This is a genomic window from Shewanella sp. MR-4 (assembly GCF_000014685.1).
In the GTDB taxonomy this organism is placed as follows: Bacteria; Pseudomonadota; Gammaproteobacteria; order Enterobacterales; family Shewanellaceae; genus Shewanella.
Genome location: NC_008321.1, coordinates 1,795,001 through 2,025,686 on the forward strand (window position 1 = coordinate 1,795,001; position 230,686 = coordinate 2,025,686).

Annotated in this window: 187 protein-coding genes, 11 tRNA genes, 2 rRNA genes and 2 pseudogenes (2 of these 202 cut by a window edge); 127 read left to right on the forward strand and 75 right to left on the reverse strand. The window is 46.8% G+C overall.

The features are described 5' to 3' along the window. A 23S ribosomal RNA gene (locus SHEWMR4_RS08030) occupies positions 1-1,151 on the forward strand (it extends 1,742 nt beyond the left edge of the window). A gap of 221 nt (positions 1,152-1,372) precedes the next feature. Continuing rightward, a 5S ribosomal RNA gene (rrf, locus tag SHEWMR4_RS08035) occupies positions 1,373-1,488 on the forward strand. Between the two features lie 233 nt (positions 1,489-1,721). Here the strand turns inward: rrf and SHEWMR4_RS08040 are convergent. Together SHEWMR4_RS08040 and SHEWMR4_RS08045 are read right to left on the reverse strand one after the other, a co-directional pair. Beyond that, positions 1,722-2,426, reverse strand: a complete 705-nt coding sequence (locus SHEWMR4_RS08040) for a DUF2057 domain-containing protein (protein WP_011622305.1) — start codon at positions 2,424-2,426, stop codon at positions 1,722-1,724. A gap of 226 nt (positions 2,427-2,652) precedes the next feature. Next, positions 2,653-4,710: a bifunctional 2',3'-cyclic-nucleotide 2'-phosphodiesterase/3'-nucleotidase gene (locus SHEWMR4_RS08045; protein ID WP_011622306.1), complete on the reverse strand. Its 2,058-nt coding sequence runs from the start codon at positions 4,708-4,710 to the stop codon at positions 2,653-2,655. A 691-nt stretch (positions 4,711-5,401) separates the two neighbouring features. Here SHEWMR4_RS08045 and SHEWMR4_RS08050 point away from each other — a divergent pair. The 11 genes from SHEWMR4_RS08050 (at position 5,402) to SHEWMR4_RS08100 (ending at position 17,681) form a co-directional block, all read left to right on the forward strand. Beyond that, entirely contained in the window at positions 5,402-7,549 is a 2,148-nt protein-coding gene (locus SHEWMR4_RS08050) for a M3 family metallopeptidase (RefSeq protein WP_011622307.1), read from the forward strand. A gap of 225 nt (positions 7,550-7,774) precedes the next feature. Continuing rightward, the gene (locus SHEWMR4_RS08055; RefSeq protein WP_011622308.1) at positions 7,775-8,398 is read left to right on the forward strand and encodes a 2OG-Fe(II) oxygenase; all 624 of its coding nucleotides are present in this window, start codon (positions 7,775-7,777) and stop codon (positions 8,396-8,398) included. Between the two features lie 416 nt (positions 8,399-8,814). Continuing rightward, positions 8,815-9,417, forward strand: coding sequence for a GNAT family N-acetyltransferase (locus SHEWMR4_RS08060; protein ID WP_011622309.1), 603 nt, complete (start codon positions 8,815-8,817; stop codon positions 9,415-9,417). Between the two features lie 81 nt (positions 9,418-9,498). Beyond that, entirely contained in the window at positions 9,499-9,963 is a 465-nt protein-coding gene (locus tag SHEWMR4_RS08065; protein ID WP_011622310.1) for a GNAT family N-acetyltransferase, read from the forward strand. Positions 9,964-9,997: 34 nt separating this feature from the next. Then, complete coding sequence (locus tag SHEWMR4_RS08070; protein WP_011622311.1) at positions 9,998-10,393, forward strand: hypothetical protein; 396 nt, start codon at positions 9,998-10,000, stop codon at positions 10,391-10,393. Positions 10,394-10,654: 261 nt separating this feature from the next. Beyond that, positions 10,655-11,041 carry a hypothetical protein gene (locus SHEWMR4_RS08075; RefSeq protein WP_011622312.1) on the forward strand — a complete coding sequence of 129 codons (387 nt, stop codon included), beginning with the start codon at positions 10,655-10,657 and terminating at the stop codon, positions 11,039-11,041. A gap of 222 nt (positions 11,042-11,263) precedes the next feature. Next, positions 11,264-12,328, forward strand: a complete 1,065-nt coding sequence (locus tag SHEWMR4_RS08080; protein WP_011622313.1) for a DUF2157 domain-containing protein — start codon at positions 11,264-11,266, stop codon at positions 12,326-12,328. Continuing rightward, positions 12,321-13,445, forward strand: a complete 1,125-nt coding sequence (locus SHEWMR4_RS08085) for a DUF4401 domain-containing protein (RefSeq protein WP_011622314.1) — start codon at positions 12,321-12,323, stop codon at positions 13,443-13,445. The genes SHEWMR4_RS08080 and SHEWMR4_RS08085 overlap by 8 nt, the downstream gene beginning before the upstream one ends. Next, positions 13,445-13,960: a GDYXXLXY domain-containing protein gene (locus tag SHEWMR4_RS08090; protein ID WP_011622315.1), complete on the forward strand. Its 516-nt coding sequence runs from the start codon at positions 13,445-13,447 to the stop codon at positions 13,958-13,960. Before SHEWMR4_RS08085 ends, SHEWMR4_RS08090 begins: the two co-directional genes overlap by 1 nt. Before the next feature lie 239 nt (positions 13,961-14,199). After that, the gene (locus tag SHEWMR4_RS08095) at positions 14,200-17,046 is read left to right on the forward strand and encodes an ExeM/NucH family extracellular endonuclease (RefSeq protein ID WP_011622316.1); all 2,847 of its coding nucleotides are present in this window, start codon (positions 14,200-14,202) and stop codon (positions 17,044-17,046) included. 206 nt (positions 17,047-17,252) lie between these two features. Continuing rightward, positions 17,253-17,681, forward strand: a complete 429-nt coding sequence (locus SHEWMR4_RS08100) for a DUF6678 family protein (RefSeq protein ID WP_011622317.1) — start codon at positions 17,253-17,255, stop codon at positions 17,679-17,681. A gap of 57 nt (positions 17,682-17,738) precedes the next feature. Here the strand turns inward: SHEWMR4_RS08100 and atcC are convergent, their stop codons facing one another. The 8 genes from atcC to SHEWMR4_RS08140 all read right to left on the reverse strand — a co-directional run bounded on the left by atcC (position 17,739) and on the right by SHEWMR4_RS08140 (position 21,414). Then, a complete protein-coding gene (gene atcC, locus SHEWMR4_RS08105) occupies positions 17,739-18,635 on the reverse strand; it encodes a cold adaptation protein AtcC (RefSeq protein ID WP_011622318.1) in 897 nt (298 codons plus the stop codon). Positions 18,636-18,645: 10 nt separating this feature from the next. Beyond that, a complete protein-coding gene (gene atcB, locus SHEWMR4_RS08110; RefSeq protein WP_011622319.1) occupies positions 18,646-19,404 on the reverse strand; it encodes a cold adaptation protein AtcB in 759 nt (252 codons plus the stop codon). Then, a complete protein-coding gene (gene atcA / locus SHEWMR4_RS08115) occupies positions 19,404-19,937 on the reverse strand; it encodes a cold adaptation protein AtcA (protein WP_041408745.1) in 534 nt (177 codons plus the stop codon). Before atcA ends, atcB begins: the two co-directional genes overlap by 1 nt. A 141-nt stretch (positions 19,938-20,078) precedes the next feature. Beyond that, the gene (locus SHEWMR4_RS08120; protein WP_011622321.1) at positions 20,079-20,363 is read right to left on the reverse strand and encodes a J domain-containing protein; all 285 of its coding nucleotides are present in this window, start codon (positions 20,361-20,363) and stop codon (positions 20,079-20,081) included. Between the two features lie 569 nt (positions 20,364-20,932). Further along, positions 20,933-21,009, reverse strand: a tRNA-Met gene (locus SHEWMR4_RS08125). A 47-nt stretch (positions 21,010-21,056) separates the two neighbouring features. Then, a tRNA-Met gene (locus tag SHEWMR4_RS08130) sits at positions 21,057-21,133 on the reverse strand. An 89-nt stretch (positions 21,134-21,222) separates the two neighbouring features. Then, a tRNA-Met gene (locus tag SHEWMR4_RS08135) sits at positions 21,223-21,299 on the reverse strand. 38 nt (positions 21,300-21,337) lie between these two features. Further along, a tRNA-Met gene (locus SHEWMR4_RS08140) sits at positions 21,338-21,414 on the reverse strand. Positions 21,415-21,671: 257 nt separating this feature from the next. Between SHEWMR4_RS08140 and rlmKL the strand changes: the two genes are divergently transcribed. From rlmKL to rmf, 5 genes are all read left to right on the forward strand, one after another. Beyond that, the gene (rlmKL, locus tag SHEWMR4_RS08145; protein WP_011622322.1) at positions 21,672-23,813 is read left to right on the forward strand and encodes a bifunctional 23S rRNA (guanine(2069)-N(7))-methyltransferase RlmK/23S rRNA (guanine(2445)-N(2))-methyltransferase RlmL; all 2,142 of its coding nucleotides are present in this window, start codon (positions 21,672-21,674) and stop codon (positions 23,811-23,813) included. Then, positions 23,806-24,045 carry a glutaredoxin family protein gene (locus SHEWMR4_RS08150; RefSeq protein WP_011622323.1) on the forward strand — a complete coding sequence of 80 codons (240 nt, stop codon included), beginning with the start codon at positions 23,806-23,808 and terminating at the stop codon, positions 24,043-24,045. The genes rlmKL and SHEWMR4_RS08150 overlap by 8 nt, the downstream gene beginning before the upstream one ends. A gap of 1 nt (position 24,046) precedes the next feature. Next, positions 24,047-25,969 (forward strand): ABC transporter ATP-binding protein, encoded by a 1,923-nt coding sequence (locus SHEWMR4_RS08155; protein WP_011622324.1) that lies wholly within the window; start codon positions 24,047-24,049, stop codon positions 25,967-25,969. A 28-nt stretch (positions 25,970-25,997) separates the two neighbouring features. After that, positions 25,998-27,824, forward strand: coding sequence for a DUF3466 family protein (locus SHEWMR4_RS08160; RefSeq protein ID WP_011622325.1), 1,827 nt, complete (start codon positions 25,998-26,000; stop codon positions 27,822-27,824). Positions 27,825-28,011: 187 nt separating this feature from the next. After that, on the forward strand, positions 28,012-28,188 hold the full coding sequence (gene rmf, locus SHEWMR4_RS08165) for a ribosome modulation factor (protein WP_011071969.1): 177 nt from the start codon (positions 28,012-28,014) through the stop codon (positions 28,186-28,188). Between the two features lie 107 nt (positions 28,189-28,295). Here rmf and fabA read toward each other — a convergent pair whose 3' ends face one another. Continuing rightward, the gene (gene fabA / locus SHEWMR4_RS08170) at positions 28,296-28,811 is read right to left on the reverse strand and encodes a bifunctional 3-hydroxydecanoyl-ACP dehydratase/trans-2-decenoyl-ACP isomerase (RefSeq protein WP_011622326.1); all 516 of its coding nucleotides are present in this window, start codon (positions 28,809-28,811) and stop codon (positions 28,296-28,298) included. Between the two features lie 73 nt (positions 28,812-28,884). Next, the gene (locus SHEWMR4_RS08175; protein WP_041408746.1) at positions 28,885-30,618 is read right to left on the reverse strand and encodes an AAA family ATPase; all 1,734 of its coding nucleotides are present in this window, start codon (positions 30,616-30,618) and stop codon (positions 28,885-28,887) included. Between the two features lie 221 nt (positions 30,619-30,839). On the opposite strand from SHEWMR4_RS08175, the gene SHEWMR4_RS08180 reads away from it, so the two are divergent. From SHEWMR4_RS08180 to SHEWMR4_RS08225, 9 genes are all read left to right on the forward strand, one after another. Then, positions 30,840-30,930 (forward strand) — tRNA-Ser (locus tag SHEWMR4_RS08180). Between the two features lie 796 nt (positions 30,931-31,726). Then, positions 31,727-31,817: transfer RNA gene (locus SHEWMR4_RS08185), tRNA-Ser, on the forward strand. Positions 31,818-32,236: 419 nt separating this feature from the next. Beyond that, the gene (gene uvrY, locus SHEWMR4_RS08195; protein ID WP_011622328.1) at positions 32,237-32,881 is read left to right on the forward strand and encodes a UvrY/SirA/GacA family response regulator transcription factor; all 645 of its coding nucleotides are present in this window, start codon (positions 32,237-32,239) and stop codon (positions 32,879-32,881) included. A 109-nt stretch (positions 32,882-32,990) separates the two neighbouring features. Further along, positions 32,991-34,820: an excinuclease ABC subunit UvrC gene (gene uvrC, locus SHEWMR4_RS08200; RefSeq protein ID WP_011622329.1), complete on the forward strand. Its 1,830-nt coding sequence runs from the start codon at positions 32,991-32,993 to the stop codon at positions 34,818-34,820. 47 nt (positions 34,821-34,867) lie between these two features. Beyond that, positions 34,868-35,416, forward strand: a complete 549-nt coding sequence (gene pgsA, locus SHEWMR4_RS08205; protein ID WP_011622330.1) for a CDP-diacylglycerol--glycerol-3-phosphate 3-phosphatidyltransferase — start codon at positions 34,868-34,870, stop codon at positions 35,414-35,416. Between the two features lie 143 nt (positions 35,417-35,559). Beyond that, positions 35,560-35,635 (forward strand) — tRNA-Gly (locus SHEWMR4_RS08210). A 21-nt stretch (positions 35,636-35,656) separates the two neighbouring features. Further along, positions 35,657-35,730, forward strand: a tRNA-Cys gene (locus tag SHEWMR4_RS08215). Positions 35,731-35,778: 48 nt separating this feature from the next. After that, positions 35,779-35,865, forward strand: a tRNA-Leu gene (locus tag SHEWMR4_RS08220). Between the two features lie 130 nt (positions 35,866-35,995). Further along, positions 35,996-36,082: transfer RNA gene (locus SHEWMR4_RS08225), tRNA-Leu, on the forward strand. A gap of 333 nt (positions 36,083-36,415) precedes the next feature. Here SHEWMR4_RS08225 and SHEWMR4_RS08230 read toward each other — a convergent pair. The 7 genes from SHEWMR4_RS08230 to SHEWMR4_RS08260 form a co-directional block, all read right to left on the reverse strand. Continuing rightward, positions 36,416-36,691 (reverse strand): HU family DNA-binding protein, encoded by a 276-nt coding sequence (locus SHEWMR4_RS08230; protein ID WP_011622331.1) that lies wholly within the window; start codon positions 36,689-36,691, stop codon positions 36,416-36,418. A 107-nt stretch (positions 36,692-36,798) separates the two neighbouring features. Continuing rightward, positions 36,799-37,344 (reverse strand): PIN domain-containing protein, encoded by a 546-nt coding sequence (locus SHEWMR4_RS08235; protein ID WP_011622332.1) that lies wholly within the window; start codon positions 37,342-37,344, stop codon positions 36,799-36,801. A 74-nt stretch (positions 37,345-37,418) separates the two neighbouring features. Further along, positions 37,419-37,661: a hypothetical protein gene (locus SHEWMR4_RS08240; RefSeq protein ID WP_041408748.1), complete on the reverse strand. Its 243-nt coding sequence runs from the start codon at positions 37,659-37,661 to the stop codon at positions 37,419-37,421. A gap of 301 nt (positions 37,662-37,962) precedes the next feature. Next, positions 37,963-38,871, reverse strand: a complete 909-nt coding sequence (locus SHEWMR4_RS08245; protein WP_011622333.1) for an ABC transporter ATP-binding protein — start codon at positions 38,869-38,871, stop codon at positions 37,963-37,965. Continuing rightward, the gene (locus tag SHEWMR4_RS08250; protein WP_011622334.1) at positions 38,868-39,698 is read right to left on the reverse strand and encodes an ABC transporter permease subunit; all 831 of its coding nucleotides are present in this window, start codon (positions 39,696-39,698) and stop codon (positions 38,868-38,870) included. The genes SHEWMR4_RS08245 and SHEWMR4_RS08250 overlap by 4 nt, the downstream gene beginning before the upstream one ends. 93 nt (positions 39,699-39,791) lie before the next feature. Next, a complete protein-coding gene (locus tag SHEWMR4_RS08255) occupies positions 39,792-40,460 on the reverse strand; it encodes a YceH family protein (RefSeq protein WP_011622335.1) in 669 nt (222 codons plus the stop codon). 166 nt (positions 40,461-40,626) lie between these two features. Further along, positions 40,627-41,466, reverse strand: a complete 840-nt coding sequence (locus SHEWMR4_RS08260; protein ID WP_011622336.1) for a S1 RNA-binding domain-containing protein — start codon at positions 41,464-41,466, stop codon at positions 40,627-40,629. A gap of 476 nt (positions 41,467-41,942) precedes the next feature. Between SHEWMR4_RS08260 and SHEWMR4_RS08265 the strand changes: the two genes are divergently transcribed. From SHEWMR4_RS08265 to SHEWMR4_RS08305, 9 genes are all read left to right on the forward strand, one after another. Then, entirely contained in the window at positions 41,943-42,095 is a 153-nt protein-coding gene (locus SHEWMR4_RS08265; protein ID WP_011622337.1) for a hypothetical protein, read from the forward strand. Positions 42,096-42,557: 462 nt separating this feature from the next. Continuing rightward, complete coding sequence (speA, locus tag SHEWMR4_RS08270; protein ID WP_011622338.1) at positions 42,558-44,471, forward strand: biosynthetic arginine decarboxylase; 1,914 nt, start codon at positions 42,558-42,560, stop codon at positions 44,469-44,471. A gap of 281 nt (positions 44,472-44,752) precedes the next feature. Continuing rightward, the gene (locus SHEWMR4_RS08275) at positions 44,753-45,688 is read left to right on the forward strand and encodes an adenosylmethionine decarboxylase (protein WP_011622339.1); all 936 of its coding nucleotides are present in this window, start codon (positions 44,753-44,755) and stop codon (positions 45,686-45,688) included. 220 nt (positions 45,689-45,908) lie between these two features. Then, a complete protein-coding gene (gene pdxH / locus SHEWMR4_RS08280) occupies positions 45,909-46,547 on the forward strand; it encodes a pyridoxamine 5'-phosphate oxidase (RefSeq protein ID WP_011622340.1) in 639 nt (212 codons plus the stop codon). 20 nt (positions 46,548-46,567) lie between these two features. Next, entirely contained in the window at positions 46,568-47,020 is a 453-nt protein-coding gene (locus SHEWMR4_RS08285; RefSeq protein WP_011622341.1) for a YaiI/YqxD family protein, read from the forward strand. 152 nt (positions 47,021-47,172) lie between these two features. Next, positions 47,173-47,748, forward strand: coding sequence for a YceI family protein (locus tag SHEWMR4_RS08290; protein ID WP_011622342.1), 576 nt, complete (start codon positions 47,173-47,175; stop codon positions 47,746-47,748). A 160-nt stretch (positions 47,749-47,908) separates the two neighbouring features. Next, complete coding sequence (locus SHEWMR4_RS08295) at positions 47,909-48,265, forward strand: DUF3802 family protein (RefSeq protein WP_011622343.1); 357 nt, start codon at positions 47,909-47,911, stop codon at positions 48,263-48,265. A 459-nt stretch (positions 48,266-48,724) separates the two neighbouring features. Next, on the forward strand, positions 48,725-49,105 hold the full coding sequence (locus SHEWMR4_RS08300) for an STAS/SEC14 domain-containing protein (RefSeq protein ID WP_041408750.1): 381 nt from the start codon (positions 48,725-48,727) through the stop codon (positions 49,103-49,105). A gap of 189 nt (positions 49,106-49,294) precedes the next feature. Beyond that, positions 49,295-50,260 (forward strand): RimK/LysX family protein, encoded by a 966-nt coding sequence (locus SHEWMR4_RS08305; protein ID WP_011622345.1) that lies wholly within the window; start codon positions 49,295-49,297, stop codon positions 50,258-50,260. Between the two features lie 36 nt (positions 50,261-50,296). On the opposite strand, the gene SHEWMR4_RS08310 is transcribed toward SHEWMR4_RS08305, so the two are convergent. The 3 genes from SHEWMR4_RS08310 to nhaB form a co-directional block, all read right to left on the reverse strand. Continuing rightward, positions 50,297-52,915 (reverse strand): PAS domain-containing protein, encoded by a 2,619-nt coding sequence (locus SHEWMR4_RS08310; protein ID WP_011622346.1) that lies wholly within the window; start codon positions 52,913-52,915, stop codon positions 50,297-50,299. A gap of 157 nt (positions 52,916-53,072) precedes the next feature. Further along, positions 53,073-53,600, reverse strand: a complete 528-nt coding sequence (gene dsbB / locus SHEWMR4_RS08315; protein ID WP_011622347.1) for a disulfide bond formation protein DsbB — start codon at positions 53,598-53,600, stop codon at positions 53,073-53,075. Positions 53,601-53,695: 95 nt separating this feature from the next. Further along, entirely contained in the window at positions 53,696-55,297 is a 1,602-nt protein-coding gene (gene nhaB / locus SHEWMR4_RS08320; protein WP_011622348.1) for a sodium/proton antiporter NhaB, read from the reverse strand. Positions 55,298-55,600: 303 nt separating this feature from the next. Between nhaB and fadR the strand changes: the two genes are divergently transcribed. Further along, entirely contained in the window at positions 55,601-56,326 is a 726-nt protein-coding gene (fadR, locus tag SHEWMR4_RS08325; protein WP_011622349.1) for a fatty acid metabolism transcriptional regulator FadR, read from the forward strand. Between the two features lie 75 nt (positions 56,327-56,401). On the opposite strand, the gene SHEWMR4_RS08330 is transcribed toward fadR, so the two are convergent. From SHEWMR4_RS08330 to sodB, 4 genes and pseudogenes are all read right to left on the reverse strand, one after another. Continuing rightward, complete coding sequence (locus SHEWMR4_RS08330; RefSeq protein WP_011622350.1) at positions 56,402-57,928, reverse strand: SpoVR family protein; 1,527 nt, start codon at positions 57,926-57,928, stop codon at positions 56,402-56,404. A 9-nt stretch (positions 57,929-57,937) separates the two neighbouring features. Next, the gene (locus SHEWMR4_RS08335; protein WP_041408751.1) at positions 57,938-59,206 is read right to left on the reverse strand and encodes a YeaH/YhbH family protein; all 1,269 of its coding nucleotides are present in this window, start codon (positions 59,204-59,206) and stop codon (positions 57,938-57,940) included. A gap of 65 nt (positions 59,207-59,271) precedes the next feature. After that, a pseudogene (locus SHEWMR4_RS08340) lies at positions 59,272-61,207 on the reverse strand (PrkA family serine protein kinase). A gap of 251 nt (positions 61,208-61,458) precedes the next feature. Beyond that, complete coding sequence (gene sodB / locus SHEWMR4_RS08345) at positions 61,459-62,043, reverse strand: superoxide dismutase [Fe] (protein ID WP_011622352.1); 585 nt, start codon at positions 62,041-62,043, stop codon at positions 61,459-61,461. Between the two features lie 226 nt (positions 62,044-62,269). On the opposite strand from sodB, the gene SHEWMR4_RS08350 reads away from it, so the two are divergent. Continuing rightward, entirely contained in the window at positions 62,270-62,602 is a 333-nt protein-coding gene (locus SHEWMR4_RS08350; protein ID WP_011622353.1) for a Grx4 family monothiol glutaredoxin, read from the forward strand. A 129-nt stretch (positions 62,603-62,731) separates the two neighbouring features. On the opposite strand, the gene SHEWMR4_RS08355 is transcribed toward SHEWMR4_RS08350, so the two are convergent. Continuing rightward, positions 62,732-63,970, reverse strand: coding sequence for a uracil-xanthine permease family protein (locus SHEWMR4_RS08355; RefSeq protein WP_011622354.1), 1,239 nt, complete (start codon positions 63,968-63,970; stop codon positions 62,732-62,734). 215 nt (positions 63,971-64,185) lie between these two features. Between SHEWMR4_RS08355 and SHEWMR4_RS08360 the strand changes: the two genes are divergently transcribed. Further along, the gene (locus tag SHEWMR4_RS08360; RefSeq protein ID WP_011622355.1) at positions 64,186-65,268 is read left to right on the forward strand and encodes a DUF2066 domain-containing protein; all 1,083 of its coding nucleotides are present in this window, start codon (positions 64,186-64,188) and stop codon (positions 65,266-65,268) included. Between the two features lie 79 nt (positions 65,269-65,347). Then, positions 65,348-66,058 carry a DnaA inactivator Hda gene (hda, locus tag SHEWMR4_RS08365; protein ID WP_011622356.1) on the forward strand — a complete coding sequence of 237 codons (711 nt, stop codon included), beginning with the start codon at positions 65,348-65,350 and terminating at the stop codon, positions 66,056-66,058. A 432-nt stretch (positions 66,059-66,490) separates the two neighbouring features. On the opposite strand, the gene SHEWMR4_RS08370 is transcribed toward hda, so the two are convergent. Continuing rightward, positions 66,491-67,753, reverse strand: a complete 1,263-nt coding sequence (locus tag SHEWMR4_RS08370) for an HD-GYP domain-containing protein (RefSeq protein ID WP_011622357.1) — start codon at positions 67,751-67,753, stop codon at positions 66,491-66,493. 116 nt (positions 67,754-67,869) lie between these two features. Here SHEWMR4_RS08370 and SHEWMR4_RS08375 point away from each other — a divergent pair, with 116 nt between their 5' ends. Continuing rightward, a complete protein-coding gene (locus SHEWMR4_RS08375; protein WP_011622358.1) occupies positions 67,870-68,565 on the forward strand; it encodes a 2OG-Fe(II) oxygenase in 696 nt (231 codons plus the stop codon). 17 nt (positions 68,566-68,582) lie between these two features. On the opposite strand, the gene SHEWMR4_RS08380 is transcribed toward SHEWMR4_RS08375, so the two are convergent. The 4 genes from SHEWMR4_RS08380 to SHEWMR4_RS08395 form a co-directional block, all read right to left on the reverse strand. After that, entirely contained in the window at positions 68,583-69,932 is a 1,350-nt protein-coding gene (locus tag SHEWMR4_RS08380) for an ATP-binding protein (RefSeq protein ID WP_011622359.1), read from the reverse strand. Next, positions 69,923-70,597 (reverse strand): response regulator, encoded by a 675-nt coding sequence (locus SHEWMR4_RS08385; protein WP_041408752.1) that lies wholly within the window; start codon positions 70,595-70,597, stop codon positions 69,923-69,925. Before SHEWMR4_RS08385 ends, SHEWMR4_RS08380 begins: the two co-directional genes overlap by 10 nt. Positions 70,598-70,771: 174 nt before the next feature. After that, a complete protein-coding gene (locus SHEWMR4_RS08390) occupies positions 70,772-71,119 on the reverse strand; it encodes a hypothetical protein (RefSeq protein ID WP_011622361.1) in 348 nt (115 codons plus the stop codon). Positions 71,120-71,276: 157 nt separating this feature from the next. Continuing rightward, complete coding sequence (locus tag SHEWMR4_RS08395) at positions 71,277-72,590, reverse strand: dicarboxylate/amino acid:cation symporter (RefSeq protein WP_011622362.1); 1,314 nt, start codon at positions 72,588-72,590, stop codon at positions 71,277-71,279. A gap of 219 nt (positions 72,591-72,809) precedes the next feature. On the opposite strand from SHEWMR4_RS08395, the gene SHEWMR4_RS08400 reads away from it, so the two are divergent. Beyond that, a complete protein-coding gene (locus tag SHEWMR4_RS08400) occupies positions 72,810-76,484 on the forward strand; it encodes an invasin (protein WP_011622363.1) in 3,675 nt (1,224 codons plus the stop codon). Positions 76,485-76,564: 80 nt separating this feature from the next. On the opposite strand, the gene astB is transcribed toward SHEWMR4_RS08400, so the two are convergent. Beyond that, positions 76,565-77,899: an N-succinylarginine dihydrolase gene (gene astB / locus SHEWMR4_RS08405; protein ID WP_011622364.1), complete on the reverse strand. Its 1,335-nt coding sequence runs from the start codon at positions 77,897-77,899 to the stop codon at positions 76,565-76,567. A 331-nt stretch (positions 77,900-78,230) separates the two neighbouring features. On the opposite strand from astB, the gene topA reads away from it, so the two are divergent. After that, a complete protein-coding gene (gene topA, locus SHEWMR4_RS08410) occupies positions 78,231-80,867 on the forward strand; it encodes a type I DNA topoisomerase (protein WP_041409019.1) in 2,637 nt (878 codons plus the stop codon). 217 nt (positions 80,868-81,084) lie between these two features. Here topA and zomB read toward each other — a convergent pair whose 3' ends face one another. Next, positions 81,085-81,864 carry a flagellar motor control protein ZomB gene (zomB, locus tag SHEWMR4_RS08415; RefSeq protein ID WP_011622366.1) on the reverse strand — a complete coding sequence of 260 codons (780 nt, stop codon included), beginning with the start codon at positions 81,862-81,864 and terminating at the stop codon, positions 81,085-81,087. Between the two features lie 227 nt (positions 81,865-82,091). On the opposite strand from zomB, the gene cysB reads away from it, so the two are divergent. Further along, positions 82,092-83,066: an HTH-type transcriptional regulator CysB gene (gene cysB, locus SHEWMR4_RS08420; protein ID WP_011622367.1), complete on the forward strand. Its 975-nt coding sequence runs from the start codon at positions 82,092-82,094 to the stop codon at positions 83,064-83,066. An 80-nt stretch (positions 83,067-83,146) separates the two neighbouring features. Here the strand turns inward: cysB and SHEWMR4_RS08425 are convergent, their stop codons facing one another. The 4 genes from SHEWMR4_RS08425 to SHEWMR4_RS08440 form a co-directional block, all read right to left on the reverse strand. Continuing rightward, a complete protein-coding gene (locus tag SHEWMR4_RS08425) occupies positions 83,147-83,809 on the reverse strand; it encodes a response regulator transcription factor (RefSeq protein WP_011622368.1) in 663 nt (220 codons plus the stop codon). Positions 83,810-84,029: 220 nt separating this feature from the next. Beyond that, positions 84,030-84,461 (reverse strand): acyl-CoA thioesterase, encoded by a 432-nt coding sequence (locus SHEWMR4_RS08430; protein WP_011622369.1) that lies wholly within the window; start codon positions 84,459-84,461, stop codon positions 84,030-84,032. A 150-nt stretch (positions 84,462-84,611) separates the two neighbouring features. After that, positions 84,612-85,676: a 3-deoxy-7-phosphoheptulonate synthase gene (locus SHEWMR4_RS08435; protein WP_011622370.1), complete on the reverse strand. Its 1,065-nt coding sequence runs from the start codon at positions 85,674-85,676 to the stop codon at positions 84,612-84,614. 181 nt (positions 85,677-85,857) lie between these two features. Then, positions 85,858-86,670 carry a pyruvate, water dikinase regulatory protein gene (locus SHEWMR4_RS08440; RefSeq protein ID WP_011622371.1) on the reverse strand — a complete coding sequence of 271 codons (813 nt, stop codon included), beginning with the start codon at positions 86,668-86,670 and terminating at the stop codon, positions 85,858-85,860. Positions 86,671-86,794: 124 nt separating this feature from the next. On the opposite strand from SHEWMR4_RS08440, the gene ppsA reads away from it, so the two are divergent. The 5 genes from ppsA (at position 86,795) to SHEWMR4_RS08465 (ending at position 97,535) form a co-directional block, all read left to right on the forward strand. Further along, positions 86,795-89,164: a phosphoenolpyruvate synthase gene (ppsA, locus tag SHEWMR4_RS08445; protein ID WP_011622372.1), complete on the forward strand. Its 2,370-nt coding sequence runs from the start codon at positions 86,795-86,797 to the stop codon at positions 89,162-89,164. Positions 89,165-89,263: 99 nt separating this feature from the next. Further along, complete coding sequence (locus tag SHEWMR4_RS08450) at positions 89,264-92,305, forward strand: FAD-binding and (Fe-S)-binding domain-containing protein (protein ID WP_011622373.1); 3,042 nt, start codon at positions 89,264-89,266, stop codon at positions 92,303-92,305. 94 nt (positions 92,306-92,399) lie between these two features. Beyond that, on the forward strand, positions 92,400-92,891 hold the full coding sequence (locus SHEWMR4_RS08455) for a DUF1285 domain-containing protein (protein ID WP_011622374.1): 492 nt from the start codon (positions 92,400-92,402) through the stop codon (positions 92,889-92,891). 138 nt (positions 92,892-93,029) lie between these two features. Further along, positions 93,030-93,461, forward strand: a complete 432-nt coding sequence (locus tag SHEWMR4_RS08460; protein WP_011622375.1) for a MarR family winged helix-turn-helix transcriptional regulator — start codon at positions 93,030-93,032, stop codon at positions 93,459-93,461. 285 nt (positions 93,462-93,746) lie between these two features. Further along, positions 93,747-97,535: a S8 family serine peptidase gene (locus tag SHEWMR4_RS08465; RefSeq protein ID WP_011622376.1), complete on the forward strand. Its 3,789-nt coding sequence runs from the start codon at positions 93,747-93,749 to the stop codon at positions 97,533-97,535. Between the two features lie 62 nt (positions 97,536-97,597). Here SHEWMR4_RS08465 and SHEWMR4_RS08470 read toward each other — a convergent pair whose 3' ends face one another. Together SHEWMR4_RS08470 and SHEWMR4_RS08475 are read right to left on the reverse strand one after the other, a co-directional pair. Next, positions 97,598-97,945, reverse strand: a complete 348-nt coding sequence (locus SHEWMR4_RS08470; protein WP_011622377.1) for a hypothetical protein — start codon at positions 97,943-97,945, stop codon at positions 97,598-97,600. Between the two features lie 194 nt (positions 97,946-98,139). Further along, positions 98,140-99,174, reverse strand: coding sequence for a Glu/Leu/Phe/Val dehydrogenase dimerization domain-containing protein (locus tag SHEWMR4_RS08475; RefSeq protein WP_011622378.1), 1,035 nt, complete (start codon positions 99,172-99,174; stop codon positions 98,140-98,142). Positions 99,175-99,453: 279 nt separating this feature from the next. On the opposite strand from SHEWMR4_RS08475, the gene SHEWMR4_RS08480 reads away from it, so the two are divergent. Continuing rightward, the gene (locus SHEWMR4_RS08480) at positions 99,454-99,912 is read left to right on the forward strand and encodes a DUF4826 family protein (RefSeq protein ID WP_011622379.1); all 459 of its coding nucleotides are present in this window, start codon (positions 99,454-99,456) and stop codon (positions 99,910-99,912) included. Between the two features lie 96 nt (positions 99,913-100,008). Here the strand turns inward: SHEWMR4_RS08480 and SHEWMR4_RS08485 are convergent, their stop codons facing one another. The 6 genes from SHEWMR4_RS08485 to SHEWMR4_RS08510 form a co-directional block, all read right to left on the reverse strand. Further along, positions 100,009-101,148: a cupin domain-containing protein gene (locus SHEWMR4_RS08485; protein ID WP_011622380.1), complete on the reverse strand. Its 1,140-nt coding sequence runs from the start codon at positions 101,146-101,148 to the stop codon at positions 100,009-100,011. Between the two features lie 122 nt (positions 101,149-101,270). Further along, positions 101,271-102,641 carry an adenylosuccinate lyase gene (gene purB, locus SHEWMR4_RS08490; protein WP_011622381.1) on the reverse strand — a complete coding sequence of 457 codons (1,371 nt, stop codon included), beginning with the start codon at positions 102,639-102,641 and terminating at the stop codon, positions 101,271-101,273. Between the two features lie 29 nt (positions 102,642-102,670). Continuing rightward, positions 102,671-103,288: a high frequency lysogenization protein HflD gene (gene hflD, locus SHEWMR4_RS08495; protein WP_011622382.1), complete on the reverse strand. Its 618-nt coding sequence runs from the start codon at positions 103,286-103,288 to the stop codon at positions 102,671-102,673. A 3-nt stretch (positions 103,289-103,291) separates the two neighbouring features. Beyond that, positions 103,292-104,410 (reverse strand): tRNA 2-thiouridine(34) synthase MnmA, encoded by a 1,119-nt coding sequence (mnmA, locus tag SHEWMR4_RS08500; protein WP_011622383.1) that lies wholly within the window; start codon positions 104,408-104,410, stop codon positions 103,292-103,294. Between the two features lie 220 nt (positions 104,411-104,630). Next, the gene (locus tag SHEWMR4_RS08505; protein ID WP_011622384.1) at positions 104,631-105,122 is read right to left on the reverse strand and encodes an NUDIX hydrolase; all 492 of its coding nucleotides are present in this window, start codon (positions 105,120-105,122) and stop codon (positions 104,631-104,633) included. A gap of 70 nt (positions 105,123-105,192) precedes the next feature. Next, on the reverse strand, positions 105,193-105,978 hold the full coding sequence (locus tag SHEWMR4_RS08510; protein ID WP_011622385.1) for an rRNA large subunit pseudouridine synthase E: 786 nt from the start codon (positions 105,976-105,978) through the stop codon (positions 105,193-105,195). Between the two features lie 350 nt (positions 105,979-106,328). Here SHEWMR4_RS08510 and SHEWMR4_RS08515 point away from each other — a divergent pair, with 350 nt between their 5' ends. Further along, positions 106,329-108,554 (forward strand): NADP-dependent isocitrate dehydrogenase, encoded by a 2,226-nt coding sequence (locus SHEWMR4_RS08515; RefSeq protein WP_011622386.1) that lies wholly within the window; start codon positions 106,329-106,331, stop codon positions 108,552-108,554. A 58-nt stretch (positions 108,555-108,612) separates the two neighbouring features. Here SHEWMR4_RS08515 and SHEWMR4_RS20735 read toward each other — a convergent pair. After that, a pseudogene (locus SHEWMR4_RS20735) lies at positions 108,613-108,738 on the reverse strand (integrase core domain-containing protein); the annotation flags it as partial. Positions 108,739-109,026: 288 nt separating this feature from the next. Between SHEWMR4_RS20735 and sugE the strand changes: the two are divergent. From sugE to SHEWMR4_RS08545, 6 genes are all read left to right on the forward strand, one after another. Beyond that, complete coding sequence (gene sugE / locus SHEWMR4_RS08520) at positions 109,027-109,341, forward strand: quaternary ammonium compound efflux SMR transporter SugE (RefSeq protein ID WP_011622387.1); 315 nt, start codon at positions 109,027-109,029, stop codon at positions 109,339-109,341. Positions 109,342-109,569: 228 nt separating this feature from the next. Further along, a complete protein-coding gene (gndA, locus tag SHEWMR4_RS08525) occupies positions 109,570-111,096 on the forward strand; it encodes an NADP-dependent phosphogluconate dehydrogenase (RefSeq protein WP_011622388.1) in 1,527 nt (508 codons plus the stop codon). A gap of 544 nt (positions 111,097-111,640) precedes the next feature. Then, a complete protein-coding gene (locus tag SHEWMR4_RS08530; protein ID WP_011622389.1) occupies positions 111,641-113,764 on the forward strand; it encodes a S8 family serine peptidase in 2,124 nt (707 codons plus the stop codon). A gap of 10 nt (positions 113,765-113,774) precedes the next feature. Then, positions 113,775-114,233, forward strand: coding sequence for a hypothetical protein (locus tag SHEWMR4_RS08535; RefSeq protein WP_011622390.1), 459 nt, complete (start codon positions 113,775-113,777; stop codon positions 114,231-114,233). A gap of 280 nt (positions 114,234-114,513) precedes the next feature. Next, a complete protein-coding gene (locus tag SHEWMR4_RS08540) occupies positions 114,514-115,224 on the forward strand; it encodes a hypothetical protein (protein WP_011622391.1) in 711 nt (236 codons plus the stop codon). Between the two features lie 155 nt (positions 115,225-115,379). Further along, positions 115,380-115,697: a hypothetical protein gene (locus tag SHEWMR4_RS08545; RefSeq protein WP_011622392.1), complete on the forward strand. Its 318-nt coding sequence runs from the start codon at positions 115,380-115,382 to the stop codon at positions 115,695-115,697. Between the two features lie 77 nt (positions 115,698-115,774). On the opposite strand, the gene SHEWMR4_RS08550 is transcribed toward SHEWMR4_RS08545, so the two are convergent. Next, a complete protein-coding gene (locus tag SHEWMR4_RS08550; RefSeq protein ID WP_011622393.1) occupies positions 115,775-116,674 on the reverse strand; it encodes a LysR family transcriptional regulator in 900 nt (299 codons plus the stop codon). Positions 116,675-116,875: 201 nt separating this feature from the next. On the opposite strand from SHEWMR4_RS08550, the gene SHEWMR4_RS08555 reads away from it, so the two are divergent. After that, a complete protein-coding gene (locus tag SHEWMR4_RS08555) occupies positions 116,876-117,355 on the forward strand; it encodes a DoxX family protein (protein ID WP_011622394.1) in 480 nt (159 codons plus the stop codon). A 70-nt stretch (positions 117,356-117,425) separates the two neighbouring features. Next, positions 117,426-118,235 carry a DODA-type extradiol aromatic ring-opening family dioxygenase gene (locus SHEWMR4_RS08560; RefSeq protein WP_011622395.1) on the forward strand — a complete coding sequence of 270 codons (810 nt, stop codon included), beginning with the start codon at positions 117,426-117,428 and terminating at the stop codon, positions 118,233-118,235. 153 nt (positions 118,236-118,388) lie between these two features. Here SHEWMR4_RS08560 and SHEWMR4_RS08565 read toward each other — a convergent pair whose 3' ends face one another. After that, positions 118,389-119,264, reverse strand: coding sequence for a 1,4-dihydroxy-2-naphthoate polyprenyltransferase (locus tag SHEWMR4_RS08565; RefSeq protein ID WP_011622396.1), 876 nt, complete (start codon positions 119,262-119,264; stop codon positions 118,389-118,391). A 324-nt stretch (positions 119,265-119,588) separates the two neighbouring features. Here SHEWMR4_RS08565 and SHEWMR4_RS08570 point away from each other — a divergent pair, with 324 nt between their 5' ends. From SHEWMR4_RS08570 to SHEWMR4_RS08580, 3 genes are all read left to right on the forward strand, one after another. Continuing rightward, entirely contained in the window at positions 119,589-120,542 is a 954-nt protein-coding gene (locus SHEWMR4_RS08570; protein ID WP_011622397.1) for an SDR family NAD(P)-dependent oxidoreductase, read from the forward strand. A gap of 114 nt (positions 120,543-120,656) precedes the next feature. Continuing rightward, positions 120,657-121,523, forward strand: coding sequence for an acyl-CoA thioesterase II (tesB, locus tag SHEWMR4_RS08575; RefSeq protein ID WP_011622398.1), 867 nt, complete (start codon positions 120,657-120,659; stop codon positions 121,521-121,523). A 1-nt stretch (position 121,524) separates the two neighbouring features. Beyond that, positions 121,525-121,929, forward strand: a complete 405-nt coding sequence (locus tag SHEWMR4_RS08580) for a YbaY family lipoprotein (protein WP_011622399.1) — start codon at positions 121,525-121,527, stop codon at positions 121,927-121,929. An 84-nt stretch (positions 121,930-122,013) separates the two neighbouring features. Here SHEWMR4_RS08580 and SHEWMR4_RS08585 read toward each other — a convergent pair whose 3' ends face one another. Beyond that, positions 122,014-122,895 (reverse strand): LysR family transcriptional regulator, encoded by an 882-nt coding sequence (locus tag SHEWMR4_RS08585; RefSeq protein WP_011622400.1) that lies wholly within the window; start codon positions 122,893-122,895, stop codon positions 122,014-122,016. Positions 122,896-123,135: 240 nt separating this feature from the next. Between SHEWMR4_RS08585 and SHEWMR4_RS08590 the strand changes: the two genes are divergently transcribed. Both SHEWMR4_RS08590 and SHEWMR4_RS08595 read left to right on the forward strand, forming a co-directional pair. Further along, positions 123,136-124,386 carry an MFS transporter gene (locus tag SHEWMR4_RS08590; RefSeq protein ID WP_041408754.1) on the forward strand — a complete coding sequence of 417 codons (1,251 nt, stop codon included), beginning with the start codon at positions 123,136-123,138 and terminating at the stop codon, positions 124,384-124,386. Between the two features lie 376 nt (positions 124,387-124,762). Continuing rightward, positions 124,763-126,325, forward strand: coding sequence for an MATE family efflux transporter (locus SHEWMR4_RS08595; RefSeq protein WP_011622402.1), 1,563 nt, complete (start codon positions 124,763-124,765; stop codon positions 126,323-126,325). Positions 126,326-126,532: 207 nt separating this feature from the next. Here the strand turns inward: SHEWMR4_RS08595 and SHEWMR4_RS08600 are convergent, their stop codons facing one another. Continuing rightward, entirely contained in the window at positions 126,533-126,736 is a 204-nt protein-coding gene (locus SHEWMR4_RS08600) for a DUF2986 domain-containing protein (protein WP_011622403.1), read from the reverse strand. Positions 126,737-127,043: 307 nt separating this feature from the next. Here SHEWMR4_RS08600 and yqfB point away from each other — a divergent pair, with 307 nt between their 5' ends. Next, the gene (gene yqfB, locus SHEWMR4_RS08605) at positions 127,044-127,355 is read left to right on the forward strand and encodes a N(4)-acetylcytidine aminohydrolase (protein ID WP_011622404.1); all 312 of its coding nucleotides are present in this window, start codon (positions 127,044-127,046) and stop codon (positions 127,353-127,355) included. A gap of 27 nt (positions 127,356-127,382) precedes the next feature. Further along, positions 127,383-128,477 (forward strand): hypothetical protein, encoded by a 1,095-nt coding sequence (locus SHEWMR4_RS08610; RefSeq protein WP_011622405.1) that lies wholly within the window; start codon positions 127,383-127,385, stop codon positions 128,475-128,477. Between the two features lie 48 nt (positions 128,478-128,525). On the opposite strand, the gene SHEWMR4_RS08615 is transcribed toward SHEWMR4_RS08610, so the two are convergent. The 4 genes from SHEWMR4_RS08615 to SHEWMR4_RS08630 all read right to left on the reverse strand — a co-directional run bounded on the left by SHEWMR4_RS08615 (position 128,526) and on the right by SHEWMR4_RS08630 (position 137,502). Then, the gene (locus SHEWMR4_RS08615) at positions 128,526-131,582 is read right to left on the reverse strand and encodes an efflux RND transporter permease subunit (RefSeq protein WP_011622406.1); all 3,057 of its coding nucleotides are present in this window, start codon (positions 131,580-131,582) and stop codon (positions 128,526-128,528) included. Beyond that, the gene (locus SHEWMR4_RS08620; RefSeq protein WP_011622407.1) at positions 131,579-134,842 is read right to left on the reverse strand and encodes an efflux RND transporter permease subunit; all 3,264 of its coding nucleotides are present in this window, start codon (positions 134,840-134,842) and stop codon (positions 131,579-131,581) included. The genes SHEWMR4_RS08615 and SHEWMR4_RS08620 overlap by 4 nt, the downstream gene beginning before the upstream one ends. A gap of 12 nt (positions 134,843-134,854) precedes the next feature. After that, on the reverse strand, positions 134,855-135,931 hold the full coding sequence (locus SHEWMR4_RS08625; RefSeq protein WP_011622408.1) for an efflux RND transporter periplasmic adaptor subunit: 1,077 nt from the start codon (positions 135,929-135,931) through the stop codon (positions 134,855-134,857). 284 nt (positions 135,932-136,215) lie between these two features. Further along, on the reverse strand, positions 136,216-137,502 hold the full coding sequence (locus SHEWMR4_RS08630) for a citrate synthase (protein WP_011622409.1): 1,287 nt from the start codon (positions 137,500-137,502) through the stop codon (positions 136,216-136,218). A 416-nt stretch (positions 137,503-137,918) separates the two neighbouring features. Here SHEWMR4_RS08630 and sdhC point away from each other — a divergent pair, with 416 nt between their 5' ends. From sdhC to SHEWMR4_RS08680, 10 genes are all read left to right on the forward strand, one after another. Beyond that, positions 137,919-138,314 carry a succinate dehydrogenase cytochrome b556 subunit gene (sdhC, locus tag SHEWMR4_RS08635; protein ID WP_011622410.1) on the forward strand — a complete coding sequence of 132 codons (396 nt, stop codon included), beginning with the start codon at positions 137,919-137,921 and terminating at the stop codon, positions 138,312-138,314. Further along, positions 138,308-138,655 carry a succinate dehydrogenase, hydrophobic membrane anchor protein gene (sdhD, locus tag SHEWMR4_RS08640; protein WP_011622411.1) on the forward strand — a complete coding sequence of 116 codons (348 nt, stop codon included), beginning with the start codon at positions 138,308-138,310 and terminating at the stop codon, positions 138,653-138,655. Before sdhC ends, sdhD begins: the two co-directional genes overlap by 7 nt. Then, on the forward strand, positions 138,656-140,422 hold the full coding sequence (sdhA, locus tag SHEWMR4_RS08645) for a succinate dehydrogenase flavoprotein subunit (RefSeq protein ID WP_011622412.1): 1,767 nt from the start codon (positions 138,656-138,658) through the stop codon (positions 140,420-140,422). Between the two features lie 11 nt (positions 140,423-140,433). Beyond that, positions 140,434-141,141: a succinate dehydrogenase iron-sulfur subunit gene (locus SHEWMR4_RS08650; RefSeq protein ID WP_011622413.1), complete on the forward strand. Its 708-nt coding sequence runs from the start codon at positions 140,434-140,436 to the stop codon at positions 141,139-141,141. 214 nt (positions 141,142-141,355) lie between these two features. After that, entirely contained in the window at positions 141,356-144,175 is a 2,820-nt protein-coding gene (sucA, locus tag SHEWMR4_RS08655; RefSeq protein WP_011622414.1) for a 2-oxoglutarate dehydrogenase E1 component, read from the forward strand. 48 nt (positions 144,176-144,223) lie between these two features. Next, positions 144,224-145,420 (forward strand): 2-oxoglutarate dehydrogenase complex dihydrolipoyllysine-residue succinyltransferase, encoded by a 1,197-nt coding sequence (gene odhB / locus SHEWMR4_RS08660; RefSeq protein WP_011622415.1) that lies wholly within the window; start codon positions 144,224-144,226, stop codon positions 145,418-145,420. A gap of 119 nt (positions 145,421-145,539) precedes the next feature. Continuing rightward, a complete protein-coding gene (gene sucC, locus SHEWMR4_RS08665) occupies positions 145,540-146,706 on the forward strand; it encodes an ADP-forming succinate--CoA ligase subunit beta (RefSeq protein WP_011622416.1) in 1,167 nt (388 codons plus the stop codon). Further along, positions 146,706-147,578: a succinate--CoA ligase subunit alpha gene (gene sucD, locus SHEWMR4_RS08670; protein ID WP_011622417.1), complete on the forward strand. Its 873-nt coding sequence runs from the start codon at positions 146,706-146,708 to the stop codon at positions 147,576-147,578. The genes sucC and sucD overlap by 1 nt, the downstream gene beginning before the upstream one ends. A 381-nt stretch (positions 147,579-147,959) precedes the next feature. After that, positions 147,960-148,367 carry a nucleoside diphosphate kinase regulator gene (gene rnk, locus SHEWMR4_RS08675; protein ID WP_011622418.1) on the forward strand — a complete coding sequence of 136 codons (408 nt, stop codon included), beginning with the start codon at positions 147,960-147,962 and terminating at the stop codon, positions 148,365-148,367. A gap of 47 nt (positions 148,368-148,414) precedes the next feature. Next, positions 148,415-148,912, forward strand: a complete 498-nt coding sequence (locus SHEWMR4_RS08680) for a GNAT family N-acetyltransferase (RefSeq protein WP_011622419.1) — start codon at positions 148,415-148,417, stop codon at positions 148,910-148,912. A 96-nt stretch (positions 148,913-149,008) separates the two neighbouring features. Here the strand turns inward: SHEWMR4_RS08680 and fur are convergent, their stop codons facing one another. Beyond that, positions 149,009-149,440, reverse strand: coding sequence for a ferric iron uptake transcriptional regulator (gene fur / locus SHEWMR4_RS08685; protein WP_011622420.1), 432 nt, complete (start codon positions 149,438-149,440; stop codon positions 149,009-149,011). A gap of 256 nt (positions 149,441-149,696) precedes the next feature. On the opposite strand from fur, the gene cobB reads away from it, so the two are divergent. The 4 genes from cobB (at position 149,697) to corA (ending at position 152,577) form a co-directional block, all read left to right on the forward strand. Continuing rightward, positions 149,697-150,437, forward strand: coding sequence for a Sir2 family NAD+-dependent deacetylase (gene cobB, locus SHEWMR4_RS08690; RefSeq protein ID WP_011622421.1), 741 nt, complete (start codon positions 149,697-149,699; stop codon positions 150,435-150,437). A 17-nt stretch (positions 150,438-150,454) separates the two neighbouring features. Continuing rightward, positions 150,455-150,904, forward strand: a complete 450-nt coding sequence (locus tag SHEWMR4_RS08695) for an ATP-binding protein (RefSeq protein ID WP_041409022.1) — start codon at positions 150,455-150,457, stop codon at positions 150,902-150,904. 236 nt (positions 150,905-151,140) lie between these two features. After that, positions 151,141-151,503: a hypothetical protein gene (locus SHEWMR4_RS08700; RefSeq protein WP_011622423.1), complete on the forward strand. Its 363-nt coding sequence runs from the start codon at positions 151,141-151,143 to the stop codon at positions 151,501-151,503. A 126-nt stretch (positions 151,504-151,629) separates the two neighbouring features. After that, complete coding sequence (gene corA / locus SHEWMR4_RS08705; RefSeq protein WP_011622424.1) at positions 151,630-152,577, forward strand: magnesium/cobalt transporter CorA; 948 nt, start codon at positions 151,630-151,632, stop codon at positions 152,575-152,577. A 157-nt stretch (positions 152,578-152,734) separates the two neighbouring features. On the opposite strand, the gene cspD is transcribed toward corA, so the two are convergent. Continuing rightward, on the reverse strand, positions 152,735-152,941 hold the full coding sequence (gene cspD, locus SHEWMR4_RS08710; RefSeq protein ID WP_011072576.1) for a cold shock domain-containing protein CspD: 207 nt from the start codon (positions 152,939-152,941) through the stop codon (positions 152,735-152,737). A 193-nt stretch (positions 152,942-153,134) separates the two neighbouring features. Here cspD and clpS point away from each other — a divergent pair, with 193 nt between their 5' ends. Together clpS and clpA are read left to right on the forward strand one after the other, a co-directional pair. Further along, positions 153,135-153,443: an ATP-dependent Clp protease adapter ClpS gene (clpS, locus tag SHEWMR4_RS08715; protein ID WP_011622425.1), complete on the forward strand. Its 309-nt coding sequence runs from the start codon at positions 153,135-153,137 to the stop codon at positions 153,441-153,443. Between the two features lie 42 nt (positions 153,444-153,485). Then, complete coding sequence (gene clpA, locus SHEWMR4_RS08720) at positions 153,486-155,753, forward strand: ATP-dependent Clp protease ATP-binding subunit ClpA (RefSeq protein ID WP_011622426.1); 2,268 nt, start codon at positions 153,486-153,488, stop codon at positions 155,751-155,753. A gap of 105 nt (positions 155,754-155,858) precedes the next feature. On the opposite strand, the gene infA is transcribed toward clpA, so the two are convergent. The 3 genes from infA to aat all read right to left on the reverse strand — a co-directional run bounded on the left by infA (position 155,859) and on the right by aat (position 157,576). Further along, positions 155,859-156,077, reverse strand: coding sequence for a translation initiation factor IF-1 (gene infA / locus SHEWMR4_RS08725; RefSeq protein WP_006081934.1), 219 nt, complete (start codon positions 156,075-156,077; stop codon positions 155,859-155,861). Positions 156,078-156,159: 82 nt separating this feature from the next. Then, positions 156,160-156,876, reverse strand: coding sequence for an arginyltransferase (locus SHEWMR4_RS08730; RefSeq protein ID WP_011622427.1), 717 nt, complete (start codon positions 156,874-156,876; stop codon positions 156,160-156,162). Then, positions 156,866-157,576, reverse strand: coding sequence for a leucyl/phenylalanyl-tRNA--protein transferase (aat, locus tag SHEWMR4_RS08735; RefSeq protein WP_011622428.1), 711 nt, complete (start codon positions 157,574-157,576; stop codon positions 156,866-156,868). Before aat ends, SHEWMR4_RS08730 begins: the two co-directional genes overlap by 11 nt. Positions 157,577-157,630: 54 nt before the next feature. Between aat and SHEWMR4_RS08740 the strand changes: the two genes are divergently transcribed. Together SHEWMR4_RS08740 and SHEWMR4_RS08745 are read left to right on the forward strand one after the other, a co-directional pair. After that, complete coding sequence (locus SHEWMR4_RS08740) at positions 157,631-158,101, forward strand: glycine zipper 2TM domain-containing protein (RefSeq protein ID WP_011622429.1); 471 nt, start codon at positions 157,631-157,633, stop codon at positions 158,099-158,101. Positions 158,102-158,161: 60 nt separating this feature from the next. After that, a complete protein-coding gene (locus SHEWMR4_RS08745; protein WP_011622430.1) occupies positions 158,162-158,914 on the forward strand; it encodes a Nif3-like dinuclear metal center hexameric protein in 753 nt (250 codons plus the stop codon). 77 nt (positions 158,915-158,991) lie between these two features. Here the strand turns inward: SHEWMR4_RS08745 and SHEWMR4_RS08750 are convergent, their stop codons facing one another. Further along, positions 158,992-159,948 (reverse strand): AEC family transporter, encoded by a 957-nt coding sequence (locus SHEWMR4_RS08750; RefSeq protein ID WP_011622431.1) that lies wholly within the window; start codon positions 159,946-159,948, stop codon positions 158,992-158,994. Positions 159,949-160,160: 212 nt separating this feature from the next. After that, complete coding sequence (metG, locus tag SHEWMR4_RS08755; RefSeq protein WP_011622432.1) at positions 160,161-162,191, reverse strand: methionine--tRNA ligase; 2,031 nt, start codon at positions 162,189-162,191, stop codon at positions 160,161-160,163. Between the two features lie 160 nt (positions 162,192-162,351). Between metG and apbC the strand changes: the two genes are divergently transcribed. The 9 genes from apbC (at position 162,352) to SHEWMR4_RS08800 (ending at position 169,606) form a co-directional block, all read left to right on the forward strand. Continuing rightward, positions 162,352-163,467, forward strand: coding sequence for an iron-sulfur cluster carrier protein ApbC (gene apbC / locus SHEWMR4_RS08760; protein ID WP_011622433.1), 1,116 nt, complete (start codon positions 162,352-162,354; stop codon positions 163,465-163,467). Positions 163,468-163,478: 11 nt separating this feature from the next. Then, positions 163,479-164,117 (forward strand): uridine kinase, encoded by a 639-nt coding sequence (gene udk / locus SHEWMR4_RS08765; protein WP_011072566.1) that lies wholly within the window; start codon positions 163,479-163,481, stop codon positions 164,115-164,117. Positions 164,118-164,146: 29 nt separating this feature from the next. Next, positions 164,147-164,728, forward strand: coding sequence for a dCTP deaminase (gene dcd, locus SHEWMR4_RS08770; RefSeq protein WP_011622434.1), 582 nt, complete (start codon positions 164,147-164,149; stop codon positions 164,726-164,728). Positions 164,729-164,733: 5 nt separating this feature from the next. After that, positions 164,734-165,543: an aminodeoxychorismate lyase gene (pabC, locus tag SHEWMR4_RS08775; protein WP_011622435.1), complete on the forward strand. Its 810-nt coding sequence runs from the start codon at positions 164,734-164,736 to the stop codon at positions 165,541-165,543. Beyond that, positions 165,540-166,550, forward strand: coding sequence for an endolytic transglycosylase MltG (gene mltG, locus SHEWMR4_RS08780; RefSeq protein WP_011622436.1), 1,011 nt, complete (start codon positions 165,540-165,542; stop codon positions 166,548-166,550). The genes pabC and mltG overlap by 4 nt, the downstream gene beginning before the upstream one ends. Further along, on the forward strand, positions 166,547-167,176 hold the full coding sequence (tmk, locus tag SHEWMR4_RS08785; RefSeq protein WP_011622437.1) for a dTMP kinase: 630 nt from the start codon (positions 166,547-166,549) through the stop codon (positions 167,174-167,176). The genes mltG and tmk overlap by 4 nt, the downstream gene beginning before the upstream one ends. Continuing rightward, entirely contained in the window at positions 167,170-168,126 is a 957-nt protein-coding gene (gene holB / locus SHEWMR4_RS08790) for a DNA polymerase III subunit delta' (protein ID WP_011622438.1), read from the forward strand. The genes tmk and holB overlap by 7 nt, the downstream gene beginning before the upstream one ends. Before the next feature lie 6 nt (positions 168,127-168,132). Continuing rightward, the gene (locus SHEWMR4_RS08795) at positions 168,133-168,459 is read left to right on the forward strand and encodes a PilZ domain-containing protein (RefSeq protein ID WP_011622439.1); all 327 of its coding nucleotides are present in this window, start codon (positions 168,133-168,135) and stop codon (positions 168,457-168,459) included. 358 nt (positions 168,460-168,817) lie between these two features. Further along, a complete protein-coding gene (locus SHEWMR4_RS08800; RefSeq protein WP_041408755.1) occupies positions 168,818-169,606 on the forward strand; it encodes a TatD family hydrolase in 789 nt (262 codons plus the stop codon). A gap of 316 nt (positions 169,607-169,922) precedes the next feature. On the opposite strand, the gene rsmF is transcribed toward SHEWMR4_RS08800, so the two are convergent. Continuing rightward, entirely contained in the window at positions 169,923-171,368 is a 1,446-nt protein-coding gene (gene rsmF / locus SHEWMR4_RS08805; protein WP_041409023.1) for a 16S rRNA (cytosine(1407)-C(5))-methyltransferase RsmF, read from the reverse strand. Between the two features lie 146 nt (positions 171,369-171,514). Between rsmF and SHEWMR4_RS08810 the strand changes: the two genes are divergently transcribed. Next, positions 171,515-172,741, forward strand: coding sequence for a nucleoside recognition domain-containing protein (locus SHEWMR4_RS08810; RefSeq protein WP_011622442.1), 1,227 nt, complete (start codon positions 171,515-171,517; stop codon positions 172,739-172,741). 178 nt (positions 172,742-172,919) lie between these two features. Here the strand turns inward: SHEWMR4_RS08810 and SHEWMR4_RS08815 are convergent, their stop codons facing one another. From SHEWMR4_RS08815 to SHEWMR4_RS08825, 3 genes are read right to left on the reverse strand one after another with little or no spacing between them, the layout of a single operon-like run. Next, positions 172,920-175,556, reverse strand: coding sequence for a PqiB family protein (locus tag SHEWMR4_RS08815; protein ID WP_011622443.1), 2,637 nt, complete (start codon positions 175,554-175,556; stop codon positions 172,920-172,922). Then, positions 175,543-176,160 (reverse strand): paraquat-inducible protein A, encoded by a 618-nt coding sequence (locus tag SHEWMR4_RS08820; RefSeq protein WP_011622444.1) that lies wholly within the window; start codon positions 176,158-176,160, stop codon positions 175,543-175,545. The genes SHEWMR4_RS08815 and SHEWMR4_RS08820 overlap by 14 nt, the downstream gene beginning before the upstream one ends. Before the next feature lie 2 nt (positions 176,161-176,162). Next, entirely contained in the window at positions 176,163-176,798 is a 636-nt protein-coding gene (locus SHEWMR4_RS08825; RefSeq protein ID WP_011622445.1) for a paraquat-inducible protein A, read from the reverse strand. A 205-nt stretch (positions 176,799-177,003) separates the two neighbouring features. On the opposite strand from SHEWMR4_RS08825, the gene SHEWMR4_RS08830 reads away from it, so the two are divergent. The 13 genes from SHEWMR4_RS08830 to SHEWMR4_RS08890 all read left to right on the forward strand — a co-directional run bounded on the left by SHEWMR4_RS08830 (position 177,004) and on the right by SHEWMR4_RS08890 (position 198,032). Next, complete coding sequence (locus SHEWMR4_RS08830; RefSeq protein WP_011622446.1) at positions 177,004-177,303, forward strand: YebG family protein; 300 nt, start codon at positions 177,004-177,006, stop codon at positions 177,301-177,303. 15 nt (positions 177,304-177,318) lie between these two features. Then, positions 177,319-177,777, forward strand: a complete 459-nt coding sequence (locus SHEWMR4_RS08835) for a GAF domain-containing protein (RefSeq protein ID WP_011622447.1) — start codon at positions 177,319-177,321, stop codon at positions 177,775-177,777. A 278-nt stretch (positions 177,778-178,055) separates the two neighbouring features. Continuing rightward, positions 178,056-178,697 (forward strand): RNA chaperone ProQ, encoded by a 642-nt coding sequence (gene proQ / locus SHEWMR4_RS08840; protein WP_083757891.1) that lies wholly within the window; start codon positions 178,056-178,058, stop codon positions 178,695-178,697. Between the two features lie 28 nt (positions 178,698-178,725). Continuing rightward, complete coding sequence (gene prc, locus SHEWMR4_RS08845) at positions 178,726-180,777, forward strand: carboxy terminal-processing peptidase (protein ID WP_011622449.1); 2,052 nt, start codon at positions 178,726-178,728, stop codon at positions 180,775-180,777. Positions 180,778-180,860: 83 nt separating this feature from the next. Continuing rightward, positions 180,861-183,410: an aminopeptidase N gene (pepN, locus tag SHEWMR4_RS08850; protein WP_011622450.1), complete on the forward strand. Its 2,550-nt coding sequence runs from the start codon at positions 180,861-180,863 to the stop codon at positions 183,408-183,410. 310 nt (positions 183,411-183,720) lie between these two features. Beyond that, on the forward strand, positions 183,721-183,939 hold the full coding sequence (locus SHEWMR4_RS08855) for a DUF2835 domain-containing protein (protein ID WP_011622451.1): 219 nt from the start codon (positions 183,721-183,723) through the stop codon (positions 183,937-183,939). Positions 183,940-184,274: 335 nt separating this feature from the next. Next, positions 184,275-186,317, forward strand: a complete 2,043-nt coding sequence (locus tag SHEWMR4_RS08860) for a DUF1302 domain-containing protein (RefSeq protein ID WP_011622452.1) — start codon at positions 184,275-184,277, stop codon at positions 186,315-186,317. Between the two features lie 12 nt (positions 186,318-186,329). Then, a complete protein-coding gene (locus tag SHEWMR4_RS08865) occupies positions 186,330-187,694 on the forward strand; it encodes a DUF1329 domain-containing protein (RefSeq protein ID WP_011622453.1) in 1,365 nt (454 codons plus the stop codon). A gap of 54 nt (positions 187,695-187,748) precedes the next feature. Then, positions 187,749-188,759, forward strand: coding sequence for a WD40/YVTN/BNR-like repeat-containing protein (locus tag SHEWMR4_RS08870; RefSeq protein ID WP_011622454.1), 1,011 nt, complete (start codon positions 187,749-187,751; stop codon positions 188,757-188,759). A gap of 31 nt (positions 188,760-188,790) precedes the next feature. Beyond that, positions 188,791-191,106 (forward strand): efflux RND transporter permease subunit, encoded by a 2,316-nt coding sequence (locus SHEWMR4_RS08875; protein WP_011622455.1) that lies wholly within the window; start codon positions 188,791-188,793, stop codon positions 191,104-191,106. A gap of 265 nt (positions 191,107-191,371) precedes the next feature. Beyond that, positions 191,372-196,216, forward strand: a complete 4,845-nt coding sequence (locus tag SHEWMR4_RS08880) for an NAD-glutamate dehydrogenase (RefSeq protein ID WP_011622456.1) — start codon at positions 191,372-191,374, stop codon at positions 196,214-196,216. A 62-nt stretch (positions 196,217-196,278) separates the two neighbouring features. Beyond that, positions 196,279-197,298: a quinone-dependent dihydroorotate dehydrogenase gene (pyrD, locus tag SHEWMR4_RS08885; protein ID WP_011622457.1), complete on the forward strand. Its 1,020-nt coding sequence runs from the start codon at positions 196,279-196,281 to the stop codon at positions 197,296-197,298. Positions 197,299-197,498: 200 nt separating this feature from the next. After that, complete coding sequence (locus SHEWMR4_RS08890; protein WP_011622458.1) at positions 197,499-198,032, forward strand: cell division protein ZapC; 534 nt, start codon at positions 197,499-197,501, stop codon at positions 198,030-198,032. A gap of 508 nt (positions 198,033-198,540) precedes the next feature. Here the strand turns inward: SHEWMR4_RS08890 and adhE are convergent. Then, a complete protein-coding gene (gene adhE, locus SHEWMR4_RS08895; RefSeq protein ID WP_011622459.1) occupies positions 198,541-201,141 on the reverse strand; it encodes a bifunctional acetaldehyde-CoA/alcohol dehydrogenase in 2,601 nt (866 codons plus the stop codon). Between the two features lie 317 nt (positions 201,142-201,458). Here adhE and SHEWMR4_RS08900 point away from each other — a divergent pair, with 317 nt between their 5' ends. The 10 genes from SHEWMR4_RS08900 to SHEWMR4_RS08945 all read left to right on the forward strand — a co-directional run bounded on the left by SHEWMR4_RS08900 (position 201,459) and on the right by SHEWMR4_RS08945 (position 211,352). Further along, the gene (locus SHEWMR4_RS08900) at positions 201,459-202,091 is read left to right on the forward strand and encodes a YchE family NAAT transporter (RefSeq protein ID WP_011622460.1); all 633 of its coding nucleotides are present in this window, start codon (positions 201,459-201,461) and stop codon (positions 202,089-202,091) included. Between the two features lie 253 nt (positions 202,092-202,344). Next, positions 202,345-204,339, forward strand: a complete 1,995-nt coding sequence (locus SHEWMR4_RS08905; protein ID WP_011622461.1) for a methyl-accepting chemotaxis protein — start codon at positions 202,345-202,347, stop codon at positions 204,337-204,339. 203 nt (positions 204,340-204,542) lie between these two features. Next, positions 204,543-204,630, forward strand: a tRNA-Ser gene (locus SHEWMR4_RS08910). A 355-nt stretch (positions 204,631-204,985) separates the two neighbouring features. Beyond that, positions 204,986-206,221, forward strand: coding sequence for a tyrosine-type recombinase/integrase (locus tag SHEWMR4_RS08915; protein WP_011622462.1), 1,236 nt, complete (start codon positions 204,986-204,988; stop codon positions 206,219-206,221). Positions 206,222-206,308: 87 nt separating this feature from the next. Further along, on the forward strand, positions 206,309-207,016 hold the full coding sequence (gene mntA, locus SHEWMR4_RS20595; RefSeq protein ID WP_413540385.1) for a type VII toxin-antitoxin system MntA family adenylyltransferase antitoxin: 708 nt from the start codon (positions 206,309-206,311) through the stop codon (positions 207,014-207,016). After that, on the forward strand, positions 206,995-207,126 hold the full coding sequence (locus tag SHEWMR4_RS21250; RefSeq protein ID WP_413540389.1) for a HepT-like ribonuclease domain-containing protein: 132 nt from the start codon (positions 206,995-206,997) through the stop codon (positions 207,124-207,126). The genes mntA and SHEWMR4_RS21250 overlap by 22 nt, the downstream gene beginning before the upstream one ends. Positions 207,127-207,388: 262 nt before the next feature. Further along, complete coding sequence (locus SHEWMR4_RS08930; protein WP_011622463.1) at positions 207,389-208,429, forward strand: hypothetical protein; 1,041 nt, start codon at positions 207,389-207,391, stop codon at positions 208,427-208,429. A 122-nt stretch (positions 208,430-208,551) separates the two neighbouring features. Next, positions 208,552-208,767: an AlpA family phage regulatory protein gene (locus SHEWMR4_RS08935; protein WP_011622464.1), complete on the forward strand. Its 216-nt coding sequence runs from the start codon at positions 208,552-208,554 to the stop codon at positions 208,765-208,767. Between the two features lie 18 nt (positions 208,768-208,785). Further along, entirely contained in the window at positions 208,786-210,285 is a 1,500-nt protein-coding gene (locus tag SHEWMR4_RS08940) for a YfjI family protein (RefSeq protein WP_011622465.1), read from the forward strand. 404 nt (positions 210,286-210,689) lie between these two features. Next, the gene (locus tag SHEWMR4_RS08945; protein ID WP_011622466.1) at positions 210,690-211,352 is read left to right on the forward strand and encodes an inovirus Gp2 family protein; all 663 of its coding nucleotides are present in this window, start codon (positions 210,690-210,692) and stop codon (positions 211,350-211,352) included. A 172-nt stretch (positions 211,353-211,524) separates the two neighbouring features. On the opposite strand, the gene SHEWMR4_RS08950 is transcribed toward SHEWMR4_RS08945, so the two are convergent. The 8 genes from SHEWMR4_RS08950 to radC all read right to left on the reverse strand — a co-directional run bounded on the left by SHEWMR4_RS08950 (position 211,525) and on the right by radC (position 216,232). Continuing rightward, a complete protein-coding gene (locus tag SHEWMR4_RS08950; RefSeq protein ID WP_011622467.1) occupies positions 211,525-211,809 on the reverse strand; it encodes a CopG family ribbon-helix-helix protein in 285 nt (94 codons plus the stop codon). 285 nt (positions 211,810-212,094) lie between these two features. Next, on the reverse strand, positions 212,095-212,817 hold the full coding sequence (locus SHEWMR4_RS08955; RefSeq protein ID WP_011622468.1) for a lecithin retinol acyltransferase family protein: 723 nt from the start codon (positions 212,815-212,817) through the stop codon (positions 212,095-212,097). An 88-nt stretch (positions 212,818-212,905) separates the two neighbouring features. Beyond that, entirely contained in the window at positions 212,906-213,472 is a 567-nt protein-coding gene (locus SHEWMR4_RS08960; protein WP_041408756.1) for a site-specific integrase, read from the reverse strand. A 108-nt stretch (positions 213,473-213,580) separates the two neighbouring features. After that, on the reverse strand, positions 213,581-213,994 hold the full coding sequence (locus SHEWMR4_RS08965) for a DUF2787 domain-containing protein (RefSeq protein WP_011622470.1): 414 nt from the start codon (positions 213,992-213,994) through the stop codon (positions 213,581-213,583). 189 nt (positions 213,995-214,183) lie between these two features. Continuing rightward, positions 214,184-214,597, reverse strand: coding sequence for a DUF2787 domain-containing protein (locus SHEWMR4_RS08970; RefSeq protein WP_011622471.1), 414 nt, complete (start codon positions 214,595-214,597; stop codon positions 214,184-214,186). Positions 214,598-214,835: 238 nt separating this feature from the next. After that, complete coding sequence (locus SHEWMR4_RS08975) at positions 214,836-215,192, reverse strand: type IV toxin-antitoxin system YeeU family antitoxin (protein WP_011622472.1); 357 nt, start codon at positions 215,190-215,192, stop codon at positions 214,836-214,838. 142 nt (positions 215,193-215,334) lie between these two features. Beyond that, positions 215,335-215,697, reverse strand: a complete 363-nt coding sequence (locus SHEWMR4_RS08980; RefSeq protein ID WP_011622473.1) for a hypothetical protein — start codon at positions 215,695-215,697, stop codon at positions 215,335-215,337. A 40-nt stretch (positions 215,698-215,737) separates the two neighbouring features. Further along, positions 215,738-216,232, reverse strand: a complete 495-nt coding sequence (radC, locus tag SHEWMR4_RS08985) for a RadC family protein (RefSeq protein WP_011622474.1) — start codon at positions 216,230-216,232, stop codon at positions 215,738-215,740. A 122-nt stretch (positions 216,233-216,354) separates the two neighbouring features. Here radC and SHEWMR4_RS08990 point away from each other — a divergent pair, with 122 nt between their 5' ends. From SHEWMR4_RS08990 to SHEWMR4_RS09035, 10 genes are all read left to right on the forward strand, one after another. Further along, positions 216,355-216,549, forward strand: a complete 195-nt coding sequence (locus SHEWMR4_RS08990) for a helix-turn-helix transcriptional regulator (protein ID WP_011622475.1) — start codon at positions 216,355-216,357, stop codon at positions 216,547-216,549. Between the two features lie 177 nt (positions 216,550-216,726). Then, positions 216,727-218,223, forward strand: coding sequence for a sigma-54 interaction domain-containing protein (locus SHEWMR4_RS08995; RefSeq protein ID WP_041408757.1), 1,497 nt, complete (start codon positions 216,727-216,729; stop codon positions 218,221-218,223). Between the two features lie 76 nt (positions 218,224-218,299). Beyond that, the gene (locus SHEWMR4_RS09000; protein WP_011622477.1) at positions 218,300-219,829 is read left to right on the forward strand and encodes an AAA family ATPase; all 1,530 of its coding nucleotides are present in this window, start codon (positions 218,300-218,302) and stop codon (positions 219,827-219,829) included. Beyond that, positions 219,822-221,405, forward strand: coding sequence for a VWA domain-containing protein (locus SHEWMR4_RS09005; protein ID WP_011622478.1), 1,584 nt, complete (start codon positions 219,822-219,824; stop codon positions 221,403-221,405). Before SHEWMR4_RS09000 ends, SHEWMR4_RS09005 begins: the two co-directional genes overlap by 8 nt. A 13-nt stretch (positions 221,406-221,418) precedes the next feature. Then, positions 221,419-221,952, forward strand: a complete 534-nt coding sequence (locus SHEWMR4_RS09010) for a HEPN domain-containing protein (protein ID WP_011622479.1) — start codon at positions 221,419-221,421, stop codon at positions 221,950-221,952. A gap of 304 nt (positions 221,953-222,256) precedes the next feature. Then, positions 222,257-222,937, forward strand: coding sequence for a hypothetical protein (locus tag SHEWMR4_RS09015; protein ID WP_011622480.1), 681 nt, complete (start codon positions 222,257-222,259; stop codon positions 222,935-222,937). Between the two features lie 114 nt (positions 222,938-223,051). Next, positions 223,052-223,801, forward strand: a complete 750-nt coding sequence (locus tag SHEWMR4_RS09020; protein ID WP_227499234.1) for a hypothetical protein — start codon at positions 223,052-223,054, stop codon at positions 223,799-223,801. A gap of 4 nt (positions 223,802-223,805) precedes the next feature. Then, complete coding sequence (locus tag SHEWMR4_RS09025; RefSeq protein ID WP_011622482.1) at positions 223,806-224,348, forward strand: BREX protein BrxB domain-containing protein; 543 nt, start codon at positions 223,806-223,808, stop codon at positions 224,346-224,348. A 15-nt stretch (positions 224,349-224,363) separates the two neighbouring features. Next, a complete protein-coding gene (gene brxC / locus SHEWMR4_RS09030; protein WP_011622483.1) occupies positions 224,364-227,837 on the forward strand; it encodes a BREX system P-loop protein BrxC in 3,474 nt (1,157 codons plus the stop codon). 113 nt (positions 227,838-227,950) lie between these two features. Then, positions 227,951-230,686 carry the 5' portion of an Eco57I restriction-modification methylase domain-containing protein gene (locus SHEWMR4_RS09035; protein ID WP_011622484.1) on the forward strand. 729 nt of this gene lie beyond the right edge of the window, so 2,736 of the gene's 3,465 nt are visible here — the first part of the coding sequence; the start codon lies at positions 227,951-227,953; its stop codon lies off the right edge, out of view.

The window sequence follows — 230,686 nt, forward strand, 5'->3', positions numbered from 1 at the left end:
CAGATACCAGGTGGCTGCAACTGTTTATCAAAAACACAGCACTGTGCAAAATCGCAAGATGACGTATACGGTGTGACGCCTGCCCGGTGCCGGAAGGTTAATTGATTGGGTTATCGCAAGAGAAGCTCATGATCGAAGCCCCGGTAAACGGCGGCCGTAACTATAACGGTCCTAAGGTAGCGAAATTCCTTGTCGGGTAAGTTCCGACCTGCACGAATGGCGTAATGATGGCCACGCTGTCTCCAGCCGAGACTCAGTGAAGTTGAAATTGCGGTGAAGATGCCGTATACCCGCGGCTAGACGGAAAGACCCCGTGAACCTTTACTATAGCTTGGCACTGAACATTGACCCTACATGTGTAGGATAGGTGGGAGACTTTGAAGTTGGAACGCTAGTTCTGATGGAGTCGTCCTTGAAATACCACCCTTGTAGTGTTGATGTTCTAACTTGGGCCCCTAATCGGGGTTAAGGACAGTGCCTGGTGGGTAGTTTGACTGGGGCGGTCTCCTCCCAAAGAGTAACGGAGGAGCACGAAGGTTGGCTAAGTACGGTCGGACATCGTACGGTTAGTGCAATGGCATAAGCCAGCTTAACTGCGAGACAGACACGTCGAGCAGGTACGAAAGTAGGTCATAGTGATCCGGTGGTTCTGAATGGAAGGGCCATCGCTCAACGGATAAAAGGTACTCCGGGGATAACAGGCTGATACCGCCCAAGAGTTCATATCGACGGCGGTGTTTGGCACCTCGATGTCGGCTCATCACATCCTGGGGCTGAAGTCGGTCCCAAGGGTATGGCTGTTCGCCATTTAAAGTGGTACGCGAGCTGGGTTCAGAACGTCGTGAGACAGTTCGGTCCCTATCTGCCGTGGGCGTTGGATGATTGAGGGGAGTTGCTCCTAGTACGAGAGGACCGGAGTGAACGAACCGCTGGTGTTCGGGTTGTCATGCCAATGGCATTGCCCGGTAGCTATGTTCGGAATCGATAACCGCTGAAAGCATCTAAGCGGGAAGCGAGCCCCAAGATGAGTCATCCCTTGGACTTTAAGTCCACTAAAGAGCCGTTCGAGACTAGGACGTTGATAGGTCAGGTGTGTAAGCGTTGTGAGGCGTTGAGCTAACTGATACTAATGACTCGAGAGGCTTAACCATACAACCCAGATGGGTTTTGCTAAGTAGTACTTAGACGAATACAAACACTTAAGAAGTGGCACTCAATACAGCTTTCTAAATTAACAAATAAAGGTTAATTACGCAGGTAATGGTACGGCAGACAAAGCCGTGACGAGCGAAGGGCGGAGTGTACGGTAGTACATGAGCACTGGAGTGAGGAAACAATGCCGTCAGACGTAGAATTAACCAGTAAGAATTTGCTTGGTGACAATAGCATTGTGGTCCCACCTGATCCCATCCCGAACTCAGAAGTGAAACGCAATCGCGCCGATGGTAGTGTGGGGTCTCCCCATGTGAGAGTAGGTCATCGCCAAGCGCCTAATTAAACGATAAAGCCAGCTGAATAAGCTGGCTTTTTTGTTTTTCGCGTTTTCAATTTCCACCTGTTAACTCTTTATATTCTCACTTCATTCACGGTTCAGCTTGGTTTTCCCCTAACCATTTAGACAAATAATATCAGGCCAATAAAAAGAGCAACCTAGGCTGCTCTATTCTGTATGGGGTAGCGTGTCTTGCTCACTTGTTACTGCAAAAAACTAACGAATACGCTTATTGCCCGTTAATTTTCGCCTTGAATTTTGCTTTGGTGGCGTCATCGGCGAGGTGATACCAATAATCCAGCATATGGCTGATTTCGGCTTGAGTCGGCGAGTCTGGCGCTTCGCCTTGTGTTATTGCAGCTGTTGATGCGGCAGCACTGGTGGCTATGGCTGTTGATGGTGCAGACGTGGCAGTAGGCAGCGTTGGTGCACTCGCTGCTGCAGATACTTGAGGCGCAGCAAGCCTTATCGAGGCGGGATGCTGGCCTTGATTATATTGAAAGATTTCCTGCTCGAAGTTTCGGCCTATCTGAAGCCCGTTTTTCACTAATCTGTCTTGGTTAAAGCTAATCGCTTGATTGTGCTTATCTAACAGCGTGAGTGACGGTGACTCATCGAACTGCTTTGCGGCTTTAGCCGAGTCGATATTGGGCAGTTTGAGCTGTAATGCTTGGTCGGTTTCGTTAAAGCGGATGATCAGTACGTCCGATTGGTAGCGCATCGAATTAGCCTGTTTGCGGTACTGGGCATTATAGCGAAACGCGATTTGGTTCAATCCATCACTCAACGTGACTGGCGAGGTGCTTAATGGCTTTTGTCCATTCACGGTTAACAGCTCGACATCACTTGGTAGCTGCAGGAGAACTTCGGCACTAACGGGTTGCAGGCTGGCAAGCAGTATGGCGGATGCGCACAGGATAGAGGGGGATTTCATAGGCTTTCTCTTGGTTGATATCACGCACTAATGATAAGTGAGTTAGCCGTTAACACAAAGTGGAGAGCTAAGCCTATGAGCACAAAGGACACCCAAAGCACTATACATTCATCGATATTTGGTTGGGATCTAGAATAAAGAAAAGGCTCACAGGGAGCCCTTTCTTGTCTAAGTACGAGACTGAGTTTAGCCTGATATTGGCTTAACCTAAGTGTAATAACGCCAATTACTTCGCTTTATCTTGGCTTAGGTTGATGCGGTACACGGCAAAACCGAGTTCATCTTTACTAATCTTGGTCATTTCGCGTTGTTTATTGGCTTCGATAAAGGTAGCGGCTTTATCGCTATCTTGGGTCTGGAAGCGAATATCTAACGCAACATTGGTGCTGATGGTTTTGAAATCCCAGTTGTAGTCAGCACTTGGGTTGACCATGCCTTCATACTTGCCTGTGGTTTCGTTGAACTTAGATTGCGCTGTGATGTAGGCAGCTAAGGCTTCACGGTTAGTATCTGGCAGTTCGAGTACCACATGATCACTGCCTGTACCGGCAAACTTGCCACCAAAGGCGCGGTAGTTATTTGAGGCCACGATAAATTCTTTGGCCGCAAACTCTTCGCCAGTGAAGACTTTACCGTTGGCATCTGTGTAGCTTAAATCGACGATACGGTTAGCATTGGCATTAACGACGGCGCAGTCGCGGTCGAACTTGCTTGGTTGAGTGACATCAATCTTGTAGGTCAAGCCATCGAGCACGTCGAAGTTATAGGTTGGGTGACCATCCCAGTTGATTAACTCCTGCGGCGTAGTCTTGGTTGGATCGATTTGATTGAATTGGTTAGCCGAGCACTCCAGCCAATCTTTCAGTTCAGCCCCCGTCGCTTTAACCGCCACCATAGTGTTGGGGTAGAGGTAAAGATCGGCGGCGTTTTTAAAGGTCAATGCGCCTTTATCGACTTGTACATATTGGTCTGCATCGCTGGTTGTTCCGTGGCGACCACCGGCTTTGAATGGCGCAGAGGCCGATAAAACTGGTAGATCTTTTAATGCCTCGGGGAGTTTGGCTTTAACGTTGGCAATTTGCGCGTCAGAAACGATTTGAACGGTTGGATCGTCCTGCACTAAGGTCAAGAAGCTATACATGTCGGCGGCAGCAACCCCAATCGGTTCGTCCACGAAGGCGAGGGTCCCTTGGTGCTCGGCGGCGACAGCATCATGGATGGCGGCGTCGGCTTCGACTAATGGTGTTTTGGTTGCGCCATCATAGATAGGACGTGCCTTAGTGGTGGCACTGAGCACAGACCACTTACCGTCTTTACGTTCGAGTTTAAAGTCGACCACACCTAAGTTGTCACCCCAGCGTCCAGGCATGACGGCTGGTACACCATTTAACAGACCTTTAGTCACGTCTGTGTTAGGTAAGTCGGCATATTTGGCATCGGGGAAAATAGAGTGGCTGTGACCAAAGAGGATGGCATTAATACCGTCGACATAGGTCAAGGCATAGGTTGCGTTCTCTGCCATAGGATCGCCAGGATTTTCGGTCGAACCAATACCTGAGTGTGGGATTGCGATAATCAGATCAGCGCCTTTAGCTTTCATTTCAGGCACATATTTCTTAGCGGTCGCCACAATATCTTCAACCGTAACTTTGCCTGTCAGATTTTGTTTATCCCACAATAAAATTTGTGGTGGCACAAAACCAATATAACCAATCTTAATGGTTTGGTTATTTCCTTCGCTATCGACGATTTGCTTTTCTTTAATGATATAAGGGGTGAATAAATGCTCACCTTTTTTCACATCATTCCAGCAGCCATTATCGTCGGCACAATAGACGTTGGCGTTAATATAAGGGAATTCTGCACCATGAAGTGATTTATTTAAAAAATCTAAACCATAGTTAAATTCGTGGTTACCGATATTACCTACTTCGTAATCTAATAGATTCATCGCTTTATAGGCTGGGTGAACATCGCCCATTTGTAGGCCGACTTTAGCCATGTAGTCTCCCATAGGACTACCTTGAAGCAGGTCGCCGTTATCTACGAGTACACTGTTTTTGGCTTCTTTACGGGCGGCATGGATTAGGCTTGCTGTACGTGCCAGACCGATAGTTGGGTCTTCTTTACCACTGTAGTAGTTGAAATCCATGATATTTGTGTGCAGATCCGTGGTTTCTAATACACGTAAATCCGCTTGAACGATTTGCTCATCATCCGAGCCACAGGCGCTTACGCCTAAGGCGGCAGTGATCATCACTGCGAGTAGTTTTTTATTTAACATCGTTTTCTCTATTTATATTTATTTGACCCTAATACATGTTCTTTTGAGAACATGCCCATCATCCTGTTAATTCATGACGAAAGAACTGTTAGGTCGTCGCGTCATTCAGTTAACGGACGGGAATTATAAAGAGATTTGATGATCTGAATGTGACATTAATTGGATAAAAGCTGTTTCAAATTGTGACTAGGCGCCTGATTGATTAATTTGTGCACCATGGCTGCGGTATTTTTATTCATCGGCTGGTTAATTCGATGTTGCCAGCTATTTATTAAGAATAATTAATATTTGTTAGCTGATTGAGTTTCATCTGTGCTGATATTCGATGAGTCTTTGAGATAATGTTGACGATTTTTATGAGGTGTTTTCACCTAAGCTTTTATTTATAAAATAAATTCTATCGTTTAAAACCTTGATTGTTTGTACGCCTTGCCTATGGCCGCTCGTCGATCAATCGCAGACAAAACGCCCTTGATTGCGTAGTTTGACGGCCGTCACACATAAAGAGATACAAATTCCCCTCGATCCTTGGCTTCGAAAACTTGGCCGAAGGTCGCTTAACTTGCTAAGGTTGTGCGTCGAAAACGGGCGCCCAAAGCATGCGTCAGTTGGAAGAGAAGCCAAAATCCGTTACTCGCACCTTTCACTTAAAAAATATAAAGACAGGGCAGTAACACTCTAGGGAGTTCCTATGCGTAAGTCTGTTATTACTACTGCCGTGGCCGCGGCATTGTTATTGGGCGCTTGCTCAGAAAAACCGGCAGCCAATACTGAGGCCGCCAATGCGGTCGCGACGCAAGCTGCTGCATCGACTCAAGCTGATGCGACCAATGTGTTATTGAGTAAGAGTCCACTGCAGGATCAAGCTCCGCAGTTTAATCTGATCAAGAGTTCGGATTATGCCCCCGCGTTTGCGCAGGGCATAAAAGAACATGAGGCTGAAATTGCCGCCATTATTGCCAATAAACAGGCGCCAACCTTCGAGAATACGATTTTAGCCATGGAAACCTCGGGTGAGTTGTTAACTCGAGTGTCACGTACCTTCTTCAATCTGGCGGGGTTAATCTCCGACGATGATTTTCAAAAAAACGAGGCGGACTTAGCGCCTAAGCTGTCGGCTCACCGCGATAACATCTACTTAGATCCAAGTTTATTTGCCCGTGTAGAAACCGTATATCAACAACGTGCAGGGTTAAATGCCGAAGATAAGCGCTTGGTCGAGTTTTATTACGAGCAGTTTGTACGTGCTGGGGCCAAATTATCCGATGCCGATAAAGCCAAGATGCGCGACTTTAACGCTGAGTTAGCGACCCTAGCGACTGAGTTTTCTCAAAACAGCTTAAAGTCATTTAAAGACGATGTGATTGTTGTGACCGACAAAGCACAACTGGACGGTTTATCTGACAGCGAAATCGCGACCTTAGCGGCCGCAGCGCAGGCGGCTGGTAAAACGGGTTACCTGATTACCTTAGTGAACACGACTCGTCAGCCTATTTTAGCCAGTTTAAATAACCGTGAACTGCGCCAAAAAGTCTGGGAAACCTCGGCTCACCGCGCTGTTGCCAGCAATGGTCCTTTAATCGTGAAGATGGCGCAGCTGCGCGCTAAGAAAGCCAATTTACTCGGCTTTGATACTTGGGCAGCCTACGCCGTGGCCGACCAAATGGCTAAAACGCCAAGCGCCGTGTATGAAATTTTAGATGACTTGGCGCCTAAAGCGCTGGCTCACGCTAAGGCCGATGCGGCGGATATCCAAGCTGAAATCAAAAAGGCCGGCGGTAATTTTGAATTACAACCTTGGGATTGGGCTTATTACGCCGAGAAAGTGCGTCAGCAAAAATACGCCCTCGATGAGAGCAGCATCAAACCCTACTTTGAGTTTAACTCTGTGCTGAAGGATGGTTTGTTCTTCGCGATGCACAAACTCTACGGCATCAGCGTTAAACCGCGCACCGATTTACCAGTATGGAATAGCGATGTCCTCGCCTTTGAGGTTTTCGATAAAGACAACAGCTCTATTGGTCTGTTCTATCTTGACCCTTATGCCCGTGAAGGTAAGGGCGGCGGCGCTTGGATGGATGAGTTTGTCACTCAAAGCGGCCTGCTAGGCACTAAGCCTGTGGTGTATAACGCACTGAATATCCCGAAACCTGCCGACGGTCCAACCTTGATGACCTTCGATGAAGTGACCACTATGTTCCATGAATTTGGTCATGCGGTGCACGGTTTATTCTCCAAGGTGAAATACCCGAGTGTGGCAGGTACCTCTACAGCGCGCGACTTTGTGGAGTTTCCGTCTCAAGTTAACGAAGATTGGAACATTGACCCTGCGGTCATTGCCAATTACGCCAAGCACTACCAAACTGGTGAGCCTATTCCTAAAGCCTTACTCGATAAAATCTTAGCTTCGAATAAATTTGGTCAAGGTTTTGATACTGTTGAGTATTTAGCGGCTGCATTACTGGATATGGAATGGCACTCGATTGGTGCCGACACCCAAATCAAAGATGTGGAACAGTTTGAGCATCAAGTGTTAGCCAAACACGGCCTCGATTTCGCGCCAATTCCACCGCGTTATAAGTCGAGCTATTTTAGCCATGCCTTCTCGGGTGGCTATTCTGCAGGTTATTACGCTTATCTGTGGACGGAAGTATTTGCCGCCGATGCCTTTGCCTATATGGGCCAACATGGTGGTTTAAAAGCCGAAAACGGCGATAAGTTCCGTGATGCGGTATTGTCTAAAGGCAACAGCGAAGATCTGATGCAGGATTACATCCACTTTACCGGTCAAAAACCCACGACCGATGCCTTATTAAAGCGCCGTGGTTTAGTCGATTAAACGATTCATTGTAAAAAGGGCCAAAGGCTTGGTAGGGCAACCTATCAAGCCTTTTTTTACGCTATTGTTTTTCGATAATCTTTACTCTAAAATCCCGCCAAATTTGACTGTGGGATAGCTTCTTTATCCCGTATCGACGCCCCTCGAAAATCAGGCTCAGTTCTCCCTCCTTTGAGCCCTTGAGTACAGCTAAAGCGTAGCCTTTTATTATTGGATGTAGCATTAATGGTTTCGCAATTAAGTGAAGCAGTGCTGGATGTGATCGCTGACGCCTTGGTAGACAAAGGCTATATTTTTTTACCCGAGTTAATTCCTCACCCCATTAGCCAAGTATTATTGGAAAAAATCCAAGCAACAGAAATACATGAGCTCAAAGCGGCCTCGATTGGGCGTGGCGCTGAGCAGCAGCTTAATCCCGATATCCGCCGCGATAGGATCCAGTGGCTTGAGGAGCAGAGTGAGCCAGATAGCCTCTATCTAGACTTGATGACGCAGTTAAAGGATGGCCTAAATCGTCGCTTATTTATGGGGTTATTCGACTACGAAAGCCATTATGCCGTGTATCAACCCGGCGCCTTTTATAAGAAACATGTGGATGCGCTAAAAGGCAGTCAAAACCGTATCTTAACCACAGTGTTTTTCTTAAATCCCGATTGGACGCCAGCAGATTGCGGCGAGCTGATTATTTACGATGAAGCCGATAATGAGATAGAACGCATCGCGCCTAAAATGGGTCACTTTGTGATTTTCTTAAGCGAGCGCTTCCCCCATGAGGTGAGTAGAACCTTAGCCCAGCGCAACAGTATTGCTGGTTGGTTTAGGGTGAGTAATAGCGTGCACGGGTTTTAATGATTGGGCCGTAAAGGCTTGATGCTGCTGAAATGCTTAATATGATTTCAAGGCGCAGTGTTTTTAAGTAAACACTGCGCTTTTTTGATCTTAATGTGCTGGGTTATCGACATCCGCCCAATCGATGCCTAAGTCGCTCTCTTTTGCTAGTTTGCGCTGACGCTAGGCTAAAAGGGGGCATCACTATCCGAACTCTTTCGATCCCTGCGTTATTGAGCGGCATCAGAACTAGCCTCATTCGATTCATTAACATGTCATTTTCTAAGGCGAAGCTTAAGGAAATCTTAGCGTCAGCACCTAGAATGAAATTATCAAATCACATTGAAAATAGAGGTTTTTTTATTTTAGATTAATGTTAGGCTAGTAAAAAATGTGCGCAAGGACACACTTTTGAGTCAGTTTATGGAGGCGATACTGTGGGCGAACGCGATCTTTTAGGTTGTTTAACGGGTGAACATGTAGTGCTAGAACCCCTCTCTTTATCCCATGTTGCCGCCTTGAGTTTAGCAGTGACAGATGGCGAGTTGTGGCGTTTATGGTTTACCAGCGTGCCAGAGCCAAGCGAGATGAAAGCCTATGTGACTAAAGCCTTGGATGAGAAAGCACGCGGCGAGAGTTTCCCGTTTGCGGTGCGCGACCGTCTCTCAGGTGAGATTGTCGGCTGCACCCGTATCTGCCATTGGGAGAGCGAACATCGCCATCTGGAGATTGGTTACACTTGGTACGCCAAACGCGCCCAGCGCACGGGGATCAATACCGAATCCAAGTTATTACTGCTGACCTTTGCATTCGAAACCCTCGATGCCATTGCCGTCGAGTTTCGCACCCATTGGCATAATCAAGCATCTCGCCAAGCCATTGCCCGTCTTGGCGCCAAGCAAGATGGCGTGCTACGCAACAATAAGATCCTCAAGGATGGCACGATCCGCGATACCGTGGTGTATTCCATTATCGATTCCGAATGGGCCACAGTGAAACACAACTTAGCATTTCGCTTACAACAGCGACCGGTAGAGTAGGGCATTAAGGCTTCAAGCGGCGAAGCGTATTCGCTTGTTTGGAGTATCTAGGTGCAAATAGATTTGAGGTTGGAAAAGCCGATGGCAAACATTATTTTTCGCGCTGACGTATCCCATAGTCATGAGGTTGCCCTGTTATTTAATGAATATCGGCAGTTTTACGGCTGTAAGGATGATGTGCTGGCGGCTGAGCAGTTTATTCGTGCGCGTTTGCAGGATGCCTCGTCCGTGGTGTTTATGGCGCGCTCACCCGAAGGCATGGGATTAGGCTTTGTGCAGCTGTATCCCAGTTTTTCATCACTGCGTTTAGCGCCGATTTTTATCCTAAACGATGTGTTTGTCACCCAGCATGCGCGTTGTGTCGGTGTTGGCAGGGCGTTGGTGCAACAGGCGGCTGAATATGCCAGAGCCTTGGGCGCTTGCGCCTTAGTGCTGGAGACCCAAAAGGAGAATGTCCGCGCGCAGGGATTGTATGAAGCCTTGGGTTTTGTGCGGGATCAGAATTTTTTAACTTATGAACTTGAGATTAACTCTCTGCTTAAGTAGTTTATGCTTAATTGCTAATGAAAAGGACAACAAGATGTTTAAAGCGTTTGCCGTTGCCGGCTTAATGTTAACTGTGAGCCATAGCGTATTCGCCGATGAGGCAGAAAAGGCCTTTAGTAAAGAAGCCATTGAATGTGCTGCTTATTATCAAATCAGTTCCGAGGCCATTGGCGCCATGAATGCCCCGCAAATGCAAGCAGTGGGAGAGCGCTTAAAAACCTCTAAAGTCGAGGCCGAAAATCTGGCGAAGAAATATCAGTCAGAAGCCGAAGTGACCCAAGCCGTAGCCGATGCCAAGGCGCGTCAGATCCAGAGTTTAGGCGGCTCAAGTAACTTAGGTGCACTAATGGGCAAATACAAAGAAGAGTGTAAGAACCTGTTAGCCGATCCGCAAAAGCGCCTCGATTACTGGACCATGGCCACCATGTAAGCCTTGCCTGTGATAAACAAAGGAGCCTGAGGCTCCTTTGTGTTATCTGAAGTTTATTTATTGATTTACTGTGGTTTAGCATGATTTAGTCTTTATGAATGTGATTCTGCCGATACCTGTGTAATGGCACATGCTATGTATAATAGCGCGCAGCTTTTGTCATTAAGAGCACGGCTTTTGTAATAGAGTGCCGCTTTGGCGGGTCTTACTCCTTAGATGAGCATGGGCCTGATGGCCGCGAATAAGGGCGAGAGATAACCAATGATCAATTTGGCGATAGCAACAATCCTGAGCGCAGGTGTGTGCGTTTACCACTTACTGGAGGGGAAACAAAAGCGGCTGCCGAAGCTGATGAGTGCGCCTTTATCTGAGCCAGATAAACAGTGGTTCGGCGCGCTATTTTATTGCCAATCGGTATTCTATGTATCCACTACCGCCGTGTTTTTGGTGTGTGCGCTCAAACTCCTGCCTGAAATGTATGGCTACAGCCTATTGCTGTTTTTGGGGCTTAACTACGGTATGTATGCCATTTGGCTGTTTTACGTGGCGTTGTTATCCCCACCCCAAGCCAGCCTGCGACTCCGTTTGCAATCCTTAGTCTTTTTATTGATAGCCTTGCTTGCGGTGCTGAGTCCACTGCAGTTATAAACGCGTTCGTTGAGCTAGGATTTCCCTTGCCAATAGACAGTACCTATATCCCTTTGGTTGATTTATGGATAAGACTGAAGATTCACTTATCTATTTGCTCTATTGATCAATACAATAGGGGCTATCTTTGGCAATTTGCTTGGCAGGTTGGTCGCGCACTTAGTGATAGCTCTTAGTGATAGTTGCGCTGCCAACGTCAGGTAATAATAGGGAGATTTCAGATTGCGCCATCTTACCTCGCACGTCTATGAATGGCTGGAACAGGGACATATCACGCCAACCGAGGCAAACGAACTCTATCGACAGTTATCCGTGCCACCCAACGCCGCCAGTTGGCGCAGCTTATTAGCGCAGCTTTTACAATGGGCGGGGGCGTTAAGTTTTGCCTGCGGGGTGATTTTCTTTTTTGCCTATAACTGGCAGTCGCTCGAGCGAATGAGCAAGTTTGCGCTGATTGAAGCGGCGCTATTAATTAGCCTTGTCAGCTTTGTCTGGCTGTATTATCGCAGCGCAGCGAAGCAGCTCGTTGACCCATCTCATTGTTTGTTCGGAGCAACCCTTGCCAATGCTGCGCTGCTGGTGGTGAGCATGTTAGTGGGTGGGCTGCTCGCGCTAGTTGGGCAAACTTATCAAACTGGCGCCGATCCTTGGCAGCTGTTCGCCATTTGGGCGCTTGCGATTTTGCCCTTCGCGTGGGTGGCAGGCTTTGATGGCCTATGGTTACTGCTGGTGGGGCTAGTTAATTTAAGCCTTGGGCTGTATGCCGATACGACTTTGCTCTGGCTGGATGAACAGTTGTGGTTATGTTTCTTTGTGGTCCTTAATCTGACTATCTACTACGGTTTTGTGTTTCTCAGCAGTACCAGCAGACGTTGGTATGCGCCATTTGTAGAGTATGCGAGTTCATTGACGGCCATGGGGTGCTTTACCTTACTAGTGTGTTGGATGATTTTTGAGCCGAGCGACACTAAGCCGCTGCTGGTTGCGGTGTGGGTTGGTTATTTTGGCCATCTATTGTTTGGATTCTGGTGGTTCAGGCACAAACGATTGCAGGTTTATCCCTTGGCATTGGGTGGCTTTAGTTTGATCAGCGTCGGCGCGGCGTTATTCACCGAACTGCTGTTTCGCAATAGCGATCCCATTGGCGGCTTTTTGTTGATAGGGCTTTACATCATTTTAGCGAGCACAGGCTTAAGCACTGTGTTAAGGCGATTGCATCAGCAAGCTAAAGCGGGCATCTCGCCTACGCAGACTCCCAGTGAGAATGAGGCGCTAAGCCATGAATAAGCACCCCAATGAGTCACTGCAAACAAGCGAGATATCTGCGCCGCAATCCCTGTGGCTGAGTTTATATGCTAAGGGCACTGTGAATACCCCAGAGTTGCCCGATTCCCAAGACATGCCCTGGTATATCGCCCTGATGCAAGCCGGTGCGGCCTGGATAGCCGCTTGGTTCTTATTAGGTTTTATGGTGTCACTTTTCGATAGCCTGTGGGGGCGATTCGAAGGGGGCACGGCACTTTTTATCGGTGGCAGTTATTTAAGCCTAGGGCTTGCCTTATATTGGGGCGGGCGCCAACAACACTTTTTGCAGCAGTTTGCCTTTGCCTCCTGTTTAAGCGGCACGCTTGCTCTAGCTTGGGGGCTGTTTGATTTACTCGGCGATACCTTCAATCTGGCTTGGTATCTGAGCATGGCGGCACTGTTTTTACTGCTTTGGGGGATTATCAAGCACGCAGTGGCTCAGTGGGTATTTGCATTTGGCTGTAGTGTCTGCGTCACAGGACTGTTGGCCGAGTGGCATCTCTTATCGTTAACGCCGACGCTGTGGCTGTTACTATCGAGCATTATGCTACTCAATCTTCACCGCACTGGGCACCACTATCAAAGGGCGAGAATGTGGATTTTTGCCACCAGTGCAAATCTGCTCACCATTCAACTCATGCATGTGTTTAGTCTGGATAGCGAGTTTTCGCAGTTGTATGCCGTGGATTGGCAATCGGGGATAACCGCAGTTCATTTACTGGTCGTGTTTGCCATTTGCAGCTTTTTACTCCTGAGTCTTTGTAAACAATGGCAGACCCCATTCACCCATCCCGCCATATTATTTGCGCTTTTAGGATTAGTGTTTATTGCTGCACTGTCTTTCCCTATGCAGGGCTTATCAACGGCTGTGCTGCTGATATTGTTGGGGCACTACGGGCACGAGGCGTGGCTTAAGGGGATGGGAATCGCCTCTGGGCTAGTGTTTGCGGCGGGCTATTATTATTCCCTCGAGACGACCTTGATGCTTAAATCTCTGTATTTAATGGGATTAGGCGGAGTGCTGATTATCGCAAGGTTACTGATGTGGCGCTTTTTTCCGATCACGCAAGTGCAGGTTGAGCATAAGGAGCAAGCATAATGGATAAGGCGACCTTAGCATTTAGCCGCTTCCATAAGCGCGCCTTAGTCTTAGTGGTGTTTACCGCCGCAGCATTGCTGATAAGCATCAACTGGCGAATCGCTCAGTTTGAGCAGTTATTACAAGATGGCCAAGTGGTACGTTTTGCCTTAGCGCCAGTGGATCCTCGCTCGATTATGCAGGGGGATTATATGGCTTTGGAGTATGCCATTGCACAGGAGGTACGCGCCGCACTGCCTGAAGGGATGGCGCAGGGGCAATTGCTGTTGACGCTCGACGCGCAAAAAGTGGCGCACTTTGTTGGTATTTACCGTGATCAACCCAAAACGGCTGAGCAACTCACGGTAGATTTTCGTCTGCGTAATCATAGAGTAAAGCTCGCCTCAAATAGTTTCTTCTTCGAAGAGGGTCAAGCTGACCACTTCAGCCAAGCCAAGTATGGAGAATTCAGAGTCAGCGAACGGGGAGAGTTGTTGTTGGTGAATCTGCTGGATGAGCAGTTGCAGCCGTTATAGCGGGTAACCCTGATGATCGTTAACAAGATGGCGAGTCAGGCTCGCCATCTTCGCTATTTTTCCTAGTCCAATCCGCTAAATCGTCGCCTAAATATCCATCTTAAGTTGCAACTTGCGTGCAACTAATTTGTAACCTTGATTCCCTATAGTATCGTCAGTTTTCGAGGCTAAGCGCTTCGAAAAATCGTAAGTCTTTAACTTCAATACCAATATAAAAAAGATACTTATTAGGGGTCATTATGTTTAATAACAAAACACTGTTGGCGTTAGCCATCAGTAGCGTGTGTGGGTTTGCCCATGCTGCCGATAATCTGATTATTTCTGAATATGTTGAAGGCAGCAGCAATAACAAAGCCATTGAGCTGTACAACCCAACTGCCAACACTCTCGATTTAAGCCAGTATCAATTGCGCTTCTATTTTAATGGCAGCACCAATGTGGGCACAACTATCGCCCTAAACGGTACCTTAGCCGCAGGTGCGACTTATGTGGTTGCTGATAACGACGCATCGGCGGATATTCTGGCGGTGACGAATCAACAAAGCAGCGCGAGTTTTTTCAATGGTGATGATGCCATTGTGCTGACCTATCAAGACCAAGTGATTGATAGCTTAGGTCAAGTGGGTGTCGATCCCGGCAGTGAGTGGGGCAGTAGTGATTTATCGACGCAGGACAATACCCTGCGCCGCAATCCCGATCAGCTAATCGCCGATACCATTATTGATGATGCTGTCACCTTTAATACATGGTTAGGTTTTGCCAAAGACGATATCTCGGATCTGGGTAAGTTCAGCGTGGGCACTCCCACCGATCCTGTTGAACCGCCACCGAGTTCATTAGCCTGTGGTGAAGCCTCAACGCCTATCCATGCCCTACAAGGTTCGACCAATGTCAGTCCGTTAAACGGACAAACCTTAGTGGTAGAAGCCATAGTGGTGAGTAACCAAGAAGCTGGCCTAAAGGGCATCTTCGTGCAAATGGCCGACAACGAAGCCGATAACGATCCTCAAACCTCGGAAGGGGTGTTTGTTTATACCGGTAATGCGCCTACGGGTTACGTGGCGGGCGACCGTGTACGCTTAAAGGCTAAAGTCACTGAATATCAAGGCTTAACGGAACTGACTACCGTTGCCGATCATAAACTGTGCGCCGCCGGACAAACCCTACCCACAGCCGCCGTGGTGACATTACCTGTGAATTCGAGCGATGACTTTGAACCATTTGAAGGCATGCGCGTCCGCTTTAGCCAAGATCTGGTCGTGAACGAAGTATACAACTTGGGCCGCTATGGTGAAATATCACTCGGTAGCAGCCGTCACTTTATCGGGACACAAGTCGCTGCGCCAGGTGCCGATGCCTTGGCCGTCACTGCGGCCAATCTTAAAGACAGTATTTTACTCGACGATGGCCTAACGGCGCAGAACCCTGATCCTGTGATTTTCCCTGCGCCAGGTTTAAGCGCGTCGAACACTGTGCGTGTGGGCGATAAAGCCACGAGCCTGACGGGCGTCATGCACTATGGCTTTAATCTTTATCGCATTATGCCGACTGAGCCAGTTAATTTTGTGGCGGAAAATCCTCGTCCACAATCGCCAGAGCTTGCCGAAGGTGGCAACCTGAAAGTCGCTAGCTTTAACGTACTGAACTACTTTAATGGCGATGGGCAGGGCGGTGGTTTCCCTACTTCGCGCGGTGCCAATACCCTGAGTGAGTTTGAGCGTCAAAAAGCGAAGATTGTCAGCGCTATGGTGGGGATCAGTGCCGATGTGTTTGGTCTGATGGAAATCGAGAACGATGGCTTTGGCGCCAACTCGGCGATTGCCGATCTCGTGGCGGGCCTCAATGCCGCCGTGGGTGAAAATCGTTATGCCTATGTTATTCCAAAGGTCAATGGCAGCAACTTAAGCGCGATCGGTACGGATGCGATTACCGTTGGTTTAATTTATCGCAGTGACAAAGTGAGCCCTCAGGGTGATGCGCGTATTTTATCGAGCGCGAACTCTCCCTTAGATGACGCCGGGCAGCCGCAGTTCGACGACAGCAAAAATCGCCCTATGTTGACTCAAGCCTTCGCGCTAAACGGCAGTGAGGAGAGTGTGGTCGTTGCAGTTAATCACTTGAAATCTAAGGGCAGTGAGTGTGCTGGCGATCCAGATATGAACGATGGCCAAGGTAACTGCAATATTACCCGTACCCGCGCAGCAACGGCGGCGGGGCAGTGGATTGCCGCGCAGTATCCAGAGCAAGGCGTACTGCTGATTGGCGACTTAAACTCCTATGCCAAGGAAGATCCGCTAAGCGCATTGGCTAACGCTGGCTTTAGCGAGTTGTTTGCAAAACTCGAAAAAGCCAATCCTTATTCCTATGTATTCTCGGGTGAATCGGGGCAGTTAGACCATGCGCTGGCCAATGCTGCGTTAGTGGATAAAGTCCTAGATGTGACCGAGTGGCATATCAATACCGACGAGCCGCGCGTGTTAGATTACAACGAAGAGTTCAAGACGGCTGCGCAGGTGCAAGACCTGTACGCCAGTGATGCTTATCGTTCATCGGATCATGATCCTGTGGTGATTTCACTCCTGCTCGAAGCGGAAAACCTTGCTCCTGAAGCCAGCTTCACTCAGGTTGTGAATGGTGCGAGTGTGCAATTTACCTCTACTTCAACAGATAGCGACGGCCAAATCGTCTCTACTGAGTGGGACTTTGGTGACAACACTCAAACCATGGGAGAGGCCGTATCCCACACCTATGCGCAAACTGGTGATTATCTTGTGACGTTAACCGTGACCGATAATGACGGTTTAAGCCATAGCAGCTCACAAATGGTGTCTGTCGTGGTTGAGAACGTGAAAAAGCCACCCGTTGCGCAAATTCAACACATCAATTTATGGCTAGTCGATATGTTTATTTCGACCAGCTATGACACAGACGGTGTGATCAAGCAGCATAAGTGGAAGTTTGATAACGGTAGCCGTGCAAGTGGTCCTGTGGTGTTTCGTCCAGCTCGCCGCGGACTCCATACGGTCGAGTTAACCGTGAAAGACAATGATAAATTAACGGATACCACGTCACTGACGTTCCGTTAAGCGTTAGCCCCTTTCTTTAAATATCAAAAGCCTGCTATTGCAGGCTTTTTTACGTTTATTCACTTACTTAATGACTATCTTAACTGACTGTATCAACTGACCATAACGTGCTCTAAATTCAAACTAAGTCGATTTAAGTATCTATCCGCTTGCGCTAAGATGAAGCCACTTAAGGATTTTTACTCACAGGGAGCAGGCGCATCACAATGAATGCAGACACCTTGGCGTACCTCAATCAGCATCAATTAACCTCAGTGATGAGCCTCACTAAATGGCGTCAGCTTGAGCTGGCACTCCATGAAAAGCCAGAGTTTATGCCCCATGTGCGTTATAAGTTGCTGGAAGATGAAGGGCCAAACCTAGGTTTTACGCCAGTGTGGTGGGAGGAGTTACTCGCAATTTGCGAGCGGATTGAATGGCTTGAGGTTGATCCATTCAAAAGAGAACACCGCGGCAGATTACTGCCGGAAAAGACCACGGATTTTACTGCCTATATCGAGGCGCAACTGCACAAGTATCGGCTCCCCTACAGTAAAGAAGCACAAGGGCTCAGGATTTGGGGCTATCTTCGCCCCGATGCGGCGATGCCGGTATTTTGTATTGCACCTGATGGCGAGACCATAAAGGAAGCGTAAGCAAATTCAGACGGCAGATAAAAAGAGGGCGCTAATTGATTAGCGCCCCGATTAGGATTAAAGCACTATATAAAGCGGCCAGCCGAGTAGACCGACGAGTCCTTCTTTATGCTCGAATCTTTCTAAACGCTCAGGTGAGGCATCGCTAAGCTGCAGTTCGCGGTAGCTTTTCGCGAAATTCAATGTACGCAGCAATGCTGGCGCAAAGTTTTTGCCCAAATCTTTACCGATAGTCTCGGCCAGCTCCGCAGGGAGTTCCGCCAAGGCTTTTTGGGTTTGCTGCTCGATATACTCAAGGCTAAACCATTCGTCCTGCAAGCTGATTTTGGCAATGCGCTTTTTCAGATCTTGTCTGACTTTGGCATTATCAAACAACATCCGATACAGCACGGCTTCGGCCAATACGCTCTCCAGATTTAAGAAATCCAAAGGATCATAGCTGGTTTGGGCATAAAACTGCGCCATGAGTGCCGCAATCGATTGCTGACGTTGGTGCTCGGCCAAGGCATCCTGGTAGGCCTCATAGCCCAGCCACTCTTCGGCATCAGGCGGCGTAGAGACTTGTTCCAGCAGGAATTTGTCCACATCACCATAGAGCGACTTACCATTCGCCAGCTTATGTTTGCTGACGACGCTGAGCATGCTCCAACCCTTTTGGAAGCATTTGACTACGCCGTCGCTGGTGAGCAATAAACGCACCGCTTGCTGTTGATCCTGATCAGACAGTTCCATTAATCCGAGGCTGACAACGCCAATCACATCGTGCGCCGCCTGTTCCAGTAAGTGCATCTTGTACTTGTTGTAGAACTTATCCGCCAATTTGAGGCTCATCAAAATGGCTTTAGATTTGATTTGTGCGAGCTGCTCACCGCTAAGGGTGTCGTCTGCTTGGCCTTTGGCCAACACCTTGCTCAGGTATGGGCCTTGGTCTAAATCACGCAGTACCAGTTGCATCTAGGGATCCTTAATCTAAAAAGCTAAACATATCATCCACTTCAGCGTATTCGTCCGTGACTTGGTTTTTCTCTTTGGCTTGGATAACCAGTTCATTGACGAACTTATTAATGATCATCTCCCAGCCAGAGCTTTCGTTACGCAGCAGGTTTTTAATGGCTTTTTCTACATCGGGTGCCAGCTCATGGATTAACGCCATCAGACTACGTGGGTCATCTAGGCTTAAGCTATGGGCTTCTTCACTGGCGGCACGGCTGTCATAGCCGACGGTGTCGGTATCTTCTTCATCGTCATAATAATCGTTGAAGTGGTCTTCATCGTCGTGGCGCTCACCCAACATCATCTCGATAAAGGGGATAGACAGATAGAAGAGGCCGGCGGGATCTTCGGCAATGCATTCTAAAATAGCAGTTTGTTTTTCTTCGCTATCTTGGATGCGAATTAAATAGGTCAAAAAATCAAAGGTATGCTGAATGAGTTCTTCGGCATTGTTCTTGATTTTTTCTTCCCAATACAAAGGTTGCTGACAGACGATGTCGCGAATTTGCTCAGGGGTCATCAGCTCCGACATAATTGACGGGCAGGAGATATCGTGGTGACTGTTGATTTGCGTCAGGGTCACAATGTCCATTTTTTCAATGACTTCGACTAATTGCTCATCGTTCATTGTGGTGGCGATGAGTTCGAAACGTTTACTGGCCTGTTTTGGCTCGACATCGGCGAGTTCTTTAATCTCGGCAACGGTTATTTCAATGAGACTAGTGTTCATTAGCGGTCCTCATCATCGTAGTGATCGTAGTAGCCATCTTCCTCTTCGCCGTCATCATCGTCGTCATCGGAATAATCGGCGTAATCACTGTCTTCGTCTTCAAAATGATCGTCAGCGCTGCGTTTAGGTGCAGGTGCACTTTTGCCTTGGTTTTCCAGTAAATAGAGTACGGCGCAGCTTTCAATCAATAAATCTTCTGAATAGGCGCGCACCGCCTGCACTAATGGGACATCGGCATTATTAAAGCCAATAGTGACCTTGAACTCGTCCCACTCGGGCTGCGTTGCGGTGTTAATCCAGTGAGCCCACTTAAGCTTGGCGTCACTTGGAAATTTTACTCGGCCATAGAGTGCCACAGGCAGGTACTCGGGTACTGACTCGAGCATTTTTGGATCGGCCTGTAATACTTTTTTGATTTGACTAGTAAATTGTTCCAATGCCTTGGGCGTATCCGGGTCATCATAGGACTCGATATTGTCGTAGGCATTGGTCTTAAGCTCATTAATGCGTGAGATATTCAGTTTTTTGGCCATGGGCATGTCTCGAAATAAAAAGCTATCAAACAAACAGCTTCTCAAAATAAACCGTGTTGCAATAAAAGGTCCAAATTAAGGGGCTTGGCAAACAAAGCTCATTAATTTGGCACTCCCAGCGTTGCACTGGAAATAACCCGCTTAAGGGTAAAACTGATCCCATAATTCGCGCATGGCGCCATTGGGATCGGTTACGATCACATTGTTGAAGTCTCGGATAAACGCATTTCTAAGCTTGGGATCTGAGAGCACTTCATAAGCTTTTTTAACGCGCTCAAGTTGTTGTGATGCTTGCTCTTTTTCTTCATCAGAGGCACCTAACAACTTATCGGGATGGTATTTGTTTGAGAGCCGGCGATAGGCTTTTTTAATGTCGTCTTCTTTGGCGCTAGGTTTGATACCGAGCACACTAAAGTGGTTAATCATATTTGTACCTGCAGGCGATGGGTTGGTATCGCAAGATAAAAGGCTAAGTGCTGATTATCTGTCAATTTGTGGAATTATGATTAGTCAGCGACGGATCATAGCAGAAATGCTTGTTTGGCGGCAAATGACTATGGCGGCATTTATGGGGAAAAGTGAGTACTTAATTGTGGTTTGTGAGCATAGGCAACAGTGAGGGCAGACGACGAGTGTTGACTTAGGTGCTTTGGGCACACCTAGCTGCTCACATTGTTATTTTACCGCGAGTGAATGGATGTGTTTTCGTTCATCGTAATCCGATATAGCTCGATCGCTTAGATAAACGATAAAAGCAAATAAAGCCAAGATAAATTTTGGCTACATGAATTTCGGGTACAAAAAAACCAGCTTAATGCTGGCCTAGTCGTTACTTTGTTTAAATGGGTTGCGGGAGTCGGATTTTAACCAACGACCTTCGTCTGTTGTTTATAAAGGGTTGAGGGCTACGAGCTAGCTTGGTGAAACTCTGTAAGACGAATTTCGGGCACAAAAAAACCAGCTTAATGCTGGCCCAGTCGCTACTTTGTTTTAATTGGTTGCGGGAGCCGGATTTGAACCGACGACCTTCGGGTTATGAGCCCGACGAGCTACCATGCTGCTCCATCCCGCGTCCGATTAACACTGTTAATAACTTTTTTAATTCTGTCATCTAAGAATTGGTTGCGGGAGCCGGATTTGAACCGACGACCTTCGGGTTATGAGCCCGACGAGCTACCATGCTGCTCCATCCCGCGTCCGATTAACGCTGCGAATAACTGTTTTTATTCTGTTATCTAAGAATTGCCCAAGGGCGATTTCTTTTTATAAGCATATATATCTAGATTGGTTGCGGGAGCTGGATTTGAACCAACGACCTTCGGGTTATGAGCCCGACGAGCTACCAAGCTGCTCCATCCCGCGTCCGATATCTATCTGTATTACTTACCTTTGCTTTAAATTGGTTGCGGGAGCTGGATTTGAACCAACGACCTTCGGGTTATGAGCCCGACGAGCTACCAAGCTGCTCCATCCCGCGTCCGTCTTCAAAGCGGGGCGAACTATAACGGCAGCGCTGTGGCATTGCAAGGAGGAATTCTAAAAAAACGGGTGAATGCTTAAATATAAAGCGTAGTGCGGGGAATTCGTCCAGTCTTGGCCGTTATCTGGGATTTGAGCGAGTTAAATGTGGGTTAACTGCCTGACTAAATCGAGTTTCGGCTAATAACTGTTTATCTTTTATGTCGCTTCACAGGTATAATGTCGGTTTGATTTTGACTGCGTATTGATTATCCCATGCTTAATTTTTTTGCTGCCGCCCCTAAGGGCTTTGAATATAGCTTAGCCCAAGAACTGACAGAATTTGGTGCGACTGAGATTAAAGAAAGTGTTGCCGGTGTCTATTTTACCGCGCCGCTTGCCTTAGCTTACCGTATTACCCTGTGGACACGTTTGGCCAGCCGTATCGTGCTGGTGATCTATAAGGGCCCCTGTGAGTCGGCGGAGCAATTATATAACGCAGCTTATTGTATTGATTGGTCATCCCATTTCTCCAATCGCAACACCTTTAGTATCGATTTTCACGGCACTGGCGGCTTTATCAACAACACCCAGTTTGGTGCGTTAAAGATTAAAGATGCGATTGTTGACCGTTTCCGTGATGACGGTGATGCCCGTCCAAACGTCGCCCGTATCGATGCCGACATTAAAATCGACGCCCATTTCCGTAATGGGGTGATTACCATTGCGATGAACTTCTCGGGACCTTCCTTGCATCAACGCGGTTATCGCTCTACGACCGGTGAAGCCCCATTAAAAGAAAACCTCGCCGCCAACATGTTAGTACGCAGTGGCTGGAAAGCCGCGCCAACCACCTTGCTCGATCCTTTCTGCGGTAGCGGTACTGTGCTGATTGAGGCCGCATTAATGGCTGCCGATATTGCCCCAGGATTGCAGCGCAGCCGTTTTGGTTTTGAACATTGGCGCCGCCACGATAAAGCCACCTGGCATGAGATTTTAGAAGAGGCCAAGGCGCGCGCATCCTTAGGTGTAAAACGTTGTGACGTGAAGTTCTACGGCTCGGATATCGATTCGCGCTTAGTGGCACTGGCAAAACGTAATGCGCAAAACGCCGGTGTACTTGAACTGATTGACTTTAAAGTGGCTAATGCGCTGAATGTCGAGCCGCCCGCTGGCGAAGGTTACTTGATTACTAACCCTCCCTACGGTGAACGTTTAGGCAGTGTCTCTGAGCTATTACAGCTGTATTACCAATTAGGCGACAAGTTTAAGAAGGAGTTTGGCGGCTGGAAAGTGGCCATGCTCTGTAGCGATATCGAGCTGATTTCGGCGCTTAAACTCAAAGCCGATAAGCAGATGAAGATGTTTAACGGTGCGCTAGAGTGTGCCTTTAACCTTTATACCTTGCACGCGCAAAGTACTCGCCGTGATACGCCTGTATTGCCAGAAGGCGTGGATATTGCCGATATCGCACCAGCTTTTGCGAACCGTATTAAGAAAAACGCTAAGCAATTAGAAAAGTGGGCGAAAAAAGAAGGTATCGACAGTTACCGTTTATATGATGCCGACATTCCCGAATATAACGTCGCGGTCGACCGCTATTTAGACCATATCGTGGTGCAGGAATATATGGCGCCAGCCAGTATTCCAGAGGCCGTGACAAAACGCCGTTTAAGCGATGTGCTACTGGCTCTGCCTGCTGCTATTGGTGTCGATCCGCATAAGATCACTATGAAGACCCGTGAGCGTCAAAAGGGCACTAATCAATATCAAAAGCTGGATGAGCGTAAGCTTGAACTTATCACCACCGAATATGGCGCTAAGTTTAAGCTGAACCTGACGGGCTATTTGGATACAGGCTTGTTCCTTGACCACAGATTAACCCGCCGTTTAGTGGGACAAAAATCGAAAGGGCGCCGGGTATTGAACCTGTTCTCTTACACTGGTTCCGCCTCTGTGCATGCCGCATTAGGTGGCGCTAAGTCGGTCACCACGGTTGATATGTCAAACACCTATCTGGCGTGGGCGAAGGAAAACTTTGCGTTAAACGATCTCAGTGGCAAGCAGTATGAGTTTGTTCAGGCCGATTGTTTGCAATGGATCCGCGATAGTGCGCTCGATAAATCCGCGCAATATGATTTGATTTTTATCGATCCGCCGACCTTCTCTAACTCCAAGCGGATGGAAGATTCCTTCGATGTGCAACGTGACCATGTGAATTTACTCGGCATGCTCATCAAGCTGTTAAGTCCAAATGGGGAGATAGTGTTCTCCAACAACAAACGCAAGTTTAAGATGGACACTGAAACCTTGGCCAAGATGAAAATCAAGGTGGAAAACATCGATGATCTGACCTTGCCTATGGATTACAAGCGCAATCCCCATATCCATAACACTTGGCTTATCACCCATGCATAATGTACTGCAAGCGGGTTACATTCTATACCACACCGAAGGGTGTCACTTATGTGAACTGGCCGCGGCATTGCTTAATGCCGCCGAGGTGCCCTTTACGGCCATCGATATTTGTGATGATGAAGCCTTAGCTGAACGTTATGGCGTGTGTATTCCCGTGGTGAAGGCTGCGGATGAGCGTTGCCTCTTTTGGCCCTTTGACGCTACCCAATTACAAGAATTTTTAGGAGCTTAGTTTGAGTCTGGTTCGTATCAATAATGGCTCGTTAGCCTATGGTTATACTCCGCTGCTGCAAAATGCCGATTTCACTATCGAACGTGGTGAGCGAGTGTGTATTGTGGGCCGCAACGGCGCGGGCAAGTCGAGTCTTTTGAAGATTTTATCCGGCGATGTGCTGCTCGATGAGGGGGAATTCAACATCGATGGCAGCGTCACTGTCAGCCGTTTGCAACAAGATCCACCGAAGGCGGAGCAGGGCTCGGTCTATTCTTATATCGCTGCGGGCTTAAAGGAAGTTGGTGAAGCCTTAGAGCAGTACCATCAACTGTCCCATGATGTGGCCTTTGCCGATCCTGAGCAGATGGAGCGTATGCTCAATCAAATGCAAAAGCTGCAGGAGACCTTAGATCATCACAACGGTTGGCAGCTTGACTCGCGTATCAAACAAAATTGTGAATTATTAGGCCTCGATCCCGATAAATCTTTGAGTGAATTATCCGGTGGTTGGCAGCGTAAAGTGGCGCTTGCCCGTGCGCTTGTCAGTGCACCAGATTTGTTACTGCTCGATGAGCCAACTAACCACTTAGATATCGATACTATCGAATGGCTGGAAAAATTCTTGCTGGATTTCCAAGGTGCCATTGTATTTATCAGCCACGACAGGGGCTTTATTGCCCGTATGGCAACTCGCATCGTCGACTTAGACCGCGGCGTAGTGACCTCATGGCCGGGGAATTACCAAGCTTATCTCGATGGTAAGCAGGAGTGGCTCCGAGTCGAAGCCGAGAAAAATGCATTATTCGATAAACGTTTAGCAGAAGAAGAAGTTTGGATCCGCCAAGGCGTTAAGGCCCGTCGTACCCGCAACGAAGGCCGCGTGCGTGCATTGAAAGCACTGCGCCAAGAACGCAGCGAACGCTTGAATCGTCAGGGCAATGCTAAGATGGCGGTGGCCGATACCGATCGTTCGGGTAAGTTAGTCTTCGATGTGAAGGACTTAAACTACAATCTGCCCGATAAAAATCTGGTTAAAAACTTTAATACTACGGTATTGCGTGGCGACCGTATTGCACTTATTGGCCCGAACGGTTGTGGTAAATCGACGCTTATCAAACTATTGATTGAAAAGTTACAACCCCAATCGGGTGAGGTAAAAGTCGGTACTAAGTTAGAGATTGCCTATTTCGACCAATACCGTGAGGCGCTAGATCCTGAGCAAACCGTTGAAGATAACGTGGGTGAGGGTAAAAAGACCATCACCATTAATGGTCAAGACCGTCATATCTTAAGTTATCTGCAGGACTTCTTATTTTCGCCGATGCGCGCTCGTACTCCAGTGAAGGCATTATCGGGTGGTGAGAAAAACCGATTACTGCTTGCTAAGCTCCTTATTCGTCCCGCTAACCTGATTATCCTCGACGAACCGACAAACGATCTTGATATTGAGACCCTAGAATTGCTAGAGTCGCTGCTGACTGAATATCAAGGCACACTGTTACTCGTGAGCCATGATAGGGCCTTTATCGATAACACTGTCACCAGCAGCTGGTGGTATGCGGGTAATGGGCATTGGAGCGAGTATGTCGGTGGTTATCAAGACGCTATAGACCAAGGGGCAAAGTTTTATTCTGAGGAACCTAGTCAGCCAAACACGGTCGAAGCTCCTGCGACAGCTAAAACCGCTGAGGTTAAAGTGGCCGAGCCCGCCAAAGCCGCGAAAAAACTGTCCTACAAGTTACAGCGTGAATTAGAGGCCATGCCAGAGCTGATGGAAAAATTAGAGGCTGAAATCCTCGAATTACAAACCACAGTGGCCAGCCCAGATTTTTATAGTCAGACACAGGATAAAATCAATCAGACATTGAACCTGTTAGCGGATAAAGAAAAGCAATTGGAAGTTTGCTTCGAGCGATGGGAAGAGCTTGAGTCACTGAAGTAAACCAATAATAAAAATGGGAATAGAATTAATGAAGTCAAAGTTGGATAAAGCCCTGTCCTTGGTTGCCTTAGGTGTCCTTGGCGTATTACACAGTGCCCATGCTGCACCCGTCTATGAGATTGTCAACCTTGATAATTATGATCTGCAAGGCTCTCTGGAAGGCACCCGTAATGGTTATGCGTTGGGTGTTAACGCCAACGATGAGTTGGTTGGTATAGCTAAAGGTAAGAAAAAACTCAGCACATCTGACGTGGAAGGTGGAATTATCGACGTCGAAGATGGTATCGCCCCTGAGGAAACCATTACTTATTCTATTACTGAAGCCATTGTTGCTAATAACTTTGCCTTTATCGCTGCGCAAAATGGTGCCGCTGGCGCATGGTTACCGACCTTTGACAGTATCAATGGCACTACGCCACCGAGTGATATTTCGGTTGTCAACTCAGTCGATACTTTTTATTACGGCATCAACGATGCGGGCGTGAAAGTGGGCAGTATGACTGCCCCTGAAAAGAAAACAGAAAATACTGCGACCACAGATAATGCAACCGACTACTGGTATTACCGTGATTATGAATATCGCGGTTTTGCCAAAGTAGGGGATAGCGAAATCCCATTACCGCCGCCTTACACCCAGTATGTTAAAGAGGATAAAACTGTTGAGTTAGGCGGTTGGTCTGCGGCGACGGCGATTAACAATAATAATTTAGTTGTTGGTTATGCTAGCACCGATATCAGTAACTATGCGGCTGATCGTGTTGCTTACTGTTTAGGTACTGATAACACGTTACCATTAGATGTGTGTATACAGCGCGAGCAATATCCGAATGCTCAAGGTACCCGTAATATTCAATACCAAACCCGTGCCTATGTATGGCAACTGGATAATGGCGTTGCAACGGGCACAGCTTTACCGCTTGGATTAACTCCTGCCACCGATAATAAGCTTACGTTTACCGCCCAAGCTCTGGGGGTGAATAATGAGGGGGTAGTCGCGGGACGTTCGCATGTTTACCGTAATGGTAGTACAGATAGATTACGCCAAGATGCTGCCTATTGGAGTAAAGATGCTGAGGGCAACTATCAATACCATTGGATCCCAATGGGCGAGTCCATTTCAAGCTCAATTGCCTATGATGTAAACGATAGCGGTATTCTTGTTGGTAGTTATCGCAGTTATATCCAAGGTTATCCGCGTGATAAGTTCTTCTACTTTGATATCAATACGCCAGATAAACCTTATGTCACCCCCAATGATTTTGCTGCGACGACAACGGATCTGTCCAGTAAACCAAAAGATATCAATAATAAAGGCCAAGTTGTTGGTTATATTGAAACTACCTATGATAAGGAAAAACCACGGCCTAAGGCGGGTTTCCTGTATGAGAAGTCTACTGGGGAGTTCAGTAACCTCAATAACTTGCTGACCTGTGAATCCAAGGGCTTTGAAAAGGGCGCTGATGGTAATTGGACCCGTCATCAGGTTGAGGTGCAGGACGGTACTGGCAAAGTACTGACTTATAATAGCGATATTCTCGTTGTTGAAGCGACCAGCATTAATGAAGATGGCACCATAGTGGGAACTGCCTTTATTCGTAAACCTTCATATCAGTTCGATTTGAAAGGTAATGTTATTGTCGGTGAAAATGGCCTGCCCCTGTTTGAACTTAGCGGTAATGGTGACCCAGTTACGGCCTATGTTCCGCGTATGGTCGTGTTAAAACCGACCACTAATGGTGAAGCTTGTACTGTCGATGACAGCACTGACACTGGTAATTACGAACGTAAAGGCGCTGCTTCTCTCGCTTGGTTATTGGCCTTACCTTTAGTCTGGTTACGTCGCCGCGTTCGCTAATTTTTCAGCTTGAATTCAGACTTAAAAAATCGAGGCGAAATGCCTCGATTTTTTTTAACTACGATCTCAATAGTTTAATAAATAGTCGATAAAATGGTCGATTTTTTGATTGATCTCGGCGTTGAAAAGCACTATCTCTATGGGGGAAGCTGTTGCTTCTATTTCACGTAGAACAGAGGACGCTTGCATGAAAAGACAAAAACGAGATCGTTTAGACAGAGCTTTTTCCAAAGGATTCCAAGCTGGTATTGGGGGTCGATCTAAAGAGCTTTGTCCTTATGCAAATCTTGATTCGCGATCACAGTGGTTAGGTGGTTGGCGTGAAGGTGTGGATGGCCGAGTTAATGGGCTATTTAATAAATAACGAGTATTTCTCGTGGATTAAATAGCCCTGAACAGACAGAGTAATGCAGCATAATTGCCCTCAGATGAGGGCATTTTTGTATCTTAGCTTGTAGGGAATAGCTACGATTAGAAGGTCGAGGTATCACTAAATACGCCGACTTTTAAATCGGTCGCACTATAGATTTGACGACCATCGACTTCAAGGATGGCGTCGGCAATACCCATGACTAATTTACGATGAATAGTACGCTTGATGTTTAGCTTGTAAGTCACTTTTTTCGCGCCAGGTAACACTTGTCCGGTAAATTTCACTTCACCTACGCCCAGTGCGCGGCCTTTACCCTCGGCGCCTTCCCAACCGAGGTAAAAACCTACTAACTGCCACATAGCGTCTAAGCCTAAACAACCTGGCATTACTGGGTCGCTGATGAAGTGGCAGCCAAAGAACCATAGGTCTGGATTAATATCGAGTTCAGCAACAATTTCACCTTTGCCAAATTCGCCGCCATTATCGTTAATGGTGATTATCCTGTCGATCATCAGCATATTATCTACGGGTAGACGAGGCGAGTTTGGCCCAAATAATTTCCCATGGCCACAGGCGATGAGTTCTTCTTTATTGAAACTGTTTGCTTTATTCATTGTTTTACTACTCCAGCAATAAGAGCGCCAAGATTAGCGAACACGTGTAAGCTAAACAACTCCGATCAGCTAATTAATGGCGAAATAATCCCAGTTTTGCGAGTAACCTCGTCATAAAACTAATTTCTTCCTCGCCGTTCCCCGCGAGCTTATCGAGCCGTTCTTGCACTAGGCCATACAAGGAGTCTGCAGGGAAGTCATTATCCTCATTGGCAACCCCTGCTGGCATCTGCATCAATAGCTCCACCGCTTCGTCCATATGCTCAATGGCATAGATATGGAATTGGCCTTTGCCTACAGCTGTAATGACTTTCGGGTGTAGGTTAAGCTGCAGAACGTTCGACTTAGGCATAATCACGCCCTGTTCACCCGTGAGACCACGACGTTCACACAAATTGAAAAAGCCTTCAATTTTCTCATTTATGCCGCCAATCGCTTGCACATTGCCAAATTGATCCAACGCGCCAGTAATCGCGAGCGACTGAATAATCGGCTGTTCGGCAATCGCCGACATCAAACAACAATACTCTGCGAGCGAGGCGCTATCACCATCGATCTCTTGATAGGACTGTTCGAATACGATGTTGGCATTAAGGTGTAGCGGAGCATCACGACCAAAAATGCGATACAAACAGGCAGAAAGGATCATCATGCCCTTGGCGTGGATATTGCCACCTAGCTCGGACTTTCTTTCAATGTCTGCCACTTCGCCATCACCATAGTGCACGGTTGCGGTGATCCGCGCGGGTTCGCCGTAACTATGGTCAATCGCATCGATAACCGTTAGGCCATTAATCTGACCTACCATAGCGCCTTCAGTTGGCAGATTTATGAAATTGTCATCAAAACTCTGCCCAGAAAACTCCTCAGAGCTGTTATGGCGATAGTTAGCTTGCTCGAGCGCGTGTTCAACACTGGCGGCATTGATGCTGGGTTTCCCGCTATACACCTTAGCCTGAGCCATTAATTGGGCAAAATCGAGCATCGACAGGCTTAAACGGCGTTGATGCTCGGTTAATCTTGCGCTGTGTCTAAACAGTGGCGCAAGGCTCGATTGTTCTAGGCTAACCTCAACGCTCTGAGCCACGGCTTGTAACCAACTGGCATATTGCACTTCTTTAAAGCGGGTCAGATCGAGTTCACTCGCCAGCTCTGCCAGCAGGCTAAAGTGACGCTGAAATTCCCAGTCTTCGGAGCGGACTTGGCTGTAGATTAAGCCTGCGCCGATAAGAATGATTTTACAATTTAACGGAATAGGGCTTAGGTGACTGCTTATCTGATACTCTTTTTGTGTCAGAATTTGCATCACCAGATCCCATAGGCTTTCGCGTTTCCACAGAGATTCGGCGCAGATAAACACATAGTGGCACTGGGCGAGGGCACCGGGTTGATACTGACTGCCATTTGCCGATTGCACCATACGGCCGAGAAGATCAGCACGGCGGATATTGCCACTCAGGTAACGGTAACTGACATTTTTTTCAGCAATCGCGTCTTGGTTATCAAGCGGCGCTTCGTATTGCCAACGAAATGGTACGGTTTTCCCCACTGGCTGGGCCGCCACTAAATAGGCGGTGGGTAACGGCTCGACCGTTTCCATTAGGGCTTGCATGATTAATTGTCGGTCGATGCCCGGAAAATCGGCGAGATACAGCTGTTGATCGGCAATGGCGTTATGTAACTTAAAGGCATCCAATACACGTTCTTGCCCTAAAAGCAGGGTTTTTAATCCTGTGGCCGATTGCGGCAGGGTAGGAAGGTTAAATTCAGGCGCGAGTGAGGATGATGGTATCAAGAGTGAATTCATATAAGCATTTACCATGAAAAGTTACCGCGATTTTACCATACCAAGACGGCAAGTCTCTTACTGTATAGGTGTTTTTGCGTTGGTTTACTCAGATATTGCTGAAAATTTGTTGGCTATTTGCCTGAAAAAACATCTTGGTGAGCATAAGATGAGCATTTGACACAATATTGAAAAATTGCTGTTTACAAGCACCGATGATGCTTATATTATTTGCGCCATTCGGAGGGGTGGCAGAGTGGTTTAATGCACCGGTCTTGAAAACCGGCGTGGGTTTATAGCCCACCCAGGGTTCAAATCCCTGCTCCTCCGCCATATTTTACGGAAAAGCCATCAGCAATGATGGCTTTTTTGTTTCTGCAATTTAGGAAGTTGAACCCTAGGGTTCCTCATTCTTAGCGCCGCTCCTCGGCCATATTTCACGAAATGCCATCGGCGATGATGGTTTTTTTGTTTCTGTAATTTAGGAAGTTGAACCCTTGGGTTCCTCATTCTTAGCGCAGCTCCTCCACCATCTTCCACTTAATGCCATCAGCGGTGATGGTGTTTTTGTTTATAGAATTTAAACCTAGGTTCTGCATACGAACCTTGTCAGCTTTTTTTTCTGCATTTGAGAGTTATCTGAATAGAGCCCGCCCTATCAACTCAGTGTTGTTTGGCAGATGGGGGGTACTCGGACTCGCTTGGGCGATACGAATACCTATTTGCTATAGTTAATGTTCATTTGCTTAAGCAAACTCGTATTTGCCTTGAGGGTTTCTTCCCACCTTTTTAACTACTTATGAGTGCAGGCATCTACATAGCCAATTTGCTTTCACACGCATATTGCGCTTTGATTCGCGCGACTTTTTATTAAATGCCTATTTCGGCTATATAAAGTGGCTACTTTAAGGGGCTGTCGAGTTAAGAGGGCGAGTTTATTGAACGCAGCCTGTTTGCGCCTCAGTAGCCATAAGTGCCACCTTAAGTGTGAATACAGGGACTTTTGGGTGAAGATTAGACGTTATTCGATGGTTTTATCGACGACTGCATATCAAATCGCCAATCAATTCAATTAATAATAAATTTAGGTTTACAACCCGAGGGGAGATAGCTATTATCTCGCTCGTTCGGAGGGGTGGCAGAGTGGTTTAATGCACCGGTCTTGAAAACCGGCGTGGGTTTATAGCCCACCCAGGGTTCAAATCCCTGCTCCTCCGCCATATTCTACGGAAAAGCCATCAGCAATGATGGCTTTTTTGTTTTTGGCATTCCGGAAGTTGAACCCTAGGGTTCCTCATGTTAAGCGCAGCTCCTTCGTCAAATGCAATCCAAAGACCGCTAAACTATTCTTTGTCTTTTACATTTTAGTCTTCCATTCTCAGGGTTTAAAACTCGTCGCGTTGAGCTTTGCCTTGGTAAATTGCCGCGAATACCTAAATCTTCAGCGGCTTATACGCGAGTTTCAAACTGGGGCTATGTGTCAGTTGTTCCTTTAAATATCATCTAGTTAACAATATTCATTTTATGCTTTGCGAAATGCCATTGTTGGGCTAAATTACCCTGATAACCTATATTCCGGTTGCGGTATTCTGATTTGACTACACTGTGTTAGTCGACATTGGTTAAAGGTGGATAAAAGTTGATATCGATATATTTAGTTGACGACCATGAGCTTGTAAGAACTGGGATCCGCCGCATCTTAGAAGATGAACGTGGGATCAAAGTCGTGGGAGAAGCGCCAGATGGCGAGACCGCGGTACAGTGGGCGAGACAAAATGAAGCCGATGTCATCTTAATGGACATGAATATGCCTGGGATGGGCGGGCTCGAAGCCACACGTAAGATTTTACGTTATCAGCCCCATGCCAAGATTATTGTATTAACGGTGCATACTGAAGATCCTTTCCCCAGTAAAGTGATGCAGGCGGGCGCGTCTGGTTATTTAACCAAAGGGGCAACGCCACCTGAGGTATTGCAAGCGATACGTCAGGTTTCCCGTGGGCAGCGCTATCTATCCCCAGAAATTGCTCAACAAATGGCATTGAGCCAATTCAACCCTGCCGATGAGAATCCGTTTAAAGCCTTGTCCGAACGTGAGCTGCAAATTATGTTGATGATCACCAATGGTGAAAAGGTCAATGATATTTCGGAGCAGCTCAACTTAAGCCCAAAAACCGTTAACAGTTACCGTTATCGCTTGTTTGCGAAGCTTGGGATCAGTGGCGATGTGGAGCTGACCCGTTTAGCGATCCGCTATAAAATGTTAGATGCAGGCCATTTCTAATGGCTGCTTGTGTCAATGGTTCTAGCATTAATTAAGTGTTAGTTGTGAGTGTGAAGACGATTTATCAAATTGTGTTGAAGACGGTGAGTAAAAGAGTGGGTGTATAACGATGTCGACAGGTTTTAACGCCCAGAGTTTTTTACGCACAGTTTCATCCTCTGCAGGGGTTTATCGCATGTATGACGTCAAAGGTGACGTCATCTATGTGGGTAAAGCTAAAGATCTTAAGAAGCGCTTATCCTCCTATTTTCGTAAAAACCTTGGGAATGTGAAAACCCAGGCGCTGGTGTCCCATATCCATCATATCGATGTGACGCTGACCCACAGTGAGACCGATGCGCTGCTGCTTGAAAATGACTATATCAAGCAGTACATGCCCAAATACAATGTGTTACTGCGGGACGATAAGTCATACCCTTATATTTTCTTGAGTCAACACGAGCATCCACGCCTTGCATACCATCGCGGGCCGCAGCGGGAGAAGGGCTATTACTTTGGGCCTTATCCCAATGGCGGCGCGGTGCGCGAAAGTTTGCACTTGATGCAAAAGCTGTTTCCTATTCGCCAGTGTGATGATCTCTATTATAAATCCCGCACTCGTCCCTGCCTGCAATACCAGTTATCCCGTTGCAGCGCGCCTTGCGTCGGTAAGGTCAGTAATGCGGAGTATGATGAGCAGGTTAAACTCGCCAGTTTGTTCCTAAAGGGAAAAGATAAGCAAGTTATCAGTGAGCTCGTGGCTAAGATGGAAGAGGCCGCCGAGCAGCAAGCCTATGAGCAAGCCGCGCGCTTTCGCGATCAAATTATGGCGCTGCGCCGCGTGGCCGAGCAGCAAGAAGTCTCGGGCAATACCGGGGATATGGATGTTATCGGCGTGCATTACGCCTCGGGCATCGCTTGTTTTCACCTGTTATTTATCCGCGAAGGTAAAATTTTTGGTAGCCGCAGCTATTATCCAACGGTGCCCGCGCAAACGGATATTGAAGAAGTCTTACGTTCCTTCCTGCTACAGTTTTATTTAAATGCCGATATTCAACGCACCATTCCTAAGGAAGTGGTGATAAGCCATCACTTTGAAGAATTGCATGAGCTAGAGGCGGCCGTCTCTGAGGCGTTAAACAAAAAGTTCAGCATCAAAACCAATGTGCGCGCCGATAGGGCAAGCTTTTTGCGCCTTGCGCTAACTAATGCCACCAATGCGGTGATGACGCGTCTGTCCCATAAAAACACCGTTGAACAACGTTTTGTCTTGTTGGAGGAGATTCTCGAACTCAATGCGCCGATCCAGCGCATGGAGTGTTTCGATATCAGCCATACCATGGGGGAGAGTACGGTAGCCTCTTGCGTGGTGTTTAACCGCGAGGGGCCACATAAGGCCGAATACCGACGTTACAATATCGAAGGCATTACGCCCGGCGATGATTATGCCGCGATGAAACAAGCCATTAGTCGTCGATTTGATAAAATCGATGCCAGCGGCAAAATTCCTGACATCTTATTTATCGACGGTGGTTTGGGTCAGCTGCGTATCGCGCAGCAAATAGTGGATGAGAAATTCGTCAATTTAGATAAAGCGCCGCAACTGATTGGGGTGGCAAAGGGAGAGAGCCGTAAACCTGGGCTTGAAACCTTAATCTTTGGCGATACTGAAAGTAGCTTTTCCCTTGAAGATGACTCGCCAGCGCTGCACCTTATTCAACATATTCGCGATGAGTCTCACCGCTTTGCGATTACAGGCCATCGCAATCGGCGCCAGAAAACCCGTAACACCTCGACGCTCGAATCCATTCCCGGCATTGGTCCTAAGCGGCGCAAGGCGTTATTGCAACATCTTGGTGGTTTACAGGAAGTGAAGGGCGCGAGTGTGGCCGAATTAGCGAAAGTGCCTGGTATTAGCATAGAAATGGCACAAACCATTCATGATGCATTGCGAGGGTGATAAATTTAAGGCAAGATTGGCGCTGCTTTTGACTAACTGGTTCGATCATGCCGTTTAACTTACCTATAGCATTAACCCTTTTCAGGCTTTTTTTACTGCCCATCTTCGTGGTGCTCTTTTATCTGCCGTACAGTTGGACTCCCTTCGTTGCTGCTTTTGTGTTTTGGCTCGCCGCTATTACCGATGCCTTGGATGGCTATGCCGCCCGTAAGCTCAAGCAACTCACGCGTTTTGGTGCCTTTCTTGATCCGGTTGCCGATAAACTGATGGTGATCACCGCGCTCGTGTTATTAGTTGATCAATATGCCGATATTTGGTTAACGTTGCCGGCACTGTTTATGATTGGTCGTGAAATTGTAATTTCAGCGCTGCGTGAATGGATGGCTGAATTAGGTAAGCGCGGGACGGTTGCGGTTTCTTGGATCGGCAAATATAAAACGGCGGCGCAGATGGTGGCGATTATTGGCCTGATCTGGCAATACAACCCACTAATGATCCAAGCCGCATTTGTGCTGTTATATATCGCTGCCGTGTTAACCTTCTGGTCAATGATGAGCTACATTTTAGCCGCCTGGAAAGATTTAACGGCCGAATAGCGCAATAAAAGATCAAAGAGATTATTTAGTGCGCAAGCAGTAAGTTATCGATAAAACAGCGGTTGACACTGCATGGTAAATAGGTAGAATGCCTCCCCGTAGACGAGAGACGAAGTGAAAACAAAATCTTAACTCTACATGATGCGACATTAGCTCAGTTGGTAGAGCGATACCTTGCCAAGGTATAGGTCATCGGTTCGAACCCGATATGTCGCTCCAATCTAAAAGGATTGGAAAGATGGCGCGATGGCAGAATGGCTATGCTGCGGATTGCAAATCCGTCGATCTCGGTTCGACTCCGGGTCGCGCCTCCATAATTAAGATATTAATGACACGATTCCTGTCGTTAATATAAAGAGTTTGCCCGAGTGGTGGAATCGGTAGACACAAGGGATTTAAAATCCCTCGCTGGTAACAGCGTGCCAGTTCAAGTCTGGCCTCGGGTACCATTATTATAATGGTGACAGCTCAAAGCGAGTTGAAGCGTTAAACTTCGTTTCCTATACATTGAAATATAAGTAGAAGAGCGAAGCAAAGAGTTAACAATATCATTAGCAATGCTTGCGATATTCAGAGTTTGCCCGAGTGGTGGAATCGGTAGACACAAGGGATTTAAAATCCCTCGCTGGTAACAGCGTGCCAGTTCAAGTCTGGCCTCGGGTACCATTATTCTTAGTGAATAGTAAATAAGCCTCGACATTAGTCGGGGCTTTTTTGCATCTACGGCTCTGATTTTTGGGTTTTGGTTTAAAGTGCCGTTTCTATCTTCTTCGCTAGAGCCACAGTTTCGCGCTTGCCACTTTTGTTTCAGGCGTTAGTCCTACCTTATAACCTACTTATTTCTCAACTTTATTTATCCAAACTGAGCTTGATAGCATCAAACTGAGCTGTTGTAGGCTGCGTTTGAGCGCTAAGGCTTATTGCTAAAGTGATGTCGTTAACCTTGTCCCATAAAAAAGCCCCGTGGTTTTCACGAGGCAATTTTACACATCCGCAATACTACTCATTTATCGCTTGTTTTAGCGCTGTCGCGGCCTTAAAGCTTGGCTGGTTAAAGCCTGCAATCTCAATTGTCTCGCCAGTTTGCGGGTTTCGACCCGATTTAGGTAAATGATAACGTAATTCGAAGGTGCCAAATTGTGGCAGGAAGACTTTTTCACCTTCGCTTAAGGCGATATGGATCTGTTGTAGGATCTGTTCGACAACAGGTTTAGTGCTGGCCTGGGACTGTTCAAGCGAAGTGGCGATACGTTGGATAAGTTGTGCTTTGTTCATTGAAACCTCTGAATTCAGCGAAAGAGCAGGAAAGGGGAGTTATAACAAGCTCGGGATCAGATTGAAAGCCTAGGTTTACCAAAGCGGCTTAACTGCTGCTTTATTGGTTAGCGGTGATAACTTACCTTATCTTCAGACACTGAAATCACTTTGTCATTAATCAATTGATTTAAGTAGCCTTGGATTGCGATTTGATTACCTTTAATCCCCATATGAGAAGCGATATGGTTACGTAAGGAGTCAACTTTTTTCGGGCGTTTCTCTTTTGGCTTCGAAGTTAAACTATGCAGTAATTTTGCGCTGATATTTTCTACTGTTGCAAGCTTAATATGCTTACAGATACGTCCATTTGCTTTTATATGTGCGATAAGTGGAGCAAAACCATTATCGTTTGAAATGATGTCGAAGGTTACGTTTTCACTCGCTGTGCTCTCATAACATCCGAGATAATATGAGAGATGAAAGTCTAGATTATTTGACTGGGTTGCTTTCAGTTGAATAACGATGATTTCAAGTGGCTTGTCATACTTTTTTTCACCAAAATCTATCTTGGGTTGCTTTGCTCCAAGGAATATGATTATTTTTTGGTATATAGAAAGGTCGATTTTTTCTAAATTACCGACGTTTTCATAGTCAATAAATGCCCACTTCACTGTGTATTGCTCCTTATGCGGTAATCTTTTCACTTGCTGTTATGACGCCTACTTGAGTTAACAAGGTTTTATATTTAGTTTAGCTCCCAAGGTAAATCACGTCGTCCATTAACTGATTTCAGAACCCCCTCATTTCTTAACTTTTGAGCGGCCCAACGGATATCATATTGCCAAGTGTACAGCAGATCTCCAGAGGATTTTAGCTCAGATTCGTATTTCTCCCAGACATACTTCGATACATCACGAGGTGAGCCTCGTCCTCCTGAGGAATTAAGATATTCTACAATCCATTGTTTCATGCTTTCTCTAGTAGCCATTAGTTTCCTTAATGATTGAAATATTCCAATTATATCGATAGCAGCTGAACATAGATCTTGTGTCAGTTTAAAGGCGACAAATACAGATTGCTCAAAATAAACTAGCATAACTTATAAATTTTGCTAAATGATTTAAGTACAAACTTTATTGAGGCTTTGGGTTTATTTTTAATGAAATGGAAATATAAGGCATACGCAAATTCTGGAGGTTAAATATAAAATGTTTTTAGCTAAGCGCCCTTGCGGGCGCTGTTAGAGGTGGAGCTAAGCGTAGGAATAATGGTTGGACTTATTGCAGCACTTAAGAAAATAACGTTTCTTCCAATGTACGTCCTTTCAGTAGCATCTTATATTGCCAATGCTGCTGCTTAAATAGGGCGAGCAGGGCGGTTTCAAACTCATAAGGTGGATTTACAGTGTCATCCAATTGGATCACAAACACATGGGCTTGTTTTGAGGTGATATTCACTACACCGGCTATTTGGCCTACGGCTTGGATCAGCGCTTCACTGTCGCAGCTTTCCATGGTGAGGGTGAGATAATCACTGCCGCTATTGGATGAGCGCATCGAAATTGATTGTCCCAGCTCACCTTTATCTAGATACAGCACTTGGTCACAGAGCTTCTCGAGTTCCTCCAAGTTGTGTGAGCTGATCACAAAGGTGGTTGTGGGCGACAGCGTTCTGACGAGTTCACGGATTTTCTTCGCATTGGCAGGATCGAGTCCTGCGGTTGGTTCATCTAACAACACCAACTTAGGCGAGCCAATTAAGGCTTGGGCAATCGCGACTCGTTTACTCATCCCATGGCTAAGGCTCGGTGGCTTTTGCTGCGCCACCTCGGCTAAGTCCACTAAATTCAGCACTCGTAGGGCTTCTTGATGTGCCTGCTTGCTATCCATCCCTTGAAGGCGCGCGAAGAAGCTTAACTGGCTGATAATGGTTAAATTGGGATCGAGCGTCGCATCCTGTGGCAGGGCGGCAATTTGTCCTAATAATGCTGGACTATTTGGTGCTTCTCCCAGAATACGAACCGTGCCCGCGCTTGGGGTGAGGTAACCACAGAGCAGGCTAAATAGCGTGGTTTTACCCGCACCGTTAGGGCCAACCAAGGCGATGGGCGCTCCCGATTCGAGGGTTAAGTTAACGTTATTGAGCGCTTTTTTACTGCCATAGTGTTTGGACAGTCCTTGGCATTGAATGAGGATCATAGTTGACTCCTTTGGATATAAACGCGGCCAAGGAAGAGGGCGAATGCGGTTTGTAATAGGGGGATTGGCGCGTAGGCAAAGCTATTGAGTCCATTGGTGTTGACCATGTTCGACAGTTGAGCGCCCGGCAATATCCATTGTAAGCCTTCAAATAAGCTGGATTGATTACCCAAAATCAATAATGCAATCGAGACGACCGTCCACAATATAGTGGCCAAAACCATCGCTTGCCGTGCCGTATTGGCATAGAGGGACAATAAGGTCATGACCGCGGTAAAGGGTAAAATCACGATAACCAAGTTGACGCCGACCAAGGCACCCGACGTTAATGCGGGTAATAACAAGCCGATGTCGCGAGTGAGTGCCAGCGCTATGGTGGCGAGGATGGTCAATAAGATCAGTAAACCTTGGATCAAGATTTGCCCCAAAAAGCGGCCGAAGAGTAGGCTGTCTTTGCTGGTTCTTAGGGTATAGAAGCGCAATGTGCCGCGGGTTTTGTCTGAGGAAAACTGATCGGCGGCAATCAAAATACTGAACATTGGAAACAGATACAACGCAAAGCACCAGAAGATGGCCATTTCCGCCACGGGCCAGTCAAACAGCACGTTTAGTGCTTGGCTGCCCAAGAGACCGTCGATCAGATCTTTTACATTGGGCTGCATCAATAAAGTCGAAGCGCCTTGGATGGGATAGAGCAATAAAATCCCCCACACCAGTGCAAAGGCGATAAGGGCGATAATTCCGCGAAGGTTAAATAGAAATTTGCGACATTCAAAGCCAGCGATCAAAAGCATGTTGTTGAATGTACTGGGAGCGTTTGGTGTCATTCGCTGTCTCGTCAGTGAGTCGGCGGACTGATTCTCACCCGAGTGGTCATCGTCATTGACTATGACCACTCGCGAAAGTCGTCCGCGGCGCGGTTAGGATAAAGAAGCGATAAGCGAGTCTAACTTATCTTTAAGTTCAGCCACTTGCTCTTCAAGCTGCGTGACTCTGGCTTCCAGTTGTTGTCTATCTTGAGCGTTAAGTGAGTTTGAGCCCGCGCTCGGCGAATCGGCGGATAATGACGCGGCGTTAATCTGCTCTGCGCCTTGGGAAAACAGCTCTGCATAACGGCATTCACGCTTACCCGGCTCCCGTGGTAACTGCGCTAGCACGGGTTTATCTCGCTCCATCAGCTGCTTAATGCAGGCTTCAACCTCAAGCACATCTTTAAAGTCATGCAACCTGTTGCTGCGGGTACGCAATTCGCCCGGCGTTTGTGGGCCGCGAAGCAACAGCAAACAGATAATCGCCACAGCGGCGCTGGAAAGTTGTAACTCGCTAAATTCGGTGTTGCAGAATCTGTGCTTGTATTTGACGACTCGGCTACCAAAGCCGGATTGCTCGCTGATTAGTCGCTTTTTATTCAATGAATCCAGGGCGTCTTGAACCAGCGCTTCGCTTAAGTCCAGTACGGGATCGCGGCTGGTTTTTTGATTACAGGCGAGGGTCAGGGCATTGAGTGAAAGAGGGTATTGCTCTGGGGTGGTGACTTCTTTTTCAAGTAGACAACCGATAACTCTGGCTTCGTGTAACGTGAGTTCCATATAAGCTCCAAAGAAAAAAGCATGGCTTTGTTATAACAGAGCCATGCTTAATATCCTAGCGCTTGTCGGTAAACTGAGGTTTAAGGCCAACTATTTGTACAAATAAAGCACGAACATGGGGGCAAGAGAGTGCTAAGTCCCGTATTCGGTTGATTATTCTTCCAAATCAGTCTGCTTCAGTCAGGCGTAAACCATCGTCATCGATGCTTAACTTACCAGCTTTAAACAAACCGCCGATGCTCTTTTTGAAGGCTTTTTTACTCATGCCGAGTTGCTCGTAAATCACTTCGGCATCGGTTTTATCGGTCAGGGGTAAAAAACCGCCAGCTTGTTTGAGTTTCACCAAAATAATGTGCGCGTGCTTATCGAGCTCTTGCTTACTGCCTTGCTGCAAGACCAAATCGATTTTGCCATCGCGGCGAACTTGTTTGATAAAACCTTTCACTCTTTGACCAAAACGCAGCTTTTGGAACACTTCATTTTGGTAAATCACGCCCCAGTGGGCATGGTTAATAATGGCTTTGTAGCCTAAATCTGTGGTGCCACCGATATACAAGTCAACCTGTTGACCCACTTCGTACTGAGCTGGAGTCTTATCGAGGAACTTATCGATTTTTGATGAGGCGACAATACGTTCATCCGCGCGGTTAACATGCACGTAAACGAGGTAAGAGCGGCCTTCTTCGATGGGTTTGTGCTGCTCGCCAAAGGGGAGCAACAGATCTTTATCTAATCCCCAATCTAAAAATGCACCGTAAGGACCCGTTGCCACCGCTTTTAAATAGGCAAACTCACCGACTTGGGCCAAAGGTTTGCGCGTGGTAGCAATGACGATATCTTCAGAGTCCAGATATAAAAATACCTCTAGCCAGTCACCGACTTGGCAATCTTTTGGGGTGGCTTTGTTGGGCAGTAATACTTGGCCAAACTCGTGGGCATTTAAATACACACCGAAGCTGACTTGTTTTACCACCTCAAGTTTGCAGGTTTTTCCTATCTGTATCATGTAGCTCTCTATCTAAGGATGTCATTCGGCGCTGATTATAACCGCTTTATCCGTAAACAGCAGCTTCCAGTTAGGCTTTTAGATAATCGCTTTGGGATCAACGACTCAGGGAGCATCAAAAATCATTGCTGAACGGGATCATTATTAGCAATTTATTTAATAACACTATTAAAAAATATTGAACGTAATAAAAGTAAGATTATTCACTAACCCATTAATTTATATGCAGTAACGTCGTCTGCTGTTATCGCTCCTGTTAACGTGGTGTTTGTTATATTTTAATGGGAAATATTAAATGAGATTCTTGCTTGCATTCTGTGACATTGCGCGGTTTAATTGCGCCGTTTAACGACTTCGCTCGTTACAGACATGACAAATATTACGTGAGTTGTAATGGTTTTATGGTTCACAGGTCATTCACCGTGTAACGTACAATTTATAATAGTTACATGGGGTTAAGAGGAATTGTTTAGCTAATGCACAAGCATCCATTTTTTGCTCTTTGCCTAAAAGCATCACAATGTCAGCGCTCAATCGTTATGCCCTATGACGATACTAGCCTTAAACATCTCACGTTAATCCGTATCAATTCTGGCCGCGAAGAAGCCAACAGTCCCCTGTTACAATAATCTTGCCTGTTATTAGGTGCGCTCGGTCTTGCCTGGCCGCTTAATATGTAATGTTGTTCCTTTAGTGTTACCTGTTGTTGTAGACATGCTTGAACCCCTTTTTAATGAATTTTGGGGCTTCGGCTGTGATGCAACGCCTAACGTTAGGGTTTTGGGTGTTTTTTAACCTCAAAGCGCGCTAAGGTTAATGCCATTGGTGAGAAACCTTGGCGATAAAGGGTGATATGAACGCAATCTCCTACCATCGCCAGTGTAATAAGAATCTGGGGTCTACCCCGGCTGCGTTAAGGAAAACGCATCAATGTCGCCTATGCTGGGTTGATGTTGCTGCACTAAACAGGGTGAGTTCATCCTAATTGTATTTCAGGTAAGCTTGTGTTTTACCTGGGTTTGTCGAACGGGCGGTCGTGCAAGATTGCAATGGCCGTTTAACCCATTTTTTTATAGACGGGCTAAATAAAAATGAATGATTGGTCTATTGATGCTGCTCGTGCTGGGTACAACGTTACCCACTGGAGCCAAGGGTTTTATGGGATCAGCGACCAAGGTGAGGTGACAGTGTCGCCGGATCCTAAGAATCCTGATCACAAGATTGGCTTAAATGAGCTAGCAAAAGACATGGTTAAAGCGGGGGTCGCTTTACCTGTATTAGTTCGTTTCCCGCAAATTCTGCACCACAGAGTGAACAGTTTGTGCCAAGCATTCGACCAAGCGATACAAAAATATGAGTATCAGGCGGACTATTTGCTGGTTTACCCCATTAAAGTAAACCAACAAAAAACTGTGGTAGAAGAGATCCTTGCGAGCCAAGCATCAAAAGAAGTTCCACAATTAGGCCTAGAAGCCGGCAGTAAGCCAGAATTAATGGCCGTACTGGCCATGGCGCAAAAAGCCAGTTCAGTGATTGTATGTAACGGTTATAAAGATAACGAATACATCCGTTTAGCCTTAATTGGTGAAAAGTTAGGCCATAAGGTCTACATCGTTTTAGAAAAACTGTCTGAGCTGAAGATGGTGTTGGCCGAATCTAAGCGCTTAGGGGTGAAACCTCGCTTAGGTCTACGTGCGCGCCTTGCATTCCAAGGTAAAGGCAAGTGGCAAGCCAGCGGTGGCGAAAAGTCTAAGTTCGGTTTATCTGCGGCGCAGATTTTAACTGTGGTAGATCAGTTAAAAGAAAACGACATGTTGGATTCGCTGCAGTTATTGCACTTCCACTTAGGTTCGCAAATCGCGAACATCCGCGATATTCGTCAGGGTGTGAGTGAAGCGGCGCGTTTCTACTGTGAATTACGCGAGTTAGGCGCCAGCATCAACTGCTTCGACGTCGGCGGTGGTTTAGCGGTGGATTACGACGGCACACGTAGCCAAAGTAACAACTCAATGAACTATGGCTTAAGCGAATACGCCAATAACATCGTTAACGTGCTTACCGATATCTGTAATGAATACGAGCAACCTATGCCACGTATTATTTCAGAATCAGGCCGTCACTTAACGGCGCACCATGCAGTGCTGATCACCGACGTGATTGGTACTGAAGCCTATCAGGTAGAAGATATCCAGCCGCCAGCGGAAGAATCGCCACAACTGCTGCACAACATGTGGCAATCGTGGACTGAGTTGAGCGGCCGCGCTGATCAACGTGCACTGATTGAGATTTACCACGATAGCCAAAGCGACTTGCAAGAAGCGCAATCACTGTTTGCCTTGGGTCAATTAAGCTTGGCGGAGCGTGCGTGGGCTGAACAGGCAAACCTGCGTGTTTGTCACGAAGTGCAAGGTTTGTTAAGCACCAAAAACCGTTACCACAGACCGATCATCGATGAGTTAAACGAAAAGTTAGCCGATAAGTTCTTCGTTAACTTCTCACTATTCCAATCGTTACCGGATGCTTGGGGTATCGATCAGGTGTTCCCTGTACTGCCGCTGTCAGGTTTAGACAAAGCGCCAGAGCGCCGCGCTGTTATGTTGGACATTACCTGTGACTCTGACGGTATTGTTGACCAATACGTAGACGGTCAAGGGATTGAAACCACGCTGCCAGTTCCGGCTTGGAGCGCAGAGAGCCCTTACTTGATGGGCTTCTTTATGGTGGGCGCATATCAGGAAATTTTAGGCGATATGCACAACCTGTTTGGTGATACTAACTCTGCGGTGGTCAGCATCGAAGAAAACGGTATGACTAATATTGAGTCGGTACTTGCCGGTGACACAGTCGCTGACGTACTTCGTTATGTTAACTTAGATGCGGTCGACTTTATGCGCACCTACGAAGAGTTAGTGAACCAGCATATTGTTGAAGAAGAACGCGCGCAAATTTTAGAAGAATTACAAGTGGGCCTAAAAGGTTACACTTATTTAGAAGATTTTTCTTAATATTGAGTGTGTTAAAAAAGTCAGCCTAGGGTAACTTAGGCTGACTTTTGTTTTTTATAGCCCGTTGTTTTTTGCTCGCGAGTTGCATGGCTGTCACCTTGTAAAAGCAAGCACGGTAGTTTTATTGCGGCGTCAGTCGTGTAAAAATAGCTGCGCGAAATTGATGGGTTATCAGTATTAAAATGCGTGCGTTCACTTAAGTCAGCGTTGATGGTGAGCCATTAATGTCTGTTATACCAATAGATGCCCATACACAGGGATAAGATGAGGCTAACGGCTTGATGTTTTTTGAAGGCGCGGAAAAAAAGCTTGAGATCAGGCTCACACCCAAGCTGGCATCACTACGCCTGCGGGAGTATGGCTTTTGGTCGACGCTGGTGGCCTGTGCGAATGCAGAAATCCTCTCAACAAGCAGTAATCATGCCTGCGATGCCTATCTGCTGAGTGAATCGAGCCTGTTCGTCTGGGACTATAAAATTCTGATCCTTACCTGCGGCAATAGCACCCTGATTGAGGCGGCCTGCTACTTTATTAACGCCTTAGGGGCTGAGCACATCGCCGCGCTCTGCTATCAGCGCAAGAATGAGTACCAAGCCCAGTTACAAAGCACCAGCTTTGCTGACGATATTGCTAAATTGCGACTCTTGATCCCTGGCGAAGCCTTTCGAATGGGTCATTTGGATTCACACCATCACTATGTGTTTTGCGCCGAAAATCAATCGGTTTCCTCAAGCGAAACCAGCCTTGAACTGATGATGTACCACATCCGTGGCGAGCTTGCCGAGTATCTCAAGTTGCCAACACAAACCGAGCATGGGATTTATCTGCAGCTTGGCTTGCAACAACTTTTCGGCGATTTTCAGCTAGATATGCATTGTTTTCAGCCTGCCGGGTTTTCGTTGAATGCGATACGAGGTGCTGACTATTTTACCTTGCATATCACACCATCGATGGGACAAGGGGATAATTCCTATGTCAGTTTTGAGACTAATCTGGATTTAGCCGTTTATCCCCATCCAGTCGTGGCGCGATTGCTGGATTTATTCTCCCCAATCAGTTGGGATTTGATTAATTTTAATCAGCCTATCAATACGGCGGGATTTCCTGCGCATATTTGCTTAGGTCAAGGTTTAGTGACAACTGGGTCGGGTAGTCAGATTTCCTTCCGTCACTATCAGCAGCTTGAACCCCAAATACTGCAACCTGAGTTTATCTAGTCTTAAGCCCTGTGGAGTCTTTGCCTGCGCTGCCTGACTCTTGAGATTCATTGAGGTTTTAAGCGCTGGATTATCAATAAAAAAGCTAAGGTTAACGGCCCTGGCTTTTTTATTGACGGCGTAATAACAGAGCAGCGAATTGCGAGTAAGGCATGGTAAACTTGCATTATCAGCGGATTGCACCGATGGCAATCATTGTGCGCTTGTAAAAGGAAACCCTATGACAGATCTCAGTGATATTCGCCGCGAATACACCAAAGGCGGTCTAAGACGCGCCGATTTACCACAAAATCCCATGCAGCTATTCGAGTTATGGATGACGCAAGCTCGCGATGCTGAGCTGAGCGATCCCACGGCGATGTGTGTTGCCACCGTCGATGAGCATGGTCAGCCCTATCAGCGAATTGTGCTGTTAAAGCGCTTCGATGACTCGGGATTTGTGTTCTTCACTAACCTAGGTAGCCGAAAAGCGCAGCAGATCGCAGCCAATAATAAGGTGAGTCTGCATTTTCCTTGGCATCCGATTGAACGCCAAGTATCGATTCTCGGTGAGGCGCAGCCACTCTCTACCGCCGAAGTGCTGAAATACTTTATGACCCGTCCTAAGGATAGCCAGATAGCCGCTTGGGTGTCACAGCAGTCGAGCAAACTGAGCGCGCGACAAGTACTCGAAGGTAAGTTCTTTGAAATGAAAGCCAAATTTGCCAAGGGCGATGTGCCCTTACCGAGCTTTTGGGGCGGCTACTTAGTTAAACCCTCGAGTATCGAGTTTTGGCAGGGCGGGGAGCACAGGCTGCACGATCGTTTCCTCTACACTCGCCAAGCGGATGAATGGGTCATTGACCGTTTAGCACCTTAATGGTCTTTAGGAGCGTAAGCGTGGGACAGTATAAGATTTGGGTCGATGCCGATGCCTGCCCAAACCCGATTAAAGAGATTTTATTTCGCGCGGCAGAACGTAAGTCGCTGCCGCTAGTGCTGGTGGCGAACCAAATGCTGCGGGTGCCACCATCGCCTTATATCAGCCAAGTGCGTGTCGGCTCAGGTTTTGATGTGGCAGATCAATACATTGTCGACCATGTTGAGGCTACGCATTTAGTGATCACCGCCGATATCCCGTTGGCGGCGCAAGTGATTGAAAAGGGTGCGCTGGCGCTTAATCCCCGCGGTGAGCTCTACACCACTGACAATATTCGCCAAAAACTGACGATGCGCGATTTTATGGAAGATTTACGTTCATCAGGTGTGCATACCGGTGGTCCTGATGCCTTATCGGCGGCGGATAAACAGGCTTTTGCCAATAGTTTAGATAAGTGGCTGGTGCGAGTTTAACGATAGTTCACTGGTCGCTAATCAAGAAAAAGAGTATCTTTAGCGAGACTTAGGTGATCTTTGTCACAAATTGTCTAAGTAATAACAGCGGTTACTCAAGTGCGAGAGGGTGACAGCTAGGCCTTAACACTCACTGATTGAGGATGGATACGATGAAAAAATGGATAGGAATCGCAGCATTATCGACGCTGGTTAGTTTTAGTTGTGCAGCCCAGTGGCAAGTGATGGAGCAGGACTCTCGAGTCAGCTTCGTGTCGGTAAAAAAGGGTGATATCGCTGAAGTTCATCACTTTAAGCAACTCAATGGTGTCCTTAAGGATAATGGTCAATTTGAGCTAAGCATTCCACTGATGAGTGTGGCGACTGGTATCGATGTGCGCGATGAGCGTATGCAAAACCTGTTGTTTGAAGTGTCCTTATATCCTGAGCTGAAATTGAGCGCGCAGGTGGATACTAAGATGCTCAAAGAGTTTGCCGTGGGTGAGTCTAAGGTTGCTGACATCGATGGGAAAATTTCCCTGCATGGAAAACAGCAAACGAAAACTTTTTCGGTAATTTTAACCAAAGTATCTGATAATAAACTGATGGTTAGCAGTTTTCAGCCGATAATTGTCAATGCCAATGAGTTTGACTTGGTCTCGGGTGTGGATAAATTGCGTGATATTGCAGGTTTATCTAGTATTAGCCAAGCCGTTCCAGTGTCGTTTGTACTAACCTTAACAAAGTAACAGCGATAATTTTGGCTTAGATCAATACGTCAGCTCTCCTGTTCGAGATATGGTTAGCGAGTGGCTGGCGTGCAAATCTTTATATCGACCACTTTAGATGTGGGTTTTGTTTTTTCAGTGTCGTCTCTGACGATAGATTTTGGTGTGTTAAGGGTAAAAAATGGTCACAGATAAAGACGGTTACATGCATTTGATCCAGTATTTGACTGAGCATCTTGGCTTGTTCGAAACACCCGATACCCAAAATGTGTCCGACGATACCGTGATGGAGTTGTTCGAAGAACAATTATCCGCGCAGATTATTATGGTTTGTGGGCAAAATCCTTCCCTCTCTTTCGCCGAACGTAATACCATTATCCGTGAGGTCGATGCGATTGTGTACGATCTCGAAGAGATCTTAGCCTCAGTCGCGAATCATAAGGCTACGCCAGAGCAGACCCTGTTCATCACTGAGTTTTCAGGCCTAATCAAGAATTTATTCGATCAAGAAATCGCGAAAATCCAAGTGCATGCTTAATACTTTGCTGCACCATAGGATTCGCCTCTATTCTTGGGTGAGTCCTATCGCTATTGCGTAACGCCTCGACTTTACTCTTAGATTTAGTGACCATATTTAGTTATTTAACTTCAGCCTCTCTTGTTGGTTTTCAATGATGGCCTTGCCGTTTGAGCCGCTCTGATCCTGTCCATGTTTATGGCAAACGTTTAACGACGCAGTTGTTATCCCTAGTTTGTACTTCAATGCTACACAATCCGTTGGTTCACTTAGGGTTAACGTGTTGGCTGTTGGGCGCAGGCCTTTTGGCGTCTATCGAGCAAGCTTACACGTTGTGAGGTAATAGCCTGTTTGCATTTTTGCGCCACTTTAAACGCTTAGATTGAGTAAAATAATCCTCGTTTTTTAAGCATCTTCATTTACAGGGTATATCTTTACTCTATAGCCGCTTTTTTGCTGCGGTGTAAAGGGAGAAGCATGATGTTAACCATACGTCCAAGCTATGCCGAAGATATGCTGACCATAGTGGTGTCGGGTCAAGTTACCCATGGGGATATCGAAGCCTTACTGCTCCCTGCGATTGAGGCCAAGTTGCAGGATCATGCGAGTCTTCGTTTATGGTACGAGTTCAGCCCCGACTTTATTGGCATTACCGTGGGCGCACTCTGGGATGATGCTTTACTCAGTGTGTTTCATTTTAGTGATTTCTCGCGGGTGGTGATGATTGCGGACATGCAAAGCCTAGGGGCTATGGTCAATACACTGGCTTTTATGTTGCCCTGTCCGGTAAAGGTTTTTAGTGAACATGAGCGCGCGCGGGCGAAAGCTTGGTTGGACGAAGCGAAAGTGGCAGAGGTGTAACGGCTGTAACCATTGTGTGTTAACTTGTGACTATTCCTTATTTTTTCATTGGCTTAAATGCTGTATTTGCCCTCAGCTTAGTGTTTTTTGGCTCTTTTCCTTCGCTTTTGTGCTATCACTAGCCCCTACATCGACCTAGGTGATGGGCTCAAAGTGGCTTTTCCGTCATCGTTCAGATAAGGAGTGAGGATGTTACAACATCAAAGTGTCGGTCGCTGCACCACATTATTGCTAGGCGCCATTATCGCCAGTTTGAGCCTTGCTGGTTGCGGTAAAGTCAGCGAAGAGGTGCAAACGCCTGCGCAGAGCGCTGTATCTACTGACACTAAGGCGATTATTGGTCAATCAGAGAAGATGCGCTTATTGGCTGCACAACTGGATTTTCAGGCAAGAATTGATACGGGCGCGGCGAACACCTCATTACATGCTATCGATCTGCAAGTTGAAGGCGGTGCGTCCGACAAGATGCAGGATAACATTGGTAAGACATTGCATTTTACCACCGAAAACGAGGCGGGCGAGCAGCGGCGCTTAGCGGCGAAAATCCTAAAGACCACCACAGTGAATAACGCTCAAGGCAGTGAAGTCCGCTATTTGGTTGAGTTAGACATTGGTTTTGAGGGGCAACACCGTCTGGTTGCCGTTAACCTACGTGACCGAAGCCATATGGATTACAAGTTACTGATCGGCCGTAATTGGTTAGCGGGCCGTTATGTTGTCGATGTGGCCGAGAAACGTCTGATTGGCCCGACAGCGTTTATCAAAGTGAAAGAAGCCGGGCTGACCTTTAAAACGCGCATCGATACGGGGGCGGTTGAAAATTCCCTGCATGCGATTGATCTCAAGATTGACGATGAAGATCCTACCAATATGGATAACAACATCGGCAAGTGGCTTAATTTCACTACCGAAAATGAGCGTGGTGAGGAAAAGCGGTTAAGGGCACGGATTGTCGATACTTCGCTTATCCGTAACGCGCAGGGGAGTGAAGTGCGTTATATGGTCGAATTGACCTTAGGTGAGCCTGGGCGGGAGTATCCCGTTAAAGTAAACCTTAAGGACCGTAGTCAAATGTCCAATAAACTCTTAATCGGCCGTAACTGGTTACAGGGTCATTATTTGGTGGATGTAACACTCGATAAGACGAGCGACTAATTTCACTCTATAGATCTGTTTTTAGCATGACCATTGCTATACCGAAGGTAATGGCCAGTGGCACTCGATTAGGGTGCCGCGATTGAGCTCACTCTCTACCTTCAACTCACCATTTAACTCTTCTTTTATCCAAAGATTAATGCAAGTCAGTGTGCCAATACATTGGTTTTGCTGCATTTCTTGTTTGAGTTGCTCAAGGTGCGAAGCTGGGATCCCTACGCCATTGTCCTGAAGTCGCATATGCAACTGACCGCCATTTTTCTCGAGCGTTAGTTGTAACGCTCTGTTTTGATTATGCTCTTTAAAGGCATGGTGCAAAGTGTTGTTAATGAGTCGATAGAAAAATTGCAGATATTGCCAAGCATTGCCATCGACTACTAATTGCTCATCGCACTCTAGCTTGACCTTAACCTGAGTTTTTAGCAGTTGAGGCTGTAATAAACTTAGTAATTGATTGATAAACATGGCTAAATGCAGTGGGCGTATCTCACTTTGTTGATCGGTAAACAGCTGCGATATATGCCTGAGTCTGGCCGCTTGTTGGCTCATCAATTGCACGACTTGGACTTGGTGGCTGTCATCCTCCTTGGTGCGCACTTGGCAGATCTGTGCAAGGAGTTTGTCCTGCTCTTGCATCATTTGACTCATGACGTCGGCTAGGAAATTCTGCATCAGTTTCTGACTTTGTTGTTTGCTCAGGTTGAGTTGGATTTGCTGATTGATCTCAGCTTGAATCGCCGCGAGTTGTTCCCTGAGCTGGCTGTTTTCTTGCTGCGAGAGTAGGGTCTTGCGCTGCTCATCTTTTAGCTGGGCTAATTGCGATTGCAGCAGTTTTTCCTGTTCTTTTTCTTGGCGTTTTTTGAGATCCACATTAAACCCTATAGCGCCGACTCCGATGGAATTATCCTCATCGTCCCGAATGTCGAACTTACTCATTTGATAAATAAGCTCTCCCCTAAGGGATGGAATGGGTTCTTCAAAATGAATCGCATCCTGGCTATGGGTGACCCGTTGATCGTTTTGCTGATACAGCTGGGCGAATGAGTTTTGGAACAGATCAAAATCCGTAGCGCCGATGATTTTGCGCCGCTCAATCCCTAAAACTTCACAATACTTGTTGTTGACTAAGGTATATCTGCCATTTAAGTCTTTGATGTAAATGATGGTGGATGAAAAGTCGAGCAGTGATCTTAATTGCTCCTTGCGCTGATTCAGCTCCTGCTGAAAATGCTGTTGGGTCAGTAATTGCTGCTCGAGTGCGAGATTACTGGCATCTAGACTGGCCATGGCGACTTCAAGTTGCTGGGTGCGGGATAAAAAGCTTTTCGCCAGCAGGCCAACCTCATCGTGCCGCTCTTTGGCTTTTAATTCGATTGAGGCCGAATCATTGCGTTTGAGTGCCTGTACCATTTCCATAATGGGGGCGATGAGCAGTCTGTGTTGCAACAAAAAGAGCAGGATCAGGCCGAGCATCTGAATTAACACGAGGGAGAGACCGACTTTTTCGATAAGCTGCTTTGCCGTGTCCTGTAACGGTGCAATGGGTGTGACGACGAGAATTTTCCAGTAGGTGTGGGGCATTAAAAATACCGACACCAGCGAAGGGCCTTTGAGTATAGGGTCCACAGTTAATGACACCGAAGCTATCCGCCTTGGGGTTAGAAAATGGTTTTTAGCATTGTCATTGACTATGGCTGAGAGCATCTCCCGCTCACTGTTGTTGCTTAGGCGGGTGAGGTTATCCATTTGCTCTTGGGTAAACACACGCTCCGCCACGGCTTGTTCGATAAAACTGCGGTCGGCTAAGTGCAGTGCCGAGGCTATCGGGCTAAAGGCCGTCTCAGTTTTTGCCAGTTCGTCGAAGGTCTGTAGGGCATGGTTAGGATTTTGGGCCGATTGCGGCAGATTATCGCTATTCGGCGAGGCTAAAATTTGGTTTTGATGGTCTAGGGCTATCACGTAGCCACTGACATCTAACATGGTATTGCGTAAGAGCTGATTGAGTTTTTCTAGGCTGATATCTGTAGTAGCAGCTCCAATAAATTGATGTTCCATCCACATGGCACCCGATGCGGTCACCATAGGTTCGTGGGTGGTGGGATCGACATAGGATTTAGACCAAAATATTTTCCCGACGGGAAAATAGCGGGTCGGTCGATACCATTCTTCGGTGTGATAGCTTGGAAAACTGTCATCGTTGTAACTGTTTATGGCGACGAGTTCGCCGTGAATATTGTGTGACCAGAACAAGCTATCGCGAAATTTTTGCCGATCAAATGCCCCTGGCTCGGGCCAAATCCCGCCGCCAGAGATGATCGCTTTTTGATTTTCAATCGAAAGTAATACCGGAATGCTTTTACTGAGCTGCTCAGGTTCGTAACGGTACAGCATGGCGATTTGACTGATGGCATTGACCTGATTCTCCACTTGGGAGGTCATTTCCTGCAACTTGGCAATGATAATCTGGCCATGGTTTTGATTGAGTAGGGTTTGTTGCTCGCTGATTTGCTGGGTCTGTATGTTGAGAATGACCCAAGCCGTGCTAAAGATCAGTATGCTGGCGATCAGCAGTTGGATCAGACTGAGTTTAAACGGCAGGCTCTTTTGCCATTGGGTTAACGGTGCTTGAGGCTCAATGAGAGGCCGCTTATCCATGTTCGTCGCATTCCGAATGCCGTTATCATTGAGCCAGTTTAGCGTTTTTTCGCCTATTTGCCATTGGCTTAAATCAAAGTTCGCGTAGAGCTTTCGGTGAGAAATATTGACAGCGACAGCTAAAAATGAGGCAGACCTTACGTCTGCCTCATAAAGATTACTTATACAGTGATGGTTTATTCGAACCGCTCAGGATGGGCACAATAAACAGTAACAGTGCGACCAGATAACCACTAAAGGCTACCACCATCCACTCAGCCATAGTGACGCCCATAAACTGCCATGGTACATCGGTACACATTCCCGTTGGCAACATCACGGATGGGAACCATTCATGGAGTGGCATCCAAGCTGGAAATTCGGGTAAAAATGAGCAAGTCGAGAAGGGCGAAGGATTATTCTGCATATCCACTAGGGCTAATGCTAGTTTCAGTCCCCAAGTTGCACTGACGGCCCAGCCAAGAGCTCCCAAAATGCGAACAATGCGGTACTTGGGCGCGGTCATACCAATCAGTCCTGCTGCCAAAATACCGAATACGGCGAGGCGCTGGTAAATACACATCACACAGGGATCTAACTTCATCACGTATTGGAAATACAGTGCGGCCGCTTCGAGGGCAATCGCAGAGCCAGTAAGAATTAACCAAGATGCGCGGGAATGGGCAAAGCGAGTGAATGCTGTCAAAAGTGAACTCCGTATCAACAAAAAACGCCCTCGAAGGTAGGGCGTTTTTTTGACTTTACTGAACTCATAAAGTTCAGTCAACTCTGATATTTATGTTAGTGAGCTGCCGCAGGTGCTAACGCTTCTTTAACACTGTGGTGAATGATTGCATGGGAATCATAGAAGTATTGCGTCATCTGCTCTAAGAAGCCTGATTCGATAGCCATTACACCGACAATCGATAACACGATAGTGTAGGGTAGTGCCATCCACACCATTCTGCCGTAGGATAAACGGATAAGCGGTGCAAGGGCGGAGGTCAGTAAGAACAGGAATGCTGCTTGACCGTTTGGTGTCGCCACCGAAGGCAAGTTAGTACCAGTGTTAATCGCAACCGCTAAAAGGTCGAATTGATCGCGGGTAATTTGACCGTTAATCAGGGCGGCTTTGACTTCGTTAATATAGACAGTGCCGACAAACACGTTATCACTGACCATAGAGAGTAACCCGTTAGCGATATAGAAGATCACTAATTGGGTATTACCTTCATGGTTTAGTGCCCATTGGATCACTGGGCCAAACAGTTGTTGGTCGATAATCACGGCCACAACCGCAAAGAACACCGCTAACAACGCCGTAAAGGGCAGGGCTTCTTCAAACGCTTTACCCAGTGCATGCTCATCGGTAATACCGTTAAAGGCTGTGGTTAAAATGATCACAGACAGACCAATCAAGCCCACTGACGCTAAGTGCAGCGCAAGACCTGCAATTAACCAAACGCCAACAAAGGCTTGGATAACCAGCTTCATCTTATCTTTATTGGTACGACGCGCGTCTTCATAGGCGGCGTAATCACAAAGGATTTTATGCACGGCTTCCGGTAGCTGGGCACCATAACCGAACCAACGTAATTTTTCGACTAAAAAGCAAGTTAGGATACCAGCAAACAACACTGGCACGGTTACGGGAGACATACGGATCGCGAACTCACCAAATTGCCAATTAGCCTGCGCAGCGATAATTAAGTTTTGTGGTTCTCCCACCATAGTACATACACCACCTAATGCGGTACCGACACCGGCGTGCATCAATAGGTTACGTAGGAAACCACGGAAGGACTCTAATTCTTCTTCGTTGAGCTGGTTTTCACCATCTTCATTTTTGCCTTCAGAGGTATGGTCATGATCTGCAGAGAAATCTTTACCCGAAGCCACTTTGTGATAAATAGAGTAAAATCCGACCGCCACAGTAATAATCACGGCGATAACGGTTAATGCATCTAGGAAGGCGGATAAGAAGGCTGAAGCCAGACAGAACATCAAAGACACTAAGATTTTCGAGCGTACTTTAGTGATCATCTTAGTAAACGCGAATAGCAGTAGCTGCTTCATGAAGTAAATGCCAGCCACCATAAACACCAGCAGTAATAATACTTCAAGGTTGGCTTCAATTTCGTGCAGCACTTGGCTCGCAGAGGTCATACCGATGGCGACCGCTTGAATCGCTAATAAACCACCGGGTTGTAATGGATAGCATTTAAGTGCCATTGCCAAGGTAAAAATAAATTCAAGCACTAATACCCAACCAGCCACAAAGGGGCTGACATAGAAAAAGAGTATTGGATTGATTATTAAAAACGACAGTATTGCGATCTTGTACCACTTAGGAGAATTCCCTAAGAAGTTCCCAATAAACGCCTGACTCATTGTCATCGGCATGGCATCCTCTCTTCTAATTATCTTTTAAATTGCACAGGTTATTGTGTTCTGGCATTTGTTTTAGAAATTCAGTCTAGCCTAAAGAGAATGCTAATGTAACGAGATACTGAAACCCAGATTTCAAAAAGCGGAGCTAATCGGCAAAATTGACATAATTGCGGTTGATTCATGTCGTTTTTTTGAACACTTTTGTGACAATTGTACGGTGATTTTAAGGTGAGCTGCAGTCAATGGTTTCCATTTTTTACCGCTCTGGTATGATCAGTGACCATTATAAAGCACAACAACTGGAAAAGTGGGCTGATGATTATCAATGCCAAAGGACCTGCAAGTTTTGCAGAGAAGTATATTGTAAGATCGATTTGGGAAAACAAGTTTCCCCCAGGGTCCATTTTACCGGCTGAACGTGAGCTTTCTGAATTGATTGGCGTAACACGCACGACACTGCGTGAAGTTTTGCAACGCTTAGCCCGTGATGGTTGGTTGAAAATCCAACATGGTAAACCGACTCGGGTAAACAATTTTTGGGAAACCTCAGGCCTTAACATTCTCGAGACGATTGCAGATCTCAACCCTGAAGGCTTCCCTGTGCTGGTGGACCAATTGCTGTCGGCTCGAACCAATGTGAGCGCGATTTATTTCCGTGGTGCACTGCGCAACAGCCCTGACACCGCCGTTGAAGTGTTAGCACAAATTCATCAATTAGAAGATACGGCAGAATCCTTCGCCGAGTATGACTACTTATTGCATCATACTTTAGCTTTCTCTTCTGGCAATCCGCTGTATGTGTTGATCTTAAATGGCTTTAAAGGTCTGTATAGCCGAGTCGGTCGTTACTATTTCAGTAGCCCAGAGGCGCGCCAGTTAGCGCTGAACTTCTATAAAGAACTGGAAGTATTAGCCAAAGCTAAAAATTATGTTGATGTGCCTGCATTAATGCGCACTTACGGTATCAACAGTGGCAAAATGTGGTTGCAATTGCGTGACGATATGCCGACTTCAATTGCCCTGCAAGAAGCCAACTCTTAAGTAAAAATGCGCCTTGTTAAACGAAAAAGCCGTTTCATTGAGAAACGGCTTTTTGCTTTTTAGTCAGTGAGATGCTCAATCGGCCTTAGGTTGTTCTGGGCAGGACGTTAACAAGGTCACGCTGGTATCGGCATTTAACTGCTCAAGGCTGACGGTAAAGCCCCAGAGTCGATGCAGATGCTTTAACACTTCCTTATAGGTGCTGGCGAGCGGGATATCATTACTGGGGACATACCTTAAGGTTAAGGAGCGGTCGCCGTTTATCTCAACGTTATGTACTTGAATATTTGGTTCTATATTCGACAAGTTGTACTGCTGCGAGAGTAGATTGCGAATGTCTTGATAACCCTCCTCATCGTGAATGGCCGACACGGACAGATAGTTACGTTTCTCATCATCGTGAATGCCAAACAGCTTGAACTGACGGATCACTCTTGGCGACAGATACTGGCTAATAAAACTTTCATCCTTAAAGTTTTGCATCGCAAAATGTAAGGTATCGAGCCAATTACTGCCCGCAATGTCCGGAAACCAGACTTTGTCTTCCTCAGTTGGATTCTCACACATGCGCCGAATATCGGTAAACATCGCAAACCCGAGGGCATAAGGGTTGATACCGCTGTAGTAACGGCTGTTATATTCGGGTTGGGCGACAACGCCAGTATGGCTCTGCAAGAACTCCATCATAAAGCGGTCGGTGACCACGCCATCATCATATAGATGATTCAAAATGGTGTAATGCCAGAAGGTTGCCCAGCCTTCATTCATCACTTGTGTTTGTTTTTGTGGATAAAAATACTGCGCCATCTTACGCACGATTCGGATAATTTCCCGCTGCCATGACTCCAGCAATGGCGCATTTTTTTCAATAAAATACAGAACGTTTTCCTGTGGCTCGGCGGGGAAACGGCGCTTCGTGGTCGACGGTTGCTGCTGTTGATGGGTGGGTATAGTGCGCCACAAATCGTTCACTTGGCTTTGCAGATAGGCCTCGCGATCTTTTTGCCTTGCTTGTTCTTCCCTAAAGGAGATTTCCGATGGGCGTTTATAGCGGTCGACACCATAATTCATCAGAGCGTGGCAAGAGTCGATGATGCTTTCAACTTGATCGACACCGTATTTTTGCTCGCAATCACTGATGTAGTTTTTGGCAAACACCAAGTAATCGATAATCGAGCTTGCATCCGTCCATGTCTTAAATAAGTAATTATTTTTAAAGAAACTATTATGGCCAAAACAGGCATGTGCCATCACTAAAGCCTGCATGGTGATGGTGTTTTCTTCCATTAAATAAGCGATACAAGGGTTGGAGTTAATCACTATTTCGTAGGCGAGACCCATTTGCCCACGCTTGTAGCCCTGTTCGGTTTCGATAAAACGTTTACCGAAGGACCAATGGGTATAGCCAATGGGCATGCCAATGCCAGCATAGGCGTCCATCATCTGTTCGGCGGTGATGATTTCGATTTGATTGGGATAGGCGTTCAATCTGTAAATGGCCGCCACTCGCTCAATCTCTTTTAGATAACTTTGCAACAGCTCAAAGCTCCAGTCGGGACCGTCACTCAAGGCTGTACGTATTTTTGCTTCTTTTATCCCCATAGAGCCCCCTTAAACCGCCTGCTTTTTAAATAATTCTCTAAATACAGGGTAGATATCTTCGGCTTGACGAATATGTTGCACCGCTATGTTGTCGTAGTGTTGTTGTAGGGATTCGTATTCGCGCCACAGGGTTTGGTGCGCACGATTGGTGATTTCGATATAGCTAAAATAGCGCACTAATGGCAGGATTTTTTGCTCCAATAATTGTCGACAGGTGGGAGAGTCATCGGCCCAGTTATCACCGTCAGAGGCTTGTGCGGCATAGATATTCCACTCATCGGCAGGATAGCGAGCCTGCTGAATTTCGTGCATTAATTTCAATGCGCTTGAGACAATCGTGCCACCAGTTTCTTGGGAGTAGAAGAACTCATGTTCGTCCACTTCCTTTGCTTGGGTATGGTGGCGGATATAGACCACCTCGAGGTTTTTGTAGGTTCGGGTGAGAAACAAGTACAGCAAGATATAGAAACGTTTTGCCATATCTTTTGTCGCTTGATCCATCGAGCCTGACACGTCCATTAAGCAGAACATGACCGCTTGGCTTGAGGGTACCTCGCGCCTTGCAAAGTTGTTGAAACGTAAGTCAAAGGTATCGATAAAGGGGACTTTAGCAATCTTCTGCTTGAGCGCCTCGATTTGGGCTTTTAAATCCAAAATCAGCTCGGCTTTAGTGCCTGGAATATTTTCAAGCTCTGCCAGTTCCTGCTCTAACTCTTTGAGCAATTTCTTTTTACTTGCCGACATGGCAATGCGGCGCGCCAAGGAGGAACGCAGTGAGCGCACAATATTAATATTGGCTGGTACACCATCATTGGTGAAGCCCGCACGGTAGATTTGATACTCGACGAGCTTGTTTAAGCGATTCTTCTGCAGATTCGGCAGTTCTAAATCCTCAAAGAGCAGCTCTAGGTATTCATCCTTTGAGATTTCAAACACAAAGTCGTCATTCCCTTCGCCCGAATCCGAGGCATCGCCTTTACCCGCACCGCCGCCAGCGCCACCTTGGGGTCTGTCGATTTTATCGCCGCGGGTGAATTGATCATTGCCTGGGTGGACTCTGTCTCTTACGCCTCCTTTGCCTTGATGGAACATAGGTTCACTGATATCCCGTGTGGGAATACTGATTTTTTCGCCTTTATCTACATCCGTTACACTGCGACGCGTGACGGCATCGCTGACGGCTTTTTTGATTTGTTGCTTATATCGGTTGATAAAGCGTTGGCGGTTGACTGTGCTTTTTCCTTTCGCATTCAACCGTCTATCGATAAAGTTCGCCATACGCACCTCCCAAACCCCAGCGAAGGCTTTGGCAACACCAAAGCCTCGTTTTTAGTGAGCGCAAGTTAAGAGGATTTACGAACCCGTAAATACCACTCAGACAGGAGTCTGACTTGTTTTTTGGTATAGCCTTTCTCCATCATTCGATTGACAAAATCATCGTGTTTACGTTGATCGTCAGTCGAGGTTTTGGCGTTAAAGGAAATCACCGGGAGTAGATCCTCTGTATTTGAGAACATTTTCTTCTCAATCACAGTGCGTAGTTTTTCGTAGCTGGTCCAGAGTGGATTGTTGCCCTCATGGCTTGCGCGGGCGCGCAGGACAAAGTTAACGATCTCATTACGGAAATCTTTAGGGTTGCTGATCCCTGCAGGTTTTTCGATTTTCTCCAGTTCGGCATTGAGTGCGGAGCGGTCAAACAATTGACCGGTTTCGGGGTCACGGTATTCCTGATCTTGGATCCAGAAATCGGCGTAGGTGACATAACGGTCGAAGATATTTTGGCCGTATTCAGAGTAGGACTCTAAGTACGCGGTTTGGATTTCCTTACCGATAAATTCGACGTATTTAGGGATTAAATAGCCTTTTAAGAACTCCAGATAACGTTCGGCGGTATCGCCGGGGAATTGTTCCTGCTCGATTTGGCGCTCGAGTACATAGAACAAATGTACAGGGTTAGCGGCAATCTCTGAGTGGTCAAAGTTAAATACCCGCGATAGGATCTTGAACGCGAAACGGGTAGAAAGACCATTCATGCCTTCATCAACACCGGCGTAGTCGCGGTACTCTTGGTAGGATTTGGCCTTAGGATCGGTATCTTTAAGGCTTTCACCATCGTAGACCCGCATCTTAGAGTAGATGGAGGAGTTTTCAGGTGTTTTGATCCTCGAGAGCACACTAAATTGCGCTAGGGTTTCTAAGGTGCCAGGTGCGCAAGGTGCTTGGGACAGCTCGGAGTTTTGCAGTAATTTTTTGTAAATCTGCAATTCTTCCGATACCCGCAGGCAATAGGGCACTTTGACGATATAAACCCTGTCGAGAAACGCTTCGTTGTTCTTGTTGTTTTTGAAGGTTGACCATTCTGACTCGTTAGAGTGCGCTAAAATGATACCGCTATAGGGCAGGGCGGATAAGCCTTCGGTGCCGTTATAGTTACCTTCTTGGGTAGCGGTGAGCAGTGGGTGTAGCACCTTAATGGGCGCCTTGAACATTTCCACGAACTCCATCATCCCTTGGTTTGCCCGGCAGAGTGCACCCGAATAGGCATAGGCATCGGCATCGTCTTGCGAGAAATGCTCTAGCTGACGAATATCGACCTTACCCACCAAGGAGGAAATATCTTGGTTGTTTTCATCCCCTGGCTCGGTTTTGGCAATCGCCAATTGATCGAGAATAGAGGGGTAGACCTTGACCACACGGAATTTTGAAATATCGCCGCCAAACTCGTGCAGACGTTTTACCGCCCAAGGCGACATAATAGTTTTTAAGTAACGGGTGGGAATATTAAACTCATCCCGCAGCAGCTGGCCGTCTTCTTCGACATCGAAGAGACAGAAGGGGTGGTCATTCACCGGGCTTCTCACGCCATTAGCACTTAGAATGTAAATTGGCACTTTTTGCATCAGAGGCTTTGAGTTTTTCCGCCAATGATGACTTACCGCCACCCACTGGGCCGAGTAAGTACAAAATTTGCTTCGATTCCTCTAAGCCTTGGGCAGAGTGTTTTAGGTAGGCAACGATTTGTTCAATCGCATCTTCCATACCGTAAAAGTCTTTAAAGGCGGGATAGCGTGAGATGAGACGATTCGAAAAGATACGGCTTAGGGTTGGATTTTTCGCGGTATCAATAATTTCGGCTTCGCCGATGGCAAGCAGTAATCGCTCGGACGCTGACATATAAGCACTGCGATCTTCTTTGCAGATATCGAGGTATTCTTGCAAAGTGTATTCTTCATCGAGTTTTTGTTCGTAGCGCTTTTGGTAATGCTCGAAAATGCCCATATAAACCCCCTGAAACGCCAGTGATGTCATGGATGGATAACTGATTTTTCAGCTTCCTACACTAATCTTAGACACAAACTTGCCAGCTGTGTCAAAAAAATATCAAATAAAAACAATAACAAATGATTGCAATTGCAATTATTGCACTTGTAGCGATTGGGCGGCGTTAGGCAAAAAGGGCGAGGTGAGTGATTTGTGAGGTCATAAAAAAAGAGCCACTTGGGCTCTTTTTCGGGATTATTTAGCAGCGATTAACCAGCGAAGTTTTGGTTAACGAAGTCCCAGTTAACTAATTGCCAGAAGTGGGCTAAGTAGTCAGGACGTACGTTGCGGTAATCGATGTAGTAAGCGTGTTCCCACACGTCAACAGTCAGGATTGGCGTCACAGTGCTGTCAGTCAGAGGGGTTGCAGCATTGCTAGTGTTAACGATAGCAACAGTGCCATCGGCTTTTTTCACTAACCAAGTCCAAGCGCTACCAAAGTTGTTTACCGCAGAATCGGTAAATTGTGCTTTGAATGCGTCGAATGAACCGAATGCAGCATTGATTGCATCAGCCACAGGACCTGTTGGCTCACCGCCAGCGTTAGGCGCTAAGCAGTTCCAGTAGAAAGTGTGGTTCCAAACTTGAGCTGCGTTGTTAAATACGCCACCAGTAGAAGTCTTGATGATTTCTTCTAAAGATTTACCTGCGAAATCGGTTCCTTCGATCAAACCGTTTAGCTTAACAACGTAGGTGTTGTGATGCTTGCCGTAGTGGTATTCAATGGTTTCTTGAGAAATGTGTGGTTCTAGTGCGTTCTTTGCATATGGTAATGCGGGTAATTCGAAAGCCATTAGTATCTCTCCATGGTCTTAGGTTATCGTTTTTTAAACGTGCTCACTGCGCTCTATTGTACCGATAATATTTGTGATGTGAATCATTGTTTGGCTAATTGATTAGATAGGCGTCATCGAAAAACTAATTGTAGGGCATAACCTTACAAACTGTGGGATTTTGTTCTGTGCCTAGCTGTCGTACAATAGCGGCATTGAGTCAATGTCATCGTACTTAGGAATTAAAATGGAAACAGTAGAGAAAATTAAACAGCAAATCGCTGAAAACCCAATCATCGTTTACATGAAGGGTTCTCCTAAATTACCAAGCTGTGGTTTTTCATCTCAGGTAGCACAAATCATGATCAACTGCGGCGAGCAGTTTGCATTTGTGGATATTCTCCAGCACCCAGATATCCGTGCTGAATTACCTAAGTATGCAAACTGGCCAACTTTCCCACAATTGTGGATTGAAGGTGAGCTGATTGGTGGTTGTGATATCGTGGTTGATATGTACCAAAAAGGCGAATTACAGCCGTTAATCAAAGCGACTGCTGATAAATACAAAACCGCAGAGTAATCACATTTAAACGTGATGACAGAATAATAAAAAAGCCGCTAAGTGAATAACTTAGCGGCTTTTTTGTTGCCGAATCCTAACACAAGGATTCGGCGGTGAGTGATGCGCTATAGCGCTTATTCACCGCGTTTAGTGTGATGCAGCATCACGCTCATGGTGTTTGCTTGCAGGTAACAGCAGATTCATGGTGATGGCCACAATACCACAGAGGCTGATGCCCGTGAGGCTGAAGGAGCCAATGCCAAAGGCCATACCACCAATACCGAAAACCAGTGTCACGCCGACAATACTTAAGTTACGGGGCTCGGATAAATCCACGTGATTACGGATGAGGGTATTTAAGCCCACTGCGGCGATAGAACCAAATAACAAACACATAATGCCACCCATCACTGGGACTGGAATCGTTTGCATCAGGGCACCTAACTTACCGACGAAGGCTAAGGTAATGGCGGTGATCGCCGTCCAAGTCATGATCCTTGGGTCGAAGTTACGGGTTAAGGTCACCGCGCCAGTCACTTCCGAATAGGTGGTATTTGGGGGGCCACCGAAGGCCGCTGCGGCAATTGTCGCAACGCCGTCACCGGTCAAGGTGCGATGCAGGCCGGGTTTTTTCATAAAGTCTTTACCCGTGACATTGGAAATCGCGAGGATATCACCAATATGTTCAACCGCTGGCGCAATCGCGACTGGGATCATAAAGGCGATGGCATGCCAGTTAAATTCAGGCGCAACAAATTTCGGAATAGCAATCCAGCTTGCCGCTGTAACCACCGCAAAATCCACGATCCCAAAGGCAAGGCTTAGACCATAACCCACCACAATCCCCGCCAGAATAGGCATAACCTTAAGTAAGCCTTTGGCAAAAATAGCCACAGCTATGGTGGTACAGAGTGAGGCGAGGGAAATAATCAAAGCCGTATTGGTGGGAACGAGTGTTAAGCTGCCGTCTCCACTTTTACCCAGCGCCATATTCACTGCCACAGGCGCTAAACCTAGACCAATGATAATAATCACTGGGCCAACCACCACAGGTGGAAGCAGCCGATGGATAAAGTCGGTGCCGCGCACTTTCACTAACGCGCCGAGGAGGATATACACTAGACCCGCGGCAATGATGCCGCCCATGGTTGATGGGATCCCCCAGGTTTGTACTCCATAAAGAATCGGTGCAATAAATGCGAAAGAGGACGCGAGAAAGATAGGGACTTGGCGTTTCGTGATTAATTGAAACAGTAGGGTGCCAATACCCGCGGTAAACAGGGCGACACTAGTATCCAGCCCTGTGAGTAGTGGCATTAGCACTAGGGCGCCAAATGCAACAAACAGCATTTGCGCGCCCTGAAGTGGAATAGCGAGTCTTTTCATTTATTATTCTCGTAAATTTAAGGTAAACCGCGAGATGATAACAGTTTGTTGCTATATGTTCCTTATAAAATGCCCCGATTGTGGGTAAGGATCACTGTTTTATTGCTAAAGCGAGTGACAGCACTTAATCCGTGGTCGAAATCTCCCCAAGACTCGCTAAAGGCGCTAACTATGGTACAATTTGCACTATCTGACGTTACTTCAACTACTCAAAGATGCTGAAATTCCTATTAAAGCCAAGCTTACTCGCGTTTTTATACTGCCTGTTTACCGTTAATAGCCTGCAAGCTGTTGAAGTGAGTAAATTAGATGAAGCCGATGTGCCCGTGGCTTCCCGCGCCGTGCCTGAGCGGAATAAAGCCCTTAAAGCCGCGCTGGAAAAAGTGATCATTAAAAATACCGGGACAGCACGTTCTTTGGATAACGGCGTTATTCAATCGCAACTGGCCAATCCCGATGCACTGCTGAGCCAATATGGTTATGTGGAGCAAAATGGCCAACTGCTGTTAAAAGCCAACTTTGAGCATCGCCGCATTATTACCCTGTTACGTCAGGCCCAATTACCCGTGTGGGGCATTCAACGTCCACTGACACTCTTTTGGGTTGCCATGCCAAGTGAAGGTGACACGATTTTACTGAGTGATTCATCGACCTTAGCCGAGCGTCAGGCATTCAATACCTTCTCCGATGAGCGCGGCATTCCCGTCTTGCTGCCAATCCTCGACCTCGATGAGTTAATGGGCATTAATCCCAATGATGTTAAAGGCATGTTTGCCGATATAGTGTCTAGCGTCTCGGGACGTTATCAAGCCGACTTCTTAGCCCTAGTAGCTATTGAACCAGCTGGAAACCAAGTGCGTTACCGCTTGAATTTGTACACCAAGACCACGATCGACTCGTTAACGCCGCCACTGTTTAGTTTTAATGGCACGGCAGAAAATAGCGCGCAGGCGATCACCGCCATGATGGCCGCTCTTGGGGATTATTATTTTACTAAGTACGCCATTGCCGATTCCGGCGAACAGGTCGGCGCCAGCGTGACCTTCGTGAACATTGATAAAATGGCGCAGCTAGTTGAAGTGGAAAAATACTTAAAGCAACTCAGCGCAGTGAAGAATGCGACGCTGTCGCGCATCCAAGGCAATACCGCAACCTTTTCCTTGGATTTGTTTGGTTCACAGACCGACTTTGAGCGTTTACTGAGTCTAGAGCCGCGAATTTCGGTGGTGGCGCCAGGGGAGTTTTCTGCCGGTGCCAGCCCAGCGGGTAAAACTGTCTATCAATGGCGGTTACCTTAAACTTCCCTCGTTGTGACTGGGCATGCCTATGCTCAGTCATGTGGGGGAGTCGATAATTTATTGATATTGAGACGTACGAGTGCCATTAAACTCACCGCTACAACTGTCGTTACCGGTTTACTTACCGGATGATGAAACCTTTAACAGTTATTATCCGGCAGCGGGTAATGACGAACTTATCCAAAAGCTGCGCGCCAATGCCGAAGGTCAGGGTGAAGCCGCTATTTATGTGTGGGGACCAGTGAAATCGGGGCGGACTCACTTAATGCACGCCGCCTGTGCCCATGCCAATGAACTCGACCGCCGCAGCTTTTACCTTCCCCTTGGCATTCATGCGAGTATCTCGACAGCGCTGTTGGAGGGCTTGGAGCAGCTCGATTTGATCTGCATCGACGATGTAGATGACATTGCGGGTCACCCGATTTGGGAAGAAGCCATATTCGATTTGTACAACCGTGTCGCCGAGAACAAGCGCTGTGCGCTGGTGGTCAGCGGCCGCTCGGCGCCCGCGGATGCTGGCTTCTTGTTACCTGATTTAGTCTCTCGGATGCAGTGGGGACTCAATTATCAGCTGCAACCTATGGCCGATGATGAAAAGCTAGCGGCACTGCAACGCCGCGCGGCGATGCGCGGATTACAGTTGCCAGAAGACGTTGGCCGTTTCTTGCTTAACCGCATGGCAAGGGATCTACGTACCTTGTTTGATGTGTTGGATAAACTGGATAAGGCATCCCTCGTACATCAGCGCAAGCTCACGATTCCTTTTGCCAAAGAAATGCTGCATCTGTAATCGTAGCAGTCTCGTCCTGAAATAAGTTGACACTTATTTCCACCTAAAACGCCTGATGTACCTCATCGGGCGTTTTGTATTTTAAGGCCAAATGAGACATTCGTTGATTATATATGTCTACGGTTTTCATCACTGCTTTCAACATTTACTAGTTTTCAGGCTTATGCCGTAAGCGTTTTTGTTTGAGTGGGGTTCACTGGTTCGACTATCGTATTTGAAACAGGTGGAGGTGAACATTGGTTAAGTTGTTTATATCGGCAGTTTGGCTATTAAGTCAAACTCATACCAGTGCGGAACTTATCGTGGGGCGATAGGTGAGAATCTCCCTAAGAGACTTCGAATGCATCAACACAGACCAGCCTCGCATTGAGTTTTATTCTTACAATAGCGAGGTGGATCATACATTTTATGTTTATTGACAGATTTTATGGATTATTTACGGCTATCTCCGCCAAAGTAGTAACTCACGCGTTCGCGCGGATTGAGGTACTCGTGTACTTTTTCGGGTAATGCGGCAGGTGGTAGGCAGCGCACGATACTGATCCCTTCGACTTCAAGATCGACAATTGGCGCCTGATCTTTAGGCACGAGCGCATCATAGACAAGGATTTTCGGGCACAATAGCTTTTGCAGATTGACCGACATCACCATGGCATATTGGCCGCTCGACAATTCGACCACACTTCCCGGTGGATAAATGCCGAGCATTTTGATCATCTTGCCAATATACTCCTGATTTAATTTCGTTTTATATTGCTTGTACAAATAGCCTAAGGCGGCATAGGGCATGCGTGCCTTACCTTGATTACTCGGATAGCAGAGTGAGTCGTACTCGTTCACTACGGCCAATAACTGGGAGATTTTATCAAGTTCGGCTTCCTTCAATCCCTTAGGGTAGCCTGTGCCATCGAGATACTCATGGTGATTGATGATAGGCGCCAGCGCCGCCTCTGGGAAGTTGTCGGCGAGCTTGAGCAGTTCAATTCCCAGCAGGGGATGCTGTTTAATAAAATTAAGCTCTGGTGAAGACCAAGGCGTGGTCTTTTTCAAAATTTGTGGCGGTACTTTGAGTTTACCGACATCGTGAAACAGCGCACTTAAGCCCACCAATTCGATTTCGTTGCGATCCCATTCCATTTCTTTGGCGATTAGCATGGAGAGAATTGCCACGTTTAATGAATGGTAATAAATGCTTTCATCCTGTTTAGCATCGCTCATTAGGTGCAGTACCAAGTTATCGGAGTTTAACAGTTGCTCGACAATGGTATGGACTAAATCCTTTGCATCATCAACGGCATTGAGCGGTCGATTACGAAGTTTGGCAATAAGGCTGCGCATCATGGCAACCGAGCGGGTGAAGTTTTGCTCGGTTTTATGAATATCGCGCCGAAGCTTTTTTTGCACTTCGATCTGTTCTGCCTTGTAGATATCCATTCCATTTTTAAGATCATGGAGTTCTGGACTAGGAGGGAGTTTGATGGGGTTAGCGGCTTCAGGGTTTAAGGGCGTGGTTTCACTGCGCTCCAAATCGACAATAACATGCTCGATACCGAGATTTTTAATAAGTTCAATCTGCGCAGCTTGTTTGATATGGAAGCTACTGAATAAAAAGGGATGATCTTTCCAGGCAACGGGTAAACGCACAAAATTACCCACCTGTAATTGGTGAACTGAGACTTTACAGCTTTTTTTCATATTCTTGTTATCGTGAAGCCAATGAGGTTATTTTATATCAATGCTGCAGCTTTACAATTACTTAACTTACATGTCAGCATAGTGAGAGTACAAAATAGCTGAAGCATTGAGCCAATATGGATTTTATCGAAGTATACCCTAATGCCATACCCGATGACCTGTGTGATCGTCTCATTCTTGCATTTGAACAACATTCAGGTGTGGTTGATGGTCAGACGGGAAATGGTGTTGACCTCGAAAAGAAGATCAGCCGTGATCTTACCTTAGATAATTTTGCCGATTTACAGCCACTCAAGAATGAGTTGTTGTCCTACACGCTTAAGGGCGCGGCGGATTACTTTACTCAATATGCTATGGCGTTAATGGGCGCTGTATCTGTGTCGGTGAGTGACGAGCAAGGCCAAGCTGTGACGTTAACGCCGAACAATTTTCAGCGCCTCGGTAAGCCCAGAGCCGAAGCCTTAGTCAAATATTTGTATCGCAGCGGCAGTATTAATATTCAAAAATATCAAAAGAATAAAGGTGGATATCCCCACTGGCATTCGGAACAATTTCCCCAGCTCAACCACAATGAGGCGTTGCATCGTGTCGTCTTGTATATGTTCTATCTCAATGATGTGGAAGAGGGCGGAGAAACTGAGTTTTATTACCAGCAGCGTAAAATTTCACCTAAGAAAGGCACTATGGTAATAGCCCCTGCGGGTTTTACTCACTCCCATCGCGGCAATATGCCTATCAGTAATGATAAATATATTGCCACTTCTTGGGTGATGTTTAACCGCGCCGAGCAGTTGTATGCGGTATATGGTTAACTGCTTGTGGATGCGTGCTAGGCAGGGATAGTAATTCTAAATCTTGCGCCTTCTAAATGGCTTTCCTCAATGCTCAGATAGCCACCGTAACTGCTGACAATTTCATCACACACGGCGAGCCCAATTCCTTGTCCTGGGGATTGGGTGTCGGCTCTAACGCCGCGCTGAATGATTTTTTGCCGCAGGTTTTCTTCAACCCCCGGCCCATCGTCTTCGACAATCAATTCAAAATCACCTTGATCATTAAAGCGGGCACTGACCTCAACTTGGCTTATGCACAGCCTGAAGGCGTTTTCCATTAAGTTACCACATAGCTCCATCAAGTCGCCCTTATTCCCAGGGAAATTGAGGTTTGTGGGTATGTTGGCCTTAAATTGCACCTGCTTTTCGCGGTAAATCTTGAATAGCATTTGTGCGAGTTGATCGACTAGCGGTGCGATGGCGGTGTGTTCTTGTTTTAGGCCTTGTCGGCCCAGCATGGCACGCTTAAGTTGATATTTTACCAGTTGATCCATTTGGCTTATCTGCTCCATGATTTTTTCATTGGCAGATTGCTTAGTCAGGCTAGTGTCATCGGTAATGGCATGGACGGCGGCAAGGCGCGTTTTTAGGCTGTGGGCCAGATCGTTCATCGCATTTTGATAGCGTTGTTGCTGGGCGCTCGATTGTTGTAATAATTGGTTAAGGGCTTGAGTGACACCTTCAAGCTCAATGGGATAGCCCTCTGAAAGTGATTTGGTCTTACCTTGGTTAATCGATTGCAGCTCGTTTTGCATCCGCACCAGTGGACGCATCCCCCAATATGCCGCACTGACCAGCAGAATAAGCGCGAGGGCGAGCACCATGGCTAAACGGATATAGGTACGCTTACTAAATTTACTGTATTCCTGCTCAAGCTTAGCCGCATCTTTCATCACCAGCAGGTTGTAGTGAACACCTGCGATTTCGACCGCGAGCAAATACACAAAATAGCCTCGGTCATCGGCCATCGTCAGGTAATAGGGCGGGGAGTCGTTACGGATCTCATTAAAACGTTCGCAGGTATCGAACAGGCCCCGGTCGACGGCGAGGGAAGATGTCCATACCTGTTTAAATTTTTCATCGCAGCTCGCCATCACATAGCGTTCTTGCTTGTTGTTTTCCTCCAGCCAAGCGCTGGTGTCGGGAATCAAGTCGTGCTCCCTCAGCTCGGCGGCTACCTGGGGGATCTCGGCGATAAGTTGTGCGGTTTCCTCGTTGTAGCTATTTTGCGCATGCAGAATATTGACCATCCAAGCGAGGCCAAATCCCACTAAGGTAATGATAGATAACGAGGTGAGAAACATCCGTGTCAGCAGACGTTTCTTAAATTTGAGTCTTAATTGCATGGCAGATTGAATTTATAACCTTGGCCACGAATGGTGGCTATCGGGTTGTCTATGCCATCACGGGTGAGTTTTTTGCGTAATCGGCTCACCATGACTTCAATGGTGTTGGGATCGCCTTCCTTGTCACCATAAATCACATCTAAGAGTCGCTGTTTGGCGACCACTTCGTGACAATGGCGCATCAAATATTCAAGGATCAGATATTCAAAGGCGGTAACTTCCATAATTTCGTTACCTAGAGTTACTTGCTTGGCAGCGAGATCGAGCTTTAACTCACCGCTGGTAATCACGGGTTTGACAAAGCCTGCGCTGCGTCTGACTAAGGCATCGAGCCTTGCGACAAGTTCTTCTTTCTGGAAGGGTTTGACTAAGTAATCGTCGGCACCAGCATTAAGACCCTCGACTTTATCTTGCCAGTTAACTCGAGCGGTGAGGATTAAGATTGGCGCTTTCACACCTTCTTCACGTAATTGTTGAATAAGGCTAATGCCATCCTGATCGGGTAAACCTAAATCGACGATAGCAACATCGATGGGGTAGTTAGTCGCTTGGAAGAACCCTTCCTTGGCGGTGAGAGCAACTTGGACTTGGTTGCCCAAATCGCTTAACTGCACTTTTAGATGGTGGGATAAAATAAGATCATCTTCAACAACCAAAATTCTCATAATACTCATGCCTTAAAGTCGACTGGGCTCAGTGTACGCAAAATAAATGCAGGAGCCAAATATTGTCTTAGTTTAGTCAATGGGAACTTAACCTCGGCTGACCAAGCTAAAATAGTGACGAAAATAAGTACTAATTTGTTGTCTTTAAAGCAGTTTAAGGATGATATTTGATTGTTACAGTGTCCGCTTGCAATAACGCGCCGTGTTGCGCCATATACCATTAGCACTCCATACCGCACCGAAACTAAATAGCATCACGCCGCCCATGATAGTTGCCAGCCTTATCCAAGGTGCGCCATGTGCGATACGCATTTGCACAGCATCGATTGCAGTTGTTCCCCAAACGGTGACTACGCTAATAAAAAGCATGACTTGTAGCAGCCGAATCACTAATGGATGTTTTATCAATAGTCCCAGAGGCGCGAGTGCAAAAATACCAGTGAGGACGAGCTGGTCATAACGTAAAAAATGCGCACCGAGCAGCCAAAAGGCGACAATTATCCAACTTACTCTCCACCACATAGCCTTCTCCTCTCTATATTGACGAGGGCTAATGTAGCGGCATTTAAAGATCTATTCTATTTGCTCGTTCACAAAATCAGAATAAGACAACAAAAAAGCCCAACAGAGTTGGGCTTAGATAGAAGATACCAATGCTTACTAAAGTCTAATAAGGGGCTTACTCCACTTTATGCACTTGTTCATCGAAGCTAGGGGCAACTTTTCCCGCTTGGGTATTGTTGAATACCGCTTCGTTAAATTCGCCTTCAGATTTAGCAATCACCACAGTTGCGACGCAATCGCCCGTCACGTTAACGGCGGTACGCACCATATCTAATAGTCGGTCAACACCAATAATTAAGGCAATACCTTCAACGGGGAGGCCGACTTGGTTAAGCACCATCGCGAGCATAATTAACCCAACACCCGGCACGCCAGCTGTACCAATTGAGGCCAAAGTGGCGGTGACAACGACTGCAGCATAATCGGTCAGGGTCAACTCAATACCAAAGACTTGGGCGATAAATACGGTAGCTACACCTTGCATAATCGCCGTGCCATCCATGTTAATGGTCGCGCCTAAGGGGAGGGTGAAAGAGGCAATTTTGTTATCAACACCGAGTCTGTGCTCTGAGGCTTCAATCGTAATAGGTAAGGTAGCGTTAGAGCTTGCCGTTGAGAAGGCAAACAACTGCACATCGCGCATCTTACGAATAAAGATCAGCGGATTTAAGCCTGAGAATAACTTAAGCAGGGTCGGATAGACGATAAACGCATGGAGCAGTAGTACACCAAGAACCACGAAGAAATATTTGACCACACTCTCAAATGTTCCTAAGCCTAGCGTTAATGCCAGTTTTGCCATTAGCGCAAACACCCCATAAGGCGCAAGCTGCATGATCAAGGTAACGACTCGCATAATGACTTCATTTAAATCTTCAAATAAAGCGGCAACACGTTTTCCTCGCTCACCAATATGGGCAATAGCAAAGCCAAAAATTACTGCAAAAATAATTATTTGCAGCATATTTCCTTCGCTCATTGCTTGCATCGGATTCGTTGGCACTATATTGATTAGTACACTTGAAAGACTGGGTGCTTCTTTGGCGACGTACTCCATTTTTTCTGAAGCGAGTGAAGCGTTACCTGGGTGTATAAGGACGGCACTGATAATCGCGACCACAAGAGCAATAGCGGTGGTAAATAAATAGAAGGCTAAGGTTTTGCCACCTAAACGGCCTAATTTTGAAGGTTCACTCAGTGAGCAAGTACCACAAACTAATGAAATAAATACCAGTGGAACCACTAACATTTTCAAACTTGAGATAAAAATGGTGCCGATAACATGTAAGAAACCTTCTGTAATGTAGTCTTTTACGATATCGCTTTCTGGAAAGGCATTGCGGAGTATGAGACCTAAAACAATACCTGTTCCCATACCGAACAGAATTTTACTTGTAAGGCCGAATTTCTTTTTTAATAAGGTTGCCATGGGGATTCCTGTGTGTTTTTTATACATTCTAATATTGGCGACGACAAGCCTAGCAAGAAAATGCAGAAGTTTAAATGAGTTCCGATGTTAAACTAAGTGCAAAATATGAGAAATAAAATAAGAGAGTATTGGAAAAGTTAGGTGAAAATTGTGTAATGTTAGCCTATAAGTTATAGGCGCAATCTTAGTATTATCATCAGAGTAACAGGGAGCCTGACAATGAAGTCAGCGTATAAGGTTTTTCTCGCAGGAATATGTTCACTTTTCTTGGTCGCATGCGGTGGCGGAGGCAGTATCTCCGACGATGGCACAGGAACGACACCACCCAGTGTAGTGACTGTCACTCTTAGTATTTCGAATAGTGACAATGTTTCACTGGCTACTCCTGCGGAGGTGCAAGCAACCGTTGTGGATTCTAAAACAGGACCTAAGGCTGGTATTGTCGTTACATTTAAGCTCGACAATGACGAATTGGGCACTTTTACTCCTTCAACTGGAACTCAGTTAACTGATTCATCTGGGGTTGCGAAGATTAAGCTTGATACGGGGAGTTTAGCGGGTGCAGGAAGTGTGACTGCTAGTATTGGAACTGGTGAGTCCGCTAGCATGGGATTCTATTCAAAAGGCGATGGTGCCATTAATCCAGGAACGGGGAATAAATTAAAGCTATCCCTTGTGAATGCTCAAGAGCAAGCCATAACAAGTATTAGTTCCGCAACTCCTGGAATTGTTAAAGCACTGTATACTAATAGTTCTGATGAGCCTCTCGTTGGTAAGGTTATTACCTTTACTTCAACGTTAGGTAAATTTCAGCCTGAATCAGGTACTGCTCTGACTGATGCACAGGGTCTTGCTAAAATAGCTATAACAGCAGGAACTGTTGCAGGTGCTGGTAAAATTATTGCGAAAGTTGATGATACAGAGTCAGAAGCACTTGGATTTAATACCTTAGGCGATGAAGTTGTAGTTAAACCAATTGATGCCTATAGCATTGCGTTAACTATTACAGATTCACAAGGTCAAGAAATACGGAATATTAGTCATAGTGTTCCAGGTTCAGTCATTGCAACTCTGCAAAAAGATGGGGTTCCAACTAGTTACCAAACGATTTCATTCAATTTAACAGGCCAGGGTACATTAAATCCTTCATCTGGAACTGCATTAACTGACTTGAATGGTCATGCATCAGTAACCTTAGTCACTGGTACTAATGCTGGGGCAGGTACTGTCACCGCAAGTTTTTCGCTTGAAAACGAAACAATCACCGATAGCTTTAACTTTGAAGTTGCAGGTGATGCTCCTGGTGGTAATGGTGAGGCAAATTCTTTGTCTATTCAGCTTTCAAATAGTCAGACTGGAATGCCAACAACAAATATTAGTGCTACGCAACCAGGGAAAGTGACTGTTGCTTTAGTGGATAAGGATTCAACTCCTTTGGTAGGTAAAGTTGTTAGTTTTAGTAGTACGTTAGGTAACTTTCTACCCACTCAAGGAACCGCGTTAACTGATGCTCTTGGTCGCGCATCTATTACGTTAACAGCGGGAAGTATTGAAGGTGCTGGTGAAATTACTGCCACTTATGGAACAGCTAAAGCGATTATTGGATTTGTAACCGCAGGAGATGAAATTGACCCTGTTGAAGCAAGCCCTGAAATTAGCTTTGATATCTATGACTGTAATGGTGTTGCAGCTTGGGATAAAGCGTTAAAGAATTTCGAAGTTTGTAAAACTACAGACAATATTACTAATGATAAACCCGGCATTATCGGTGCTAAAGTGACTCGTTCCGGCAGCACACAAGCTTTGCAACAAGTGTTGATTTCTGCTGCGACTACTATAGGGGCAATTAGCCCAAGCTCAGGTACTGCTATAACAAATGCTGAAGGTAAAGCAATTCTCGATTTGTATGCGAATGGTAATGTTGGTGCAGGAGAGATTTCACTGAAAGTGAAAGATGTCACTGCAACCAAAGCTTTTGAAATTGGCAGGGTTAATATTTCACTGAAACTAGAAACTTCTCTTGGCGGTAATTTACTTCCTGCTGGTGGTTCTACCATTTTGGATGTAACAGTTTTAAATCCAGACGGTTCATTAGCAACAGGCCAACCTTTTACTCTTGTATTTACCTCTGAATGCCAAGCATCCAATAAAGCAATTATTGACTCACCTGTTATTACAAATGGTGGGAAGGGATACGCTACTTATAGAAGCACTGGTTGCGAAACTCAGGATACAGTATCCGTTTCTGCTATAACTGGCGGAGGAAGTGTAAGTTCAACTGCAGTTATCAATATTGATTCTATTAAGGTTGGAGCTTTGCAATATGTAACGGCTAACCCGACATTGTTGGCATTACAAGGAACTGGAGGGATCGCAGGTGCAGGTGCTCGTTCTGAAACATCTGTAGTAACATTCAAACTATTAGATGAAACGGCAGCTCCAGCGGGGCAAGAAAGAGTTTGCTTTGAATTAAGCACCGAAGTCGGAGGGATTAGTCTAAGCCCTGCTCCATTAGCACAAGATTATGTCGATTGCCCTAATTTTCCAAAACCAAATTCTCCTAACTATCCTGCTGATTTAAGTGTGCCTAATAAGTATGCTGTAGCCGTCACGGACAGTGCGGGACTAGCATCTGTTATTGTAAGAAGTGGTAATAGAGCAACTCCTGTAAAAGTGTTTGCCTTATGGGCAGGTAGTACTGCGGATGGCCATAATGGTGTTATTTCAAATGTGTCAGATCAACTTGCAATCACTACAGGCCTTGCTGATGATGACAGTTTTTCTGTTTCAGCATCCATATTTAATCCAGAGGGTTGGGATTACGATAATGAAACAGTAGATATAAATATATTGGCGGCAGATCATTTCAATAATATGGTTCCCGCTGGCACTGTAATTGTTTTCACTGCAGAAGGGGGGGCAATTCCTGGCTCTTGTACAACCGGAGGTTTAACTAATCCTGATGGGGCTTGTAGTGTACAGTGGCGTAGCCAGAGTCCGCGACCATTTTTGAGTACAACAGTACAATGTCCTGTACCATTTTATGGAGATATTAATCCCCCTTGTATGGGGTCATCAAAGAGTCTCTTTGATTCAGGAGTCAATTCAATATTGACTGAACCTAGACCAGGGAGAGCGACTATCACTGCTTATGCTATTGGCGAAGAAAGTTTTGTGGATTTAAATGGTAATGGTTTATTTGATACTAATGAACCATTTACTGATAGATCCGAAGCTTTTACAGATCATAACGAGGATGGTTTTTATCGTAAAATATCACAAAGTTCCTCATTAGCTGATTTACTTATTCAACCTGCAGGATCGGTGAATGAGGAGTTTATTGATTACAACTTTGATGGAGTCTTTAATAAAGCTGACAATAAATATACAGGACTATTATGTGCTTCTGGTTCGAGTGCTGCTTGTACTGACACTGGTTTGGATGATAATCGAGCTCAACTAAATATCTTCAGAAATATTCCAATTGTTATGTCTGGTAGTACGCCAATGGTTCGATTAGTAAAGATCGATTCAGCTGATAAAGACACTATGACAGCAGTAACAGAAATAGATTTGATTGATAGAACAGATCCTCTAAATCCGATAGAAAAAGAGCCGCAAACAGTTTATCTGTTTGTTTCTGATGTAAATAATAATACATTACCCTACGAAACTAAAGTAACGACTTCAATAGACAATGGAAAGCTTATAGTCCCAGTGGGAGGGAGTTATACAATTGCGAGTAATGCATCTAACAAACCGTTAATATATGCATTTACTATCGGCCAAGAAGACCAACCTAACCAAAAGCTCTCTGGTGCACTTGTCATAACCGTAAAAACACCGAAAGGTTCGCCTGTGAGCGTGACTGTGAATGTTAAAGATGGCGGTTAATCAGCCCGTTTAATATTCACTTAACAGTATTAAAGGCGATCTTAGCATCGCCTCTAATTTTTGTAGTGTGAGATAGAGGTTTATCTTTGGAATGGATACACACTTCCCAATTTCATTATTTGGGTCAGCTCATCTAATGCGGTACGTGATTCAATCACTAATTGTGGATCAGTTAAATCTTGAGTCGATAAGCGGTCGCGATAGTGTTTATCCACCCAAGTGTTTAAACGCGCAAATAACGCATCGTTAAGTAAAGTGTGTTGATTAACGGCAGCGACTTCTCGCTCATTCATCGCAACCCGTAAACGTAAACAGGCGGGGCCGCCACCGTTTTGCATACTCTGTTTCACATCGAAATACAGCACTTGTTTAATTGGCGTATTGAACGTGAGTAGCTCATTTAAATAAGCATAAACAGCGGGATTCTCTTGGCAGTCAGTCGGGGCAATAATGGCCATTTCGCCTGAGGGAAGGGTGATTATCTGGGTATTGAACAAATAACTCTTTACCGCATCGTTAATCGCCACTTTGGCCGTCGGAACCTCGATAAAGAATAATTCGGTATCGAGTTTTCGCCTTATTTCATCCAATTTAGCCTGTGTATTTAAGAATGCTTGCTCATGGTAAAACAGCACATTTTGGTTACCCACGGCGATCACGTCATTGTGGAATACTCCTTGGTCAATGACATCGGGATTTTGCTGGATAAAGACGCAGTTATCCTCCTCGAGTTGGTGCAATCTTGCTATCGCCATCGAAGCTTCTAGAGTTTGTCTCGCGGGATATTTTTGTGGTTTTGGCGCATTAGGATTAGTGGCTTCTTGGCCGTAAACAAACAACTCAACCCCTGCATGACCATATTCTTGGCACAGGCGAGTATGGTTGGCCGCACCTTCATCACCGAAGCTATTATGTTCAGGTAAATGATTATGATGATGAAAATAGTGGGGATCGTTGAAAGTTGCTGTTAAGATGCGCCCCGTTGTGATGGGCTCGATGCTGCGATGCAACTTATCGACCAAGTTGGCAGGGGTAAAATGCAGTTTTCCGTCACGGGTGTCGGCACTAGGTGACACGGTTGCGGCATTTGCCGTCCACATACTCGAAGCACTACAACAGGCATTAAGCAGTGCAGGCGCAGTTTTGGCGGCTTGTTGTAAAACTTGGGCATCACTGCCAGAAAAACCAATTCGGCGCAGTGTATTAAGATCTGGGCGCTCTTGTGGCGCTAACATGCCTTGGATCATCCCTAAATCAGCGAGTGCTTTGGCTTTTTGCAAACCTTGTTTAGCGGCGGCTTTAGGATTGGAGACTAAAGCGGCGTTGTTGAGTGAGGCCACATTGCCAAAAGACAAACCGGCATAGTTGTGGGTTGGCCCAACGAGTCCGTCGAAATTCGCTTCAAAGTGCTTCATTGCTTATCCTTGTGATAGGGAAGGTTATTATTTGTTCAAATGGTCCCTGAGGGCACTCAGTATACTGAAGGTTTTTGTGGGCACAAGCGCACGCTTTTGTGCTCAAAGCGACTTTTTCGCAATAAATGCATAACTATTTCTTGCTTGCTGGCAAATAATGAAATATTAGTTTTTAATTACGCAATATTATTTTTTTACATTTTTTCAACTTTGATTAAAAAGTGACTCGCTGGTACGTATAAAAGAGGGATTAGCTTGAAACTCTCAGTGCAACCCTCTATATATGGAGCCAATTTCCACCTTCTTGAGATTTTTTGGCGCAAATCAAACTATGGGTAAATCGCTAGTTATTGTCGAATCACCGGCCAAAGCTAAGACCATTAATAAATATCTTGGCAAAGAATTCATCGTTAAATCGAGCGTAGGTCACATCCGTGATCTACCTACATCTTCTTCATCTGACGGCACTGAAAAGGTGAAATCCGCCGCAGAAGTCAAGAAGATGTCGCCAGAAGAAAAGGCGCGATACAAAAAGGTGAAAGAACATCAAGCGCTGGTATCGCGTATGGGCGTTAACCCTGAAAAGGGCTGGGCGGCTAAATATCAAATCCTACCGGGTAAAGAGAAAGTTGTTAAAGAGCTACAAGCTTTAGCCGATTCTGCTGACCAAATTTATCTCGCAACGGACTTAGACCGTGAAGGGGAAGCCATTGCCTGGCACTTGCAAGAGGTGATTGGTGGCGACTCTTCACGGTATCAGCGCGTGGTGTTTAACGAGATAACCAAATCTGCGATTCAAGAAGCCTTTAGTAAACCTTCAGCCCTTGACACCAATATGGTCAATGCCCAACAGGCACGACGCTTTTTAGATCGCGTCGTCGGCTTTATGGTATCACCGCTGTTGTGGAAGAAGGTTGCCCGCGGTTTATCGGCTGGACGGGTGCAATCTGTGGCTGTGCGCCTAGTGGTTGAACGTGAAAGCGAAATCAAAGCCTTCGTCCCAGAAGAATTTTGGGATGTGCATGCTCAGCTGAATACGCCTGCCAGCGAAGCGCTGCGCATGGAAGTGGTTAAGTACTTAGACTCAGCCTTTGAGCCAACAAATGAGCAGCAAGCATTAGCCGCCGTTCAGGCCTTATCTTCAGCCAGCTTTAAAGTCATTGCCCGCGAAGATAAAGCCACCCAGAGTAAACCTTCGGCTCCTTTTATTACCTCCACCTTGCAGCAAGCGGCCAGTACTCGCTTAGGCTTTGGGGTGAAGAAAACCATGATGATGGCGCAGCGTTTGTACGAAGCGGGTCACATCACTTATATGCGTACCGACTCCACAAACCTAAGCCAAGAAGCTTTAGACAGTGTGCGTGAGATGATTGGCAAGGAATACGGCGCCAAGTATTTACCTGCCGAACCGATTCGTTACGGCTCTAAGGAAGGTGCACAAGAGGCGCACGAAGCGATTCGTCCTTCAAATGTGAACGTCGAAGCCGCAGCTTTAACTGATATGGAACGTGATGCGCAGCGCCTTTACGAGCTTATTTGGCGTCAGTTTGTCTCTTGTCAGATGACACCTGCTCAATACGATGCGACTAAACTCACGGTAAACGCGGGCGATTACGAACTGAAAGCGACTGGACGTATCCTGCGTTTTGACGGTTGGACCCGTGTTCAAACAGCGCTGAAAAAGAAAAACGAAGAAGACAACACACTGCCCTCGGTGAACGAAGGTGATCTGTTGTCTCTGGTCGAATTAGAGCCCAAACAGCACTTTACCAAGCCGCCCGCCAGATACAGCGAAGCGTCATTGGTGAAAGAGTTAGAGAAGCGTGGCATTGGCCGGCCATCAACCTATGCCACCATTATTTCGACGATTCAAGAACGGGGTTATGTCAAAGTTGAAAACCGCCGTTTCTATGCCGAGAAAATGGGTGAAATCGTTAGCGAACGCCTCGTCGGTAGTTTTGCCGAGCTGATGAGCTATGATTTTACCGCCAGCATGGAACAGACTCTCGATGATGTTGCCAAAGGTGAACTGGATTGGAAAAAAGTCCTCGATGGCTTCTATGCCGACTTCACTAAGCAATTAGAGAAGGCTGAGTTAGCACCGGAAGAGGGCGGTATGCGCCTCAATCAAATGGTGATGACTAATATCAAGTGTCCGACTTGCGGCCGTTCAATGGGGATCCGGACTGGCACAACAGGGGTATTCCTTGGTTGTTCGGGCTACGAGTTGCCACCAAAAGAACGCTGCAAAACTACCATGAACTTAACGCCAGGCATTGAAGCGATAAGCGACAGTGAGGATGCCGAGACCGATGCACTGCGTGCCAAGCACCGCTGTGGTATTTGCGGCACGGCGATGGACAGTTATCTTATCGACGAAAAACGCAAACTGCATGTTTGTGGTAATAACCCTGTTTGTGAGGGCTATGAGGTCGAAGAAGGGCAATTTAAGATCAAAGGTTACGAAGGTCCATTAATCGAATGTGACCGTTGCGGCCATGATATGGAACTGAAAAACGGTCGTTTTGGTAAGTATTTCGGTTGTACTAATTCGGAATGTAAGAATACTCGTAAGTTACTGAAAAACGGTGAAGCGGCACCACCAAAAGAAGATCCTATCTATCTGCCAGAGCTGAAATGCAGCAAGTCTGATGCGCATTTTGTGCTACGTGATGGCGCGGCAGGGATTTTTTTAGCGGCCAGTACTTTCCCTAAATCACGGGAAACCCGCGCACCACTGGTTGAAGAGTTAGTGAAATACCGTGAACTGTTATGGCCTAAGTATCAGTATCTTGCCGATGCACCTATCGCCGATGATGAGGGCAACAAAGCGGCGGTTAAGTTTAGCCGTAAGACCAAAGAGCAATACGTGGCGACCGAAGTTGGCGGTAAAGCAACCGGGTGGTCGGCTCATTATGTGAATGGTAAATGGGTGACAGAATCGACGGCGAAGAAAGCCAAGAAATAGTTCCTCGATAATCGTACTATTGTTTGTGTATTTGCAAATGGGCTCACTTTAAGTGGGCCCGTTTTGTTATCTATGCCCGCAAGATTAAACAGCAATAAAGATGAAAAGTTGAGAGGGATAAGACTTTTAGTCTAGTGGTACATCCCTAAGCATAAAAAAGCCAAGTCACTGACTTGGCTTTCTGAGAGGTAAATTTATTTAAAATATCAATGCCTTATCACCATTTCTTCTTCGGTTGAAACAACATATCGATATCATCTTCTTCATTTTTGGATTTAGGTGCGCTCGGAGCCGAGAGTTTTTGTGCACCCATAATCTCATCTAACAGCATCTTGGCTTCATCGACCTTACGGGCAATAAAGGGATCATTGGGCGTTTGCGCTTTAATGGCATGTAATGTTGCTAATGCTTTCGTGACCATTTGTTTAGATGAGCCATACTGCTTCATAAAGCTTGCTGCGCGTGCGCGCGACAGCATGGAGTCAACGTTAATTCTGAGCTGTAAGCTGTCGATACGATTCTCTTCCTGGGCAAAAATATTCGGATCGACTCGGCCTTTATTGTGCTCGGCACGTAAAATGGCTTTTAGCTTTTTAAGTGTTTGTACTAACACTAAGATCTGTTTGTCATTATCCGGCAATCTAAAATTCTCGATGGGGGGCATCTGTGGAGTGTTAGATTGTAAAGATTCGATTTGTGATTTCAGATCGGTAAGGCGACGTTGAAAATCCGATTGCTGTTGACTCGCACTTAAAGTGGTGGCGATTTCTAACGCTTCTTGCACACGACGATAGAGCACTAAAATGATGTGTGTACTGCAAGGGATCATCCCTGTGTTGGATAATACGGTTTCCGTTTCATCAATAATTGCGCGTTGACGGGCAAATTCTATGCGACGTTCAGCCTCAGCACGTTCTTTTTGTTGTTGTATAACGTTAATTCCGATAACAAGCAGTAAAAGTGCACCGATGAGGATCAGAACCAAGGTGAATGTCATAGCTGTTCCATTATTTATCTAATTGGGCTAATGCTACAATAAATCAATAAACTAGCATAGTTATCTTAGCCTAGGTTATCATTTCTGTCGTATGAAACTTAAGACTTGTGCTCTATATTCCGATTTGCTTTAATTTTTACTATATACTATAACGATTGATTATAGCTGATACTGAGTTGCGCCAATTTCGCCAATCCAATTCAGCCTGTTTGAGACAAGGACATAAGATGAAACTGCAACAGCTCAGGTATATTGCTGAGGTCGTCAAACACAACCTTAACGTATCGGCCACAGCGGAAAATTTATATACATCGCAACCTGGGATCAGTAAGCAAGTTCGCATGTTGGAAGATGAATTAGGTATTCAAATCTTCGGTCGCAGCGGTAAACATTTGACCCATGTGACACCTGCTGGCCAACAGGTGATTAACATTGCCAATGACATCTTAGGCAAAGTCGAAAGCATTAAAAAAGTATCTGAAGAATACACTAAACCTGATCAAGGCGAGCTGAATATTGCGACGACGGATACACAAGCGCGGTATGCGTTACCCCATATCATTCGTCAATTCATCGACCGTTATCCCAAAGTCAATTTACATATGCATCAAGGCACGCCATCGCAGATCAGCGAGCAAGCGGCCCGCGGAGATGCTGACTTTGCGATTGCCACCGAAGCGATGCACTTGTATTCCGACTTAATCATGTTGCCTTGTTACCATTGGAATCGTTCGGTTGTGGTTCCCAAAGATCATCCATTGGCGACCCGTACCCATATCAGTATCGAAGATTTAGCCCGTTTCCCATTAGTCACTTATGTGTTTGGATTCGATCGCGCCTCGGAGATTGAAAAAGCCTTTAACCGGGCCAACCTCGAGCCGCGGGTGGTCTTTAGTGCGACCAGCGCCGATGTGCTGAAAACCTATGTACGTTTAGGCTTAGGGGTTGGGGTGATTGCCTCGATGGCGATTGATCCTAATATCGATAAGGACCTCGTCGCTATCGATGCAGGCCATCTATTTGCCCACAGTACCACTAAGATTGGTTTTAGGAAGGGCAGTTTCTTACGTAGCTATATGTATGACTTTATTCAGCACTTTGCACCGCATTTGACTCGCGATGTCGTTGAAAAGGCCGTGGCATTACGCGATCAGCAATTAATCGATGAAATGTTTGCCGATAAAAATCTGCCAATGCGTTGATTTATCGTGAATCAAACACAATAAAAATGCCGCAATAGATGCGGCATTTTTTTATGAGTATTGAATTGTGGTAACTAGGATTAGCTTAAATCGACTTTATCCATTTCAAGCTGGCCTAAAGCAATAACGGCTTGAGTACGATTACGCACGCCTAGCTTTCTAAAAATGGCAGTCGCATGAGCTTTGATGGTGGCCTCAGAAACGCCTAAGTCATAGGCGATTTGCTTGTTAAGCAAACCTTCGGCAAACATCTGCAACACTTTATATTGTTGCGGTGTGAGATCGGAGAGTTTACTGGCCATCTTATCCGTATCATCATCCTCAATCGGAATGATTTCAGCCCCTGCGGGTAACCAGATATCCCCAAATAATACGGCGGTGAGTGCTTCTTTTAAGGTTTCCATCGATGCCGATTTAGGAATGAATCCACTGCCACCATAGTGAATCGCACGGCTAATAGTATTGATATCCTCATGGGCCGAAATCACCACTACTGGCAGTTCGGGATAATGTGAGCGCAGATGGATCAGCGTCGAATAGCCGTGTGATCCAGGCATTTGCAGATCCAGCAAAACCAAGTCGTAACTCACATTTTGTGAATCTAATACGGATTGCAAAGCATCGGCACTGTCAGCTTCATACCACTGTGCGTGTTCAAAGGCGCTACTGAGGGCTTGGCGTAGTGCATTTCGAAACAATGGATGGTCATCGGCAATAATTATTTTTAAGTTTTCTAGCTTCATGGCTTTGTTGGTTATGTTCGTGGCACGTGAAGATTAAACCCAATGTAACAGAAAAGTAATCAAGGATCCTATTGCTTTATGCAGTAAGATTGACAAAATTTTTATATGTTTCTGGTTGTTATACTTTTGTCTATCAAAAATGTGCGAGAAATTTGAAGAAAAATAAGCCCCAAAACCAGAGTGTTTAAGGGCTAGAGTGCGTTATTGGGCTGCTTAAATCTTATTCAGCAGTCCACACTTGAGTTGGGTGGCGTTGTTCGTCAACCGCAACAAAGGTGAATACACCACGAATGGCGTGTTCGCGGTGATCTTGATACATGTCTTCGACGAAAATATTCACTTCGACCTTTAACGAGGTATTTCCCACATGGATCACGCGGGCGATAAGTTCAGCTAAGGTGCCTGCGGGAATCGGTTTTTTAAAGTCGATTCTGTCGGAGCTGACGGTCACTAAGGTTTTGCGGCAAAAGCGAGTCGCCGCAATAAAAGCGGTTTCATCCATCCAAGCTAACGCTTCGCCACCGAATAAGGTGTTGTGGTGATTGGTGATAGAAGGAAATACGGCTTTGATCACCCGCGCTTCGGATTGATTGATCCGCTGTTCGATGGCGTCAGAAAAGGCAGGGCGGCTAGAGTCGAGCGAGTTTGGCATACGGCAACCTGAGGTTATGCATTTTTAAAGAGGCGCAATTATAGTGAGTTTTCAATTTGAATGGTAGAAAACGCCTATATCGTTAGGTGTTAAGGTAAAACGAAAAGAAAAAAGGCTTCCAGTGGAAGCCTTTTCATATTTTCAATCGACTTATTTGCCGAGGAACTCACGTCTATCACGGGAGGCTTTAGCCAGATCGCGCAGTAATTTCTCCGAGTCATCCCAATGCAGGCAAGCATCTGTGATGCTTTGGCCGTAACACAGAGGTTGACCCTCAACCACTTTTTGATTGCCTTCCTGTAAGAAACTTTCTGCCATCACCCCGGCAATCGCCGTGCTGCCCGCGCGCATTTGCGCCATGATATTATCGGCAACCACAAGCTGCTTCAGGTGGTTCTTTTCACTGTTGCCGTGGCTAAAATCGACTACCACGCGCGGCGTCACATTGACCGACTCAAGCTTTAATCTTGCTTCTTCAATATCTTGCTCAAAGTAATTCGGTTTTTTGCCGCCACGTAAAATGATATGCCCGTAAGGATTACCATGGGTGCGATACACCGACATGGCGCCATCTTTATCCGGTGAATAGAAGATATGTGGCACTTTTGCTGCGCGCACCGCATCGACGGCGATATTAATATTGCCATCGGTACCGTTTTTAAAGCCAACGGGGCAGGAGAGCGCCGAGGCCATTTCGCGGTGAACTTGGCTTTCGGTGGTGCGGGCACCGATAGCGCCCCAGGTGATTAAATCGGCAATATATTGACCATTCACCATGTCTAAAAATTCGGTGGCAATCGGTAACTTCAGTTCAGTAATTTGCTGCAGTAACTCACGGGCAATACGTAATCCTTTATTTGGCTCGAAGCTGCCATCTAAATCAGGATCGGAGATTAACCCTTTCCAACCGACGATAGTGCGGGGTTTTTCAAAATACACACGCATTAAAATGCAGAGATCGTCTTTTAACTCTTGGTGCAATACCGCTAAACGGCGAGCGTAGTCGAGGGCGGCTTGAGTATCATGGATTGAGCAGGGGCCAATGATCACTAATAGGCGTTGATCTTCGCCCATAATAATGGCTTCGACTTCACGACGTTGTTGTACGAGATAATCGGCTGCATCTTGGGTTAACGGGTACTCAGATGCCAGTTGTGCAGGTGAGATGACTTTAGCTAATAAGGAAGTGCGTAATTCGTCTGTTTTAATGGTCATTCAAAATACCGAGCTTGCGTGCGGCGCTTTTCGCCAGATTGCATCGGATTATAACGAATCGAACAGCATTGCACAGTGCCAATTGTGTTAATTGTCGGCAACTGTGCAATGAATTTGATTTAAGTTAGACCTATTTAGCCTAAATCGAGAGACTCGATTGCCTCGTTCGAAATCATCAAGATTAGAACATATGACGTTCTAAGCCTGTCACGTCCAAAATCTTAGTGGCGATTTCTTCGACAGAGTGGTTGGTGGTGTCGATATAAGGAATACGTTCACGTTTGAACATCATCTCGACTTCTTTGACCTCTAAACGACACTGCTTTAAGGACGAATAGCGGCTGTTTTCCATGCGGCTTTGGCGGATTTCATGTAAACGCACCGGATCGATGGTTAAGCCGAACAACTTCTTCTTATTGCGTTTTAACGCTTCGGGCAATTTGAGGTTATCCATATCGTCTTCGGTGAACGGATAGTTGGCCGCTTTAATACCAAACTGCATCGATAAATAGAGGCTAGACGGGGTTTTGCCGCAGCGAGACACGCCAAGCAGGATTAAATCGGCCTGATCCATATGTTTCATGGTTTGGCCATCGTCATTGTCCATCGCAAAATTGATGGCATCGATACGGGCTTCGTAGCCGTGATTGGCTTTTCCGTGGGTGCGATGTAACACCGGAGAGGCGCTAACGCCTAAATGTTGTTCAAGTGGTGCAACGAAGGTATTTAAAAAATCGTAATCGAGGCCTTCACTCGAATAAATAATGTCCCGAATTTCAGGTTTGACGATCGAATGGAACACTAACGGCCGTTCACCTGTTGTAATAAAACAATCATTAATTTGTCGTTTAACGTTCTCTGCTTTTGCCAATGTTTCAACAAATGGAATTGTAAGTGACTCAAATTCTAATGGAAATTGCGAGAGTACTGCATGCCCAAAAACCTCAGCTGTGATCGCTGTCCCGTCGGAGATGTAAAATACCTTTGGTGCCATACTGACCTCTTGTAGTAATAAAATTACAAATAAAATTATAGATTTACGCTGCTTCGGCGGGAGTGTAAAATGCCGCTGCCCTCGTGTGAAGGGGCCACTGAAATAAACTTGCGGAGATAGAACTGTGCAGCAATACGTACTCTGGTATCAGGAATTAGGCATGGGTGACGTCAACTTGGTTGGCGGTAAAAATGCTTCTCTTGGCGAGATGATCAGCAATCTAGCTAATGCCGGTGTTCAAGTACCTGGCGGATTTGCGACTACTTCTTATGCGTTCAATGAGTTCCTTGAACAAAGTGGAGTAAACCAGAAGATTTATGACATCCTAGCAACATTGGATGTAGATGATGTCAATGCACTGGCACAAGTAGGTGCACAGATCAGACAATGGGTTATCGACACCCCGTTCCAACCAGCACTCGAGCAAGCGATTCGTGAAGCTTACGACAAACTTGCGGCTGAAACGAGCGATGCATCATTCGCGGTTCGTTCTTCTGCCACCGCAGAAGATATGCCAGATGCTTCTTTTGCTGGTCAGCAAGAAACCTTCTTAAACGTGAAAGGATTTGACTCAGTACTCGTAGCCATTAAGCACGTGTTTGCGTCACTCTTTAACGACCGTGCAATTTCATACCGTGTTCACCAAGGTTATGAGCACCACGGTGTTGCCCTGTCTGCCGGCGTACAACGCATGGTTCGTTCAGACAAAGCGGCATCAGGTGTGATGTTCACCATGGACACTGAATCAGGCAACAACGATGTGGTGTTTATCACTTCATCTTTCGGTCTGGGTGAAATGGTTGTTCAAGGTGCGGTAAACCCTGACGAATTCTATGTTCACAAACCCATCCTCACTCAAGGCCATAAAGCCGTTGTTCGCCGTAATATCGGTAGCAAGCTCATCCAGATGGTGTATTCCGATGATGCTTCTCACGGCAAACAAGTGAAAATTGAAGACGTTGCTGCTGAAAAACGTCGTCAATTCTCTATCAACGACGCCGAAGTGATGGAATTGGCTAAACAAGCTATGGTTATCGAAAAACACTACGGTCGTCCAATGGACATCGAGTGGGCAAAAGACGGTAACGATGGCAAACTTTATATCGTTCAAGCGCGTCCAGAAACGGTTCGTAGCCGTGAAGATGTACAATTAATTGAACGTTACCACTTAAAGAGCCGTGGCGCGGTGATCTCTGAAGGTCGTGCTATCGGTCATAAAGTCGGTTCAGGTGTGGCTAAGGTATTAACCTCTATCGCGGATATGGATCAAATCCAACCCGGCGATGTGTTAGTAACCGACATGACTGACCCAGATTGGGAACCTATCATGAAGCGCGCCAGCGCCATCGTGACTAACCGTGGCGGCCGTACCTGTCACGCGGCGATTATTGCCCGTGAATTAGGTGTACCAGCAGTGGTAGGTTGTGGTGACGTGACCGACCGCATCAAGAATGGTCAGTTAGTGACTGTTTCTTGCGCCGAAGGCGACACAGGTTACATCTACGAAGGTAAGCAAGAGTTCGAAGTGGTTTCAAACCGCGTTGACGCACTGCCTGAATTACCGATGAAGATCATGATGAACGTGGGTAACCCAGATCGCGCCTTCGACTTCGCTCGTTTACCAAACGAAGGTGTGGGTCTAGCGCGTTTAGAATTCATCATCAACCGCATGATCGGTATTCACCCGAAAGCGCTGCTTGAATTCAACCAACAAGACGCTGCGCTGCAGGAAGAAATCAACGAGATGATCGCAGGTTACGATTCTCCAGTTGAGTTCTACATTGCCCGCTTAGTCGAAGGTATCGCCTCAATCGGTTCTGCTTTCTATCCGAAGAAAGTGATCGTGCGTATGTCAGACTTCAAGTCTAACGAATACGCTAACTTAGTCGGTGGTGACCGTTACGAGCCAGAGGAAGAAAACCCAATGTTGGGCTTCCGTGGTGCGAGCCGTTATATCTCTGAATCATTCCGCGATTGTTTCGCGTTAGAATGTGAAGCGATTAAACGTGTTCGTAATGAGATGGGTCTGAAAAACGTCGAAGTGATGATCCCATTCGTACGTACTGTTAAAGAAGCCGAGCAAGTGATTGGACTGCTGAAAGAGCAGGGCTTAGAGCGCGGTAAAGATGGTCTACGTGTCATCATGATGTGTGAAGTACCGTCAAACGCGCTGTTAGCGGATCAATTCCTTGAGCACTTCGATGGTTTCTCTATCGGTTCAAACGATTTAACTCAGTTATCGCTCGGTCTTGACCGCGACTCTGGCATCATCAGCCACCTGTTCGATGAGCGTAACGAAGCCGTTAAGATCCTACTGTCTATGGCCATTAAAGCGGCTAAGGCGAAGGGCGCTTACATCGGTATCTGTGGTCAAGGACCTTCAGATCACGCTGATTTCGCCGCCTGGTTAGTTGAGCAAGGCATCGATACTGTATCGTTAAACCCAGATACCGTGATTGATACTTGGTTGTATTTAGCCGAAGCGCACGCTTGATCTAGATTGTAATTTTATAAAGGTGTTAAAAAAGCCGCTTTTTAGCGGCTTTTTTTTGTTTATAATGGGCCGCATAACAATAATTGACTGAAGCTGCTCATGTTACCTCTGTTATCACACCAACAAACGTTAGAACCAGTCTATTTGGCCTATCTTGATGCCTTAGCGCAAAGTGGCTACGCCGGTGATATCGATAAGCGCTACAGCGCGCGCCTCGTGCAGGCCACGGATAACTCCGTGTACCAATTTTTGCCGCAGGCGGTGCTTTATCCCAAGCATCAAAAAGATATTCAGATTGCCTTGTCGCTGGCTGCAAAAGCAGAATATGCGGGTGTGACTTTTAGTGCCAGAGGCGGCGGAACGGGCACCAACGGCCAATCGCTGACCCATGGCTTGATCCTCGATGTGTCTCGCTACATGAATCGCGTATTAGAAGTGAACCCCGAGCAGGGCTGGGTACGCGTCGAGGCGGGTGTGGTCAAAGATGCGCTAAACGATGCGCTGCGTCCCCACGGTTATTTCTTCAGTCCCGATCTCTCTACCTCTAACCGTGCCACTATCGGCGGCATGATTAATACCGATGCCTCGGGCGCGGGATCCTTAGTTTACGGTAAAACCTCTGATCACGTGCTGGCGCTGCGCAGCGTATTGATTGATGGCAGCGTATTCGACACTCGTCCCCTCGATGCGGGTCTGTTATGTAACCCCGATAACGTGAGCGATAATCCGCTCGGGCAAAAACTGATTTCGGCGATTGCCGAAGTGTGCCGCGAGAAGCGTGCGCTGATCGAACAACAATTTCCTAAGCTCAATCGTTTTTTAACCGGATATGACTTAAAGAATGTCTGGAACAACGGTTTAACCCAGTTCGATCTCTCGCGCATTTTAACGGGCTCTGAAGGCACGTTGGCGGTGATCACCGAAGCGAAACTCAACATTACGCCACTGCCGAGTGAGCGGGCGATGGTGAACATTAAGTACGACTCCTTTCAGTCTGCATTGCGCCATGCGCCATCCTTAGTGACGGCGCGTGCCACTGTGGTCGAAACCGTGGACTCAAAAGTGCTTAACCTTGCCCGTGAGGACATTGTTTGGCATTCGGTTTCAGATCTTATTCAAGAAGTGCCGGGTAAAGTGATCGATGGCCTCAATATGGTGGAGTTTGCTGGCGATGCAGTAGAGGTGAGTGAAAAGCTTGCGGCACTCGAAGTCGTGCTGACCGAGCAAATCAGCCGTGGTGAGTGTGGTGTGGTCGGTTATCAAGTCACTCAAGATAAGGCCAGTATAGAGAAAATCTACGGCATGCGTAAAAAGGCCGTGGGTCTACTCGGTGCCACCAAGGGACGTCGTAAACCCATTGCATTTGCCGAAGATACTGCAGTGCCGCCCGAAAAGCTTGCCGATTATATTATGGAGTTTCGCGCACTACTCGATAGTCACAATTTGCAATATGGCATGTTTGGACATGTGGATGCGGGCGTGTTACACGTTAGGCCAGCGCTCGATATGTGCGATGTGGAAGATGAAAAACTGCTGAGGGTGATTTCTGATCAAGTCGCGGCGCTGACACTCAAATATGGCGGCCTGATGTGGGGTGAGCACGGTAAGGGCGTGCGCGGTGAATATGGTCCATCGGTGTTTGGGGATGAGCTTTACGGTGTACTGCAAGATATTAAAGGCCTATTTGACCCTGATAATCGACTCAACCCAGGCAAATTAGTGGCACCAAAGCAAGCGGGTGGCCTGTGTTTTGATGTTGACAGTACCAAGCGCGGCAAGTTTGACCGGCAAATTCCCGTCGAAGTGCGCGATGCCTATCCCGATGTGATGAACTGTAACGGTAACGGCCTGTGCTTTAACTACAGCAGTTTCTCACCTATGTGTCCGTCATTTAAAGTGACGGGAGACAGAGTTCAGTCACCTAAAGGGCGCGCGGGTTTGATGCGTGAGTGGCTGCGTTTGCTTGAATCCGAAGGCGTCGATGTGAACGCGCTGGCGAAAGCTAAACCCTTAGGTATTTTGCAGCGCATGCAAAATACCATCAATGCGAAGCGCGATTACGATTATTCCCACGAAGTGATGGAATCGCTGAAGGGATGTTTGGCCTGTAAAGCTTGCTCGAGCCAATGTCCGGTAAAAGTGGATGTGCCTAAATTTAGGGCGCAGTTCTTTAATATTTACTATCAACGTTATCTGCGTCCGGCTAAAGATTATCTGGTGGCGGGTATCGAAGACAGCTTACCTCTGATGGCGGCGGCGCCAAGGCTGACCAATTTCGCCTCGCAAAACCCGCTCAGCCAATGGGTGATCAAAAAAGCCATTGGTTATGTGGATGCGCCAGCGCTGTCAGTGCCGACATTAAAACAACGACTCGATGGTCATGCGAGTCGCGGTTATGATCTGGCGGCATTGCAGGCTATCCCCGCCGATGAGCGCGCAAAATTTGTGTTAGTGGTGCAAGATCCGTTTAACAGTTTCTACGATGCTGGCTTGGTGTATCGCTTTATCCAACTGATTGAAACGTTAGGATTAAAGCCTGTTCTTCTGCCTTTTAAACCCAATGGTAAACCGACCCATATTAAGGGTTTCTTGGATAAATTTGCTAAAACGGCGCAGTCGAGTGCAGATTTCTTAAACCAAGTGCATAAGTTAGGCATGCCTATGGTGGGCATCGATCCCGCCTTAGTGCTCTGTTATCGCGATGAATATAAAGAAATCTTAGGGGCGAATCGCGGCGCGTTTGAGGTGAAACTGGCTAACGAATGGCTCCTTAGCATTCTGCAGGATATTCCGACTAAGGCTATGCAAGATAAACAATTTACTTGGTTTAGCCATTGTACTGAGTCTACGGCTAAACCTAATACCGCCAATGAGTGGAGCAAAATCTTCACTCACTTTGGCGCTAAATTAACCGCGGTGAATCTGGGCTGTTGCGGCATGGCGGGTACTTACGGCCATGAGGCTGAGAATCTTGAGCGTTCTAAGACCTTGTTCGATATGTCGTGGAAAGACACTTTAAGCAAGATAGACGCATCGCAGGTGTTAGTTTCGGGCTACTCTTGCCGCAGCCAAGTGAAGCGCTTTGCCGGTTACAAGCCAAAACATCCATTAGAAGCTTTGCTCGAACTCGCGAAGGCTTAAGCAGTACGCAATCTTGTGTTAAGCATTGGATAATCCGTGAGCCCATGCCACACTAAACCAGTCGTCAGACTGGTTTTTACTTTTAGGGGACGCTATGGAAAAGCACACAGAGAATGTCATCGACACGCTACAGGAATTCACCAATAAGCCAAGGTCGAATGAAGTCTTAACACGGCCAACTGAGCTGTGTAGTGAAGTACCGCTATTTCATATCCAGTTATCCGGTGAATGGCTATATCAAGGCAGCCCATTACCGACGAAGTTTGCCAAGTTATTTGCCAGTATTTTGCATGACATCGATGGTGAGCATTTTCTCATTACGCCAGTCGAGAAGGTACGTCTCGAGGTGGAAGATGCGCCGCTGGTGATTGTCGATTATCTAAAGAATGAGACTGCACCGGGTTTTATGCTGAAAACCAGTATTGGAACTGAGCACCATATTGCCGACTTCAATCGACTAAGACTGACCGACTTTGGGATTTATCTGCCCCTAGAACGTGGTCTATGGGGAAAATTAAGTCGCGCTTGCTACTACAATTTTGTGAATGAATTCAATTTATCCGACGCAGAGGGACTCGGCGCTTAATGATTTTGCTTGTAATAACTTGGGGACGCTGACTAGTTTATTAGCGGTTAAGTGGTAGTATTAAAACTGACCTTGGCCAATCCTGCTCGGGTATCGGTCAGTGTCGATGGGTCTAAATGTTGTTTTCGGAGGTGCTGTTTGAACCGTTATGAAAGCTTAGGCTATCTTGTTTCCCACTTGAATATTGAGCTGCAAAATGAGCTCGATTTACAGTTGAAACGCTATCAGCTCGACATTAAGTTGTGGCCAGTGTTGTTCGCGCTTTGGCAGGAGGAGGGGATTACTCAGACCGAGTTGTCTAAGCGTTGTGATGTGGCGAACTATACCATGACCCGTCTGCTCGATCAGTTGCAGGTGCAGGGTCTCATCACTCGCCATCAAGAGCTCGATAATCGCAGAGCTTTCCAGATTTTTCTCACCGATGAGGCCAAGGCGCTGGAGCAGGATTTGATCCGCGAGGCCGAGCGCGTCAATGAAAAATACTTGTCCAATCTCACTGAAGAGGAACGCCAGCAGTTTATGCGCTTACTCAATAAGATAAACCGCTTACCGTCACTGGCTGCGTTGTGATATCAGGCGTTCAACTCGCTTTCGCAAACCTCATGTGCATCACCTCATTGTTTTTCATTTCTATAACATTTTCATTAGTTTCAGGGTATTGACTTACGAGTCATACCCTAGTCAGTTGTTAATCCCCCTTTTGTGCTTTGATGATACAAATTGCTACCCAATGATTGTTGCATAAATGTTTCATGAAACGCCATCTTGCTGCTTTGGAAGCGAGTCTTCCAACATAAAAAACGTTGCTTGAAGTTGATTTGGGCAATCTCAAGGTGATTTTTCAAGGAATATGAAATGAAACAACTTTTTAAGCGCAGCCGTATCGCTGTGACTTGCTTGATGGCGATGGGTTTTACCACCAGTTATACCACGTTGGCAGATGACAATGTGGCGCTGATGGCGGCGCAGTCTGGTGCCGTACAATTTACCTTGATCACAGGTGAGGTGGTAACGGCCGTGGTGCGCGCCGATGGTTCCCTCGGTGGGATCCGTCTACTCGGTGAAAATGGTGCCGAGGTGATCACGAGTATTTTTCAGAATCAGAATGGTCAATATCTGATTACGCCAAAGGCGCAAAAATGGGTCGAGTCTCAAACCGTTGACATCGAGCTTTTTAACATCTCTAAGTTACATGCAGCCGGTTATGATGATGCCTCGACCGATAAACTGCCTGTCATTATCGAATACCGCGACGGTACCCTCGCGGGCTCTGCTGTGCCGAATTTAATTGAAGGAGCGACCCTAACCGATGAGATTGAACTTATCGATAGTGCCGCCTTTGGGATCAGCAAGCAACAGGCGGCTAAAGTATGGGAAACCCTAAGTACCGATGATGCGGTTAAGTCGGTGTGGTTGGATGCGGTAGTGCATGCTCATAAAGATCCGACCAATGGGGTTAATGCGCTAGCGAACTTAACCCCAACCGTGCCATTAACGGGGGCATATGGCAATTTAGCCAAACAATTCAATGGTCAGGGGGTCACGGTTGCCGTGCTCGATACTGGCTACGATGTGCAGCATGGCGATTTGGCGGGACAAGTTGTGCAAAGCAAAGATTTTACCTACTCTAGTAATGGCGTTGATGATCTTAACGGCCATGGCACACATACTGCGGCCACCATCGCGGGAACGGGAGTGGAATCGAATAGCCTCTGGGCCGGTATGGCGCCGGGAGCTAAGCTGCTGGTGGGCAAGGTTCTGACGAACTCAGGCGCAGGCTCGACGAGTGGGATCCTCAGTGGTATGCAATGGGCCGTGAGTCAGGGCGCCGATGTGGTCAGTATGTCGTTAGGCGGCAGTGGCACCAGTTGTACTGGACCGCTTGTCGATATGGTCGAAGCCTTGAGTGATAAGGCGCTGTTCGTCGTTTCGGCGGGCAATAGTTTTACCCGTGAGACAGTGGGGCTCCCTGGATGTGCCCCTAGCGCGTTAACCGTTGGAGCCGTTGACCGAGACAATAACACTGCTTCTTTCTCATCCCGTGGACCATCACCAGATGGCCATTCCGCTAAGCCAGATATAGCATCTCAAGGTGTGGATGTCGTTTCGGCGGCATCAGGGGGATTTGGCGCGACGGCATATCGCGCACTGTCGGGAACGTCAATGTCAGCGCCCCATGTGTCTGGCGGCGCGGCGATCGTGATGCAAGCCAGACCCGACCTTAGCCCTCGCCAAATTAAAGAGGTGCTGACCTCATCCGTAGTGCCAACCGATGCCCATGTGCTTGAGCAAGGCGCGGGGCCAATGGATGTCAATCGCGCCATATCGCAAAGCATTATCGCGCCGCCCAATATGGAGCTTGGTTCCTTTGCCTATGGTCAGGATATTGGCGTAACAGAAAAAACCATCAGCTTGCGCAATTTATCCGATAAGGATATTAGCCTGAAGCTGAAAATGAGTTTGATCGGTGAAGATGGCAAGACGCGCATGCCAGCAACTTTGGCAGGACTGGGGACCAACAGCATTAACGTGCCAGCCAATGGCAGTGCTGAAATCCCTGTGTGGATTGACTCGAGTGTGGCGCTGCGCAGTGGAGCCTATGGCACTATCACCGGGCGGATTGAAGGCACTGCTACTGGGAAATCTGATGAACGCGTGACAGTGCCGATTTCATTCTGGATAGAACCGCCTCAAGTTAACTTGAGCTTAAGTGTTACCGACATGCGCGGCAAACCTGCATCCTCTCCCTCGAGAGTGTACTTGATGAATGAGGAAGATGATTGGGGACAAGCCGTTACGCTTAGGAATGGTCAAGCAAGTCTGTCAGTCCCTGAGGGCAATTACACTATCGTTGCGAACGTAATGACCTACGATAATGACTCTACAACTTCAGGTTTAGTGGAGTCAGCCACCCAAATGGCGGTGCTGAATCGTAAACTGAGCCAAGATACCCAGATTGAGTTCGACGCTCGAAACGCCGAGAAACTCGAGTTCAAAGCGAGCCAACCTTTGGCGCCGCAAGGATATGCGTTTGGCTTCACCTATGCGCTGGATGATAACAAAGTGGCGAAATTAGCCGCGATGGAACTGGCGCCTGATTACGTGAAAGACATCTACACTTGGTCGCAGGGACATGATGATAGATTCCGCTCGTTTGTGACGACCCGTGCCTTTGCCCCCGAAACAGTGCTCACCATGCAAAATGGCGAAGTGCTCGATTATAACAAGCAGGGGTTAGCCTTATCATTTGATGGCGAAGGTCGCGCTGAAGTTGTGCCAGTCGGAGACGCTGGCTACAGTACCGACTGGACTCAGTTTGACTTAACGGGTCGTATTGCACTTATTGGTAACCCTTATTATCTTACGTCTTATATGGCGGCGAATGCCCTTAAATCCGGCGCAATTGGGGTCATCTTCTATCGTCCGGGTCTACATGGTCGCTATAAGGGCACAATTTCTGGCACGCCACGGATCCCCGTCGTCGGGATTAGTTCGGAGCAGGGGGAAGCCCTATTGGCGCAGATTGAAGCGGGGAACAATATCGTCAGTTGGTCTGGCACCGCTGCAGAGCGGACACCCTATGCTTATTCCATTAACCATATCACCGATGGACGTATCAGTGGCGGACAGGTTGTACTTCAAGAGCAGAAAATGCAGCGCATTCGTGCCAGCTATCACTCGCAAAATGATCAGCGTCCAATTTGGACCGATATGATGGCCATGACCAACAGCACTGGGGAGTTTTACTCCACTGGCAGTTCGCAGATGGTCATGACGCCCGTGGTGCGCGATGAATACTACACTGCAACCAGCAAAAACATGTGGACTAACATTGTGATGCCCGGTATTCAGTTCTCGACGGACGGCGGCTATTTTGATGGTCCAAGAATGATGACCGAAGGCACGGTTGAGACCACCTCTTGGCTAAAAGGCCCCAAGGCGGGGAGTTTGCTCAGCAATGGCGGCGCCATTGCAAATCGCGATACCAACACCATCGACTTAAGCATTGTTCGCTTTGGCGATGCAGCAGGACACGATGGTATCGGTGGCTATAATTCTCAGTCGCTTTATGGACTAAGAGTCAATGGGCAGAACACCTACTTAGACAGTGGACTGTTTACCCTCCCCGATACCAATGCACAAGTTGAGTTAGAAGTGCGCTCCTACGCCCGTGGTGTGGGCAATAGCTCACCTGTGAAGGACAATCTTGGCTCCTTCTATCAAGGGATTTATCAATTCAGCACAGACTCGAGTAAACAGGGTCGCCAAGCGGTGCTCACTCCTAAGCTCGACATTCCGGTTGCGATAGATAATACCTTGGCTGCAGGCGTACCTGTCGAAGTGAAACTTTCTGCTGTGATGGATGGCGCGGCGCAGGTGGATTTATCCGATGTCACGCTGCAATACGGCTATGGTCAGGAATGTTCGTTAGCCGAGATTCCGGTATCGATTTACTGCCCAGTAACATCGAAATTTGCCGAAAGCGCATGGAAAACCGCAGAAGTAAAATGGGTTAACGGTGAGTGGGTTGCCACAATCCCGAACGATTCCACCGCCGGCAATTTTGTTCACTTACGTGTGCAGATGAGTGATGGCAATAGCGAAGCGAAACAAACCATGATGCGGGTGTATATGCTGAAGTAATCTACTGTTATTGGTCGATAAAACCGCGACTAGCCACGCTAGTGGCGGTTTTTATTTGCCAGTTATAAAGGGAGGAGGAGCATGAGCAGCACGAGACTTGAGCCGAGCAATAGTCCCTGTTGCAACAGTCGCTGGCATTGCAGCAAATTATTTTTGCCTTGCTTTAAACTGGTAATAAGTTGATTGTGTTTATAAATTCGGCAAGTCAGCTCATCGGTTTGAGGATCGATAAACAGCTTGAAGCTGCATTGATGGCCATCATTGAGCTGCACTTTATGTATGCTGTTAGGGCCAAAGTTAAACTTTCGCGACACCATCTGCCCATTCACGAACACGCGTTCAATTCCAAACCAATCACTGGCCTGTAGCTCAACCGAGTCCTGATTTAACTCGTATTTAAAACTGACCATATGCAATCCCTTCACTGACAGATGAGTGATTAATTCAAGCAGAGGCACATAGGCTTTTCCACTACAGAAAAGTGAATTTTACGTGGCGTTTTGGTATCTGATTGGTATTGAGAGGAATTTATTTTTTGAGCTGCAAGCAGAGTGAGGAAGGTGAGAAGAGGCGGACAACGAGTCGTTGCCCGCCTAAAGCGTGATTAGTCTTTTGCCGCTTGATAAATGGCACGGGCCATTTCGTCAGCAACCGCAGCAGTAGTACGGTTTTCAGCATCGGCCTTAGTGAAAATCTTCAGCAATGTGTTGTAGATTTCTCTGACCTTAGCTTCTGATTTCGCCGCGTCATAGTCTTTTTCAAATGACACGTTGATGATACCGCCAGCGTTAATCACATAGTCTGGTGCATACAGAATGCCCATTTCTTTTAACTGCTCGCCATGGCGAACTTCGGCTAATTGGTTGTTAGCGCAACCCGCAACAATTTTAGCTTTAAGCTGTGGCAGGGTGACATCGTTTAGGGTGGCACCTAATGCACATGGCGCATAGACATCAACGTCTTGGGCATAGATATCCTGTGGGGCAACGACGATGGCACCAAAGTCGGTAGCCACTTTGTCGAGTGAAGCTTGGTGAATATCGGTAACGATAAGCTCTGCACCTTCTTCATGCAGATGCTTACACAGGTAGTAACCCACATGGCCCACACCTTGAACGGCAATCTTAAGGCCTTTTAAGCTGTCCAAACCGAGTTTGTGTTTAACGGCAGCTTTGATGCCTAAATAGGTGCCTAATGCAGTAAAGGGGGATGGGTCGCCACTCTTGCCTTCAAGACCTGCCATGTAGGGGGTTTCTTGGTGAGCGATCATGATATCTGCTGTTGTGGTACCTACGTCTTCTGCTGAATAGTAACGTCCACCCAGGCTATTGATAAAACGGCCAAAAGCACGGAAGAGGGCTTCGCGATCAGGGCGCTTAGGATCGGCAATAATCACTGACTTACCACCGCCCATGGTTAAACCGGCGAGAGCGTTTTTGTAAGTCATACCACGGGAGAGGCGTAATACGTCTGTCAGGGCTTCATCATCGGATTGGTAGTTCCACATCCGGCAGCCACCCACAGCAGGACCTAAGTTGGTGTTATGGATGGCGACGATGGCCTTTAAGCCACTCTCTTTATCATGACAGAATACGACCTGTTCATGCTCGTCAAAGGATACATGATTAAATACAGCCACGTGAAGTTCTCCGCTATACACAATAAAACGTCGATGGAATCACTTCCCATCGACAGCTCGTTATATTTATTGCAGAACCATAGCATTTAGCGATACTCTCAACCATGCATAATGACCGAATAAATAGATTATTTGTGGCAATCTAGCTTTCCACTTTACGTAAACGTAAGGTTTTTAGTGTGAAACCAGTTTTTACTGGGATAATCTCAGACATTAGAACGATTCGTGTGCTGTCCCAAGAATGAGAGCCGCGTAATAACAATAAGATAGGACGGAAGTATGACTGAACAAGCTGTCGACCAGACTCAACCAACAATCTCTCCAGAAGAAATGGAGAAAATGCGCCAAGAGTGGGTCAGAACTCAATTCCAAAAGGCGAACCGTTTTTTAGCGGAAAAAGGGGTGATCCCAAGTAAAGTGTTAGCCGACGAAAGCCGTTATCTGGCGCCTTATTTAGCGATTTGGAAAATGGAATCTAAGCGTCCTTCGGCCAAAACCTATTGGGTGATGTCTGGCGATTTACCGTCGGATTTTGTCGATGTTAAAGTCGCGAAAACGGCGCGTGATGCGATTCGTCACTTCTCTATGATGTGGCAGATGCAGGCCGAAAATTTGATCCGCTCAGGTGCGGTTCAACGCGATGCGACGCAGGCAAAATTTGCGCAGTTATTAGTCTCGCGTGCTGAGAGCTTGTATCGGATGCACAATGACGAAAAGCTTTGGAATACCAATGCTTAATGTCGAATTAGTTTAAAAGTAAAGGCACTCAGTTGAGTGCCTTTATTGTTTGGGGTGAAGCAAATCTCTCGACGTAACGCAGCGGTGAGCTAAGGATTAGTCTTCATCGTCACTTAAATAATATAAGCCTTGATTGATTAGCTTGAGCAGTAGCGTTTGCACTTCGGCATATTCACACAGTGCTATGGCACTGTCGCTATCAAAGCTAACATGGTCGCTTAACTGGGTTAATACGGCTTCAGGCGTATTGGGTAGCTCATAAATTTCGCCATTGATGAATAAGCGAGATTGAGTGTCGTTTTCTAAACGCAGCACTTTTAAGCCGCCGATGCGATTAACGCCAGCGCCTTGCTCGAACGCATCCTGCAGCTCTTCAATGTTATAGGCTTCTTCACCCTCGCAAATATCCAGTTCAAAACGGTTTTGACTCAACAGTTTACCCAGCACCACTTGGTAGCTTGTTGGATCTTGGGCGAGCTGACTTAACAGGGACATGATCCCGAGTTGATGATCTTGACTTATCACGCCAGGATTTGCAGGCTCAGTCACAGAGGTAAAACGCTGCTGACCTAAGTTATTGTCAAGCAGGTAATCGGCAACTTCACTGGCGAGTTCTTGTTGGCTCGGTGCGCGGTAACCAATTGAATAGCTTAAGGCTAAGGTTAAGGTTTCACCGCAGTGTGGGTAGCCAGGCGGAATATATAGCACGTCGCCTTTCTCTAATACCACGTCGATGATGGGCTCGAAGTCTTCCACCAGTGGCGAGTTCGGGTTACCGCCACGGCGTTGTTGCGGCGTGTTAGCACCCACAGTCCAACGACGCTCGCCTTCACCTTGGATGATAAACACATCGTAGTTATCAACGTGTGGACCGACACCGCCACTTGGCGTCGCGAAGGACACCATCAAATCATCGAATCGCCAGTCGGGTAGAAAACGAAACGCTTCCACTAATGGCTGAGAGTCCGGATACCAATGGTTTACGGCTTGCACCAGCAATTGCCAGTGGGTTTCACCGTAATTGTCGTAATCCTCGAACGGGCCTTGGATCACTTCCCAGTTGTCTTTTTGAGTGACCACAATGCGCGAGGTGATTTCTTCTTCACAGGCAAGGCCTGCAAGCTCATCTGCGCTGATCGGATCTTCAAAATCAGGGAAGGCGCCCTTGATGACTACAGGTTTTTGTTGCCAGTGTTCCTTGAGGAACTGGGCGATATCGAGATTGAGTGTATACATAGTGTCAAAAAAGGCGACTACATCGAATGTAACCGCCTTAATCCTTATTTATGGCTGATAAACAATATCAGCTCGCGCATGTTTGCTATTGCGACTTAGCAAACTCCGCTGAGCTAAAAATATTAGTTAAGCTCGTCGACGAAGGCTTCAGCACGGCCAATGTAGTTGGCTGGCGTCATCTTCTTCAGCTCTGCTTTCACGTCTTCAGGCAGGGCTAAACCGTCGATGAATACTGCTAATTGCTGGGCATCGATACGCTTGCCACGAGTCAGTTCTTTTAACTTCTCGTAAGGCTTTTCAATACCATAGCGACGCATAACGGTTTGTACTGGCTCGGCTAGGACTTCCCAGTTTTGGTCGAGTTCGGCACGTAAATGCTCTTCGTTCACTTGTAACTTGCTAATGCCTTTTAAGGTGGCTTGGTAGGCGATAAGCGAGTGGGCAATACCCACGCCTAAGTTACGCAGTACGGTTGAGTCGGTCAGGTCACGTTGCCATCTTGACACTGGCAGCTTAGCCGCTAAGTGTTGCATTAGCGCGTTGGCAATGCCTAAGTTACCTTCGGAGTTTTCAAAGTCGATTGGGTTGACTTTGTGTGGCATGGTTGATGAACCAATTTCGCCCGCAACGGTACGTTGCTTGAAGTGACCAAGAGCAATGTAACCCCAAACGTCACGGTCGAAGTCAATCAGGATCGTGTTGAAACGCGCGATAGCATCAAACAGTTCGGCGATGTAATCGTGTGGCTCGATTTGTGTGGTGTAAGCGTTCCAGTGCAGGCCTAAGCTGGTGACAAAACGCTCTGACAGTGCATGCCAGTTCACTTCTGGGTAAGCAGATAAGTGGGCGTTGTAGTTACCTACGGCGCCGTTAATTTTACCCATGACTTCAACAGCCGCGATTTGCTTGATTTGACGCTCTAAACGCACCGCAACGTTGGCCATTTCTTTACCTAAAGTCGAAGGCGAAGCCGGTTGACCGTGGGTGCGAGACATCAATGGCACTGAGCGGTATTCAAAGGCCAGTTTTTTGATGGCGCTGAGCAGTTCATTGCAGTATGGCAGAACCACTTGCTCACGGGCTTCGGTCAACATTAAGCCGTGGCTTAGGTTGTTGATGTCTTCAGAGGTACAGGCGAAGTGAACAAATTCACCCACAGCGGCGAGTTCGGCGTTGTCTGCGATTTTTTCTTTGATGAAGTATTCAACCGCTTTTACGTCGTGGTTGGTGGTGCTTTCAATGGCTTTCACGCGTAGCGCATCTTGCTCGCTGAAATTGTCTTTAATTGCATCTAACACCGCGATAGCAGACTCGCTCAGCGGCGGCACTTCGGTGATTTCTGGGCAATCGGCGAGTAATTTTAACCAGTTGATTTCAACTTGAACACGGTACTTAGTAAGACCGAACTCGCTGAAAATCCCTCGCAATGACGCTGTTTTACTACCGTAACGGCCGTCTACCGGAGAGATAGCAGTTAGTGCGGAAAGATCCATGTGAAGCTCCTTGATGAAAACTTATTTTATTATAGGGTAAGACTTTTCTTGGCTGTGTCTATGATGGCTTTACGGGCGAAGACTAAGTGTCGACGTTTACCGCCCAGTTGTCGCCATAACACGGCGCTGCGCATGGCTGCGAGCAGCAGGGCGCGAATTTTGTGTTGTACTATTGGACGTTGCAGGCACAGCGGATTGCCAGAGATCTGAATCTTAGGTCCAAGATTGCTGATAATGTCACTATAAATACTGGCCAGATTAGCAATGACTTGCTCGTCGGTGATCGCAAAATGATGTAGCTGGCGATTCACTTGATTGATGCGCTCGGCAAGCATAGCTAACCCGCTGTTCGAACGGGTTAATTTACGTTCAAGCGCCAAGATACCGACCAGATAGCGGGTGATTTCCACATCTTTTTGACTGCTGTCGCCCAGTTGGTTTAACACCAACTGATAACCTTTGTGCAGCGCGGCCTTGTCTTGATAGACATCGGCGGCGCTTTCAGGATTGGTCACTAGAATGGTGTTTAAACTGGCCGCCAGTTCATCAGTGTCACTCTCACCATGACGGGCTAAATGCTGAACTTGCGCAATGGCCTGCAGTATTCCCGCAAAGGCCATAGTGCGATTATGGAGCTGCTCGTTCACGGCTTATCCTCGGATCAGTTGATCGATAATCCCGCCACCTAGGCACACTTCGCCATCGTAGAATACCGCTGATTGGCCAGGGGTCACGGCGGCAACAGGCTCATCAAACACCACCTTGAGGGTATTATCATCAAGATAGGTGAGGGTGCAGGGGATATCCTGCTGGCGGTAACGGGTTTTCACCACAATTTGGCTGCCTTCGGCGGGGCCTTTGCGGTCGACCCAATGCAATTGATTGACGAGCATGCCGTTGGACATCAAACGCGGGTGATGCCCACCTTGGCCAACAACAAGCACATTACGTTTGAGATCTTTATCGACCACGTACCAAGGGTCGTCATTGCTGTTTTTCATGCCGCCAATACCCAGACCCTTACGTTGGCCTAAGGTGTGGTACATCAAGCCTTGGTGCTTGCCAATGACTTCGCCTTCGGCGGTTTCGATATTGCCTGGTTGCGCAGGTAAGTAATTGCCTAAGAATTCAGTGAATTTGCGTTCACCGATAAAGCAAATGCCGGTGCTGTCCTTTTTATCATGGGTAATTAAGCCCATTTTTTTAGCGATTTCACGCACTTCGTGCTTTTCGAGTTCACCAACGGGGAACAGGCTGCGCGCCACTTGTTCATGGCTTAAGGTATACAGGAAGTAGCTTTGATCCTTATTGTTATCAACTCCGCGCAGCATTTGCGTGGTGCCATCGGCATTATCGCGGCGGCGCACATAGTGGCCCATGGCGATATAGTCGGCATCGAGGATATCGTCGGCAAAGTCTAAAAAGGCTTTAAATTTGATTTCTTTGTTGCACATGATATCGGGGTTAGGGGTACGACCCGCCTTATATTCGGCGAGGAAGTACTCGAACACATTGTCCCAATATTCGGCGGCAAAGTTGACCGTGTGCAGTTTGATCCCAAGTTTGTCACAAACGGCTTGAGCATCTTTTAAATCTTCGGCGGCCGCGCAATACTCGTCGTTGTCATCTTCTTCCCAGTTCTTCATGAAAAGGCCTTCAACCTGATAGCCTTGCTGCATTAGCAAATAGGCTGAAACAGATGAATCAACACCGCCGGACATGCCGACAATGACTTTTTTTCCTGTATGAGTGGGTTCGATTGATGTCATAGATCCTAAAAACCATTGAGTATATGTATTGGTTAGCCGTGAGAATGACTCACCTTGGCGGCCACTTTCACGTTAAAATCTGCGTATTCGCTTAGACTGTGTTTGATGGCAGACCAGCGGGCGATTCATCGAGCAAGTGTTTGCTAAAACAGCGCTTAAATGCCGTGTTGAATCGCGAATTTACGCGGGGGCGTATTCTATCACGCCTTGTCGCTTGGGGCTATCTTTGACATCCCGTTAGACGCTGACTATTGAGTAATTCGAGAGAGTAGGTTTGCTCCTGTTGCTGCTGATGGCGGTAATCCCTAAGGCAATCGAGCACCAATGGGCTACGAAGCTGCTCCATTTTGGCTTCGATTTGCTCAAAGCTCAGCCAATGGGCTGCATCGATATCCGCATCCTGTGGCTGAGGGGGGAGCAGTGCATCAACTTGTACGAAAAAGGTAAAGCGCACAAAAGCGAGTGCTTCACTGGCACTAAACTGATAAATCCCCACTAAGCCTTGGGGCTCAAGATTCAGCCCCGTTTCTTCGAGCACTTCACGTTTACAGGCTTGGATCAGACTCTCATTCGCTTCTAAATGTCCGGCGGGCTGGTTAAAGCGCTGCTCGCCATCGATCCACTCTTCCACTAACAGATACTTATCTTCGGTAGGCGCGTGGATAATACAGGCCACAGTCACATTGGGTTTGTATCTGAGTTTTTCTGCCACGCTAATCACCTTCTTATCTGTTGGTTGGGCACTGCGATATCCTGTTTAGTGCTCTCGCGGTGTTACATCACTAAGCCATTTGGATGCATTTATGCTCACCCGTAGCTAAATCATCTAGACTCCATTGACCTATTTTATAACGAATGAGTCTTAAGGTCGGAAAACCAATATGGGCCGTCATCCGTCGAACTTGGCGATTGCGTCCTTCATGGATTTGAATTTCCAGCCAAGTGGTAGGGATGTTTTTTCGCTCACGGATCGGCGGATTACGCGGCCAAACATTCGGCGTCGCCATGATGCTGACCTTCGCTGGGAGTGTCATACCATCTTTTAATTCAACCCCTTGGCGCAGTTTCGCCAAATCTGCTTCCGTAGGTTTTCCCTCGACTTGCACCCAATAGGTTTTAAAGGTTTTCTTTTTCGGCTCAGTCAGTTTGGCCTGAAGTTGACCATCGTTGGTGAGGAGTAATAAGCCTTCACTGTCGCGATCCAATCGCCCTGCGGCATACACACCAGGAATAGGGATGTAATCCTTTAAGGTCTTGCGGCCTTGCTCATCGGTAAATTGGCATAGGACATCGAACGGCTTATTAAATAAGACGATCATCGGATCGCCTTGGGGTTTTGTACGCGTTGTTGAGGAATGCCTTTGCGGGCGTGATTTAGCTCCTCCGCGTTCAGAACTGTTTCGCTCAGAAGTACCTCCCCGCTGTAAACCTGGCGTGGCAGCTCTGGCAAAGTTATTGGTCTTCTTGTTGCTTGCGCGGCTATCAGCTTGATTGTCGCGCTTAAATGAAGTGCGTTGGCTGCGGGCGCGGGTGTTTGATGTTGTTGCTGGTGTACTGTTTTTGTTCATGCTGTGGCTATATAGTCGCTGTAAGCTGACGACGAACTTAAAAGTTTGAGGACGTGGGTCAGTAATCTGTACACAGTGTACTTGGCATTCGCCGTTAGTGGAATTTGAATATTACTGTGAATGCTCTATGATGTCGGCCTGAAAATGTGATCTACGCCTAAATGTTTGTTAGGTATTAATGAGTCGATTTACCCACGTTGGCGAACGCAAAGAGGATGTTGCCGCGGGTTTTGAGGTAGCTAAGGCGTTCACGATTGCCTCGATAGAGAATTCCGCCGTGCCAATGTTTGTTCGTCATGATATAAAATTATTATAAAAATATTAAATTTTACAATAATGTAGGATGTAACATGAAAGATAACTCACCAACAATTATTTATACCGAAACCGATGAAGCGCCAGCACTGGCAACGCTTTCTCTGTTACCTATCATCAAAACCTTTACCGATGCGGCGGGTGTTGCGGTTGAAACCCGTGATATTTCTTTATCGGGCCGTGTGATTGCAAATTTCCCTGAAAAACTGACTGACGCGCAAAAAATTGGCGATCACTTAGCTGAGCTGGGCGAATTAGCCAATCAACCTGAAGCAAACATCATCAAACTGCCAAACATCAGTGCCTCGATTCCGCAGTTAAAAGCCTGTATTTTAGAGCTGCAACAGAAAGGTTACGACATTCCAAATTATCCTGACGAGCCAAAGACTGACGAAGAAAAGTCTATCAAAGCCCGTTACGACAAGATCAAAGGCAGTGCGGTAAACCCAGTACTGCGTGAAGGTAACTCTGATCGCCGCGCGCCGCTTTCAGTGAAAAACTTCGCCAAGAAAAACCCGCACTCTATGGGTAAATGGAGTAAAGAGTCACAATCTCACGTTGCTCACATGAGCGAAGGTGACTTCTACGGTAGCGAGCAGTCTGTGACTCTGGCTAACGCCGACACAGTTAACATCGTATTGTCGCAAAAAGACGGTCAAGACGTGGTATTGAAATCTGGCCTGAAACTGCTAGCTGGTGAGATCATCGACGCGTCAGTGATGAGCAAAAAAGCCTTAGTGAGCTTCTTTGAGCGTGAAATCTCCAATGCCAAGGCCGAAAACGTGTTGTTATCACTGCACCTTAAAGCCACCATGATGAAAGTGTCTGATCCCATTATGTTCGGCCACGCAGTGAAAGTGTTCTTCAAACCTGTGTTTGATAAACATGCGTCATTATTTGCTGAGCTAGGCGTTGATGTGAACAACGGCTTTGGCGATGTATACGCCAAAATCGCTGGTTTACCCGCCGATGTCCGTGCACAAATTGAAGCCGATATCGCTGCTGTTTATGCTGAGCGCCCAGCGCTGGCGATGGTGGATTCTGATAAAGGCATCACCAACTTACACGTACCAAGCGACATCATTATCGATGCTTCTATGCCTGCGGCGATTCGTTCATCAGGCCAAATGTGGGGCCCTGATGGCAAGTTGCACGACACTAAAGCGCTGATCCCAGACCGTTGCTACGCGGGTGTGTATCAAGAAACTATCGCTTTCTGTAAAGAACACGGAGCCTTCGATCCAAGCACTATGGGCAGTGTGCCAAACGTTGGTCTGATGGCGCAAAAAGCCGAAGAATACGGTAGCCACGATAAAACCTTCGAAATCCCAGCCGATGGCGTAGTTAACGTGATTGATGCCAGTGGCAAAGTGTTAATGAGCCACAACGTTGAAGCGGGCGATATTTGGAGAATGTGCCAAGTTAAAGATGCGCCAATTCGCGACTGGGTGAAATTAGCTGTACGCCGTGCACGCTTAAGCAATACTCCTGCGGTATTCTGGTTAGATGCGAATCGTGCCCACGATGCGCAGCTGATTGCTAAAGTGAAGCAATATCTGCCTGAGCATGATACAAGCGGTTTAGAAATCAGCATCATGTCACCAGAAGAAGCGACTCGTTTCTCATTAGTGCGTATTAAAGAAGGTAAAGATACTATTTCTGTTACCGGTAACGTACTGCGTGACTACCTGACTGACTTATTCCCAATTCTCGAACTGGGTACCAGTGCTAAGATGCTGTCTATCGTGCCATTAATGAATGGTGGCGGCCTGTTCGAAACGGGTGCGGGCGGTAGTGCGCCTAAACACGTACAACAGGTTGAAAAAGAAGGTCACTTACGTTGGGACTCTCTGGGTGAATTCCTGGCTTTAGCGGCTTCTTTAGAGCATTTAAGCCAAACAGTGGGTAACCCTAAGGCACAAGTACTGGCGGATACTTTAGATCAAGCCATCGGTCAGTTCTTAGATAGCAATAAGTCGCCATCAAGACGCGTTGGTGAACTAGATAACCGTGGTAGCCATTTCTATCTGGCGATGTACTGGGCACAAGCATTAGCTGCACAAAGCAAAGACGAGCAGTTACAAGCTCACTTTATTCCACTGGCTCACGCACTAGCTGCCAATGAGCAAGTGATTGTTGCTGAGTTAAACAATGCGCAAGGTGCACCAGTGGATTTAGGCGGTTACTACCGTTTAGATGCTGCAAAAGCTGAAAAAGCCATGCGCCCAAGTGAAACACTGAACAAGTTATTAATTGCTTAACGATTTATCGTTAACTTAGCATTGTCTCGTCCTGAAATAAGTTGACACTTATTTCCATCTAAAACGCTCGATGAACCTCATCGGGCGTTTTGTATTTTAAGGCCAAATGTGGCCGTCGTTTATTATAGATGGCGACCGCTTCTGCCACCATCTGTCGCACCTCCTCCAGCGTTGCGGGCTTATGTGGCTTTGTTCGCTGAGTCGATTTAGGAAACAAAGCCCCCAAGGCTTGTTCTTATGCATTAGTATTTGCTAGTCTAGCCCGCATACTAAGGGTTTTGCTTTGGCATGGATCGTTTAGGACATTGGAACTTAGCTTTCTAATCAGGCACCTTTGTCTGCCTCTTTGCTTTAGAACCGAGCATACTTTCGATCTAAACAAACTTTCGATGTAAACATACTCACAACGGCTTAGGGACGACCCTAAATACGCCGATATCAATTTGGGGACGACCCCGTATGGGAGTTCTCTATGAGCTGGTTTCTATTAATTCTTGCTGGGCTATTTGAAATTGGTTGGGCCATCGGGCTTAAGTACACCGACGGATTTAGCCGCCTCTGGCCGAGTGTCTTTACTGTGTTCTCCATGACAGTGAGTGTGGTGCTATTGGGGCTGGCGGTGAAACAGCTACCAATAGGCACGGCCTATGGGGTTTGGGTCGGCATCGGTGCCATGGGCACCGCGATTGCGGGCATTATTCTCTTAGGCGAAGGGGTAAGCTTGCTGAAAATTGTCAGTTTAATCCTCATTTTGCTTGGTGTTCTTGGTTTAAAACTCGCTCATTAATCAATTCACTTCCCCAAGGAAGCGCTCGCCCCAGATGTATACGATTGGTAAAGATGTTTGAAGAAATCTAGGAATATTCTCCTGAAAAAACAACGCATCTTAGACGGTAATCGAGATTGCCAATCGTATGCATCGTCTATTGTCTCTGGTAATTAAGTTACAAAGCCCGATATAATTACACCTCCAAATTGGTTATTTCTAACCTCTGTGACCCGTGGGAATTATATAATGCAAAACCACAGCAATCTTAATGACATTGGCGTGATTGGCCTTGGCGTGATGGGCAAAAACCTCGCGCTAAACATTGCCGACAATCAATATCGCGTCAGTGCCTTCGACCTCGATCCTGTTAAAGTCAACGGTGTTTTACAGCAAGAAAAACAAGAACGTGTAGGACAGGATCTGCGAATTACAGGCTGTGCTAATCTTTCAGAAATGTTAGCAAGCCTCGCTCAACCCCGTATTCTCGTGCTCTCAGTCCCTGCGGGGGCGCCTGTGGATGGGGTATGTCATGCCTTGATTTCTGCCGGTATCGAAGCGGACGACATCGTTATCGATACGGGCAACAGTCTTTGGACGGACACCGTTGAACGCGAAAAGCGTTACCAAGGGAAATTTATCTTCTTCAGCTCGGCGGTTTCGGGCGGGGAAGTGGGTGCTCGTTTTGGCCCTTCATTAATGCCAAGTGGCGATCTTGGAGCTTGGCAGCATGTGGCGCCGATTTGGAAGGCCATTGCTGCTAAGGTTGATCCTCAAACTGGGCTGCCGATTGAGCGTTTTGAGCCGGGTAATCCCGTGACCGAAGGTGAGCCTTGCACGACCTATATTGGTCCTGCTGGCGCCGGACATTATGTGAAAATGGTGCATAACGGGATTGAATACGCCGATATGCAGCTGATTTGCGAAGCCTATCAGTTAATGCACGATGGCTTAGGCATGAGTGCAGCTCAAGTGGGTGAGGTGTTTGAACGCTGGAATAAGGGCAGTTTAAACAGCTATCTGATGGGGATCAGCGCCGAGGTGCTCAAACAGGCGGATCCGCTAACCGGTCTGCCATTAGTTGAGATGATCCTCGATAAAGCTGGTCAAAAGGGCACTGGCCTTTGGACTGCGGTGAGCAGTTTGCAAATTGGTTGTCCGGCTCCCACTATTGCCGAAGCGGTTTATGCGCGCGCGGTGAGCACCCAAAAATCCCTCCGTGTTGAGCTTAGTAAAAAGCTCGCAGGTCCTGTCTCTGTGGCGATGGATGATGCTCAAAAAGCCGTCTTAATCGATGCCTTAGAGAGTGCGCTCTATTGCGCTAAAGTGTGTTGCTACGCGCAGGGCTTCCAATTGATGGCGATGACGGCGCAGGAGCAAAAATGGCAGCTCGATTTTGCTGAAATCGCGAAGATTTGGCGTGCGGGTTGTATTATTCGTGCCACCTTCTTGCAATCTATCACTCAAGCTTATCAAGCGGATGCGGACTTAAGCTGTTTATTGATGGCCGACACCTTTGCAACTACCTTGTCGGAAAAACAAACCGAGTGGCGCAGTGCTGTGGCGGCGGCTGTGATGCAAGGGATCCCCGTGCCTTGCATTAGTTCGGCATTGGCCTATTACGACAGTTATCGCAGCGAGACCCTGCCAGCAAACTTGCTTCAAGGTCAAAGGGACTTTTTCGGTGCCCACACCTTTGAGCGCTCAGATAAGCCCGCTGGCGAGAAATATCATTTAGATTGGAGTGCCCCAAACAGGGTATTAATCAAACTCTAAATAAATCGTACAAAGGCCCCTAAATAGGGGCTTTTTTATCGGGTTAATTTATTATGACAACCAATAATTGTATGAACATTGTTAACTAAATAATGGGTTAACCGTTTATCATTCTATATTTTTAATGCTATTTATTTTGATGTTGCAAAATTTTAATAGAACATAAATATTAAAAAATGTAAAAAATTATGTATATTTAATGGTTTATCGTTCTGTAACTTACATAAAAATTAAATAACTAACCCTATGTTATTTATGTGATTTATATTATTAAATAAGTCTTTATTATTATTTTTTATTATCCATTTATAATTTGATTCGCTTATAAATTGACCTGATTAAATTATTCAGTTTTCCATTCTATTTATATTTGTTTTTACAATTATTTCTTTTATGTTAAACCTTTGCTTCCCTTTTGAAACTTGTATTTTATAAGGATTAATAGGGTATAACTAAAATAACAGCACTTAATGCGGAATATGATTTATCAATTTATTAAGCCAAATTAAGTTGCATGAAGTAATGACAAGAAGGAATGTCTACTATGCGTATGTCCATTGTTGCATTAAGTATCACGGCGGCCTTATTGGCTGGCTGTGGTAGCGATGATAAGAAGGCTCCGGCACCTGTGCCTAAAGTGAATACCGCCCCAACGACGGCGGATATGACTGTGGATGTGTCGCAGTCGATTCTTTTTACTGGAAAACTGGAAGCGAGTGATGCCGAAGGCGGTCTGACCTATTCATTGGTTGATCCGGCCGATCTTAAATTGGGCACCTTTACGCTAGTCAATAAGAGCACGGGTGAATTTACCTATGCCTCCGATGCCTCTGAAGGCACTGAAGTGGTTCGCTTTAAAGTGTCCGACGGCCAATTACAGGCTGAAGCCAATCTGACAATCAATATCAAGCATGGGGATCCACTCTTTACCTACCAATGGCATTTAAAAAACACCGGACAGAATGCCTTTGCGGCTCACCGCGGTGTTGCCGGTGAAGATATGAATGTGAGCGGTGCTATGTCTGCTCAAGCCATGGGACAGGACATTACCGTTGCCGTGGTGGACGATGGTTTAGAGATTGCACACCCAGACTTGATGAACAACACGGTCAATGGTGGTTCTTATAATTTGATTACCGGCACAGTTGACCCAACACCTTTCTCGGGTAAGTCGGGCCACGGTACTGCCGTTGGTGGGATTATTGCGGCCGAAGGCTGGAATGGTATCGGCGGTCGTGGTGTTGCGCCCAAGGCTAAGTTGATCGGCTTTAACTTTTTAGATCAAGACCCAACGGGTAAAGTCGAGAACGTTCAAACATTTGAAAACTTTGCTAAATCACATGGTGCCAGTGCCTATAGTGATAGCGCGCGAGTCTTTAACCAAAGTTATGGTTACAGCGTTCCATTCCCTGATGTGTTTGATGAGGATGAAACCGAAGTTTATCAAGATATTGCAACCCAAAGCTTCGATGGTAAAGGCAGTATTTTCGTTAAATCTGCGGGTAACGGCTATAACTACTATCGTTTTCGTACCTTCTGGCTGCCTGGAGATTACTTCACTGCAACGGCGGGAAATCCTGCTAACCATGGCTTACCTTTCCATAACTCCAACATGTCCTCTGACAATGCTAACGTTTATAACTTAGTGGTCAGCGCAATTAACGCTAAGGGCGAGCTTTCTAGCTACTCATCGGTGGGCTCGAACATTTTCGTCACTGCACCGGGTGGTGAATATGGTGATGACAATCCAGCGATTGTGACCACCGACCGTATGGGATGTGAGAATGGTTACGCGATTGCCGAAGACAGACCAAGCACGCCATTCCACGGTGGTTTGAACCCATTAAACTCTAACTGTGACTACACATCGACCATGAACGGCACCTCGTCTGCGGCGCCAAATACCTCGGGTGCAGTGGCGGTGATCATGAGTGCGAATCCAGATCTTTCTTGGCGTGATGTTCGCTATATTCTTGCCAAGACGGCAACCAAAGTGGATACGGATATTGCGCCTAAAACAGTGACCATAGGTGAGGGTGAAGCCGCTCCAGTGTATACGGCTATCCCAGGCTGGTTGCAGAACGCAGCCGGGTTCTCTTTCCATAACCTCTATGGTTTTGGTCGAGTGGATCTTACCGAAGCCGTTAGACTGGCTAAATCCTATGCCGAAGATTTAGGCGACTATGTGGTTACTGAGTGGCAAGCAAGCCCTGCGCTCACTAAGGCTATCCCCGATGCGGATGTTAACGGTGTGACTGATACCCAAGTGGTTGCAGACGATTTAGTGATTGAAGCCGTGCAAATTGAGCTGACGGCCGACCACCTGCGTCTACCGGATTTAGCGGTCGAGCTGATTTCGCCGGCTGGCACTAAGAGTGTGTTGATGACACCTTATAACGGTTTAGTTTACCAAGGTGTCATGGATAAAAATGACCCCAAAGATCTCGTTACTGGCTACGATGCAACACCTATGTTGTCGAATGCCTTCTATGGCGAATCATCAAAAGGTGAATGGACAATCAAGCTGATTGATGTGAATAGCGGTAGCTATTCCTTTATCAAGTTTGATAAAGGCACTACACCAATTGCTATCCCTAACGAAGCCGATGGCAAGCTGAAAGGTTGGTCAATTCGTTTCCATGGTCATGCTGCCAAGTCTGCATCTTAAGGAGTAATCAATGAAAGCGTTAAATTTATCGTTAGTGGCTGTGGCCCTTTCACTGTCGGTGCAGGCGATGGCACATGACAAAGTCGATTTTTCAGAAGCACAAGCTGAGACTAAAGGAATGAGCCGTGCTGAGTTTTTAGGTTTGGATACTCCTTACTTTGTAAAAACTGAGTCAGGGGTTAAGCAGGCTAAACAGTTGGTCAAAGGGCAAAAAGTGGTAACCCAATCGGGTAAGGCCTTTGCCGAAATGACTGGTAAATTAGTGGTTAAGCTAAAGCCTGGTGTGTCGGCTGCCGATTTTGCTAAGGCCCATGGCCTAAAAGTAGCTTGGCAAAATAACAATAACTTATTGTTGCTTGCTGCCGAAGAGGGCACAGATCTGCTCGGTTTAATCCAAGCGGTTAAAGCCTCGCCTGAGGTTGAGCGCGCCAAACTTGACCGCGCACTCGCCAAGCAAGAAATCCAATAATCATCTTGTTAGGTTAACATTGCATAAAGGGCCGCAAGGCCCTTTATTATTGTGGTGGTCTGCTCAATAGCAGTGATAAAAGTGGGCAAGTTGAGATAAAAACTGTGGATAGTTAACTGCTTAATAGTAAATCTTGTGGTCCCAGGTGGGCTTGGTGATTACAATCTGCTCTTAAGGCTTATGTTTTTAGTGACTGCAGCCAATACCTTGCGGCTGAAGACAACGCACCTCAAACACCTAACTTAAACTCTTAAATCAAGCTCCTAACTACAACACCTATATGAACTACTGGAATAGCGATAACTTTGAAGGATTAAAGGCGATAGGGACTCAGTATTCGGCCCGGAAGGGGTATGAACTTTTTGGTCAATATTGCCTGCAAAAAGAACAAGGACTAAAGAAGCAAGCGATTGCGACGGTAAACCAATTCGTGTCGCACTGTAAGAGCCTGTCCTTGGCAGATCAGAGGCACATCGCAGAGGAGCTATCCTCCTTAGGCTTTTGGCACCGTGAAACACACCAGTTACTGGCTTATCCGCTCATAGTTCTACTAAAAGGCGTGCTGACCCAATGGATGTTAGATGAGCCCAACAATCTCATCCCCCACAAATGGTTAGGCTTTATTGCTGGGGATGCCGATTTCTATGAAAGGGCGTTAGTGCTCGAGCCTACCGATGAAATTTGTCTCACTCAAGTCGCGTTGTCTCATTTAAACAGTGTCGATTTTCAGACCCACCATCTATCGGAATCGGTGTTGCTGGGTGATATATCACGGGCAAAAGACTCGCTAGCGTTAGCACAAGCATTAATCACGCGATTACCGACGATTGAGCGTAAATCAAGGCTGCAAAACAGGCATGATTATTACCTGTCGATGGTTAATTGCTGGGAGGAGTATTCCACTCTTGCTGGGGATGAGCCTTTTCCAGATTGGTGCGCCGCCAAAGGCGAACAGTTTGATTTTTGGTCCATTATTTATTATCAACGCTGAGCGAATGTATTCGCCGTGTAGGCACGACTGAGCGTGATTTGGGACAAATTAGGTCACAACGACCGCAGATGACAGGTTTGTCGTTAAACTTGAAATAGCCGCAGTGTTTGGTAACTTGGAATAAAGCTGTTAGTACAATTCAGTGGAGTGAAGCTATGCAACAAAGCCCAACTATGCAAGAAAACCTAATCAGATCTGCTATCGTGACGGCGCAAGATGGTGTGGCGCGAGCCGATGGCCAGTTAACTGTCACCGAGCAGATGGTTTGTTTTTCTCCCTACAATAAAACCTTAGGACTTGGGCCATATCAGCTGCAAAGAAAGGATATCGCCAAGGTTGAATCCTGTTGGGGTAAGGGCGGAGGCATTTTACCTGTAACTTCTGATGCGATAAAAATCACCTTGGATGATGGCAGTGTGTATCAATTTATTTTGGCCAGCCCCCAGGAGTGGTTGAATCTGCTTAGTCATTAGCTCTGCAACTGCTGGCTGATTAATGAGTGTCAAATTCAAACGACATATCTTGAGCTTGCGATACCTTGATAAATTGCTTAGACGCTTTGCTTTGCGGCTAATTGGACTAAGTTTTCCCATAGCGCTTGTGCCACAGGTCCTAAGGGCGAGTGGGGCGGGCGCATCACATAGTAATCGAGTTGGATAAGGTTTTGCCTTTCTCGCATCTCCAGTGGCTGTAAACTTCCATCCGCAAGGGCTTGTTCCACCAAATAATATGGCAATTTTCCCCAGCCCATGCCGCTCTGGATCAGCATTTTCTTCGTATAAAAATCATTCACATACCAACGGCGTTGCCCTGCTTGAACGCCAAACTCGATATTGGCTGTGCCTGTGCCAGTATCTTGGATCACAATTTGGTACTCGTTCACCAATTCGCGCACATGGCTCAGGGTGGGATGCCGGCTCAGTAAGCGCGGTGAGGCCACATCTAAAAGATTGCCCGAAAACAAATAGGCCAGCTCAAAATGGCTTGAGCGTATCGGCTCAATGCCGCCTGCAGAAATCGCAATATCGGCTTCGCCCTGATTTAAAGCCTCGAGTGCCCCGGTTAAATATTCTTGTTTTAGAATGATTTGTGTGTGTGGGAACTCATTTTGCGTTTGCTCCAGCATCGGCAATATGCGAGCAAGATTAAAGGAGGCCTCAAAGGCTAAGGTGATGCTGGCTTCGTTGCCTTTGGCTAAATGTTTGGCGACTTGCCGCATCTCCTGGGCTTCGTTCAGTACCCGCTGGGCATATTGCAGCAACTTTCGTCCCTCTTGGGTGAGGGCTAATCGATAACCTTGGCGGTCGAACAGTATTAAATCCAACTGGGATTCTAGCTGTTTAATGCTCTGACTGATCGCGGGCTGTGTCTTATGAAGTTTGTCACTGGCGGCTTTTAGCGAGCCAGCGAGGGCGACGGTATTGAACATCAGCAACTGTTCTAAGGTCATGGCAAGACTCTTAAACAAATAAAGAATTATTTTAGGAGATGTTAGATATTATTCCATATTTATTTATTTTTTGTGGGCGCATAATTCCGCCTTATGACAGTAGTGGGCTCAAAATGAGTCCACTACTTTGCGTTTAGGGCGCCGTTTAGCGAGCAATTAAGGCTGGGCTTGGTGCTAATAATAAAGAGTAATGAGGTAGTTATGTCGATCAATCAATTATGTTTAGCCAAAGGCAACCAAGAGAAAACTGCGGCCGAGACTGACCCTCAAAAACTTTTTGTCTGTGCTAATACCTTAAATCGTGCGGCGGTGGTGGTGACATTAGCGCTGAGCATAGTGTTTTTCGTTTCGGGTATGGGCAAGTTACTCAGCGTGCCGTTTTTCCATGTGCCCTTTAGCGTCATGAACTTACCCACGGGCTTTGGCTACTTTATTGGTGTGATCGAAGTGCTGGGCGCCCTTGGCATCGGCTGGCGCGAATATCGGGTCGTGTCAGCAACAGTATTACTGTCGGTAATGATGGGGGCCATTTATTATCACTTTAATTATGAAACGACTCTGAGTGCGTTGCCTGCATTGTCTTTATCTGCGCTGTTGTTTTTAATTATTAAGCTCGATGAAACCGTCAATAAATTAGTGCGTTTTCAACGTCAGCTGGTGGATATGAAAGCGATTTTCTGACCGTTGCCACAACGCTGGCAAGTTACGATTTACAAGTCACAACTAACGGTTTCATCAAGAGAAGTTAACTATGACGCACGCGAATACCAGTTTAATGCCAGTGTTATTTGTTCCCCATGGTGGCGGGCATTTACCGCTACTCAATGATGCAAATCATCGGGAGTTAAGGGCATTTTTATCCAAGGTTTCAGATACTATCCCGACCCCCAAGGCCATTGTATTAGTGACCGCCCACTGGGAAGAGGCGCAGGTGACACTGTCTAGCCATCCCCATCCTGGCATGCTGTTCGACTATTATGGCTTTCCTCCTGAGGCCTATACGCTTTCTTATCCCGCGCCCGGTGAGCCGCAACTCGCCGAAACCATTGCCGATTTACTCAAGGCGAGTGGAATCGAGGTGCGACTCGACAATCAGCGAGCCTTCGATCATGGTACCTTTGTGCCACTTAAGTTGATGTACCCTGAGGCGAATATTCCAGTTGTGCAAATGTCCTTAGTGCAGCATCTAGATCCGAGTGCCCATATTGCTATCGGCGAGGCCCTCGCGGTATTGCGCGCGCAAGGGGGGTTGATTGTGGGGTCTGGCATGTCGTTTCACAATATGCGCGCGTTTTTCTCCAGCGATCCTAAGGTGTTGCCTCGCAGCCAAGGGTTTGATACTTGGTTAACCGATGTGGTGACATCAGGCGATAGCCACGCCAAGGCACAATTAATTGATTGGCAATCGGCGCCGGAGGCACGTTTTAGCCACCCAAGGGAAGAGCACTTAATTCCTTTGCATGTGTGTTTTGGGGCGGCGCATTTGCAGACGCCAAAAGCCACACATCAATTTAGTGGCCTGTTATTTAACACAGCAATATCGGGTTACCTCTGGTCCTAATCAGCCCCTAAAGCAAAAGGTTCGTCATGTTGCGTATTAAACGCATCGTGACGAACCTTTTTATATTTAAAGCCTTGTCTATTTTAACCTAGCCGCCTTGTGGGCTGGTTTTTCTCTCAACTCTGGGTAATCCCGAGACCTTGATATTCCCGTTTATGCGGTAAACACCAGTCCCACGCTAAATAGGGTACTGAATATCATGGTGAGTTTTGCCGTGCGCCCTAACAGTGGATTGAGCGCTTCACCCGATACGGCATAGAAATCGCTGCTGAGTTTACGGGCGATAAGCAGGGATAAGCCCGCCAGCAGTACCGGTAAGCCCGGCAGAATGCCCAGTAAGAATCCTGCGATCACTAAACCAAAGGGCAAGTAAATTAAGGCTTGATACAAGACTTTGGCCTGCGCCTCGCCAATCCTCACCGCGAGCGTATGTTTGCCCGCTTGGGTGTCGGTGCGAATATCACGGGTGTTGTTGACCAACATAATGGCGGCGTTAAATAAACCAATGGCACAGCCAAGTAGCCAGGCATTCATATTGGTATCACCCGCCTGCAGATAATAACTGCCAACCACAGCCACTAAACCAAAAAACACAAAAGCGGCGACTTCACCTAGCCCGTGTGATGCCAAAGGATAGGGGCCGCCGCTGTAGCCGAGGGCGCCTAAAATGGCCGCCGCCGCTAAAATCGCAATCGGCCAGCCTCCGTGCCAAATCAAATACGAGCCTACGGTTAAAGCCAGCACTAAGCATAGGATCATCGCATTACGTACTTTATGGGGGGGGATCATGCCACTCTGGGTGACGCGAACCGGGCCGAGCCGTTCGGCGGTATCGATGCCGTTTTTAAAGTCAAAGTAGTCATTGGCGAGGTTGACGGCGATCTGCAATAGGATGGCGCACAACATCGAGGTGGCGGCAATTAACCAGTTAAAACGCTCAAGGTGCAGTGCCAGAATATTACCGATTAATAGGGGACCGATTGCCGCGGGTAAGGTGCGGGGCCTGATGGCTAAAATCCAAGGATTCATGATGTCCAGTCGTTATCTAAGAAAAGAATTGGGTAGTGAACAGCGTCATAGCATAACAAGAATTTGGCTTAAAGTGAGCACTATCTAATACACGCATGTAATAGAGTTTGAATTGGCGCACAGATGTTTCGCTTTCAGGGGAAAGATTTGTCGCCAAGTTCAAAGAAAATCCACTATGCCTGTGTTTTTATATCCCCTGTGATCCACTGCCAAACATCGGTTAAGCCGATGAACTTCACCCCTATTTTTGCAATAACCAGAGCTGTGAGGTGAAAGGTTTAGTGTGGCGTTTAGCGTGAATGTCAATGATAAGGATACGATAGGATGCGTTTCGATAATCGAGTGGCGTTGGTAACGGGAGCAGGCTCCGGGCTAGGGAGAGCCTATGCCATTATGTTGGCTGAGCGGGGCGCCAAACTGGTATTAGTTGACCAACCTAAGGGAAGTCCATCCCAAGGCGAGGCATTGAGGGCAACTAGCTCTTCTAACTTAACTCATGCAACTAACGCAGAGCTGCAGCAAACCCATCAGGCCATTTTAAAGCTTGGGGGAGAATGCCTGTATTTTGAAGTAGATGTTAGCCAGCAGGATGATGTCAAGGTGATGGTGAATCGTCTACAGCAAGATTGGCAACGCGTGGATATTTTGATCAATAACGCAGGGGTTTACGGCGCGTGCTCCTTCGAGCATATCCAACAAGCCGACTGGCAGCGACAGTTTCATGTGGATGTGAACGGCAGTTTTTATCTTACTCAGGCCCTGTGGCCGCTGATGAAGACCCATGGTTATGGCCGAATTTTGATGACCACGGGGGTGTCGGCGTTGTTTGGCGACTTACATCAGGTTCCGTTCAGCGCTGCCAAGATGGCTCTCGTCGGTATGGTGAATAGCCTTTCCTTAGAGGGCGAGCAGTATAACATCCATATCAATAGCCTGTGCCCGCAGGCACTCACGGCCATGACCGATAAACACTTAGCCCCAGCGATTCAACCGCTTTTTTCCTTTGATACTGTCACGGCGACTATGGCATTTTTAGTCAGTGGTGCTGCGCCTAATGGCCAGCATCTGCTCGCGGGGGCGGGCAGTGTGAGTCATGGGATGTTTGCCGAATTTCAGTCCATCTATTTCAGTGAGGGGCTGTGTACACCTGATAAACTGGTCAAGTACTGGCCCGAGTTGCATTATGCCTTTCCGATTAATTTGCATACCTGCGGCGAAGATAAAGTGCTGGCTTGGTCAAAACAGAGTGCCCTTGAGCATCATATTAAAATTGAGTAGTGCTTTGGGCGTGCTGAAGCTACAAGATGCAATAAGCTATCGACTCTCTACTGGTCAGCCCTAGTCTAACTGAGTTACCCTTGGGCATTAGTTGCTAATTTTCAGTAGGATCCCATGAGTCAGGTATTAGACGATCTCTTATCATTATTATCCCTCGAGCAAATTGAAATCGGGCTGTTTCGTGGTCAAAGCCAAGACTTAGGATTTGGGCATGTATTTGGTGGCCAAGTGATGGGGCAAGCCCTGAGCGCCGCCAAGCAAACCGTGCCAGCCGAGCGTAAAGTCCATTCGCTGCACTCTTATTTTTTACGCGCAGGGGATGAGAAGCTCCCCATAGTCTATGAAGTGGAGAATATGCGTGACGGCGGCAGTTTCAGTGCTAGACGCGTGAGCGCAATACAAAAGGGGCGGCCGATTTTTCATATGACCTGCTCCTTCCAAGAGCCTGAGGCAGGCTTTGACCATCAAGCCCAAATGCCTGAGGTGCCGGGTCCTGAAGGGTTATTGAATCAAAATGAGTTGGCGATGACCTTAAGGGATAAAGTGCCTGCGCGCATTCTCGAAAAGTTTATGGAAGATGCGCCGATTGAGATGCGCTTAGTCAATCCTTTGCATCCCTTCGCGCCCAAAGAAACTGAACCCTATCGCTATGTGTGGCTAAGGGCGAATGGGCCAATGCCAACGGATGCCCATATTCACGAGTATTTGCTGGCCTACGCCTCTGACTTTAATTTTTTAGTCACGGCGGCTCAGCCCCATGGCGTGTCTTTTTTAACGCCGGGGATCCGCATGGCAACAATCGATCATGCTATGTGGTTCCATCGCCCAATTAATATGGGAGAATGGTTGCTCTACAGTATCGACAGTCCCACCGCCAGCGGTGGACGAGGTTATGTACGAGGCCAATTTTTTAATCAGCAGGGTGAGCTGGTCGCCTCGACGACTCAAGAGGGGCTGATCCGTATGGTAAAAGGAAGTTAATATGTTGATGAAAATAAAGTTGTTTATGTCATTTTTACTGGTGACATTTGCCTTAAGTGGCTGCGTGACGGTTCAACCCGATCCTCCAGTGGTGGTTAATGGTGCTGCGGGCTATTTGGAAAAAATTCTCCTGCCTCCAGGCAGTGAAATTACCATTGCGATTATCGATTTGAATACCCCCGGCGTCATCATTGCCCAAAAGAGCTTTAATATCGCCAGAGCGCCAGTGCCGTTTAAGTTCTTATTACCGGCACAATCTATCGATAAACGCATTAATTACGGCGTGGTGGCCATGATCAAGTATCAGGATAAGGTGATTTTTCAAACCTATGACCGCTTCCCTGTGATTAATAATGATAAATACACCACTGAAGTATTGATGAAAGCGGTTCGCACTGAGCAGTAGGCTGAGTGTTTTAAAGCCTATTGGCAGGATGTGCGAATGCATTTTATCCAAAAGGGGAGTTAATCCCCTTTTTTATTATGCGGTTTAGCGGTTTTTCATTAAAAATTCCACAAAGGCGCGGTCGGCTTGGCTGACGGGGCGCTGCTTTTTCCACGCGATATGCAGATTTAAAAACACCGGTGGGTCAAAGGGTTTGGCGAGAATGTCGTCTTTTGGGCTGATGGCCATTTCGAGCACGCTAGTGATCCCAAATCCCTGGGAGACAATCTGTTTAATTAAGTTAATCAGGTTAGTCTCAAAGGCAATATTGGGCTTTTTACCCAATTCTTTGGCCTGGGAGAGGATCCATTCCCGGTGGAAATAGCCAGTTTTAAACATCACTAATTCATGGTCAAAGAAGTCGTTGAGGCTGACGGCAGGATGATCGGCGAGCGGATGCTCGGCGCCCATGGCGATCACCATCTGCTCACGGATCAACAATTGGCTATCGAAGTCACTCTGTAAATCTTGGGCGGTAATGATGGCGATATCCACTTCTTCCTGCTGTAACATCCGTAGCGCGTCACGGGTACCGCCTTCAAACAGTGACAGCTTTAGCTCGGGATATTGATGGCGAAAGGCCATAAGTCGAGAGGGCAGATAGAAGGAGCCCAGCATGCCTGGCACCGCTATCCGCACTTCCCCTGAGGTGAGATTCGCCATAGCGCGGATTTGCGCTTCGGCCTGTTTGATTTGTTTTAGGATTAAAGTGGCATGTTGATGCAGCACTAAGCCTTCGGCGGTGAGCGCGAGGTGCTTGTCATTCTTATTACTAGTGCGATTAATCAGTGTCACCCCAAGCGACTGCTCGAGCCGTTTAATGCTTTGGCTTAGGGCCGGCTGCGCCATATTGAGCTTCTTGGCCGCGGCGGTAAAACTGCCAGTATTGGCCAGTGCATCTAAATGTTTAAGTTGGCGTATATCCATGATTATTCATCTTTTATGCTGGATTGTATCTATGCTCGAGAGCACTGTGCTCTAAGGGTTAATAATGCGCTACAACCCAGTACAGTCGTATCTCGCATTGCTTGGCCGATAACAGAGTGTATCGCAACTGTTAGCTATAACAAAAATCAATAATTTCAATATAAATTATCTATTATTGTTATGTTATGCCCAGTGCTAATCTTTGTCTATCCTGAGAGTGATGCGTTATCGAGGCCAAAAGTGCAAGCCGTGTTAGACACTATTATCGACAGTAAACAACGTGATACCCGACTGATGTGGGCCCTGTGTGTGGCTTCCGTGGTGGTGTATATCAATCTGTATTTGATGCAGGGCATGTTACCGCTGATCGCCGAGCATTTTGCGGTATCGGGCTCTAAGGCAACCCTTATCCTTTCGGTTACCAGCTTTTCGCTGGCGTTTTCGCTGTTAATTTATGCGGTTGTGTCCGACAGAATTGGCCGCCACACGCCGATTGTCGTGAGTCTCTGGCTACTGGCGCTGTCGAATCTGCTGTTGATTTGGGCTGGGGATTTTAATGCTCTTGTCTACGTACGCTTTTTACAGGGCGTGCTGTTAGCGGCGGTGCCCGCCATTGCAATGGCCTATTTTAAGGAGCAACTCTCGCCAAGCACTATGCTCAAAGCCGCGGGTATTTATATCATGGCCAACAGTATCGGCGGGATTGTCGGTCGGTTACTGGGCGGGGTGATGTCGCAGTTTTTATCTTGGCAAGAGTCCATGTGGCTGCTGTTTTTAGTCACGCTTGCGGGCGTTGCCTTAACCAGTTATTTATTGCCTTCTGGCGCCGATGCACAGGCGGTATCGGGCGGACAAACCACCTCGCCAACACTGTCAAAACGGGCACGTTTATTACAGGATATTTATGGCTTTAGCCATCACCTAACCGATCCGCAGATGCGTTTAGCCTATGCCATCGGTGGGATCACTTTTATGATGATGGTGAATCAATTTAGCTTTATTCAGCTGCATTTGATGGCCGCACCCTACGAGTGGAGCCGTTTCCAAGCGACGTTGATCTTCCTGTGTTATTCCAGTGGTACCGTGGCTTCTTATTTTACTGCCAAATGGCTGGCCAAATTTGGTCAGCACAAGTTATACCAATGGTCTTGGTGCTTGATGTTACTGGGCAGTTTATTGACCCTGTTCGATACTCCAGTCACGATTTGTCTGGGCTTTTTGATGACGGCCTGTGGCTTTTTCCTAACCCACAGCTGCTGCAATTCTTTTGTGGCGATGCGCGCGAGTCGCGACCGCGCTAAAGCCACCTCACTGTATCTGTGTTGCTATTACTTAGGCGCCGCGCTGGGCGGGCCTTACTTGATGCTGTTTTGGCATAAAGCCGAGTGGCAGGGGGTAGTGATGGGATCATTAACACTCCTTGCCTTGATAGCCTTGTCGATTGCGCGTTTGCGTTATCACCAGACCCAAATGAACCGCGTCGAGGTATAGCGTAGGGCTTGGCGTTTGATGTTAAATATGAGTCTAGATACTGCCGCTCATCGTGTCGGCCATGTGGGCCCATCAGCATTCTCTTGTGATTCTCGTACTCATTCGGCAACTCATTCAAATTGAGATGCCGAAATTCATTGATAACGATCGATAGAATTTGAGTTGAATGGCTTGGATTCGGTTATTTGGACAAACTATTGTTCTAAGGGGAGAGGCCTTAGTGCACTGAGCAATTCGCGGCAAATGAAATCGCTTAAATGATTTATCATGGGCACAGCCTCATGGTAGGCTAGCGTATTCAAGATAATGCTTAAGTGGCGTTGACCATTGACCTCGTTTTAATGTCCGCCTTTCCAATAGATCAAGGTAATTCCCCATGACCCAAGCCAAATTCGTTGAAGGTTCGATTCTTCGTCATATCCTGGTGATGAGTTCGACCGCCGCGGTGGGGATTTCTGCCTTATTTGTGGTCGATTTACTCGATATTTTCTTCTTAAGTTTACTCGGCGAACATGAACTGGCCGCGGCGGTGGGCTATGCGGGCAGTATTTCGTTTTTTACGACTTCTATTGGTATCGGCCTCTCGATTGCGCTCGGCGCGTTAGTATCCCGCTCGATTGGTGCAAAGGATGTCGAGTTAGCTAAACGCCTCTTGCTCAATAGTGCGGCGGTGACCACCCTAATCAGCCTTTTTGTGAGTGTGGTGGTGACCTGTTTTATCCCCGAATTAGTGACTTTGGTAGGGGCGAGCGGCCATACCGCGGAACTTGCCGAGAGTTATCTGTACATTTTGGTGCCTTCTTTACCCTTTATTTGCCTTGCGATGGCCCTTGGCGGTGCGCTGCGTGCCGTTGGGGATGCCAAGCTGTCGATGATGTCGACCTTAGCGGGCGGCGGCGTTAATGCTGTGCTGGATCCGATTTTTATTTTCCTGTTTGCCATGGGGATTGAAGGCGCGGCACTGGCGTCGGTCCTTGCCCGTATAGCGGTCTTTATCATTGCCGGGCGCGGTGTTGTGGTAAAACATCAACTGCTAGGCAAATTTAACTTCAGCTATTTTGTTGCCGATCTCAAACCGATTTTCGCTATTGCCGGGCCTGCCATGCTGACGAATATCGCGACGCCCATTGGTAACGCCTTTGTGACCCGCGCGATTGCGGATTTTGGTGATGCCTATGTGGCCGGTTGGGCGGTGCTTGGCAGGTTAGTCCCGGTCACCTTTGGGATGATTTTTGCGTTATCCGGCGCCATTGGGCCGATTGTTGGGCAAAACTTTGGGGCGGGTCGATTCGACCGGGTGCGCGAGAGTTTAACCAAGGCGATTCAATTTTGTACCTTGTATGTGGTGGTGATGTCGCTGCTGCTGTTCTTGCTCAAATCGCAGGTGGTGAGCCTGTTCGATATGAAAGGCGATAGCGCGGCGCTTATCGAGTTTTTCTGTAGCTATATCGCGGTGTTTTTTACCTTCTCTGGCATTTTATTTGTGGCCAATGCTTCGTTTAATAATCTGGGCAAAGCGAAATACTCCACCTTGTTCAACGTCGGTAAAGCCACGTTAGGGACTGTGCCATTTGTGTATTTTGGCGCCCAGTGGGGCGGGGTATACGGTGTGTTAATCGGCCAAGTATTGGGCTCGATTCTGTTTGGGATTATGGGTGTGTGGGTGGCCTACCGATTAGTCGATAAAGTCGCACTGGCAAGCCGCGCGAGCGTGGCACAGCCCTTGGGGAACGAAACCGAAGAGGCGCAGGCTAAGTGCCAGCAACTGCTGGCGGGGGATGAGGAAGAAATTGCCAATTGTGTTGGCCAAAATCTGCCCTCATCTACGAGTCCGTTTTCATCCTCCCATGTGCAAATGGGCCAATTGACCGAAGAGCAGGAATGCGAGGCGGCCACGGCAGCGGTGGATTTTGATAAAGCAAAACCGAATACGCCGTAAACCCTGTGAAAGCTATGCTTTGTCATCATAAAAACTCATAAAATATAAAGGCCACTGAAAAGTGGCCTTTATATTTAAAACTAACATTTTTCAAATCAGCAGATTTGAATCTCTTAAGTGATCCTGTGAGAACGATGGATCAGTGCTGCGGATTTTTATAAGTCAGAAATGCTTATAAATGAAAGTGCTTTTGACTCAAAGCCTAGCTTATTTAGCAGTCTCAGCTTCGGTGACTGGGGTGTCGGCAGGAGCAACGTCTACCACAGCTTCAGAGGTTTCCGCCTCGAGGCGAGCACGCTCTGCTTTAGAAATATAACGCGGTTTTGCACCCACTTTAGGTTTCTCGATTTTGTTTTGTTTGGCTTTTTCGCGCTTAGCCATTTTCTTAACGATCTTTTGCTTCTTGTTCATAACATCTCTAATTCGGTTTTTGCCTATGCAGGCTGAGTCCAGCGGCTCAATTAAAGCTGGATTCTAACTCAATATTGCTTATCTCTCCATGTTTTGCTGTTGCTAAAGACCGTACAGGCAAATTGGGGCAGGATGAGGTCACGCTAAAGTATGAGTTATTTTTGTTCGCTGTACTGTTAACGCATTGCTAAAGCCGCTATATTGAGGGTCGGTAAGGTATTGACCTTTAAACTGTTTAAGTAAATAAATGCAGATTTAACACTCGTTAAGTTCCGCATACTATGTGAGTGTTTGTTATGGAGGCGCTTTGTTAACCAAAATCACTTTCTTTGAGCGTTTCGAGCAGGATATTTTATCGGGAGCTAAGACCATTACCTTAAGGGATGAAGCCGAGTCCCATGTGTTTGCGGGACAAATTTTGCCAGTATCGACCTTTGAAGACGACCGTTGGTTTTGTGATATCGAGGTCATTGAGGTTGTGCCTGTGTTGTTTTCTGAGCTAACAGAGCAACATGCTGCCCAGGAGAATATGACGCTGCCCGAGCTGCGCCGAGTGATCCAAGAGATTTATCCCGGCCTTGAGCAGTTATTTCAAATTCGCTTTTGTTTAGTGCAATAAAAATAATAATATTTACAAGGAGTTGATATGAAATTCTTAACGTTAAAAATGCCTTTAATGTTGATATTGGCCGTGAGTACATTATCGGCCTGTAGCATAGCCCCCTACAAAGTAAACCTTGATGCGAGTCATCAGGAAAAACTCGATAATGCTCAATTAGTTGTTGATTTATCTAGTAAACAACTAGGCGCGCAATATCATCTTTATGGTGCGTCTGGTGGCACATTGAGCGCAGCAGGTGTCACCGCGGGTGCACTTGGTGGGTTAATTGTTGGTTTGACTGAAGTGGCAATTAACGAATCCCGAGAGTCCGATGCAGAGGAGGCAATTGCGAAGATTAGAGAACTACTGGCAGGGGATACCTTAAAAAAAGCGTACGAAAAACAGTATCAAATGCTGATCACTACCTTGCCTCAACTCGCTGATAATCCTGTTAGGGTCTACGATGAATTGCCTTCAAAGGGCGTGAAAGGATTAGGACTGGGCCCTGAGGATATTGCACTGATCCTCACGCCCGAATATAGCTTAACGCCCGATAACACTATGTTGCATGTCATGTTACAGGTGCAAATGTATCAAGGTGCTGTGAAAGGGGCAAAGCCACAGCTGCTTTACCAAAATCGCTTCCTATATCAATCAAAATCCAATCCCTATGTGGATAGATTCCGCACAGAGGAAGAAAAGCAGGAATATCTTGCTCAAGTGAATGCTAAGTATGCAAAATTGCCCGATGGTACGCGTGAACGTTTAAGGGAAATAAAAAAACGTGATAAAGCCTTGGCTGAGGTAAATGAGCCTTTGGATGAGCAAGCGCTAGCGGCCAAACAGGCTAAGATTTGGCTCGCCGATGATGGTCAGCAATTGCGTAAATACCTAGAGGAAGGGGTTCAGGAAGTATTTAATCTGTTTGCTTATGATGTTGCAGAGCAAACAGATTTTTCAAAGGGAAAAATGTTTCCCATTGCCTTCCGTTCTTTCTCGAATACCACGGGCGAGCGTCGTTGGTATCGTTTAGGGGATGATTTTACAAAAGGTATTTTGTTATCTCTCAATGGAACGGATTTTTTCAGAGGAGCACAAACGGCGCAAGGGAAGGTGATTGTTGCTCCCTTAAGGCAGTAGATTTATCTAAAAAGAAAGGCTGCAATTGCAGCCTTTCTTTTTATGAAGCTATACCGTCCAAGGGAGGAGTTTTTGGGCGATGCGGTTTGATTCACCTAGGCGCACCGCGGCGCGATAACGCATTCTGTAGAGCAGTTGGTAGCACAAGGGAACCAAATACAGACTCGTCACCGTTGAGAACGACAAACCGCCGATAATGGCGATGGCCATCGGTGAGTAGGGTGGACCACCGCCGCCGATTTGGGTTTCGCCCATCGCCAGTGGCACAAGGCCCAGCACGGTTGTTCCCACCGTCATTAGCACAGGGCGCAGACGGGTAATACAGACTTCACGTATGGTATCTGACAGCTTATCGAGTTCAGGCGTCACTTGGTTGATTTGGTCGACCAATACGATGCCGTTATTCACCACAATTCCCATGAGAATCAAGATCCCTATCATGGCCATGACTGACATAGGCGTACCTGTGAGCAGCAATGCCCAAAAGACGCCAGTGATTGAGAACAGAATCGAGGTGATAATCGCCGTCGGTAATAATAAAGATTCAAACAGCGCCGCCATTACGATGTAAATCATGGCGATAGCAAGCAGCATATTGATAGCCATGACGCTCTCATCTTCATCCTGACGCTCAAACCCACCGCGCAGCGAATAGTTATAACCATTCGGGAAGCGCACGTTTTCCATCACCTGTTTGATCTTAGTTTGGGCTTCCTCTGTGGTGAGCTTATCTAAGTTCGCGCCGATAGAAAGCGAGGTTTGGCGATTGTAGTGCTTGATGGTATCGAACCTAGGTAAAATCTCGATACTGGCAAGGTTATCAAGGGTATACAGGCGTTGGTCGATACGCACGATAGGCAGTTGCTTGAGCTTCTCGAGGGATTTTTGCCATTCCTTCTCATAGGCCATTTCGATACGCAGCTCCCCATTGGGATCGTGCCTAAATGAGCGCAGCGGTGAGCCGCGCAGGGCCATGGAGATGCTAGAGGCCACTTCGTTGAGTTTTAAATCCAGTCGTGCCGCCATCTGTCGATTAATGCGGATCACTACTTCCTGCTGCGCGCCGTTCACTTCGGAGCGCACATCCACTAAGCCTTTGATATTGGAGAGCAGGGGCAATACTTGCTCACTCAAATGGATAAGCTCTGAGGTGGAGCGGCCTGTGAGCGTGACACGCACGCCCGAGTTATCATTACCCCAGCCAAATTGAGGTTTCGCGATGGAGAATTTAGGAAAACCGCTGCGGATTTTCTTCTTTAATTCATCCAGTGGCATAGGTAGGTCTTTTTTCAGCAAAATCACCGAGGAAGCATCGTCTGGCGCATAATAGCTATACACTGAGTCGATATGGAATTCCTCTTTATTATTATAAAGATACTCTTCCATTTGGCTCACCATCGCTTCGGTCACATTGAGATTATGGCGACCTTCTACTTGGTAGTTTATGTAAATACGCTCCTTGCTTTGGCTGTCCTCCTGATCCTGCTTGACCATCGACAGCGGTAGGGCGGTGGATACCAAAATGGCCACCGAAATTAGGCCTGAACGCCAAGGGCGCAGCAGCACCCAATTGAGGCTACGGTTGTAGAAGTTTTGCAACTTACCGGGTGCTTTCTCCGGCGCGATATCGAAGTGAAACTTAGTCAACATCAATGGAATTAATGTTTTAGCCACTAACAGTGAGGCCGCCAGCGAAATACAAATCGCAATCGCTACATGCTCAAGGAAGATGGTAAGCTCGACTTTTACCCCGAAGATATTGGGTAAAAACACGATAGCCGTGGTCATAGTGCCCGCAAGTACGGCAAGACTGACCTTATCGACCCCTGTCATGACTGCGTTTTCATTGTCCTCTGCGCTCTTAGTATCTTTGCCTTGCTTCTCTTGCAGCACACTCTCGGTGACCACTACAGCGTTATCGATAAGCATACCGACCGCTAATAATAGCCCCATCATCGACAGAATGTTTAAGCTGTAACCTAGCAGGTACATGGCGGCCAGTGTCATACCAATCGAAATCGGCACTGATGACACCACAATCAAGGTCATCTTGAAGTTTCTCAGGAATAAATACAGCACGATAAAAGACAGCAAGGCGCCGATTAATCCCGACAGCAGCAGATCCGAGAGGGAAGATTTTACGCCAGAGGCTTGATCTTCCATGATAAACAAGCGGATACCTTGGAATTGTTGATCTTGCTTGGCAAGCTCAATCACCTTTAATACCCGATCAGACACTTCCACTAAGTTGGCGCCGGATTCTTTAAACACATCCAGACCCACGGCGTAATGCTTATCTAAGTGACGACCTTCGACCCGTTCAGGTAGCGCAAATTGCACATTGGCAACGTCACCTAAGGTCAGCCCTGGTAATAGCACTAGGGCTTTAATGTCCTCCAGATTGCGAAACTCGCCCTTAGGAGACACCTGATAAACCAGATTACTTTCCCTTAAGGTGCCAGCGCTGAGTACAAAGTTTTCGCGGCCGAGACGTGTCTGTAACTCAGTTGCCGAATAACCACTGGCGGCGAGGCGGTTGGCATTGATCCTGACCTCAATCTGCTTTTGCTCAACCCCATAGAGATTGACCTTAGACACCCCTTCGACCCGCTCCAGCGGGCGCTTGAGCTGTTTATCAAGTAAGTCGAATGCGCCAGAAAGCTCGCGGTCGCTCGAAATCCGTATGGTCAATACCGGCATATCGGCGGTGGAGAATTGGCGGATAAACACCCGCTCAACATCCTTGGGCAATAAGTGTCGCACCGCATCGATTTTTTCCCGCGCCTCTAAGCTTTTAGTGGCAACGTTTTCGCCCCATTTCATATTGATTTCGATTTCAGCGCCTTCTTGGGAAGACTCAGATTCGAGCTCATCGATACCGCCCATAGTGGCGAGGGACTCTTCGAGCACCTTAGTGATATCGCGCTCGACTTCCGCAGGGGTTGAGCCTTTGTAAGGCACTTGCACCACGATTTGCGGAATATCGATACCAGGGAACATTTCGAGCGGCAGTAGGCGGCTAGAAGCCAGACCAAACAGCAAGATAGCAAAGAAAAACATGCTGGTGGTGACTGGGCGTTTTATCGCTAAACGGGTGAGGTTCATAGGCGAGCCTCCGCGGTTTCGGCCGTGTTGTCTTGCGCTGTGGCGGTATGTTCAAACTTTTTACGGTCAAACAGGGCATAGAGCACAGGGATAACAATCAGGGTCAACAGGGTCGAGAGGCTCAGACCAAAGATCACGGTAATCGCCATCGGTGCGCGGACTTCTGAGCCATCGCCTAAACCTAACGCCATTGGCAGCAAACCTAAAGTGGTGGTTAAGGTGGTCATCATAATCGGGCGCAGACGGGATTTGGCCGCGACCTTAATGGCCTCAAGCTTGTCCACGCCTTCGGTGCGCAGCTGATTAATTCTATCTACCAGTACGATGGCGTTGTTGACCACAATCCCCGCGAGCATGATAAGGCCGATAAACACCACCACACTCAAATGGGTTTGGGTGATATAAAGACCAAGCACGCTACCTGCCAGCGCCATCGGCACGGCGAATAAAATTAGCAGCGGATGCAGCAGTGATTCGAATTGACTCGCCATCACTAAGTACACCAGGAAAACCGCCAGGATCAGCGCAATCTTCAGTGATTGGAATGAATGCTCCATTTCCTCATTTTGTCCACCAAAGCGTGCTTGAACCGAGGCGGGCAACACCTGTGCAGACAGAATTTGCTGCGCTTCGGCCACCGCATCACTTAAGTCGCCATAGGCAAGGTTGGCCGATACTAAGGCCACTCGTTGTTGGCTGATGCGGTTAATCGCCGATGGGCCTAATTGCAATGACACTTCGGCCACGGCGCTTAGGGCAATCGGTTGCTGGCTGTTCGGGTTGATGATTAGCGCATCGATATCACTGATTTGATCCCGCTCATCCAGTTCGCTACGCACTAAAATATCAATTTTGCGGTCGCGGACTGTGTATTGGCTGGCAACTGTACCGCCAACGCGCTGGGCAATACGATTGGCGACTGTGGGCGCATCCATGCCTAAGGCGGCTAAGCGGGCATGGTCGAAGCGAATACTGAGTTCTGGCTGACCGTCACGCAGGCTAGTATTCACATCGGCAAAGCGATCGGAGGCGGAAAGCGCCTTAACCAGATTATCGGCACTGCGCTTAAGCAAGTGTAAATCGTAACCCGAAAGCTCAATCTCCAATGGGGTTTTAAAGCTAAAGAGTTCAGGTTGCTCGATTTTAGCTTCCAGCTCAGGAATGCGGCGCGCGGTGTCACGCAGCACTTGTGTTACTTGGTGGTAAGCCGTGTGATCGCTGAGTACGACCTGTAAACGCCCCCAGTTTTCACCGCCTCTGGCGGTATCAGAGGTCATTAGACCGCCGCTGCCCGCTTGGCTGTAAGCATGTTTGACTTCGGGTCTGTCTTTAATCGACATCGCGAGTTGTTGCAGTACTTTGTCTGTTTCACCGACCGCAGTGCCAGGAGGCAGCAGGATCTCCACATAAAACTCCCCTTGGTTCATCGGTGGGATGAGCTCCATGCCAAGGCGGGGCAGCAAGCTAATACAGGCGCCAGTGATCCCTATGGTCAGTAACAAAGTGGCGACTTGTTTACGTAGCGCCATCGCGAGCAGTTTGTGATAAACCGACTCGATAGCGTGGTAAACAAAGTTAAAACCACTGCTGAGCGGGCGCATTACTAACCCGAGCAGCCAAGAAAAGAAGCGGCCAATGACTAACGCTAAAGTCAGCAATACACTCGGTAAGTAGCTAAAGATCAACACAATCGGGAAGGAAAATACCGTCGCACTATAGTGTTTTAACTTACCGAGCTTAGTCGTGGGTTTCTCCTTTGGGGTCTTCTTGATGAGTTCGGGCAGTGCTGTAAAGCCTTCGCGGGAGGCCAACATTGGAATTGAGGTTAGTGCCACCAAGAGTGATGCGAGCAAGGCAAAGGTCACTGTGAGGGCTTGATCAGAGAATAGGGCGCCCGCAATACCATCGACAAATACCAAGGGGACAAACACTGCGAGTGTAGTCATGGTCGAGGCGAAAATCGCGCCCGCTACTTCTTTAGTCCCTGTGACAGCCGCATCTAACTTACTCATGCCTTCGCTGCGGCAGCGGTCGATGTTCTCCAGCACCACAATGGCGTTGTCGACCAATAGACCGATAGCGAGCGCAATACCGCCTAATGACATGATGTTTAAGCTGATATCGGCAAAATACATCATGTTAAAGGTGGCAATCACCGAGAAGGGGATGGAGATAGAGATAATCAGCGTCGGGATAATATTGCGCAGGAACAGGTAAATCACCAACATAGACAAAATGCTGCCCATCAGTGCAGATGAGGTGACTTCGCTAACGGCACTCTCAATAAACTCGGACTGGTCGTAAATCACTTCCAGTTTGTTTTGCTTAGGATCTTGGTTGATTTTGACTAGCTCATCGCGCAGCTTTTTAGCCACCGCGACCGTGTTAGCATCACCTTCCTTATAGATAGCCAGTTCAATCGACTCTTGGCTACCGATACGGGTGATGTCGCTACGCTCTTTAAAGGCATCGGTAATGGTCGCAACTTCAAATAGACGTACTAAGGTCTGTGCGTCGCGATAGACGATCACTTGCCCTAGTTCTTCCAATGAATTGAATTGGTTAAGGGTACGAACCAGATATTCGCGGTCACCTTGGATCACTTTACCCGCAGATAAGTTGATGTTTTCCTCGTTGATGCGGCGTTTAATGTCGTCGGCATTCAAATTGAGCTGGGATAATTTTTCCTGATTGAGCTGAATATGCACTTCCTGCTCTAAGCCACCGGATAAACGCACCGCTGCTACACCTGAAAGAGCTTCTAAACGGCGTTTAAGTTCTTCCTCGGCGTAGGTACGCATCTGCTTGAGTTCAGCCTCAGACGCATTAGGTACCGATAGCGCGAGGCGCATAATAGGGTCTAGGTTGGGGTTAAAGCGCAGCAATAATGGCTTTTTAACATCCAGTGGCAGGGCGATAGTGTCGAGTTTTTCACGCACATCGAGACTTGCCATATCCATAGTGGTACCCCATTCGAACTCGAGTACCACATCAGACATGCCTGAGCGGGAGATAGAGCTTATCTTACGCAAGCCTTTCACCACACCGACGGCTTCTTCAATGGGTTTTGAAACCAATTGCTCCACTTCAACGGGCGCGGCACCGTCGTACATGGTTCTAATGGTCAAGGTGGGGTAGCTTAAATCGGGCAGGAGTTTTACTGCTAAGCGCGAAAACCCCACCATACCGAATAACATAATGGCCAGCATGAACATCCATACCGTGACTGGCCGTTTAACTGAGGTGCTGATGATTGACATGAAAGACTCCTATCAGTTCTTCGCTGAGGCCAAATCGAGTGGGGTAATGACTTCAACTAAGGATTGGTCTTTCAAATTTTGCTGGCCACGGGTCACGACTTGCTCGCCGGGTTTGAGGCCGGAGACCACTTCCACCGCGTCGCCTTCACGGTAACCAATTTCGACTTCACGGCGGTTGGCGCGATGATCTGCGCTCGTGCCATCAATCACATACAGGGCTTGTTTGTTGTCTTGGTTGATCAGGGCGCTGTAGGGCACAGTGATTACATTTTCATGGGTGTCATACTTCAATTCGACCCGAGTGAACATACCGGCCTTTAAATGGGCATTCTGATTCGGTACGGCTAACGTCACTTTAAAGGTGCCGCTCTGTGGGTCGACCACTGGGCTTATCCGCAATACTTTCGCGTGGATAGCGTTTTTACTCTGCTGATTACTAAAGACTTGGGCTTCTTGGCCTAAACGCAGGCTAGTTAATTGCTGCTCGGGTAAATGCACAATCCCGTGCAGCTCGTCTTGATTGACGATATAAAACAGATCCCCAAACTCCTTCGCCATGTTACCAGCCTTCACATAACGCTTAGCAATAATGCCATTGATGGGGGAGACCACATGGCTTTCTTTGACTTGTAGTTCGGCAAGATCGCGTTTGGCGATAGCGGCCTGTAGGTTGTACTCAAGCTTGGCCATCGAGTCGGCACTGATAAACTCTTTGTTGCTCATTTTCTTTAAGCGGTTTAACTCTTGCTCGATGATTTTCACTTCGGCTTCGGAGCGGTCGAGATCGTATTGCTGACGTTTAGCATCGATAACCGCGAGGATTTGACCTTTTTGTACCCGGTCACCTTCTTCGACATTAATGGCTTCGATAAGGCCGGCAATGCGGCTGACGACATTGGCTTCCTGCGGAGCTTCGAGGGTCGCCGTAGTGCTATAAAACGAAGACACATTACCCTGCAGTACGGTAGTGGTTTCGACGGGGATGGCATATTGTTCTTCTTTTTTAGCCACTTCCTCTTCGCCGCATGCCGCTAACATTGACACTAACAGCACGGGTAGGGCGAACTTAGCAATTTTTGACTTTTCCATAAGAGTATTACCTGTAGTCATTTTTGTGATGCCATCTTAAAGCGAAAAACATGCCAAAATTAAAAATACATTAATTTCAGTAAATTAACTTAAAATTATGAGATTGTGGATTAGGCAAACTTACTAAATGTAGCTAAAAAGTTTAAAAAGTGATGAGAAATGCTAAATAACCTGTGAGGAGAGATTGGCTATTGTGCTAGCGGGACTGATGGGAGAGAGAAGGGCGTGGATAAAAAATACCAATAAAAAAGCGCCCAGAGGGCGCTTTTATCGATAAATGCAGTTTAGCGTTTATCTTGGCTAACGAAGTCACGCGCAGTCTCGCCAGTATATAGCTGACGTGGACGGCTGATCTTGTGACCAGGTTGATCCAACATTTCTTTCCAGTGAGCAATCCAACCCACAGTACGTGCTAATGCAAACAGTACAGTGAACATACTAGTTGGAATACCAATGGCTTTCATGATGATGCCAGAGTAGAAATCGACGTTTGGATAGAGTTTCTTCGAAATGAAGTACTCGTCTTCCAATGCGATACGCTCAAGTTCCATCGCAACATCTAATAATGGATCTTGTACTTTCAGCTCTTTTAACACTTCGTGACAGGTTTCACGCATGACTTTGGCGCGTGGGTCAAAGTTTTTGTAAACACGGTGTCCGAAGCCCATCAGACGGAATGGGTCGTTCTTGTCTTTCGCACGGGCGATGAATTCAGGAATACGGTCCACTGAACCGATTTCTTCTAACATTTGTAGACAAGCTTCGTTCGCGCCGCCGTGTGCAGGGCCCCATAGAGAAGCAATACCCGCAGCGATACACGCGAATGGATTCGCGCCTGAAGAACCGGCTAAACGTACGGTTGACGTTGACGCGTTTTGTTCGTGATCCGCATGTAGAATGAAGATACGATCCATAGCACGTTCAACGATTGGGTTTACCTTGTACTCTTCGCAAGGAACGGCAAACATCATGCTTAAGAAGTTGCCTGCGTAGCTTAAGTCATTGCGTGGATAAACGAATGGCTGGCCAGAAGAGTACTTGTAGCACATAGCGGCAATCGTTGGCATTTTGGAGACTAGGCGATAAGCGGCGATTTCGCGGTGGCGAGGATCGTTGACATCGAGTGAGTCTTGATAAAATGCAGACAATGCACCAGTGACACCACATAACATCGCCATAGGATGAGCATCACGACGGAAACCTCTAAAGAAGAAGGCGAGTTGCTCATGAACCATAGTGTGGGTTTTTACTGTGTGTACAAATTCAGCATATTGCTCTTTCGTCGGCAGTTCACCGTAAAGCAGCAGGTAACACAGGTCTAAGTAATCTGAGTCAACGGCGAGTTGCTCGATTGGATAGCCGCGGTGTAACAATATACCTTGATCGCCATCGATATAGGTAATTGCAGATTCACAGGAGGCTGTCGCGAGAAAACCTGGATCAAAAGTGAAGTAACCCTTGCTGCCAAGTTTACTGATATCGATTACGTCAAAACCAGCGGATCCTTGCTTTACTGGCAATTCTATCGAGTCGTTCCCTGGTAATTCTAATTTGGCTTTTAAATCAGCCATACCCCGTTCTCCTTACTTCGTTCTTATCTGTGAGTGCGGCATGTCAAACCGCCATTACTTTACAGCCATTCTAGATCACATTTCAATTTAAATAAGCGTTTAAATTTGTTAGACCATGGTATAAATCTCTTTACTTTCCTTGGTGCAGCTGGCACTTAGGTGAAAATATCCTTAAAAAAACAAAATTTGCATTCTGTGATGTTTGTATTTGACATTTCGCGCGAGTATACTTGCCTCCGCCTAATAATGGCTGCAAACGATGATGTTAAAACACCCTTTGTTTACATGTTAAATAAGTGAGTGTTCAAATAGTTATCTGTTTGTTTAAACTTTGCTTTTGTGTTTACTTTTGCCCTGATTTACCCCTCGGTTTAAAGTTTGTACAAAAGCGGTTCACATAACAAAAAAAATGCTCAATGGAGCTGAGTGAGCAGAACGTGAAAAAGCAAAGACCTGTCCATTTAGATCTGCAGACCATTCGCTTTCCTGCAACAGCGATTGTGTCAATTCTTCACCGTGTATCCGGTGTCATCATGCTGTTCGCTGTTGGCATTCTTATTTGGTTGCTAAATTCATCTTTAGCCTCCGCTGAAAGTTTCGCAGGCGTACAATCTCTGTTTGATAACTTCGTCGTGAAGTTCATCATGTGGGGCATTTTGACTGCACTGGCTTATCACTTATTCGGTGGCCTACGCCACTTAGTAATGGATACCGGTCGTTGGGAAGAGTTGGCTTCGGGCACCGCCTCAGCGAAAGCTGTATTTGTACTGACGGTAGCCTTTTCAATTTTAGCGGGGTTATGGGTATGGTAACCAATGCAGCAAGTTTTGGACGCAGTGGTGTTCATGACTTTATTCTACTACGCGCTAGTGCAGTAATCCTCGCCTGTTACACCATTTTCATGGTTGGCTTTATTGCATGTAGTTCCCCTCTCACCTATGACGTTTGGCACGGCCTGTTTAGCGCTCTGCCAATGAAAGTGTTTACCCTGCTTGCGCTAGTTGCACTGCTTGTTCACGCCTGGATTGGTGTATGGCAAGTATTGACGGATTACGTCAAGTGCACTTCGTTACGCGGTGTTTTACAGTTCACCTTCGTCGTCACCGTCTTTTGTTATCTGGCGGCCGGCATTGTTATTGTGTGGGGTGTCTAAGTGAGTATTCCAGTACGTGAGTTTGATGCTGTAGTGATTGGTGCCGGCGGTGCCGGTATGCGCGCAGCATTACAGATTTCTAAAGAAGGTAAGAGCTGTGCGCTTTTATCTAAAGTATTCCCAACCCGTTCTCATACCGTATCTGCGCAGGGTGGTATCACCGTTGCGTTAGGTAACGCCCATGAAGACCATTGGGAACAACACATGTACGATACCGTAAAAGGTTCCGACTTTATCGGTGACCAAGACGCTATCGAATTCATGTGTCAAACCGGTCCAGAAGCCATTATTGAACTCGAGCATATGGGTTTACCCTTCTCTCGTTTCGATAACGGTAAGATTTACCAACGTCCTTTCGGTGGTCAATCTAAAAACTTCGGTGGTGAACAAGCGGCGCGTACCGCTGCAGCGGCAGACCGTACCGGTCACGCACTCCTTCACTGCTTATACCAACAGAACGTTAAACACAAAACTCAAGTGTTTTCTGAATGGTATGCCCTCGATTTAGTGAAAAACCAAGACGGTGCCATCGTAGGTTGTACTGCGATTGAAATCGAAACCGGTGAGATCGTTTACTTCAAAGCCAAAGCCACTGTATTAGCTACAGGCGGTGCTGGTCGTATCTACGCATCAACCACAAACGCACACATCAATACCGGTGACGGTGTTGGTATGGCAATGCGTGCTGGTGTTCAGATGCAAGATATGGAAATGTGGCAATTCCACCCAACCGGTATCGCTGGTGCGGGTGTACTTGTGACTGAAGGTTGTCGTGGTGAAGGCGGTTACCTGCTGAACAAAGACGGCGAGCGTTTCATGGAGCGTTATGCGCCAAACGCCAAGGATTTAGCATCTCGTGACGTGGTAGCACGTTCTATGATGACTGAAATCCGTGAAGGCCGTGGTTTAGATGGTCCATTAGGCCCACACTGCTTACTGAAACTCGACCACTTAGGTAAAGAGACCTTAGAAGCCCGTCTACCAGGCGTGTGTGAACTTTCTCGTACCTTCGCGCATATCGATCCGGCCGATGGTCCAATCCCAGTTCTCCCAACCTGTCACTATATGATGGGTGGTCTGCCTACTAAGGTGAGCGGTCAAGTTATTCGTAAGAATGACGATGGCAGCGAGCAAGATGTGGTTGGTTTATTCGCAGTAGGTGAGATTGCCTGTGTGTCAGTACACGGTGCTAACCGCTTAGGCGGTAACTCTCTGCTCGACTTAGTGGTCTTTGGCCGCGCTGCGGGTCAACACTTAGGTAAAGCACTCGATGAGACTGCGGATCCAAAAGATGCGACCGATGCGGAAATTCAAGCGACTTTAGCACGCTTAAACCGCTGGGAAAGCAACAAGTCTGGCGAAGACCCAGCGCAAATCCGTAAAGATTTACAACTTTGCATGCAATTAAACTTCTCTGTATTCCGCCGTGGCGATGCAATGGCAGAAGGTTTAGAGCAGTTAAAAGCTATCCGTAAGCGTTTAGAAAATGCCAAGTTGTCTGATAACTCTCGTGAATTCAACACTCAACGTATTGAATGTTTAGAGTTAGACAACCTGATGGCGACGGCAATTGCCACTGCTTATGCTGCTAACTTCCGTACAGAGAGCCGTGGTGCTCACTCACGTGAAGACTATTTAGAGCGTGATGATGATAACTGGTTATGTCACACCCTGTTTGACCCTGTGACTGAAACCATGGACCGTCGTGCTGTGAATATGGCGCCTAAGTTACGTGAAGCATTCCCGCCGAAGAAACGTACCTACTAGGAGTTGCAAAGATGAAATTGGAATTTGCAGTTTATCGTTACAATCCTGATGTAGATACAAAACCTTACATGCAGGATTACAGCCTCGAAGTGGCTGAAGGCTCTGACATGATGGTGCTTGATGCACTGATCAAGTTAAAAGAACAGGACCCAACGTTAGCGTTCCGTCGCTCATGCCGTGAAGGTGTTTGCGGTAGTGACGGTGTGAACATGAACGGTAAAAACGGTCTGGCTTGTATTACGCCAATCTCTACCTTCAAAGGTAAGAAGTTGGAAATTCGTCCACTGCCAGGTATGCCAGTCGTACGTGACTTAGTGGTTGATTTAACTCAGTTCTACAAGCAGTACGAGAAGATCAAGCCGTTCCTCATCAACGATGAGAAGATGCCTGCTCGTGAACATTTACAGTCACCTGAACAGCGTGCGCATTTAGATGGTCTGTACGAATGTATCATGTGTGCATGTTGTTCTACGGCTTGTCCATCGTTCTGGTGGAATCCTGATAAGTTTATCGGTCCTAGCGGTCTGCTACACGCATACCGTTTCTTGATCGACAGCCGCGATACAGCGACAGAAGAACGTCTTTCTGAGCTGGACGACGCCTACAGCGTGTTCCGTTGCCACGGCATCATGAACTGCGTTGACGTCTGTCCAAAAGGACTTAATCCGACTAAAGCAATTGGTCACATTAAGTCAATGCTGCTTAAGCGAGCTGTGTAATGCGAGAACCCGAGCTTAAATCAATAATAATATAGCTCTCGAAGAGTCACTTTCTGGGTATAGAAGGTGGCTCTTTTGTGTATGTAATGGAAGACAACGCGCCGTGAAATCTGGATATCTAGGGGCGGCAAAATTTATGCGTCGAAGGTAATTGCTTGAGATTGCATATAAAAACTATGGCTAAGCACGTGTATAAAGTTTGAAAGGAATAGCAATGCACCAAGGCATCATGAAAGCCTGGCTCGAATCATCTCACTTAAGTGGTGCAAATTCGACCTACGTAGAAGAGATGTATGAAGCCTATCAAGAAGACCCACAGTCAGTCTCTGACGATTGGCGTGCGGTATTTGATAATCTCCCTCCGGTGAACGGTGCTTCTAAAGACGCGCCTGAAGCGGCTCACTCCAAAGTACGTGATTATTTTCGCAGTTTAGCGATGGACGGACGTCATAAGAGCGCAGCTCGTGTGACCGATCCTGAGTTGGATGCTAAGCAAGTTAAAGTGCTACAGCTGATCAACGCCCACCGTTTCCGTGGTCACCAAGGGGCTAACCTCGACCCGTTAGAATTGTGGAAACGTGAACCTGTTGCCGATTTAGATCCCGCATTCCACGGTCTGACCAAAGAAGACATGGAACGTGAGTTCAACACTGGCTCGTTCGCCCACGGCGGCGAAACCATGAAGCTGGCTGACTTAGTCAAAGCGCTAAAAGCCACTTACTGTGGTTCGATTGGCGCCGAATACATGCACATTACCGATACCGATGAGAAGCGTTGGATCCAACAACGTCTCGAACCATCCTTAGGTAAAGCCAACTACGATAAAAGCGTTAAGACCCGCATTCTCGAAGGCCTAAATGCTGCTGAAGGCATTGAAAAATATTTAGGCGCTAAATTCCCAGGTGCAAAACGCTTCTCGTTAGAAGGCGGCGATGCGTTAGTCCCTATGATGCGCGAAATCATTTATCGCGCAGGCGAAGCGGGCACTAAAGAAATCGTAGTCGGTATGGCTCACCGTGGTCGTTTAAACGTACTGGTTAACGTGTTAGGTAAGCGTCCAGCAGAACTGTTTGACGAGTTCGCCGGTAAGCACGCCGATACCCACGGTTCAGGCGACGTAAAATACCACCAAGGTTTCTCTTCAGATTTCGAAACGCCGGGCGGCAACGTGCACTTAGCACTGGCCTTTAACCCATCACACCTTGAAATCGTTAACCCTGTGGTTATGGGCTCTGTCCGTGCTCGTCAAGACCGCCGTGGTTGTAAAGACGGTTTACAGGTGATGCCAATTACGATTCACGGTGACTCTGCAATTGCTGGTCAAGGTATCGTGCAAGAGACATTCAACATGTCTCAAACCCGTGGCTTTAAAGTGGGCGGCAGCATCCGTATTGTTGTGAACAACCAAGTTGGTTTTACAACGTCAAACCACTTTGATGTGCGTTCAACTGAATACTGTACTGACATCGCTAAGATGGTTCAGGCACCGATTTTCCACGTGAACTCTGACGATCCAGAAGCCGTTGCCTTTGTTGCTCAGCTTGCTGTTGATTATCGTAACGAGTTTAAACGTGACGTGGTGATTGATTTAGTGTGTTACCGCCGTCATGGCCACAACGAAGCTGATGAGCCAAGTGCAACTCAGCCACTGATGTATGCCAAGATCAAGAAACACCCTACGCCACGTAAGATCTATGCTGACAAACTGATCGCCGAAAACGCTATCGGCGCTGATGAAGTGACCAGCATGATCAACACTTACCGCGACGCCTTAGATCAAGGCGACTGCGTAGTGAAAGAATGGCGCCCAATGACACTGCACACAGTGGATTGGAGTCCGTATATTGGCCGTGAGTGGGACGAAGCGTATCAAGCCTCTATGCCACTGGCGCGCTTACAGAATCTAGCTGACAAACTGAGCTACGTACCAGAGAGCCACCCGCTGCATTCACGCGTTGCTAAAATTTATGGCGATCGCGTTGCCATGGCAAAGGGCGAGAAGCTACTCGACTGGGGCTTTGCTGAAACTTTAGCTTACGCCACGATTCTTGAAGATAAGCAACGTGTTCGCATTACAGGTCAAGACTCTGGCCGTGGTACTTTCTTCCACCGTCACGCGGTTCTGCACAACCAAAACGATGCGACAACATACTTACCACTGCGTAACTTGTCTGAAGACCAAGGTCCAATCGACATTACTGACTCAGTATTGTCTGAAGCATCAGTACTCGCCTTCGAATACGGTTATGCGACGGCGGAACCTGGTGGTCTGGCGATTTGGGAAGCCCAATTCGGTGACTTTGCTAACTGTGCGCAAGTGGTTATCGACCAGTTCTTGTCTTCTGGTGAGCAAAAGTGGGGCCGTCTGTGCGGTCTGACTATGCTGTTACCACACGGTTACGAAGGTCAAGGTCCAGAACACTCAAGCGCCCGTTTAGAGCGTTTCTTGCAGATGTGTGCTAACCACAACATGCAAGTTTGTGTGCCATCAACGCCAGCACAGGTTTACCATATGCTGCGTCGCCAAGTGGTTCGCCCAATGCGTCGTCCACTGGTAGTGATGTCACCTAAATCATTGCTACGTCACCCGCTAGCGGTTTCTAGCATGGAAGAATTGGCTAATGGCACCTTCCAAAACGTGATTGGTGAAATCGATACGTTAGAAGCGAGCAAGGTCGATCGCGTCGTGTTCTGTAGCGGTAAGGTATACTTCGAGCTGCTGGAAAAACGCCGTAAAGAAAACATCAATAACATCGCAATAATCCGTGTCGAACAGTTATATCCGTTCCCACATGAAGAAATGGTAGCAGCCTTAGCTGACTATCAACATGTGAAGGATTTTGTATGGTGTCAGGAAGAGCCGCAAAACCAGGGTGCTTGGTACTCTAGCCAACATCACTTCTGGGCAGCTATCCCTGCGGGAGCAAAACTGACCTACGCTGGTCGTGAAGCATCTGCTGCACCAGCCTGTGGTTACCCAGAGCTGCATGCTCACCAACAAGAATCTTTAGTGAACAGTGCCCTAAAGCTGTAATAGCTAAGACTGTAGTAATAGACATTTTATAAAAAAGGATCGTTTTTCATGAGTATCGAAATCAAGGTACCCGTACTGCCAGAATCTGTTGCCGACGCAACTATCGCCACTTGGCACGTAAAAGTGGGTGAGCAAGTTTCTCGTGATCAAAATCTGGTTGATATTGAAACTGACAAAGTCGTACTGGAAGTGGTTGCACCAGAAGATGGTCACATCGGTGAGTTCCTGTTCCAAGAAGGTGACACCGTTCTGGGTGAGCAAGTGATTGCTAAGTTCATCGCGGGTGCGGTTTCTGGTCAAGAAGTGACTAAAGCCGAAGCTGAAGCTGCTGCACCTGTTGCCGCTGCTGCGACTGAAGAGTCTAACGATGCATTAAGCCCATCAGTCCGTCGTTTACTGGCTGAGCACAATGTTGATGCGAGCAAAGTGAAGGGCACTGGTGTCGGTGGCCGTATCACTAAAGAAGACGTTGAAGCCTTTATCAAGTCTGCGCCTAAAGCAGCTGCTGCCCCTGCGGCTCCAGCTGTACAACCTTTAGCGGCAGGTCGTAGCGAGAAGCGTGTTCCAATGACTCGTTTACGTAAGACTATCGCTAACCGTTTATTAGAAGCGAAAAACTCTACCGCGATGCTCACGACGTTTAACGAAGTGAACATGAAGCCAATCATGGATATCCGTAAGCAGTACCAAGATATCTTTGAAAAGCGCCATGGTATCCGTTTAGGTTTCATGTCTTTCTACGTGAAAGCGGTAACTGAAGCACTGAAACGCTTCCCTGAAGTGAACGCATCAATCGACGGTGACGATATCGTTTACCACAACTACTTCGACGTCAGCATCGCTGTATCGACTCCACGTGGTCTGGTCACCCCAGTACTGCGTGATACCGATACCATGAGCCTGGCTGATATCGAAAAAGCAGTACGCGATCTGGCGATCAAAGGCCGTGATGGCAAGCTGACTGTGGCTGATATGACTGGCGGTAACTTCACTGTGACTAACGGTGGTGTATTCGGCTCGTTAATGTCTACCCCAATTTTAAACCTGCCACAAAGCGCGATTTTAGGCATGCACGCCATTAAAGACCGCCCAATGGCAGTCAATGGTCAGGTTGAAATCCTGCCCATGATGTACCTAGCTCTCTCATATGACCATCGTATTGTCGATGGCCGTGAGTCAGTTGGCTTCTTAGTCGCCATTAAAGACTTCTTGGAAGACCCAACTCGTCTGCTACTTGACCTATAATCTAACGCGCTAAACGATCACGTTTAACCTGTTAGTTTAGAGACAAGAGTCAGACATACCCTCGTGACTGGCCCCGTGGGGCCAGTTGGATTTGATTAGAAGTATACGGATAGATCATCATGAATTTGCATGAGTATCAGGCAAAATCCCTATTTGCCGAATATGGTTTACCAGTGTCAGAAGGTTTTGCATGTGATACAGCCCAAGAAGCTGTAGAAGCGGCAGGCCGTATTGGCGGAAATTTATGGGTTGTTAAGTGTCAAGTACACGCAGGCGGCCGCGGTAAAGCGGGTGGCGTTAAAGTCACTGGCGATAAAGAAGAAATCAGAGCCTTTGCCGAACACTGGTTAGGCAAAAATCTGGTGACTTATCAAACAGATGAGAAAGGTCAGCCTGTTGCTAAAATTTTAGTAGAAAGCTGCACCGACATCGCTAACGAACTGTACTTAGGTGCAGTAGTTGACCGTGCTACCCGTCGCGTGGTGTTCATGGCTTCTACTGAAGGTGGTGTTGAGATTGAGAAAGTGGCCGAAGAAACGCCAGAACTCATTCACAAAGCGATCATCGATCCACTGACTGGTCCTCAACCATACCAAGCACGTGATCTTGGCTTCAAACTGGGCTTAAACCCAACTCAAATGAAGCAATTCACCAAGATCTTTATGGGTCTGGCGACTATGTTCGTTGATCACGATTTCGCACTGCTGGAAATCAACCCACTGGTTATCACCACTGAAGGTAACCTGCACTGCTTAGACGGTAAAATTGGTATCGATGGTAACGCACTGTTCCGTCAACCAAAAATCAAAGCAATGCACGATCCATCACAGGATGACGCCCGTGAAGCTCACGCTGCAATGTTCGAACTGAACTATGTTGCGCTGGACGGAAACGTGGGTTGTATGGTGAACGGTGCTGGCCTAGCAATGGGTACTATGGACATCGTTAACCTGCACGGCGGCAAGCCAGCTAACTTCCTCGACGTAGGTGGTGGCGCGACTAAAGAACGTGTTGCTGAAGCATTCAAGATTATTCTGTCTGACAGCAATGTGAAAGCCGTTCTGGTTAACATCTTCGGTGGTATCGTACGTTGTGACATGATCGCAGAAGGTATCATCGGCGCTGTTAAAGAAGTTGGCGTTAAAGTTCCAGTTGTAGTGCGTTTAGAAGGTACTAACGCTGAATTAGGCCGTGAAGTATTAGCTAAATCAGGTCTTGATATCATTGCAGCTAACAGTCTGACTGATGCGGCTGAGCAAGTAGTTAAAGCTGCGGAGGGCAAATAATGTCTGTATTAATTAACAAAGATACCAAGGTAATCTGCCAAGGCTTTACCGGTGGTCAAGGTACTTTCCACTCTCAACAAGCTATCGATTACGGTACGCAAATGGTTGGTGGTGTATCTCCAGGTAAAGGCGGTACTGAGCACTTAGGTCTGCCAGTGTTCAACACTGTGAAAGACGCTGTTGCTGCTACTGGTGCAACCGCTTCTGTTATCTACGTTCCAGCTCCTTTCTGTAAAGACGCTATCCTCGAAGCTATCGACGGTGGTATTGAGCTGATCGTTTGTATCACTGAAGGTATCCCAACACTGGATATGCTGGAAGTGAAAGTGAAGCTAGAAGAAACTGGCGTTCGCATGATCGGTCCAAACTGCCCAGGTGTTATCACCCCAGGTGAATGTAAGATTGGTATTATGCCAGGCCACATCCACTTAAAAGGTAAAGTGGGTATCGTTTCTCGTTCTGGTACGCTGACTTATGAAGCGGTTAAGCAAACTACTGACGAAGGTTTCGGCCAATCTACTTGCGTAGGTATTGGTGGTGACCCAATCCCAGGCACTAACTTCATCGACGTATTGGAAATGTTCCAGAACGATCCACAGACTGAAGCCATCGTGATGATCGGTGAAATCGGTGGTACTGCTGAAGAAGAAGCGGCTGCTTATATCAAAGCTAACGTGACTAAACCTGTTGTTTCTTACATCGCGGGTGTAACTGCTCCTGCTGGTAAGCGTATGGGTCACGCGGGTGCGATCATTGCTGGCGGTAAAGGTACTGCTGCTGACAAATTTGCTGCATTAGAAGCAGCGGGCGTGACAACTGTCCGCTCGTTAGCGGATATCGGCAAAGCGCTGCGTGCTAAAACCGGTTGGTAATCTAACCGTTAACACACGAAAAGGCGCCTAAGGCGCCTTTTTTATTGCGTGTCTGTTAGCCAGTGCCGAGCAGTAAAGTGTGAGAATGGGACAAAGCTAACATCGTGCAGGCTAGCATTTTTATTTACAAAGGGTTAGATTGGGCTTCTCTACCAAACGTCATCACCTGATGGACGTGTGAATGCATTAGTAGAGCTACAACCCTAAGCCCTGCGCTTATGGCACCACGGCTGTTCAGCAATACATCTTGTACTTAATTACCACGCGATTGCGGCACTTAGCTGCGAGCGTATTTTTTTATTGGTTTATCCCATTGGGGGAGGATAAGCCCAGAGCGGATGTTTACCCCTAAGGGACATCTATTTACATGAGGGAAAGACTGTGAAAACGCCAAATATTATTATTTCAGAAATCGATTTAGAAAGACTCGAGCGTCTGCTGGAGTCATTACCTGCGAACGCCTTTCCGGGACGCACGGCATTGGAGGCGGAACTCGACCGAGCAGACATTGTGCCCGCCGCGCAGATGCCTGGTAATGTGGTGACGATGAATTCTGAAGTGAAATTTAGTGTGTCATCCAGCAACGACACCTTTTGTTTGCGTTTAGTTTATCCTAAGGATGCGACGGGTGAGGGCACCATTTCCATCCTTGCGCCCGTGGGCAGTGCCTTATTGGGCTTATCCCAAGGGGATGAAATCGAATGGCCTGGCCCTGGTGGCACTATGGTGAAGGTTCGTATCGAAGAAATTATGTATCAGCCAGAGCGTAGCGGTGACTTTCACCGTTAATTATCGCTGGATTTTAGTGTGTAGAGGGCAATATCAAGGAAGCCAATATGATTATAGAGACAGAGCGTTTAATACTCAGACCATTTACCGAGCAGGATATCGATGCCCTCTACGTAATGAATAGCATTCCTGAGATGCTTAAATACATTCCTGTTGCGCCGTTTACTGCTCCAGAGCAGGCGCGGGAGCTGTTCCATAACGTAATTTTGCAGGATTATCAGCAACGGGGATTCGGCCGCTGGGCCGTCGAGCATAAGGCTGATATGAAGGTGATTGGTTTTTGTGGACCTAAGTTTATTCCCGAATATAACGAAGTCGAAATTGGCTATCGTTATTTTCCCGAGTATTGGGGCAAGGGGATTGGTACCGAGGCTGCTCAAGCTGCAATCAGCGTGTTCCCGCAGTTTGGCATTACGCAAATCATTGCATTGATCCTAGAGGGGAACATTGGCTCTGAGGGTGTAGCTAAACGCATAGGAATGCATTGGCGTGAACCTAGCGAATTTATGGGGCATAAAGTGAATGTGTACGCGAAGGTGCTCTAACTGTGCCCGAGCATTTCAATAAAAAACCAGCCTAGATGGCTGGTTTTTTATTAGGCGTGTCTGGTTAATTGAGAACCAGATTGACCTTAACGCGCGTTACTCGTCGTTATGATCGCAGGTATCGTTGGTGCAATGACCGTACAAATATAAGCTGTGGTTTGTCAGTTTTATATTGTACTTCTTGGCGATCTCATCTTGACGACGTTCAATCACTTCATCCGAAAACTCTATCACTTTGCCACAAGAGAGGCACACTAAGTGATCGTGGTGATGTTGAGTCGATAACTCGAATACTGCCTTACCACTTTCAAAGTGGTGACGAGAGACGATACCGGCATCATCGAACTGGTTTAATACACGGTAAACTGTTGCTAGACCAATTTCTTCACCTAAATCGAGCAGTTTCTTATATAAGTCTTCTGCACTGATATGTTGGTTTTCAGGTCCTTGCATCAGTTCTAGGATCTTGACTCGTGGCAGGGTGATTTTCAAACCGGCTTTTTTTAGCGCTTGATTTCCATCTGTCATTGCTAATCTCTTGATTGCAGAACCAATAGGTTCATCCGTGGATAGTGATTGCCATTATAGGGGGTCAAACTAAAAACTTAAACCTTTGTTCTAGCTTTATGGGTCTATATGCAGATAAATTGTGTCACTGAGAGCGAAATTGCAATAAATTGAGGCAATTCAAGCATAGTTTTTGTAAGGTTATACCAAGGAATAATGTTCACGACGCTAAAATTTCGGGACAATAAACAGAATAATTACAATAAAAGGAAGCGGTATGTACCAGCATATTGTGGTGTTAACTGGCGCAGGTATTTCGGCCGAATCGGGATTGCGTACCTTTCGCGACCAAGATGGTTTATGGGAGGAGCATCATATTGAAGATGTTGCAACCCCTGAAGGTTATGCCCGCGATACCGAACTGGTTGAACGTTTTTATAACAGCCGCTGGGAGCAATTACACAGTGGCACAGTGATGCCCAATGCGGCACATATTGCGTTGGCTAAGTTAGAGGCTGAATTTCCTGGTCAATTATTGATTGTGACCCAAAATATTGACGACCTACACGAACGTGCGGGTTCTCGTCGTTTGTTGCACATGCATGGCGAATTGTCCAAAGGTCGCTGCCCACGTTCTCGTCAAACTTTCTTATTAAGGGAACCCTTCGGCCCCAATAACTGTTGTACTTGCTGCATTCCCGCGCAACGATTACGTCCCCATGTGGTGTGGTTTGGTGAGATGCCGCTGGGGATGGACAGGATCCACGATGCGCTCGATAGCTGCGATTTGTTCATTGCCATTGGCACGTCGGGCACTGTGTATCCGGCGGCAGGGTTTGTCGATACGGCCAATCATCATGGCGCGCAAACGGTGGAAGTAAATTTAGTCACACCCGATAGACACAGCCAGTTCCAATATCATTTAACCGGTAAGGCAGGGGATTTGGTGCCTAAATTGGTCGATACCATACTCGCTGGCAAAGTGATTGGCTCCGATATAGCCGAGTCCGATGTTTAAGAATGAGCAACGAGCCCATGACGCAAAAACTGGCGATTATTATGCGGGGATTACCGGGCAGCGGTAAATCCCATTGGGTCGAGCAGTTTGTGGCTAATCTACCGTTAGAAGAGGCGATTCGCGTTCGCCAAGGCGGCATTTTTTCGACCGATAGTTTTTTCTACGAGGGAGAGGAGTATCGATTCGATGCGAAAAAACTCTCCGAATACCATCAACGTAATTTAACCGCGTTTATCCACGCGCTCAGTAGCGCTCAGCCAATTGTGATTTGTGATAACACTAATCTTTGCCGCTGGGAGTACATGGCCTATGAGGCTGCTGCGAAAGCCTTAGGTTATCAAGTGCGTATCGTACTGGTAGGGGAGCCTTCAGCGCGCGCGCATCAACAACTGTGCGCCGAGCGTAATCGTCATGGTGTGCCGCTAAATCAAATACGGCGTATGGCAGCGCAGTTTGAGGCATTCTAGGCGCCTCTAAGTCGCCTGTAGTTGGCGTTTCGCGTGTCACTGCTTTGAATGACTAGACTTTCAATCGACTGGATTTTCTCGGTTAGATGTTAACTTGTCATCTTTTCTTGTTAGTCTGATATTGAAATATGCGGTTATGTCGCTGCGATATTGTGTTGCATAAGCTTGATCTTAATGACAGTTTCGCATTTCAATGTCGATTATAATCGGTTAAGTCCCGCCCTCTGGAGTGTCCCTTGTTAACAAAACTGCTGCTTACATTAGCCGTTATCATTATGGCGATTTTACTGCTGGCCAATCGGCGCCCCAAGCATACACCTACTGCGTCGGTGAATATTCCGCCGATGCAGAGTCTGTGGCGACGCTATGGCATGCGGGGAGCATTTATTCTGTTGGGGCTCAGCCTTTTAAGCTACAGTGTGTGGTACTGGTACGATCAACATAAAGTCGTGACTGTGACGATAGTGTCTCCAGCTGGTGTGTTATCCGGCGTGTACAAAGCGCGCAAAGGGGATATCTCGGAGGCCAAAATGGTGACGATTGAGGGCGTACACATTCGCTTTTCTAATGCGGAGCGGTTGGAAATTCTCGAAGACTAACACAGATTTATTTTATGAATTTATCGCTCCCGCCTTTTCATTACTAAGTTATGCGTTAAACTAGCGACAATTTTTTAGCCTGCACTTAAGTGGACTTTTTAGCTTAAGTTTTTTTCAGGAGGACACATGATTACTGCCTATGTCTACGAAAACCGTCAACTGACGGTCACTGAGATTAACACACAAGACAGTATTCCGGCGTCGACCATATGGTTGGATCTCTATAAACCTGATGAAGCAGAGCGAGAATGGTTAAGTCGTTTTTCCGTTGAAGAAGTGCCAGACGAAGAAGATATCAACGAGATTGAGGCTTCGGCGCGTTTTTATCAAAACAGTGACGGCTTACATATCAATTCGTTATTCCCCCAGCGAGTGGGACAAGACGTACGTGGGGTGAACGTTTCCTTTAACCTGCGGACGAATTTTCTTTTGACTATACGTGAAGAGGATGTCGGCCTGATCCGTTTGTTGCGTAACTACTTACGCCTGGGTCGGTTAGAAGTCTCAACCCCGCAGGAATTGTTTCTTGAACTCTTTAATCTGAAAGTGGATTATCTCTCCGACTTGATTGAGGACGTGTATACGGTTCTTGAAAATGTCGGTGAGCAAGTGTTTGATAATGATGAGCTGGATGATGTGTTCAAACTCATCACCTTGCAGGAAGACTCGAACGGTAAAATTCGCTTAAGTTTGCTCGATACCCAGCGCTCGCTTCGTTATATGCAGCGGTACTACCGCGGGCAATTGTCCGATGAACATTTAAAAGACTTGCGCGAAATGCTCTCGGATATCGAGTCGTTAATGCCACACAGTCAGTTTATCTTCGATAAGTTAAACTTTTTGCTCGACGCCGCCATGGGTTTCAGTGGGTTACAGCAGAATAAGATCATTAAAATCTTCTCGGTTGCGGCTGTGGTGTTTCTGCCGCCCACGCTGATTGCCAGCAGCTACGGAATGAACTTCCATGGAATGCCTGAGTTAGGTTGGCAATATGGTTATCCGATGGCGATTTTGATGATGCTGGCGAGTGCTGCTGGCACGTATTTCTTCTTTAAGCGCAAACATTGGCTCTAATCGACAATCACAGCTATCGAAATGAGATACCCCAAAACCGGAGAGACTCCGGTTTTTTATTGGACTTGATCTACTCTATACAGTAAATCAGTTTGAATCGCCCAATAAAAAGGCAGGGATAAATCCCTGCCTTTTAGATCATTGGCCTCACCAAACGTTATTTTGTTGGTGAAATGGCTGAAGCGTGCATTCCTTTTGGACCCTGTTCTACTTCGAATTGAACTGGTTGGCCTGCTTTTAGAGTTCTATAGCCTTCCATTTCAATGGTAGAATAGTGTGCAAAAACGTCCTCGCCACCTTGATCAGGGCAAATAAACCCGAATCCTTTGGCGTTGTTGAACCATTTAACAGTTCCGCTTGCCATACTTCCACTTCCTTCTGTTGTCTACTTACCAGTAAGATAGTAAAACCTGTATAGACGGGATTGTTTCACCGCCTGAGCTACAGAATGTAAGGAGTAAAAGCGGAAGTCAAGCTAAAATTAACAAAGAGGTAACAACTGATTAATTTGAAGATAGCAATTGGAAGAGGACAACACGAGAGGCTAGTATTAAAAAATGGGTAAGACAGGAAACATAGAACACGTTGAAGAGCGTGTGGAATCTGAGTTAATGCCACCTTCGATGTATAAGGTGATCCTCAATAATGACGATTACACTCCAATGGATTTTGTGATCGAAGTGCTACAAATCTTCTTTCGCAAGAATGAGCAGGAAGCCACCGATATCATGTTGACTATTCATCACCAAGGAAAGGGGATCTGCGGGATTTTTCCTTACGGCATTGCAGAAACTAAGGTGATACAAGTAAATCAATTTGCAAGACAAAACCAACATCCGTTACTGTGTTCGTTAGAGAAGGCTTAATAGCGCTTACTCTGTTGTCAGTTGTTAATTTTGGGGGTGCTTATGCTGAACAAAGATCTGGAAGTCACCTTAAATCTGGCGTTTCAGCAAGCCAGAGAGGCACGTCACGAGTATATGACGGTTGAACATCTGTTATTGGCTCTGATCGACAATCCTGCGGCTCAAGAAGCGCTAATCGCCTGTGGAGCGAATTTAGATAAACTCAGAGATGAAGTAGCAAGCTTTATCCAACAAACCACCCCAATCATTGCGGATATGGATGATGATAAAGAAACCCAGCCGACGCTTGGGTTTCAACGGGTGCTGCAACGCGCCGTTTTCCATGTGCAGTCTTCGGGTCGCAATGAAGTCACTGGTGCCAATGTGCTGGTGGCCATTTTTAGTGAGCAGGAATCCCAAGCTGTGTATCTGCTGCGTCGCAGCGACATCAGCCGTTTAGATGTGGTGAACTATATTTCCCATGGTTTTTCAAAAAATGAGGACAGCGACGCCCATCAAGATCACGAACGCATCGAAGATCAAACCGAAGCGGGTGAAGAGCGCAGTATGCTGTCGCAGTTTGCGAGCAATTTAAACCAGCTTGCAAAACAAGGGATTATCGACCCACTCATCGGCCGCGATCAAGAAATTGAACGGGCAATTCAAACCCTCTGCCGTCGCCGTAAGAATAACCCGTTGTTAGTGGGTGAGGCTGGCGTGGGTAAAACCGCGATTGCCGAAGGTTTAGCCTATCGAATCGTCAACAATCAAGTGCCAGAGGTGATGTCGCAGGCGACTGTGTATTCCCTCGACTTAGGCTCCTTACTCGCAGGCACTAAATATCGTGGCGATTTTGAAAAACGTCTCAAGAGTCTGCTTAAGGAACTCAGCGCCGATAAACACGCCATTTTATTTATCGATGAAATTCATACCATTATTGGTGCGGGCGCTGCATCGGGCGGGGTGATGGATGCCTCTAATCTGCTAAAACCGTTACTATCGAGCGGTAATTTGCGTTGCATGGGTTCGACTACCTTCCAAGAATATCAAAGCATTTTTGAGAAAGATCGTGCACTGGCGCGCCGTTTCCAGAAGGTCGATATCAATGAGCCTTCAGTGGCTGAAACCACAAAAATTCTTATGGGGCTTAAGGCTAAGTACGAAGAGTACCATGGAGTGCGTTATACCCAAGCGGCGATTAATAGCGCGGCTGAGCTGTCGGCAAAACACATTAATGACCGGCATTTACCCGATAAAGCCATCGATGTGATCGATGAGGCGGGTGCGCGTATGGCGATGTTGCCACAGAGCAAACGTAAGAAAACCATCGGTCAAGCCGAGATCGAAACCATAGTGGCGAAGATTGCCCGTATTCCTGAAAAGTCAGTCTCAGCGAGCGACAAGGATTTGCTGCGTAATCTTGAGCGCAACCTCAAGATGGTGGTCTTTGGTCAAGATAAGGCGATTGAATCCTTAAGCTCGGCGATTCGATTATCACGTAGTGGGTTAGGTACGGATAAAAAGCCTGTGGGTAGCTTCTTGTTTGCAGGCCCAACTGGGGTTGGTAAGACAGAAGTGACCAATCAGTTAGCCAGTTGTCTAGGGATGAAGCTGGTACGGTTTGATATGTCTGAGTACATGGAAAGTCATACGGTATCTCGTTTGATTGGTGCTCCTCCTGGATACGTAGGATACGACCAAGGTGGCTTACTCACGGATGCAGTGATTAAGAATCCCCATTGCGTGGTGCTGCTCGATGAAATCGAAAAGGCTCACCCCGATGTCTATAACCTGTTGCTACAGGTCATGGATCACGGCACCTTGACCGATAATAACGGTCGCAAGGCGGACTTTAGGCATGTCACTCTGGTGATGACAACAAACGCAGGGGTTCAGGAAACGATCCGTAAGTCCATTGGGTTTACTCAGCAGGATCATACCCAAGATGCCTTATCGGAAATCAATCGGGTATTCTCTCCTGAGTTTCGCAACCGCTTAGATTCCATCATTTGGTTCAACCATTTAGATATGACCATCATAGCCAAGGTGGTCGATAAATTCTTGGTGGAATTGCAGGCGCAGTTGGATGCGAAACATGTGGTGCTGGAAGTCAGCGATGAAGCCAGAACCTTACTCGCCGAGAAAGGCTATGATAAGAGCATGGGCGCACGGCCAATGGCACGCGTAGTGACTGAGCTGATTAAACGCCCATTAGCCGATGCGATTCTCTTTGGCGAACTGGAGCATGGCGGTATTGCCCATGTTGATGCCAAAGATGGTGAAATTGTTATCCACACCGAACGCCATGAGAAGAGTACCACTAAGGCTTAATCTCTAGCTAAACCCAATAAAAATGGCTGCAATTGCAGCCATTTTTCTGATCTTACGCCAACAAAAAAACCCGGCCTCGCCGGGTTTTTCAACTAAAGGGGAATATTAGCGTGCGCGGAAGACAATACGACCTTTGGTCAGATCATAAGGGGTCAGCTGGACTGTTACTTTGTCGCCAGTCAGGATCCGGATGTAGTTTTTGCGCATTTTGCCTGAAATGTGGGCTATCACCACATGACCATTTTCAAGCTCTACGCGAAACATTGTGTTTGGCAAGGTTTCAAGGATAGTGCCTTGCATTTCAATGTTATCTTCTTTCGCCATTAATTATTTATCCCATTAGCCTTCGAATATAAAAAACGGGCGTATCATGCCGCAAATTCACCTTGCTGTAAAGGGGAAGTGCCTAGCAAACTTGGGAATACTCCCAGCCTTGGGGGGTTAAAATCTGGTAAGGGCGGTATAAGCGCTTGTAGGACATTTTTCGATTTGCATCAATTTGATATCCGAGATAAAGAAATTCTTTATCCTGTAATTTTGCTAAACGGCACTGGAGTAAAATCAGTAAGGAGCCAAGGGATCGGCGTTCTTCATCAGGGTCAAAATAGCTGTAAATAGCCGACAGACTATTGGGCAGAGTATCTGTCACTGCTACGGCTAAAAGTCGATTGCCATCATAGACTTCGATAAAGGTTGCTGGTAGCCAATGGCAGAATAAAAATTGCTCATACTGCGACTTACTCGGGGGAAACATGGGGCCATCGAAGTGGCGCTCACGAATGTATTTTTCATACAGGGCATATTGGGCCTCGGTATGTTCAGAGGTAATGCGCCAAGTTAAATCACGGTTATGGGCTAAGGTGCGCTTTTGTCGTTTAGACGGTGTAAATTCTTTAATTGGTAAGCGAATTGGCTGACAGGCACTGCAACGAGGACAGCGTGGTTTATAAATGGCGCTGCCACTGCGGCGAAAACCTATGGCTAATAGACGATCAAATAAAATGGGGTCGAGGGTTTCCTCTTGGATCACCAACAGTTGTTCCTGCTGTCCATCAAGATAACTGCAGGGGAAGATTTGGCTGATCCCAATGGCTATGGGGGTGTTACTCGCGTTAGAGTTCAAGTGTGACCTCACTCGGTATCCAAGCCGCAGGATTGGCCGTGTTATCCCTAAACTGGGTTAAGAGTTGAATAAAATTCGCGCGTTTAACGGGCTTGGCCCCTAAGCTTTCAAGGTGGGGATTCATCACTTGTGCGTCAATCAGTTTAAAATCCATGTTGATAAGATGCTGTTGCAATAACAACATGGCCGCCTTTGAGGCGTTGGTTTCACGGTGGAACATGGATTCACCACAAAAGACTTGGCCGATGGCAAGACCATAAAGTCCGCCAATCAATCGCTCACCGTGCCAGACCTCGACTGAGTGAGCGTGGCCGTTGTGATGCAACTCGCGATAAGCCATTTGAATTTCATGGGTTATCCAAGTGCCAGCTTGCTTACGTCTTGGTTGAGCGCAACCCGCCATCACATCGGTAAAGGCATGATTGATGGTGAAGCGCCAGGGCTGTTTTTTTAAATATTTACGTAAACTGGTGCTGATATTCACTTGGCCTGGAATAAAAATGGCACGGGGATCGGGCGACCACCACAAAATGGGGTCGTCGGCGTTAAACCAAGGGAAAATACCGTGATAATAAGCGGTCAATAAACGTTCTGGGCGTAGGTCACCGCCTATCGCCAATAAGCCGTTTGGATCGGTGAGGGCGAGTTCGGGTGAAGGAAAAGCTTCAAATTCGTGATTCAGAAAAGACAGTGAGTTCACAATTGCGTATGATTCAGTAATTGGCCCTTATATTAAGTTAGCGGAAATTCGGATATGTGGAAACCTACACTAGCGAGCTTTATGTTTATTTGTGCTTTAGTGATTTCTCCCGTGCATGCAGGCTACGATCGTAACCAGGCTGTGCCAGTCGAAAAAGTCCTCTATGGCGATATTAGCTCTGTGCGTAATATCACCGAAACCCAATTGATTGAAGACAGAAACCAAGGTTGGAAAACCTTTGGTGGCGCCTTAGCAGGCGGGGTGATTGGCCATCAATTTGGCGGCGGCTCAGGCCAAGATATTGCGACAGTGTTGGGAGCGTTAATTGGCGCTGGGGTTGGCAATCGTTATGGCAGTGGCACCACGGTACAATCACTCAAGCTAGTGGAGCTGATGATCACTCAGGAAGATGGCACGCAAGTCATGGTGATCCAAGATTATGATCCCGGCATGGTATTCAATGCGGGGGATAGGGTACGTGTGGTGTACCTGCAAGGTGGGGTTCGCGTTGATTTAGCCATGTGATACAGTACGAACTTAAGCGTAACTGCCTATAATCAATACAAAAGTGTAAACGGTGATGGAATGACTCGGACAGAACTAACCCAATATTTAGCCGATTTTTTGCGAGTATCGGCATTTAAAGATTACGCTCCCAATGGTTTGCAGGTTGAAGGTAAAGCAGAGATCCGCACCATAGTGACAGGTGTGACTGCGTCCCAAGCGTTAATCGATGAAGCGATTCGCCTCAAAGCCGATGCGATTTTGGTTCACCATGGCTTTTTCTGGAAGAGTGAACCAGAGGTGATCATCGGCATGAAACAACGCCGGATCAAAGCGTTACTCGCCCATGATATCAACCTGTTTGGTTACCACTTACCCTTAGATGCTCACCCTATGTTGGGCAATAATGCTACGCTTGGCCGTAAACTTGGGATCTTAGATGCCGAATCTGTCGAAGATGTGGCGCAGGGGCTCGTGTGGCGTGGCAAACTGGATTTACCTGTCAGTGCCAGTGAATTTGCCGCGACCTTAGGTGAAGTACTTGGCAGAACGCCACTGCATATTGGCGAGAGTTCGGATGAAATCCAATACTTAGCTTGGTGCACGGGCGGTGCGCAGGATTATATCGATGTTGCCGCAAGCCTTGGGGTCGATGCGTTTATCAGTGGTGAAGTGTCTGAGCGGACGTTCCACAGCGCGGTGGAGCAGGGTATTCACTATTATGCGGCGGGTCACCATGCGACCGAGCGTTTTGGCATTGAGGCGCTGGGGCGTCATCTCGCCCGCGAATTCAATTTAGTGCACCATTTTGTGGATATCGCGAACCCTGTCTAATGGCGTTGCCTTATTGACATCTTTCAAACAAAAGGCGAGCCATGCTCGCCTTTGTCGTATGTAAATTACCCCTCAGTTTAAATCAGCCCTAGGGTCGACAGGATAAAAATGCCTAAGGTGCAGGTGATCAGTGAGCAAACTGTGGTGAGGGCGATGATATTGGCGGCTAGGGTGGCATTTCCCCCCATGGCCCGCGCCATCACATAACTTGCGGCCGCTGTGGGCGCGGCGCTCATTAAAAACACTAAGGCCAATTCCACACCGCGGTAGCCAAGAATCAAGGCCCCCAGGGTGATGAACAGCGGGGCAAAGATCAGTTTTAAGGCGGTCGAGAACCAAGTGGAATATTTTTCATGTCTGAGCGAGCCAATATCCAGTGAGCCGCCAGTGCACAGCAGTGCTAAGGGGAGCGTCATATTGGCAAAGTATTGTCCGGCATCTAGAACCATTTTAGGTACAGGGATCGCCAGCAGATAAAACAGCATGCCGAGCATGATGGCAATGATCAGCGGGTTTTTGGTGATGGTTTTAATGATCACCGCAAAGGCGCGGCGGCTCGATTCTTCTCCCCGCGGGCTTAAACAAATCACGGCTTGAATATTGTAGAGCAGCGTCATGGAAGCCACATAAACGGCCGCTAAGGCAACGCCCGATTCGCCATAGGCATTAGAGACATAGGCTAAGCCGATAATGGCGGTATTGGCTCTAAATCCCCCTTGAATGATGACGCCTTGATCTTTCGGCTCAGGGAAAAATCGTTTCGTCGCGTAGGTCGAGAGAATAAAAAACAGTAAGTTGGCTAATAAGCCATAACCGATTAACGGCGCACTGGCGGCAAGATCATGGTGTGAGCTAATGATGCTGAGAAACAACAGCGCGGGCAGGGTGACATTAAAAACCAGCTTAGAGGCGACATCAATAAAGTGCTCATCAATCACTTGGGTGCGTTTAAGCATCACGCCTAAGGCTAGCATTAAACAGATGGGACCGGTTATTGAAGCAGAAAACAACAACTGCTCAATGATATTGCCCATAACTTCTCCTCGAAAATTCCATAGTACGTTGCAGCGAAACAGTGCTGCTTAGACAAAGCTGCGATAATGTCGCACTGTCAGTCGCTTGTCGAGACGACCTCAAGTTAGGCTCCCTGAAAAAGCGTAAACAGATGTTTTTACCAACAAATAAGGCCGCATTAAATGCGGCCTTATGCTTATTTACCAGTAGCTTGACTAGTACTTAGCGTCGATTACTTCACACGCATGCCAGGTTGTGCGCCTTCATGGGGTTCTAGAATCCACAAATCGCTGCCACCAGGGCCTGCGGCCAGTACCATGCCTTCTGACATGCCAAAACGCATCTTACGCGGTGCAAGGTTGGCGACCATCACCGTTAGCTTACCTTCGAGATCCTCAGGCGAGTAGGCCGATTTAATGCCCGCAAATACCTGACGGGTTTCGCCGCCGATATCCAATTGCAGTTTCAACAGTTTGTCGGCTTCGGCCACATGCTCGGCTTTAACGATACGCGCAATACGCAGATCGATTTTCGCGAAATCATCAAAGTTGATGGTGTCGCTAATGGGATCGGTCGCCAATGGGCCCTTAGGCGCTTCAGGCTCGCTCGTGGCTTGCAGGTTTTCTTTAGAGTCGGCCACCATAGCTTCAACTTTGTCGAACTCAACACGTTGCATCATGGCTTTGAATGGCGCAATTTCGTGGCCCGCCATATCTTGTCCTAAGCCATCCCAAGTTAAGGTTTGTTGGAAGAAGGCTTCAACGTCTTGTGCTAAGCGTGGTAACACAGGCTTTAAGTAAGTCACCAAAATGCGGAACAGGTTCAGGGCGTTTGAACACACTTGGTGCGCCACTTCCTGTTGATCATCTTGCTTCACTAACTGCCAAGGCGCCGCATCGGCGACAAAACCGTTGGCGATATCGGCTAGCGCCATGATTTCGCGCATCGCTTTACCGTATTCGCGGGTTTCATAAAACTCGGCGATTTGCTCTTGTTTCGCTAAAAACGCATCCGTGAGTGTGGTGTCGGCAATCTTGGCCAACTTGCCATCGAAACGCTTAGTGATAAAACCTGCGGTGCGCGAGGCTAAGTTCACTAGCTTACCAACTAGATCTGAATTCACGCGCTGGGCGAAATCTTCCAGATTTAAATCTAAATCGTCGATACGGCTACTGAGTTTGGCCGCGTAGTAGTAGCGTAAATATTCAGGATCTAAGTGGTCTAAATAGGTGCGCGCCTTAATAAAGGTGCCCTTAGATTTAGACATCTTAGCGCCGTTCACTGTGACATAACCGTGGGCGTAGACACTGTTAGGTTGACGGTAGCCCGAGCCATGGAGCATGGCGGGCCAGAACAGGCTGTGGAAGTAAACGATGTCTTTACCGATAAAGTGGTAAACCTCGGCCTTAGAATCCTTGGCCCAAAATTCGTCGAAGCTCAGCTCTGGGCGTTTGTCACAGAGGTTTTTGAATGAGCCCATGTAGCCGATAGGCGCATCTAACCATACGTAGAAGTATTTGCCCGGTGCATCAGGGATCTCAAAACCAAAGTAAGGCGCATCGCGGGTGATGTCCCATTGCTGCAGACCCTGTTCGAACCATTCATCGAGTTTGTTGGCCATTTCGGTTTGCAGTGCACCCGAACGAGTCCACTCTTTGAGCATGTCTTCGAAAGCGGGTAAGTCGAAGAAGAAGTGCTCAGTGTCCTTCATCACTGGTGTCGCACCAGAGACGGCCGACTTAGGGTTAATCAGCTCAGTTGGGCTGTAAGTTGCGCCGCAGGCATCGCAGTTGTCGCCGTATTGATCCGGTGATTTACACTTAGGGCAGGTGCCTTTTACGAAGCGGTCTGGCAGGAACATCGACTTTTCAGGGTCAAATAACTGCGAAATGCTCTTGCTCTTGATATAGCCATTAGCGCGCAGTTTTAAGTAAATATCGCTCGCCAGCACGCGGTTTTCTTCACTGTGGGTGCTGTGATAATTATCGAAGGCGATATTAAAATCGGCAAAATCCTGCTGATGCTCTTTGTTGACTTGCGCGATCATTTCTTCAGGCGCCATGCCTAATTGCTGCGCCTTGAGCATAATCGGTGTGCCGTGGGCGTCATCGGCACAAATATAGTGGCACTCATGTCCACGAAGCTTTTGATAACGCGACCAGATATCCGTCTGGATGTATTCCAGCATGTGACCTAAATGAATCGGTCCGTTCGCGTAGGGAAGTGCGCTGGTCACGAGAATTTTACGTTGTGAAGTTGCCATCTTGTCTCAAATATCGTGGTGGGCCAAAAATAATGGTAGAGATACTAACCGATTACAGGATGATTTTCATCAAAACCTGAGTCGATTGGGTTAAATCTGCGCTAATGTTTTTGTCATTATCTGGTACACTTGGGCAAATTTATTGGTGGGGGTAATTCTTTTGTCTTCAACTCAAACTGATTATCGTTTAACTGACGATCTTCTCGGGCCCGTTCTGGCCATTCTCGATGCATATATCGACCCGTATTTAGCGAAGGGGTTAGTGAGCGCAGGATGCGTGAATAAATTGGCGATTGAAGGTAAGCGTTTGCAGCTTGGCTTAGTCTATCCATACCCTTGCATGACTCAATATCGTGATACTGTCATGGCCATCACCAACAAACTCGCGGTGCTGGATGCCATCGACGAAGTTGAGTGTGAAATCGATTTCCAACCAAAAGTGTATTCGGCGATAGCCTCTATTGCACCGATTGCCAATGTAAAGCAAGTGATTGCCGTCGCGTCCGGCAAAGGCGGTGTGGGTAAATCGACCACGGCGGTTAACCTTGCCTTAGCGCTGGCTGCAGAAGGCGCCCAGGTCGGTATTTTAGATGCCGATATTTATGGTCCTTCTGTCCCATTAATGCTCGGGATCCCTAACTTCAGACCCGTTTCCCTCGATGGTAAACACATGAGCGCCGCCAGTGCCCACGGTATTGCCGCGCAATCGATTGGTTTTATGTTAAGTGGTGATGAAGCGGCTGTGTGGCGTGGTCCAATGGCGGCGGGCGCTTTGGCTCAGCTCTTGAATGAAACCCAGTGGCCAGAGCTAGACTATTTAGTCGTCGATATGCCGCCGGGTACTGGGGATATTCAATTAACCCTGTCGCAAAAAGTGCCAGTGAGCGGCGCTGTGATTGTGACTACCCCGCAGGACATCGCGCTGGCCGATGCCAAGAAAGGCATCACCATGTTCCAGAAGGTGAATATCCCCGTCCTCGGGATTGTTGAGAATATGAGTTTCCATTTATGCCCCGAGTGTGGTCATAAAGAACACCCATTTGGTACGCACGGTGGCAGTAAAATGGCCGAGCGTTATCAAGTTCCATTGTTAGGCGCCTTACCGCTGCACATCAATATCCGTGAAGCCATGGATGTGGGGGCGCCGACGGTTGTGGCCGAGCCTGACAGTGAAGTGGCAGCACTTTATCGGGAAATTGCCCGTAAAGTGGGCGCCGAATTGGCTCTCAAACAGAGCCAAAAAACAGTTTCTATTAGCGTATCAGATGACGAGTAAGGTTTAAGGGTATGAATTCTCAGCAGTGTGTCATTATTGCAATTGCTGGCGCGTCAGCATCGGGCAAGAGTTTAATTGCCAAGACGATTTTTGACGAACTTCGCCGCGATTTAGGCACAGATCAGATTGGGGTAATTAACGAAGACGCGTACTATCGCGATCAGAGTCATTTATCCATGGATGAGCGTGTATTAACAAACTACGACCATCCCAAAGCGTTAGACCATCAGCTGCTATGTACGCACTTGCAGTTGCTAAAGTCTGGCGAAGCTGTTGATATTCCTTGCTATAGCTATACCGAACATACGCGTATGGCCGAAACCGTAAAAATGACGCCGAAAAAAGTGATCATTTTAGAAGGCATCCTGCTGTTAACAGACCCTAAATTACGTGAATTGATGGATGCGAGCGTGTTTATGGATACGCCGCTGGACATTTGCTTCCTGCGCCGTTTAACCCGCGACGTGGCCGAGCGTGGCCGTACAATGGAATCGGTGATTTCACAGTACAAGAAGACAGTGCGCCCTATGTTCCTGCAATTTATTGAACCTTCAAAACAATACGCTGATATTATCGTGCCTCGTGGTGGTAAAAACCGTATCGCGACCGATATTTTGAAGACTCGTATTCAACATCTACTGGCAAAATAACGACTAAAACTCAGGGAGTAAAAGGCAAGATGCGTTTAACCGATATCGAAATTGAACAAGCCCTTGATAACGGCTCGATTGTAATTGAACCTCGCCCAAGCAACGATGCGATTTCCGGTGTGAGTGTCGATGTGCGATTAGGGGGGCAATTTCGCGTCTTTAAAGACCATACCGCGCCTTTTATCGACCTGAGTGGTCCGAGTACGGAAGTGCAGGCGGCGCTTGATCGGGTGATGAGCGAAATCATCGAAATCCCGGACGGCGAAGCCTTCTTCCTGCATCCCGGTGAATTGGCGCTCGCCGTGACCTATGAGAGCGTGACGCTGCCGGCCGATATCGTCGGTTGGCTCGATGGCCGCTCTTCACTGGCGCGTTTAGGCCTGATGGTGCACGTGACCGCGCACCGGATTGATCCGGGTTGGCAGGGTAAAATCGTGCTCGAGTTTTATAACAGTGGTAAGTTGCCTTTAGCGCTGCGTCCACGGATGACCATTGGCGCATTAAACTTTGAACGTTTAAGTGGCCCTGTGGCGCGTCCTTATAACAAGCGTAAAAACGCGAAATATAAAGATCAGCAAGATGCGGTCGCCAGCCGTATCAGTCAGGACTAATACCCTTGATTTGGGTTAATGGGGTATCACAGGCAAGCATTGCTCCCATGGACAGAGGGCTTGCCTATGGTGATGGCCTATTTGCCACGATGCGAACCGATGCGCATGGCATTTTGTTTTTTGAGCAGCACCAAGCCCGTCTTACGGCAGGCGCTGCGCGGCTAGGGTTTGACTGGCAAATGAGTCAAGCCCTAAGCCAACAACTCGATACTCTCGCCAAGCAATACCCACAGCACTGTATTAAATTGATGCTCACACGGGGCGTGGGTGGCCGTGGCTATGCGCCGCCGGAGCTGGTTCAAGTCACTGAAGTCGTCTCAGTTCATCCTATTCCTGCCCAATATGCCGTGTGGCAGCAACAGGGCATTCGCCTTGCGACGTCAGCGGTCCAATTAGGTCATCAACCCTTATTGGCGGGCATAAAGCACCTTAATCGCCTCGAGCAAGTGTTGATCAAATCCCAGCCCTTACCACAGGGGGTTGATGATTGGTTGGTGCTGGATTGCATTGGGCAGGTGATAGAGTCTTCGATGGCGAATATCTTTTTTGTCAAAGGTAATCAAGTGATTACCCCATCGTTGGAACGCTGCGGCGTCGCGGGTGTGATGCGCGAGCAAGTTATGTTAGCCTTACTTGCACAGCAGATGAATATCGATTGTTTGCCGTTTGGCGCCGAGCGTTTAGTGGAGTTTGACTCGGCATTTATCACTAACAGCGTCTTAGGCGTAGTGGATGTGCTGGCGATTGACTCGCACACTTTTACTCCTTCTCCTTTGACTGCAGATCTTAGACAAACACTTTCACTCTCACTATGAAAAAAATCATTCTGATCGCAAGTTCTACTTTGTTGACCTTGCTGACCTTAGCTTGTTTGGTTGGTTATTGGGGCTATCGAACGATAATTGATTACAGCCAAACCCCCTTAGTCCTAACCGAAGCCAAAGAATTAACCATTGCCCGTGGCACCAGCGTGCACCAGTTGGCCCAACAGTTAGAAACCGATGGTGTTATCCAAGACAAATGGAAACTCAAATGGTTACTAAGATTGCGCCCAGAGCTGGCGAAGATCCGTACCGGTCTTTACGAGATGTCTCCTTCGCAGTCGATTGCCGACTTACTCAACGATTTAGTTAATGGCAAGGTGAAAACCTTTAGCCTGACTTTAGTCGAAGGCAAAACCATTGCCGAGTGGGAACAACAGCTTGCGAGTGCGCCGCACTTACAGTTGTCCCCCGAGGTCTTTAGTGCGGTATTGATGGAGCAGGGCGATGATTCGGCGTTGCCTGAGGGTAAGTTCTTCCCCGATACTTATCATTACACCGCCGATAGTGATGCTAAGACGCTGCTCACCCAAAGTTATAAGATGATGGAGCAGGAGCTTGCCAAAGCATGGGCGGAGCGTGTGCCCGGTTTACCACTCAAATCGCCCTACCAGATGCTGATCTTGGCCTCGATTGTGGAGAAAGAAACAGGCCAAGCCTTCGAGCGCGATCAAATCGCCGGTGTCTTTATCAATCGACTCAATCTGGGGATGAAGCTGCAAACCGATCCAACGGTCATTTATGGCATGGGTGACAGATTTAAAGGCAATATCACCCGTAAAGATCTCGTCGAAGAGACACCCTTTAACACTTACCGGATTTTCGGCTTACCGCCAACGCCGATTGCTGCGCCGAGTAAGGCCTCATTGCAGGCGGTGTCTAAACCTGCCAAGGTCAGTTATTTGTATTTTGTGTCGCGCAACGATGGCACCCATGTGTTTTCCACCACCTTGGAAGAGCATAACCGCGCCGTCGATATTTATCAGAGAAAGAAAAAATGACCCAAGCATCCGCCAAATTCATCGTTGTTGAAGGACTGGAAGGCGCAGGCAAATCGAGTGCGATTGCCCTTATTCGCGATTTTATTGAAAAGCATACTGGGCTCGCACCCGTATGCACCCGTGAGCCAGGCGGTACGCCACTGGCCGAGCGCATTCGTGACTTAGTAAAAATTGCTGACCCAAGCGATCCTCTATGTGATGAGTCCGAATGTTTATTGATCTATGCCGCCAGAGCTCAGCTCGTCGCCAATGTGATCAAACCTGCGCTTGCAGAAGGCAAGTGGGTGTTAGGGGATAGGCATAATTTGTCGTCCTTAGCTTACCAAGGCGGTGGACGCGGCTTAATGCCCTTAGTCGAAGCCGTGAGTAACGCGACGCTCAAAGGCTTCAAACCCGATTTAACCCTCTATCTTGACCTTGATCCTAAGCTTGGGCTGCAGCGCGCAGCAAAGCGGGGCGAGCTTGATAGAATCGAGCAACAAGCCATCGATTTTTTTGAACGGGCGCGCGCAACTTACCTCAAGCTTGCCAGCGAAGATGAGCAGATTGTCGTTATCGATGCCAGTCAAACCATGGCCGAAGTGCATAAAGATATTCTGGCCGTGTTACAGGCGATGGCATGGTAACGCAAAGCGGATTTGATGTATTAACCCTGCCTTGGCTCGATGCGCCAAGACAGGCGTTTTTAACCCAGTTACAAACTCAAAAAGTCCCCCACGCGCAACTCGTGGGTATCGATTCCGCCTATGGCGGTGAACTCTTGAGTGTGTTTATGGCGCGCGCCGCCATGTGCTCACAACCCACTCCCACTGGCGGATGCGGTTTTTGTAAGTCCTGCCAGTTATTTGATGCGGGTAATCACCCTGATTTTTACCAAATTGAGGCCGATGGTCATCAAATTAAAGTCGACCAAATCCGTGAGCTGTGCACCCGCCTGAGTGCAACCGCCCAGCAGAGTGGTCGGCGTGTCGCCATCATTCACCACAGCGAGCGCCTGAACTCAGCCTCCGCCAATGCGTTACTCAAAACGCTCGAAGAGCCGGGCAAAGACACTTTACTGCTATTACATTCCGATACGCCCGCGCGTTTAATGGCAACGATCAGCAGTCGCTGCCAACGGCTTCCCTTTGTGGCGCCGTCTAAGATGTTGATCAAAAATTGGTTAATTCAGCACTGTCAGATCCAAGAGGATGTGACTTGGTGTTTAAGTGTGGTTGGCGGCCCATTAAAGTTGGCCGAAAGTTTGCAAACAGATGGGACACAACCGAGTCGCTATCAAACTTTGTTAGGTTTTCGCAAAGATTGGGTGCAAAGTTTGTCGTCAGGCCATCTGTGTGCTAGTTTGTTAACGATAAGTGAACAACAAATCATTGATGCTCTTAAGGTTTTATACTTACTCCTGAGACAAATTTTATTGAAGTACAGCGACCAAGATGCGTTTGTGCAAGCGCAAATAGGGAACTTGGCGGCGAAAATCATGGGAATGTGTCATAGCTTAAGTGCAATGCCGAGTGTCAATTATTTAGGCTTGTGTCAAAGTTATGTCTTAGAATATAGAGAAATAACAAATAAGTAACATGCCATGGTCGATCTTGTCGTAAATTTTGATACCTTACATCAGCTTTACCGCGCCTATATGCCGTTTATCAAACCGGCAGGGCTGTTTGTCGCCACTGGGGAAACCCATTACCTCGGTGAGACGTTAACCATCGCCTATCGCTTACCCGGCGCGACCACCTCCAACGAGTTCCGTGGCGTGGTTGTGTGGATTAATCCGCTGGGCGCATCGGGCGGTCGCCCCGTGGGGATTGGGATTAAAATCGTTTCAGATCCCGACAGCCATAAACACCATATCGAAAAACTGTTATCCCGAGAGCTCGCTTCGGGCGACTTAACCTGCACTATGTAATTTTATCGTGGTTAGCTAGGGTCTACACCGAGTATTTAACCTGAACTCGGGGTATCGAGTGTCGAAAATCTAAATTCAACAATCCACGCAAACCACATAACCTATTGTTTTTAAAGGTGGAAATCTTTTTGACTGAATGCGCAGATTTTTGCGCATATCAAGGCGCTCTGTCGTACGCCATAGCGAGCTATGGTTAGACAGAGCAACGCAGAGAGGCCCGAAAAGATGCTTATTCAGCGACTCTACTTATCCCGAGCTCAGGTTATTTAGTGCTGAGTGATGCCTTAGCGGAATTTGACCTCGATCCCATCGCTGAGTATCCTTGTGCTCCTTTTTGTTTCTCTGTGTGGAAATTGCTGTGCTTATCGATTCACATTGCCATCTCGATCGCCTGAAAGCGGCGCCCGATCAACAAACCTTAGAACTCATTCTCGCTAACGCTAAGGCGCGCGGTGTCGACTATATGCTCTGTGTCAATGTGCGCCAGCAGGGATTCGAGTCGATGCGTGACAAGGTTGCTGCTTTCGAGCAAGTGTTTTTATCTTCGGGCGTGCATCCGCTGGATGTGAAAGACGGCCTCGATGTTGAGCAAATTCGCCGTTTTGCGATGGATCCGAAAGTGGTGGCTATTGGTGAAACCGGCTTAGATTATTTTTATGCCGATGAAACCAAAGCCCTGCAACAACAGTGTTTTGAGCAACAAATAGCCTTGGCGGTTGAAGTCAATAAGCCGCTGATTGTGCATACCCGTGATGCCCGTGAAGACACCATCAACATGCTCAAAGCGGGGCAGGCGGACAAAGTCGGTGGCGTGTTGCATTGCTTTACGGAAAACTGGGAAATGGCCAAGGCGGCGATTGACTTAGGTTTTTATATTTCCGTTTCAGGCATTGTGACCTTTAAAAATGCTGGTGAGTTAAGAACCGTGATCCGCAAAGTGCCTAAAGATCGTTTATTGGTGGAAACCGATTCGCCTTATCTTGCGCCTATTCCACACCGTGGACAGGAGAATCAACCTGCCTATGTGCGTGATGTGGCCGAGTTTGTCGCAGAGCTGCGCGCAGAGCGTTACGAAGAGCTTGCCGAGTACACCAGTGAGAACTTCTTTAATTTGTTTAAAGATGCGGCCCGTTTAATCGGCCGATAAGACGTGTAGCATTTGCTTGAGTCCGCAAAGACTAAGCCTTAACTTACGCGTTGTGAGTAAAGTGCTAGTCGGTGAAGTTTGCTCCATAAATAAAAGCTGAACTCGATTAGGCGTAAGCCCATAAAAAAAGGCCCAAAACGATTCCAACTGTTTGGGCCTAGGGGAATGGCTCGTTGAAGAGCCGTGCGCTACAGATGAAAGCGCCATGCAGTGCGCTTTACAATAGACTCAGTGTAGTTGAGTTTAGTGTGAGTGACACTTTCTCTATCCCCTTTTTTAGGTTATTTCTCGCTAAAAAATGGTCGATTTATAACCATTATGCCTGTGGTGGTAGCAATAACACTTTATCTTTTACTAAGTCTCTGGGCAGGCTGTTTTTTAATTTATTGCCTAAATGTTTAGCCATGCCTAAGGGCGCGCCGCCATAACAGACAATCACTTCACCTTGAGCCTTGCCAGCCGTATCGAGGGGAATATCTCGTCCCATCAAATACTCTTTAGCTTGCTCATCGCTAACGTCGACAACTTTAGCGCCGTTTGTCGCCGCAGTAAGTGCTTTTCCCGCAAGCGCAATAATGGCTTCATGACGGACTTTAAAGCCATGTTTACTGTGGTCGGCAAGCTTAACCCCAATCCGCTGAAAGCGCATTTTGCCAATAAAATCTCTAAACTCATGGGGAAAGAGCCAAAACTCATCGTCGCGCACCATAATGAGATCATCGGGCAGTTCGATACCCAAATCATCGGCAAAATAGGCTTGAATGGCTTTGGCTTGTTTGGCACTTGCCTCCGTAAAGGGGAAATTCTTTTGCAATTTAGGCTCAGGTTGCAGGCGCGGCACAGAGCGGGTTTTAGTCAGCTTAGCTACAAAAAAGCCTTCACTGTCGTAAATTTGCGGCCAAACGTGCAAAAAGCCTTCTGGCGTAGTGGCTTTTTCGGCGCCATCAAACAGTTGGTTTAAGGATTCAAATTGCACCGCATCGCCATAGGTTTGCTGTAAATATTCGCACACGCCTTGGTTTTCGTGCCGATTAAGGGTGCAAGTGGAATACACCAAACTGCCACCCGGTTTTAACGCCAAAAATGCAGATTCGATTAACGCTTTTTGGGTTTCGCTAATTTCGAGCACCTCATCGAGGGACCAAGATTTTAACGCGTCCGCATCTTTACGGACTATGCCTTCACCACCGCAGGGGGCGTCAATCAACACCGCATCAAAACTTTCATACAGGTACTCGCCAAATACCCGTCCATCGAAGTGGGTCAGCGCGCAGTGACTCGCGCCCATGCGTAGCACATTGGCATGGAGTACTTTGACGCGGCTAGCGGAATATTCATTGGCGACCAATAAGCCTTGATTATTCATTAACGCTGCCATTTGCGTGGTTTTAGAGCCAGGCGCCGAGGCTAAATCTAATACACATTGCCAATCCGCATTCGGGGTAAATAGCGCTGTGGGGGGCAACATGGAGCTGGCTTCTTGGATATAGAACAATCCCTGAATATGCTCTAGGGCGTTGCCGAGCTGCTCTTCTTCATCGTAGCTTATCCAGAAACCATCCTCACACCAGGGAATGGGATCAAAGGTCCATCCCTTAGGCTGCATTAACTGCTTAAAATCTTCACTGCTGATCTTTAAGGTGTTGACGCGAATCGAGCGGCGTAGTGGTCTTGAACAGGCCGCGATAAAGTCATCCATTGAGAGATGGGCGGGCAGTTCTTGGGCAATAGTATTGATAAAATTTTGATTTAATTGAACCATAACGGGATTAGGCTGTGTATCAACTGCGGCAAGTATATCATAATCCCTTACTAGGCTGGGATTTTCTCCCTTGGCTTTTGCCATCAAAAACCGGTTATCGCAGCAACATAAACACAAAGCATGGATAAAAATAAGGAAGCGGCAGAGTGCTAAATCGGGTGTGGTTAGTGTTTTTCCTCACATCGCTGCTGGCGATGGCGGTACAGCTTTTTAATGGGCATATCGAGGTGCTTGCCAACGCGGTAGAGGCCTTGTTTGCCAGCGCCAAACTCGCCGCTGAAATCGCCCTAGGCTTAGTGGGCGTTTTGTCCCTGTGGATGGGATTAATGCGAATTGGTGAAAAGGCTGGCGTTGTTGGGGCGATTGCCTTTGTGTTTGAGCCGCTGCTGCGCCGCTTGATGCCCGAAGTGCCCAAGGGGCATCCCGCCTTTGGCAGTATGACGATGAACTTAACGGCCAACGTGTTTGGACTTGATAATGCAGCCACGCCATTGGGGCTTAAGGCAATGCAGGATTTGCAGAGTCTTAATCCGGTCAAAACCGTCGCAACCAATGCACAAATTCTATTTTTAGTGCTTAATACCTCCTCGGTGACCTTAGTTCCTGTCACAGTGTTTTTGTACCGTGCCCAGCAGGGCGCCGCCGCACCTGCGGACATTTTTTTACCCATTCTGCTCGCCACATCAGCCTCAACCTTAGCGGGGCTTCTGATCGTCGCTATTGTGCAGCGGCTTTCACTGCTCAATGCCGTAGTACTCGGATATGGCGCAGTGCTGCTGTCGGCATTAGTCGCCAGTGGTTTTTATTTAATGACCTTAACCGCAGACGCGATTGGCACAGTGTCAACCGCCTTGGGCAACGGTGTATTGCTACTGTTAGTCTTCAGTTTTGTGCTGGTGGCTGGCGTGCGAAAAGTGGCGATTTATGATGAGTTTATCGAAGGCGCCAAGGCGGGGTTTAACCAATCGATTCAACTGATCCCGTACCTGTTAGCTATGCTGCTGGCGATTGGCTTGCTCAGGGCGTCGGGCGCCTTGGATTACCTGCTGCAACTGATTGCCAGTGGAGTGAGTCTTTTCGGGTTTGATACTCGCTTCGTCGATGCAATGCCAACTGCATTAATGAAGCCTTTTAGCGGTTCGGGCGCGCGGGCTATGATGCTCGAAACCATGGCGCACCATGGTGTGGACTCCTTTGCGGGGCGTTTGGCGGCGATTTTCCAAGGGAGCACTGAAACAACTTTTTATGTGCTAGCAGTTTACTTTGGCTCTGTTGGGATCCGTCACGGGCGTCATGCGCTCGCCTGTGGTTTAACGGCCGACTTTGCAGGGATCTGCGCCGCGATTGCGGTCTGTTATTGGTTCTATGGCTAAGTATGTGATGGCGAAAGGCTGATTGATAGCGATGCAACCAGTCGCTTTAGCGGATAACAATCAGGCGCATTAGAGTTTATCTAATGCGCCTGATTGTTAAATGATACCGAGGGCTTTTACCTTGTTATCTTGCTGGTAAAGTACACAGGCGTAACAGTGCCTCGCTTCAGGGCTTTAGCTACTGGGCTGGAGCCCATTCCTGCCATTCGCTCTGGGCTTTGTGTTGCAACGGGATCACAGTGCCTTGGTTTAAGCGATTACCTGCTTGCGTCGTTTCCTTAGTAGCGACATTAATGCCGCCCGCTAATAGGGTTTCGAGCGAACCGGCTTCAATTTGGGCACCAGAGAAAATCCCCACATCGACTTTAATGCCCGAAGCGTCCCAGAACTGACTGCTCTGATTCACTAAGTGACTGTACTGCGGCTCAATATGCGCTTGCATTAGCACACTGTTGCCTTGAGACGACAGGCTATAACCATCGATTTGGCCGACTTTAATGCCACGGAAGAAGATGGGCGTGCCGACTTTCATCGAGCCAAGGTTGCTATCTTCTAAGGTAAACTTAAGCGCATCTTCGGCCACGTTGGCATAGCTGCTCTCAACCAATTTGGCCTGGAATTGACTCGCCTTTTGGTTGCTCTTACCCGGTAACACACCAATATAAGGCCCAGTAATTAAGGTTTCTGGCGCTTTGATCCCCGCTAAGGAGATTTGCGCATCAACCATATGGTACTCAGTATCACTGCGGCTGAAGTGTTCGGCATAGTCGCCATAGAGATAGGCGGTGGCCGTGAGGGTGGCTAAGTCGGCATTGAGCTTAACTTGCATCACTTCACCTACTTGATGGCCTTGGTAACGAATGGCAGCTTTGGCAGCCAATTTCGCTGAGGCGGGTAAGGTGAGTTTGATGGCTTGAGCCTGCGCTAAGGCGAGCTGTTTGCTTTCGTACAGTTTAAGTGTTGCATTAGGTTCAGTCGTTGAATTATCTAATAAACCTAAGCTGATGCTGCCTTTTAACGCGCCCTGGAGTGGCGCGACGGCGACATCAATACCCGCAAGACTGGCGCTGACATCCACGGCACTGTTGCGCCAAAACACTTTAGGTTTTTGCACTAGGGGTTGGAACTGCTTATCGATAGCGATTTTAATGGCAAAGTCTTCGGTTTTACTCTGCCAGTTGACCGACTCCACACTGCCGATTTGCATTTTTTTATAGTAAATCGGTGAGCCTTGGCTGACATCGGCGCCATCTACGCTGGTCAGGGTAAAGTACAGACGTTGCTGCCGAGCAAAGAACTGTTTCGCTTCATCCATTGAGCTAAAGAGTGACAGGCGAGTATTCGCCGCAAGTGGTGTGTCGCTGGTTCCTGGGATAAGACTTACAGCCCCTTTGGTGAGCGTCGCCATATCGCGGGTTTTCACCGACACCCCATCGAGTGAGGCATCGATACTCAACGCCGACTCGGGGATAAAATAGCTGTCACTGCGAACTAAGCTGGCAAACTCAGGTTGCAGCTCGAGTTGATATTCAACGGCCGACAGATCTTTGGTTAATTTCACCGCCAGCACCTGACCGATAGGTAGCTGCTTGTAACGAACTTCAGCACCTGCGGTGAGGCCCATGTTTTCAGTTGAGGTGATAGTGAGCTGACGTTTTTTGGCCTTCAATAGATCGGGGGCGGATTCTTGCAGGGCAAAACTGCTTGGCAGCGCGGTATTGGCATTGGTGCCGGGTAAGAAATTAATCACGCTTCCCGTGAGTAAACGCTCGGGATTTTTGATACCAGAGAGTGAAATATCGGCGCCCTCAAGCCAAAACAGTCCGTCACTGGTTAACAGGTTGGCATATTCAGGCTCAAATTTTGCCACCGCAGTCACGCCGGTTGCGGTGAGTTGTTTGCTCTGCAGAGTGCCAATGGTGATACCGCGATACACAATACGAGTGCCTTTATCAATCGCGTTGCCATCGTTCATGGTCAGGCTCACTTCAATTCCACCAAGGGCGCTGGTTTCGGAATCATAGAGGGCAAAACTGTCACCATTTTGTGCCGCAGGTGCCTTATCATCAGAGCTGAAACTCACGCCGCCCGCCAGAATGGAAGCCAAGCTCTCAGTGTTGACTTTTATGCCCGCTAAACTGGCGTCGACTTTCACGCCGGAAACGTTCCAAAAGTGAGAGTTTTTCTTCACTAAACGCGCATATTGCTCTTGGATAAAGGCGCTGATAATGACTCTGGCATTGCCGTCTAAACGGTAGCTGACCACGCTGCCGACAGGGATCTGACGAAAGAACACTGGCGAACCCACGTCTAACGAACCGAGTTTATCGGCTGTCAGTTCGATCATTACCCCTTCTGAGCCCACCTGCATCGGTGGCGGTTGACGCTCAGCCTCGAAGAAGGTGGCGGTATTGCCTTTACCGGGTTGAATTGCGATATAGTTACCCGAAAACAGCGCATCTAAGCCTTCAACACCCGTAATGCTGGCTTTTGGGGTGACTAACCAAAAGAGGGTTTCTTTATTTAAGAAAGGCTTAGCGCGATAGTCCATCATGACTTTGACGTTTACGCCTTTAAGATCCTCGTCGATACCAATGTCTTTTACCTTACCGACAGTAAGACCTTGGTATTTTACTAGGGTTTTGCCCACATCGATCCCCGTGGCACTGGGGAAGTGGATCTGAATTTCAATGCCCGATTCTTTGATGCTCTTAATGCCCAGCCATGCGCCGAGTGCGAGCGCCACTATCGGGAGCAGCCAAATCGGCGAAAAGAGTTTTTTCTTCACAACTTTTGGCGATTCAATTTGTGTCATCTTGAGGTTCCAATCGATCCCAGAGTAAACGAGTGTCTAAAACTTTTGCGGCAAGTTGAGTCAGTAAAATCACCAATGCAAACGCCGTGGCCGCAGGTGCAGGCTTTGCATCGAGTAATTGCCCCATATTGACGAGGGCAACCGTTAAGGAGATCACAAACAAATCGAGCATTGACCAGCGGCCAATCCACTCAATCACATGAAATCCCACCATGAGTTTCTTTTTCGAAATCGGCAGATTGAAGCTGATGGCACAGAGGTAAGTGGCCAAACCGATAATTTTCACCCAAGGCACTAAAATACTGGCAATAAATACAATAATGGCGATGGGTAACATATCCGAATGCACCAAATGGATAATCCCCGAAAAAATCGTATCGTGGCGCACTTGCCCCTGATTGGTGAGCATTGTAATAGGGTAGAGGTTGGCGGGAACCAACAAAATGGCGGCGGTGATCAGCAGCGCCCAACTCTTTTGTAAGCTGCTGTGATCACGGACATGGAGCTCGGCCTCGCAGCGGCTGCAGTGGCTATTATCACTGCTATTGAGCTGCCTGCACACCCGGCACAAGCACAGGCCTAAGTCTTTTCCCTGTTGCTGCATTTTTAGTGTCGCTCCTGCATGAGAAGACTCCACATATGCTCAATATCGTATTCACGCTGCAAAAACAGGGTGACTAAAAAAAGCATGGTGAAGCAGAAGGTGCCCATACCGAAGTAAATATCCGAGAAATCAGATAACTGAAATGATGACACCAAAAAGCTAATCACATAAATCTCCAGCATGGTGAGCTGGGATAGCAGCCCTTGCAGCTTTAATAACTGTTTGAGGCTGCGGCGCCAAAATGGACTGCTAAGTCCCCATTTGACGATCAAAATCTGGCTAAGGATCGACAGGATCAATAAACCCGGGCCAATCACGGCGGCGGCGAGCACGGCTAATCCCACGACCCAATAACCTTGGTCGAACACCGCAAAGGCGCCCTGAAACACTGTAGTGGTGCGAACACTACCCAAAAAGTGAATTTCGAGTACCGGAAAAAAATTGGCGGGGAAATAGAATACCAGCGCGGTAATACACAGCGCTAACATACCGTTTACTGAGCAGTATGGAGTGTCATAAAGTGCGGTGCTGCAGCGCGGGCATAACGCCCTAACACCCGTAGGTAAGGCGCGCTTTCGAATGGCCAAGTCGCAGGAACGACAGAGGATTACAGAGTTTTCTACTGTATTTTCATGCATATAAAAATATTAAATTAGCCCCAAAGCCATAGAGAGAGCAAATAATCCGCAATAAAACCAAATTATAGGGTGAGATAGCACATTGCTTGACACATCTCGACAACGAAAAGCGTACTCATAATACCAGAATAATCAGAACACTTGCATCACTAGTTCACTTTATGTCATTCTGATTACTGTATATAAAAACAGTGCGAGGGCAGTCATGGCAGTTATTACACAGTTTGTCGTGGTAAGAGAAGGGGTGGAGAAGATGACATTTACATCGAAGAAGGAGGCAGACGCCTACGATAAGATGCTCGACATCGCCGATAACCTCATTCCATTTATTCAAAAAGCGCAGCTCGGAATTGATGAAACCGTGAGCGAACAGCTCGCATTCTATTTTGCTAACAATAAAGATGAGCTGACAAACTTGCTTAAAGGCGTGGTTCAAGTTAATAGTACGCCATCAAAACAAAATGCAGCGAAAAAAACGCCTAAGAAGGACGACGCTGCCGAATAATTTTTTAGGAAGTCTATGAAACCGCAATTTTATGAGTCACTGAATCGTCAAGCACTGGCCTTACTCGAGGGCGAGGATGATTTAGTGGCTGCCATGGCTAACTTTTCTGCTTTTCTAAACGATAACCTAACCGAACTGAACTGGGTGGGTTTTTACGTGATGCGTGGCGAACAGCTGGTGTTAGGTCCTTTCCAAGGTAAAGTGGCCTGTACCCGTATTCCAATGGGTAAGGGCGTGTGCGGTACCGCCGCGCAAACCAATCAGACGCAGCGCGTCGCCGATGTGCATCAATTTGATGGTCATATCGCCTGCGATTCGGCCAGTAATTCTGAAATTGTTATCCCAGTCCGCGCCGATGGTAAGGTTGTGGCCGTGCTGGATATCGATAGTCCTATTTTTGACCGCTTCGATGAAGAAGACCAAAAGGGCTTGGAATTATTGGTAAAAAGCTTCGAAAACTGCCTATTTGCTTAATTTGCGTACAATAACGCATAATTCATAGTCGCAATCGGTGGCGTGCGCCTTATAATAGCGCATGCACTGATAAGGCTTATTTTGAGCACAGCCGAAATAAGCCTGATAGGTTCAGCCGTGAAAAATTGTTAACTTATATTTTTTAACTTTAGTTAACTCGGCGAGAATGCTAATTTGTACTTTGGCTCATATGTGAGCTTAACCAAGATAAACGACTCGTAAGAAGCTGATTTTTATCACCTCGGATTCGATGTCCCTTTTTAACTGTGGAAGTAATGATGGAATCAACAGATAAGTTGACCGACACCAACGCAATTTTGGCGTATTTGTATGAAACATTTCCTTTGTGCTTTATTGCTGAAGGTGAAACTAAGCCATTAAAAATCGGATTGTTTCAAGATTTGGCTGAAAGGTTGGCTGATGATTCTAAAGTCAGTAAAACTCAACTGCGAGTTGCCTTAAGACGCTACACCAGCAGCTGGCGCTACCTGAAATCGGTAAAAGCCGGTGCACAGCGTGTGGATCTTGATGGTCAGCCATGCGGTGAGTTAGAGCAAGAGCATATCGATCATGCTCAAGCTATGTTGAAAGAAAGCCAAGATAAAGCAAAAGCTAAGCGTGCAGCTCAAGCGCCAAAAGCGGCGCCTGCGGGTAAAGCCCCTGCAAAGAAAGCCCCTAAGAAAGTTGCCGTGCCAGCACGTAAGACTGAGCGCCCAGCAAAAGCAGCACCTAAGGCAGAGCCTGCTGTTAACTTAGTTCAAGCGCAATTGACCGATTTAGCGAAGAAGCAACGTGTCAATGTTAAGTTAGGGATGACGCCAGTAGCCGGCGTGATCACCGACATTAACAAAGAGGACATTCATGTTCAGCTAGATAGCGGCTTAACGGTAAAAGTGAAAGCGGAACATATCCTGCTGTAATTATTTAATCAAACGGAGTAACTTGTTGATGCGAAAACTCACTTTGGCTACATCCATTGCCACTGTTTTTGTCGGATTCTCGGCTTGGGCTGTCCCCCCTACGATTCAAATCAGCGAGTTACCCACTCTCAAGCAGGAAGCGCAGCATAAAGTGGCGAGTAAGCGAGTGACGGATTTATACACTCGTTCCCACTATCATAGATTTGCATTAGATGATGCGTTTTCTGCTCAGATTTTTGACCGCTACCTGCAGCAACTCGACTACCGTCGTAATGTGCTGACGCAAGCCGATGTCGACAGCTTCAAACCTTATGTTAATCAGTTTGACGATATGCTGAGCTCGGGTGAACTCGAGCCTGCTTATAAGATGTTTGATTTGGTTCAGAAACGTCGCTACGAAGGTTTTGTATACGCACTCTCTCTGCTCGACAAAGAGATGGACTTTACCGTTCCGGGTGATGCCTACGAATACGATAGAGAAGATGTTGCATGGCCAAAAGATCAAGCCGAAATCAACGAATTATGGCGTCAACGTGTTAAATACGATGCGCTGAACCTGAAACTTACTGGCAAGAAATGGCCTGAAATCGTTGATATTCTGCAAAAACGCTACAACAACGCCATTAAACGTCTGACTCAGACCAATAGCGAAGATGTGTTCCAAGCGGTGATGAATGCGTTCTCCCGTAGCATCGAGCCACACACTAGCTATTTATCGCCCCGTAATGCTGAACGTTTCCAAATGGAAATGAACTTAAGCCTCGAGGGGATTGGTGCGCAGTTACAGCTCGAAGACGATTACACTGTGATTAAGAGTTTAATCGCGGGCGGTCCTGCGGCTAGTAGTGAAAAACTGTCGCCTGAAGATAAGATCGTCGGCGTCGGTCAAGAAGGCGGTGAGATTGTTGATGTAATCGGCTGGCGATTGGACGATGTGGTCGATCTGATCAAAGGGCCTAAGGGCAGTAAAGTCGTTCTGCAGATTTTACCTAAGAAGGGCGGCTCTAACGCTAAGCCGTTTAATCTGACCTTAGTGCGCGACAAAATTCGTTTAGAAGACCGTGCCGCGACCTCAAAGATCATCGAGCCAAAAGACGGTGAATACGCCAACCGTAAAGTGGGTGTGATTCAAATTCCTGGTTTCTATATGAACTTATCCCAGGACGTCGAAAAAGAATTAGTGAAGTTAAACGAAGCCAAGGTTGAAGGCGTCGTCATCGATTTACGTGGTAATGGCGGCGGTGCGTTGACCGAAGCCGTGTTACTGACGGGACTCTTTATCGATATGGGCCCTGTGGTGCAAGTACGTGACGCCGATGGTCGAGTGTCTGCCCACCGTGATAACGATGGCAAGACGACCTACGCTGGTCCGTTAACCATTATGGTTGACCGTTACAGTGCATCAGCTTCTGAAATTTTTGCCGCCGCGTTGCAAGATTACGACCGTGCGCTGATTGTCGGTGAGTCAAGCTTTGGTAAAGGCACTGTGCAGCAGCATAAGAGCCTTGGTCGAATCTACGACATGTACGAGAAGCCGATTGGCCACGTGCAGTACACGATTCAAAAGTTCTACCGTATCAACGGTGGCAGCACTCAGCTCAAAGGCGTAACCCCGAACATTGCTTACCCAAGTGCGTTAGAGCCGGGTGAATACGGTGAAGCGGAAGAGAAGAATGCTTTACCTTGGGATAAAGTGCCGATGGCGCAATACGGCACCCTAAACGATATCACCCCTGAGTTGGTGGCGAGTTTAGATAAAAAGCACCTTGCCCGTATTCAGAACAATGTCGAGTTTAACTATATCAATCAAGATATTGCCGACTTTAAAAAGCATCATAAAGAGAAAACAGTCTCCTTAGTTGAAAGTGAGCGCATTGCCTCACGTGAAGCCGATGAGAAGAAAGTCCTCGATAGAACCAACGAGCGTCGTGTTGCCCATGGTTTAGCCGCGGTTAAATCGATGGAAGACATTAAAGACAAAGACGACATTGAAGCACCGGATGCCTTCTTAGACGAAACGGCCTATATCACCTTAGATATGGCGGATGCAAAAAAGCTGGCTAACGCTGGCACTAAATAGGCGGTTATTGCGCCTGTTTACCGTATCTTAAAACGCGCTTATGGCGCGTTTTTCTTATTTAGAACAGTGTTAAAGGGAACGACATGACACAAGCACAAGCAAAATATCTTAAAGATTATCAAGCTCCCCAGTTCACGATCGAAACCATTGATTTAGATTTTAATCTCGATGGTAAAAACACCCTGGTTAAAGCCGTTAGCAAAGTCAAACGCACTTCATCTCACACCAATCCCTTAGTGCTAGATGGTGAAAGTTTGACCTTAGTGAGTGTGGCCATTGATGGACAAGCGGCGACGTATCACGCGAGTGAAGGGCTGTTGTCCATCGAGACATCGCTGAATGAATTTGAGTTGACCATCATCACCCAACTCGATCCCGAGGCTAACTCAAGCCTCGAAGGGCTATATATGTCCGACGGCGCCTACTGTACTCAGTGCGAAGCCGAAGGCTTTAGACGCATCACTTATTTTCTCGACCGCCCCGATGTGTTAGCCAAATACACAGTGCGAATCGAAGCCGATAAGCTGGCGTTTCCGTTCCTGCTTAGCAACGGTAACTTGATTGAGAAAGGCGAGCTCGATGGTGGCCGCCATTACGTGCGCTGGCAGGATCCCTTCCCAAAACCCGCCTATCTGTTTGCTTTAGTCGCTGGCGATTTCGATCTGCTACAGGATGAGTTTATCACCCGCAGTCATCGCAAAGTGGTACTGCAGGTGTTTGTCGATAAAGGTAATTTACACAAAGCACACCATGCGATGGCGTCCCTGAAAAAGTCTATGGCCTGGGATGAATCTCGTTTTGACCTAGAATACGACTTAGATATCTACATGATAGTCGCGGTCGACTTCTTCAATATGGGGGCGATGGAAAACAAAGGCTTAAATATCTTCAACACCAAGTATGTGTTGGCAGATACCTTGACCGCAACCGACGAGGATTACCACGGCATTGAATCTGTGGTCGGCCATGAGTACTTCCATAACTGGACGGGTAACCGCGTGACTTGCCGTGACTGGTTCCAATTAAGCCTCAAGGAAGGCTTGACAGTGTTTCGCGATCAAGAGTTTAGTTCGGATTTAGGTTCGCGTGCTGTGAACCGAATTCACGCGATTAAAGTCATCAAAAACCAGCAGTTTGCTGAAGACTCAGGCCCAATGGCGCATCCGATCCGCCCCGAGTCTGTGATTGAGATGAATAATTTTTATACTGTTACTGTGTATAACAAGGGCGCTGAAGTTATTCGCATGATGCACACCCTGTTGGGTGAAGCCCATTTCCAAGCGGGGATGAAGTTATACTTCAAACGTCACGATGGCCAAGCCGTGACTTGCGATGATTTTGTCGCGGCGATGGAAGATGCCAGTGGAATCGATTTAACGCAATTCCGTCTCTGGTATAGCCAAGCGGGCACGCCAATTGTCACCGCAAGCGACAGTTTTAATGCTGACACAGGGACTTATCAGTTAACCCTCAAACAAACGTTAGCTGGTTGTGCTTCACCCTTGCATATCCCCTTTAGCTTAGAGCTGTTAGATGAGAAAGGGCAGTCACTGGTAAATCAAGTGCTTGATTTTACTCAAGCAGAGCAAGTTTTTACATTTGAAGGCATGCGCCATAAACCCGTGGCATCCTTACTACAGGATTTCTCTGCACCGGTTAAATTACATTATCCCTTTGAAATCGATCAGCTTGTGCATTTGATGCGCTTTGCCTCGAGTGAAGTGGCGCGTTGGGAGGCGTCGGTTACGCTCGTGAGCCAAGCGATTTGGCAAAATGTGGCGCATTTACAGCAACATCACACCATGACCTTAGATGAGAGAGTGAAGGACAGCTTTAAAGGCGCCTTACTCGATGAGCAGTTAGATCAGGCGCTGATGGCGGAAATGTTAGCCATACCATCGGCCTCAGCGTTGATTGAACAAACCGACACGGTCGATTTAGATGCCTTAGCTTTAGCCCGTGAATTTGTGCTCACAGAGCTTGCCGCCTATTGTGAAGATGAATTAACGGCGCTGTATCGCTCATTGGTAAACCGTGATTGCACAAAAGCGCGAGCGCTGAAAAACCAATGTCTTAACTGGTTGAGCCGAGTCAGTAGCGAGGCCGAAAGCTTTGTGGTTGAGCAGTTTGAGAAGGCTGCCAATATGACCGACTCACTCGGCGCATTAAGTGCGGCGAATGTCGGTTCGCTACCTTGCCGCGAACATTTGATGGCAATGTTTGAAGCCCGCTGGCGCGATACGCCGCTGGTGATGGACAAATGGTTCATGCTGCAGGCTACCCATGATGTGGAAGGGGTGATTGATAGCTTGCGTCAATTACAACAACACGCGAGCTTTAGCATGAGCAATCCTAACCGCGTACGTTCACTGATTGGCAGTTTCGCAGCGGGGAATATTTATCAATTCCACCGCGCCGATGGCAAAGGTTATGAGTTTTTAACTGAATGTCTTATCAGCTTAAATAAACTCAACCCGCAGGTTGCGGCGCGTATGGTGACGCCACTCATCCAATTTAGTAAGTTTGATGAGGCGCGCCAAGCCAAGATCAAGGCTTGTTTAACGCGATTGTTGGCACTGCCTGAACTGTCGAAAGATTTATTCGAGAAAGTATCTAAGGCATTAGCACAGTAGCTATGAAGAGGGCAGCATTATGCTGCCCTCATTCTTCCAAGCAGTTATTGAGCAGTTAGAGTCAAATTGAAGGCCATGCACCCTAGTCATACTATTTAACGAGTTAAGTTAAATCTAAGGTATGACGCTTTATACTATTGAATATGATGGCCTTTTGACGAGAGTATTAGAGTGTTACATTGTCCCTGTGGGGTAGGTAATTCAAGGCAATAGCTCGGTTTCTACGACATGCTGTTTGTTGGCCCAACAGCTGTAATTAGCCCGTCGTAAATTCCCACTACCAGCTTATGCAGATTATTTGAGTTTTAATATGGAATTGTATTTTAAGCTAAATCTAAGTTATCGAGAGTTTTTACCTTACTATCAAGGCATTGCCGATAAGGTTGAAGTGCGTGAGCGTCAGGGGCGGATCCTGTGGATTAATGGCCGACATTTTAGGCGTTTTTTAACCGATAACGGTATTCATGGGCAGTTCAAACTGGTGCTCGATGATAAAGGGCAATTTGTGTCGCTGGAGCAGTTAGCCTAATAAATTGTTGATTTTTACTTAGAGTAATTACTTTAAACGGTCGACTAATTACAATCACGGAAATATGATATTTTCTTTGTGATTATGTTAATGAAATATAAAGTTTTTTGCATGGTTTCCCCCACGCTTTTCAATCTTCTGCTTTTCTAATTTAAATCCCATCCCTGTAGTAGATGACATAAATGTGTCTACGTGCTTAATTCTTTAGAAAATTTTCTCTAACTGTGCCTTGCTCATGGGGATTAATTGCTGTAACAATGATGTTACCTGTGAGCTAACAAGATGTTGGTTGTAATTCCAAGAACAAAGAATCCAGCAGGGTACGGAGAGCTAAAATGAAAATTGTTAAAAAAAGTTTTAACAAGTCGGCGCTTGCTTTGGGGGTGGCGTCGGCATTGAGTTTATTGATGGTGTCGAATGTTAATGCGGTTGCGTTCGATTGGGGGGAGATACAAGGGACTTTTGACTCGACTTGGACTGCTGGTGCCAGTTGGCGTGTAGGGGAGCGCGATTGGGATGGACAAATTGGTAAGGTAAACCAGCCACAGTTTGATTGGTCAAACTACACTGCATTTGGCAATACCAAATACACATCTGCTGAGATTTGGGCACAACCAGGTTCTTATTCTAGTAACAACGATTTGAGTAATTTACTTTATTCTCAAGGTGATACTACATCCGAAATCGTTAAAGGATTACACGAGTTATCCCTTAAGTATGAGAACTATGGTCTATTCGTTCGTGGTATGTATTTTTACGATCGTAAGCTAAACGATGGTAACTACGACTACAATGACCCGTTAACAGGGAAAGAATACGATCCTTGCCGCGATAGTAAGGCTTCTGAAGTGCAATGTAAGGACATCCGTCTGCTGGATGCCTTCGTATACGCGAATTTTGATTTAAACGATGGTGCCAACCCGCTTTCTATCCGTGTGGGTAATCAAGTGGTTTCTTGGGGTGAAAGTACGCTGATCGCCCACGGTATTGGTGAAATCAACCCTGTCGATTTGAACATCCTGAACGCGCCTGGCGCGGAACTCAAAGAAGCCTTCCGTCCTCAGGGTATGGTGTGGGCCTCATTGGGGATCACCGAAAACCTATCGGTAGAAGGTTTCTATCAATATGATTGGGAACCCGTTTGGATCCCAACCCCTGGTTCGATTTTTGCGACTAACGATTTCGCCGGTTACGGTGGTTATAACCAGAATGCGCAGTTAGGCTTTAACGCTAACCCTGACATCAATTTAGATTTCTTAACGCAGGAATATCAGAAACTGGCTGGGATGATCGCCAGTGGTCAAACTATTCCTACACAGCAATTGGTAGCGATGGCACTGGCTTATCCCACTAAAGTGACGTTAGTGCAAGATGAGCAAGCACCAAGCAACGGTGGCCAATATGGTATCAAGCTGGGTTATTACGCCCCTGAGTTAGGCGATACCGAGTTTGGTTTCTACTTTATGAACTACCACAGCCGTCGTCCGCTGATCAGCGGTACTGCTGCCGACTTTAGCACTGGCGCACTGTTGTCAGATCTTGCCGTACTGGGTCAAAACGCGGGTGATATTAACCGCGAATTGCTGCTCAGCTTAAAGAGCTTCTCTAAGGCGCAAATTGTTTACCCTGAAGACATTAAACTCTATGGCTTTAGTTTCAACACGTCATTGGGTGATACCTCAGTCGGTGCTGAAATCGCTCACCGTCAAGATGAACCGCTACAAATCGATGACGTAGAACTGCTGTTTGCGGGTATGCCACAACAGTTAGCCAACGCGGGTATTCGCCCCGATTTCGATGGCATTTCTCAAATTGATGGCGTACAACCTGGCGAAACCGTTGACGGTTTTATTCGCCTCGATACCACTCAAGCGCAAGTCACTTTCACTCACTTATTCGGTCCTACCTTGGGATTGGATAACCTGACGATGTTGGCCGAAGTCGGTGGGGTATGGATCCACGATATGCCAGGTTTTGATGAACTGCGTCTTAATGGCCCAGGTACCGCACGTTCGGGCGGTAATCCCGATATGCCAGGCATCATCCAAGCGCTGCATAATGGTCCAGAAACCAACCCATTCCCAACGGATTTTGCTTGGGGATACCGTCTGGTGGCTAAAGCGGACTTTAACAACTTGTTTGCGGGCGTGAACATGTCTCCTCGGTTGATTTTCTCACACGATGTAGACGGTATTACGCCTGATCCTATGTTCCTCTTTACCGAAGGACGTAAGTCAGTGGCCTTAGGTGTGAATTTTGAATACCAAAACCGTTGGGGCGCAGACTTATCCTACAACAACTTCTTTGGCGGTGTAGGAACAACCAACGCGATGTCAGATCGTGATTATATTTCTTTCAATATCAAGTATTCGATCTAAAGGATTATAACAATGAAGAAACTGTCGATATTGGCAAGTGCCGTGATGATGGCCCTTGTAGCACCTGTAGCGATGGCAAAGGTATCTGAAGCCGACGCCGCTAAATTAGGTAACGAATTAACGCCATTAGGCGCAGAAAAAGCCGGCAATGCCGATGGCTCTATTCCCGCTTGGGATGGCGGTATTACTAAGCCAGTTGCAGGATATACCAAGGGAATGCATCACCCCGATCCTTTCCCTGAGGATAAAATTGAATTCACTATTACCAATGCGAACAAAGCCCAATACAAGGATTTCTTGACCCCGGGTCAAATGAAACTGTTTGAGCTTTACCCAGATACTTACAAGATGAATGTGTACAAAACGCGCCGCAGCGCATCAGTGCCACAATTTGTCTATGATGCGACAAAAGCCAACGCCACTCGCGCTGAATTAGTTGCACAGGGTAATGGTATAGCGGGCGCATCGATTGGTATTCCATTCCCTATCCCTGCCAATGGTTTAGAAGCGATTTGGAACCATATCCTGCGCTTCCGTGGTGTGGATGTGGAGACCTCACGTAGCCAAGCGGCGCCAACGGCCGATGGCAGCTACACCTTAGTGGAAACTGCTGAGGAAATTCGTTTCGAGTATTCTCGCCCTGAAATCACCCTTGATCAGTTAAAGGCCAGCAACACGCTGTTCTACTTTAAACAAGTGGTGACTCAGCCTGCTCGTTTGGCTGGTACTGCGCTGTTAGTAAAAGAAACCATGGACCAAGAGGCGCTGCCACGCCAAGCATGGACCTATAACACAGGTCAGCGCCGCGTACGTAAAGCACCAAACGTTGCCTTTGATACACCGGGTACCGTATCCGATGGTCTGCGCACCACAGACGATTTCGATATGTTTAACGGTTCACCCGTGCGTTATAACTGGGAGCTTGTGGGCAAGAAGGAAATCTATATTCCTTACAACGACTACAAATTGCACTCAGATAAGCTGAAATATGACCAGATTTTAAAACCCGGTCATATCAATCCTGAGTTTGTCCGTTGGGAAAAACACCGCGTATGGGAAGTGAAGGCGACCTTGAAAGACGGTATGCGTCACATCTACAAAACGCGTGTGATGTATCTTGACGAAGACTCATGGCAAGTATCGATTGCCGATCTGTATGACAACCGTGATGAACTCTACCGTGTGGCAGTTGCCCACGGCTTGAACTACTACGAAGTCCCCACACAGTGGGATACCTTAGAAGTGTTCCACGATCTGCAGTCCCGTCGTTATTTGGCCATGGGCTTAGACAACCAGAGTGGAATGTATAACTTCGATGCCAAGTTGAGTGAAGCGAACTTCACCCCAGACGCGCTGCGTCGCGAAGGTATCCGTTAATCAGCCACGGTATAAAGGGGCGCTAAGCGCCCCTCATTAGTTAAGGAAGTTTGTATGTCGTTTCGCATCCTTCAATGCGCCGCTGCAATCAGTGTTGGTTGTTTATTTTCTTCCCCTTCATTTTCTGCGGTGTCTGAGACTTTCCCGCAAATTCAGCCCTTAGCGGCATCTTCTTTAGTGTTAGATATTGCCCATGCTGGGCAGCGTTTGGTCGCCGTGGGCGAGCGTGGGCATGTGCTCGTGCTGAATGACACCTGGCAACAAGTGCCTACACCAACCTCGGCGCAGCTGACAAAAGTGTTCTTTTTAAATGAAAAACTCGGTTGGGCAGTGGGGCACGATGCCACTATTTTGCACACCCAAGATGGCGGCCAGACATGGTCGTTACAAATACAGTCGAGCGAAATTGAAAAACCCTTCCTCGATGTGCTGTTTCTCAATGAGCAGGACGGCATGGCCATTGGGGCTTATGGACTGTTTTATCGAACCCATGATGGCGGCAAGACCTGGGCGGAAGAATTCCACGAAGAGTTGCTGGCCGAAGAAGACGTGTCCTATTTGGCTGAGTTAAAGAATAGCGACCAAGCCGCTTATTTGACCGAGCGCGCCTCGTTACTGCCGCATTTTAATCGGATGATCGTGCTCAATGATGGTCGTTTGTTATTAGTCGGAGAGCTTGGGCTTGTGGCGGTGTCGGCCGATAAAGGCCAAAGCTTTACCCGTACGGGGTTTGATTACGACGGCTCTATGTTCAATGCCATTCAATTGCAGGATGCGGTCTATGTAATGGGACTGAGGGGCCATGTGTTTAAAGCAGATTTGAGCCTTAGCCAATGGGATGAGATTGAAATGCCTGTGCAATCATCCATCAATGGCGCCTTGGTGAACTCAGATACAAGCTTGTACCTTGTGGGGAATGCCGGCGTTGTTATCCAGCTAAATCAGGATGATAGTGCGAGTATTGTCACTCGTCGCCAGGGGGAAAACTTAGTTTCGATTGCCAAAGATAACCAAGGGAATGTGTGGTTATCGGGTAGCCAAGGGCTACTCACACTGAAGCCATAAATGATAAAACAACAATAACAGGGCCGATAAGATGTTAGAAAAACTGGTCAACGGATTTGAGTCATTTTTATTCCGCAACCGTGCTTGGGTGGTGAGCATTTTTATTTTGCTGACGGTTTTTTTGGGATACCAAGCTAGCCAATTAAAAATGGATGCGGCATTCATTAAAAATATTCCGCTTAATCATAGCTATATGCAAACCTACCTCAAACACCAAAAAGATTTTGGTGGGGCGAATAGCATTATGGTGGCGGTGGAAGATACCAGCGGCAATATTTTTAACCCTAATTTTTTCGACACACTTAAAAATGTTCACGATCAGCTGTTTTTTATACCCGGTGTTGACCGCTCACAGGTGAAATCCTTATTTTCACCTTCGACCCGTTTTACCGAAGTCGTGGAAGATGGTTTCGCGGGCGGCCCTGTGATCCCCGCTGATTTTACGACCACCGAAGCGGGTTTGAATACGGTGCGCGATAACATTGAAAAAGCAGGCATTGTGGGGCGCTTGATCGCCAACGATTATAGTGCCGCTATGGTGTCGGCTCAGTTGATGGACTTTGATCCACAAACGGGTAAGCCCTTAGATACCATCGCCTTTGCCGCTCAGCTGGAGAAGGAACTTCGCGGTAAGTATGAAACCGATAAGGTGAAAATCCATATTATCGGTTTTGCTAAGATGGCGGGTGATGTGGCCGATGGCGCCAAAGGCGTATTGCTGTTCTTCGTGATTGCCATTTTGATCACTGCGGTAATGGTCTATCTGTTTTCAAAGTCACTTATCCTGACCTTATTGCCATTAGTTTGTAGCTTAACGGCGGTGATTTGGCAGCTGGGTTTACTGACGGTCATCGGTTTTGGCTTAGATCCTATGTCAATTCTGGTGCCGTTCCTCGTCTTTGCCATTGGAGTGAGTCACGGGGTGCAGATGATCAACGCGGTCAGACGCCGCGTGATGGACGGACAAACCACTAAGGCGGCTTCGGCTTCTGCGTTTCGCAGTTTATTGGTGCCAGGTGGGGTAGCGCTGCTCTCTGATACGGTTGGTTTTATCACACTGTTATCCATTGATATTGGTATTATTCGTGAGCTGGCCATTTCGGCCTCACTCGGCGTGGGCGTGATTATTTTCACTAACCTTATCCTCCTGCCTTTAGTCATTTCTTTCACTGAACTCAAGGTTGCGCCACAGGGTGCACCGACCTCAGAGGAAGTCCGCGCCGAGGCAATTTGGCGTTACCTTGCCAAATTTGCCACGCCTAAATACGCGATAGTGGTGATTGCGGCAACAGTCATCTTGTATTTTGCGGGTCTGCAACAGGCGAATCAGATGAAAATTGGTGATCTGCAGGGCGGGGCGCCAGCTTTACACCAAGATTCACGCTACAACCTGGACACCTTTTTTATTACGGACCACTTTTCTATCACCACGGATGTGATGACTGTGATTGTGGAAGCGAGCCCTGAGGCTTGTACTTACCACGATATGCTGACGCAAATTGATGAGTTTGAATGGTTAGTACGTAATACCCCTGGCGTTGAATCGACGGTTAGCTTGGCCTCAGTGGCCAAAAAAGTGAACGCGGGCTTTAACGAAGGCAATCCAAGATGGGAAGTGTTGCCGCGCACAACCGCAAGTTTAGTGCAGGCCATCGGCCAAATTCCAACCACCTCTGGTTTGTTGAATGGTGATTGTTCTGTGATGCCTGTGTATCTGTTTATGAAAGATCACAAGGCAGAAACCATAGAGACTGTGGTCGCTAAGGTGAAAGCGGTCGCGGCCAAAATGGATAATGACAAGCTGCAATTTAAGCTGGCGTCTGGCCCTGTTGGGGTGATGGCGGCAACCAACGAAGCGGTAGCTGAAGCCCAGTTGCCTATGATGATTTATGTGTATGGCGCGGTATTTGTGCTTTGCCTTATCAGCTTTAAGTCATTAAAAGCGACAGTCGCGGTGATTATTCCGCTCTATGTGGTCTCTACACTAGCACAGGCGCTGATGACTCAACTTAATATTGGCTTAGCAGTCAGTACCTTACCCGTTATTGCCCTAGGGGTAGGTATTGGGGTTGACTATGGTATTTATATCCTATCGACCATGTCGGCTAAGCTTTCGAATGGTATGCCAGTACAGCAAGCTTATTATGAAGCATTAGTCGAGCGGGGCAGTGCGGTGATTTTCACTGGTTTGACCCTGGCGATTGGTGTGAGCACTTGGTTTTTCTCTGCGCTCAAGTTCCAAATGGACATGGGAATTCTGCTCACCTTCATGTTTGTGGTAAATATGTTGGGCGCCATAATTATCCTGCCAGCACTGGCAGCGGTATTCTGGCGGCAGGCTAAGTAGTTACAAACAATGGGGAGTTTTTGACTCCCCATTGCCTTTGAATATAAACGCTGTTTTTTTGATTTTTTGCTCACCTGTTACCACATCTTTACGCTCTGGCTGGATTTACAGAGGATGTACCACTAAAATTTTCCTCGAAATACAGAGGATTTAGTAATAAACTTCGCGCGACGATCTGGATCACACTAATTTTCTGAGATCGTTAAGCCGAAGCATCCAAATAATGAAAAAAAGCGCTGCCATAGACGCTTAAGGAAACAGCAACATGGCCTTGAAAGATGCAATGCCTTCAGTACTACTTGAAAATGTAGTCAGTTTAATTCACGCTAAAGTCCCTAATTCACAAGCCAAGCAAGTTGAACAGTTCGCGACCTGCCTTTATGCCCACATGTCGAAAGACGACCTCAATGCGCGTAACGACAGCGACCTGTATGGTGCGGTCCTCAGTTTATGGAATGCACTAAACAAAACCCCGAAAGGGGAGACTCACCTCAGAGTATTCAATCCAAGTCAGTCAAAGCACGGCTGGCAATCTACCCATTCGATCATTGAAGTTATCCAACCTGACATGCCATTCCTGGTAGATTCAGTTGGTATGGCATTGAATCGTATGGGTATTACGGCTCACATGATGTTACACACTCCGCTGGCGATTGAGCGTTCAGCCCAGGACGTAACCAAAGTCACTTATCTGAATCAAAGCCCTGAAAGCACTGAACACGTTGCCGTTTTCCTGATTGAAATCGACCGTCAAAGCAGCAGTGTAGATATCAAAGCCCTTGAGCGCGAAATCCAATCTGTGCTGGGTGATGTGGCCGCGTCAGTCAACGACTGGAGCGCGATGTCAGCTAAGCTGAGTGAGACCATTAAAGAATTACCTAAGCGTCCATTCCCCGGTGAGAAGCAAGAGTTAGAAGAAGCGATTAACTTCCTAACTTATCTTAATAATCATCATTTTACCTTACTGGGCTACCGCCAATACGATTTAAAACGTGTTGAAGGCGACGTTGAGCTAGTGCCGAATATGGCCTCTAGCTTAGGCTTAATGAACAAGCACCATAAGACTCAGCCAGAGCAAGGTTTGTTATTATCAAGCTTCTCTGACAGTGCTCGTAAAGAAGCCTTAGACGACAGCCTACTGATCCTAACTAAGAGCAGCGCCAAGAGCCGTGTGCATCGTCCAGCCTATGTTGACTATATTGGTATCAAACGCTTCGACAAGAAAGGCAACGTGGTCGGTGAAGATAGATTTATCGGTTTGTACGCTTCAAATGTGTATAACCGCAGCCCACGTGAAATTCCGCTGCTGAACGAAAAAGTCCAGCGCGTATTAGACCGTTCAGGTTTAACCCCACGTTCTCACGACTATAAAGCCTTGCTGAACATTCTCGAAAACCTACCGCGTGATGAGCTAATCCAAGCCAATGTGGATGATTTAGCACACACGGCGCACGGTGTGCTCGAGATGCAAGACAGGGACAAACTGAAACTCTTTGTTCGCAAAGATGGTTTCGGTCGTTTCTTATCCTGTTTAGTGTACGTTTCAAAAGATCGTTACAACACTAAACTTCGCCAAGATACCCAGCGTATTCTGGCTCAGCATTTCAACAGCAAAGAAGATGTAGAGTTTACGACATATTTCTCCGAGTCAACCCTGGCCCGTACTCACTACATTGTCAAAGTTGATAACAATAATATGGATGTAGATGTGGCTGCCATAGAGAATAACTTAATTGAAGCGGCACGTTCTTGGGAAGATAAGTTAAGCACCGCGCTAAACAATGCCTTAGGCGAAGAAGCCGGTACTCATCTGATGAAGCGTTACGCTAACGCCTTCGAACAGAGCTATAAAGAAGACGTATTACCAAGCTCAGCGGTTGTTGATATGCAACAGCTCGAAGCCTTGGATGACGATCACAAGTTAGGCATGTTGTTCTATCAACCGCAGGAAGCTGCGTTGAACGACAACAAAGTGCGTTTAAAACTGTTCCATAAAGATGAGCCAATCCATCTTTCTGACGTACTGCCGATGTTGGAAAACTTTGGTCTGCGCGTGATCAACGAGCGCCCCTATGAAGTGACGACCTCAGACGGTTCTACCTTCTGGATCCTAGACTTCTTAATGACGGTTAAAGTCACTAATACCGACAATATCGCCGATAGCCAAGACAGATTCCAAACTGCACTCTCTCAAGTGTGGCAAAAGAAATTAGAAGATGACGGTTTTAACCGCATCATTCTGGCGTCAGGTTTAACTGGCCGTGAAGTGTCAGTGCTGCGTGCTTACGCTAAGTACATGCGTCAAATCGATGCGACATTCAGCCAAGCTTACATCGAAGAAACCTTCGGCCGTTACCCACAAATCGCCGATTTGTTGGTGAAAATGTTTATCCGTAAGTTCAATCCAAAACTGAAGACCCGTACTCTGGGCAAGTTTATGGAGCAGATCAACCTACGTTTAGACGAAGTATCGAGCCTAGATGATGACCGTATTATCCGTCGTTACCTCGATCTGATTAACGCCACGCTGCGTACTAACTTCTACCAACTGGATGCCAAAGGCGAATCTAAGAGTTATATCTCGTTTAAATTCATGCCTTCGTTAATTCCTGAAATGCCGCGTCCGCTGCCGAAATTCGAAATTTTCGTTTATTCGCCACGGGTTGAAGGTGTGCATTTACGCTACGGTAAAGTGGCTCGTGGTGGTCTGCGTTGGTCTGACCGTCGTGAAGACTTCCGTACCGAAGTGCTTGGCTTAGTAAAAGCACAACAAGTGAAGAACACCGTAATTGTACCTGTGGGCGCAAAAGGTGGTTTCGTTTGTAAACAACTGCCTACTGAAGGTGGCCGCGAAGCCTTCTTCACCGAAGGTCAAGAATGTTACCGCATCTTTATCCGTGCGCTGCTCGATATCACAGATAACATCGTTAACGGTGAAATCGTTCACCCGGTAGATGTGGTTCGTCACGATGAAGATGATCCATATTTAGTGGTCGCGGCAGACAAAGGGACTGCAACCTTCTCTGATATCGCTAACGCCATTTCTCAAGAATACAACTTCTGGTTAGGCGATGCGTTCGCGTCGGGTGGTAGTAACGGTTACGACCATAAGAAAATGGGTATCACGGCCAGAGGTGGTTGGGAGTCGGTTAAACGTCACTTCCGCGAAGTGGGTATCGATTGTCAAACCACAGACTTTACCTGTTTAGGTATTGGTGACATGGCGGGTGATGTATTCGGTAACGGTATGTTGTTGTCTAAGCACACAAAACTTGTGGCTGCGTTCAACCACATGCATATCTTTATCGACCCGAATCCAGATACTGCTGCCAGCTATGAAGAACGTGCCCGTTTATTCGCGCTGCCACGTTCAACCTGGGAAGACTACAACAGCAAGCTGATTTCTAAGGGCGGCGGTATCTTCCTGCGCTCATCTAAGTCGATTCCATTATCTGCTGAAATGAAGCAAATGCTGGAAACGGAAAAGACGTCGATGACACCGACTGAGCTGATGAAAGAACTGCTGAAAATGCCAGTAGATCTGATTTGGAACGGTGGTATTGGTACTTACGTTAAGTCATCACGCGAAACCCATGCAGAAGTGGGCGACCGCGCTAACGATGCACTGCGTGTCAATGGTCGCGAACTGCGCGCCAAGATCGTGGGCGAGGGTGGTAACTTAGGTTGTACTCAGTTAGGTCGTATCGAATATGCGGCCAATGGCGGCCGTATCAACACTGACTTCGTGGATAACGTGGGTGGTGTAGACTGTTCTGACAACGAAGTGAACATCAAAATTCTATTAAACGCGTTAGTGGCTGAGGGTGAACTGACACTCAAGCAACGTAACCGTTTACTGGAAGAGATGACTGAAGAAGTCGGCCAAATCGTACTGCAGGATTGTAAAGATCAAACCCGTACGATTTCGGTCACCCAAGTCCGCGGTGCTGAGCAGTTAAAAGAGCAAATTCGCTTTATCCAGTATCTGGAAAAAGAAGGCAAGTTAGACCGCGCCTTAGAATTCTTACCTTCGGAAGAAGAGCTGGCAGAACGTTTAGCTAATGGCCGCGCCTTAACACGTCCTGAGCTATCGGTACTGGTGGCGTACGCTAAGATGGTACTGAAAGAGCAGTTACTGACTCAAGAAATCACCGAAGACACACTGCTGAGCCAACTGCTAATTGCATACTTCCCGAAAAAACTTCAGGAACTGTACAGTCACAGAATGGTGACGCATCCACTGCGCGGTGAAATCATTGCAACGTCACTGGCCAACGAGTTGGTCAATGATATGGGTCTGAACTTTGTTCAACGTATGCAAGATGAGACTGGTGCCTCAGTTGCCGACGCAGCAATTTGTTACACTATGGCTCGCGAAGTGTTTGGTTTAGCTGAATTAACTAAAGCGATCACTGACTTAAACGGTATTGTACCTGCTGTGGTTCAGGGCGAAATGCTGCATCAGTTACGTCGCAATATGCGCCGTGCCTGCCGCTGGTTCCTGCGTCACCGCAACCGTACTTGGAGCATCGAGCAAACTGTTGCCTTCTTCAAACCTGTATTTGAACAAATCAAAGCCAATGTTCATTCCTACTTGGTAGAAGAAGAAGCGGCGGGTATCCAAGCTGAGATCAACGCTCTTGTTAAAGAGAATGTTCCTCAGGATGTGGCGACCGTCGTTGCAAACATGAGCACACTGTTCTCGGCTCTGGATATCGCGCAAATTGCGCAAGCCGAAGAGAAAACAGTCGAGCTTGTTGCCGAGACATATTTCAAACTCGGTGCTCGCGTTGAGCTGCACTGGTTCCTAGAGCAGATCAGTGCACAGCCTGTGGCAAACCATTGGCAAGCACTGGCTCGTGCAGCCTTTAGGGAAGAGTTGGATTGGCAACAACGTGCGTTGACGTCAGTGGTCTTAAGAACCTGTAGTGCAACCTGTGACGCCCAGAGCGTTATTTCTCAGTGGATTGATACCAATCAAGCCTTACTGGAAAGATGGTTCCATATGCTGGCTGATTTCAAAACGTCGCAAAGCCATGAGTTTGCTAAGTTCTCTGTCGCCCTACGTGAACTTAACCTTCTGATCCTTCATTGCGAAGGCCAAAAGTAAACTTTTATAACAATCAGAAGCCCTGGCGATCGCCGGGGCTTTTTTTAGGTCGAGGAAAATACATGTTTTATAAAATCGCACAGAAAGTCATGTTTCAGATGGATCCTGAGCGAGCGCATAATTTAGCCATTGGCAGCCTGAAAATGACAGGTAATAGTCCATTGAATGCGTTTTATGCCCAGAATATTGCGCCAGCGCCCGTCAGCTTTATGGGACTGACTTTTCCAAACCCTGTCGGCCTTGCCGCAGGTATGGATAAAGATGGCGAATCGATCGATGCCTTTCATGCGATGGGATTTGGTCATGTGGAAGTGGGGACTGTGACCCCAAGACCACAACCCGGTAATGATTTACCCCGTTTGTTTAGATTAAAACCCGCAAAGGCGATCATCAATCGCATGGGCTTTAATAACAAAGGTGTCGATAATCTGGTCAAAAATTTGATCGCAAAGAAAACCGATATCATGGTTGGGGTCAATATTGGTAAAAATAAAGACACGCCAGTAGAGCAGGGCAAAGACGATTATTTGATCTGCATGGACAAAGTCTATCCCTATGCAGCCTATATTGCGGTGAATATTTCATCACCGAATACACCAGGATTACGATCGCTGCAATATGGCGATCTATTAGACGAATTATTAAGCGCATTAAAAACTAAGCAACTTGAGTTGGCCGAGAAACATAAAAAATATGTGCCAATTGCCCTTAAAATTGCGCCTGATTTAACCACGGAAGAAATCGAAAATATTGCTCAATCCTTGATTAAAAACAAGTTTGATGGCGCGATTGCGACTAACACTACCTTAACCCGTGACGGTGTGAGTGGCCTTGCGAATGCCAATGAAAGCGGTGGGTTAAGTGGTAAACCATTGACTGAGCTTTCAACTAAAGTGATCAAACAATTAGCTACTTGTTTAAATGGTCAGATCCCGATTATTGGAGTAGGTGGTATTAATAGCGCCGAAGATGCCTTAGCAAAATTTGATGCGGGCGCGACTATGGTGCAAATTTACTCAGGTTTTATTTACCAAGGTCCAAAGTTAATTAAAGAAATTGTTGAAGCTTACCGTTTAAAATAATGATCTTTAGATCTCAATAGGGATCTAAATTACGATCATTTATCTTAGCTGCGATCTAAAACGATCAATAGATCGCAGTTAAGATCCTTAAATAGATCTACTAAGTAATTGTTAACTAATCTGTATTTTTATATTTTTATTTTGATATTGAATAAAATATCTACTATGATGTGCCAGTGTTCAAATAGTAGGTAAACGTTATGTTATTATTGCCACAAAAGGATTGGCACTGGAAATATAACGATTCGTACGGTGTATTAGGCGTTTCGTTAGGTTCCGAGATAGAATTTCTGACGGCTTATAAAGCAAAATCATTAATTCCTGATGCCTTATCAAGCATGGAATTTAATATTGCGCACGCCAAATTCTATATGAGCTTGCTCGACAAGTTGCCGAAAACCTTATCCCTTACCGATGCCGCCATAGTGCAAATCGCCTTAAATGCGACAGCCGCGCATTTTATGCTGACACCGCAAATGCCTAAATCATGGTTTTTTGATTGCAGCGATGTATGCGTATTTAGCGATGTGGGTAAAGTCTTTGAGCTTAAATGCCAAAAACAACGGGCTTTAGTCTTAGTCATCGAAAACACCCTACAATCCGCGTTGGTGATGTTATTATCGCCAGAATGTGTGTTATCAGGCGCTAAAACCATGACGCAATTTGAAACTATTAAGGTGATGCACAATCGCTTGCACCCATTAAGGGTACAGCGCCATGTCGTCGCAGCCTAAATGACGGTCTAGCCAAGTCTTGGCCGTCATTATTTATTTCGAGCTATTGCTAACATAGCCTGGTATTTTTTCATTCTTTCCGCACAGTTTTCCCTCATCTCATTCTATTCATTTACCCTATCAAATCGACATGATTTACTGAAAGGTCAATTTAGAATATCTACAGCATTATACTTCCTCGTTAATTCAAATCGAAGGCTTTAGTGATACTCGTCGTCCCGACGTTTTGAACCCAAGAAATATGGTAAATATAGATATGAGCACTTTAGACTCACTCTCCATTTATCTTAGAAATAGTCTTAATAAACTATTGGGCTTGAGGATAAACTATAAGCTTGGGTTGGGCGATTCATTCGATTGGTAAAACTGAAGATAAGTCGGCCAGTTGAATATATCTTCAAATTTCATTGTCGGTACTTTAGTGAATAAAGGGCTTTGTTTACCTATATCGCTAAGGAAACAAAGCCCTGTCAATTTCAGTGACGACTTAATGCACTATTTTAATGTGCTATTGCTCAGTAAATGGGCGGCCATAGTAGCTGTCGAGCAGTAGTTGTTTTAACTCACTGATCAAAGGATAGCGAGGGTTGGCGCCAGTGCATTGGTCATCGAAGGCATCCTCGGCGAGCTCGTCTAGTTTGGCGAGGAAGTCGGCTTCGTTAACTCCCGCTTCTTGGATAGATGCTGGAATGCCCAGCGTCTTCTTGAGTTGCTCGATTTTTTCCAGCAATTTCTCGACTTTTTCCGCATCTGAACTTCCACCTAAGGCTAAATGATCGGCAATGGCCGCGTAACGACACAGGGCTTTAGGCCTGTCGTATTGGCTGAATGCGGCTTGCTTAGTGGGTAAATCGGTCGCATTAAAGCGGATCACGTTACTGATGAGTAGCGCATTGGCAAGTCCATGGGCTAAATGAAACTCGGCGCCCAGTTTATGGGCCATAGAGTGACAGATCCCAAGGAAGGCGTTGGCAAAGGCGATACCGGCTATGGTCGCACCATTATGCACTTTTTCTCGGGCGATAGGGGATGCGGCGCCAAGCTGATAAGCATCGGGTAAATATTTGCACAGTAGGTTGAGTGCTTGCAGAGCTTGACCATCGCTGTACTCATTCGCCATCACACTGACATAGGCTTCGAGCGCGTGGGTGATCGCATCGATCCCGCCGAAAGCGGTTAAGGATTTTGGCATATCCATCACCAGATTCGGGTCAACAATCGCCATATTAGGGGTGAGTTGATAGTCGGCGATGGGGTATTTTTTACCGGTTTGTTCATCGGTTACTACGGCAAACGGTGTGACCTCTGAGCCTGTGCCTGATGTGGTGGGGATCGCCACCATAGTGGCTTTGACGCCCATTTTAGGGAATTTATAGATACGTTTACGGATATCCATAAAACGCAGGGCTAAATCGGCAAAGTCGACATCGGGATGCTCGTACATCACCCAAATAATCTTGGCCGCATCCATGGGCGAGCCACCGCCTAAGGCAATAATCACATCGGGTTTAAAGCTATTGGCCACTTTGGCACCTTGTCGCACTGTGGCCAGTGTGGGGTCGGCTTCCACTTCGTAAAACACTTCGGTTTCAAGACCTTGGGCTTTTAAAATCTTTAAGGTTTCGTCGCAATAACCTTGGTTAAACAGGAATCTGTCGGTCACTATGAGGGCGCGTTTTTTATCGCTCAATTCTTCAAGCGCAATAGGTAAGCTGCCGCGGCGGAAGTAGATAGATGAAGGAAGCTTGTGCCACAGCATGTTTTCAGCCCTCTTAGCGACGGTTTTCTTATTAATTAAATGACTTGGGCCGACGTTTTCGGAAATCGAGTTTCCGCCCCAAGAACCGCAACCTAAGGTGAGCGAGGGAGCGAGTTTAAAGTTGTACAGATCGCCAATTCCGCCTTGTGAAGCTGGAGTGTTGATTAGAATTCGCGCGGTTTTCATTCTAAAACCAAAGGTTTTCACCCGCTCGGTTTGGGTGTCTTGGTCGGTATATAAGCCTGATGTGTGGCCAATACCGCCTAAGGCAACTAAGGCTTCTGCCTTATCGACGGCGTCATTGAAATCGGCGGCGCGGTACATGCCAAGTAATGGGGATAGTTTTTCGTGGGCAAAGGCTTCCGCCTCTGTGATATCGGTGACCTCACCAATTAAGACCTTGGTGGTGTGGGGGACATCAATGCCCGCCATTTGCGCTATGGTCGCGGCGCTTTGGCCGACGATATCGGCATTTAAGCCGCCATTTTTAAGGATGACTTGTTGCATTGCCGCGGTTTGTGCCGCATTTAAGAGATAACCGCCATGGGTGGCAAAGCGTTCTTTAACTTGTTCGTAGATACTATCGACCACAATCACCGCTTGCTCTGAGGCACAGACGACGCCGTTATCGAAGGTTTTAGACATCAAAATCGAGCTGACCGCACGTTTTATGTCGGCGGTTTCATCGATAACAATCGGTGTGTTACCCGCACCCACGCCAATGGCAGGTTTGCCGGAGGAGTAGGCGGCTTTCACCATACCTGGGCCACCTGTGGCGAGGATAAGGTTCACTTTAGCATGGGTCATCAATTGATTGGAAAGTGCCACACTGGGCTCATCAATCCAACCGATAATGTCCTTGGGCGCACCGGCGGCAATTGCGGCATCTAGCACCAATTTAGCCGCAGTGGTGGTTGAGACTTTCGCCCTTGGGTGAGGGGAAAAAATAATCGCATTACGGGTTTTAAGACTGATTAATGCTTTGAAGATGGCGGTGGAGGTGGGATTTGTGGTGGGGACAATCCCACAGATAATGCCCACGGGCTCGGCGATAGTGATAGTGCCGAAGGTGGGGTCCTCGGATAAAATTCCGCAGGTCTTTTCATCTTTGTACTTGTTGTAAATGTACTCGGAGGCAAAGTGGTTTTTAATCACTTTGTCTTCAATCACCCCCATTCGGGTTTCGGCGGCGGCCATTTTCGCAAGTGATATGCGTGCATCGGCGGCGGCCAGTGCGGCGGCGCGGAAAATGGCATCGACTTGAGCTTGGCTAAAACTGGCATACTCGGCTTGCGCTTTGGCGACGCGCTCGACCATGAGATCCAGTTCTTGAGCATTAGTTACTGTCATGATTAAGACTCCTAAAAAGATTTAGGGAATGCGCGATTCGCTAAATCTTCTTTATGGTGAAAAATTACACCTAAAGCTGAGGTGAAAGTGTGATCGCCTAGTCAGTTTGACGCTTTTATGTAATAAAAATACAGTAACTATGATCTGTTTTACCCTCTTTGACTTAGAATCCGCCGAGGATTGCCAGCAGCTATTACTCAAACTTGTGATTTAACCTCAAAAATCTCATTTTTCAGTCATCTGCGGTTAAGCTACTATACTTGCCCTTACGGTTAGTTTGATGAAATTGGCGTGACACGCTCAATAAGGACTGCAACTTGGAGTTAACACTTTACGTTAAATTTTTTCTTGGTCTGGTTGCCATTATCAACCCCATTGGTTTGTTGCCAGTGTTTGTGAGCCTTACTAGCCATCAAACCGAAGCCGAGCGTAACCATACGGGTAAAGTGGCTAACTTTGCGGTGGTGGTGATCCTGCTGGTGACCATAGTGGCGGGGCAACATATTTTAAATATGTTTAGCATTTCACTCTCAGCCTTTAGGATCGCTGGCGGCACGCTGATCGCGATTATTGCGATGTCGATGCTGCAGGGTAAATTAGGTGAAGTAAAACGCAACCAAGAGGAAGACCGCGAATCTTCGGCGATGGAGTCCGTGGCGGTGGTGCCGTTAGCCTTGCCGTTAATGGCAGGCCCTGGTGCGATTAGTTCGGTCATCGTGTTTGCCGCAGAGCATAATTCCTTCTCCAATTTTGTGGCGATGTTTATCACAGTGATCATTTTTGGCTTGGTAAGTTTTGCCCTGTTCAGAATGGCGTCAATCATTTACAAAATTCTTGGTAAAACAGGCATTAACGTTATTACCCGTTTGATGGGGCTATTAATGCTGTCGATCGGGATTGAGGTGATTGCCGCTGGTATTAAAGGGCTGTTCCCACAACTCTTTAGCTAATTGAGCTTATCGGGGGAGGAGTATGTCCTCCCTTGTTTTGGTGGCGCATTTTTAGCTGCGACTTTTTAATCTCAATTTTTTGCACAATGTGTTAACCGTAGAAAATGTTATCGCCTGAATAAGCTTATGCAAGCATCTGTTTTTTAGGTGTTTAGTAATAGCTAAATTAGGTAAAAATGGTCGTTCTCGCGTAAATCCTATGCTATACCTATTTTGTCTTATCTCTTAACCTCGCTTTAATAAGGAAATCACTATGAAATGGCAATGGATTGGCAACCTCAGCTTGAAACAAAAATTACTCATGGTTGTATTGCCGCCCTTATTTGCATGTTTTTTATATGGTGCTTTGTTTCTCATTGAAAAATATGAGTATCGTCAAGAGCTTAAGCTTATCGTCCAATTGAGTGAATTGGCGGTCACCAACAGTAATCTGGTGCATGAGCTACAAAAAGAGCGTGGCATGAGCGCAGGCTTTATTGGCTCAGCGGGTAAAGCCTTTGCAGGCAAAATCCCAAGTCAAAGACAACTGACGGATAGCCAGTTAAAACAATTCCAAGATTTCATTTCAAACAATGCGTTACCCGAAGTGTTTGCGCCTAAATTACGGGAGATCAACACTCAGCTTGGTCGCCTTTCTGGGATCCGTTCGCAAATCGACAGTTTATCCATCAGTGTGGCCGATGAAGTGGCCTATTACACCGATCTCAATAAACAGTTATTGGCCATCGTCGATGAAACGGCAAAGGCTGGCGCCAACCAAGAAATTGCCATTAAGGCCGCGGCATTCAGTGCCTATCTGCAAATGAAGGAACGGGCGGGGATTGAGCGTGCGGTCTTAAGTTCAACCTTCGGCCAAGCAGGTTTCAAACCTAAGGTATATGCCAAGTTTATAACCTTAGTCTCTGAGCAAAATACTTATCTGGAGCGCTTCTTGGCACTTGCCACGCCCAATCTCGTCGAGGGTATTCGTCAGCTGCAAAATGGTAACGAAGTCAGTGAAGTTGAGGCGCTGAGACAAATAGCAATCGACCAAGATAATCAAAAAATTCAGCAACAAAACCCGGAGGATTGGTTTGCGAAATCCACGGCACGTATCGACCGTTTACGGGATTTTGAGCAAGAGGTTTCTACCGATCTGGTTAAGACCACCACAGACCGACTCTATACCGCCAACGAGCATATGTTCTTCGTGCTCGTGACATTAACCGTGGTGTTAGTGTTAGTGCTGCTGTTGAGTTTATCGGTTATCCGTTACCTACACGACAGTGTGCACCATGTGTATTCGACGGTGACAAAGGCCAGGAAACATTATGATCTCAGTGTGCGTTTAACCCAAAATAGCTCGGATGAATTTGGGGAGTTAGCCATTGCATTCAACGACATGATGAATGATTTCGAGAGTGTGATCCTGCAAGTGCGTGCCAGTGCCAGCAAGTTACAACAAGCGGTAGAGCAAATGGATGTGTGTACCCACGCAATGGAGCAAGATGTGATGGCAGGGCACAGTGAGGCCGAACAAGTGGCCTCGGCAATGACGGAGATGAGTGCGACGGTGGCAGAAATCGCCAGTAACGCCGTTAATGCATCGGAAGCCTCCACCGCGGCGAATCATGAGGCAAAAGCGGGTAATATCGAAGTGGGTCGTACCAGTGCCGCCATTAAGGCTTTAGCCGATGATATTGATGGCGCCTCTAAGGCCATTAATGAACTCGACCGTGAAATCCACGGTATTGTGGTGGTACTCGATGTGATAAGCGGCATTGCCGAACAAACGAATCTACTTGCACTTAATGCGGCGATTGAAGCGGCAAGGGCAGGCGAGATGGGACGGGGCTTTGCCGTCGTGGCCGATGAAGTGAGAAGTCTTGCGCAGCGCTCACAAACCTCGACCTCCGATATTAAGAACATGACGGATAGACTGAAATCGGGCGCCAGCATTGCCGTTAAAGCCATGGAACGCGGACTCGCACAGGCCAATAACAGCGTGCACGAAGCCGAGCAGGCGGGGATTGAGCTTAAACGTATCGTCGAGCAAGTGGATATTATCGACCGCATGAATGAGCAAATTGCCACGGCAACCCATGAACAGTCTGCCGTGTCTGAGGATGTGAATCGCAATGCATTGAAGATCAGTGAAATTTATCTCAATACCCAGAGGATTTCGGATGAATTACGGGAATTGACCAAGGCACTGACCTACGATGCGGCGCTAATGTCCAAGGAAGTGAACAAGTTCAACGTCAATTAATGGCGAAAGTCGGACATAAATCTCAATTTATCAGGCGGTTTGTTTAGCAATTGCGCAACCGCCTGAAATCAACTCTTTTTTACTTGACCACCCACAGGCTTTTGCGTACAGTACCGCTCCGTTAACGACGAAAGCTTACGAGTAAAGCTTATAAGGTCGTAGCAGCGTGGCTGATTAACACGTAAAACGAATCACAACAATCTGGTGAGATGTCCGAGTGGCCGAAGGAGCACGCCTGGAAAGTGTGTATACGGAAACGTATCGAGGGTTCGACTCCCTCTCTCACCGCCAAATTCAAGTTTAAAGACGTCCTAGGACGTCTTTTTTCTTACTTGTATTTTATTGAAATCAATAACTTACCATCCTATATTGTTTAATAACATCTTACTGCATCCGAAGTTTTTAGTAATGCCAAAAGTAATGCCAAGGAAATTTGGTAAATTTTGGCATTACTTTTGGCTTCAAAAATACCCTTTTTTATGCCGTTTTTTTACTTGATTTTCTCGATTTTATGGCCCAGATTTAACTTGGCAATATCCTGATTTATCTTAATTTATTCAGTGATAAGTAATGCTTGATTTTCGAGTGAAAAATGATGCCAAAATCAAGCATTACTTTTGGGTTTAATTTGAGAGGGTAAAACGGTATGGGAAGGAGTACAAATAAGCTGACTGCAAAAGCGGTGCTCAATGCTAAAGCGGAAGCAAAGCCCTATAGATTGTCAGATGGTGGCAATCTCTATCTCTATGTGCGTACTGCAGGGAAAACTTGGGAATTTAGATACATACGTCCCTCCACCAGCAAACCCACCTATTTTGGTTTAGGCTCATATCCTGACGTATCCTTAGCTGAGGCGCGAGATAAAGCGCTAGAAGCGCGAAAAAACTTGGCCGAAGGCATCGACCCTCAATTACTTAAAGTTGAAAACAAATTAAAAGCGGCAACAGAGAACGCTCAAACTCTCAAGCATATTGCGCAAATGTGGATGGACTCTAAGCAGGGAAGCATTAAGCCTAAAACCATCGAAGGCAATTGGCGTAAGCTTGAGCTGTATGCCTTCCCTAAACTGGGGAGTATTGCGATTAGCAGACTCACGGCTCCCATAGCCATTGCCGCGCTAAAGCCCCTAGAGCAGAAGGGGCATCTTGAAACGGTTAAGCGTACCGCTCAGTTGCTGAATGAAATCATGAACTTTTCAGTTAACTCTGGTTACATTCATGCTAATCCGTTGTCAGGTATTCGAGAAGTTTTTAGAAAGAGCAAAGTAGAACATCTGAAAGCATTAAAACCAGCAGAGCTAGCTGAGTTGCTGCAGACTATTGCAAACGCCAATTTATTGTTAACGACCCGGTGTTTGATTGAATGGCAATTGCACACAATGACCAGGCCAAATGAAGCGGCCGGAGCCCGTTGGGAAGAAATCGATTTTGATGCCAAACTTTGGACTATTCCTGAATCACGCATGAAAATGAATCGTGAGCATATTATCCCGCTTACAGAGCATACCCTCGCGATACTCGAAACTGTTAAGCCGATTAGTGAACAGAGCCAATTTGTCTTTCCATCATCTAAAGATCCTCAAAAGCACACAGATCCTGAAACCATTAACAAAGCATTAGGGCGCATGGGATTAAAGGGAAGAACAACGGGTCATGGTTTACGCTCGCTTGCGAGCACTACCTTAAACGAGCAAGGCTTTGATGGTGATGTTATTGAGGCAGCGTTAGCCCATGTTGATAAAAACCAAATCCGCAGTGCCTATAATCGCACGACCTACCTAGAGCGACGGACCAAGTTAATGGAGTGGTGGAGCAACCATATTGCCACTGCAGCAGTGGGCTCTTTGTCAGTAACAGCTAGTTCAAGAAAATTAGGGGCATGACCTATAAGGCCGAGTAGAGATTATCTCCCTGAGCCAAAAGATAGGGGACGTGATACACGAATCTAACCTGTTAAGTCCGACTCAGGGTTGTTACTCTTACATCATGACAAACTTAAAGCCAAGCCAATGACTATCGAGCAGAGTCAGCATTTACACCGACTAAACGCTTTAGCTGCAAGCCATTCTGAGGTGGCAGCATTATGGCTTTATGGTTCGCAGGCGGAAGGAAATGCTAGCGAGCATAGCGATTGGGATTTAGCCGTCGCATTCGACCCGGTAAAGGCGGACAGTGTGCTTGATACTCGTATTAGAGCTGAAGTGCTTGCTATGGATTGGCAAAGAGCATTGGGGTTAGCCGAAGGGAAGCTTTCTGTTGTCGATATCAATCTAGCACCAATCCCTCTGGCCTTCGGTATCATTAATGCCAATAAACTTATCTTTAGTCGAGATGAAGGCCGAAGAATGCAAGAAGAGTCTCGCATAATGTCGCAAATGGAACTCGATTATTCAGCCCCAAACCACTTTATTATTTTGGATAATGCCTATATCACGTCATTGCGCTTAAGCCTTAGCCGGTATCAAGCCGAGCTTGGAGAGTTACGTCAATTACTCAGTCAGCGTCCCCTATCTAATCTTGAAGAACGCGCAGCAGAGCGAACACTACAGGTCTCTATTGAAGCTTGCATTGACATTGCAAAACATTGGGCTAAGGCACTGGCTGGACAAGCCCGCAGGATGCCTACCAAGCATTTGAGATCCTGTGTCAACGAGGTATACAACCAGCTGATGAATTAAATGGCTGGCGTAAAGTGATAGGCCTGCGTAATGCACTGGTACATGATTATCTGAATATTGACCCTGAGATCATCCGCAGTGTGAGCTCTCAAGGTTATAGCGATAGATGATTTGTCTTTGCAGAGCTGTGGTTGGAAGAGGGAGCGCTGAAGAAAAAGTAACGTCCGTAATTTATTAGTGTTTAGATCGCCATAAAAATCTTAGCCTTTTAAACTAGTCTTGGTGATTAGTTGCAAAAACATTTCTTTCCCAAAACATTATAACTGGGCTGTACGGTAGGTTTTTCTGCCTATTTGCTAAAATTAATTACCACGTCACATGCTATTTCTGCTATTAGTAGCAGAAATAGCATGTATATTGAAGGTGAGTTCGATGCAGGGCGTGATCAAATTATCGTCTGTAAAATTGCGTGAAAGCAGAGAATCGGTTATTAGCGATTTAGCTAATAACAATAGGCCGATATTCTTCATTGTTCCAGCTAATAAGAATGTATGGCATATTTTGCGTTATAAAGATGATGTTAAAAGTTATTTGTTGAAATTTTCTAAGAAAGTGGAAACTTATTATGGGTTTAATAGTTTTCACAATAAAAAGATAGAGAGTCAAAATGAAATATCTAATATAACGCTTGTGGAAAATGTATGCTATGGATTTTTAAAAGGAAGTCAGGTTATTAAGTTGGTTAAATCTAAAAAGGTACCGATTAGCGAACTGAATATTGTAATGGCTGATAACGAATTTGGTGAATTCGATTTCGGAGTAAAGCTTAAATTAACTAAAAACTATAATAGACTTATTAATTTAAGTGCAAGTGATATAGAATTTATACATTATGGTAAAATTGTGTTTACAGATAAATCAGTTAATTCTTACACTGAATTCAGTGATATAGAAAACCATAGCGTTCATATTGAAGTTGACTTTGATTCACTATACGTATTTGAGTCAGATATTGAAAGTTATATAGTGAATGATTTAAATGCTATTCCCGATGATAGCCCCTATTTCATACCAAAGGAACTGCGTCAGTTGACAGATCTCGATCAACTTGCCGTTTTGGGTTATCAATTATTCGAAAATAATTGTAAATCGACGATAAAATCTAAAGATATCGCTGCAAAAATTGAACGCACATTAGGTTACTCGGGCAAAAAAGCCTTGGCTGCGGCATATTTTCTAAGCCCGAGCCCTAAAGGGAATGAGATTACAGCTGAGCCACTTAACAAAATTAATCCAAATTGTAAGTTTCCCTTTTTGATCAAAGCATTAAAAATGTATGGTGTTAACGGCGGCACTAATGAAACTGCCCAGGTCAATCAAGCGATTCTAGCTTTTTTTAGTGACCTAGGTTTCTCCGAGGACAATGTAAAATATGCAGAAATTATGATAAGAATAAAAAACAGGGTGAAGTAATATTAATTTTAATCAATGAGTTACTTTCGTAGGGGAGTGTTTTCTATCCCCACCCTCCCTTTTCCAATATCTTCAAAAAATCTTATAGTCACCTTAGAAATTTACATGCTAAGGAGGCGATTATGCTTGACAGTAATCCGAGTTATTCAATCGTTAGGCTTGCTAGTGTTATTAAGTTAACTGGACTATCACGGTCTACTATATACGACAAACAAAACCCGAAATCTCCTCGATATGACCATACGTTCCCCCAAAAAGTATCACTTGGGCCTAGGGCTGTTGGTTGGTATTTTGGCGAGATAGAATCATGGCTTAAATCAGTCAGAACTCAAAAGTAATGTATAAGGAGACTTTATATGAAACGCACTGTCCCACGGATGAAAAATTTAGAGTTTGACGCGCCAGTTAACCAAGATTATTTCAGCGCTAAGTTTCCTATATCTGATGGTATTTGTCCTGATGTAGGAGAGGAAAGTATTTTTGGGAGAGCGATAAAAGAATGCTCGTTAATTACTCAGGCATCAAATTCTTTAATCATTACTGCTGGTCTAGCTGCTGTGGCAACAGCTCTACAGGGACATATTAATGTTGAATTACCCACAGGTAAAATTTGTCCTGTCTCTCTTAATTTATTAACTTGCGCGGATTCAGGTGAACGAAAATCTACAGTTGAAAAATTATTAAATAAGGGTGTTAAAAACTACCAGATTAAAAATGAAGAATCTTATCGTGAAAATTTTAAAAAATATAAGATTTTGATAGAGATGCATGATCTTAAAACAAAAAAAATTAAGAAAAAGCTGTATCTTGGATCTGATCGCGAAGTTGATGAAGGATTCAATGAGTTACTTGAGCACGAAAAGCACAAACCTGAAATGCCAAAATCATCCAACAGTATTTATGAGGATAGTACTGTAGAGGCACTTATGTCTGGACTCAAGAATGACTCGCCCAATGCATATCTTGGGTCAAGTGAGGGTGGTGTGTTAATCAATATGCTTTCAGAGTCAACTACGCCGTATCTCAATACTATCTGGAGTGGTGATGACGTCTATGTGGCAAGAAAAACCACTGATTCCTACACACTTTGTGATGTTAGGCTGACAACACACATCATGATCCAGCCTCAAACTTTTATGCGATTCATGCACAAATCTCAGAGTGCAGTAAGAGTCAATGGCTTTCTATCACGATTTTTAGTGTGTTTCCCAACGCCGGTGAGCGGTTATCGGCAAACGAGTGGAATTAAGTTTGGAGAGGAGTTTATTAACATTTTTCATCAAAAGGTTGAAGGTTTTCTAGATAAAATTCCACCTAGTCGTCAGTTAGTAGTGTTTTCTGATGAGGCAAAAGATATTTGGTTAAAAATATATAATGATATTGAAAGTAAAATGGCTCCTGGTGCCATTTACGCTAATGCTAAAGATCATGCCTCTAAATTAGCAGAAAATATAGCAAGAGTTGCAGCATTGATTCATTATTTTGAACAACCTTTTGATTCTAAGATATCATTTGAAGCATTAAATTTATCAATTAAACTGGTAAGTTTTTACTCATCACATTTTATGAATTATTTTTGCCCGCCCCCTAAGGATGTAGTATTGGGTAATGAATTACTATTTTGGTTAAATACACTTAAAAATTCTGGGACTCGGTATGTAAAGAAGAATTATGTTTTGCAGTTTGGACCAGTCATGTTAAGGAAGAGTGATAGTTTAAATATAGCTATAGGTTATTTAATGTCGAAAGGGGTGATTCAGATTTTTGATAATAAAAGAACAAAGATTGTTGACTTGTGTCCATTATTACCTTTTGATCAAAAAAAATTTGACATTGATATTAAATTTTTATGGTAATGGCATGCTTTGAAAATGATCATGTAAAATCAGAGTTAAATCTTTATCGTTTTTGTACTAACAATAGATTTTTCTAGCAAACCCAACCTATTTAAGTAAAGTATTTTAGTGTTAGGTTTGATTTTTTGTTTTGTTCTTCCAGGTTTTTAATCTAGGTTTTTAATATTATAGCAAGATAGCAAGATAGCAAGATAGCAAGATAGCAAGATAGCAAGATAGCAAGAGTGTGATAGCAAGAATGTGTTACTGAAGCAATGTGAGATTGGTCTCAAGTTTGTATGGTTTTACGGTATCTTAAGTATCAACTTTTTAGATGTTAGGTCTGGTTTTTCTGTTTTGATTATTTCCGATATTTATAGGTGTAATAAATTCTATTCTAGAAAGAATTATGGGTGATTTTATCTATGCGTAAAAATAGTAATTTAAATTTATTACATTGTGTCGAGTATTTTGGCTTACCTGTTTTGAAGTTTAAAAATGGTGTTTATGAGGAGTATTTGAAGAGAAATTATAATGTTATTAACCAGACTCTAATTATGTACTCAAAGGTTTTCGCCGTGAGAGTTGACTTGAGGTTTCCTGATCAATATAAGTCATATGACAATAGTGCAGTTACTCGATTTGTCGAATCATTGAAATCACAAGTTAAGGCTGATTATATTGCAAAAACTAAACATTCAGACGGGTTTGTACATAAAAGCGATGTACTGTACATCTGGGTGCAAGAAACTGGAGAACATAATAAACCACACTACCATCTTTGTTTGTTTTTTAATGGTAATGCCTACAGAAGTTTAGGTAAGTTTGAACTTGGTAGATCTAATATGTATAACCGAATCGTTAAAGCTTGGGCGAGTGCATTAGCCATAAAAACAATTAATGCGCAAGGTTTAGTTCATATTCCAAAGCATTCTTGTTATTTCTTGGATAAAACTTTGCCTTTTACTAAAACTTTTGAATTTCGAGTTTTATTTATTCGCTTAAGTTATTTTGCTAAAGTGGATAGTAAATACTATGGTGATAGACGACATCATTATGGTTGTAGTAGGACGCCAGACATCAAATAGAGGCAATTCATAATTCTGAATTAGTTCTGTTAGCAATGTACGAGTGAATTGTTTTCCATTTTGTAAATGATATTAGTAATGGGGGCGTTGACCAGTTATGTCATTGTGATAATTTTACTGCGAACACATTCATCTAAGCACTCTAAATTAGCTAATGCAGTGGCAGTGAAGATTATTTGTGGCATGTAGGGGCAGCCTTTTCATTTTCACTTCCCCAAGACTCGAGCCAACTCACCACTTCGTCATCGGTGACATGCAATCCTGATGTCTGGTGTGCTTCCCATGCGCGTAACGCTTCTTGCTGCAACGCCTCGCGTTTCTCTTCTCTTTCAACGTATACACGGTTCGCTTCCCGCATCATCCAGTGTGATGAACGTTTACGCGTTTCGGCTAAATGCTCGACTCTGGCTTTAATATCGGCATCTAATTTTACCGACACGGGTTTGATTGTGCTCATCTGTGACTCCAGAGGTAATCCTTAGTACTACTAGGTAATACCTTAGCATAACGTGGTAAAAAAATAATGATTACTCGGTTTACTCGTCTGCTCAAGCAACGCCATAAGCTCAAGGATGATAGAAGATAGTTTGTATCGCTTAACTGGACACTAATGTTACGCCGTGTCATCACGCTAATCTTCAACGTAATCGCAATAGGGATAAAAACGATAGCGGCGGCATGCCGCTTCGTTTATAGGGTTTGGCTAATGGCTGACTTAGCACTCAATACCGTCGCAGAAGCATCATGACCTTAACCAATGCCATGCATCGGCTATCAGCCCCGCACCGGCTTTTACACCATTGATGCCCACTTCTGCTGTCGTCAACACGGTGTTTAAGCCCGTTTCTATACTGCCGGTGACGAGTTTGATCCCCGCATAGGTCATCTCTCCTTGGCGTAAGCAAGTATAAGTTTCATCTAGAGTTTGCGTGGTGCCTTTTAGTAGGCATTCGGCAGGTTTAGCCACAAGATCTCCAGGTGTACCTAGCAGCGTGTTGACGTTATCGGGTAACCCTAGGTATTCACCGGTCATTTTGATGACGGTAGAGGCTAATACGACGTTTGCGACAGTCCCCGTGGCAAGCTTTGACGCGCTCCTCCCTAGTAAACCTGCTCTGGCTGAGCCTTGCAGCGCCATGTGGGTGAGATTACTGACTTGATTAGAGGTACTGCTCCCCGCTAAGCATTCATTGACGAAGTGCTCGCAATTGTTGGTAGCTACGCCGTATGGGCTATGACCCAGTTGACTGCGTGCAAGTTCAATGGCCTGATGGGGAAACAGGCTGGACTTTTTCACTCTGATCTTATGGCCACTGGCAAATTGCAGCAGATCGATTTCTTCGATGATGCCCTGTTTAGATAAGTGAATCACATTTCCATGGCCGACATAGAGGCCATGGTGTTCGGTTAAGCCAAGCGGATCGATATTGGTGACCAGATGATCACCGGGTTGAAATGTATACATGGTATGGACTCCAAGAAAAACAACGCAGATAACCTTAGGTCGCATCTGCTAATGGGGTGAATCGGGTGAAATGGACGTGCTGATTGACTCAGATTTCCAGCTCGACAAAGTCCTTATCGATTTGCTGCTGAGTAATGCCGATATAACGCAGGGTGACCGCTTCCGATTGATGCCGCAGCATGCGCATCACCCGACCAATGTCTTTGCAGGCTTGATATAGGTGATAGCCGCGGGTTCTACGCATCGAGTGGGTGCCCAGGGCTAACTTGATATCGTCACCGACAAAGGCAAACGCTTTGGCGACTGCACGCCGTGTCAGTGGTTTCGCGGGGGCCTGCCGGTCTTTGGCTTGGCTCGAGCGGTGGGATTGGAACAGGTAGATATGCTCGGGGTGACGCTGGTGGATCGCCTCAATCAACGCCAGCGTCTTCGGGTTGAGCTTGATGCTGGCGCGTTTACCGGTCTTCTGTTCAATGATAGTTAAGCGGTCGCCGTCGATATCGCTGAACTTGATGGCCAGTAAGTCCGAGATCCTAAGGGCCAGGTTAAGGCCGATATTCCAGACATCGGCCATCTGCTGACCAAAGTGACGTTCGAGCAGGTAACTGATAAGCTTGATGGTGTCGCGGTTCTTGACCGCTTCGACTTCGTTCATGCTGGGTTCCCTCAATTGTCTATGTGATGAATGTGGGCACCAGCACATCGCAAACCCGCATCGGGCCTGCATTGCTTGGTTCCCAAAATACCTTTGTGGGCACCAAGTTCAGTCGGCGCTGATCTGAACCTGGTACACCTCCATCTCGATGTAGTTACAGAAGTTCTCCAGTAACAGTCGTACCAGGCTGTCGGCGTGCTCGAGGTAGCAGCGGCCAAAGAAGCTGTTGTAGACCTGTTTCTCCTGAAACAGCACTTCCATTTCTTTCTCAAGCTCAGGGAAGGGGAAGGGGCCGCCGCAGTAGGCAAAGTCAGTGAAGTAATTGAGATACCAGCAATCATTTTGGCGGTAGAGATTGATCTCCACTGGGTGATAACCGCCGCTCTCATAGCTGTAGTCGGGATCGCGGTAGTTAAAAGTGACGCTGTTGAGATCAGGGTGATTGAGTGCGGCCAGTTGCTGCTCCAACAATTCATAAAAGTGCTCTGGCAGTGGCAGGATGGTTTCGCGATGTATTTTCATGGTGGACTCCAAAACAAAAAGCCCGCGAACGACAGGCGTTGCGGGCAGGGTAGGTTGTTAACGACAGGGGCTTGTCGCAATGAATTAGACTGATTAGCGCGGGAGTGATGCGCTTGGCCTGTTGATAGCGATAGAACTGAAACCGGTAGATATGATTAGGATGTTCGCGCGAAATGAGGGCGAGGCGAGTTAATCAAAGCTCACTTGCACCTCATAGGCTTCCATCTGGTAGTAACTGACAAAGTTATCGCTGAACAACTTAATCAGCCCCTGTGATTCCCGCTCAGTAATCCAGCCACTAAACAGGCTATAGACCTGCTTGCTGTTAAAGCAGATATCGATGTCTTTAACCAGTTCAGGGAAGGGATGACCGCGAAAAGCAAAGTCGGTAACGTACACTAAACGCCAATGTTCTTGCTGTTTCTCTAGTCGTACTTCGACGGGATGAAAGCCACCCGCTTCGGCGCTGTAGTCTGGGTCGCGAAAATTAAGGGTGATGGCGTTGGCATCTTTTGGATCGACGTTGGCCAGTTCCTTTTCAATCACTTGGTAAAAACGATCAGGCATCGCTGGCGGTTGGTTACGCTTGATGGTTAATGTCATGGGATATTCCTTATTTAAAAACGGGCATAAGCAAGAGCTAAGGCGCAGTTACGCCTTAGCTCTTGCTGTCTATGCGGTTTGAAAACAGTTGTTGGTCAAGCTGTTTAACGTGAGTCGCTATGGGCTACTTGCTAAGGTTTTTGAGCTGGGAGATTAAAGTTTGGTGGTTATGTTTAACGGATTAGTACTGGCTTACGATAATGAATGGGATATTGAGTCAGGGCGAAGTTGCTGGTGGTCAGTGGCTTAGCTTTGGTTTAGTTTCGGTTTGATAAATCGCAATATACAAATAACCGTGACTGCCAAGTGTGTCGGCCTCACAGGTAAAGCCAGCGTGTTCAATGCTAACGCAGTGCTGCTCTGTGGTATCAATCTCGCCGGTGGCCACCAGCCGCTCAAGCTGTTTAACCATCGCGGGAAAGGCCTCGACAAATTGTTGTTTAATGGCTGGTGGAAATTCACCAACAAAGCTTGCGCGGTCATGGAGATAATCCAAGTACAGACCGCGTAAAATCAGTCTCGCACCAAAGCGGGGAGACACTTTACGGGGCAAGCCCCAGGCGTGCTCAATATCGAAAAGTTTTAGGGTTGTCATAGTGACCTCTATGGTTAAAGGATGAAACTAAGGGAATGGCTTGCTTGTTAGCGGACTAGCGAGAGCGGTGATAAATGCCAAGGCGAGTACAAACGCTGAATACAGCTGGCTAGGTAGCTGGATATCGGGCAGGTAATCGTTTTTAGGTATGCACACTCCAATTAGGCTGTTCATTACTGCCATGGTTAAAGTACACCCCGTTGATCACCCTTTGCCATTCTCCTGTTGGCACACCATAACTGTCACAGGGGCAAACATAGCGGCAAAAGGCAATTTCCTTGGGTAAGTGTTCAACCACATCACGGTGAAACACACTTAATACAGTTTTATGCAGCTTTGGATTCGGCGCCACAATCGGCTTGCCAATCACTTGGCCCATGGCATTAAGTGGCCGCACAAACATCGGCAAAATGAGTTCAACCGCTAAACGGTTACGTAGCTCAGGAAAAGCAGCGCAGGCTTCGGCAACACAGGCCTGTGAAAAGCTATCAGTAAATTCAATCATGGTGGACTCCTTAAAAAGGTGTGGCAGGTTTAAACGTTGGCTAGAGCAAGCCGCGCTCAGCAAAGGACACTGGCGTGCGGCCAACCACGATATGGTCAAGCACGCGCACATCGATAAGCGCTAAAGCATCGGTTAACCGTTGAGTGATGTACTTATCTGCAGCCGAAGGTTCAGACTCACCGGAGGGATGGTTATGGGCAAAAATCACTGCAGCGGCATTGACAGCCAACACAGCCTTAACCACCTCCCGTGGATAAACACTGGCGGCATCTAAGGTGCCAAAGAACAACTCTTTAAACTCGAGTAATTGATGCTGATTATCGAGCAGCATTACCGCAAACACCTCCCGCTCATAACCGCCGAGTTTGTAAGTTAAAAAATCCTTAGTGGCTTGAGGGTTGGTATAGGCGTCCTTCTTCACATAGCGCTCGGCAATGATATTGGCGGCAGAGGCTAGGATCGCTTCGGCAGTTTGCGGCCAATGGTTTATAGGTTGGTCTATTGAGTTGTTAGGTTCAGTCGCTTTTGTTGACATATCAGGCTCCTTGAAAGCGTTAATGGGCTTATGCACTGGAGTGATATATATCTAAAAATATTTGGAAAAGTTAAAAATTACTGGCATATCTAATGGAATGAAACCATTACCAAGAGTTCAGCATGACACCAAACATAAAGCTAATTCGAATTAAAGACGTAATTGACACTACTGGCTTAGCCCGTTCAACCATTTACAAGTACGTCGATAAAGGTATTTTTCCTAAAGCTGTGACATTGGGCCTTAGAGCCGTTGCATGGGTAGAAAGTGAAATACAAGGGTGGATTTTGGCAAGCTTTAGGGTAATTAATTGTTAGGTAGTAATCGACATCAACCAAAATGAAAAACAAAGAGCTGTAATAGGCAATATTGATTCAAATGCATTGAAAAATGGTTGTTTTTCTGTAAATTATCAAACGCTACAAGTCTGACGAACAACAGCCAACATGACATGTTTGCTTTTACTATTGATAAATTTAAATATTGGTTTAGGGATGAACATAATTAACGAAAAAGTGTTGGTTAGTTGGATTGGTGGCAACGATTTAGAATCAAAGGCGAGTAAAATGACTGGCCCTATATGGGCGACAGTATCTGATGTTACCTTTGATAGGCTTGAGCTTATTTACAATTATCCGTCGGATCTAGTTACTCCATACCTTGAACTACTCACTGGCAATCTGAGTTGTCCAGTCAACGCACGTAAGGCCGATTTATCCTCGCCAATTAATTTTGGAGAAATTTACCTCGCTGCAGAACGGCTACTGGACGTTATTAGTTGTGAAACCATTGCACTGTCTATTTTATTGAGTCCAGGTACACCTGCTATGCAGGCTGTATGGATATTACTCGGTAAAACTCGATTCGCCTGCAACTTTTATCAAGCATCAAAAGAACAAGGCGTTAATATTGTAGAAATTCCTTTTAAGCTCACTGCTGAATATATTCCTTCGATGACTAATCTAGCCCCTACTGAATTTGGGCAACTTGGTCTATTGGACTCTGATGCTGATCCTGCCTTTGATGACATTATTACCCTTGATCCTGAAATGTTACTACTTAAAGCCAAGGCACAAGTTTTAGCATCGCATGAAGTATCTGTGCTGATTTGTGGTGAGAGTGGTACCGGCAAAGAGATGTTTGCTCGGGCAATTCATAATGCAAGTGCGAGAAGGGATAAACCATTTGTTGCGGTCAATTGTGGCGCATTTCCCTCAGAACTTATTGATTCAATACTTTTTGGTCATAAAAAGGGGGCTTTTACTGGTGCGGTTTCAGATAAGGTAGGAGTTTTTGAATTGGCACATTCAGGTACTCTTTTTTTGGATGAGTTTGGCGAGCTTGATAGTTCAGCCCAAGTCAGGCTACTTAGAGTATTACAAGATGGTAAATTCACTCGCTTGGGAGATAGTAAAGAACGTAGCAGCAATTTTCGTTTGATCACAGCAACTAATCGAGACTTGATGGCTGACGTTTCCAAGGGTAGGTTCAGGGAGGATTTATTCTATAGGGTTGCCATTGGTGTGTTGTCCTTACCACCTCTAAGGTCTCGACAAAGCGATTTAGACCATCTAGCAGATCAGTTTACCGCCATGCTCACACAAGAATACCCTTCACTAGGTGGTAAAAAAATTTCCACTGCTGCAAAAAAAATTATCAGTAATCATCGTTGGCCTGGAAATATCAGAGAGCTGAAAGCAACGATTCTTAGGGCAGCCTTATGGTCTGAAACTGCCGTATTGGAAGACGTTGATATACTCAGGGCGATACTTTCGACGCTCCAAAATAGTGAGAGCATTCTCGAAAGAGATATATCAAAAGGTGTTGATATAAAAAGTATTATTGATCTAGTAGAGCGGCACTATTTAGAACGAGGATTGGCATTTACGTCAGGGAATAAACGTAAAACGGCGTTGTTACTCGGCTACAACAATCACCAAACTTTAAATAATCGCCTTAAAAAACTCGGCCTAGAAAACGACAATGACTAAATTGGCATAAAAGTCGCTACATGGGTTTGACCCTGAATTAAGCCAGGGATTGCAATTCAACATAAGGAGCTCCACTGTGACACAATTAACGGCAATACAACCACTCTCACGTAAAGATAAACTCTCACAGCTAATGGCTGAGATGAATGTTGGTCTGTTAGAGCGAAAAGAACAAATTAAGCTGATTTTACTAGCTGCGCTTGCTGGTGAGCATGTTTTGCTTGTAGGTCCTCCGGGCACCGCAAAGAGTGAACTGGCCAAACGGCTAAAAAATATCTTTGTTGAAGCGAGTTATTTTGAGCGTTTGTTGACACGTTTTTCTGTCCCAGAAGAAGTCTTTGGGCCTCTTTCTATTCGTGCATTAGAGGATGATAGGTATGTTCGTTTAACTAGTGGTTATCTACCTGATGCATCAGTAGCTTTTATTGATGAAATCTTTAAAGCAAACAGTGCCATTTTGAATAGTCTTTTAACCATATTAAACGAGCGAGAATTTGATAATGGTAATCGTCGATACAAGGTGCCCTTAATTTCGGTTATTGCTGCGAGTAACGAGTTACCTGAAGGTGAGGAGCTTTCTGCTTTATATGATCGCTTTATGTTACGTAGTTTTGTCGGTCCATTGTCTGATAGTTCATTTAGCGAATTATTGCAGCTTTCAGCTGAAAAATTTGAGCCTGAGCTGAATATCCGACTCAAGCTAGAAGATCTTACTGAGGTGCAGCAGTTAGCTGACAAGGTTACCCTGAGTTCTTCTGTGCTGGCATTGTGTAAAGAGTTTCGGGCCTATTTAAACCGAGAGAATATTTACGTTTCGGATAGACGTTGGCTCAAGTTGATAAAACTGATGAAGGTATCAGCATTCACCTCTGGATTGACGCAAGTGAGTAACTATGATGCATGGGTTTTACCTCATTGTCTGTGGAATAAGCCGGAGGAGTTTTCTGGGCTGCAAGAACTCTATAATCAAGCTGTAGCCATCAATGGTGATTTTACCGATGAACGTGCATCAAGTTTAGTGGCAACTTGGGAAGGACGATTAAAGGCTGATAAGTCACAACAAAAGCAGAAAGTAGACAACAAAGGTCGGCCACTGTTTATTAATGATAAAGGTAAGCAGACATTACAATCCTCTGGAGAAGTCCAAAAAACAAATGCTAAAGGTGAAGTTCTCTATTGGGATGACTATGACAATAAAGAGACAACTTCAAGTCGCGGGCGTTATAGCTCTTCATTAAATGCAATTATGATTAATCAAGCATTTAAACCCGTTATGGAATCAATTAGTTATTCTGAAGACCATATTAAGGGGCGTGTTGCTGGCGTAGAAGAAATTCTTGCGGTGATAAAAAACCACATCAACGCTTTAAGCAAACAGCGAGAAGATGCTAAGACAGTATTTGAAAGCCATCTTTGGTTAAATCCTGAACTGCTTTCTAAAGTGATTGCGAGTTTAGATAACGCCCTTGAATACAGCCATAAATTATCCAATCGTCTGGTAAAAGTGAAACAGGGTTTTGAAGCCTTGCCACGGGAACAAGAAGTTGATTTGTCGGACACTAGCATTTCAGTTGATGCAGTGTTAGAGGGTGAACTCTGTGAATGAACAAAAACCAACACAGCAGGCTCCTGCACTTAATATTTTAGCTGGTTTGGAGCGGCAGTTAGTTGATATTGATTTATTACCTGATTCGTTGGTGCCAGCTGTAGTTACCCTTCCAGGAGGCGATTTATCTACTCGCTGTATGACTATCGCATTATTGCGAAATCAGTTGTTGGCGGGAGAGTCATTGTCACAACCTTGCCCTTGGTTACCTGAGGCCGTTCAGCAAAACATTGTTAGTGTAATTAGCCGTTCAGGTGTTGCAACTTATTGTCAAAATAATCCGCAAGTCACCGATGCCTTGATACTGGATTTACTATCTGCTCTTGAAGGTGCTCAGACAAGAGCATTAATCCTTGCTCGGCAATTAGCTCAAATCAAATATAAGCAAGCGTTAGAAGTGCTGAAAGAAGAATTCGCTGTTACCCATATCAAAAGCAATTCAGCCAAACTTAAAAATTCACTTGTTCTTTCAGATGCAAAAAAACTTGAATGTCAGCTCCAGGCTGAATTAGAGGCCTGGTTGCAGTTAATTAATGCTAATGGACAACATCCATTTGCATTGCCATCAGTTTGGGCCGAAAGGTTGGAAGTCTGGCAAATACTTTCAGAGATTTTTGATGATTTAGGTGTGGTCACTGGTCTTGGTTGGGGCCTATCGAAAGGAATGCTGCAAAGCCATGGTTGGATGAACATGGTGCGATTACAGAAGCTCGTCGAGCAAATCCCACAATTGCGTGAAGTGATTGAAACCCTGGGGCGCATGAAAGATTGCGACGGTGAGCCCGTGATTGAAGAAATTATCTCTAAGATGAGCGTAACGAAAAAACGCGATAAAGAGATTTCTATGCCGCTTGTGCCAATGGAAACCAAGGGGATCACTCGTTCTGACTCAATTAGTCGAATGTTGCCTCAAGAAGCGGCTTTTTTGGGGCATCCAGTCCTTAAAAAACTTTGGCATGCCCGACGAGCTGAGCATGCATTGCTCAGTTATGCTGTTGAAGGCACGGACGTCATCACTGAAGAAGTTACATTTGAGCAAGAGGTTAAGGAAGAAAAAGCTGGCTTCAAAATAAATCGTAACCGTGGTCCCATGATTGTTTGTCTAGATACTTCTGGTTCCATGCAAGGAACACCAGAGAATGTTGCCAAGGCGCTGGTGTTGCAATGTATCAGTGTGGCTAAAACCGAAAAACGTGCTTGTTATGTTTACCTATTTGGTAGCAGGGGAGAAGTGACAGAAATGGAGCTGACACCCGATGCTGAGGGTTTAGAGCGGATGATACTTTTTCTGTCCATGTCATTCGGCGGCGGTACAGATGCAGAGGGACCACTTAATTTGGCTCTTGATCAAAGTGATAAAAATAAATGGCATCAAGCAGATATATTGCTCGTTAGCGATGGTGAATTTGCGGTGTCTTCTGGACTAACCCGTAAAATTAGTCATCGTAAGGATAATAGCGGATTGAGTATTCATGGGATTGTTATTGGGTCGAGTTTGTCGCCGATGGACAAGATCTGTGACCCGTTGCATCAGTTTTCAAGTTGGTTAGACCTGCAAAATAACGTATATCAGTGATAAGGGAGCATGTGTGACAAAAGCTAAAGATAATTTTGAAAAGGCAATTCAAGATGCTGAATGGATTTTAGAAGCCTATGACCATTTAAACAAAATTGAAGGTAGGGAAAGAGAACCTGAGGAGCTTAAGCGGGCTGCATTGATCATGACCTTAACCGCTTGGGAAACCTATGTCGAAGATGTCATTGAGGAAAAGTTGACAGCAGATTTGAGAACCCTGGCTGGCTCGAATGTTGGAAAATTTATTACATCGACACTGGAAAAAGAGCTTTGGTATTTCAATACGCCTAACTCCAAAAATACTAAGGGAATATTTGAGCGTTTTTTATACATAGATGTGACAGAGAAATGGACCTGGATTGATGGTGATATTGAGCAAGTTAAATCCAAACTAAACCAATGGATAAAAAAGCGAGGTGAAGCAGTTCATCGGTCTATTAATGACAAACAAGCGACTCATTTAGTAAGCCGGCCTGATATGAAAAAATGCCTGACTTTTTTTAAAAAGCTCGTAGAAACAACAGATTCAGCTATTGAATCAGCATAAAATGAGTAACTGTAAATGAGCAGGAAAAGGTCAAACCGTAATAGAACTAATTGCCAATTAATCAGTAAGTAACTAGTTACATTATTGGTTGTAAAAGCCTTGTCTTGCCATGCTACTTTAGCTCGAAAAATACTGCGAAAGTCAACTTGATTGTGATGAATATCAAAGTGCTTAAAGCTTTCGTGAAAAAATACTCATTGTAAGTATTCAATGCACTGATTTTATTGTTAAATGTTTTTACGGTCAGCCATACAGTGGATTGTGGCCCATTTAGGGCGAATAGACGTTAGGAAATCAAAGGGAAATGAAAAAAAAGAATGCAATTTTGATTTTAGAAGCTCCATGGGAGTTGTCTGAGTCAGACCAAAATACAGTCAGTGTTTTACCCTTTTTTCAAGGGCTGGAGCGATTGAGAGGGAATTTTGATCTGTTTCACTCTCACTTCTACGAAGCTAAAAGTTTTGAAATGGCGCTTGATAACCTCACAAGGGTACAATACGACCGCTGTTACGTGTATATAGCATGTCACGGAGCAGGTAAGCGCCTACATAACATGAATATGGCTAACGCGTTAAAGATTATCCAAACTAAAGCGAAACAAAATAATATCTTAGGTGTGGTCATCGGTTCGTGTTTGGTGGGCAATAATACTGACATCATGGGGGAATCAATGAAAAATTCTCCCATAGTTTGGAAGTTTGGTTACCGATGTGAAGTTAACTGGTTAGATGGCACCTTGATGGATCTCGAAGTCTTTGATGCCTTGTTAAAGGCGCGAGAGCCTGATTTCTCAGATGAAAACGCGCTACTGCGGCGTTTCCAATCCGCATTTAGACACTATGCCCCTCATGCAATTATTGGTAATCACCCTAATGGTGAAGGTTGCTCAATTGCTGATGGCATTTCTTTGGTGATCCAAGCCAGAGGGCAAGGTCATGTACCAATGGATTACAGTGAATGCCTATTTGATGATGATTGCGAGTAATTTGTACGAATATTTGTGAATAAGAGCAACCTGTTACAACAAACTGAGATACCATATGTCATCGTTTCTGTGTTCGCTGAAAAAGAGTAGTAATTAATGGAGCAACTACCGCATTTGACTCAAATTGGCTTCAAGTTTGGTAAAAATGGGGCGCATGCTGCCCGAAGCATGATGATCCAAGAGCTGACACAACTGTTGATGTCACTGCCCGAGCAGGCATCGTTGGATGAATACCGCGCGAATATTATCGATGCCAATCTTCTGCATAAATCGAGTGAGAACGCCCGTAAGCTTACTTTTCGACATATGGTCGATCTTTATGGTTTGTCGCCACAAGTTCCGCTTTTTAAAATATTTCGCCAGTTGTGGGATTTATCAGAGGAGTCTCAGCCGCTATTGGCATTGCAGTTAGCCGTTGCCAGAGATCCGCTATTAAGAGGTTCCGCCGAGGTCATTTTATCTCTAGAACCTGGAGAGATGCTCCATAGAGAAACCATGGAAGCGCACCTTGCCAAAGATGACCCGGACAGATTTAGTCCCGCTTCGTTAAAGTCCTTCTCGCAAAATTTAAACGGTACCTGGACTCAGGCGGGTTATCTGACTGGCAAGGCTAAAAAATACCGTAGCGAGCCTAAAGTCACCTATGTAAACCTGGTATTTGCCTTGGTTTTGGCCCATTACCACGAGCTTAGTGGTATAAGGCTTTTCAACAGTTTCTGGTGTAAGTTGCTCTTAAAGAGTCACGCAGATTTATACGAATTAGCTCATCGTGCGACGCTTAGAGGATTGATCCACTTTAAACAGGCAAGCGAAGTGATAGAAGTGTCATTTGCACCATTAAAACTTCCTGAATTCAAGGATTGAATCCATGTCCGACAGACTTACCAAATTACTTAACAGCTTTAGCAACCATATCAGTGTGCCCTGGAGTAACACTATCTCTGCCGAGGAAAAAGCCATTTTCGTGGTGTATGACAAGGCCGATGAACTCAAGCTTAGAGCTCGATTGACTGAATTTGAACAGGCCAGTATCGAGGCCCAACATCCATGGTTATTGCTCGATTTAACCAACGCCTTTGCCAACTGGATGGCCGAGCAGGATTACAAAGAAGGCTATTTTGAAGACCCTGAATACCTCGAAGGTAGCTACGACTACTTTGCTGATGAACTGGTGAAATTACTGAGCGCTGAAATTAACAACCAGCAAACGGCCGACACTGTCGTAGCGTTAATGGGATGCGGTGCGCTATTTGGCTTCCTGTCAGTATCTGCACTGGTCAAATCGCTGGCTGCGCAGGTGAATGGCCGCTTGGTGGTGTTTTTCCCCGGAGAATATCACGACAATAACTACAAATTACTTGATGCCAAGGATGGATGGGGCTATCAAGCCACCGCTATCACAGCCTTTTAACGAGGGACCGAAACAATGCTAAACCGCGATATATATCAGTTAGACCCACTGGAAAGCAAACTTGCCAACAACGGCGTGGCCGAAGTAAAAGACGACCTGTCTCAAGGCGCGCTCGAAACACTCGAGTATGAGCTTCGCACTTTTGTGTGTAGTGGTGCTTATGCCAAAGGGCTAGACGATATTCTCAGTACATTTCTACGTAACGTAAAAAGCAGCGGTGAACAGCCAGGGGTATGGATCTCAGGCTTCTTCGGTTCTGGTAAGTCACACCTGGCTAAAATGCTCAGAACGCTATGGACCAATCAAAAAATAAATGATGGCACCGATGCGCGCTCACTGGTTGATTTGCCGGACACTATAAGTCATCACTTTGACGAACTCTCAACATTAGGCGCCAAATTGGGTGGTTTACATGCCGCCTCCGGCACCTTAGGTGCGGGTGCTGATGATAAGGTGCGTTTGGCGTTATTGGCGGTTATTTTCAAATCGGTCAGATTATCAGAGCAATACCACCTGGCAAGATTTGAACTTTGGCTTAAGGCCGAAGGTATTCTGGCGCAGGTAAAGGCCTATATCGAGCAGCACGCCAAAGGTAAAGAAGGCGAAGATTTGTGGCAAAAAGAGCTGCGTAACCTTCACGTCTCGCCTGTGATGGCGAAGGCGTTACTGCATGCCATGCCATCTTTTGGCAGCGATGATAAAGAAGTGCGCGATATGCTGCGTGCCCAGTACAAGATTGTCGAGGATGTTTCAAACACTGAAATGGTGCAGGCGATAGTCGATGCCTTAGCCCCACATGGTGAAATGCCATTAACCCTAATCGTGCTCGATGAGGTGCAGCAATACATTGCCGACGACCCAGATAAAGCTTATTTGGTGCAAGAGGCCATCGAAACCTGCTGTAAAGCGGGTGTCTTCAAGTCGCGCTTGTTGTTTGTTGCTACCGGGCAAAGTGCCTTATCTGGCTTGCAAAACCTGCAGCGTCTGATGGGTCGCTTCCAGGTATCGGTCCAACTGGAAGACACCGATGTTGATGCCGTTATTCGCAAAGTGATCCTGCAGAAAAAGGAAACCGCCAGAGTCAGTATTGAGAGTGTGATTCAAGAAAACTTGGGTGAAATCAACCGCCATCTGCGCGGTTCTGTTATTGAATCCAATAAAGATGATGAGCAGTGGATGGTCGCCGACTATCCTCTGCTGCCAGTACGTCGCCGCTTTTGGGAGCGGGTATTACCAGCGCTAGACAAAACCGGTACTGGCTCACAGCTACGTAACCAGCTTCGAGTCGTACACGAGGCAACTAAGTTAACAGCACTTAAACCCTTGGGCAGTGTGGTGCCAGCCGATTTTATCTACGATCAAATTGCCATTAATCTGCTGCAAACTGGCGTGATTGGCAAAGACATCTACGAAAAAATAGGCCGCTTAAAAGCCGGTAATGACGATGAGCAGTTGCAAGGGCGTCTGCTGTCATTGATCTTGCTTATGAGCAAGTTGCCAGCCGATATCAACCATGGTATCGCCTCAACGGAAGCTTTTTTGGCAGACTTGCTGCTTGAACATTTAAGTGAAGGTAAGCACGAACTTCGTGCCCGGCTGCCAGGCTTACTCAGCCAGCTGGTGGAAGAGGGCGCATTACTGCCGATGAACAGCGCTGCTGGCGTTGAATATCGCCTGCAAACCGTCGAGAGTCAGAAATGGCATGACACCTTCAAGCAGCAGCAAAACGACCTGCGTGGTAACCCACAGTCGCTTGAGACTTTCCGCAGTCAGGAAATTCAGCATTATATTCGCAGACAATTGGCAGCAGCCAAAGTTAACCAGGGGACAGTGGCTGAAGGCCGTACTATCAATTTGTGTTTCGATGCGGATCTCCCAGCCGATGCCAATAAGCGACTGTATGCCCATGTGCTGGAATGCAGCGAGCGCCAATTTACCGATGCAGTGAGACGTGCCAGCGCCGACAATGCCACCTTATTTGTCCATGTGCCCAGCATTCGCCGCTCTGATCTATTAAGTGCCATTGTGGATTTTAAAGCCGCGGAGACCACCTTAGATGTGAGTGGCCTGCCAGCCACGGATGCTGGTAAAGATGCTAAAGCCGCCATGGAGCATCGTAAATATGAGGCCGAACGCACCAAAAAGCTTATTTTGAAAGAGATTTTTGACGGCATTATGGTGCAATTAGCCGGCGGCTCAGAGGTCATGGGGGAGACCCTTACCGAACAGTTTGAAAATGGCGGTAAAAAGGCCTGCGAGCGCCTTTACAACGAATTCAAACTGGTTGATGTCAAAGGTTGGGGTACAGTGTACGACCGTGCCAGTAAGTCGGCCGATGCCAATGCTCTTGCTGCCATTGGCTTTAATGACGAAGCCGACAAACACCCCGTGTGCATGGCCATTAAGCGCTTTATCGGTGTGATGAAAACCGGTGCCGAAATCCGCGATAACTTCCAAAATGCCCCTTATGGTTGGCCTAAAGACACTATCGACGGCGCCCTGTACGCCATGTTGGCTTCTGGGGTATTAAAGGCGACCGATGGCCAAGAAAAACCGCTCGATGCCAAAAGCCTTGAGCGCGCCAAAGTCGGCCAAACTAAATTCCGCCCCGAAACAGTCAGCCTAAGTACGGTGCAAATCCTCAAGGTGCGCAGTTTGATCAATGCCATTGGGGTGAGTTGTACTAACGGTGAAGAACAGTCCAAGCTAAGCCAGGCGATAGCCCAGGCTAAGCAAATTGCCCGTAAGGCCGGTGGCGATGCGCCACTGCCACTGCCGCCAGCAACCCCGCACTTGAATGAGATTGAAGTCTTGTCAGGCAATGCGCAATTGCTTGCCGCCTACCAATCACAGCCCATTATTCTGCAAGAGTTGGAACAATGGAAAGCGCAGGCAGATAAAGTCAGTGCTCGTCTTTACCTATGGGACGAGTTCAAGGCTGCACTCAAGCACTGTCAAGGGTTAGCGGGATACGATGCCCTTGATAGTGAAAAACGTGCCATCGAGCAAAATCGCAGTCTCTTGGCTGAGCCTAACCCCATAGAACCACTGCTAAAACAGGCCATTGAAGCGATTCGCCTAGCCATCATGAAGAAGTATCAAGACTTCCAGGATGAATATCAAACCTGCCTGCAAGAGCTTGAGCAAGACGCCATTTGGGCGCAGCTTTCAAGCTCTCAGCAAAGCGAGCTGTTAACCAAGCACCATTTGGATAACCTCGAGATGCAGCCGCTTTCCGGCAACGACAGAGTGATCGACAGCATCGAAAACACCTCGCTCACCCAATGGAGCGATAAAACCTCCGCCTTGGCTGGCCGCTTTAGTCGAGTACGGCAAGAGGCGGTAGACAGGTTAGTGCCAAAGGCCAAGCAGGTGCAGCTGTCCAAGGTGGTGATTAACACCGAAGCTGAGCTCGATGCCTGGCTTAAGCAGGTGCGGGCCGATGTCATGGCGGCGCTTAACGATAATCGCCCAGCGTCGTTAAAGTAGCGCTTGTAAAGCACCCTTAACAAGAGCCTTAAAAAAAGCCGCGTTAATATCAGCCTTGCCCAAGTTGGGCAAGGCTCACTCAAATGACAGTTAGATGAGATAGAGAACCTCTTATGCGTCAAGCCCTGGATAAAACCCTAAGAAGCCTGCTTGAAAAATCCGTTGTCCGTGCCCGAGAGCTGACTGAGATTGCCGCACTCGAGGCCTTAACCCGCTTAGGCGTTGGTTTAGGCGAGGCGCCAATCTACCTAAAAGAAGATGAGCGAGCGCTGCGTAACCGCCTGCGCGCCCATGCCCGCCAGCTCGGGGATAGGTTGCACAGCAATAGTAAGCAAGACATAGCGCACTTAAGCGCCGAAATGGCGTATGAGCATTGGCATCGCATGTTATTTGCCCGATTTTTAGAACAAAACCAGCTGCTCATGTATGACCAATACACCGCCGTTACCCTGGCCGAGTGTCAGGAGCTGGCTGCCGATGAAGGCGTAAAAGATGGCTGGCAGCTCGCTGGAGTATTGGCCGAGCGGATGTTGCCGCAGATATTTCGCACCGACTCGCCGGTGTTTGCCTTACCGCTCGCCATTGATAGGGTGCGCGAGCTGGAAGACCTCATTCTCACCCTGCCAACGGCGGTGTTCACGGCTCAGGATAGCCTCGGCTGGTGTTATCAGTTTTGGCAAAGCAAGCGTAAAGAAGAGGTGAATGCCGCCGGTGTCCCCATTGGCGCCGATGAGCTAAGTCCGGTCACTCAGCTCTTTACCGAGCCCTATATGGTGAGCTTTTTGCTGGATAACAGTCTGGGCGTCTGGTGGGCGAAAAAACGCTTAACCGATGCCGACCTGCGTAGCGCCAGCGACGAGGCGACTTTGCGCCGCGCCGCCGCTATTAATGGCGTACCGCTGGAGTACCTGCGCTTTGTGAAAACCAAGGATAGCCAAGGCGAGCTGTGGCAAGCCGCAGGCGGCTGGTTTGACACCTGGCCTGAGGATATCGCTGCGCTTAAAACCCTCGACCCCTGCTGTGGCTCCGGCCACTTTTTGGTCGCGCTGTTTTTGATGTTGGTGCCGATGCGCATTGAGCTTGAAGGCTGTGATGCCAAAACCGCCATCGACCTTGTGCTACGGCAAAACCTCCACGGCTTGGAGCTCGATAGCCGCTGCGTCGAAATCGCCGCCTTTGCCCTGGCGCTCGAAGCCTGGCGCTACCCTAACGCCGGAGGTTATCGCACGCTGCCAGCACTTAACTTGGCCTGCTCGGGTCTCGATGTCAGTGCCCTTAGCAGCGAATGGCAAGCTCTGGCCAAACAGCGCCCTGAGATCAGCGACGCCTTAGGCTGGTTTGCCCGCACCTTTAACGACGCGCCCGTGCTCGGCAGCCTCATCGATGTTAATAGTGCTTACTACCACGGGAAAAAAGAGGGTGAGCCAGCGCCCTGGCAACGCTTGCTGGATGCGCAGGCCGGTATGCAAAACCTAGGTGACGAAGCCCAATCCGCCCAAGTCACCGCCCAGGGCCTGGCGATGGCGGCTAAGCTGCTTGCCAATCAATACACCCTGGTAGCCACCAACGTACCGTATCTTGCTCGCGGTAAGCAGTGCGACACCCTAAAAGATTTCTGTGAAAACTATTACCCTGAAGCTAAGCCCGATTTAGCGACCGTGTTTCTTGAGCGTTGCCTCGAGTTCAGCCCCAAAGGTGGCAGCTCAACCATAGTGCTGCCACAAAACTGGCTGTTTCTCACCAGCTATAAAAAGTTCCGTGAAAAACTGCTTACCCAAGACAGCTGGAACCTGGTAGCGCGCCTGGGGCCAAGAGCCTTTGAAACCATCTCTGGTGAGGTTGTGCAAGCCATTCTAATCACCCTCAGCAAGGGCGCGGCCGCCCAAGGTGCCTTGCTCCATGGCCTGGATGTCTCCGCCCCCAAAACCGCCGCCGACAAAGCTGCACAACTGCTGATTGAGCCGCTGAAAAGCGTGGAGCAAGCCAAGCAGTTGGAGAATCCTGATGCAAGATTATCTCTAGATATAAGCTTGGAGTTGGAGTTACTAGGAGCTAATGCCCAAACGGGTACAGGAATTCAAACTTTCGACTCTCCAAGATTTTTAAGCCCATTTTGGGAACGCTTTAAAATAGAGAAAAATTACATTGTGTGCCAAACAACGGTAGTTAATTCAACTTTGTTTGGTGGATTATCTCAATGTTTAAAGTGGGAGGGTGGTGAAGGTGACCTTGCCCACATGATGAGTGAGAAGGAGATTTTAGAAAATTACAAAAGTGGTATTTGGAGAGCTTGGTCGAGATTTGTCGGGAGAGATGGCATTTGTGTCAGCTTAATGCGTCATTTGCCAGTTGCTAGGTATTTTGGCCTTTCATTTGATAACAATACAGGTGTTATTATTCCGTCAAATAAATCTGATTTACCTGCAATCTGGGCTTATTGTTCTTCTGAGGTATTTAATACTGAATTAAGAAAGATAGACCAGAAGCTTAATGTTACTAATGCCACTCTCGTAAAAGTACCATTTGACATCAAATATTGGTCTAAAGTCGCCGAAGAACAATATCCCAAAGGCCTCCCTAAGCCCTACAGCAATGACCCGATTCAATGGATCTTCCATGGTCATCCTTGCGGCTCTGTGGTCTGGGATGAAGACAAAAAGTGGACTGTGGTTGCGGAAAAGCGCACCGACGAGACTGTGCTGCAGGTCGCCGTTGCTCGCTTGCTGGGTTACCGCTGGCCTGCCGAGCTTGATGACACCATGGATCTGGCCGATGAAATGCGCACCTGGGTCGATAAGTGTGATGACTTGTTAGCGCTGCAAGATGACGATGGCATTGTGTGTTTGCCT

Coding starts and splice junctions, on each gene's coding strand:
- SHEWMR4_RS08040 (WP_011622305.1), bottom strand. CDS start 2,426: ATGAAATCCCCCTCTATCCTGTGCGCATCCGCCATACTGCTTGCCAGC.
- SHEWMR4_RS08045 (WP_011622306.1), bottom strand. CDS start 4,710: ATGTTAAATAAAAAACTACTCGCAGTGATGATCACTGCCGCCTTAGGC.
- SHEWMR4_RS08050 (WP_011622307.1), top strand. CDS start 5,402: ATGCGTAAGTCTGTTATTACTACTGCCGTGGCCGCGGCATTGTTATTG.
- SHEWMR4_RS08055 (WP_011622308.1), top strand. CDS start 7,775: ATGGTTTCGCAATTAAGTGAAGCAGTGCTGGATGTGATCGCTGACGCC.
- SHEWMR4_RS08065 (WP_011622310.1), top strand. CDS start 9,499: ATGGCAAACATTATTTTTCGCGCTGACGTATCCCATAGTCATGAGGTT.
- SHEWMR4_RS08070 (WP_011622311.1), top strand. CDS start 9,998: ATGTTTAAAGCGTTTGCCGTTGCCGGCTTAATGTTAACTGTGAGCCAT.
- SHEWMR4_RS08075 (WP_011622312.1), top strand. CDS start 10,655: ATGATCAATTTGGCGATAGCAACAATCCTGAGCGCAGGTGTGTGCGTT.
- SHEWMR4_RS08085 (WP_011622314.1), top strand. CDS start 12,321: ATGAATAAGCACCCCAATGAGTCACTGCAAACAAGCGAGATATCTGCG.
- SHEWMR4_RS08090 (WP_011622315.1), top strand. CDS start 13,445: ATGGATAAGGCGACCTTAGCATTTAGCCGCTTCCATAAGCGCGCCTTA.
- SHEWMR4_RS08095 (WP_011622316.1), top strand. CDS start 14,200: ATGTTTAATAACAAAACACTGTTGGCGTTAGCCATCAGTAGCGTGTGT.
- SHEWMR4_RS08100 (WP_011622317.1), top strand. CDS start 17,253: ATGAATGCAGACACCTTGGCGTACCTCAATCAGCATCAATTAACCTCA.
- atcC (WP_011622318.1), bottom strand. CDS start 18,635: ATGCAACTGGTACTGCGTGATTTAGACCAAGGCCCATACCTGAGCAAG.
- atcB (WP_011622319.1), bottom strand. CDS start 19,404: ATGAACACTAGTCTCATTGAAATAACCGTTGCCGAGATTAAAGAACTC.
- atcA (WP_041408745.1), bottom strand. CDS start 19,937: ATGGCCAAAAAACTGAATATCTCACGCATTAATGAGCTTAAGACCAAT.
- SHEWMR4_RS08120 (WP_011622321.1), bottom strand. CDS start 20,363: ATGATTAACCACTTTAGTGTGCTCGGTATCAAACCTAGCGCCAAAGAA.
- rlmKL (WP_011622322.1), top strand. CDS start 21,672: ATGCTTAATTTTTTTGCTGCCGCCCCTAAGGGCTTTGAATATAGCTTA.
- SHEWMR4_RS08150 (WP_011622323.1), top strand. CDS start 23,806: ATGCATAATGTACTGCAAGCGGGTTACATTCTATACCACACCGAAGGG.
- SHEWMR4_RS08160 (WP_011622325.1), top strand. CDS start 25,998: ATGAAGTCAAAGTTGGATAAAGCCCTGTCCTTGGTTGCCTTAGGTGTC.
- rmf (WP_011071969.1), top strand. CDS start 28,012: ATGAAAAGACAAAAACGAGATCGTTTAGACAGAGCTTTTTCCAAAGGA.
- fabA (WP_011622326.1), bottom strand. CDS start 28,811: ATGAATAAAGCAAACAGTTTCAATAAAGAAGAACTCATCGCCTGTGGC.
- SHEWMR4_RS08175 (WP_041408746.1), bottom strand. CDS start 30,618: ATGAATTCACTCTTGATACCATCATCCTCACTCGCGCCTGAATTTAAC.
- uvrC (WP_011622329.1), top strand. CDS start 32,991: ATGTCGACAGGTTTTAACGCCCAGAGTTTTTTACGCACAGTTTCATCC.
- pgsA (WP_011622330.1), top strand. CDS start 34,868: ATGCCGTTTAACTTACCTATAGCATTAACCCTTTTCAGGCTTTTTTTA.
- SHEWMR4_RS08230 (WP_011622331.1), bottom strand. CDS start 36,691: ATGAACAAAGCACAACTTATCCAACGTATCGCCACTTCGCTTGAACAG.
- SHEWMR4_RS08240 (WP_041408748.1), bottom strand. CDS start 37,661: ATGGCTACTAGAGAAAGCATGAAACAATGGATTGTAGAATATCTTAAT.
- SHEWMR4_RS08245 (WP_011622333.1), bottom strand. CDS start 38,871: ATGATCCTCATTCAATGCCAAGGACTGTCCAAACACTATGGCAGTAAA.
- SHEWMR4_RS08250 (WP_011622334.1), bottom strand. CDS start 39,698: ATGACACCAAACGCTCCCAGTACATTCAACAACATGCTTTTGATCGCT.
- SHEWMR4_RS08255 (WP_011622335.1), bottom strand. CDS start 40,460: ATGGAACTCACGTTACACGAAGCCAGAGTTATCGGTTGTCTACTTGAA.
- SHEWMR4_RS08260 (WP_011622336.1), bottom strand. CDS start 41,466: ATGATACAGATAGGAAAAACCTGCAAACTTGAGGTGGTAAAACAAGTC.
- SHEWMR4_RS08265 (WP_011622337.1), top strand. CDS start 41,943: ATGCACAAGCATCCATTTTTTGCTCTTTGCCTAAAAGCATCACAATGT.
- speA (WP_011622338.1), top strand. CDS start 42,558: ATGAATGATTGGTCTATTGATGCTGCTCGTGCTGGGTACAACGTTACC.
- SHEWMR4_RS08275 (WP_011622339.1), top strand. CDS start 44,753: ATGTTTTTTGAAGGCGCGGAAAAAAAGCTTGAGATCAGGCTCACACCC.
- pdxH (WP_011622340.1), top strand. CDS start 45,909: ATGACAGATCTCAGTGATATTCGCCGCGAATACACCAAAGGCGGTCTA.
- SHEWMR4_RS08290 (WP_011622342.1), top strand. CDS start 47,173: ATGAAAAAATGGATAGGAATCGCAGCATTATCGACGCTGGTTAGTTTT.
- SHEWMR4_RS08295 (WP_011622343.1), top strand. CDS start 47,909: ATGGTCACAGATAAAGACGGTTACATGCATTTGATCCAGTATTTGACT.
- SHEWMR4_RS08300 (WP_041408750.1), top strand. CDS start 48,725: ATGTTAACCATACGTCCAAGCTATGCCGAAGATATGCTGACCATAGTG.
- SHEWMR4_RS08305 (WP_011622345.1), top strand. CDS start 49,295: ATGTTACAACATCAAAGTGTCGGTCGCTGCACCACATTATTGCTAGGC.
- SHEWMR4_RS08310 (WP_011622346.1), bottom strand. CDS start 52,915: ATGGATAAGCGGCCTCTCATTGAGCCTCAAGCACCGTTAACCCAATGG.
- nhaB (WP_011622348.1), bottom strand. CDS start 55,297: ATGCCGATGACAATGAGTCAGGCGTTTATTGGGAACTTCTTAGGGAAT.
- fadR (WP_011622349.1), top strand. CDS start 55,601: ATGATTATCAATGCCAAAGGACCTGCAAGTTTTGCAGAGAAGTATATT.
- SHEWMR4_RS08330 (WP_011622350.1), bottom strand. CDS start 57,928: ATGGGGATAAAAGAAGCAAAAATACGTACAGCCTTGAGTGACGGTCCC.
- SHEWMR4_RS08335 (WP_041408751.1), bottom strand. CDS start 59,206: ATGGCGAACTTTATCGATAGACGGTTGAATGCGAAAGGAAAAAGCACA.
- sodB (WP_011622352.1), bottom strand. CDS start 62,043: ATGGCTTTCGAATTACCCGCATTACCATATGCAAAGAACGCACTAGAA.
- SHEWMR4_RS08350 (WP_011622353.1), top strand. CDS start 62,270: ATGGAAACAGTAGAGAAAATTAAACAGCAAATCGCTGAAAACCCAATC.
- SHEWMR4_RS08355 (WP_011622354.1), bottom strand. CDS start 63,970: ATGAAAAGACTCGCTATTCCACTTCAGGGCGCGCAAATGCTGTTTGTT.
- SHEWMR4_RS08360 (WP_011622355.1), top strand. CDS start 64,186: ATGCTGAAATTCCTATTAAAGCCAAGCTTACTCGCGTTTTTATACTGC.
- SHEWMR4_RS08370 (WP_011622357.1), bottom strand. CDS start 67,753: ATGAAAAAAAGCTGTAAAGTCTCAGTTCACCAATTACAGGTGGGTAAT.
- SHEWMR4_RS08375 (WP_011622358.1), top strand. CDS start 67,870: ATGGATTTTATCGAAGTATACCCTAATGCCATACCCGATGACCTGTGT.
- SHEWMR4_RS08380 (WP_011622359.1), bottom strand. CDS start 69,932: ATGCAATTAAGACTCAAATTTAAGAAACGTCTGCTGACACGGATGTTT.
- SHEWMR4_RS08385 (WP_041408752.1), bottom strand. CDS start 70,597: ATGAGAATTTTGGTTGTTGAAGATGATCTTATTTTATCCCACCATCTA.
- SHEWMR4_RS08390 (WP_011622361.1), bottom strand. CDS start 71,119: ATGTGGTGGAGAGTAAGTTGGATAATTGTCGCCTTTTGGCTGCTCGGT.
- SHEWMR4_RS08395 (WP_011622362.1), bottom strand. CDS start 72,590: ATGGCAACCTTATTAAAAAAGAAATTCGGCCTTACAAGTAAAATTCTG.
- SHEWMR4_RS08400 (WP_011622363.1), top strand. CDS start 72,810: ATGAAGTCAGCGTATAAGGTTTTTCTCGCAGGAATATGTTCACTTTTC.
- astB (WP_011622364.1), bottom strand. CDS start 77,899: ATGAAGCACTTTGAAGCGAATTTCGACGGACTCGTTGGGCCAACCCAC.
- topA (WP_041409019.1), top strand. CDS start 78,231: ATGGGTAAATCGCTAGTTATTGTCGAATCACCGGCCAAAGCTAAGACC.
- zomB (WP_011622366.1), bottom strand. CDS start 81,864: ATGACATTCACCTTGGTTCTGATCCTCATCGGTGCACTTTTACTGCTT.
- cysB (WP_011622367.1), top strand. CDS start 82,092: ATGAAACTGCAACAGCTCAGGTATATTGCTGAGGTCGTCAAACACAAC.
- SHEWMR4_RS08425 (WP_011622368.1), bottom strand. CDS start 83,809: ATGAAGCTAGAAAACTTAAAAATAATTATTGCCGATGACCATCCATTG.
- SHEWMR4_RS08430 (WP_011622369.1), bottom strand. CDS start 84,461: ATGCCAAACTCGCTCGACTCTAGCCGCCCTGCCTTTTCTGACGCCATC.
- SHEWMR4_RS08435 (WP_011622370.1), bottom strand. CDS start 85,676: ATGACCATTAAAACAGACGAATTACGCACTTCCTTATTAGCTAAAGTC.
- SHEWMR4_RS08440 (WP_011622371.1), bottom strand. CDS start 86,670: ATGGCACCAAAGGTATTTTACATCTCCGACGGGACAGCGATCACAGCT.
- SHEWMR4_RS08450 (WP_011622373.1), top strand. CDS start 89,264: ATGTTACCTCTGTTATCACACCAACAAACGTTAGAACCAGTCTATTTG.
- SHEWMR4_RS08455 (WP_011622374.1), top strand. CDS start 92,400: ATGGAAAAGCACACAGAGAATGTCATCGACACGCTACAGGAATTCACC.
- SHEWMR4_RS08465 (WP_011622376.1), top strand. CDS start 93,747: ATGAAACAACTTTTTAAGCGCAGCCGTATCGCTGTGACTTGCTTGATG.
- SHEWMR4_RS08470 (WP_011622377.1), bottom strand. CDS start 97,945: ATGGTCAGTTTTAAATACGAGTTAAATCAGGACTCGGTTGAGCTACAG.
- SHEWMR4_RS08480 (WP_011622379.1), top strand. CDS start 99,454: ATGACTGAACAAGCTGTCGACCAGACTCAACCAACAATCTCTCCAGAA.
- SHEWMR4_RS08485 (WP_011622380.1), bottom strand. CDS start 101,148: ATGTATACACTCAATCTCGATATCGCCCAGTTCCTCAAGGAACACTGG.
- purB (WP_011622381.1), bottom strand. CDS start 102,641: ATGGATCTTTCCGCACTAACTGCTATCTCTCCGGTAGACGGCCGTTAC.
- mnmA (WP_011622383.1), bottom strand. CDS start 104,410: ATGACATCAATCGAACCCACTCATACAGGAAAAAAAGTCATTGTCGGC.
- SHEWMR4_RS08510 (WP_011622385.1), bottom strand. CDS start 105,978: ATGAACAAAAACAGTACACCAGCAACAACATCAAACACCCGCGCCCGC.
- SHEWMR4_RS08515 (WP_011622386.1), top strand. CDS start 106,329: ATGAAAGATAACTCACCAACAATTATTTATACCGAAACCGATGAAGCG.
- sugE (WP_011622387.1), top strand. CDS start 109,027: ATGAGCTGGTTTCTATTAATTCTTGCTGGGCTATTTGAAATTGGTTGG.
- gndA (WP_011622388.1), top strand. CDS start 109,570: ATGCAAAACCACAGCAATCTTAATGACATTGGCGTGATTGGCCTTGGC.
- SHEWMR4_RS08530 (WP_011622389.1), top strand. CDS start 111,641: ATGCGTATGTCCATTGTTGCATTAAGTATCACGGCGGCCTTATTGGCT.
- SHEWMR4_RS08535 (WP_011622390.1), top strand. CDS start 113,775: ATGAAAGCGTTAAATTTATCGTTAGTGGCTGTGGCCCTTTCACTGTCG.
- SHEWMR4_RS08540 (WP_011622391.1), top strand. CDS start 114,514: ATGAACTACTGGAATAGCGATAACTTTGAAGGATTAAAGGCGATAGGG.
- SHEWMR4_RS08545 (WP_011622392.1), top strand. CDS start 115,380: ATGCAACAAAGCCCAACTATGCAAGAAAACCTAATCAGATCTGCTATC.
- SHEWMR4_RS08550 (WP_011622393.1), bottom strand. CDS start 116,674: ATGACCTTAGAACAGTTGCTGATGTTCAATACCGTCGCCCTCGCTGGC.
- SHEWMR4_RS08555 (WP_011622394.1), top strand. CDS start 116,876: ATGTCGATCAATCAATTATGTTTAGCCAAAGGCAACCAAGAGAAAACT.
- SHEWMR4_RS08560 (WP_011622395.1), top strand. CDS start 117,426: ATGACGCACGCGAATACCAGTTTAATGCCAGTGTTATTTGTTCCCCAT.
- SHEWMR4_RS08565 (WP_011622396.1), bottom strand. CDS start 119,264: ATGAATCCTTGGATTTTAGCCATCAGGCCCCGCACCTTACCCGCGGCA.
- SHEWMR4_RS08570 (WP_011622397.1), top strand. CDS start 119,589: ATGCGTTTCGATAATCGAGTGGCGTTGGTAACGGGAGCAGGCTCCGGG.
- tesB (WP_011622398.1), top strand. CDS start 120,657: ATGAGTCAGGTATTAGACGATCTCTTATCATTATTATCCCTCGAGCAA.
- SHEWMR4_RS08580 (WP_011622399.1), top strand. CDS start 121,525: ATGTTGATGAAAATAAAGTTGTTTATGTCATTTTTACTGGTGACATTT.
- SHEWMR4_RS08585 (WP_011622400.1), bottom strand. CDS start 122,895: ATGGATATACGCCAACTTAAACATTTAGATGCACTGGCCAATACTGGC.
- SHEWMR4_RS08595 (WP_011622402.1), top strand. CDS start 124,763: ATGACCCAAGCCAAATTCGTTGAAGGTTCGATTCTTCGTCATATCCTG.
- SHEWMR4_RS08600 (WP_011622403.1), bottom strand. CDS start 126,736: ATGAACAAGAAGCAAAAGATCGTTAAGAAAATGGCTAAGCGCGAAAAA.
- SHEWMR4_RS08610 (WP_011622405.1), top strand. CDS start 127,383: ATGAAATTCTTAACGTTAAAAATGCCTTTAATGTTGATATTGGCCGTG.
- SHEWMR4_RS08615 (WP_011622406.1), bottom strand. CDS start 131,582: ATGAACCTCACCCGTTTAGCGATAAAACGCCCAGTCACCACCAGCATG.
- SHEWMR4_RS08620 (WP_011622407.1), bottom strand. CDS start 134,842: ATGTCAATCATCAGCACCTCAGTTAAACGGCCAGTCACGGTATGGATG.
- SHEWMR4_RS08625 (WP_011622408.1), bottom strand. CDS start 135,931: ATGGAAAAGTCAAAAATTGCTAAGTTCGCCCTACCCGTGCTGTTAGTG.
- SHEWMR4_RS08630 (WP_011622409.1), bottom strand. CDS start 137,502: ATGGCTGATTTAAAAGCCAAATTAGAATTACCAGGGAACGACTCGATA.
- sdhC (WP_011622410.1), top strand. CDS start 137,919: ATGGAGCTGAGTGAGCAGAACGTGAAAAAGCAAAGACCTGTCCATTTA.
- sdhD (WP_011622411.1), top strand. CDS start 138,308: ATGGTAACCAATGCAGCAAGTTTTGGACGCAGTGGTGTTCATGACTTT.
- SHEWMR4_RS08650 (WP_011622413.1), top strand. CDS start 140,434: ATGAAATTGGAATTTGCAGTTTATCGTTACAATCCTGATGTAGATACA.
- sucA (WP_011622414.1), top strand. CDS start 141,356: ATGCACCAAGGCATCATGAAAGCCTGGCTCGAATCATCTCACTTAAGT.
- odhB (WP_011622415.1), top strand. CDS start 144,224: ATGAGTATCGAAATCAAGGTACCCGTACTGCCAGAATCTGTTGCCGAC.
- sucC (WP_011622416.1), top strand. CDS start 145,540: ATGAATTTGCATGAGTATCAGGCAAAATCCCTATTTGCCGAATATGGT.
- sucD (WP_011622417.1), top strand. CDS start 146,706: ATGTCTGTATTAATTAACAAAGATACCAAGGTAATCTGCCAAGGCTTT.
- SHEWMR4_RS08680 (WP_011622419.1), top strand. CDS start 148,415: ATGATTATAGAGACAGAGCGTTTAATACTCAGACCATTTACCGAGCAG.
- fur (WP_011622420.1), bottom strand. CDS start 149,440: ATGACAGATGGAAATCAAGCGCTAAAAAAAGCCGGTTTGAAAATCACC.
- cobB (WP_011622421.1), top strand. CDS start 149,697: ATGTACCAGCATATTGTGGTGTTAACTGGCGCAGGTATTTCGGCCGAA.
- SHEWMR4_RS08695 (WP_041409022.1), top strand. CDS start 150,455: ATGACGCAAAAACTGGCGATTATTATGCGGGGATTACCGGGCAGCGGT.
- corA (WP_011622424.1), top strand. CDS start 151,630: ATGATTACTGCCTATGTCTACGAAAACCGTCAACTGACGGTCACTGAG.
- cspD (WP_011072576.1), bottom strand. CDS start 152,941: ATGGCAAGCGGAACTGTTAAATGGTTCAACAACGCCAAAGGATTCGGG.
- clpS (WP_011622425.1), top strand. CDS start 153,135: ATGGGTAAGACAGGAAACATAGAACACGTTGAAGAGCGTGTGGAATCT.
- clpA (WP_011622426.1), top strand. CDS start 153,486: ATGCTGAACAAAGATCTGGAAGTCACCTTAAATCTGGCGTTTCAGCAA.
- infA (WP_006081934.1), bottom strand. CDS start 156,077: ATGGCGAAAGAAGATAACATTGAAATGCAAGGCACTATCCTTGAAACC.
- SHEWMR4_RS08740 (WP_011622429.1), top strand. CDS start 157,631: ATGTGGAAACCTACACTAGCGAGCTTTATGTTTATTTGTGCTTTAGTG.
- SHEWMR4_RS08745 (WP_011622430.1), top strand. CDS start 158,162: ATGACTCGGACAGAACTAACCCAATATTTAGCCGATTTTTTGCGAGTA.
- SHEWMR4_RS08750 (WP_011622431.1), bottom strand. CDS start 159,948: ATGGGCAATATCATTGAGCAGTTGTTGTTTTCTGCTTCAATAACCGGT.
- metG (WP_011622432.1), bottom strand. CDS start 162,191: ATGGCAACTTCACAACGTAAAATTCTCGTGACCAGCGCACTTCCCTAC.
- udk (WP_011072566.1), top strand. CDS start 163,479: ATGAATTCTCAGCAGTGTGTCATTATTGCAATTGCTGGCGCGTCAGCA.
- dcd (WP_011622434.1), top strand. CDS start 164,147: ATGCGTTTAACCGATATCGAAATTGAACAAGCCCTTGATAACGGCTCG.
- mltG (WP_011622436.1), top strand. CDS start 165,540: ATGAAAAAAATCATTCTGATCGCAAGTTCTACTTTGTTGACCTTGCTG.
- tmk (WP_011622437.1), top strand. CDS start 166,547: ATGACCCAAGCATCCGCCAAATTCATCGTTGTTGAAGGACTGGAAGGC.
- holB (WP_011622438.1), top strand. CDS start 167,170: ATGGTAACGCAAAGCGGATTTGATGTATTAACCCTGCCTTGGCTCGAT.
- SHEWMR4_RS08795 (WP_011622439.1), top strand. CDS start 168,133: ATGGTCGATCTTGTCGTAAATTTTGATACCTTACATCAGCTTTACCGC.
- rsmF (WP_041409023.1), bottom strand. CDS start 171,368: ATGGTTCAATTAAATCAAAATTTTATCAATACTATTGCCCAAGAACTG.
- SHEWMR4_RS08815 (WP_011622443.1), bottom strand. CDS start 175,556: ATGACACAAATTGAATCGCCAAAAGTTGTGAAGAAAAAACTCTTTTCG.
- SHEWMR4_RS08820 (WP_011622444.1), bottom strand. CDS start 176,160: ATGCAGCAACAGGGAAAAGACTTAGGCCTGTGCTTGTGCCGGGTGTGC.
- SHEWMR4_RS08825 (WP_011622445.1), bottom strand. CDS start 176,798: ATGCATGAAAATACAGTAGAAAACTCTGTAATCCTCTGTCGTTCCTGC.
- SHEWMR4_RS08830 (WP_011622446.1), top strand. CDS start 177,004: ATGGCAGTTATTACACAGTTTGTCGTGGTAAGAGAAGGGGTGGAGAAG.
- SHEWMR4_RS08835 (WP_011622447.1), top strand. CDS start 177,319: ATGAAACCGCAATTTTATGAGTCACTGAATCGTCAAGCACTGGCCTTA.
- proQ (WP_083757891.1), top strand. CDS start 178,056: ATGGAATCAACAGATAAGTTGACCGACACCAACGCAATTTTGGCGTAT.
- prc (WP_011622449.1), top strand. CDS start 178,726: ATGCGAAAACTCACTTTGGCTACATCCATTGCCACTGTTTTTGTCGGA.
- pepN (WP_011622450.1), top strand. CDS start 180,861: ATGACACAAGCACAAGCAAAATATCTTAAAGATTATCAAGCTCCCCAG.
- SHEWMR4_RS08855 (WP_011622451.1), top strand. CDS start 183,721: ATGGAATTGTATTTTAAGCTAAATCTAAGTTATCGAGAGTTTTTACCT.
- SHEWMR4_RS08860 (WP_011622452.1), top strand. CDS start 184,275: ATGAAAATTGTTAAAAAAAGTTTTAACAAGTCGGCGCTTGCTTTGGGG.
- SHEWMR4_RS08865 (WP_011622453.1), top strand. CDS start 186,330: ATGAAGAAACTGTCGATATTGGCAAGTGCCGTGATGATGGCCCTTGTA.
- SHEWMR4_RS08870 (WP_011622454.1), top strand. CDS start 187,749: ATGTCGTTTCGCATCCTTCAATGCGCCGCTGCAATCAGTGTTGGTTGT.
- SHEWMR4_RS08875 (WP_011622455.1), top strand. CDS start 188,791: ATGTTAGAAAAACTGGTCAACGGATTTGAGTCATTTTTATTCCGCAAC.
- SHEWMR4_RS08880 (WP_011622456.1), top strand. CDS start 191,372: ATGGCCTTGAAAGATGCAATGCCTTCAGTACTACTTGAAAATGTAGTC.
- pyrD (WP_011622457.1), top strand. CDS start 196,279: ATGTTTTATAAAATCGCACAGAAAGTCATGTTTCAGATGGATCCTGAG.
- SHEWMR4_RS08890 (WP_011622458.1), top strand. CDS start 197,499: ATGTTATTATTGCCACAAAAGGATTGGCACTGGAAATATAACGATTCG.
- adhE (WP_011622459.1), bottom strand. CDS start 201,141: ATGACAGTAACTAATGCTCAAGAACTGGATCTCATGGTCGAGCGCGTC.
- SHEWMR4_RS08905 (WP_011622461.1), top strand. CDS start 202,345: ATGAAATGGCAATGGATTGGCAACCTCAGCTTGAAACAAAAATTACTC.
- SHEWMR4_RS08915 (WP_011622462.1), top strand. CDS start 204,986: ATGGGAAGGAGTACAAATAAGCTGACTGCAAAAGCGGTGCTCAATGCT.
- SHEWMR4_RS08930 (WP_011622463.1), top strand. CDS start 207,389: ATGCAGGGCGTGATCAAATTATCGTCTGTAAAATTGCGTGAAAGCAGA.
- SHEWMR4_RS08935 (WP_011622464.1), top strand. CDS start 208,552: ATGCTTGACAGTAATCCGAGTTATTCAATCGTTAGGCTTGCTAGTGTT.
- SHEWMR4_RS08940 (WP_011622465.1), top strand. CDS start 208,786: ATGAAACGCACTGTCCCACGGATGAAAAATTTAGAGTTTGACGCGCCA.
- SHEWMR4_RS08945 (WP_011622466.1), top strand. CDS start 210,690: ATGCGTAAAAATAGTAATTTAAATTTATTACATTGTGTCGAGTATTTT.
- SHEWMR4_RS08950 (WP_011622467.1), bottom strand. CDS start 211,809: ATGAGCACAATCAAACCCGTGTCGGTAAAATTAGATGCCGATATTAAA.
- SHEWMR4_RS08955 (WP_011622468.1), bottom strand. CDS start 212,817: ATGTATACATTTCAACCCGGTGATCATCTGGTCACCAATATCGATCCG.
- SHEWMR4_RS08960 (WP_041408756.1), bottom strand. CDS start 213,472: ATGAACGAAGTCGAAGCGGTCAAGAACCGCGACACCATCAAGCTTATC.
- SHEWMR4_RS08965 (WP_011622470.1), bottom strand. CDS start 213,994: ATGAAAATACATCGCGAAACCATCCTGCCACTGCCAGAGCACTTTTAT.
- SHEWMR4_RS08970 (WP_011622471.1), bottom strand. CDS start 214,597: ATGACATTAACCATCAAGCGTAACCAACCGCCAGCGATGCCTGATCGT.
- SHEWMR4_RS08975 (WP_011622472.1), bottom strand. CDS start 215,192: ATGACAACCCTAAAACTTTTCGATATTGAGCACGCCTGGGGCTTGCCC.
- SHEWMR4_RS08980 (WP_011622473.1), bottom strand. CDS start 215,697: ATGATTGAATTTACTGATAGCTTTTCACAGGCCTGTGTTGCCGAAGCC.
- radC (WP_011622474.1), bottom strand. CDS start 216,232: ATGTCAACAAAAGCGACTGAACCTAACAACTCAATAGACCAACCTATA.
- SHEWMR4_RS08990 (WP_011622475.1), top strand. CDS start 216,355: ATGACACCAAACATAAAGCTAATTCGAATTAAAGACGTAATTGACACT.
- SHEWMR4_RS08995 (WP_041408757.1), top strand. CDS start 216,727: ATGAACATAATTAACGAAAAAGTGTTGGTTAGTTGGATTGGTGGCAAC.
- SHEWMR4_RS09015 (WP_011622480.1), top strand. CDS start 222,257: ATGAAAAAAAAGAATGCAATTTTGATTTTAGAAGCTCCATGGGAGTTG.
- SHEWMR4_RS09025 (WP_011622482.1), top strand. CDS start 223,806: ATGTCCGACAGACTTACCAAATTACTTAACAGCTTTAGCAACCATATC.
- brxC (WP_011622483.1), top strand. CDS start 224,364: ATGCTAAACCGCGATATATATCAGTTAGACCCACTGGAAAGCAAACTT.